Source organism: Marinobacter sp. S0848L (genome assembly GCF_023016065.1).
Classification (GTDB): domain Bacteria; phylum Pseudomonadota; class Gammaproteobacteria; order Pseudomonadales; family Oleiphilaceae; genus Marinobacter.
In genome coordinates, this window is the sequence record NZ_JALKAQ010000007.1 from 1 (window position 1) to 168,285 (window position 168,285).

General features: G+C 55.7%; 140 protein-coding genes, 1 tRNA gene, 1 pseudogene and 1 riboswitch. Of the genes and pseudogenes, 81 read left to right on the top strand and 61 right to left on the bottom strand.

Translation table 11 applies throughout. The annotated features are described in order from the left end of the window. Nucleotides 1–211: 211 nt before the first annotated feature. Nucleotides 212–1,183, bottom strand: coding sequence for a radical SAM protein (locus tag MWU64_RS10095; RefSeq protein ID WP_247064018.1), 972 nt, complete (start codon nucleotides 1,181–1,183; stop codon nucleotides 212–214). A gap of 69 nt (nucleotides 1,184–1,252) precedes the next feature. Continuing rightward, nucleotides 1,253–3,409, bottom strand: coding sequence for a bifunctional TVP38/TMEM64 family protein/FAD-dependent oxidoreductase (locus MWU64_RS10100; protein ID WP_247064020.1), 2,157 nt, complete (start codon nucleotides 3,407–3,409; stop codon nucleotides 1,253–1,255). 186 nt (nucleotides 3,410–3,595) lie between these two features. Between MWU64_RS10100 and MWU64_RS10105 the strand changes: the two genes are divergently transcribed. Next, entirely contained in the window at nucleotides 3,596–4,216 is a 621-nt protein-coding gene (locus MWU64_RS10105) for an RNA polymerase sigma factor (protein ID WP_247064022.1), read from the top strand. Beyond that, a complete protein-coding gene (locus MWU64_RS10110; protein ID WP_247064024.1) occupies nucleotides 4,210–4,455 on the top strand; it encodes a zf-HC2 domain-containing protein in 246 nt (81 codons plus the stop codon). Before MWU64_RS10105 ends, MWU64_RS10110 begins: the two co-directional genes overlap by 7 nt. A gap of 15 nt (nucleotides 4,456–4,470) precedes the next feature. Here the strand turns inward: MWU64_RS10110 and MWU64_RS10115 are convergent, their stop codons facing one another. After that, nucleotides 4,471–4,854, bottom strand: a complete 384-nt coding sequence (locus MWU64_RS10115; RefSeq protein ID WP_247064026.1) for a hypothetical protein — start codon at nucleotides 4,852–4,854, stop codon at nucleotides 4,471–4,473. A 601-nt stretch (nucleotides 4,855–5,455) separates the two neighbouring features. Here MWU64_RS10115 and MWU64_RS10120 point away from each other — a divergent pair. Next, a complete protein-coding gene (locus tag MWU64_RS10120) occupies nucleotides 5,456–6,235 on the top strand; it encodes a YiiX/YebB-like N1pC/P60 family cysteine hydrolase (RefSeq protein WP_247064028.1) in 780 nt (259 codons plus the stop codon). On the opposite strand, the gene MWU64_RS10125 is transcribed toward MWU64_RS10120, so the two are convergent. Both MWU64_RS10125 and MWU64_RS10130 read right to left on the bottom strand, forming a co-directional pair. After that, nucleotides 6,227–7,078 (bottom strand): DUF547 domain-containing protein, encoded by an 852-nt coding sequence (locus MWU64_RS10125; protein WP_247064030.1) that lies wholly within the window; start codon nucleotides 7,076–7,078, stop codon nucleotides 6,227–6,229. The genes MWU64_RS10120 and MWU64_RS10125 overlap by 9 nt on opposite strands. A gap of 102 nt (nucleotides 7,079–7,180) precedes the next feature. Continuing rightward, a complete protein-coding gene (locus MWU64_RS10130; RefSeq protein ID WP_247064032.1) occupies nucleotides 7,181–7,804 on the bottom strand; it encodes a YbhB/YbcL family Raf kinase inhibitor-like protein in 624 nt (207 codons plus the stop codon). Nucleotides 7,805–8,126: 322 nt separating this feature from the next. On the opposite strand from MWU64_RS10130, the gene MWU64_RS10135 reads away from it, so the two are divergent. The 4 genes from MWU64_RS10135 to MWU64_RS10150 all read left to right on the top strand — a co-directional run bounded on the left by MWU64_RS10135 (nucleotide 8,127) and on the right by MWU64_RS10150 (nucleotide 12,423). Next, entirely contained in the window at nucleotides 8,127–9,437 is a 1,311-nt protein-coding gene (locus MWU64_RS10135) for an NAD(P)/FAD-dependent oxidoreductase (protein ID WP_247064034.1), read from the top strand. A 105-nt stretch (nucleotides 9,438–9,542) separates the two neighbouring features. Further along, nucleotides 9,543–11,255 carry a potassium/proton antiporter gene (locus MWU64_RS10140; RefSeq protein WP_247064036.1) on the top strand — a complete coding sequence of 571 codons (1,713 nt, stop codon included), beginning with the start codon at nucleotides 9,543–9,545 and terminating at the stop codon, nucleotides 11,253–11,255. A gap of 123 nt (nucleotides 11,256–11,378) precedes the next feature. Continuing rightward, entirely contained in the window at nucleotides 11,379–11,927 is a 549-nt protein-coding gene (locus tag MWU64_RS10145; protein WP_247064038.1) for a L,D-transpeptidase family protein, read from the top strand. Between the two features lie 214 nt (nucleotides 11,928–12,141). Further along, the gene (locus tag MWU64_RS10150; RefSeq protein ID WP_199005464.1) at nucleotides 12,142–12,423 is read left to right on the top strand and encodes an Lpp/OprI family alanine-zipper lipoprotein; all 282 of its coding nucleotides are present in this window, start codon (nucleotides 12,142–12,144) and stop codon (nucleotides 12,421–12,423) included. Between the two features lie 49 nt (nucleotides 12,424–12,472). Here MWU64_RS10150 and MWU64_RS10155 read toward each other — a convergent pair whose 3' ends face one another. The 4 genes from MWU64_RS10155 to MWU64_RS10170 all read right to left on the bottom strand — a co-directional run bounded on the left by MWU64_RS10155 (nucleotide 12,473) and on the right by MWU64_RS10170 (nucleotide 16,967). Next, on the bottom strand, nucleotides 12,473–13,531 hold the full coding sequence (locus MWU64_RS10155; RefSeq protein ID WP_247064040.1) for a L,D-transpeptidase family protein: 1,059 nt from the start codon (nucleotides 13,529–13,531) through the stop codon (nucleotides 12,473–12,475). 190 nt (nucleotides 13,532–13,721) lie between these two features. Further along, nucleotides 13,722–15,113, bottom strand: coding sequence for a DHA2 family efflux MFS transporter permease subunit (locus tag MWU64_RS10160; protein WP_247064042.1), 1,392 nt, complete (start codon nucleotides 15,111–15,113; stop codon nucleotides 13,722–13,724). Between the two features lie 3 nt (nucleotides 15,114–15,116). Next, nucleotides 15,117–15,542, bottom strand: coding sequence for a MarR family transcriptional regulator (locus MWU64_RS10165; RefSeq protein ID WP_247064044.1), 426 nt, complete (start codon nucleotides 15,540–15,542; stop codon nucleotides 15,117–15,119). Between the two features lie 141 nt (nucleotides 15,543–15,683). Continuing rightward, on the bottom strand, nucleotides 15,684–16,967 hold the full coding sequence (locus MWU64_RS10170; RefSeq protein WP_247064046.1) for an MFS transporter: 1,284 nt from the start codon (nucleotides 16,965–16,967) through the stop codon (nucleotides 15,684–15,686). A 241-nt stretch (nucleotides 16,968–17,208) separates the two neighbouring features. Here MWU64_RS10170 and MWU64_RS10175 point away from each other — a divergent pair, with 241 nt between their 5' ends. From MWU64_RS10175 to MWU64_RS10190, 4 genes are all read left to right on the top strand, one after another. Beyond that, a complete protein-coding gene (locus tag MWU64_RS10175) occupies nucleotides 17,209–18,108 on the top strand; it encodes a WYL domain-containing protein (RefSeq protein ID WP_247064048.1) in 900 nt (299 codons plus the stop codon). A 156-nt stretch (nucleotides 18,109–18,264) separates the two neighbouring features. Continuing rightward, nucleotides 18,265–19,872 carry an ExeM/NucH family extracellular endonuclease gene (locus MWU64_RS10180; RefSeq protein ID WP_247064050.1) on the top strand — a complete coding sequence of 536 codons (1,608 nt, stop codon included), beginning with the start codon at nucleotides 18,265–18,267 and terminating at the stop codon, nucleotides 19,870–19,872. 114 nt (nucleotides 19,873–19,986) lie between these two features. Continuing rightward, entirely contained in the window at nucleotides 19,987–20,874 is an 888-nt protein-coding gene (locus MWU64_RS10185) for an alpha/beta hydrolase (RefSeq protein ID WP_247064052.1), read from the top strand. Nucleotides 20,875–21,011: 137 nt separating this feature from the next. After that, nucleotides 21,012–22,055: an AraC family transcriptional regulator gene (locus MWU64_RS10190; RefSeq protein ID WP_247064054.1), complete on the top strand. Its 1,044-nt coding sequence runs from the start codon at nucleotides 21,012–21,014 to the stop codon at nucleotides 22,053–22,055. Between the two features lie 5 nt (nucleotides 22,056–22,060). Here the strand turns inward: MWU64_RS10190 and queE are convergent, their stop codons facing one another. Both queE and queC read right to left on the bottom strand, forming a co-directional pair. After that, entirely contained in the window at nucleotides 22,061–22,720 is a 660-nt protein-coding gene (gene queE / locus MWU64_RS10195; RefSeq protein WP_247064056.1) for a 7-carboxy-7-deazaguanine synthase, read from the bottom strand. Then, complete coding sequence (queC, locus tag MWU64_RS10200) at nucleotides 22,720–23,385, bottom strand: 7-cyano-7-deazaguanine synthase QueC (RefSeq protein ID WP_247064059.1); 666 nt, start codon at nucleotides 23,383–23,385, stop codon at nucleotides 22,720–22,722. Before queC ends, queE begins: the two co-directional genes overlap by 1 nt. Before the next feature lie 148 nt (nucleotides 23,386–23,533). On the opposite strand from queC, the gene MWU64_RS10205 reads away from it, so the two are divergent. After that, on the top strand, nucleotides 23,534–24,046 hold the full coding sequence (locus MWU64_RS10205; RefSeq protein ID WP_247064268.1) for a hypothetical protein: 513 nt from the start codon (nucleotides 23,534–23,536) through the stop codon (nucleotides 24,044–24,046). Here the strand turns inward: MWU64_RS10205 and MWU64_RS10210 are convergent. After that, a complete protein-coding gene (locus MWU64_RS10210) occupies nucleotides 24,015–24,215 on the bottom strand; it encodes a hypothetical protein (RefSeq protein WP_247064061.1) in 201 nt (66 codons plus the stop codon). The genes MWU64_RS10205 and MWU64_RS10210 overlap by 32 nt on opposite strands. A 593-nt stretch (nucleotides 24,216–24,808) precedes the next feature. On the opposite strand from MWU64_RS10210, the gene MWU64_RS10215 reads away from it, so the two are divergent. Continuing rightward, nucleotides 24,809–25,081, top strand: coding sequence for a hypothetical protein (locus MWU64_RS10215; protein WP_114335039.1), 273 nt, complete (start codon nucleotides 24,809–24,811; stop codon nucleotides 25,079–25,081). Between the two features lie 28 nt (nucleotides 25,082–25,109). On the opposite strand, the gene MWU64_RS10220 is transcribed toward MWU64_RS10215, so the two are convergent. Genes MWU64_RS10220 through MWU64_RS10230 form a run of 3 tightly spaced genes read right to left on the bottom strand, consistent with a single transcriptional unit; the run spans nucleotide 25,110 to nucleotide 29,582 of the window. Next, a complete protein-coding gene (locus tag MWU64_RS10220; RefSeq protein ID WP_247064062.1) occupies nucleotides 25,110–25,523 on the bottom strand; it encodes a response regulator in 414 nt (137 codons plus the stop codon). Between the two features lie 31 nt (nucleotides 25,524–25,554). Next, complete coding sequence (locus MWU64_RS10225) at nucleotides 25,555–26,100, bottom strand: hypothetical protein (protein WP_247064065.1); 546 nt, start codon at nucleotides 26,098–26,100, stop codon at nucleotides 25,555–25,557. Continuing rightward, complete coding sequence (locus MWU64_RS10230) at nucleotides 26,097–29,582, bottom strand: response regulator (protein ID WP_247064270.1); 3,486 nt, start codon at nucleotides 29,580–29,582, stop codon at nucleotides 26,097–26,099. The genes MWU64_RS10225 and MWU64_RS10230 overlap by 4 nt, the downstream gene beginning before the upstream one ends. 143 nt (nucleotides 29,583–29,725) lie before the next feature. Between MWU64_RS10230 and MWU64_RS10235 the strand changes: the two genes are divergently transcribed. Beyond that, nucleotides 29,726–30,823 carry a hypothetical protein gene (locus MWU64_RS10235; protein ID WP_247064067.1) on the top strand — a complete coding sequence of 366 codons (1,098 nt, stop codon included), beginning with the start codon at nucleotides 29,726–29,728 and terminating at the stop codon, nucleotides 30,821–30,823. Nucleotides 30,824–30,826: 3 nt separating this feature from the next. On the opposite strand, the gene MWU64_RS10240 is transcribed toward MWU64_RS10235, so the two are convergent. From MWU64_RS10240 to MWU64_RS10250, 3 genes are all read right to left on the bottom strand, one after another. Continuing rightward, entirely contained in the window at nucleotides 30,827–31,054 is a 228-nt protein-coding gene (locus MWU64_RS10240; protein WP_247064069.1) for a hypothetical protein, read from the bottom strand. Nucleotides 31,055–31,155: 101 nt separating this feature from the next. Beyond that, nucleotides 31,156–32,442 carry a serine hydrolase domain-containing protein gene (locus tag MWU64_RS10245; RefSeq protein ID WP_247064071.1) on the bottom strand — a complete coding sequence of 429 codons (1,287 nt, stop codon included), beginning with the start codon at nucleotides 32,440–32,442 and terminating at the stop codon, nucleotides 31,156–31,158. A gap of 71 nt (nucleotides 32,443–32,513) precedes the next feature. Continuing rightward, complete coding sequence (locus tag MWU64_RS10250; protein ID WP_247064073.1) at nucleotides 32,514–33,737, bottom strand: sensor domain-containing diguanylate cyclase; 1,224 nt, start codon at nucleotides 33,735–33,737, stop codon at nucleotides 32,514–32,516. Nucleotides 33,738–33,868: 131 nt separating this feature from the next. Here MWU64_RS10250 and MWU64_RS10255 point away from each other — a divergent pair, with 131 nt between their 5' ends. Genes MWU64_RS10255 through ybaK form a run of 4 tightly spaced genes read left to right on the top strand, consistent with a single transcriptional unit; the run spans nucleotide 33,869 to nucleotide 37,516 of the window. Further along, nucleotides 33,869–34,255 (top strand): c-type cytochrome, encoded by a 387-nt coding sequence (locus MWU64_RS10255; protein WP_247064075.1) that lies wholly within the window; start codon nucleotides 33,869–33,871, stop codon nucleotides 34,253–34,255. A gap of 9 nt (nucleotides 34,256–34,264) precedes the next feature. Further along, entirely contained in the window at nucleotides 34,265–35,677 is a 1,413-nt protein-coding gene (locus MWU64_RS10260; protein WP_247064077.1) for a D-arabinono-1,4-lactone oxidase, read from the top strand. A gap of 6 nt (nucleotides 35,678–35,683) precedes the next feature. Further along, nucleotides 35,684–36,988, top strand: coding sequence for a DSD1 family PLP-dependent enzyme (locus MWU64_RS10265; RefSeq protein WP_247064079.1), 1,305 nt, complete (start codon nucleotides 35,684–35,686; stop codon nucleotides 36,986–36,988). A gap of 57 nt (nucleotides 36,989–37,045) precedes the next feature. Beyond that, nucleotides 37,046–37,516 carry a Cys-tRNA(Pro) deacylase gene (ybaK, locus tag MWU64_RS10270; protein WP_247064081.1) on the top strand — a complete coding sequence of 157 codons (471 nt, stop codon included), beginning with the start codon at nucleotides 37,046–37,048 and terminating at the stop codon, nucleotides 37,514–37,516. A gap of 43 nt (nucleotides 37,517–37,559) precedes the next feature. On the opposite strand, the gene MWU64_RS10275 is transcribed toward ybaK, so the two are convergent. The 4 genes from MWU64_RS10275 to MWU64_RS10290 form a co-directional block, all read right to left on the bottom strand. Further along, the gene (locus MWU64_RS10275) at nucleotides 37,560–39,803 is read right to left on the bottom strand and encodes an NADP-dependent isocitrate dehydrogenase (protein ID WP_247064083.1); all 2,244 of its coding nucleotides are present in this window, start codon (nucleotides 39,801–39,803) and stop codon (nucleotides 37,560–37,562) included. Between the two features lie 453 nt (nucleotides 39,804–40,256). Further along, nucleotides 40,257–42,245, bottom strand: coding sequence for an acetoacetate--CoA ligase (locus MWU64_RS10280; protein WP_247064085.1), 1,989 nt, complete (start codon nucleotides 42,243–42,245; stop codon nucleotides 40,257–40,259). A gap of 16 nt (nucleotides 42,246–42,261) precedes the next feature. After that, the gene (locus MWU64_RS10285; protein WP_247064087.1) at nucleotides 42,262–42,498 is read right to left on the bottom strand and encodes a hypothetical protein; all 237 of its coding nucleotides are present in this window, start codon (nucleotides 42,496–42,498) and stop codon (nucleotides 42,262–42,264) included. Nucleotides 42,499–42,517: 19 nt separating this feature from the next. Then, a complete protein-coding gene (locus MWU64_RS10290) occupies nucleotides 42,518–42,874 on the bottom strand; it encodes a DUF6164 family protein (RefSeq protein WP_247064088.1) in 357 nt (118 codons plus the stop codon). A gap of 82 nt (nucleotides 42,875–42,956) precedes the next feature. Here MWU64_RS10290 and MWU64_RS10295 point away from each other — a divergent pair, with 82 nt between their 5' ends. From MWU64_RS10295 to MWU64_RS10310, 4 genes are read left to right on the top strand one after another with little or no spacing between them, the layout of a single operon-like run. Beyond that, nucleotides 42,957–44,372: a DUF2868 domain-containing protein gene (locus MWU64_RS10295; protein ID WP_247064090.1), complete on the top strand. Its 1,416-nt coding sequence runs from the start codon at nucleotides 42,957–42,959 to the stop codon at nucleotides 44,370–44,372. Beyond that, nucleotides 44,369–45,799 carry a GTPase/DUF3482 domain-containing protein gene (locus MWU64_RS10300; RefSeq protein ID WP_247064092.1) on the top strand — a complete coding sequence of 477 codons (1,431 nt, stop codon included), beginning with the start codon at nucleotides 44,369–44,371 and terminating at the stop codon, nucleotides 45,797–45,799. Before MWU64_RS10295 ends, MWU64_RS10300 begins: the two co-directional genes overlap by 4 nt. A 50-nt stretch (nucleotides 45,800–45,849) precedes the next feature. Next, nucleotides 45,850–46,245: an ectoine synthase gene (locus MWU64_RS10305; RefSeq protein WP_022990468.1), complete on the top strand. Its 396-nt coding sequence runs from the start codon at nucleotides 45,850–45,852 to the stop codon at nucleotides 46,243–46,245. Nucleotides 46,246–46,255: 10 nt separating this feature from the next. Beyond that, a complete protein-coding gene (locus MWU64_RS10310; RefSeq protein ID WP_247064094.1) occupies nucleotides 46,256–47,440 on the top strand; it encodes an MFS transporter in 1,185 nt (394 codons plus the stop codon). A gap of 66 nt (nucleotides 47,441–47,506) precedes the next feature. On the opposite strand, the gene MWU64_RS10315 is transcribed toward MWU64_RS10310, so the two are convergent. From MWU64_RS10315 to MWU64_RS10350, 8 genes are all read right to left on the bottom strand, one after another. Next, on the bottom strand, nucleotides 47,507–48,682 hold the full coding sequence (locus MWU64_RS10315; protein ID WP_247064096.1) for a type III PLP-dependent enzyme: 1,176 nt from the start codon (nucleotides 48,680–48,682) through the stop codon (nucleotides 47,507–47,509). A 227-nt stretch (nucleotides 48,683–48,909) separates the two neighbouring features. Further along, nucleotides 48,910–51,384, bottom strand: coding sequence for an ATP-dependent helicase HrpB (gene hrpB / locus MWU64_RS10320; protein ID WP_247064098.1), 2,475 nt, complete (start codon nucleotides 51,382–51,384; stop codon nucleotides 48,910–48,912). Between the two features lie 197 nt (nucleotides 51,385–51,581). Beyond that, nucleotides 51,582–52,784, bottom strand: coding sequence for a YbfB/YjiJ family MFS transporter (locus tag MWU64_RS10325; RefSeq protein ID WP_247064100.1), 1,203 nt, complete (start codon nucleotides 52,782–52,784; stop codon nucleotides 51,582–51,584). 91 nt (nucleotides 52,785–52,875) lie between these two features. Then, nucleotides 52,876–53,541: an SCO family protein gene (locus MWU64_RS10330; protein ID WP_247064102.1), complete on the bottom strand. Its 666-nt coding sequence runs from the start codon at nucleotides 53,539–53,541 to the stop codon at nucleotides 52,876–52,878. Between the two features lie 36 nt (nucleotides 53,542–53,577). Then, nucleotides 53,578–54,495, bottom strand: a complete 918-nt coding sequence (cyoE, locus tag MWU64_RS10335) for a heme o synthase (RefSeq protein WP_247064104.1) — start codon at nucleotides 54,493–54,495, stop codon at nucleotides 53,578–53,580. Continuing rightward, nucleotides 54,492–55,559: a COX15/CtaA family protein gene (locus MWU64_RS10340; protein ID WP_281496333.1), complete on the bottom strand. Its 1,068-nt coding sequence runs from the start codon at nucleotides 55,557–55,559 to the stop codon at nucleotides 54,492–54,494. The genes cyoE and MWU64_RS10340 overlap by 4 nt, the downstream gene beginning before the upstream one ends. Before the next feature lie 40 nt (nucleotides 55,560–55,599). Further along, the gene (locus MWU64_RS10345; protein WP_247064106.1) at nucleotides 55,600–56,241 is read right to left on the bottom strand and encodes a hypothetical protein; all 642 of its coding nucleotides are present in this window, start codon (nucleotides 56,239–56,241) and stop codon (nucleotides 55,600–55,602) included. 33 nt (nucleotides 56,242–56,274) lie between these two features. Continuing rightward, the gene (locus MWU64_RS10350) at nucleotides 56,275–56,973 is read right to left on the bottom strand and encodes an SURF1 family protein (RefSeq protein ID WP_281496328.1); all 699 of its coding nucleotides are present in this window, start codon (nucleotides 56,971–56,973) and stop codon (nucleotides 56,275–56,277) included. Between the two features lie 97 nt (nucleotides 56,974–57,070). On the opposite strand from MWU64_RS10350, the gene MWU64_RS10355 reads away from it, so the two are divergent. Further along, entirely contained in the window at nucleotides 57,071–57,274 is a 204-nt protein-coding gene (locus tag MWU64_RS10355; protein WP_247064108.1) for a twin transmembrane helix small protein, read from the top strand. 13 nt (nucleotides 57,275–57,287) lie between these two features. Here the strand turns inward: MWU64_RS10355 and MWU64_RS10360 are convergent, their stop codons facing one another. From MWU64_RS10360 to coxB, 4 genes are read right to left on the bottom strand one after another with little or no spacing between them, the layout of a single operon-like run. Next, on the bottom strand, nucleotides 57,288–58,175 hold the full coding sequence (locus MWU64_RS10360; protein ID WP_247064110.1) for a cytochrome c oxidase subunit 3: 888 nt from the start codon (nucleotides 58,173–58,175) through the stop codon (nucleotides 57,288–57,290). A 16-nt stretch (nucleotides 58,176–58,191) separates the two neighbouring features. After that, nucleotides 58,192–58,782, bottom strand: coding sequence for a cytochrome c oxidase assembly protein (locus tag MWU64_RS10365; protein WP_247064112.1), 591 nt, complete (start codon nucleotides 58,780–58,782; stop codon nucleotides 58,192–58,194). A 14-nt stretch (nucleotides 58,783–58,796) separates the two neighbouring features. Continuing rightward, nucleotides 58,797–60,380, bottom strand: a complete 1,584-nt coding sequence (gene ctaD, locus MWU64_RS10370) for a cytochrome c oxidase subunit I (protein ID WP_247064114.1) — start codon at nucleotides 60,378–60,380, stop codon at nucleotides 58,797–58,799. Nucleotides 60,381–60,438: 58 nt separating this feature from the next. Next, on the bottom strand, nucleotides 60,439–61,563 hold the full coding sequence (gene coxB / locus MWU64_RS10375; RefSeq protein ID WP_247064116.1) for a cytochrome c oxidase subunit II: 1,125 nt from the start codon (nucleotides 61,561–61,563) through the stop codon (nucleotides 60,439–60,441). Between the two features lie 191 nt (nucleotides 61,564–61,754). Between coxB and MWU64_RS10380 the strand changes: the two genes are divergently transcribed. The 3 genes from MWU64_RS10380 (at nucleotide 61,755) to MWU64_RS10390 (ending at nucleotide 64,449) form a co-directional block, all read left to right on the top strand. Then, nucleotides 61,755–63,095 carry an MATE family efflux transporter gene (locus MWU64_RS10380; protein WP_247064118.1) on the top strand — a complete coding sequence of 447 codons (1,341 nt, stop codon included), beginning with the start codon at nucleotides 61,755–61,757 and terminating at the stop codon, nucleotides 63,093–63,095. A gap of 197 nt (nucleotides 63,096–63,292) precedes the next feature. Further along, a complete protein-coding gene (locus tag MWU64_RS10385; RefSeq protein ID WP_247064278.1) occupies nucleotides 63,293–63,943 on the top strand; it encodes a hypothetical protein in 651 nt (216 codons plus the stop codon). A 119-nt stretch (nucleotides 63,944–64,062) separates the two neighbouring features. Continuing rightward, on the top strand, nucleotides 64,063–64,449 hold the full coding sequence (locus MWU64_RS10390; protein ID WP_247064120.1) for a DoxX family protein: 387 nt from the start codon (nucleotides 64,063–64,065) through the stop codon (nucleotides 64,447–64,449). Here the strand turns inward: MWU64_RS10390 and MWU64_RS10395 are convergent. After that, nucleotides 64,332–64,940, bottom strand: coding sequence for a 7TM-DISM domain-containing protein (locus MWU64_RS10395; RefSeq protein ID WP_247064122.1), 609 nt, complete (start codon nucleotides 64,938–64,940; stop codon nucleotides 64,332–64,334). The genes MWU64_RS10390 and MWU64_RS10395 overlap by 118 nt on opposite strands. An 81-nt stretch (nucleotides 64,941–65,021) precedes the next feature. On the opposite strand from MWU64_RS10395, the gene MWU64_RS10400 reads away from it, so the two are divergent. Further along, nucleotides 65,022–65,255, top strand: coding sequence for a DUF1653 domain-containing protein (locus tag MWU64_RS10400; RefSeq protein ID WP_247064124.1), 234 nt, complete (start codon nucleotides 65,022–65,024; stop codon nucleotides 65,253–65,255). Nucleotides 65,256–65,366: 111 nt separating this feature from the next. Continuing rightward, on the top strand, nucleotides 65,367–66,689 hold the full coding sequence (locus MWU64_RS10405) for a Na+/H+ antiporter family protein (RefSeq protein WP_247064126.1): 1,323 nt from the start codon (nucleotides 65,367–65,369) through the stop codon (nucleotides 66,687–66,689). Between the two features lie 342 nt (nucleotides 66,690–67,031). Here MWU64_RS10405 and MWU64_RS10410 read toward each other — a convergent pair whose 3' ends face one another. Together MWU64_RS10410 and prlC are read right to left on the bottom strand one after the other, a co-directional pair. Further along, nucleotides 67,032–67,283 (bottom strand): YheV family putative zinc ribbon protein, encoded by a 252-nt coding sequence (locus tag MWU64_RS10410; protein ID WP_223134633.1) that lies wholly within the window; start codon nucleotides 67,281–67,283, stop codon nucleotides 67,032–67,034. Between the two features lie 55 nt (nucleotides 67,284–67,338). Next, entirely contained in the window at nucleotides 67,339–69,384 is a 2,046-nt protein-coding gene (prlC, locus tag MWU64_RS10415; protein ID WP_247064128.1) for an oligopeptidase A, read from the bottom strand. 152 nt (nucleotides 69,385–69,536) lie between these two features. Here prlC and MWU64_RS10420 point away from each other — a divergent pair, with 152 nt between their 5' ends. Beyond that, entirely contained in the window at nucleotides 69,537–70,076 is a 540-nt protein-coding gene (locus tag MWU64_RS10420) for a gamma carbonic anhydrase family protein (RefSeq protein ID WP_247064130.1), read from the top strand. A gap of 13 nt (nucleotides 70,077–70,089) precedes the next feature. Here MWU64_RS10420 and MWU64_RS10425 read toward each other — a convergent pair whose 3' ends face one another. The 8 genes from MWU64_RS10425 to MWU64_RS10460 form a co-directional block, all read right to left on the bottom strand. Then, nucleotides 70,090–70,401, bottom strand: a complete 312-nt coding sequence (locus MWU64_RS10425) for a PA4642 family protein (RefSeq protein WP_247064132.1) — start codon at nucleotides 70,399–70,401, stop codon at nucleotides 70,090–70,092. A gap of 117 nt (nucleotides 70,402–70,518) precedes the next feature. Continuing rightward, a complete protein-coding gene (locus MWU64_RS10430) occupies nucleotides 70,519–71,352 on the bottom strand; it encodes a flagellar motor protein MotB (protein WP_247064133.1) in 834 nt (277 codons plus the stop codon). Between the two features lie 3 nt (nucleotides 71,353–71,355). Further along, nucleotides 71,356–72,129: a MotA/TolQ/ExbB proton channel family protein gene (locus MWU64_RS10435; RefSeq protein ID WP_247064135.1), complete on the bottom strand. Its 774-nt coding sequence runs from the start codon at nucleotides 72,127–72,129 to the stop codon at nucleotides 71,356–71,358. A gap of 35 nt (nucleotides 72,130–72,164) precedes the next feature. After that, entirely contained in the window at nucleotides 72,165–72,992 is an 828-nt protein-coding gene (gene aroE / locus MWU64_RS10440; RefSeq protein WP_247064137.1) for a shikimate dehydrogenase, read from the bottom strand. After that, nucleotides 72,985–73,911 carry an oxygen-dependent coproporphyrinogen oxidase gene (gene hemF / locus MWU64_RS10445; RefSeq protein WP_247064139.1) on the bottom strand — a complete coding sequence of 309 codons (927 nt, stop codon included), beginning with the start codon at nucleotides 73,909–73,911 and terminating at the stop codon, nucleotides 72,985–72,987. The genes aroE and hemF overlap by 8 nt, the downstream gene beginning before the upstream one ends. An 8-nt stretch (nucleotides 73,912–73,919) precedes the next feature. Further along, nucleotides 73,920–74,492 carry a Sua5/YciO/YrdC/YwlC family protein gene (locus MWU64_RS10450; protein ID WP_247064141.1) on the bottom strand — a complete coding sequence of 191 codons (573 nt, stop codon included), beginning with the start codon at nucleotides 74,490–74,492 and terminating at the stop codon, nucleotides 73,920–73,922. Nucleotides 74,493–74,538: 46 nt separating this feature from the next. After that, nucleotides 74,539–75,678 (bottom strand): DNA-processing protein DprA, encoded by a 1,140-nt coding sequence (gene dprA, locus MWU64_RS10455; protein ID WP_247064144.1) that lies wholly within the window; start codon nucleotides 75,676–75,678, stop codon nucleotides 74,539–74,541. A gap of 105 nt (nucleotides 75,679–75,783) precedes the next feature. Then, nucleotides 75,784–76,797 (bottom strand): LysM peptidoglycan-binding domain-containing protein, encoded by a 1,014-nt coding sequence (locus MWU64_RS10460; protein WP_247064146.1) that lies wholly within the window; start codon nucleotides 76,795–76,797, stop codon nucleotides 75,784–75,786. 299 nt (nucleotides 76,798–77,096) lie between these two features. Between MWU64_RS10460 and def the strand changes: the two genes are divergently transcribed. The 9 genes from def (at nucleotide 77,097) to MWU64_RS10505 (ending at nucleotide 87,389) form a co-directional block, all read left to right on the top strand. Beyond that, a complete protein-coding gene (gene def / locus MWU64_RS10465; protein WP_247064148.1) occupies nucleotides 77,097–77,600 on the top strand; it encodes a peptide deformylase in 504 nt (167 codons plus the stop codon). Between the two features lie 96 nt (nucleotides 77,601–77,696). Continuing rightward, entirely contained in the window at nucleotides 77,697–78,632 is a 936-nt protein-coding gene (fmt, locus tag MWU64_RS10470) for a methionyl-tRNA formyltransferase (RefSeq protein ID WP_247064150.1), read from the top strand. Nucleotides 78,633–78,634: 2 nt separating this feature from the next. Next, nucleotides 78,635–79,936, top strand: coding sequence for a 16S rRNA (cytosine(967)-C(5))-methyltransferase RsmB (gene rsmB / locus MWU64_RS10475; RefSeq protein WP_247064152.1), 1,302 nt, complete (start codon nucleotides 78,635–78,637; stop codon nucleotides 79,934–79,936). After that, complete coding sequence (gene trkA / locus MWU64_RS10480; protein ID WP_247064154.1) at nucleotides 79,933–81,336, top strand: Trk system potassium transporter TrkA; 1,404 nt, start codon at nucleotides 79,933–79,935, stop codon at nucleotides 81,334–81,336. The genes rsmB and trkA overlap by 4 nt, the downstream gene beginning before the upstream one ends. 136 nt (nucleotides 81,337–81,472) lie before the next feature. Continuing rightward, entirely contained in the window at nucleotides 81,473–82,498 is a 1,026-nt protein-coding gene (glyQ, locus tag MWU64_RS10485) for a glycine--tRNA ligase subunit alpha (protein ID WP_199006602.1), read from the top strand. Next, complete coding sequence (glyS, locus tag MWU64_RS10490; RefSeq protein ID WP_247064156.1) at nucleotides 82,498–84,579, top strand: glycine--tRNA ligase subunit beta; 2,082 nt, start codon at nucleotides 82,498–82,500, stop codon at nucleotides 84,577–84,579. Before glyQ ends, glyS begins: the two co-directional genes overlap by 1 nt. A gap of 88 nt (nucleotides 84,580–84,667) precedes the next feature. Continuing rightward, nucleotides 84,668–84,744, top strand: a tRNA-Pro gene (locus tag MWU64_RS10495). A gap of 138 nt (nucleotides 84,745–84,882) precedes the next feature. Beyond that, nucleotides 84,883–85,203 (top strand): nucleotide pyrophosphohydrolase, encoded by a 321-nt coding sequence (locus MWU64_RS10500; protein ID WP_247064158.1) that lies wholly within the window; start codon nucleotides 84,883–84,885, stop codon nucleotides 85,201–85,203. Then, nucleotides 85,200–87,389: a DNA/RNA helicase domain-containing protein gene (locus MWU64_RS10505; protein WP_247064160.1), complete on the top strand. Its 2,190-nt coding sequence runs from the start codon at nucleotides 85,200–85,202 to the stop codon at nucleotides 87,387–87,389. The genes MWU64_RS10500 and MWU64_RS10505 overlap by 4 nt, the downstream gene beginning before the upstream one ends. Nucleotides 87,390–87,412: 23 nt before the next feature. On the opposite strand, the gene MWU64_RS10510 is transcribed toward MWU64_RS10505, so the two are convergent. Continuing rightward, complete coding sequence (locus MWU64_RS10510; RefSeq protein WP_348645555.1) at nucleotides 87,413–88,984, bottom strand: phospholipase D family protein; 1,572 nt, start codon at nucleotides 88,982–88,984, stop codon at nucleotides 87,413–87,415. An 84-nt stretch (nucleotides 88,985–89,068) separates the two neighbouring features. On the opposite strand from MWU64_RS10510, the gene MWU64_RS10515 reads away from it, so the two are divergent. Beyond that, a complete protein-coding gene (locus tag MWU64_RS10515) occupies nucleotides 89,069–89,440 on the top strand; it encodes a VOC family protein (RefSeq protein WP_247064282.1) in 372 nt (123 codons plus the stop codon). Nucleotides 89,441–89,508: 68 nt separating this feature from the next. On the opposite strand, the gene MWU64_RS10520 is transcribed toward MWU64_RS10515, so the two are convergent. The 3 genes from MWU64_RS10520 to MWU64_RS10530 all read right to left on the bottom strand — a co-directional run bounded on the left by MWU64_RS10520 (nucleotide 89,509) and on the right by MWU64_RS10530 (nucleotide 93,988). Continuing rightward, the gene (locus MWU64_RS10520; protein ID WP_247064162.1) at nucleotides 89,509–89,901 is read right to left on the bottom strand and encodes a globin domain-containing protein; all 393 of its coding nucleotides are present in this window, start codon (nucleotides 89,899–89,901) and stop codon (nucleotides 89,509–89,511) included. Nucleotides 89,902–90,035: 134 nt separating this feature from the next. Beyond that, entirely contained in the window at nucleotides 90,036–92,291 is a 2,256-nt protein-coding gene (locus tag MWU64_RS10525; protein ID WP_247064164.1) for an ATP-dependent DNA helicase, read from the bottom strand. Continuing rightward, entirely contained in the window at nucleotides 92,288–93,988 is a 1,701-nt protein-coding gene (locus MWU64_RS10530) for a VRR-NUC domain-containing protein (RefSeq protein WP_247064166.1), read from the bottom strand. Before MWU64_RS10530 ends, MWU64_RS10525 begins: the two co-directional genes overlap by 4 nt. An 88-nt stretch (nucleotides 93,989–94,076) precedes the next feature. Here MWU64_RS10530 and recC point away from each other — a divergent pair, with 88 nt between their 5' ends. Genes recC through recD form a run of 3 tightly spaced genes read left to right on the top strand, consistent with a single transcriptional unit; the run spans nucleotide 94,077 to nucleotide 103,668 of the window. Beyond that, nucleotides 94,077–97,670 carry an exodeoxyribonuclease V subunit gamma gene (gene recC, locus MWU64_RS10535; protein ID WP_247064168.1) on the top strand — a complete coding sequence of 1,198 codons (3,594 nt, stop codon included), beginning with the start codon at nucleotides 94,077–94,079 and terminating at the stop codon, nucleotides 97,668–97,670. After that, a complete protein-coding gene (gene recB / locus MWU64_RS10540) occupies nucleotides 97,667–101,395 on the top strand; it encodes an exodeoxyribonuclease V subunit beta (RefSeq protein ID WP_247064170.1) in 3,729 nt (1,242 codons plus the stop codon). Before recC ends, recB begins: the two co-directional genes overlap by 4 nt. Beyond that, the gene (gene recD, locus MWU64_RS10545) at nucleotides 101,392–103,668 is read left to right on the top strand and encodes an exodeoxyribonuclease V subunit alpha (protein WP_247064172.1); all 2,277 of its coding nucleotides are present in this window, start codon (nucleotides 101,392–101,394) and stop codon (nucleotides 103,666–103,668) included. Before recB ends, recD begins: the two co-directional genes overlap by 4 nt. Before the next feature lie 97 nt (nucleotides 103,669–103,765). On the opposite strand, the gene MWU64_RS10550 is transcribed toward recD, so the two are convergent. Next, on the bottom strand, nucleotides 103,766–105,574 hold the full coding sequence (locus tag MWU64_RS10550; protein ID WP_247064174.1) for an ABC transporter ATP-binding protein/permease: 1,809 nt from the start codon (nucleotides 105,572–105,574) through the stop codon (nucleotides 103,766–103,768). A gap of 184 nt (nucleotides 105,575–105,758) precedes the next feature. Here MWU64_RS10550 and gabT point away from each other — a divergent pair, with 184 nt between their 5' ends. Together gabT and MWU64_RS10560 are read left to right on the top strand one after the other, a co-directional pair. Further along, nucleotides 105,759–107,036 carry a 4-aminobutyrate--2-oxoglutarate transaminase gene (gene gabT / locus MWU64_RS10555; protein WP_247064176.1) on the top strand — a complete coding sequence of 426 codons (1,278 nt, stop codon included), beginning with the start codon at nucleotides 105,759–105,761 and terminating at the stop codon, nucleotides 107,034–107,036. 171 nt (nucleotides 107,037–107,207) lie between these two features. Beyond that, entirely contained in the window at nucleotides 107,208–107,969 is a 762-nt protein-coding gene (locus tag MWU64_RS10560) for a VC0807 family protein (protein ID WP_247064178.1), read from the top strand. 83 nt (nucleotides 107,970–108,052) lie between these two features. Here MWU64_RS10560 and gyrB read toward each other — a convergent pair whose 3' ends face one another. From gyrB to dnaA, 5 genes are all read right to left on the bottom strand, one after another. After that, a complete protein-coding gene (gene gyrB / locus MWU64_RS10565; protein WP_247064180.1) occupies nucleotides 108,053–110,467 on the bottom strand; it encodes a DNA topoisomerase (ATP-hydrolyzing) subunit B in 2,415 nt (804 codons plus the stop codon). 66 nt (nucleotides 110,468–110,533) lie between these two features. Further along, on the bottom strand, nucleotides 110,534–111,679 hold the full coding sequence (gene recF / locus MWU64_RS10570) for a DNA replication/repair protein RecF (RefSeq protein WP_247064182.1): 1,146 nt from the start codon (nucleotides 111,677–111,679) through the stop codon (nucleotides 110,534–110,536). A gap of 110 nt (nucleotides 111,680–111,789) precedes the next feature. After that, nucleotides 111,790–113,061 (bottom strand): AarF/ABC1/UbiB kinase family protein, encoded by a 1,272-nt coding sequence (locus MWU64_RS10575; RefSeq protein ID WP_247064185.1) that lies wholly within the window; start codon nucleotides 113,059–113,061, stop codon nucleotides 111,790–111,792. Between the two features lie 18 nt (nucleotides 113,062–113,079). Further along, nucleotides 113,080–114,183: a DNA polymerase III subunit beta gene (gene dnaN / locus MWU64_RS10580; RefSeq protein ID WP_247064186.1), complete on the bottom strand. Its 1,104-nt coding sequence runs from the start codon at nucleotides 114,181–114,183 to the stop codon at nucleotides 113,080–113,082. 54 nt (nucleotides 114,184–114,237) lie between these two features. Continuing rightward, entirely contained in the window at nucleotides 114,238–115,713 is a 1,476-nt protein-coding gene (gene dnaA / locus MWU64_RS10585) for a chromosomal replication initiator protein DnaA (protein ID WP_247064188.1), read from the bottom strand. Between the two features lie 643 nt (nucleotides 115,714–116,356). On the opposite strand from dnaA, the gene rpmH reads away from it, so the two are divergent. The 5 genes from rpmH (at nucleotide 116,357) to mnmE (ending at nucleotide 120,348) form a co-directional block, all read left to right on the top strand. Next, nucleotides 116,357–116,491: a 50S ribosomal protein L34 gene (rpmH, locus tag MWU64_RS10590; protein WP_008172542.1), complete on the top strand. Its 135-nt coding sequence runs from the start codon at nucleotides 116,357–116,359 to the stop codon at nucleotides 116,489–116,491. A gap of 15 nt (nucleotides 116,492–116,506) precedes the next feature. Beyond that, nucleotides 116,507–116,905, top strand: a complete 399-nt coding sequence (rnpA, locus tag MWU64_RS10595) for a ribonuclease P protein component (RefSeq protein ID WP_247064190.1) — start codon at nucleotides 116,507–116,509, stop codon at nucleotides 116,903–116,905. Next, on the top strand, nucleotides 116,905–117,198 hold the full coding sequence (gene yidD, locus MWU64_RS10600) for a membrane protein insertion efficiency factor YidD (protein WP_247064193.1): 294 nt from the start codon (nucleotides 116,905–116,907) through the stop codon (nucleotides 117,196–117,198). The genes rnpA and yidD overlap by 1 nt, the downstream gene beginning before the upstream one ends. Nucleotides 117,199–117,202: 4 nt before the next feature. Then, nucleotides 117,203–118,906: a membrane protein insertase YidC gene (gene yidC / locus MWU64_RS10605; RefSeq protein ID WP_247064195.1), complete on the top strand. Its 1,704-nt coding sequence runs from the start codon at nucleotides 117,203–117,205 to the stop codon at nucleotides 118,904–118,906. A gap of 71 nt (nucleotides 118,907–118,977) precedes the next feature. After that, the gene (gene mnmE, locus MWU64_RS10610) at nucleotides 118,978–120,348 is read left to right on the top strand and encodes a tRNA uridine-5-carboxymethylaminomethyl(34) synthesis GTPase MnmE (RefSeq protein WP_247064197.1); all 1,371 of its coding nucleotides are present in this window, start codon (nucleotides 118,978–118,980) and stop codon (nucleotides 120,346–120,348) included. 22 nt (nucleotides 120,349–120,370) lie between these two features. Here mnmE and MWU64_RS10615 read toward each other — a convergent pair whose 3' ends face one another. Next, nucleotides 120,371–121,240, bottom strand: a complete 870-nt coding sequence (locus tag MWU64_RS10615) for a LysR substrate-binding domain-containing protein (RefSeq protein WP_247064199.1) — start codon at nucleotides 121,238–121,240, stop codon at nucleotides 120,371–120,373. A 198-nt stretch (nucleotides 121,241–121,438) separates the two neighbouring features. On the opposite strand from MWU64_RS10615, the gene MWU64_RS10620 reads away from it, so the two are divergent. Then, the gene (locus tag MWU64_RS10620) at nucleotides 121,439–122,566 is read left to right on the top strand and encodes an S-(hydroxymethyl)glutathione dehydrogenase/class III alcohol dehydrogenase (protein ID WP_247064201.1); all 1,128 of its coding nucleotides are present in this window, start codon (nucleotides 121,439–121,441) and stop codon (nucleotides 122,564–122,566) included. A gap of 54 nt (nucleotides 122,567–122,620) precedes the next feature. Then, nucleotides 122,621–123,460, top strand: coding sequence for an S-formylglutathione hydrolase (gene fghA, locus MWU64_RS10625; protein WP_281496329.1), 840 nt, complete (start codon nucleotides 122,621–122,623; stop codon nucleotides 123,458–123,460). A gap of 92 nt (nucleotides 123,461–123,552) precedes the next feature. On the opposite strand, the gene MWU64_RS10630 is transcribed toward fghA, so the two are convergent. Further along, nucleotides 123,553–123,858, bottom strand: coding sequence for a cytochrome c (locus tag MWU64_RS10630; RefSeq protein WP_247064204.1), 306 nt, complete (start codon nucleotides 123,856–123,858; stop codon nucleotides 123,553–123,555). Between the two features lie 258 nt (nucleotides 123,859–124,116). On the opposite strand from MWU64_RS10630, the gene MWU64_RS10635 reads away from it, so the two are divergent. The 6 genes from MWU64_RS10635 to MWU64_RS10660 all read left to right on the top strand — a co-directional run bounded on the left by MWU64_RS10635 (nucleotide 124,117) and on the right by MWU64_RS10660 (nucleotide 132,537). Next, a complete protein-coding gene (locus MWU64_RS10635; RefSeq protein ID WP_247064206.1) occupies nucleotides 124,117–126,888 on the top strand; it encodes a molybdopterin-dependent oxidoreductase in 2,772 nt (923 codons plus the stop codon). A 12-nt stretch (nucleotides 126,889–126,900) separates the two neighbouring features. Further along, nucleotides 126,901–127,881 carry a 4Fe-4S dicluster domain-containing protein gene (locus MWU64_RS10640; protein ID WP_247064208.1) on the top strand — a complete coding sequence of 327 codons (981 nt, stop codon included), beginning with the start codon at nucleotides 126,901–126,903 and terminating at the stop codon, nucleotides 127,879–127,881. A gap of 16 nt (nucleotides 127,882–127,897) precedes the next feature. Then, complete coding sequence (locus MWU64_RS10645; RefSeq protein WP_247064210.1) at nucleotides 127,898–128,641, top strand: molecular chaperone TorD family protein; 744 nt, start codon at nucleotides 127,898–127,900, stop codon at nucleotides 128,639–128,641. A gap of 30 nt (nucleotides 128,642–128,671) precedes the next feature. Next, nucleotides 128,672–129,496 (top strand): ethylbenzene dehydrogenase-related protein, encoded by an 825-nt coding sequence (locus tag MWU64_RS10650; protein WP_247064212.1) that lies wholly within the window; start codon nucleotides 128,672–128,674, stop codon nucleotides 129,494–129,496. 10 nt (nucleotides 129,497–129,506) lie between these two features. Continuing rightward, on the top strand, nucleotides 129,507–130,607 hold the full coding sequence (locus MWU64_RS10655) for a P-loop NTPase (protein WP_247064214.1): 1,101 nt from the start codon (nucleotides 129,507–129,509) through the stop codon (nucleotides 130,605–130,607). Between the two features lie 64 nt (nucleotides 130,608–130,671). Then, nucleotides 130,672–132,537, top strand: a complete 1,866-nt coding sequence (locus MWU64_RS10660; protein WP_247064216.1) for a hypothetical protein — start codon at nucleotides 130,672–130,674, stop codon at nucleotides 132,535–132,537. A 136-nt stretch (nucleotides 132,538–132,673) separates the two neighbouring features. On the opposite strand, the gene thpD is transcribed toward MWU64_RS10660, so the two are convergent. Further along, nucleotides 132,674–133,609: an ectoine hydroxylase gene (thpD, locus tag MWU64_RS10665; protein ID WP_247064218.1), complete on the bottom strand. Its 936-nt coding sequence runs from the start codon at nucleotides 133,607–133,609 to the stop codon at nucleotides 132,674–132,676. A 240-nt stretch (nucleotides 133,610–133,849) separates the two neighbouring features. On the opposite strand from thpD, the gene MWU64_RS10670 reads away from it, so the two are divergent. Together MWU64_RS10670 and MWU64_RS10675 are read left to right on the top strand one after the other, a co-directional pair. Beyond that, the gene (locus MWU64_RS10670) at nucleotides 133,850–135,964 is read left to right on the top strand and encodes a TonB-dependent receptor (RefSeq protein WP_247064220.1); all 2,115 of its coding nucleotides are present in this window, start codon (nucleotides 133,850–133,852) and stop codon (nucleotides 135,962–135,964) included. Between the two features lie 147 nt (nucleotides 135,965–136,111). Continuing rightward, nucleotides 136,112–136,867, top strand: coding sequence for an ABC transporter substrate-binding protein (locus MWU64_RS10675; protein ID WP_247064222.1), 756 nt, complete (start codon nucleotides 136,112–136,114; stop codon nucleotides 136,865–136,867). 58 nt (nucleotides 136,868–136,925) lie between these two features. Here the strand turns inward: MWU64_RS10675 and MWU64_RS10680 are convergent, their stop codons facing one another. Beyond that, nucleotides 136,926–138,746 (bottom strand): acyl-CoA dehydrogenase C-terminal domain-containing protein, encoded by a 1,821-nt coding sequence (locus tag MWU64_RS10680; protein ID WP_247064224.1) that lies wholly within the window; start codon nucleotides 138,744–138,746, stop codon nucleotides 136,926–136,928. A gap of 315 nt (nucleotides 138,747–139,061) precedes the next feature. Here MWU64_RS10680 and MWU64_RS10685 point away from each other — a divergent pair, with 315 nt between their 5' ends. The 22 genes from MWU64_RS10685 to MWU64_RS10790 all read left to right on the top strand — a co-directional run bounded on the left by MWU64_RS10685 (nucleotide 139,062) and on the right by MWU64_RS10790 (nucleotide 166,613). Next, complete coding sequence (locus MWU64_RS10685) at nucleotides 139,062–140,153, top strand: efflux RND transporter periplasmic adaptor subunit (RefSeq protein ID WP_247064226.1); 1,092 nt, start codon at nucleotides 139,062–139,064, stop codon at nucleotides 140,151–140,153. Nucleotides 140,154–140,156: 3 nt separating this feature from the next. Beyond that, complete coding sequence (locus tag MWU64_RS10690) at nucleotides 140,157–143,273, top strand: efflux RND transporter permease subunit (protein ID WP_247064228.1); 3,117 nt, start codon at nucleotides 140,157–140,159, stop codon at nucleotides 143,271–143,273. Between the two features lie 394 nt (nucleotides 143,274–143,667). Further along, the gene (mnmG, locus tag MWU64_RS10695; protein ID WP_247064230.1) at nucleotides 143,668–145,554 is read left to right on the top strand and encodes a tRNA uridine-5-carboxymethylaminomethyl(34) synthesis enzyme MnmG; all 1,887 of its coding nucleotides are present in this window, start codon (nucleotides 143,668–143,670) and stop codon (nucleotides 145,552–145,554) included. 10 nt (nucleotides 145,555–145,564) lie between these two features. Next, nucleotides 145,565–146,209: a 16S rRNA (guanine(527)-N(7))-methyltransferase RsmG gene (rsmG, locus tag MWU64_RS10700; RefSeq protein ID WP_247064232.1), complete on the top strand. Its 645-nt coding sequence runs from the start codon at nucleotides 145,565–145,567 to the stop codon at nucleotides 146,207–146,209. Between the two features lie 23 nt (nucleotides 146,210–146,232). Continuing rightward, nucleotides 146,233–147,027 carry an AAA family ATPase gene (locus tag MWU64_RS10705; RefSeq protein ID WP_247064235.1) on the top strand — a complete coding sequence of 265 codons (795 nt, stop codon included), beginning with the start codon at nucleotides 146,233–146,235 and terminating at the stop codon, nucleotides 147,025–147,027. A 60-nt stretch (nucleotides 147,028–147,087) separates the two neighbouring features. Beyond that, on the top strand, nucleotides 147,088–147,969 hold the full coding sequence (locus tag MWU64_RS10710) for a ParB/RepB/Spo0J family partition protein (protein ID WP_247064237.1): 882 nt from the start codon (nucleotides 147,088–147,090) through the stop codon (nucleotides 147,967–147,969). A gap of 200 nt (nucleotides 147,970–148,169) precedes the next feature. Further along, a complete protein-coding gene (locus MWU64_RS10715) occupies nucleotides 148,170–148,577 on the top strand; it encodes an ATP synthase subunit I (protein ID WP_247064239.1) in 408 nt (135 codons plus the stop codon). 15 nt (nucleotides 148,578–148,592) lie between these two features. Next, complete coding sequence (atpB, locus tag MWU64_RS10720; RefSeq protein WP_247064241.1) at nucleotides 148,593–149,447, top strand: F0F1 ATP synthase subunit A; 855 nt, start codon at nucleotides 148,593–148,595, stop codon at nucleotides 149,445–149,447. Nucleotides 149,448–149,501: 54 nt separating this feature from the next. Further along, nucleotides 149,502–149,729 (top strand): F0F1 ATP synthase subunit C, encoded by a 228-nt coding sequence (atpE, locus tag MWU64_RS10725; RefSeq protein ID WP_014423137.1) that lies wholly within the window; start codon nucleotides 149,502–149,504, stop codon nucleotides 149,727–149,729. An 88-nt stretch (nucleotides 149,730–149,817) separates the two neighbouring features. After that, nucleotides 149,818–150,288, top strand: a complete 471-nt coding sequence (locus MWU64_RS10730; RefSeq protein ID WP_199005563.1) for a F0F1 ATP synthase subunit B — start codon at nucleotides 149,818–149,820, stop codon at nucleotides 150,286–150,288. Nucleotides 150,289–150,300: 12 nt separating this feature from the next. Then, complete coding sequence (locus MWU64_RS10735; protein WP_199005564.1) at nucleotides 150,301–150,837, top strand: F0F1 ATP synthase subunit delta; 537 nt, start codon at nucleotides 150,301–150,303, stop codon at nucleotides 150,835–150,837. A 28-nt stretch (nucleotides 150,838–150,865) separates the two neighbouring features. Beyond that, nucleotides 150,866–152,410 carry a F0F1 ATP synthase subunit alpha gene (gene atpA, locus MWU64_RS10740; RefSeq protein WP_199005565.1) on the top strand — a complete coding sequence of 515 codons (1,545 nt, stop codon included), beginning with the start codon at nucleotides 150,866–150,868 and terminating at the stop codon, nucleotides 152,408–152,410. Between the two features lie 70 nt (nucleotides 152,411–152,480). Continuing rightward, nucleotides 152,481–153,341, top strand: a complete 861-nt coding sequence (gene atpG, locus MWU64_RS10745) for a F0F1 ATP synthase subunit gamma (RefSeq protein ID WP_247064243.1) — start codon at nucleotides 152,481–152,483, stop codon at nucleotides 153,339–153,341. Nucleotides 153,342–153,395: 54 nt separating this feature from the next. Further along, nucleotides 153,396–154,790 (top strand): F0F1 ATP synthase subunit beta, encoded by a 1,395-nt coding sequence (gene atpD / locus MWU64_RS10750; RefSeq protein ID WP_247064245.1) that lies wholly within the window; start codon nucleotides 153,396–153,398, stop codon nucleotides 154,788–154,790. 37 nt (nucleotides 154,791–154,827) lie between these two features. Further along, entirely contained in the window at nucleotides 154,828–155,250 is a 423-nt protein-coding gene (locus tag MWU64_RS10755) for a F0F1 ATP synthase subunit epsilon (RefSeq protein ID WP_247064247.1), read from the top strand. A 150-nt stretch (nucleotides 155,251–155,400) separates the two neighbouring features. After that, entirely contained in the window at nucleotides 155,401–156,765 is a 1,365-nt protein-coding gene (glmU, locus tag MWU64_RS10760) for a bifunctional UDP-N-acetylglucosamine diphosphorylase/glucosamine-1-phosphate N-acetyltransferase GlmU (RefSeq protein ID WP_247064249.1), read from the top strand. A 29-nt stretch (nucleotides 156,766–156,794) separates the two neighbouring features. Next, complete coding sequence (gene glmS, locus MWU64_RS10765) at nucleotides 156,795–158,627, top strand: glutamine--fructose-6-phosphate transaminase (isomerizing) (RefSeq protein WP_247064251.1); 1,833 nt, start codon at nucleotides 156,795–156,797, stop codon at nucleotides 158,625–158,627. Nucleotides 158,628–158,714: 87 nt separating this feature from the next. Then, nucleotides 158,715–159,701, top strand: coding sequence for a GTP-binding protein (locus tag MWU64_RS10770; protein WP_247064253.1), 987 nt, complete (start codon nucleotides 158,715–158,717; stop codon nucleotides 159,699–159,701). Nucleotides 159,702–159,890: 189 nt separating this feature from the next. Continuing rightward, nucleotides 159,891–161,396 (top strand): sodium/proton antiporter NhaB, encoded by a 1,506-nt coding sequence (gene nhaB, locus MWU64_RS10775; protein ID WP_247064255.1) that lies wholly within the window; start codon nucleotides 159,891–159,893, stop codon nucleotides 161,394–161,396. Nucleotides 161,397–161,478: 82 nt separating this feature from the next. Then, nucleotides 161,479–162,306 carry a transporter substrate-binding domain-containing protein gene (locus MWU64_RS10780; protein WP_247064257.1) on the top strand — a complete coding sequence of 276 codons (828 nt, stop codon included), beginning with the start codon at nucleotides 161,479–161,481 and terminating at the stop codon, nucleotides 162,304–162,306. 69 nt (nucleotides 162,307–162,375) lie between these two features. Continuing rightward, nucleotides 162,376–162,583, top strand: a riboswitch (cobalamin riboswitch). 174 nt (nucleotides 162,584–162,757) lie between these two features. Beyond that, nucleotides 162,758–165,526 carry a ribonucleoside-diphosphate reductase subunit alpha gene (locus MWU64_RS10785; RefSeq protein ID WP_247064259.1) on the top strand — a complete coding sequence of 923 codons (2,769 nt, stop codon included), beginning with the start codon at nucleotides 162,758–162,760 and terminating at the stop codon, nucleotides 165,524–165,526. A gap of 28 nt (nucleotides 165,527–165,554) precedes the next feature. Then, complete coding sequence (locus tag MWU64_RS10790) at nucleotides 165,555–166,613, top strand: ribonucleotide-diphosphate reductase subunit beta (protein ID WP_247064262.1); 1,059 nt, start codon at nucleotides 165,555–165,557, stop codon at nucleotides 166,611–166,613. Nucleotides 166,614–166,671: 58 nt separating this feature from the next. Here the strand turns inward: MWU64_RS10790 and MWU64_RS10795 are convergent, their stop codons facing one another. After that, nucleotides 166,672–167,382, bottom strand: a complete 711-nt coding sequence (locus MWU64_RS10795) for a DUF4377 domain-containing protein (RefSeq protein ID WP_247064264.1) — start codon at nucleotides 167,380–167,382, stop codon at nucleotides 166,672–166,674. Nucleotides 167,383–167,550: 168 nt separating this feature from the next. Further along, nucleotides 167,551–168,180, bottom strand: a pseudogene (locus MWU64_RS10800) (integron integrase); the annotation flags it as partial. Nucleotides 168,181–168,285: the final 105 nt, after the last annotated feature.

Genomic DNA, 168,285 nt, shown 5'->3' on the forward strand with positions numbered 1-168,285 from the left:
GGGTCAAAACGAAAATCGTGGATTTTCTGATGGTTTTGACCCCCTACCCCCGACTGACGCCTCCGTACTTCTGAACTGCCTGCAAAGCGGTTCTAAAGAAGTCGAAAAGGCCTTTCGGGCTGGGGTGGCCCTCAAAAACTATTAGAAAATCCACGATTTTCGTTTTGGAGGGCCACCCCAGCCCGAAAGGCCGACCACTCCCAAACAAAACTCAAACAGGCGCCGAACAACTAGCCCCAAACCGATAACAAGAAAAACACCGGTGATGCCGCAACATGATGCGTTCATCCATGCTCTCCGCCAGCGTACCGCCCAGATCGTACTGCGGATCGTCATCCACCAAGGTGCAGGCATACACCCGTACCTGATCGCCTTTCTTCACCAACATGCGCGTATAGGTGCACATGAAGTGAGCGCGGGATTCCGGCGTCGGGTATTTTTCCATGCACCCTTCGGTAATTTCCGGACTGCCATCTTCCGAACCCGGAGCACCTAAATCGGGAAAGGCGGTGAACGCCAGATTTTCAGGAATATCGTGTTCGCGGAAGATAGCCCGGAAGGCCGCTTCCACCTCGGCAGGCACTTCGCCCGGATCGGTCTGGCGGGCAATGGACACTTTGAAGCCCTGCTCGATGAGCCAGCGAATGCCCTCCAGAGCCAGCTCGAAACTGCCGTCGCCGCGGTCTTTGTCGTGCCGGACGCGGTCGGGGAAATCCAGACTGACGCGGAAGTGAATCGGATAGGGGTTATCCAACAGCGGCAACACCTGATGCCGACGCTTCAACAGCGGCTCCGTGGCGTTGGTCAGGACGAAACAAGGGCGATGCTGGCTGGCGTAGTTGAGGATGTTGACGAAGTCCCGAATCACGAAGGGCTCGCCGCCGGTGAACGAGAACTGCTCCACACCCATCTCGATGGCTTCGTGGATGAACGGTTTTACATCGCTGAGTTTCATACCGGGGATGCGCCCATCACCCGGGTGAGAGCCTTCCAGACAGAACGGGCAAGCCAGGTTGCAGGCGGTGCCGGTGTGGATCCATAACTCCTTCAACCGGTCCGCATCGATGTAGCCGCGTGGGTCGCCGTTGCGGGTATGTGTCCAGCTGTCTCGGGCTCTGGGGGCCAGCAGCTCTACCGCAGGAATGCGTTCACCTTTGGGTGCCTGAGGTTGCATCAGGGGCATAGTTGCTCCTCGTTTTTATAAATTATCTTGAACACAGACCCAGCCGGCTGTGATTTGTTACACGCACGATCAACGTTTTCCCAGACGCCATGCATGCAGTTTAGACAAGATCGCTAAAACCCGGTCTGGTGCATGGGCCCGTTTCCATTCACCGGCTGCGTATTTGGCGGATTCGTTCCAGGTCGGGTAGGGGTGGATGGTGCCCAGAATCTTGTTCAGCCCCAACCCGTGCTTCATGGCAAGGGTAAATTCCGCCAGAATTTCTGCACCACGGGAGCCAACCACTACTGCGCCCAGAATTTTGTCTTTTCCCGGCTCGGTCAGCACTTTGATAAAGCCTTGGGTTTCACTTTCAGCGATCGCCCGGTCCAAGTCGTCCAAGCCATAACGAGTGACCTCGTAATCGATACCCTGGGTTTTGGCCTCGGCTTCGCTCAACCCCACCCTTGCCACTTCTGGCGAGGTGAAGGTGACCCACGGCATCACCCGATAATCCACGCTAAAACGCTTGAACTGACCGAACACCCCATTCACCGCGGCATACCAGGCTTGGTGAGCGGCGGCGTGTGTAAATTGGTAAGGGCCGGCGACATCGCCGCAGGCAAAGATATTGGGGAAACGCACGCTCATGTCGTCATCTACCGGTACCGTGCCGTTGGGCAGGGTTTCCACCCCGATTCGCTCCAGATTCAGTCCGCGCGTATTGGCCACCCGGCCGAGCGCCACCAACACCTGGTCGAAGGGTATACGCACCCGCTCGCCATTGTGATCACAGTAAGCAACCTTTTCTCCGTCTTCCAAACGGAACTCAGTGGCGGCGTGCTGCAGGCGCACGTCAATACCGTCGGCTTCAAACTGGGCTTTTACCAGCGCCGAAACATCGGCGTCTTCTCGCGCCAGCAGGCGATCCCCGCGCTCAACTTGCACCACTTGGCTGCCCAACCGGGCAAAGGCGTGGGCCAGCTCCGAGCCAATCGGGCCGCCGCCCAGCACCAACAGGCGTTTCGGTTGTTCCTGCAGGTCCCAAAGATTGTCCGAGGTCAGCGGGGCCATGGCATCCAGCCCTGGAATCGGTGGCAAGGCTGGCTTGCCACCGGTGGCGATGACAATACTTCGGGCGGTCAGGCGCTCGGTACGGCCATCGTTGTGGCGCACTTCCAGCTCCCAGGGCGACACAAAACTGGCCTCACCGGCAATGCAGTCTACGCCGAGCTGCTGATAGCGCTCCGGCGAGTCGTGAGGTTCAACTTGCGCAATGATGGTCTTAACGCGGCTCATGATGGTTTTAAACGATGCCTGCACCGGCACCGACTCCAAGCCGTAGCAATCGGCATGGCGCAACGTATCGGCCGCTTTGGCACTGCGAATCAACGCTTTGGAGGGAACGCAACCGGTGTTCAGGCAATCGCCCCCCATCTTGTGCTTTTCGATCAGCGCGACTTTGGCCTTGACCGCCGCACCGATGTAGGCCGAAACCAGCCCCCCGGCGCCGCCGCCAACCACCAGCAAGTTGTAATCAAACTGTGTCGGCTTCTGCCAGCCCGCATACACCTTCCGGCTGCGTAAAAACGCCACCAGATACCTCGCCAGCAAAGGAAAAAGCGCAAGCAGGGCAAACGACAACAGCAGCTCGCCAGAGAGGATGTCACCGGTGGACTGGATCTGCCCGACCTGGGTGCCGGCATTCACATACACAAAGGTGCCCGGCAACATCGCCAACCAGCTCACCCACGCGTAGGTCCGCAATTTCATCGCGGTTAAACCCATCGCCAGATTGATCAGGAAAAACGGGAATACGGGCACCAAGCGCAAGGTGGCCAGATACAAGGCGCCGTCCTTTTCGATGCCTCGGTCGATTTTTTCGACGGTTTGGCGGTAACGGCTACGTAAGGTATCGCGGAGCAGGAAACGCGCGATCAAGAACGCCAGCGATGCCCCCACGGTGGAGGCCACAGACACCGCTGCCAGCCCATATAGATTGCCGAAAAACGCACCGCCCGCGAGGGTCATGATGGCCGCCCCGGGTAATGACAGCGCCGTCACAAAAACATACACCAGTGCATAACCAATCACGGCCGAAAACAGATTCTGATCAATCCAGCCGGCGATCGTCTCCCGGTGTTTTTGCAGGTTCTCCAGCGTCAGCAGTTGGTGCAGGTCAAAGCCAATGAACACCGCGATCGCGGCCACGATAATCAGAACAAGAAAAAGCTTTTTTCGACTCATATGAGCGCCTGTGTGAGCGGTTTGAAAATGACGTTGTACTCACCCAGACACCCGTAACCTCTGGATGTTACACCCAACTTGCCCTAGTCTTTTTTGTAACTGTTGCACAGTACAGGAACTTTTTCGCGCTCAGAAACACTATAAATTACACCAACAAACGATTGAGCGCTCCCGGGACCCATACTCATGAACACAGCGCTTCAGAAAGACGCCGAGCACACGTTGATCGTTGCTCTTCAGCAGGGCGATGCCGCCGCCTATGAAAAAGCCGTTCGAGAATATTCATCCGGCATGCTTGCAGTTGCACGCTTCTACATGGATGCCGCCAGCGCTGAAGACATTGTTCAGGATTGCTGGGTTACCGTCATAGACGCCATTGAAAAATTTGAAAGTCGGTCGGGTTTGAAAACCTGGCTGCACCGGATCGTGGCCAACCGCTGCAAAAACAAACTTCGCTCGAACAAACGCGAAGTGAACACCGACTTCTCGGAGACTCTCGACCCCGAACTGGCTAATAGGTTCAATGCGTCTCGCCGTTGGCAGCAACCGCCTCGCCTCCGTTTTGATGAGTCCGCCGATGTCCTGCTGGAAAACGGCGCACTGAGCGATTGCCTGGATAAACACCTGTCAGCGTTACCGGAAAACCAGCGTTCTGCTTTAATGCTGTACGAGGCTCACCAACACAAGTCTGAAGATGTGTGTAACATTCTGGATGTCAGTGCATCTAACCTGAGAGTGCTGTTACACCGAGCGAGGCAACGCATTTTTCTGATGGTGGAAACGTTTCAGGAGTCCGGCGAATGTTAATGTGCAAAGATCTGGCGGAGATTGCCAGTGATTACATTGATGGTGAGTTGGCAACTTCGCAAAACCTGGCCATCAGAATGCATTTGATGATGTGCCGGCATTGCCGCTCCTTCATCGGCAACCTGCGCGTGAGCACGGATCTCATGCAAGCGCATTCATCGGTTGCGCCCGACGAGGCCTTGATGCGCAGGATCGATCAACGAATCGCTGAAGCTCTTGCAGCCCGCAAAAAAGACTGATCGTTTTTCGACCTTCTAAATTGCCCTTCTTCTAATCTGGCCGCCCAGCCCTCCACATCGATGGCGATGCTCCCCGTCAGTTCCAAAGCCCGGTTCGGCACTGCCGGGGAGTGCCGCGTTGCGCAGAAACAGATGGAAGTGGCCGTGCTCCGGTTGCTCTTCGCGATGGGCGTGATAGTAGTATTGAGAGGCCGTCTCCCGGTCATACACATCGTCTTTCGGGTAATGATCCATTTCGTAGAACGGGCCTTGATCCCGGAGTACCTCACCAACAATGTTCAAGCCGCCTTTTTTCAGTACGCGGTAGCATTCGCGGATTTCGTCTATAGCCACCAGGCTCGATTGCAACTGGCTATCGCTCAGCGTTCTCAGTTCGGGAATCCGGATACCGTCGGTCATCGGTGACCTCCTTGGGGCGCTGCTCCCCCCTATTCACGTGGCAACAGCGCTGTTTCCCACATGTTTTATTTGGCGTGTTCGGTTTGGCACCGCACTTACCCACAGCAGCGCACGGGTTGCAGCCTTTGGGAGCGCAGCTTTTCTTCATGGAACAGGGGTTCTTCCAGGCGCACGGATTTTTCGCGCCGCAGGGCTTACACCCTGCTTTGCAACCTGCCTTGCAATGCTGACCAGCCTTACACGTCCCTTTGCATGGCGAGCAGGGGTCACAGGCCGCAAATGCGAGTCCTCCACCGGCACTCAACAGGGCGGTTATCAAAGCCGCAGGCCACCAGGCAGTATGACGATGGGAGCGGGTGTGACGAATGGCGTGTGTTAGAGCGTTTGTTGTGGTCATGACGTGTATCTCCGTTCAGGAGTGACGTTGCGGACCCTCATAGCCCGCCACCGCTCAGAAGAGCGGTTAACGCTTAGACACCTTGGTCATCGGGTTGTTACAGACTTTCTGATTTGAGCCGGTTATTAAGCGGTAAGCCGTAACACAGGCTTTGCACCAGGGTCTGTGCTACTAATAAACAAAGCATTGTGCTCGGGAGGTTGTATGCTACTGACGTGGTTAACGCGGCGCCTTGCAGCGTATTTATCCAAAGAGGTCTCGCAGCACTCGGTCCGGACCTCAACCTGGGAAGCTCTGAAAAACACCTTGCAACCCGGTGACGTGTTGTTAGTGGAAGGCAACACCCGGATCAGTGTCGCCATCAAATACCTGACACAATCCACCTGGTCCCACGCAGCGCTGTATCTCGGACCTCACGCCGGACTCGGCACTTCTGCGGACGGGCGCCCCAACACTCTTATTGAGGCCGACCTGGAACAAGGCATCCGGCCGTTGCCACTGTCGTTTTACCGGCATGCTCATACCCGCATCTGCCGCCCGGTAGGGCTCTCTGACAGCGATATTCACACTTTGACGGAGTACGCCAGACGCCGCATCGGCCAACAATACGACCTGAGAAACGCCTTCGACCTGGCCCGCTATCTGCTCCCGACCCCTCCGGTACCGAGTCGCCACCGGCATAAGTTGCTGGCGTTCGGTAGCGGCGACCCGACTCGGGCGATCTGCTCCACGTTCTTGGCGGAAGCATTCCAACACCTTAAATATCCGATTTTGCCTATCGTGGAGTTGCTGCCCGCCGATGACCCGGATTGCATTACCTGCCTTCGGGAACGCTATCGGATCAAACACCACTCACTGTTCACGCCGAGAGACTTTGATGCCTCGCCGTACTTTCGCATCGTCAAACCTTCGATCGAGGTGGCCGATTTTGATTACCGGACTCTGGACTGGGAGGAAGACGAATCAGAGCCGAACTCATTGTAGTTCGGGGAAATTATCCGGCCGGTTGAGGGGCCATTCATAGTCGCTGAACCTGAGCCCGCGCGCGCTCCGGACCTTGTTCGCCTGATCAGATTCGGCCCATTCAAGAACAAAGCCCCGGATGGACCCCGAAGCTTCAACAAAATCGTCTTCGTACCAGTCAAACAACTCTGTCACGTATAGCTCACCGGACGTCACTCTGAGGTGGCGCGGGGTATTCAACGCTCTACGGGTATTTTCGGCCAACAAAGCGTCCAGGTTGGTCGCCGTGTAAACCCGGTTTCTCAGCGGCGGGCATCCGGTGGAGGCGCAATTTACCGCAAAGTGAACCCGAGCATCCTTCCAGCCTTTAGCTTTGTAGTCATCGCCAAGCAAAATGCCTTTTTCGATACCATCCAGACTCAAATCACGACCACCCACGTTGAATAGTTCACGTTCGAACACCGAATCCACGAAGGGGTTGATTCGCCCTCCGTAGTCCCACACCGACGACACCAATTGCCCACCCGGCCGGTCCGACAAAATTTTATCGACCATGAAAAAATTATAAGCGTTTATCCAGAAGGCAACGGCCTCTTCCCGACCGTTAAGCCGGGCTGGGTCAAATCCGGCCAGAGCCTGACGCTGCTCACGCAGCAAATTGGCGGTGCGGTCGTCCGCCAGCGCACCGGAATAGTCGAAGGCCGTCACCAAACCGTTGCCGGGCAACGTTTGTTCGATAACGTACTGGTTCAGTAAGGTTTGGAAAGGGGCATAAACGGTTTCAGACACAGCAGCCTGCACCGGCATCACCGCGCACAGCAGCAGGGCAATGAACCACGATGAACACGGAATCGTTACTGGCATAGAGCATCTCCGGGTAGCAACCACAGGTTACAGACATGCACCGAGCCAGAATGTTACACCCGCCCGCCGACGGCCACCCCGGCGGGCGGGCACGATGCGAACCTAGCGCAGCTCTGGATTGAGTGTGTAGGTACCCGATACCCGGGCGCTGGCCAAAACATGGCCCGCCATGGCTTCACGCACAGCGTTGCCGTCAAATTCGCCGGACAGATTCAGGCTTTCCACATCCAGCGCATGCACTTCAAAGTGATAACGGTGAACGATCGAATCGTTCCAGGGCGGGCAAGGGCCATCGTACCCTGCGTAGGTCCCGGCCATATCCGGGTTGCCTGCCAGAAACTGCGTGTAGTTGTTGATACCGCGTACACCAACGGGCCCCGGACCAAACGGCTTACCTTTCGGGCTGACGCCGTCGCTGTCTTCGCCTTCCGGAATGCGTCGGGTTGTCGCAGGCACATCGACCAACAACCAGTGAAAGAAATCCACACGGGGCAGATCAGCCGGTATGGTCTTGCCTTCCTGGTTCACATCATCGGCAACGCTGGGCACGTCCGGATCAAACATCATCACCACAAAGCTCTTGGTACCTTCAGGGGCTCCTTCCCAGCTCATTTCCGGGTTGCGGTTGGGCCCGAAGCTCATGTGGTTATCGGGGTTGTACACACCGAATGCGAACTTTTCTGGTACCGGGCGCCCTTCTTCAACACCACCCACCTCTAGTTTCACGATCTTATCTCCTGTTGTTCGTTCCTTTTGTTGTCTTAGACTAGCTTATACCCAAGCGGTACGGGTTCACAGTTATTCGCTGTTCACCCAGCATTCCCATTCAGGTTAACAAAGTTGCAACGCCACCGACATCAAACCCAACTTACTGATAACTATATACTTTAGACGTAACACCAACGGGCAGGCAATTGCCTTGAAGCAACTTTGTCGCTAGTATTGGAGCCGGCACACGCCCCCGCCCAACTGGAACCAGAGGCGATAGCCAAGCGTTTTTGATCGTTTCAAGAGTGTTTGGCTTTCACTTCTTTAAGGTTTCACTGTTATGGAAAGTCTGCACCATATTGTCGTCGTTGGCGGCGGCGCCGGGGGCTTGGAGCTTGTTACCAGCCTGGGCAACAAACTCGGTAAAAAGAAAAAAGCTCGTATCTCCCTAGTCGATGACGGCCTGACCCACGTATGGAAACCCCTGCTACACGAAGTGGCCTCCGGTTCGTTGGATGCCAGCACGAACGAAGTTAATTACCGGGCACACGCTCGTAAACACCACTACGAATTCCAACTGGGTCGAATGAACGGACTCGACCGCACCAACAAGGAAATCGTGATTGCCGCCTTCCACGATGGCGAAGGCAACGAAGTGGTGCCTGAACGCCGTCTCAAGTACGACACGCTGGTGATCGCCGTTGGCAGCACCGCCAATGATTTCGGCACACCCGGTGCGCAAGATCACTGCTTGTTTCTGGATAGCCTGCACCAGGCACAACGCTTTCACAGCTTGCTGTTGAACGCATTCCTCCGCAAGAACCACGAAGCGCTTCAGGGTAATCCTCACGCCCTGAATATCAGCATTATCGGAGCCGGTGCCACCGGGGTAGAACTGGCAGCCGAACTACGCCTGGCATCCCGCGAGCTGCCGGTGTACGGCATGAACCACCTCAAGTCTTCTGACGTCTCGGTTAGCGTGATTGAAGCAGCCGACCGGATTTTGCCCGCTTTGCCCGGCCGGTTGTCAGCCGCGGCTACGCAAGAACTGGAGCGTCAGGACGTGAAGGTTTTAACCGGCCAGCCAGTGAGCGAAGTGCGAAGCGACAGCCTGGTGATGAAAGACGGCTCGGAAATCCCGTCCGACATGACGATCTGGGCCGCCGGCATCAAAGCGCCGGCGTTTCTTGCCGAACTGGAAGGGCTGGAAACCAACCGGGGCAATCAACTGGTGGTTGAGCAAACCCTGAAAACCACCCATGACGACAATATCTACGCGTTCGGCGACTGTGCCGCTTGTCCTCAGCCCGACTCAGACCGGCCGGTACCACCTCGGGCCCAGGCGGCTCACCAACAGGCCGATGCGCTCGCGAAAACCTTGTGCAACCGCCTTGAAGGAAAAGCCCCGGTACCTTTCGTCTACCGAGATCACGGGTCTTTGATTAACTTCAGCCACTACACCACCGTCGGCAACCTCATGGGCAACCTGTCAGGTCGCAGTATGTACATCGAGGGCAAGGTTGCACGCCTGTTTTATGTCTCGCTGTACCGGATGCACCAGGTTGCGCTGCACGGTTTTGTGCGTACCGGAGTCATTTGGCTGATGGATAAAATCAGCCGCGCGATGCATCCGCGGTTAAAGCTCCACTAAGCCTTACAGGGCGCTACCATTGCGGTAGGTGCCCCTGCATAATGTCAGTTCAAGCAACACGTTGTTTGAGCCAAAGCTCGGGCACATCTTCTGATCTGGAGTCTCATGGATCCCACGTTCACGCTCATTGGCGCCCTGATGCTGGTTTTCAGCATCGTTCTCAGCCCCCTTTCCAGCCGGGTCGGTATGCCCGTGCTGCTGGTGTTTTTGGGTGTGGGTATGCTGATGGGCGAAGACGGTCCGGGCGGAATTGAATTCGACGATGTCGAGCTTGCGGTCATCATCGCGAGTTTGGCTTTGGCGGTCATACTGTTGGATGGTGGCATGCGCACCCGGGCCGAAACCTTCCGGGTCGGCCTGAAACCGGCATTGCTACTGGCTACGGTAGGTGTGGCCATGACCGCGGTAGGCGCCGCCGTCGTAGCTTGGTGGGTGTTCGATCTACACTGGTTAATGGCACTGCTCATTGGCGCCATCATCTCCTCAACCGATGCCGCTGCGGTATTTTCGTTACTGCAGGGCCGTGGCCTGCATTTGAATGAACGGGTCAGTGCAACACTGGAAATTGAATCCGGCAGCAACGACCCGATGGCCATCTTCCTGACGCTAATGCTTGTCACTCTGATTAGCAGTCATCAAGAGGGCGCATTCACCTCCGGAATGCTGATGTTGCTGCAGCAATTTGGTATTGGTGCTCCTGCGGGCTTGCTCGGCGGGTATCTGATCGTCGCGTTGGTGAACCGCATTCATCTGACGCCGGCACTTTATCCCTTGCTGGTGGCTGCAGCGGGGCTGGCGGTATTCGCCGCCACCAACGCCGCCGGCGGCAGTGGTTTCCTTGCGATTTACCTCAGTGGCGTCGTGATCGGCAACCGGCAGGTGAAAATGATGCCGTTGATCCTGCAGGTTCACGATGGCCTGGCCTGGCTGGCGCAGTTGTGCCTGTTCTTGATTCTCGGGCTGTTAGTTACGCCTTCGGAGCTGGTGCCTCTGGTCGGCAGTGGCTTGATTCTGGCGTTTGCACTGATTTTCGTGATCCGCCCGGTTACGGTCATCGCCACCCTTTGGCCGTTTGGCTTCAACCGCCGGGAAATCGGATTTATCAGCTGGGTCGGTCTGCGCGGCGCTGTGCCGATCGTATTGGCCTTGTTTCCGGTGTTGGCCGACTTGCCCGACGCCAAACTGGTGTTTCACGCTGCCTTCTTCATTGTGCTGGTGTCGTTGCTGGTGCAAGGCACCACCATGGCCCCGCTGGCGCGCAAACTGAAGCTTGAGGTTCCGGCCAGTGAAGCGCCGTTCCGGCGTTTTCCACTGGACGTTCCCGCGACCGGCGATCATGAACTGATGCTGTTCCCACTGCGCGGAAAAAGCTGGAACAACCCTAAAAAAATCAGCCTTCTACGCCTGCCCGAGCACACCGCTGTTGCGGGCATCTTCAGAGATAGAGAGTGCCTGCAGCCGCATCCGGATCTGGAAGTCAGCACCGGCGATGTGCTTGCGCTGTTTGCAACACCAACCGGAGTCACCGAACTCAGCAAGGTGTTGAGCACTCGCGAGGCCCCCAAACACCTGGCCGAGCGCACTTTCTTCGGGGACTTTGTACTCAATGGGGATGCGTTGCTCGGTGATGTTGAACAGGTTTACGGCATCGAGCTCAAAGAAATGCCGTCAGAGCTAACGCTGGCCAAATGCTTTGACCTTCGCACCAAAGGGCACCCCGTGGTCGGTGATATTGTCACGATCGGCCCGGTAGCGTTGGTCGCCCGGGCAATTGAAGCCGATCGCGTGACCAAAGTTGGTCTGAAAATGGAATCTTGACCGAATAGTGTGCGAGGCTACGTAAAGCCAACAAATGTAACAAAACCCTCTTACCTAAACCCCGGCCCTCTGTGCTATAAAAACCATGTACAAAATTTAACGTTCTGACGATAGTGCGGTTTTATGATTGCTCGAACCCTTCTGACAGCTCTGCTCATTTTTCTACCAAGCCTGGCAGCAGCCACCGAATTACTGGCTCGGGCCGATGAACGAATGATCATGCCTGAACCGAAAGCGCCTCATGCTTTCGATATTACCGAGGTTCTGGTCAAAAAAAGTGAGCGCCGCCTATACCTTCTTAACGGTGAGGAAAAAGTAAGAAGTTACCGGATTTCGTTGGGTGACAATCCCGTCGGCCACAAACTCTACGAAGGCGACGAACGCACCCCGGAGGGCAGCTACCTCCTTGATTGGCGCAACTCCAACAGCGATTTCTACAAATCAATTCACATCTCGTACCCCAGCCCGGAAGACAAAGAAGCGGCGGAAGCCTGGGGGCTGAAGCCCGGTGGCAGCATCATGATTCATGGCTTACCCAACGACGCGGGTGATCTGGCGTTCGCCTTTACCGGGCTGGACTGGACCAACGGCTGCATTGCCGTCACCAATGAAGAAATTGACGAAATCTGGGAGCTGGTTGATGACGGCACCCCGATCCGGATTTTGCCTTAAACGCCGCAATCGATGATTAACGCCATGACATCAGTGCATTACGTTGTTGTCATGAGCTATGCAAATTCCCGTATACTCAGTTAACATTTTCTTCCAGAGTGTTTTACACTGTTTAACGACTCCGGTAGTCATTGCCTACTGGCTTGACTGACAGGAAGTCGTCCGACTGACTTCCGGGTCTCAGGAAATAAAACGACCAATAAGGGGATTTACCATGCGTAAACTGACGATCGCTGGGTTTGCAATGGCCACTGCTCTGACTGCAGGCTGTGCCACAACTGATCAAGCTGCTATCGACGAAGCCAATGCAACTGCAAGCTCCGCCGAGCAAACTGCTAACAATGCTCTGAACACTGCGAACAGCGCTTCCAAGTCCGCTCGCACTGCTCAGCAGACTGCCGAAGAAGCTCTGGCTGCTGCCCGTGCTGCTCAGAAGTCCGCTAACGAAGCGAACGAGCGCGCCAAGCGTATGCTGCAGCGTGCCAGCCAGAAGTAAGGCTAGCGCTTAGCATGAAAAAGGCCGGTAAAACCGGCCTTTTTTTATGTCAGAAATACAGAGTTTGCTCGAATGTCGGACGGTCTTCCGGCTTGGCTTTTTCCGTACTCTTATCCGCAGCAACCTGTGTTAGCTTCTCACCGATCATTCTGGGAATGCCATCGGCCTGATCAACCGCAACCTCAATAGCCATTCGTTTGACCTGAGTATTCGGATGCTGCTTCTGAAAATCCTCAACTTTTGCCATGGTTTCACGCCAGAGCTCTTCACGATCCTCTGCCGTGTAGTCTTCGCGAGGGCGGTGCACCTCCAACCAGATTTCACCACCGGCAATTCCTACCTTCACCGGCTCTCGGATCACCTCCACGGGCGTACCCTTGGATACCTGATAGACAAAGCGGGAGATGTCTTCGTTATACATGCGGAAACAACCATGGCTTACCGCCATTCCGACACCGAACTGCTTGTTGGTACCATGAATCAGATAGCCTTTTTCACTCAGCATCAATGCGTGCGAACCCAAAGGGTTGTCGGGCCCTGGGGGAATCATCCGGGGCAGATGCTCGCCTGACGCTTTGTACTCCGCCCGGATGCTTGCCGGCGGATACCAGGCTGGCGACTCCAGCGGCATGGTGACCTTGGCGTTGGTCAGCGGCGAGGGGTTGTCCTCTGTGCCTACGCCGACCGGATACACCTGCACACCGTCGCCGGTAAAGTAATAGAGGCGGTATTCCGCCAGATTGATCACGATGCCCTCGCGATTGGCATCCGGCAGTACATACATTCTGGGCAGGGTAATCTGTGTGCCTTCACCCGGTAACCACGGATCGATACCGGGGTTGGCTTTCACCAACTCCAGATACCCCAAAGCCAGCTCGTTGCCGATACCGGCAAAGGTATCTTCATAGGCAGTGGTGAACACCTGCAGGTCGCCGGCCAGATCGCCATTGACGGCGAAGGTCGGCACCCGGGGAGAACGATCAGCTTTCGCGTCGCTTGCCCGCTTGTCAGAGCTTGCAGGGGACGCCTGGCCCGTTTCGGCCGCTGGCAATATTGGAGCCCAAAGAACAAGGCTCAGCACCAAAGAAAGAACGTATTTCAACTGCATAACACTCCACGTCGGTTCAAGGCCGGTTGGTTACACTGACCAGCACTCGGCTTCAGAGTTCATTCTGGATTGCCAAGGTGTATTTTTGTGCACCAGAAACCGCCCATTATATCGGCATCACCGGCCGCCAACAGCAAGGGGCGGCGGGCAATCGAGGGTATCTTGCATTATGGTAACGCGGACGCGCTGATTAAACGCGCATTTTCCAGATGGGGATGGCTGCCAGCGCCACGAAAATAGCGACCAGCCACCAGGCAGATTCGAACGCCTGCAACGTTGGTATACCGTTTTGGTGCTCACCAAATTCAATGGTCAGGGCCACCACGTTCACGCCTAACGCACCGCCAAGCTGACGAGCAAAATTGATGCTGCTGGAGCCTGCACCCATGAGTTCCGGCGGCAGTGGATTCAAGGCACCCATGGACAGAGCCGGCAGCATAAAACCGATACCAATACGACCAAGAATCGCCCAGAACGCCAGCCAACCAAAACCGGCGAACTGCCCGGTTGAGGCAAACAGAATCGCCGAAAGTGCAAATACGCCGATACCAAACAGCACCAAACTGCGTGCGCTCCGCTTATCCGCTAACCGGCCGGAGAGTGGAAAGATGAAGCCCAGCACCACACCCGCGGGCAGCATCAACAAACCGGCTTCGGTCGCAGAAAACCCCAATGTGGTCTGCACGAAAAGCGGAATCAGGTACGTGGAGCCGAAGAGTGCCAGCCCAAGCGCCATCGCACCGATGGTCGCATACAGAAAAACCGGCTGTTGCAACAATGCAAGGTTCACCAGTGGGTAGGGAATTGACCCCTCCCGCCGGAGGAAAACCACGAGTAGCAGACTGACGGCAAGGGCCTGCACAATCAGCCGTATTTCGTTGTCCCCAAGCGCCTGCAAGCGCGTCAGCGTGTCGAGCGTTAAGCCCACAATGGCACCCAACATCACCAATCCCGGCCAATCGAAGGCATAGCGCGCCGGACGGGACACCGGAACCGGTAAAAACCGCCAGGCCATCAAAACACCAATCAGAGTAACCGGGGCAGGGGCGTACATGACGTAACGCCAATTGAACTGATCAACAAGAAACCCGCCGAGCACCGGCCCCAACGCAGGCGCCAGAATAACGCCCATGCCATAGATCCCCATGGCCTGGCCACGCCGATCGGCCGGGAAGATTCGGAATACTAGGTACATGCCCATCGGCTGCATCAAACCCGCCATGGCACCCTGACCCACCCGGGCAGCAATCAATTGGGCCGGTGTTTGGGCAAAACCGCCAGCGACAGAAATCACGGCAAACATCGCCATGGCGAACGCAAGGGTTTTGCGCACCCCAAAGCGATCAAGCAACCAGGCCGACGCCAACATGGTGGTGGTCATGGCCGCAATAAAACCGGTGGCTAACCAGTGAACGGTACCCTGGCGCAGGCCGAATTCCAGCATAATGTCATGGAGCGCGACGTTAACGACGGTTGCACTGAGCACCGTCGCCATCGTGCCCAGTACTACGGTGGCAACCGCCAGCCACCGCCAACGTTCGCCGTAGCGGGCCTCAAGCCCGGCAATCGTATTATCCGCCAAAGCTTATTTCTGCGTTTCTGCGTTTTCCATAATTTTATGGAAAACCGCGAGTGCGCTCTCGATCTCTTTGTCGGAAATCCCTTCCAGCATTTCTTCCCGGAGCTCATTTGCGCGTTCGGTCAACTCTTCCATAAAGTTCACCCCCTCTTCTGTCAGATGCAATCTGCGGGCACGACGGTCTTTGGGGCAAGCCCGGCGTTCGATCAAGCCCTGCTGTTCAAGGCTGTCCAACAGCCGAACCAAGGTCGGATTCTCGATCGCCATCAAGCTGGCCAACTCTCTTTGGGTCAGACCTTCGCCGCCTTCCTGCAGATACACCATGGTGCTCCAGCGAGCCTGTGTAACCCCCAGATCTTTCAGGCGTTCGTCTAACATTTTGCGCCAGCGGCGGGTCACGCGGGCAACCGCAAACGGGAACTGATCTCTCACAACGTTGACTCCTCAATGGTTCTACGTTTGCCGACGGATAGGGCAAGACGCTAACGGTACAACAATTTCACCAATAGTAAGCTACTGGTTGAAATGAGGAAAGATTCAAATGCGAAATCAAGCCCAAAATGCCGCAATATTTTAATGGCCGTGGCGCATCTCTTCCTGCATCGCCTCGGCTTCCGGAGACTCGCAGAACGCCTCGTTGCGCGGGTCGATTTCCGAAAGCACCGCAGAGGCTTCCGGCATGGCAGGTACAAAGTGCTCCTGCTCGGCCACGGGTACATCGTCGGTTTGCATGATGCGGAACCGGGTAATCGCGGCTAGTACGATCAGAAATCCGGCGTTGCCGTAGAACAGCCCCGAAGGGCCCAGCAGGTGCACCAGCTCCGCCATGACAATCGGACCCATCACACTCCCGATGCCGTAACTGAGCAACAAGGTTGCGCTGGCCGCGACGATGCGATTGCTGTCCATGCGGTCGTTGGTGATCGCCACCGCAATCGGATACAGCGTCGCCGACAAACCGGTATACACCGCGACAAGTGCTGTCAGCATCAGCAAGCTCTGCGCACCGGTGATGGCAACAGCAATAGCTGCCGAACAAGCCAGCAGCGACACCCAGAACATCACTCTTCGGCGGTCAAACAAATCACAGATACGCCCCATAGGCCAGGCCAGCAACATAGCAGCAACAATCGCCGTGGCCATAAACGTTGAGGTTTTACCGACATCCAGCCCCACCAAAGTAGCGTAAACCGGCCCCAGCGCGTAAAAGCCACCAATCAGCGCGCCGCTTACCAAGGCCCCGGCAACGCCCGAAAACGATTCTCTCGCCAACTTGAACACAGACATCCGGTGGGTATGTTCTATCGCAGGGGCTTCCATTCGCGTCATCGACAACGGAATCAAGGCCAAGGTCAGTAGAATGGCGGCCAATGAAAACGGCAAGAAATCAGCCGGGTTGCCCACGTTCACCACAAGCTGACCGCCGGCGGCCGATAGATAGAAAATGATCTGATACACCGCGAACAAAGAACCGCGGTTGGAATTGGTAGCCCGGCTGGAAAACCAGCTTTCAATCACCACCAACACCCCGGCAACACTGAACCCTGACAATACTCGCAGTGCCGCCCAGAACAGCGCAGACACCGCCATCGGGTACATCAATGCGGCAACTGCGGCCATGGCAGCAAAGACTGCAAAAGCGCGAATGTGGCCGACCCGGCCTATAATGTTGTGAACATAGAGAGTACCGACGACAAAACCGGCGGAATAACACACCAGAATCCAGCCGATGATATCGGGTGTCACCTGTTCGATACTCAAGCGAATACCCAGCAGCGTCATTAAAAACGCATTGCCACTGATCAGGAACACAACGCTCAAAAGCAACGCAGACAGGGAAGCTACCATTCGGGTCATGACTGACTCCGCATCATCAATAGGTGGGCATGCTCAAGAGAAGGATAGCAGCATTATCCTTGGGCGGTTGCCCGGCATTTAACCAGTCTATGGGGTCGCCGAAACTAGGGAGATGCCGAGACTTGTATTACACTTGGTCTAATTTGACATTGTTTTACATTAATGGGCCGTAACAGACCCCTAACCCCTTAACGGGTAAGATAATTAAGAAGTTTCTTTCTGGAATTGTGAGCGCCTGGTTATGAAGAAAACGGATTGGCCCATTCGTTGGGATCTTTTGCTTCGCTATCGACTCATCGAAACCGTAGCACTGTGGGAAGGACGTCTGACCACCAACCATATTTGCCACAGTTTCGGCATTGGTCGCCAGCAGGCCTCCAAGGATATCAATACCTATTTGAGAGAGGTGGCACCGGGCAATCTGGTGTACGACCGCCATCTCAAGGGCTATGTGCCATCCAGCCATTTTAAACCCGTGGTCACCCATGGCGACGCGTCGGAATATCAGGACCTGCTCGCCCAGCAGCAGAATCTTAACGATTCTCTTGCCGAACTTGAGTTGGGCATGCCCGGGAACACTGTCATTTCCGGCCCCGGCCGCTATGTTGCGCCAGAAACCATGCGCGCTGTCGTCGCCGCCACTCGTTACAAACGCTTGCTCAAAGCCAGCTACGTGTCTCTCAGCCGCCCCGAAGCCGTCGAAAGTGTGCTCGAACCCCATTCGCTGGTATGCGCCGGAAACAACTGGCACGTTCGTGCCTGGTGCAGCTCCAACCGGGAATTCCGTGATTTCGCGCTCAGCCGTTTTCAGAATACTCCGGAAGCACTGCGCCAGAAAGCTCGCTATAGTGCTCAGCAAGATGAAGACTGGCAGCGCCGGGTCACCCTCGAAATCGCACCGGACCAACGGCTAACCGACGCGCAACAACAGATCGTTGCGCGTGACTACGGTATGAAGCATGGCAGTCTGCAGGTTGAAACCCGGGCAGCACTTGCGCCCTACGTTTTGTCACAACTGGGCATCACCTTTGACCGCGACCACCCGGACCCATTGGTGCAGCAACTGGAACTGGTCAACCCAGACCAGCTCGGCTTTGGAAGCAAACGCGAACAAGCCCTTAAAGCGGTGGCCGGTCTTTAACAGACAGGCCTTGTGATCAAACCCTTCTTCGCAATATTCATCACCCTAGCCGGGCTGTTTTTATGGACGGCCAGCCCGGCAGCGCACGCTGCACAAAAGTGCGGTTCGCCCGCTACCGCTATTCACCAGATTCAAAGTTCAGGGTCTCATTCACCTTTGGCAGGCGAAACCGTCTCGATCGAAGGCATCGTGACTTACACATCCAGCCAGCAAGGTGGCTTTAACGGTTTCTACCTTCAACAAGCGGATGCCGAAACGGACAACGACCCCGCCACCTCGGAAGCCCTGTTTGTCTATACCCGCCGCAAAGCCAGCCCCGGCCAACGGCTGCGCTTAACCGGGGAGGTCAAAGAGTTCCATGACCTGACAGAACTGGTGAACGTCAGCCAGCTCAGCGTTTGCGGCCAGGCGCCACTGCCCGAGCCTGTCGAGCTTTCGCTGCCGTGGCCCCACCCACCGGAACGCTTGGAAAATATGCGGGTATCCTTCAACGCGCCGCTGACCGTCATCGAACATCACAACCTGGCTCGCTTTGGCGAACTGACACTGGCCCAAACCGATCAGATCATCCCGACCGAGTATCTGGCCCCCGGCAATCAGTCGGTTCAGCAAAAGCTCGAAAATTTTCAGCATCGCGTTCTGCTGGACGACGGTAAAAGCACCCGAAACCCTGTGCCGGTACCCTGGCTTGATCTGGGTGAGAACCACACCATTCGGGCCGGCGATAAGGTGGTCGGGGTTCGTGGTGTGCTGGATTACCGTTTTGGCCAATGGCGGATTCAACCCGACCAAAACCCACAGTTTTCCAGAGAAGAACCCCGGCCCGATGCTCCGCCCAAAGCGTCAGGCGAGATCACCCGGATTATGGCCCTGAACCTGCAAAATTATTTCAACGGCGACGGCGAACGCGGCGGCTACCCAACGCCCAGAGGCGCCAGAACCCTGAACGCCCATAACAACCAACTCCGGCGCCTGACCAGCGTCATCCATCAGGCTGCTGCGGATATCGTGGCGGTCACGGAACTGGAAAACGATGGCTATGGCCCCCGCAGCGCCTTAGCCCAGCTCACACGGGCGCTTGGTCCGGCCTGGCGCTTTATCAAAACGCCCGACCGGGACGGCTCCGATGCCATTCGAACGGCCCTTTTGTTCCGCAGCGACCGGGTGCGGCCCGAAGGTGAAGCGCTGCGACTAAAACAGGGCGTTTACCGGCACCGCGGGCGCCCACCGCTGGCGCAGATATTTACGCCTGTCGCGGGGGGCCAGGCTGTTCGGGTAGTGGTGCCCCACCTGAAATCCAAATCCTGCCGCAACGCAAAGGGGCGAAATTCCGATCAGCACGACGGTCAAAGCTGTTTCAGCGCTCATCGTACCCGCGAAGCGCAAGCCATCATCCGTTGGCTCTCTGACTTATCCGCTCAGCAACCTCTGGCTGGCACTCTTATTACCGGCGATCTCAACAGTTATGCGCAAGAAACGCCGTTAACCACGTTTTACGGCGCCGGCTTCACCAGCTTGTTGCATCACGCTCACCCATGCCGGCCCGGCGACTGCCGATATCACAGCTACCGTTATCGGGGCGAGAAGGGCTCATTGGATTATGCGCTGGCCAATAAAGCGCTCATGCCTCACGTGTCCGGCGTGTACATCTGGAACATTAACGCCGATGAACCCCGGGCACTGGGCTACCAGAGCGCCCCCGAACTTAACGGCCCCTGGAGGGCTTCAGACCACAACCCTGTGATTACCGACCTCCGGCTCTAACCCCCGTCAACCCGAGTGACTTTGTTGCCTGTAATACCAGGCTTTGCAGCAATAGCACCCGATACTCTTCCCGCTACACTGACGTTCCATCAATCGTAATCAGGTGAATCTGCCATGAAACTTCCCACGCCCAACGTTTGGCCATTAGCCCGCACGGGGCAACGCCTGCTGTTACGGGCCAAACGGCAAGAAACCTCGGTGGACGGTCACCGGATGGTATTTCTGGAACGAGGCCAAGCGAATCCGGGCACACCTACGCTGGTTCTCCTCCATGGTTTTGCCTCGATGAAGGAAAACTGGGCTTTCTGGATGCAGCAATTACCTTCGCACTGGCATTTGTTAGTGCCCGATTTACCGGGGCTCGGCGAAAGCCAGTACCGCCCCGGCGCCGACTACGGGTATGAAAGCCAGGCCGCGCGACTTGGTCAGTGGCTGTCCGGATCAAACAACCATCATCTGCACATTGCCGGTAGCTCGATGGGCGGTGCGATTGCCGCATTGCTGGCTCATCAGCTTACCGTGCCTCCCCGCACACTCACCCTGCTGAACAGCGCGGGCATTCCGGAGTCTCCCGGCACCGCACCAACCACCGCCACGCGCCCCACTACGGATTCGGTACTCATTCCGCGAGACTGGGCGGGCGTTTATCGTATGTTTAACAGCGTCGGGCAGGGCAAACCCACGCTGCCCGGCATTGCCATGACCGGCTTGCTTGGCCCTGACCTGATGAAGCGGCGGCCTTCATTGCAGCATATTTTTAACGACATGGTTGCAGACCCGATGGCACCCACGCGGTATCTGGGGGCTCACACCCCCCCTCTGCAAGTGCAATGGGGCGACAAAGATACCATTACGCCGACACGCTGTGTTGACTGGCTCACCTCCGCCGTTCCTGATGCGGATATACACGTGTTCCGTGGCGTTGGCCACTTGCCGATGCTGGAGACCCCAAAACGCTCTGCGGCGGCGTTATCCGGCTTCATAAAGCAGCACAATCACTAAGTCGATTACTTCCGACACCACCCTGAATTGGCCTCTTCAGCTAATTGACCCGTCATCCAAGTCATGGGACCAAAGCCACGAAGCGGCCATAATCTCTACCACTTACATAACAATAACCGTCACGATCGAGGAAACTCATGGGCGTCTCAGTTTCTAACACACAGGATCTGGGCATGCCGGCCATCTATCTACACACTCTGGCCGAGCTGCTCCACACTATTGGAGTGGATGAAAGGGACTTGATTCAGCGCGTCGGGTTGGACCCAACACGGCTGAAATCCACCGATCTCAGAGTCAGCGAGGCTCAGGCTGCGGAATTTGTAACCCGTGCCATTGTTGAAAGCGGCGAACCAGGGCTGGGTATTTTGTTGGCGCAAGAGCTCGAATTGCCGTTGCACGGCGCGTTGGGCACAGCGGTCATGAGCAGCCGCACTCTTGAAGAAGCCCTTGAGTTAATGACCCGTTACCTGACGCTTCGGGTACCTCACCTGAAAGTTCAGAAGCATATGGCGGGATCCAGCGTCTGGTATGCCGTGAATTGCGAAACTCAACTCGGCTCGATTCTCAGTTTTATTCTGGATGCCGTGTTGTTCGGTTGTGTTTCTATGGGGGCACAGCTCCTTGACACCACGTTACCAGGTTTGAGAATCATGAGACGAGGGCCAGAACCAACCCACTTTCACCGTTTCCGACGCATGATCGGCGTGCCCGTTGAGTTCGGTGCGACCGAAGACGCTCTGGTGGTGCCCGCCAGCCATCTTAGTCAACCAACCCGCTTCGCCAATCAACATCTGGCGGAAACATCCCGAGAGCAGTGCGAACAAGCATTACAGGAGCTGGGAGAGCTCGCCGGGGTAGCCAGCAAAGTGCGTCGAGTGATCGAAGCCAGTCACCCGTTTCCGCCCAAACTGGCACGGGCGGCCAGCACACTTTTCGTGTCGGAGCGAACACTGAAACGGCGCTTACAAGAAGAGGGTGCCAGTTTTCAGAGCCTTGTGGATGAAGTACGTCTGGAGCGCGCTCAGGACTTGCTGGAAAACACCACCATGAACCTGACCCAGATTGCCGATGCTCTGGGTTATGCCGATGCGGCGAACTTTACCCGCGCATTCAAGCGCTGGACCGGCAACAGCCCAAGCCAGCACAGGATCACCAACACCCGCTTGGCAAAGCAGGCCTGACCCCGTCAGTCTATGCCAATGATCTTGTGCATCTGCAAGGTTAATCGCCATTGGGGGTTGGCCAAGCAATAATCCGTCGCTTTCCGGGTATTACTCTGCTTGACCGGATCTGGGGCCTGTTCAGGTATCGAAGGCGAGGCCATCGGCGACAAAAAATAATGATTTGCCCGGATAACCCCGATAAACCGCTCCGGCATCGCCAGCGGTTGCGGATACACCAGCTTCAGCTCATCGCACTCGGTGATAACCACCTCGGCATCGGCCTTGGGGCTGACACACAGCCAATCAATCCCCTCGGGCGCAGGCAAGGTACCGTTGGTTTCGACACCCACTTCGAAATTTACGTCATGAAAGGCCGCGATCAACTCAGTATCCAGTTGCAATAACGGCTCACCACCGGTGCACACCACGTATGGCTTGCCCAATCCTTCGGGCCAGAGCGCACGGATATGCGCGGCCAGCGCTTCTGCGGTATCAAAGACCCCACCATTCTGGCCGTCGGTTCCGACAAAATCTGTATCGCAAAAATTACACACCGCATTGGCCCGGTCGCGCTCACGCCCGTTCCACAGATTGCACTTGCTGAACCGGCAAAACACCGCGGCACGGCCTGCCTGGGCACCTTCTCCCTGCAAGGTGTAGAACGCTTCTTTAACCCGGTACATCAAGCACCACGCTCATAAGCCAGAGGATCTTTGATACCGTGAGCGGCGAACGCTTCCAGACGCTCAACGCAGGAACCACACTGTCCACACGCTTTTTCACGTCCGTTGTAGCAGGTCCAGGTCTGGCCATAATCAAGCCCAAGCTTCAACCCTTCCGCCAGGATCTCGCCTTTGTCCAACGTCATAAACGGTGCCTTTACCGCAACCGGTTCGTAGTTGGCGACCCGACACACCGCGTCCATTTTCTCGACAAACTCGGGGCGACAATCGGGGTAGATGGCGTGATCGCCTCCATGGGCGCCGTACCAGACCGCTTGTGCATTCACGGTGACGGCATAACCGGTCGCCAGCGACAACAAAATCATATTGCGATTGGGCACAACCGTCGCTTTCATGTTGTCTTCTTCGTAGTGACCTTCTGGTATTTCAGCATCCGAGGTCAGAGCCGAGCCGGACATCACCTCGCTCATCGCCCGAATGTCGATCACCTTATGGGGAATTCCCTCGGCTTCACACACGGCCCGGGCGGCGTCCAGTTCACGCACATGGCGCTGGCCATAGTTGAACGACAATGCGTGTACGTTGTGGCCCTGGGCACGAGCAAGGTGAAGCAGGGTAAAGGAGTCCATGCCTCCGGAGTAAATAACAACAACTGTGTCAGTCATGGAACGGTCACCGGGATAAAAGAGGATTTGTCATCGAGGTTATACATAGCGCGGGTACATTGTAACAGCGCTGCGGCGTGTTGGGTTCGCACAGGAGAAAGATCAGGAGTAAACTCGGGTGAAAACCGACAACAATCAGCGCTTATTCATGACCGTTACCACGAAACCGGCATTCATCGATTTCGAAGCATCCAGTCTGGATTTGATCGCGGGCTACCCGATCGAGGTGGGCGTGTGCTTGGCGGATGGTGCGCAGCACAGCTGGTTGATTGATCCGCATAAAACCTGGCACGACTGGTCGGCTCGGGCGGAAGCGATTCACGGTATCAGTCGTCAGGAGCTGGAAGAACAGGGTTACTCCGTCTCACACGTTGCTGCCCAGCTCAATGCGATTCTGCCCGATCAGGTGTTTTGTGACGCCTGGACCTTCGACAGTTTCTGGCTGCACCGGCTGTTTCGTGCGGCGGGCATGACACCCGCCTTTCAGCTGGAATCGGTTTCTTCGCTACTCAATCCGGAACAGGTTCGACGCTGGCCCGCCATTCGCCAGCAAGTGATAGACGCGCTGGGCTTACCGGTTCATCGGGCTTCTAACGATGCCCTGATTCTTCATCGAACCTGGCAACGAATTATTTGCCCGGGTGAAGTCGAAGCGCGATAACTTCCAGGCCTTTGCGTGCCGTGTGCAAAGTCCAGTATGTCGCAACAGCCATCAAGCCTGCGCCGACCATGGTAAAGGTCAGGTTCTCACCAACAGATTGCCCCTGAGCCATCACAAAATACACAGCGACAGCGATAACCAGTGCAATTTCCACAATAAAGTCAGTCACAAATCTCTTAACAGCGCGTGCGCGGTCTTTGGACATTTTCTTAGGTTTCAACCTCTTCGTTCGTTTCAGTTGGAAGTTCTTTAGTGTGCAAATTATCGCCAATTCTAAAGATTTAAGCTGTACGAACTAGTGGCTACGAACTAACCGAGATGGTTTCTTCAAGGCAAAAAAAAAGCGCAGTCATAAAGACTGCGCCAGAAAGGAGAGATCCAATCGGCACCTGGGCAGGTGCCGCGGATTACACAACGTAAAAACACGTGACGATGCGAATTATGAGGCCGCGCCCCAAAACTGTCTGTACGCGTTTGCCGAATAGCCCAGACTATTGCAAACCCTGTAATTGGCTATACACTGATAGCTGAACCGAATTCAACGAGTTGTTATGACCATCATGCGTTTCCAACACAGTATTTCCACAATCGCAGGTTGCCCGGTAGGGCAGACCCAGCGTGCCATGGTGAAAGACATCTAACGGCTTTCGGTCAAGTCCCGGGAGCCATTGCAGCGACCGGGGCAGCTTCTCTGCCAGACCCCGGTTGCTTCAGGCTCCGGGGTTTTCTGTTGTTGCAGCAGCAAAAGGCAAGGAGAAGACAATGAAAAGACAACCAATGAGGCGGGCCGCTAACCAGCCAATCAGCAACCGCAATGCCCCGGTCAAAAGACCAGAGAAGCTGCCGCTACTCGATGCCATTTGCAAGAAGCTGAACCAGCGCGTCAATCTGGACGATGAACAGCGCGTGCTGGGGGTGTACGAACGAGGCTGGATTTTTAACGGGGTGTTAAGCAACCTTGACGGTGCCGAAGCTCGGTACGTCAGGGCATTGGCAACCCGCTACAATTCATGGATTGCTCGCCAGGTCGCGTAGTTTATCGCCAGGCCAGCGGCTGAACCGGTTAATGCGGCCGGTTCAGCCCTTCGATCAAGGCCATATCGCCGCCATGGACCATGGCAAAGTTGTTGACCACATCGTGGATCTTTTCCTGCGAATAAGGCTTAACAACGTATCCGTTTGCGCCAGCGCTGATGGCGCGCTGAATGCTCTCGATCGAGTCATCAGCCGTTACCAGCACAATGTGTTGCTCCTTCCTCTCCGCTTTAAACGCAGCCATCAACTCATGGCCGTTGCCATCCGGCAAACCCAGGTCCAGCAGTACGATGTGAAACTCGCTGGCATCGAACGCCGCGCGTGCTGAGGCGGCGTCCGCACATTCTTCCACCTCGGTCGCACCCGCTTTTTGCAACATGCCAACCAATCGTTCACGCATCAACGGTTCGTCTTCAACGACCAAAACTCTAAGATCACTCATTTCACAGTACCTCACCTGTTAATCTGTCCATTCAGTGCGCGTCGTTGTCGGTTCGCCTCGGCAAATCCAGCGGGGGATGGTCCACCACCCCCCGAGACACAGAGCTGTCTGAATAGACCTGCGACATGTCCCGCTCTGCCGGCTCGCCACGAGTCAGAATGTTGGCGACACTCACGGCGGTGGAGTAGAGCGAAATGGCAATGATCAATAAAACCGGCTGCACAAAAGCGACAAAACGGGGGATTTCAGCATTACTCATCATGCTCAACAACAATATGATGGCCGGCCCCAACACCAAAAACAGCGTCAACGCGATAAAGAATACTATACGCTCTTTAAAGCGCCCCAGGTCCTGATTCGTCACCAAGCCCAATACAAACTTGCCCATCGCTAAACCGGCAAGAATAATGGCAGCAATGCTGAGGTCCGGTTGCATTAACGTATGGTACAGGTTGCCATCCCAAAGCCGCTTCATGGCAATGATCAAAAAAGGAAAGAGTACGAACAGGATGTCAGCGTAGGTGCCGTACATCATACTCAGTGAGTGTTGTTCCTGTCGGAGTTGGTTGTGGTTCATACATCGGATCCTGTGTTATCACCAAGCCCTTGACCCGTCTCTGCCAAGGCGCGATTAATCATGTCGTTAAGCTTCTCCAATCCGGCGTGAATACGCTGCCAATCCGGCATGTCACTCCGAATGTGCCGCTCTAACACCGCCGCTTGTTCGGTCAGCAACGGATAGCCCATAGCACCGGCGGTGCCTTTAATCTGATGGTTTTCGAGCTGCAAACTGGCCAGGTCGTGGCGAGCCAACGCGTCGTTCATGCGCTGTTGCCGGTCAGCCAGCCCGGCCAGAAATCGTGACGACAAATAGCCGATATCTTCATCATTCGCATCGTCTGTGCCTCTGCTCAGGTAACGATCCAGCAACGCCTGCAAGTGGGTGTGGTCGATGGGCTTACGCAGAACACCGTCACAGCCCGCGCTCAACAGCGCATCGGTTTCTGATTGATCGCCTCCGGTAAAGGCAATGATCGGTCGCCTGAAGCCGGTTTGCCGTAACAGCCGGGTGGCTTCAACGCCATCCATTCCGGGCAAGAACCGATCCATCAACACCAGATGGACCGTGTCGGCCAAAGCCGTGCGTACCGCCTCTTCACCGTTAGCCGCTAGCACGGGGTCCGCGCCGATACGTTTGAGCATGCGCTCAACCAAGCGCCGGTTGTCATCGTTATCTTCCACCACCAGCACCCGCCCGTTATACAAGGTAGGTGCCGGCTCCGCATCGTGCCCCAAATACTTCGCCAAGGTCTGATAGAACTCTTGCTTATCAATGGGCTTAGCCAGATATCCGTTACACCCGGCTTTCCGGTATTCGGCAATGTCCTCGGTCATCACGTTGGCCGTTAACGCGACAATGGGGGTATTTACCCCCGCTTCCCGCAACGCCAGCGTCGCGTCGCGGCCATTCATGATCGGCATCTGAATATCCATCAGGATGAGGTCGAACGCTTCTTTGGTGGCCCGCTCAAGCGCCTCCGCACCGTTCGGAACATGGACCAGCTCGGCGCCCGTTCGCTCCACCAGCAAGGTCACCAAACGTTGATTCAGCTCGTTATCTTCGGCGCACAGAATACGCCCTTTCAGAGCTGGTGCGGCCACCATCGGAATCGCCCGGCGCCGTTCAATGAACTCGGACGCGTCCCTCAAAAAGTGGCACTCATTCAGCGGGCCCGTGCTGATGGTCGCTTCAAATTCGCTGCCTTCACCATAGGTGCTGTCTACCCGAATGCTGCCACCCAGCAATTCGGCCAAACGAAGAGAAATGCTCAAGCCGAGGCCGCTACCGCCATATTGCCGGGCGATCGCGCTGCTGCCTTGCGCAAACGGGTCAAACAACCGGTCGATTTGCTCGGGCTTCATGCCGATGCCGGTATCCACAACCCGGGCATGCAACATTTCGCGCTCACGATCGCACCTGACAATCAGGGAGATCGAACCCGTTTCCGTAAATTTTAGCGAATTTCCACACAAGTTGATGATTATCTGCCGAAAACGCGTGGGGTCTGTCTGAATCTTTTCGGGCAGTGGATAATCACAAATAACGCTGAATTCGAGACCTTTGTCGTTAGCTTTTGGCTCGAAAAAGGCGCGTATTTCGTCCAGCATTTCCGGCAAGTTAACCGGCACCACATCGACATCGAGTTTGTTGGCATCAATTTTCGAATGGTCCAGTATGTCGTTGACCAACTCAAGCAGATGCCGGCCGCTTCGTACCACGGTTTCTGCGCTGTTACGCTTTTCGCTTTCGCTCAGGTCGGAGTCAAGCAGCGTCTCGCCATAGCCGATAATGGCAGCCAACGGTGTCCGGATCTCATGGCTCATATTCGCCAGAAACTGGCTTTTCGCCTGCGCCGAATTCCGGGCCAGCTCTTTCTCCAGTCGCTCTTGCTCACGCTCGCGTTCAATCTGCAGTCGCTGATGGCTTTCGGTGGTATCAATGCAGGTGCCTTCCAAATGCATTGGCCTGCCTTCTGCGTCATAAACGGTGTGCAGCGAAATCGTGACCCAGCGTTCCTCACCGCTTCGAGTCAGGTACTTGGCTTCCACCCCTTTGACGGTGCCGGTCCTTTCCAACTGATCGACAACCAAGCGCCGCAGCAAATCATCGGCAATGCAGGTATCTAGTACGTCGGGATTCGTTTGCAATAACTCATGCCGGTTCGGGTAGCCTAATAACTCCGCCATAGCGGGGTTCACGGTCACAAAACGGCGCTCCGGAGACATCTGAAAGACCCCTTCAATCACGTTGTCGAACAACGATTGATAGCGCCGGAGATTGGCCAGTGCCTTTTTGTTCCACGCCAGGGCATCGCCCTGCACCTGCTTGATCCGGTCGGCCAGCGCAAATGAGAACAGAATGACCTGAGCAGTAATCCCGAACTGGGGGGTATAACTGGTGAAGGTGTTCAGGGGCAAATAGCCGATGACGGTGAATCCGTATATCCCAAAACCGATCAATGCCGCTGTCCAGGCAAAAAAATGCGCTCTGGCCGCCGGATTGTAATGCCGCCATGACAGATAGCTCACCACGATCAGAATACTGCTCAGGAGAATGGAGGCCACGACTATCCATTCCATGGATACCGAGTAAGGCATAAACAGAGCCATGACAAAGGTGGCCACCACTGCATGCATGCATACCATCAACACCTTGTCGAGGTCTGGCGATCGTTGCCGTGTTTCCAGCAAGGCCCGCGCGAACAGCAACCCGAAAAACCAGGTGAAAATAATGTGGAAGTGAAGATATTCTTTGCTCAGAAGCAACGGTCGCTCATCAAACAGCTGAATTCCGTGCACTTGTTCAGTCGCCGTAAACACCACAGCCGACACTAGATAGAGCAAGTAATAGATATTACTGGGTTCACGAACCGATACCGCCACGAACAGGTTGTAAGCAAGAATGGCAAGGATCGCGCCGAGCAAAATGCCACGGACCACCTCATCGACAGCCACCTTGGCAATGTACTCATCGCGCGGCCACAGAGTGATGGGTAATCGGAAGGTATTTTTGTTGGTGACACGCAGAAAAATGGTGGTGGGCGCATCGGGCTGCAAGGTCAAGCGAAAGGTGGGGTTGGGCACTGCCAAATCCCGATCGCGCCAATTATCGTAATAGCCGGCACGGCGCTCTTCTACCAGGTGGCCATCCCGAACAACGTACAAACGAACATCGTCCACCAGCGGCAAAGCCAGCTCAAGCATCCAGTCCGCGGACTTTCTCAGTTCCCGTGTGCCGATATCCAACCGTGTCCAGTACGCCGATTCGGTGTAGCCAAAGTTGAGCACACCTTCGTAATGGCGATTGAATCTACCGAGGGGCAGGTTGCGTACTTCGTCGAAGCTCAGGCTTTGATCCGGGTCCTCCAGATAGGCCAGACAACCGTTGAGATCGCGAATACCTTCGCTGCCATTCCCCAACGACAACACGCCGTTACGGCACCCGGGCTGTGCAAAGGTTTGGGAAGGTAGGGCAATCACAAACAAAAACAGGCCCATCAGGAACACCCGGACCCAGGTATCGCGTAACCGTTGCTGCAAAATGTGATCTCCGAGCGGGCAGCTGTTTACTTTATCGTTTATTGTCAGCAGTCATCACTTTAGCTGTTCGCAATGGTTTTCGCACCCTGAGGTCACTCGAAATGAGATCTGCTTTTCTCTATGCCACGCTTTCCATCGCCGTTGCCACAGCCTCCGGCTGCGGTTCGGACAGCTCCGGATCATCGGCACTAAACCCTGCCCGCGATGTTGACCTGACCTTTTCAACCTTTGATCTGACCAACACCCCTCAGGCACCGGACACTCTCGAACACACCCTGTTCAGCGATTACTACGCCGGCATAGAACCCCGTGGCGACGGTAACACCCCGGAAAACCGGGAAACGGCGAAAGACATTCGTCGTCATATCGATATCTTCATTGGCGCAACCCCCGCGGAGGATGGCAAAAGCTACGTCAAGGTACGGAACCCACTGGACTTGATGAAACAGGTCATCAGTGTGGGCAATGTGCAGAACTTCGACGACGGGCGCCAGTACATCAGCGACCGGATCGGTCAAAGCACTGCGGGTACTTACAACACACGCAGTGCCGGTGCCAGCATCCGTTTTACTGATCAGGCGGCCACCAATGCCCAGCTGGCCCTCAACGACCGCGAGTGGCGGTACCAGACTCTCGACTGGCGCTATGTTCCGAAGACAACAAGTGAAAGCAGCCTGGATGAAAAGGTCTACCGCACCATCCAATACATCGCGCGCAGCGTCGATGCAGCCCAACAAGATCAACAGCCGGAATTGCTAAGCCTGCTTGCCGGGGCACGTTTCAGCGCAACCCATTTCAGCGCTTCCGGTTATAACACGCCAGAGCTGGCCACGGCTGATTTTGTCAGTCGCAGTCATGGCGGAATCGAATTGCGTCAGGAATTCATAGGGGAAGAAAAAGACACGTTGTTCATCAAAAACAGCGATCAGCCGGTCATCGATTACAGCAGTCACGGCGTGGTACTTACGGAAACCAACCCGGACTGTCAGCGTGTCGAGTTGAATTACACCATGAGCGAGGTGCAGATTTACACCTCACACAACGAGCCGGCCAGAATAGAAGATCCGGAAGCCAATCCGGACGATTACGAAAATTCAGAGGATGTACCAACCGTTCCCAACCCGGACTACTGCGTCAACCAAAGCAAAAATGACGCTAAAGTCGTTTGGAATACGGTGCCTACGGCTCACCGCCAATAGGCATTACATGTCCCAATTTTGCAAAAAGCCTCGTTTTCGCTCGATCATCCGCTCATAGGCTGAGATGATGATCTCGGCGTGCGGGGCCTGGGTCAGCTTCAGGGTATCAATCCGGCGTTCCAGTTTCCGGACTTCATCGCATACCTGTTGGCGCACGTGCGTTCGGACACTGTCGTACTGCCCCAGCTCAACACGCGAGGCATCAGGTATCGGTATATTTGATCGGTTCATGCAGTGGCACCTCATCCATTGAGATCATTGGCAATCCTAAACCTGTTTGCCATCTTGCCAAACTGTCAGACAAAAAACAATAAAATGAAAAAGGTTTCATTTTATGCCGGAGTTAGCCGTCTCTCTTGCTCCGGCAATATCGGAAACTGCTTGGTAACAGTGTAGACAAACCGGGCAAGCGATGGGATGTGATGACCCACGATCGGGAACCCGGTATTCAGCAGACTGACCGAGATATCCCTGGCGGAATCCGCCCAACACATTTTGTTAATCAGACCGATATGGCCAAACGCATGGCGACTTTGCGGCCCCCAAAGACCAACCGGATTGCCTCCCAGCATCATCCCGGCACTAAAGCGCATGGGCACCAACATGGTACGGTCCAGCTGCATGGAACCGAATTGCTGGATAGCACGGCGGATGGTTAACTCGCTACAAATACGCTTGCCTTGCCAAATACCGCCATCCAGCATCATCTGGAAAAAGCGATTCATTTCCTCGGCCGTACCGCACAGATTACCCGCCGGGATGACCGCTTCCTGAAAACGCGGGTCATTGGTTACCTGTTCGACGGTTTTGATATCGCCACCCAAGGCTCGATTCACCACCCAGGATACCGGGAAGCGAGGCGTTGGGCCGGTGGCGTAGTTTGATGCCAATTCATGCAGGTGGTCCTGAGCCACGCCGTAGGTGAACCACGTCATCCCCATGGGCTTGCGCAAATACTTATCCAGATAATTCTCGATGGTGTCGCCGGTGACTCTCTCCAGCACCCGTTGCAGCACAAAGCCACCGGTAATCGCATGGTAGGCCACTTTGGCACCATCCACTTCTACCGGCCTGGCCTCACACAGCAAACGCCACACTTCGTCCCTGTTCCACAACACATCGATGGGGGTATCTTTTGCAATCGCGGGAATGCCGCCCCGGTGCGACAAAATCTGATGCACCGTGATGGTGCGCTTGCCGTTCTTTGCAAACTCCGGACAGTAGTACGACACCGGGTCCGTCAGGTTAACCAGACCTTGCTCCGCTAACATATGCATTAGCAATGCGGTTACGGCCTTGGAGGCCGAGAAATAGCAAATCGGGGTTTCTGTGCTCATCAGAGTTTTCGGCAAACGCGAGTCATCGTTCGGGCCGTTGCCGTGAACATGCCCGATGGCCCGATGCAGCACCTGTTCGCCGCGATACCTCAACGAAAGCTGTATGCCCGGATGCACCCCGGTGCGATACAACGACTCGACACTCTGCCAGATAGATTCGACCTCGCCTTGAGACAGGTTCACTCGCTCTGGGCGCTCACCTGCGCTGTCGCGAAAGGTGACGGAGGAGAGGTCCTGAGGAACCTTGAAGGTGTGCAAAGCACGGCGGGCGAGTGAATGCATAACAAGCGCCTTTATTTTCAGAGTGACGGGTTTCGCTTCCTCCGGGAGCTGCTTACCCCTGAAGTACGGTTTTATGTCACTTCATTATGTACGGGCTGTGCCGGCTGCGCTATGGCCACGCAGTCGCGACCCTGCATTTTGGCCCGATACATCGCTTTATCGGCCTCTGCTGACAACTCTTCAACCGTGGTTCCGTGTACCGGGTACACGGCGACACCAATACTTGCGGTGACCGAAACACAGTCACCCGTCGTCAGACTAACCGGTTTTTCACGCACAGCCAGTCGCAATCTTTCAGCGGTATCCATAGCTTCGGTTTGCCCCATTTCCGGCAAGACAACCACGAACTCCTCACCCCCGAACCGGCCTACAGAATCTACGCCACGCACGCTGCTATCCAGAATCTGGGTGGCGGTGGATAACACAAGGTCGCCGGCGGCATGGCCGTAACTGTCGTTCACTTTTTTAAAATGATCGAAATCGATCCACAGCACCGCCAAGGACCGGTGATAGCGGTGCGCACGCTCTAATTCTTCGGCCAGAACCCGGCTCAACTCGCGACGGTTCAATAGCCCGGTCAGCGAGTCTTTTGTCGCCAGCTCCTCCAACTCTTGCTCAAGCGCCTTTCGTTTGGAAACATCCAGAACAATCCCTTCAAACAAACGGGTGCCATCATCGCCAGTTAAACCGGTCCCTCTGGCCCAAACCCAAATGTCCCGGCCACCTTTACAGGTGATCGGAAATTCGATGGAAAAGAACCCGTTCTGGCGAATCGAATTTTCGGCTTCTGTGGCTATGGCCCGACGACGGTTGTCGTCCATCAGGCCGGATTCGCTGAGAGAACCTTTTGCCATCAATTCGCCGGCACTGTAACCGGTCAGCTCTTCACAGCCATCAGAAATGAAAAGAAAGCTGCCGGCATGATCATTTCTGAAGCGAAACGCCATACCCGGCAAATTATTCAGCAGAACCGTCAACTGCCGTTCATGTTCACGCATTACCTTGCGCTGGCGAATCTGCAGCAAAAGCAGCAAGCGGTCTTTGTGGAGCTGGCGAAACATGACGAAAAACAAGGTGAAGCCCGTCACCCCAACAAATAAAAAGCCCTTCCAGGTTTGGACCTTCGACAGCGTACGGGCATCCGGGAACCAGACCTCCGCCAGCTGATCGGAGAATTGGATCCAAGCCAGCCCCACCAGCAAATACACAAAGGCCGCCCACAGCGCACGTCGCAATGGGCTGCGATTCGCCTGCAGCGGCTCTGTGCTGCTGTCCTCGGGTGGACCCTGACGCATGGAAATACCTTGTCTGACATTCTTATCCTTACTTCAAAGGTAGCCACTGTCAGGATCAGAGTCGAGTCTGACTTGCTTTTAACGCCAAGTTAGTCAAAAATAAACGTGACACTCAATTACGTTTACTGATCATGATGCGATTTAACTGTTCATTAACATCCGCTCTTTGGGCTATTTTTGCGTTACTGGCCATCACCCTGTCAACCGCCTGTACCAATACCTCCCCCCCTTCAGAAGAGGTCATCGAGTACGCCCGCTCGGCTACCCCCGACAACCCGGAAACGGCGGAAATCTATCAACGTTCCTGCATGGCTTGCCACGGCAACGGCACCTCCGATGCGCCACTGACCGGTGATCAAACCGCGTGGCAACCCCGCATGGAGAAAGGCATGGATACACTGCTGAATAACGTTGTATCGGGCATGGGCGGCATGCCCCCTTATGGCCTTTGCATGGATTGTAACGCCGCCGACTTTCAGGCGCTGATCACTTTTATGGCAACATCAGCGCAGAATTAGGAGCAGAAGATGCAACGACGGCATTTTTTGAATTTGCTGGTAGGCAGCGCCATTGCCAGTCAAATGGGATGGCCCGAGATTGGCCATGCCCAAACGTCCTCCGGGCAGCAACCGAGCACCGCCGGCCCGATGACCTGGCGCAACTGGTCTGGCTCGCAGAGTTCCAACCCGAGCCACCGGCTGGCACCGCGGTCGGTCAACGAGTTGCTGGACATTCTGAGCGACCCCGCTTATCGAGGTCGCAACATTCGCCCCGTCGGCTCAGGGCACTCGTTTTCACCGCTGGTGCCGACCAACGATGTACTGGTGTCACTGGCCCGCTTGAATGGCATTCTGGATCACGACGATGATCAGTGCCGTGCCCGCATCGCTACCGGTACACTGCTCGGCCAGCTAGGCCAACCTCTCGAGAACATCAACCAGGCGCTGTTCAACATGCCAGACATTGACCAGCAATCTCTGGGCGGTTTGCTGGCAACGGCAACCCATGGCACCGGAGCGGAACTGATGAGTTTGTCGGGCTATATAGAAGGCCTGACGCTGGTCACCGCGAAAGGGGATGTACTGGAATGCAGCCGGGACCAGAACCCCGACATTTTCCAGGCGGCACGAGTGGGGCTGGGCAGTTTGGGCTTTGTAACCGATGTCACGCTGCAGAACCGTCGCCCATACCGGCTGAAGAAAACCACCGAATGGTTAGCCATCGACGACATTCTCAATAACGCCGACGCTCGCGCCAAGGCGCACCGCAACTACGAATTCTTCTATATCCCGTTCTCGGGCATGGGCTTCACCAGCACCCACGACATCACCGATGAGCCGGTATCTGAAACCGAGGCCGTCGATCAGAACGACGGTGCCCGGGATCTCCAACAAGCCCGCGACTACCTGTCGTGGTCGCCCCGTCTGCGCCGGCTCATACTCGGGGGCTACATGCGCACCCTCAACACTGAGGTCAAGGTAGCCTCGTCCTGGCAGAACTACACCAGCGCCCGGAACGTGCGTTTCAATGAGATGGAATACCATCTGCCGAGAGACAATTGGAAGGCGGCGCTGAGTGAGGTGATCGATACCATCGAAACCCAGTTCCCCGAGGTGTTTTTCCCAATTGAGGTAAGGTTCGTAAAAGCAGACGATGCCTGGCTCAGCCCTTTCTATCAAAGGGATTCGGTTTCCATCGCAGTTCATCATTTCTTCGAAGAAGACCACACACCGTTGTTTGAAGCCGTGGAACCGATTCTGAAACGCTACGGGGGAAGACCACACTGGGGCAAACTGAACACGCTCACCGGGGCCGATTTCGAGGCCCTTTATCCGAAATGGCAGGCGTTTAACGAAGTGAGGGAAGCACTCGACCCGAACGGCCGCTTCCTGAACCCTTACCTGGCCCGGCTGTTCAACCAACCAACGAGCACGGGATAGGCAGACATGGCTCACAGCGAAGCGTTTCGCAAACAACGCCGCAAACTGCTGCTGGCCGGAGTTGCGGTGGGAGGGCTGGGCGTTGCCGGCTTCCTGAAGCCGGAAGCGCAAACCACCGGGCACTCCCGTTACTTTCTAACTCTGCAAAAGGCCCTGCGCGAAAAAGGCCTGGCAACGCCGACGCTGGTGATCGACCGCCAGCGTCTGAATCACAACATCGCCGTTATAAAACGTTGCATGGGCGAGGATTTCAGTTATCGGATCGTCGCCAAGTCCCTACCGTCCGTGCCTTTGCTGCAGCACGTCATGGCGGCCACGGGCACCCGCAAGCTGATGTTGTTTCATCAACCAAGCCTGAATCAGGTTACGCGCGCTCTGCCCGATTCTGACATCCTGCTGGGGAAACCGCTTCCGGTAGCCTGTGCCGGGCGTTTCTATAGACAGTTCGAAACGGCCCCAAGCGGGTTCAAACCCGATCGGCAACTGCAATGGCTGGTGGATTCGCCGGCGCGGCTGGCCGAGTACCGGCAACTGGCCGAGCAACGCCAACAACCGATGCGGGTAAACCTTGAAATCGATATTGGCCTGCACCGGGGCGGATTTGCCAGTCAGGACGCATTAGTCTGGGCACTTACGATCATCGAACGCTCACCGTGGCTGACGTTTAGCGGATTTATGGGGTACGAACCCCACATTCTGAAAGCACCGGGGCCGACGAACTGGCTGCGTGACCAGGCTATGGTCCGTTATCAACAATTTGTAGACACCGCCGAACGCACCTTGGGCCGCAGCATTTCTGACCTGACGCTGAACACGGGTGGTTCAACAACCTATCAGTTGTACCAAGGCATGGCCGGCCAGATCCCCGCTAACGAGCTGGCGGCAGGCTCTGCGCTGGTTATGCCCACCGATTTCGATGTGTCAACACTGGCCGACCATCAACGGGCGGCCTTCATTGCCACACCGGTACTGAAGCTTTTGGATCGCACCCGTATTCCCGGCGCACCCGGGTTGGGCCGTCTGCAAACACTGTGGAATCCCAATCACGCGCGCACCGCATTTATCTATGGTGGCTACTGGAAAGCCAGCCCGGTATCGCCTCCGGGATTGGTGAACAACAGCATCTATGGCCGCTCAACCAATCAGGAAATGCTAAATTTCGCGGAAGGGGTTCCGCTCAAGGTAGGCGACCGTGTGTTCCTGCGACCTCACCAAAGCGAGTCGGTGTTGCTGCAATTCGGCGATCTCGCCGTTTTCGACGGGGCCAAAGGTGAAATCACCGAGCGCTGGCCGGTGTTCGGGCGGGGGTGAACTCGGCCACCGTCCGTGCTTTAATTCCGGCAAACCGTTCAGGCAACAGGACTGCTCATGACTCCCGGAATTCTCGCCGCTAAAAAAGCGAAGATCAGCTACACCGTACACGAATACGAACACGATCCGTCCGCCGAAAGCTACGGCAACGAGGCCGCGGACAAAATGGGCGTAGACCCGAACCGGGTGTTTAAAACCCTGGTGGTGGCGCTCGACAACAAAGAGCTGGCGGTTGGTCTGGTGCCCGTCACCAGCATGCTTAGCCTAAAGCTGATCGCAAAAGCGGCGAAGGCGAAAAAAGCCGGTATGGCGGATAAACAGATGGTTCAGCGGAGCACGGGCTATGTGCTGGGCGGAGTGAGCCCGCTGGGTCAGAAAAAACGTTTGAAGACGTTCATTGATGCAACTGCCGAGCAGTACGACACCGTATTTGTCAGTGCAGGTAAGCGGGGACTGGAAATCGAATTGGCTCCGGCCGATTTGGCTACGCTGACCGGTGCGGGTTTCGCAGATTTACAGCAAGACTAAAACAAAACAGGCCGGGGTTTTACCCCCGGCCTGAGTTCGAGCCTTATTTCACGGAAGCAGCAGCTTCCTCAAGGATCTTGTTGAGGGTCGCGCTTGGGCGCATCACCTCAGACACTTTTTCAGCCGGTGCGTAGTAGTATCCGCCGATGTCGGCCGGATGACCCTGTACAACCGTCATTTCTTCCAGAATCTTGTCCTTGTTGGCTTCCAGCTGCTCAGACAACTTGGCAAAGAACTCTTTCAGCTCCTTGTCGTCGTCCTGCTTGGACAATTCTTCAGCCCAGTAACGGGCCAGATGGAAGTGGGAACCCCGGTTGTCCAACTCGCCGGTGACGCGGGACGGAGACTGGTTGTTCTCCAGCAGACGCTCGGTTGCTTTGTCCATGGTCTGACCCAACAGACGGGCACGGGCGTTGTCGTGCTTCTCGCCCAGCTCATCCAGAGACACAGCTGTGGCCAAAAATTCACCCAGTGAGTCCCAACGCAGGTGGTTTTCCTGAACCAACTGCTGCACGTGCTTGGGTGCAGAACCGCCAGCACCCGTCTCGTACAAACCGCCGCCGTTCAGCAGAGGTACGATGGACAGCATCTTGGCACTGGTGCCCAGCTCAAGAATCGGGAACAGGTCGGTCAGGTAGTCACGCAGAACGTTACCGGTAACAGAAATGGTGTCCAGACCACGAATCAGACGCTCCATGGTCCAGCGGATGGCACGTACAGGCGATTCGATGCGGATGTGCAGGCCTTCGGTGTCGTGATCTTTCAGGTAAGTGTTTACCTTCTTGATCAGTTCAGCGTCGTGAGCACGTTCGTCGTCCAGCCAGAACACTGCCGGCATTCCGGTGGCGCGGGCGCGGTTCACGGCCAACTTGACCCAATCGCGGATGGGCAGGTCTTTGGTCTGGCAGGCACGCCAGATGTCGCCTTCTTCCACGTTGTGCTCGGTCAGCACGGTGCCGTCTTCTGTGACGATACGGACGATACCTTCTTCTTCAATTTCAAAGGTCTTGTCGTGGGAGCCGTACTCTTCCGCTTTCTGCGCCATCAAGCCAACGTTCGGTACGGTACCCATAGTGGTGGGATCAAACGCGCCGTGGGTTTTACAGAAGTTGATGGTTTCCTGGTAGATGGTGGCGTAGGTGGACTCCGGCATAACCGCCTTGGTGTCCTTGAGCTTGCCATCACGGGCCCACATTTTACCGGAGTTACGGATCATGGCCGGCATGGAAGCATCAACGATCACGTCACTGGGCACGTGCAGGTTGGTGATGCCTTTTACCGAATCGACCATGGCGATTTCCGGGCGGTGCTCGTAGGTCTTGTGCAGGGCTTCCTGGATTTCTTCCTGCTTGGACTCTGGCAGCTGCTTGATCTTGTCGAGTACGGAAGACAGACCGTTGTTCGGGTTCACACCGATTTCTTTAAACAGGTCGCCGTACTGGTCGAACAACTCTTTGTAGTAAATCTTCACCGCGTGACCGAATACGATCGGGTGGGAGATTTTCATCATGGTCGCTTTGACGTGCAGGGAGAACATCACGCCAGTCTTTTCACAGTCTGCGATCGCGTCTTCGAAGAACTTGCAGAGCGCTTTTTTGCTCATGAACATACCGTCTACAACTTCGCCTTCCTGCAACGGCAGATCGGCTTTCAGTACAGTTTGTTCACCCTTTTTGTTCTCGAACACGATGCGGGCGTTGGTCGCCTTGTCCAGAGTAACGGACTGCTCGCTGGAGTAAAAATCACCTTCGCGCATGTGCGCAACGTGAGTGCGCGAGGCCGGGCTCCACTCGCCCATGGTGTGCGGGTACTTGCGAGCAAAGGCTTTCACTGCGGCCGGGGCACGGCGGTCGGAGTTGCCTTCACGCAGAACCGGGTTTACGGCACTGCCCAGCACTTTGGAGTAGCGGGCGTGGATGTCTTTTTCTTCGTCAGTCTCTGGGTGTTCTTTGTACTCAGGGACGTTGTAGCCTTTTTCGTTCAGCTCTTTGATGGCTGCACGCAACTGCGGGATGGAGGCAGAGATGTTCGGCAGTTTGATGATGTTGGCATCAGGGTCTTTGGTGTATTCACCCAATTCGGCCAAGTCATCGGTGACCCGCTGGTTTTCTTCGAGATAGTCAGGGAAACCGGCCAGAATACGGGCCGCCAGGGAGATGTCGCTGGTTTCGAATTCAATACCAGCCGGCTTGGCGAAGGATTCCAGGATGGGTAGCAGTGACCGGGTGGCTAGCGCGGGGGCTTCGTCGGTCAGGGTGTAGATGATCTTGGACTTGGATTTGGTCATTTTCGTCCTCTGGCTAAGGGGTGGGTTCAGGACGGTCATGGCGAGGCCGGTCGTCTTGTGAACGTCTGGCCGGGGCGATGACTGATTCGGAACTTTTGATAGACCTACTAAGATAGCATTTTTTGGGGCTTGTGGATTACGATCTTAGTATAAGAACGTACGAACAATGCCGGATCTTTGGCTACAACATGATGAAACGGCGGGAATTTACGAAACTTTCTAACATTTCTAGGGTTTGGAGTGGACGCAGTGTGGGGTTAGGCTGCCCAAAACACGCTCCTTCGGCACATCCATGTGACGCTTGGGCTCCGCCATCCATGGCTGCGCACAGTTTTGGGCAGCCTAACCCCACACCGCTGATCAAACTCCGAATTATATTCCGCGCGCGACCCCGAACCCTTCCTGCTTTATATTCGAAGCTCAACGCTCAATAAACCAACATTGGCTTGGCGATCACTCCGGCAACAAGCCGGATTCCACCAGACGTTCCCGTATTTGATCCAAGGCTTCTGGATTGCCTAGGGCATCCCTGTTATCGGCTTTCTTTGAGCCGTTGATCAGGCGAGCTACCGCGAGTTCCACTTTTTTGCCGCTGCGGGTGTAGGGAATGTCGGGCACTTCGACGATGTGCTTGGGCACATGTCTGGGGCTGGCGCCTTCGCGGATTTTGGTTTTCAGGGCTTTCATTAACTCGTCGGTGACGCTTTGGCCGGCAGCTGGCACTACGAACAGGACGACTTCTACGTCGCCTTCGATTTGGCGGCCAACCACCAGGCTGTCTTTGACTTCGGCGACGGTTTCAACCTGACGGTAGATTTCGGCGGTGCCGATTCGCACGCCGCCGGGGTTGAGGGTGGCGTCGGAGCGGCCGTAGATGATGGCGCCGCCGTGTTCGGTGAATTCGATGAAGTCGCCGTGGGCCCAGACGCCGGGGAAGGTGTTGAAGTAGGCGTCCTGGTAGCGTTCGTTGTTCGGGTCTTGCCAGAAGCTGACGGGCATGGACGGCAGTGGTTGGCGGCAGACGAGTTCGCCGCGGCCGTCGCTGACCGGTTCTCCGTCGTCGTTGTAGGCGACGGCATCCACCCCGAGGAAGCGGCATTGGATTTCGCCCCGGCGTACCGGCAGCAGTGGCGTGGCGCCGACGAAGCAACCGCAGATGTCGGTGCCGCCGGCGATGGAACCCAGCAATGCGTTGGGTGCGCCGTGGCTGTAGATCCAGTCGTAGTCTTCCGGCAGCAACGGCGAGCCGGTGGAGAAGACCACGCGCAAGGCACTTTGATCGTGTTTTTTTGCCGGTTCCAGCCCGGTTTTCCGGCAACCGGCGATGAAGCGGGCACTGGTGCCGTAGTGGGTAACACGTTCGTTGGCCACGGTTTCCCAAAGGTAGTCGAGGCTGGGGTAGCCGGGTGAGCCGTCTACGGTGATCACGGCGGCACCGGTCATCAGAGCCGAAGCTTGCCAGTTCCACATCATCCAGCCACAGGTGGTGAAGTACAGGAAGCGGTCTTCCGGGCCGACATCGCCGTGTAGCATCAATTCTTTGGCATGGTTGATCAGCAGGCCAGCGGTGCCGTGTACGATGCACTTGGGTTTGCCTGTGGTGCCTGAGGAATACAGGATGTACACGGGGTGATCCGGGTCTACCGGGGTGTACGAAGGTGCCTGCCCGGCACCGGCTTCAAGGGCCTGCTCCCAGGTAGTTACCCGGTCGCCGGCTACCGGCGCTTCGTCCGGTAATTGCTGAACGCTGACCACCGCTTTCAGTGAAGGCAGGCCACCAATAAGCTCGGCAAAATCCTGCTGGCGAGCAAAGGTTTTGCCGCCATAACCATATCCGTTCACCACGATCAGCGCAGCGGGTTCAATTTGGCCGAAGCGGTCGTTAATGGCGCCAATGCCGAAATCCGGTGACGCGGAGCTCCAGATCGCCCCCATGCTGGTGGCGGCCAGCATACCCACCAAGGCTTCGTAGCCATTGGTGACAACTCCTGCAACCCGATCTCCTTTTTCAATGCCTTTACTGCGCAGAAACGCTTCCAGCGCACCGGCATCGGCTTTCAGTTCGCGGTAGCTTTTTCGCAGCACCGGCCGGGTTTCGCAGTAGGCAACCACCGCTTCTTTGTCTGCATGGTCATTGTCTGCCCAACGCAGCAAATTGGCGGCGAAGTTCAGTTTCATACCCGGGAACCATTCGGCACCCGGCATATCGCGGCTACCCAGCACCCGCGTGGCCCGGGTATCACAGACCAACCCACAGTAGTCCCAGACTTTCTGCCAGAAGGTTTCAAGTTCGTCGATCGACCACTGGTGCAGCGCGTGGTAATCCGCGAAGGGGCCGTAACCTTCAAGCTCAAGCCAGCTTTTAAACTGACCCATCCGGGATTGGGCCAAGGTGTTTTCTGTCGGAGCCCATACCACCGTTGATTGTTCTGTTGTGCTCATCGGTCTCTCCAGGTAATTACTGCATATGCCAACCGTGGCTGACCACCATAGATTGCCCGGTCAGGGCGTTGGAGGGGAAGGCCGCCAGATGATATTGCAGCAAATCTGCATAACATTGATTGATCCAGGTGATGCGACTCTGCACATCAATAGCGATGGCACCGGCGCTGCCTTGCTCAAACAGCGGCGCCATTGCGTCGATCAGCTCACGGGTTAACCCGGTTTTGTTTTTATCAGGAAAAATTTGCTTCATGAAAAACTCGCCATCGTCACTACAGACGAATGTAAGGTAGCAACGTCAAACTCAGAATAGCGGCAATCGCGATGATTGCCGCAAGGAAGGTGACCGGCCGGGACCGGAACTGATGCCAAAGGCCCGTTTCACCGCGCTGACAACGGGCATCGTATTCCTCGCGCTGCCGGGCCACACGTTGCGCTTGGTAGTCGTCCAACAAAGCTCTTGCCCGGGCCGCTTCGTCATCATCGTGTACCCAGAAACCGCCCATACTGATGCCCCACCGGCTCGGTGGTGTTTCGTAGTAACGGACCTCGTGCTCTTCGAACAGCGCGCGGATGTCATCGGCCTCATCGTCCGGTACGTTGCGAAGATTCATCAAGTGGTGGGGCATAGGGTTTCCGGCTGGCTTCGTTAGCGTCGTTAGCTATATCCTAGCAGGAAAGCAAACCCGATCGAATTTATCAGGACGCTGCATGAGCCAGAACACCCTCCGTCTGTTGCTGGACGTAGACAGCCGCTTCCAGCGGGACAGGGATCAGTCCCCGGCGTTTCTTCACCGCCGGGACCGCCGCTTTGCACTCGATTGTGAGCAACAGGGAGTCAGCCCGACGCCAGAGCGTTGGCTCGATCATATGCGGCGACTCAGCGGCCCCGGCAACGAAGCGCAAACAGGGCGCAAAGTGCAGCAACAGTGGCAACGTATCAACAGTGGGTTTGCCATCGCTGGTGCGCTGTTCGGTGTGCTCACGATGGCCGGTCTGCTTTTCTACGACGGCGGCCAACGCATCAACATCACCGTGTTTCTGGCCTTCGTTGTGTTACAGCTACTTCTGGCTCTGGCAACCACTGCCCAAGCACTGATGGGTTGGCAGCCATGGCGCTGGCTTGCCAAACGCCTCAGTCTGCACGCGCCGGAAAGCACGCTGGCACCTCTGCAACCCACACTGATGGCGCGCGCCGGGCACACAGGCGGTGTGGCCTTTGCCCTGAGCGGCTTGCTCACTTTGTTTGTATTACTGGTCATTCAGGATTTGGCATTTGGCTGGAGTACCACGCTCGATACCGCCGCCGCCAGCTACCACCGTTTAGTTCACGCCATCGCCACACCCTGGTCGTTGTTGTGGCCGGCGGCCGTGCCGTCGCTTGAGCTTGTGGAAGCAACCCGCTTCTTCCGGGCGGCCCCCACCAGTCAGGGCGTAGCGCCGGAGCAATGGGGCAACTGGTGGCCATTTGTGGTCATGCTTTGGGTCACCTGGGTGATGCTCCCCAGACTGCTGTTATTGGCGTTCAGCCACTGGTTTACCGCTCATAAAGCACGGCTGCAGCTGCACGGCCACCCGGGCATGCAAGCACTGTTGTACCGAATGGAAACCCCGACACTCGACACCGGCAACCAACATAACGATGCCGACGATCTGCCGGATGTTCGCACTCAAGCCACCACCGGCGATCTGTGCGACACCCCTCACATGATTTGCTGGGCAGGTGCCGGCGAACCGGAGCTGCCCCGGCAATTAACCAGACGCGACAGCCAGATTCGGAAAGCCGGTGGCCGAGCTTCGTTAGCCGAAGACGATCACGTTCTGACCACCTTGGCCAAGGATCTTGCCCGGGAACACTCACCCGCCGTTATTCTGGTCACCCGCAGCTGGGAGCCGCCAACCGGCGAGTTACACGATTTTCTGGAACAGGCCCGGGAGCACTGGCCTGCAGAGACTCGAGTCATGATTGTGCCGCTGGCCAACGATGCCAACCAGCGTCCGAAGAATCTTCTCATTCAGCCGTGGCTGCGCTTTACCGAAAGGCTTCCCGAGGGTTTTGCCAGCGTTGCCCTGTTGCCACCTCCGCCGGATAGCCCCTACCAGGTTGCGGGAGCCTCCACGCTATGACCCAAACGCCCGTATTTGCGGTTGTCGGCCATCCGAATAAAGGCAAATCCAGCGTCGTCGCGACTTTGTCCCAGAACGATGCCATCGCCATCGCACTGGAACCTGGTACCACCCGGGCCAGCCAGCGTTACCCGCTGACGGTGGATGGCCGGCAGCTCTACACGCTGACCGACACCCCCGGCTTTCAGCGCCCGAGACGCGTATTGCAATGGCTGGAAGCCCACAGCTTATCGGCATCGGACCACCCCGATACCGTTCGAGCCTTCGTACTTCAGCACAAAGGCGACGAGCGCTACGTAGACGAATGCGAGCTACTAAGCCCCATCATTGAAGGTGCCGGGATTATTTACGTGGTCGATGGTTCGGTGCCGTACAGCGCCGAGCACGAAGCGGAAATGACCATCCTGCGCTGGACCGGCCGCCCGAGCCTGGCTTTGATCAACAGCATTGGAGATGATGATTACAGCGATGTGTGGCAGGCGGCGCTTGGTCAGTTCTTTCAGGTTGTACGCAAATTCGACGCCGTTCGCGCCCCGTTTGAGCAACATCTCAGCCTTTTACGAACCTTCGGCCAACTGGAATCCGACTGGGAACAGCCTCTGGAGGAAGCCACACAGCTACTGGCCGAGCAACGCCGCCAACGCCAGCGTCTGGCCGCCAGCATCATCGCCCGGGCGCTGGAAGATTTAATGGGCTATCAGGAGAAACGCACGCTCACGCTCGATCAGGTGGCCAGCACCAGCGAAGCGACACTGGCCGACACGCTGCGCGACCGCTGGTATAAGCGTCAACGCCGGCGGGAGCAATCCCTGCGCATCGACATCGAGCACCTGTATCAGCACCAACGCATTACCCGTCAGGAAGCCGAGCTGGAATGGGCCAACCAGCACGATTTGTTTTCTGAAGATACCCGCCAACATTGGGCGGTCAGCAAGAAGTATCTGGCAACCGCCGGGTTCGGGGCCGGGGCCATGGGCGGCGCCGGTGTCGATGCGCTCACCTTCGGCTCGTCACTTGGCACCGGGGCTCTCGTGGGTGGACTGATTGGCGCAGCAGGGAGTTATTTCTACGGCGATCGCTTGGTGCTGCCAGCGCTCAATATCGGCCCTTTACAGAACGGGCTGCAGTCCGCCACCTTCGGCCCGGTGCAGGACAGCCAGTTTGGCTATGTCATTCTCGGGCGAGCCGTTGATCACTGGTGGCACATCAGCCACCGCAACCACGCCGGGCGCGACTTGCTGGCGCTGGAGCCAGCCGATCAACATTGGCTGGAGCTGCTCGATAAAACCAGCCGACGGGAGATTCAACGCGCACTCGACCGATGCCGAAAACAACGTCCGCTCAGCCAGTCTCAGCGGCAAAATCTGGCGCAAGCGATTGGTCAGGCCATGGCCGCCTACGACAACTGGCGGTTGAATCGCGGCTGACGGGCATGTTTATACTGTAAGGCTATTCCATCACCAAATGAGGAATGCGAATGAAAATCGTACGAGTGCAAGACATCATCGGTACCGAGCGCGAAGTCAGCGCCCAGCAATGGACCAGCCGCCGCCTGCTGCTGAAAAAGGATGGTATGGGTTTCTCTTTCCACGAAACCATCATCCCGGCCGGCACCGAGCACACCTTCTGGTACAAGCACCACCTGGAAGCGGTTTACTGCGTAGCCGGTAACGGCCGCATCAAGGATCTTGCCACCGGTGAAGTGCACGAAATTACCGACGGCACCCTGTACGCCCTCGACAAGCACGACCGTCACACCCTGTACGGTGGCACCGAAGACATGCGCCTGATCTGCGCCTTCAACCCGCCTGTGACCGGCCAGGAAGTCCACGACGAAGACGGCGCCTACCTGCCCGACACCAGCGAAGACTGATTCGCACGCCGTGGCAAACAATATCGCCGCAAACACATCGCCATCGCCAGCCAAGCTGCTGCCGGTGGCGGTGTTGCTTTGGTTAGCCGGTGTTTACTTACGAATTCCTGTGCTGGTGGCACCGCCGCTGGCACCGTTCATCAGTGACGAACTGGGCCTGACGCAAGCGCTCACCGGTGCACTGACGACTTTACCTATTCTGATGCTCGCCATTGGCGCTATGCCCGGGTCGCTTGCCATTTCCCGTATCGGCCCGCGCAACACTCTGGCGTTAGCCATGTTGATCATGGTGATTGGTTCGGCTGGCCGAGGTTTAGTGCCCGATACCCTGACGCTGATGATCGCCAGCGCCGTCATGGGGCTGGGTGTGGCCATGATGCAGCCGGCCTTACCGGCCCTGTTGCCGCGCTGGCTTGAGCCTCATCATCTGGCCATCGGCTCCGCTATTTATATGAATGGCATGCTGATGGGCGAGTTTATCGGGGCCGGCATTACTCTGCCGGTACTGATGCCTTTGCTGGAGAACAGCTGGCGCGCCACCCTGCTGGCTTGGTCGTTACCGGCGCTGTTAATCGCGGCTGCGTTGTTTCTTCCCAAGCGGGATTTGGCTCGCCCTGTCCGGAAAACAGCCTGGCTTCCCGACTGGAAGAATCCGTTAACGCTTCGATTGGGCCTGTTGCTGGGGCTGTCGGGCTCGTCCTTTTTCGGACTGAACGCATACATGGGCAACCTGCTGGAACAGCAAGGCAACTTGGATCTGCTCCCGGATGCCTTGTTCTGGTACAACTTCGCGCAGGTGTTCGCTTCTCTGCTCATGCTGAAAATGGCCCGGCGCTGGGTAGGGGTTCGCAGCTTGATTATCATCATGGGCGTTCTGAGCATCAGCGGCACCCTCGGCGCACTTCTGCTTTCCGGCTGGGCATCGATCATCAGCGCCACCTTCATGAGCTTTTTTGCGGGTATCTTGCTGATTCTTATGGTGGCTTTGCCACCGCTTCTGGTGTCGTCCGAAGAAACCGGGCGGCTCTCGGCGGGCACGTTTCTGGTCGGTTACACACTGGCGTTCGCTGTGCCAATGCTGGGCGGGGTTCTGGCGGACTGGACGGGGGATATTCGTCACGCGATTGGGGTGATTATCGCCTACGGCGTTCTGGTGCTGCCCATTGCCTTCCGGTTAAAACTGAACCGCCACTGATTCCTGATGATACCGCCTGAGCCGAGGTCGCCGTGACAGCGAACCTCGGCCAGACAGCCACATTGTTTAGATGTAGTAATCCTTCAACGGAGGGAATCCGTTGAACTCTACCGCACTGTAAGTGGTGGTATAGGCGCCTGTGGACAACCAATACATCCGGTCGCCGATCGCCAGATTTAATGGCAACGGATACTTGTGGTGCTCGTACATGATGTCGGCACTGTCGCAGGTTGGCCCGGCAATTACGCAGTCTTCACCCACGCCTTCCTTTTCTGTCCAGATCGGAAACTTGATCGCTTCATCCAATGTTTCGATCAAACCCGAAAACTTACCTACATCGGTAAACACCCATCGGTGCAACGCGGTACGTGATTTGCGAGAAATCAGCACCACTTCGCTCACCAACACACCGGCATTGGAAATCAGTGACCGGCCCGGCTCAATGATGATTTCCGGTAGGTCGGCACCGAAGTCTTCCTCAAGGAAACGGGCAATTTCCTGGGCATAAACACTCAGCTCGTTGGTACGGCTGATGTAATTGGCCGGAAAACCACCGCCCATGTTGATCATTTTCAGCTCAATGCCATCTTCTTCTTTCAGGCGCTCAAAGATCACCTTCACTTTGCTCAACGCGGCATCCCAGGCACCGATTTCACGCTGCTGAGAGCCCACGTGGAACGACACACCATAAGGCACCAAGCCCAGATCACGGGCCAGAATCAAAAGGTCCATGGCCATGTCGGTCTGGCAGCCAAACTTGCGAGACAAAGGCCAGTCTGCCGTAAGCGTACCTTCGGTCAGAATGCGTACGTACACCTTCGAGCCGGGCGCGGCTTTCGCAATGTTGCGTAGGTCCGCCTCGGAATCCGTGGCAAACAAGCGCACACCTTTTTCGTAAAAGGTCCGCACGTCTTTGGCCTTTTTGATGGTGTTGCCGTAACTGATGCGGTCGCCGGTAACACCCAACGCCATCACTTTTTCCAGCTCGTACACCGATGCGATATCAAAATTGGCGCCTTTGTCCCTCAGCATAGTCAGGATCTGGGGGGCCGGGTTAGCCTTTACCGCGTAATAAACCTTCGCATAAGGGAATCCTTCCACCAACTCATCGTATTGACGATTAATGGTAGCGGTATCAATCACTACAAACGGCGTTTCCTTCGTTTCGGAGAATTCCTTGATACGCTTGAAGGTTTCGGCGTCGTAGTAATCAGCAATCTGTGCGTTGGCTGCGTCGATCATCAGTGGTGCGTCCCTCCATAGGGAAAGCAGGCATAAAAAAAGGCACCGCAGCTTTACTGCAGCACCCATACGATTTCGCGATCTTCAGGCTTTTCTTTAACCACCGCAAATGAGCATATATACCCATAAACTCAGTGCGAAAAACCCCATGCGCAACACGGATTTCTAGTCTATGTATGAAGCGACCAACGCGTGTACTCCTGGACCCCGGTTTGAAGGCATGAGCGTTATTTGGCAGGGCGCTTTTTCGTGCCTTGTTGCGCTTGCGCGGTCAACGGATCTTCCGGCCAGGGATGCTTGGGGTATCGACCGCGAGTGTCTTTGCGCACCTCGGGGTAGGCGTTGCGCCAGAAACTGGCCAAATCTGCGGTGACCGCCAATGGCCTCTGGGCCGGTGACAGCATATGAATCACCACCGGCACGCGGCCCCCGGCAACTTTGGGGGTTTCCGTCCAGCCAAACAACGCCTGCAGCTTGGCCGCCAACACCGGGCCGTTGTCGGCGCTGTAATCGAGGGTAACGTTCTGGCCGGTGGGAATGGTCACCGCGCGGGGTGCCAGTTCTTCCAAGCGCTGCTGTTGCGGGTAATCCAACAGCGTATTCAAAGCCTGAACCAGATTCAGACCAGCCAAGTCGGACCAGCGCTTCATGCCCGACAAATAAGGTGCCAGCCAGACTTCCAAAGACTCCAACAAGGCTTGGTCGCTGACTTCCGGCCATTCGCCGGGATACTCGCCGGCCAGCAGTCGCACACGGGCGCACCATTGCCGCGCAGCCGGTGTCCAAGGCAGACTATCCAAGCCTTTACGACGCACCGCGTCCAACAAGCCTTGCTGGAGCAACTCAGGCCCTACCTGCACCAGTGCGTTCTCTGCCAGTACCAGTGCCCCCAGTTTTCGCACTTGTCGGGCAACGACGGTACCCCGTTTATCGTCCCAGAGGGCTTCCTCACGATTTTCGATATGACCGGCGTGGTCCTGCTCGAGATCGACGAGATCCACCGGTGCCGCCAGATAAATCGTCGCTTCCCGGGCTTTGCCGTCCAGATCCGCCGCAACCAGCCATTCCTGCCGGGCCAAGGCGTCATCTTCCCTTAATACCGCGCCTTTTCCGTTACTCAACTGGTAACGAGGCGTACTGCCTGATCTACGGCGGGCAATGCGATCCGGGTAGGCCTGCGCCAACACCCGGCCAACGTCGGTTTCGGAGGGTAAGCCGGTTGTTTTTTCTCCCCGGCACAGCCGTTTCGCGGCTTGTTTGATGGCGTTTAACCGCGCCACGTCTAATCCGCGATGACCACGCTCACCACGCAACACCCTAATGCGCTCATGCAGATCAGCGCCGGAACCGGGGCCAAGTAAATCCCGCTCTTCCAGCAGGGCAGCCAATTCCGCCGCCAGTTGCCCCAACCCCAGAGCACGTCCGCGGATCACCATGTGCGCCAAACGCGGATGCATACCGAGTTCCCGCGCAGCCTTGCCATGATCGGTGATGGCACCTTCGGCATCCAACAAATCCAGCCACTGCAGCAACGTGACCGCCTGCTGCCAGTGGGGAAGAGGTGGGGCGTCGATCCACGCCACCTGATCCGGCGAACGGGCGCCCCATTGGGCCAGTTCCAGCACCAGAGGGGCCAGGTCGGCTTCCTGAATCTCCGGCGGGGTAAAATCTGCCAGCCCGAACTGTTCCGATTCACTCCACAACCGGTAGCACACACCCGGCTCGATACGTCCGGCCCGGCCTTTTCGCTGTTCCGCCGACGCTTTGGAAACTCGACCGGTCACCAAGCGCGTCATGCCACTGTTCGGATTGAAAACCGCCCGGCGCTGCTGGCCGGCATCAACCACCACCCGCACACCTTCGATGGTCAGACTGGTCTCGGCAATGGCGGTGGCCAGCACAACCTTGCGCGAGCCCTCGGGGGCGGGCGATATGGCTTTGTCCTGTTCCTCGGATTTCAAATTGCCGTAGAGCGGGGCGAGCAGGACATTTTCGGGTAATTGCCCCTGTAGTTGCTGTGCAGCCCGCCGAATTTCCCCGGCTCCCGGCAGAAACACCAGCACCGAACCGGTCTGCTCGGCCAAGGCTTCCTGCACCACTGCCACCACCTGATCCACCACCCGGCCATTCCGGGGCACCGGGCGGTACATCACCTCCACCGGAAAGGCCCGGCCTTCGCTGCTGATCACCGGTACATCGCCCAGCACTTTGGCAATCGGTGCGGTATCCAGCGTTGCCGACATCACCAGTATCCGAAGATCCTCCCGCAACGCCTGCTGGGTTTCCCGTACCAAGGCCAATCCCAAATCGGCCTGCAAAGAGCGCTCGTGGAATTCATCGAACAGCACAGCGGCGTAGTCTTCCAGCATGGGGTCGCTCTGAATCAGGCGTGTCAGGATGCCTTCGGTGACCACTTCAATCTTGGTGTTCCCAGAAACCTTGGTATCCAGCCGGGTCCGGTAGCCGACCGTTTGCCCCGGGGCCTCTCCCAACTGTTTCGCCATAAACCGCGCCGCCGATCTGACCGCCAGCCGTCGGGGTTCCAGCATCAGGATTTTCCGGTCATCCCGCCATTCGGCTTCCAGCAACGCCAAGGGCACTCGGGTAGTTTTACCGGCTCCCGGGGGGGCTTGTAGCAGGGCTGTGGTGCTTTGGTTCAGGGATTGGGTTAGCTTTGGGAGTATGGCTTCTATTGGGGGCATGGGCTGTTGTTGGGTTTAGCCTGTTAGTTTGGGGGTGGCGCGGGAGGGGTTTTGAATTTTGGGCCGAAAAAGAACTCGCTTCGCTCAGACACCTTTGTTCGACCCAAAATTCAAAACCCCTCCCACACCCTGCAGAATAATGAGATATGTAAAAACACTACCATGATTGAACGACGGTTTAGTTGGCCAAACCAGACTCAAGACCGAGAATGCCAAACCTCCGGGCGAGGCACAAAGAACGCAAACACCAAACCAAAGGCCAGCGCCGCCACACCGATACCGAATGCCGACAACAGAGTGCCGCCAGCATCCAGCCACTGCTTGGTTAGCCAAGGGCCGACCATTTGAGTAAAGCCATACAGTGCTACCATCGCCGCCGACAGCCTTGGGCCTTGGTGCGGGTGCAAAGAACGGCCGGTTCTTTGAGTGAGTAGAACGGTACCGACAAACGTGCTGCCCACCAGCACCGCGCACAACGACAGACCAACAGCGCCCGGCCAGACAACGGCCGCCAGAACACCCGCCAACTGAATGATGAAATTCAATCTTAACGCTCGGAGATCACCCATAACGGCACCGAGTTTGTTCCAAAGCCACGGCGAGGGAATGGTCACGATCGCCACCAGCATCCAGGTGCCATCTTGCAGGAAATGGTCAGCCGGCAATTCAAGGTTCGCCAGCAACGGCAAAAAAGTCATAGGCAGGATGTATCCCAATCCCGCGCCAGCGTAACTCAGGAACAGCGGCACACTGGCGCGATCCAGCAACGGCGTGGTGGTGATCGTTTTACCGGAGTCATCTTGTTCACGAACAGGCACATCGAGCTTTCGCAGCTGCATCACGCCCCACCAGCCCAGCGGGATAGATACCAGCAGGGCAGGCCACCAGCGCTGGGCGCCCTCAAGAAAGTCGGCGGGACCGGTCACCAAACCGCTGGATACCAAAAGTCCTGTTCCTACACCGATGTACACCAGCCCGCTCAATGAAGCGCGGTTTCGCAAAACCAGCCATTCCAGAATCAGAGCCGGTGCCTGTACGAAGATCACGCCGTTTGCCACACCGTTGAGCCAACGGATTACCGACATCACCGTAAGATTGTCGGTTTGGGTCATGATCAGTGTCGTGATGACATGCACCAGCATGAATAACGGTAACAGGAAGCGGATCTGTTCGATCCGGTGCCAGCGGATCGCCAGCATGGCCCCCATCAGATAGCCCAGGTAATTCCAGGTGGCGATCGCGGCACCTTGGGAGGCATTTATCTGAGCGTCCGCCACCAGATAAGGTATTAATGGCGTATAGATGAACCGGCCCAAGGTGTGCACCACCAACAACACCAGCCCACCGGCCAGCAGAACGGTGAATAGCTGTTTTGGAGAAGCGGTTGGTGATGAGGTCATGGTTACTGCCCGGCGATGCGTGATTAAAGCTTTTGCCGAGCAGTGTATGGCAGACAGTGGGTTTTGTCAGTCAGACCTTGGCCACAGGGGCTCAGGCACCCACGGCTCTGGGGTGATTTTCCTTGGCCCAGCGGTAGATTCGTTCAAACGCTTCCGCCAGTTCTTTAGGGTTGTGCGGTGGTTGAATCAGAGCCTGCAGTTTGCCATCCGGGTTCAGCAGCGCGAAGTGTCCGCTGTGGTCCACCAATAGCTGGCCGTCGACTTCCCGGTGCACGAACACCGCACTCAGGCTTTTCGCCAGCGCTCTGAGCGTGTCCAGCTCACCGGTCAGACCATGGAAATGCTCACCAAAGAAGCCGGTATAGGCTTTCAGGGTGTCCGGGGTGTCGTGTTCCGGGTCTGCGGTCACCAGCAAATAATCCGGCTGAGGCAGTTCCGCCGGCAGCAGCTTGTCGGTTTGGCGCAGGTTGGCCATGGCCGCGGGGCAGATATCGGGACAGTTGGTGTAGCCCACAAACACAAAGCTCCAGCGGCCTTTCAAGTCGTCCCGCGTTACGGTGTCCCCTTGCTCATTGGTCAGAGTGAATTCCGTCAACTCGCGCGGCTGGTCATACACATAGGTGTTGTATTCGCTCAGGTCTGGTGCTGGTGCCGGCTCGCTGTTCGCCAGAAACACCTGCCGCCCTACGGTTAAGCCGAAAACAAGAGCAACGATCAGAAACAACGCGATCAGCGTAATACGTAGCGAACGCCCCATAGGGCCTCCCTGTCAGATGAGTATCATGCCCACTATTCAGAAAAAGACGAAATGATCCACCAGCAGCACCACAAACAACGCCATCAGATACACGATGGAATATTTGAAGGTGTCCATGGCTACCCGGCGATCATCGCCTTTCAGCAAACGAATGGCATATTGCAGGAACCGTAAGCCTAAAACCAGTGCGCCCACCAAGTAGATGCCGCCCGACATGCCGGTAACGAACGGCAGCAAGCTAACCACCAACAGCATCACGGTATACAACACAATGTGCAGCTCGGTGTATTTGTTGCCGTGGGTGACCGGCAGCATCGGTATGCCTGCTTTGGAGTATTCTTCTTTACGGTGAATGGCGAGCGCCCAGAAATGCGGAGGGGTCCAGGCGAAAATGATCAACACCAGCAGCAACGCATGACCTTCTACTTGCCCGGTGACCGCGGTCCAGCCCAGCAACGGCGGCATGGCTCCGGCAAGGCCGCCAATGGTTATGTTCTGCGGTGTGGCCCGTTTCAGGAACAAGGTATAAATACCGGCGTAGCCCACCAGCGAAGCCAGCGTGAGCCAGGCGGTAAGCTCATTCACCTGCCACATGAGCACAATCATTCCCACCGCCGCCAACACCACAGCAAACAGTATCGCGTCGAAGGGGGCGATCCGGCCTGTGGCTACAGGGCGCTTGCGGGTGCGCGCCATAACGGTATCGATTTTCTGATCCACCACATGATTCACTACCGCCGCCGCACCGGCCAATAAAGCAATGCCGAGGTTACCAAACAGCAAAACACTCCAGCCCGGTATGCCCGGGGCCGCCAACAACATGCCGATCAGAGAGGTCAGAATCATCAATGCCACTACCCGTGGCTTGGTGAGTTCCAGATAATCGCGCCACGAGATGTGTGTTACTGAGCCCGTCGATTCTTGCACCGGCAGTGCTTTCACTTGCTCGCTCATGCCGTTACCTCCCGCGTTATGGTTGTTGTGTGGGATGCTGTCGCTGTTTTCGAATGCGGTAACTGGGAATGCCGCCAGATCAGGTTGATCATCGACAACAGTAGCCCGGCACCCATGGCGTTATGCGCCACGGCAATACCGAGCGGAATATGGAACCAGACGTTGGCCAGTCCCAGACTGAACTGGAACGCCAGAACGCAGGCCACCAGTACGATGCTGCGGTCCAGACCACTGCTGCCCCGTTGCCGCCAGAGCCGAACCAGCAACAGGCCCAGGTAAAGCAGCACAATCATGGCCCCTAACCGATGGGTCACATGAATGGCAACGCGGCCATCATCGGTCAGTTGTCCGCCCAGATAATTCGGCCCCACCTGCTGCGCAATATCGAACCCATGCTGGAAATCCATGCCATCGGGCCACCACTGGCCTTGGCAGGTGGGCAGATCGGTGCAGGCCACCGCCGCGTAATTAGCGGCGGTCCAGGCGCCAAGTGCAATCTGTAACACAACCAGAAGCAAGCCACCGTATAACCACAGTTTGGTGAGGTTGGCCGCCACTCGCCCCGCTGACAGGCTCTGGATACCCGCGCTCTTGCGTAGCCTTAAGGTCAAAAGGAACAACAGACTAAGCGTGGTAAACCCGCCTAACAAATGCAGCGCCACCACCTGTGGCCACAGTTTCAGGGTAACCGTCCACATTCCAAAGGCGCCTTGCAGCACAATGAAGCCCGCGATGAACAACGGCAAACGCAATGGCAAAGGTTCGCGACGATGGCGAATGGCTGCAATGGCCAGGCCGAACACCACCAACCCCAAGGTTCCCGCGGCGTATCGGTGAATCATTTCCGGCCAGCCTTTGGCAACGTCCACAGGCGTATCGGGGAAGCGGGCGTTAGCGATGGCGATATTGGTTTCGCCTTGGGGCACGGTCAGAAAACCGTAACAGCCGGGCCAGTCCGGACAGCCAAGACCGGCATGGACCAAGCGCGTCCAGGCCCCCAGCATGATCACCACCACCGCCAGTGCGCAGGCCAATGTGGACCAAGCCGCCAGCTTTCTGGCCAAAGTTTCTGTTGAAGTCTGGTTCACCGCATCGCCCTCCCGGTTAGCCAATCTGCGATAACTTCAACAGTTGCTTGATGTCTTTGAGCATCTGTTTGCCGGTGTGTTCGGTGCCGTAATGCATCATGACATTGCCAAAGGGATCAACCAACAGAATACGGGGCTCGGCGTCGGGATTAACGCCTTCCGGCCAAGCCGGTGTGGCGCCTGGCATTAGCGTCAGCCGCTCCATGCGCTGGTATTCCTGTTCCCAGCGCGCATCCAGTGTTGCCGGCGTTGCGCCCAACCAAGTGGCACGGCTGACTCGCGGCGCTTCTTTGCCCAGTGCGATATTCACTTGTCGTGCCAAATACAGCAATTGCTCACAATCGTCGGTGCATGTACCTGCAGCCACCAGCATTAACCACTCAGCGTTCGCCTTGTCGGCACCGAATCGATCGGCCAACGGCTCACCGGTATGGGTTTCAAGATTTAAGGCCTGTATCGGCACTACCGGCTGCAACAACTCGCCGTTGTTGGTGTGCCCTGCCGGATTGAGCCAGCCGGTGTAAAACATGATGGTGGCCAACACCATAGGGCCAAAACCCACAGCAAACAGCAGAATCGCCGTGCGGCGGCCTCGTCGAATTTGTTCCGGGCTCGGGCTTTCTCGACCACTCATGGAATCAGCCGTTGTTGTTGTCATGATCGCTTCCTGCCTTTCCGTCTTTCTTTATTTTTATGTCTCGCTACGCCTATAACTCGCTACTACAGTCAATATAGTCAGCACTGCGGCAAGCGCAAACCATTGCACCGCATATCCATAATGAGTTTGTGGCCCCATCACATCCGGAACCCGGTCGGCGCGATAGGCTCCGGGTTGTTTTGGGTCAGACAACATGACCGTCATCGGAGCCGGTTTAGGCACAAATTCGGCAACCTTGGTTTTCGGTAAGGCCTGCACCCGTTTGGGCCAACCTGCGTCTGCCGCATTGGTGTCAGCCAACACCGGCGGCTCCGGGTAGTCCGCCAACCGACCTTCCAGAGTGACGAGCTGATCGGGGGTTTCAATCACTGGCAAGCTATCGCGGGTTCGCGTGCCCGGCACCCAGCCCCGATTGACCACCACGGCGGGCCCTTCAAGCGGCCGAAACAGCGTCAGCACCTCGTATCCGGGTACGCCGTCTCGGGTACGGTTATCCAACAACCAGCTTTGCTCATCGTAAAAGCCCGTCACATAGACCGGCAAACCGGCCTGCAACTCACCGGTTACAACCTCCGCCCAAGGCGTATCGTTGGCTCGTTGTTGCCAGGCCTGCAACAGGGTTTGCTTTTCCTCAGCCCGGTCCAATTGCCAGATACCAAGGCTCAACAGGAGTGGCAGGAGTAACCCGCTGAAAACAAGCAAGCGCCAATCAAAATGCCATCGGCGATCCATCAAAACGGTCTACCCATGCTTTGCTATAGTGAAGTTAAGATGAGGAATTAAATCTCTTCGGCCAGCGCAATAACGATCAATAACAACAGGACCTTCCATGCTTAAAATCGCCATCGTCATACTGCTGTTTGCCGTCATCGTCAGCTTATTCAGCGGTCTGTTTTTCTTGATCCACGATGGCGGCAAAACTCGGCGCGTGGTGAACACACTCGCAGTCCGGGTTGCCTTGAGTGTGCTTTTGATCGCACTGCTGTTAATCGCAATCTGGTCCGGGTCGATTACTCTCAACCCGACCCCATAAATACCGACAACGCTCAAAGCACGTAGACAAATACGAACAGCCCCAGCCACACCACATCGACAAAGTGCCAATACCAAGAGGCCGCTTCGAAGCCAAAATGATTGTCTTCCGTAAAGTGGCCTTTGATGATCCGTATCAGCATGACCGTCAGCATGATGGTGCCCAACAACACGTGAGCCCCGTGAAACCCGGTCAACATGAAGAAGGTACTGCCGTAAATGCCGGATTGCAGGGTCAGGTCCAGGTCACTGTATGCGTGAGCGTATTCGTAACCCTGAACAAACAGAAACACCACGGCCAATGCCAGCGTCAACCCGAGCCACAATTTCACCTTGGCGCGATTACCGGCTTTCAGGGCATGGTGGGCAATGGTCACCGTAACGGAAGACGTAACCAGCAATAGGGTGTTCACCAACGGAAGCCCCCAGGGACCAACGACTTCTTTCGGCCCCCGATAGGCCTCTGGGTCCGGGTTACTGATCAAAGGCCAACTGGCCTGAAAGCCTTCCCAAAGCATATTGGTACTGCCTTTGTCCCCCTCGCCACCCAGCCAAGGCACCACAAACACCCGAACGTAGAAGAGCGCGCCGAAGAAGGCGGCAAAAAACATCACCTCTGAAAAAATGAACCAACTCATGCCCCAACGGAACGAACGGTCCATCTGATCGCTGTACAAGCCGGCCCGGCTTTCACGAATCACACTGCCGAACCAACCGAACAGCATGTAGGCCATAATCAGTGCGCCAATCCAGAACATCACCCATGAGCCGGTGGTGCTTTCACCTTGATTGCCGTTGACCATGATGGATGCGGCACCGTAGAGGGTGACCCCAAGGCCAACGGTGGCAACAATGGGCCACTTACTCTGTTCGGGAACGTAGTAGGTCTGGTGATCCGCCATAGTTCTCTCCGATGGCTTAGCCGTTATTGTTGGTTATTGTGTCTGCCGTTGCAGGGCCAGAAACTTCCACGGGCTTACCCTGATCGTACAGGGTGTAGGACAACGTCAGCTTGGTAATGTGTTCAGGCAACTCCGGGTCTACGATGAAGACCAGCGGCATCTCCACGCTTTCGCCCGCCTCCAATGGTTGCTGGTTGAAGCAAAAACATTCGGTCTTGTGAAAATACAGGGTGCCTTCTGAAGGCGACAGACTGGGCACTGCCTGCCCCACCATGTCATTGCCGGTGGGATTGGCCGCAAAGAACTTCACGGTCATCGGTTCACCAGGGTGCACCGTCACGCTGCGTACAACAGGGCGGAATTCCCACGTCATTCCCGGGCCATTGCTGGCCAGAAACTGCACCGTGACCGTCCGGTTCTCATCCACCTGTTCACCAGTGCCCGCTTCATAGCGGCCACTGGTTTTGCCGTTTATTCCGGTGATGTCACAAAACACGTCGTACAAGGGAACCAGGGCAAATCCAAACGCGAACATGCCCACCACGCCGGCCATGCACCAGGCAATTACCCGGCTGTTACTGCGCTTGCCTTGCTGCTGATCAGCCATGACAAAACTCCCGGTTACTTCACTTCAGGGGGTGTTGTGAAGGTGTGATAAGGCGCAGGGGATGGAACCGTCCACTCCAGACCTTCTGCGCCATCCCACGGTTTTGCCGGTGCTTTCTCACCGCCACGGGCACACTTCACCACGATAAACAGGAATAGCAGTTGCGTAACGCCAAACATGAAGGCGCCAATGCTCGACACCATGTTGAAATCGGCGAACTGCAACGCGTAATCCGGAATCCGCCGTGGCATGCCCGCCAAACCGAGGAAATGCATGGGGAAGAACGCCAGATTCATGCCCACAAACGACAACCAGAAGTGGGTTTTGGCGAGCGTTTCGTCGTACATGTTGCCGGTCCACTTCGGCAACCAGAAGTATGCGGAGGCGAAGATACCGAAGATGGCGCCCGGCACCAGCACATAGTGGAAGTGCGCCACCACGAAGTAGGTGTCGTGATACTGGAAGTCAGCCGGAGCAATGGCCAGCATCAGACCGGAAAAGCCGCCGATCGAGAACAGGATAATAAAGGCCACGGCAAACAACATGGGCGCTTCAAAACTCAGCGAACCGCGGAACATCGTGGTTACCCAGTTGAACACTTTCACCCCGGTAGGCACCGCAATCAGCAAGGTTGCGTACATAAAGAACAGTTGCCCCGCCAGCGGAATGCCAACGGTAAACATATGGTGCGCCCAAACCAGGAATGAGAGCAGGGCGATGGCGCCCGTGGCGTACACCATCGAGGGATAGCCAAACAGCGGTTTGCGGGAAAACGCCGGTACAATGTGGGAGATGGCCCCGAACGCCGGCAAGATCATGATGTACACCTCGGGGTGCCCGAAGAACCAGAACACATGCTGGAACAAAACAGGGTCGCCGCCGCCCGAAGCATCAAAGAAACTGGTGCCGAAGTTAATGTCCATCAGCATCATGGTGACCGCACCGGCCAGGACCGGCATCACCGCAATCAGCAGAAACGCCGTAATCAGCCAAGTCCAGACAAACAGCGGCATTTTCATCAACGTCATGCCCGGTGCCCGAAGGTTCAGAATGGTGGCAATCACGTTGATGGCCCCCATGATGGACGACACACCCATGATGTGGATGGCGAAAATGAAGAAGGTGGTGCTGGGTGGCCCGTAAGTCGTGGACAAAGGCGCATAGAAGGTCCAACCGAAGTTTGGCGCGCCGCCTTCCATAAACAAGGTGGACACCAGGATCAGGAAGGCACAGGGCAGCAGCCAGAAACTCCAGTTATTCATCCGTGGCAACGCCATGTCGGGCGCACCAATCATCAGCGGCAACATCCAGTTGGCCAACCCCACGAACGCGGGCATGACTGCGCCGAACACCATGATCAGCCCGTGCATGGTGGTCATCTGGTTAAAAAATTCGGGCTGAACAATCTGCAAACCCGGCTGGAATAATTCCGCCCGTATGACCATCGCCATGCTGCCGCCCAGCAGGAACATAGCGAAGCTGAAGATCAGGTACATAGACCCGATGTCTTTATGATTAGTGGTCAACAACCAACGGCTGATGCCTTTGGCCGGGCCGTGGTGATGTTCCTGGTTGTGGGTATCTGCAACCGCACTCATGAAAACCCCCGTTACCGCCGTTTTGTTATGGCTGGTGATTGTTGTTATCTGGCGTCAACTACTCTTTATTCTTGAAGTCGAAGATCTCTTTCGGTGTGACCATTTCACCGGTGTTATTACCCCACGCGTTCCGCTCGTAGGTAATCACCGCGGCCAGGTCTACCTCGCTCAACTGCCCGCCAAAGGCCTGCATCGCGGTGCCGGAAACCCCGTTCACCACAATGTCAATGTGTGCCGCCATATCGCCGGTGGCAATCGGGCTACCCTTAAGCGCCGGGAAGGCCGGGGGCATACCCGCACCGTTCGGCTGGTGACAGCTTGCACAAGCACTGGCATAAGCCTTCTCGCCACGCTCTATCAACTCATCCAACGTCCAGTCTTTTTGGGTAAGCTGACGCTCTGCTTCGGCAGCTTCTTTTTGCTCTGCCACCCAAGCGGCATATTCCTCTTCAGGCACAGCTTCAACGACCACTGGCATAAAGCCATGATCTTTGCCGCAAAGTTCTGTGCACTGGCCACGATAAATGCCGGGCTCATCAACACGGGTCCAGGTTTCGTTGATAAAGCCCGGAATGGCATCTTTCTTCACGCCAAACTCCGGCACCCACCAAGAGTGGATGACATCATTCGCCGTTAACAGAAAACGGACTTTCTTACCGACCGGGATCACCAGTGGCTTATCCACCTCCAGCAGATAGTTTTCACCCTTCGCCTGACGGTTCTCGATCTGATCACGCGGGGTCGATAAACTGGAGAAATAACCAAAGTCATCGTTGATATACTCGTACTGCCAACGCCACTGATACCCGGTGATCTTAATATCGACCTCGGACTCAGTGGTGTCGTACATTTCGATGAGGGTGGCTGTAGCCGGCACGGCCATGGCGACCAGGATCGCGAACGGTATGGCGGTCCAAAGCACTTCCACCAAGGTGTTTTCATGGAAGTTGGCTGCTTTGTAACCCTGGGACTTACGGTGGGCAAAGATTGACCAAAACATGACCCCGAACACCACCACACCGATGGCAACGCAGATCCATAAAATGGTCATGTGAAGGCTGAATATCTGATTGCTGGTACCGGTTACACCCGGCGTCATGTTCATGGTCCAGTCCGCCATGACCACAGCCGGAAGCAACAGACCAGTAACTAGGGCAAGTGCCCGCTTGGCATGCACGCGCATACTGTGTCTCCACAGAGTGTTATTCTTGTCGGATTTTGCGTCATCCCTCTGCGGTTCGTTCTGATGCTCGCAACACCGGAACAACCGCGAGTGAAAGCCTGCTTATGGATACATCATTGCTCAGTGTAGCCAGTGATTAGCAAAACACTAAAAATCCAATTAAACCTAAATGAGATAAACGGCCCGTTTTAATGAGTAATTCGCATAAAGCAATCTTCAGCCCCACAGACCAGCGCCTGTGGCTGCTTGCCTGGCCGCTGATGTTGACGAACCTCACGGTGCCGCTTCTGGGCTTGGTTGATACCGCCGTGCTGGGCCATCTGGATAACCCGGAATATCTCGGTGCGGTTGCAGTTGGCGCTAACCTGTTCAGTATTTTGTACTGGACCTTCGGCTTCATGCGCATGGGGACCACCGGTCTGGCCGCTCAAGCTTGGGGACAGCAGGACTCCTTCGCTCAGGTTGCTCTGTTGTTACGCTCATTGATGCTTGCTGTGGGCATCGGCCTGTTGTTGATCCTGTTTCATAAGTCGCTGATCACCCTCGGTTTGCATTTAATGAACCCGAGCCCTTCGGTGGCTGAGCTGTCAGCTGAATACGCCTCGATTCGTATCTGGAGCGCGCCCGCGGTTTTATGCCAATACACCTTGGTGGGATGGCTGATTGGCACCCAGTATCCCCGGGGTCCGATGGTGATGCTGATCATTGCCAACGGTATCAACATAGCTCTGGATATCTTCTTCGTGACCGTGCTGGGCTGGAACAGCCGAGGGGTTGCCATGGCCACGGTGCTGGCCGAATACGGCGCTACCGCGATCGGTTTCGCCATCGTGCTCAGGCGCATGCCCGAGGGCCAAACGCTGACCAAAGAGCTGTTCGGACGCATTTCGGATTATTTGCGTATTTTGCAGGTCAACCGATTCATCATGGTGCGCACCATCGCGCTGTTGCTGGTGCTTGCCTTTTTCACGGCCCAGGGCGCCCGCCAAGGCGACATCATTCTGGCCGCCAATGCGGTTTTAATCACCTTCCTGCTGGTTATTTCTAACGCTCTGGATGGTTTTGCTAATGCCGCCGAAGCATTGATTGGCGAAGCCATTGGCAAAGGCAGCAAAGATCAGTTTAAAACCGTGTTCAGCAGCGCCCTGCGCTGGTCGATATGGGGGGCACTGCTGCTAACGGTTGCGTTCGTACTTGGCGGTCGATGGTTGATCAGTTTGCTGACCGATATTGAGGGCGTGCAGCTCACAGCCTGGCAGTATCTACCTTGGCTGTGGTTGCTGCCTTTCGCCGCGGTCTGGGGATTTCTGCTGGACGGCGTTTTCATCGGCGCAACCCGCACCCGGGAAATGCAGAACACCATGTTGTTTTCTGCGCTCGTGGTATTTCTTCCGGTGTGGTGGCTGACAACCGGCTGGGGCAACCATGGTTTGTGGTTCTCACTGATCAGCCTGATGTTGGCCCGGGCCGCCAGCATGGGCTGGCTATGCTGGCAATACACCCGCCACGACCGCTGGTTTCAATCTCACTAAACCGAAATCGAACGTCTGCAGCTGTAACGATATTTAACACTTGGCCGCAGCAGTCTCGCGAATTTTGGCTACAATAACGAGAAATGGCAGGCATATCGTGGTGGCCAGCCACCCTATGACCTGCTTCCGGTTGCTCTTGGTTGAACCAAGGAGGGGCCTTGCGACCTCAACTCGTACACAAAGTGGCATCTCCTGCAATGACACCACAAGCAGTCCTTGAGATTATTGATCAGGCTCGGCGTAAAGAAGCTCGCTCCGGCAGGTTTCTGCGTCAGATGAAGGAAAAGGTGGACCGGTTACCCGCGTCTATTGTGGTGGGTGGCTCGAACCCTGCGACCAGCCTGTTCCAGTTCGCCATCGAATACATCGAAATGGCTCCCCGCCTGATCGAATGCGTTGACGCATGCGCTCAGGAAGCCGGCATCCGAGAATTATTCAAACCGTTTATCGACGGGGCGGCCCAATACTTCACCCAACCCTCGGTTTTACTGGTTCAATACGACGGTTTGGACGGGCTGCTTATCCGTGCCTACATGTGCCACCGCCTGATGGAAGAAATGCACGACAACAACCGCTCTATCCGTGCCAGCGAGCTCATCGATCTGGAGGCCACCCGGGCCAACCTGCTGGTGCATGAGCTGATTGGCGAGCCCTTTGCGAATGAACTCGACGATGCCATCACCATCACGGTACTTCAGATTGCCGGAACCCCCGACTACTACAGCCTGGATCTCGAACCCTTCGTGAATCAGGTCAACAACCGCGCCTGGGACTGGATGCGCCAGTTTTGGGAGCATCTGCTGGATCGCAATCACATTCAGTTTTCACTGAGGCCGGGCTTGCTCTAACCCTGCCGACCATGCGCTGCTCAGCGCGCGACGCACGCCTTTCCGACTACCCGGCAACCCGCTAAACTGATCGCCGCAACTCACCTTACTGGTTGAAATAATTAAGGAGATACACTCTCGTGCTGGACAATGCAGACTTGGGAAAACTGATTATTCGACTCACGCTTGGTGGCCTTCTGTTGTTCCACGGGGTGTCCAAGTTGCTCAACGGCGTTGGCTTTATTGAAGGCCAGTTGGCCAGCCACAATCTGCCAACCATTCTGGCGTACGGCGTTTACATCGGCGAAATCCTTGCGCCTCTGATGATTATTCTGGGCTACCAGACTCGTATTGGTGCGCTCATCATTGTCTTTAATATGATTGTGGCAATCGCACTAGTGCACAGCCATCAGCTGCTCTCGCTCAGCAGCAACGGCGGTTGGTCACTGGAGCTGCAGGGCTTCTTCTTGTTCACGGCTTTAGCCGTCATCTTCCTCGGCCCGGGCCGATACAAACTCAAAAACTGAGCATTAATTAACGGTGGTTGTCTGATTATCGCGCCACCAGCCAAACCATCGGTGTGCGCTCGCACCCAAGCGGTCAAGGGTTCAGTAGAGGCAGGGACTAAAAAAACAAAGTTACGATGGACGATCGGACGACTGCTGAACGGAAGCTTATCACCAGTGTGGTGGGTTTCGATCAATTGCCCGGCAACCGTCCAGTACACAGACACTTCATCCAGCAACGGATAGCCAATAACCAAGAGTCGGTTACGTTTATCCACAGGCAGAGAGACTTTTAACCAATAATCCTTGTCGCTGAAGCCGTGATTGAAGGTGTCTTCCGCAGATACCGTGTGCCACTCGGTCGCAGGTGTAGAGCGAACGTCCTCCAGTGTGAGCTCGTCATAAGGCACGGCCAGCCATTGAAACGCTACCGGGCCAGACAAGGCAATCGGGCTGGTCAGATACAGCAAAATAAATAGAATAGCTCTCACAACATATCTACCATTGCTCATCGGCCGGCTGGAAACTCAGATTCTACGGGCTGAACGTTACGCACACTTTGAGCATAGCTCACTTCGCATGGGGCAACATTTATGAGCCGATCTCCGCAAACTGTTTCACCGGGCCGCTACCGCCATTACAAAGGCCGGGATTACGAAGTCATTGGCGTGGCCCGGCACAGCGAAACCGAAGAGTCGCTGGTGGTTTACCGTTGCCTCTACGGCGACCACAGTTTGTGGGTGCGGCCACTCAGTATGTTCCGGGAAACCGTTCAGGTTGCTGGAGAAGACGTACCCCGGTTTGCCCGGGTAGACGCCAGCGATTAATTACATAAGCACTTTGACTGACACGGCCATTTCCTGCACATTAGCCCACTTTTCGTACCGCTGGTGCCCTGAAGGTGCCAGCTCACCTTCAGTTTTCAGTCGGAGTTTGCCATGAATGCCGTTGTTGCCGCGGTACTGATTATGCTCGTATTGAGCTTGTGCCGTATCCACGTTGTTGTTGCCCTGATTGTCGGTGCCATATCTGGCGGCCTTGTCGCAGGGATGTCTTTAGAGTCCACCATTGATGCGTTTAACGCCGGTTTGGGCGGCGGCGCAACCGTAGCTTTATCATACGCTACTTTGGGAGCCTTCGCTGTTGCCATTGGTAAATCCGGGCTGGCCCACGCACTGGCTGACAAGGCGCTGGCACTGATCGGCAAACAAGACGAAGGCGGCCCAGCCACCGGCATCCGTTTCATGATTATCGGCCTGCTGGTCGCGGTGGCAATGTCTTCCCAGAACATCCTGCCGATCCACATTGCCTTTATCCCGCTGGTTGTCCCGCCGCTGCTGTACGTGATGGCCAAGCTCCACATGGACCGCCGCCTGGTAGCCTGTGCACTGACCTTCGGTTTGATCACCCCGTACATGTTCCTGCCGGTGGGCTTCGGCGGTATTTACCTGAATGAAATCCTGCTGGCGAACGTAGCAGACAACGGTGTCGATGCCAGTGAACTTAACGTCATGTCCGCCATGGCGCTGCCCGCGTTAGGCATGTTGGTGGGCCTGTTGATTGCCATTTTCTTCAGCTATCGCGGCGGCCGTGGCTACGACCTGAAGCTGATCAGCCAAACCGAGCGGGTGGATGTGAAATACAGCCCGAAAACTCTGGTTATGGCACTGGTCGCCATCGTTGTAGCTTTCGTGGTGCAGCTGTGGCTAGGCTCCATGATTTTGGGTGCACTGGCTGGTTTCGTGCTGTTCAACCTGTCGGGCGTTGTTAAATGGCAGGAAGCGGATGACCTGTTCACCGAAGGTATGAAAATGCTGGCGATGATCGGCTTCATCATGATCGCGGCCAACGGCTTTGCGGAAGTCATGCGGGAAACCGGCGACATCGCCAATCTGGTCGAAGGCTCGGTTGCCGCCATTGGCGAGAACAAGCCACTCGCGGCCTTGCTGATGCTGGTGGTGGGCCTGCTGATTACCATGGGTATTGGCTCGTCGTTCTCCACCATTCCCATCATCGCAGCGTTGTACGTTCCGCTGGCACTGCAAATGGGCTTCAGCCCACTGGCCATTGTTGCCTTGGTTGGCACCGCCGGTGCTCTGGGTGATGCCGGCTCTCCAGCTTCTGACTCTACCCTTGGGCCAACGGCTGGTTTGAACGTAGACGGCCAGCACAACCACATTTGGGATACGGTTGTTCCGACATTCCTGCACTACAACTTGCCGCTGCTTGGCTTTGGGTGGTTGGCGGCTATGGTTCTTTAGCTTCGGCGGTAGCCTGCTTTTTGTAGCCTTCTCTTTTGGGGGATTGTTCGGAGTTGGTGGGGGGTGTCAAAACGGAAAACGTGGTTTCCCTGATAGTTTTGACACCCCCCACCAACCCCGAACGTTAATCTTTAGTGAAATATCTGGGAAAGACTAAAGATAACTAAAAAGCACTGTTTGGCGGTTTAATGAAAATCTTTCAAGCACCCAAGCGTTTGTATAAAGGCCAAAAAAAGGGGTTCGGGAGAGGGGTCAAAAACTATCAGGAAAACCACGTTTTCCGTTTTTGACCCCTCTCCCGAACCCCGACCATCTCCCAAATCAACAATACTCCAAGGCAAGTCAGTCCTCAGAGCCAGCCTTAAAAAACACCACCTGTTTAACCGTATGGTCGTCCTCATTGCCCCGCGTATTCACCCGGGTTTCAATTTCAGGAGCCGCTGGCTGCTCAACCTCAGACAGGGCATCGGTATAACCACAGGCCACGCACTCACGCACCTGATCGCCTTTGTCGTCCGTGAACATCGTAATTTTGTCCATCTCCGCACAGCGCGGACAAATCGCACCGGCGATAAAACGTTTTGGACTCGGCATAACTCAACTCCAGATCGATCTGCTGACCGCATCAGCACGGCCAGCGCTCATTGTATCAGGCTACTTCGCCGGTAATGCCAGATTGCTCCAACAACGCATCCACCTGGGGCTCACGGCCGCGGAAGGCTTTGAACAATTCCATGGGTTCCTGCGAACCGCCTTTTTCCAGAATGTTCTGCAAGAACGCCTTGCCGGTTTCCGGATCGAAGATGCCTTTTTCCTCGAACAACGAGAAAGCGTCTGCGGCCAACACTTCAGCCCACTTGTAGCTGTAGTAGCCCGCTGCGTAGCCGCCTGCGAAGATGTGGGAGAACCCGTTCGGAAAGCGGTTGAACTCCGGCGATTGCACCACGGCAATGTCATCCCGCACCTTGCGGTGCATGTCGAGCGGGTTGGTGGGGGCTTCGTCGGTGAACTCCGCGTGCAGGCGGAAATCGAACAGCGAGAACTCCAACTGTCGTACCATACCCATGCCGGACTGGAAGTTCTTCGCCGCCAGCAGTTTCTGCAGCAGATCGTCCGGCAGCGGTTCTCCGGTTTCGTGGTGGCTGGCAATCAAGGCCAGAGATTCCGGGTTCCAGCACCAGTTTTCCAGGAACTGAGACGGCAGCTCAACGGCATCCCACGCCACACCGTTGATGCCGGATACATCCATAACCTCAACTTGCGTGAGCATATGGTGCAAGCCATGGCCGAACTCGTGGAAGAGGGTGGTCACTTCGTCGTGGGTCAGCAGCGATGGTTTGCCATCCACCGGCGGCGTGAAGTTACAGGTCAGGAAGGCAACCGGCAGCTGCAGCTGGCCACGCATGTTGCGCCAGCGTACCCGACAATCGGCCATCCAGGCGCCACCGCGTTTGCCTTGACGGGCGAACAGGTCCAGATAGAACCAGGCAATGGGTTCGCCGTTACGGCTGATGCAATAAGCTGTGGCATCTTCGTGCCAGGTTTCAACGTCGGGCTTTGCTTCAATTTGCACATCGAACAGCTTCTCCGCCACCCGGAACAGGCCCGGCACCACTTTATCCACAGGGAACCAGGGGCGCAGGGTTTCCGGGGAAATGTCGTAGCGTTTCTGGCGCAGCTTCTCGCTGTAATAGCCCACGTCCCAAGCTTGTAGATCGTCTACACCGTGCTCGTCTTTGGCAAACGCCTTCAGCTCGGCAAATTCCTTCTCGGCTTGCGGCTTGGACTTCTCCGCCAGCTGGTTCAAAAATTCCAGCACCTCATCCACGCTGCGGGCCATTTTGGTGGCCAATGAACGCTCGGCGTAGTTGTTAAAACCCAACAACTGCGCGAGGGCATGACGGCGTTTCAGAATTTCTGCCATCACCGGCGTGTTGTCCCAGGTACCGGCATCCGGACCTTGGTCAGATGCGCGGGTAACAAAGGCTTCGTACACTTCCCGGCGCAGTTTTCGGTTATCGCAATAAGTCATGATCGGGTAGAAGCTGGGGAAATCCAGCGTGATCACATAGCCCTCCAGCTCTTTTTGCCGTGCAGCCTGCTTGGCCCCGTCAATAGCGGTTTCCGGCACCCCCGACAGTTCACTGGCATCGGTAATCCGCTTGAACCAGCTTTGAGTGGCATCCAATACGTTGTCGCTGAATTTATTGGACAACTCCGCCAGTTCTCGGGACAAGTCGGCGTAGCGCTTCTTGTCGTCCGCTGGCAAATCAACACCGCCCAAATGGAAATCGCGCAAGGTATTCTCGATGGACTTGCGCTGGGCTTCGCTGAGGTCTTTAAAATCGTCCCTTGCCGCCAGCTTCTTGTAGGCATTGCACAGGGCTTCGTTCTGGCTGATTTCGGTGCTGTATTCGGTCAGCTTTTCCAGGCAGTTCTTGTACACCGTGCGCAGGTCGTCGTTGTTCATCACGCCGTTTAGGTGGGAAATCACGGACCAGGCATTGCTCAAGTCGTTTTCCATCGCCTGCATGGGTTGTACCAGGGTATCCCAGGTTGGATCGTCCTGTTCAGCCAGCGATTGGATCTTCATCCGATTCTTGCTGAGAATCTGGTCAATCGCCGTTTCCATGTGCTCGGTGCGAATGTGCTCGAACTTCGGCAGCAGATCGTCAGTCAGTAGCGGGTTATTCATAGGTCCCCTTCTCAGCTATTCCGGTTTAAGGTACTTTCAGGCAACTCCAATGCTTGGGGGAGTCTTTGGGAGGTGAGCTTTCCAAAAATTTGCGCAGCCCACCTCCCAAAGACTCCGTCCCCTCACTTTTCGGCCTGTAAAAGGTATATGTAATGGCGAATGTACGAACTCACAAGGGTAGCACACCAAAATTTGGTAAAAGTACCTGGATAGACGAGAGTGCTGTGGTGATCGGCGATGTGGAAATGGGCGACGATTGCTCAGTCTGGCCCATGACCGTGATCCGCGGTGACATGCACAAAATTCGCATTGGCGACCGCTGCAGCATTCAGGACGGGTCGGTTTTGCACATCACCCACGCCAGCGATTTCAACCCGGGCGGTTGGCCGCTGATTCTCGGGGACGATGTGACTGTGGGCCACAAGGCACTGCTGCACGGATGCACCATTGGCAGCCGGGTGCTGGTCGGCATGGGCTGTACCGTGATGGACGGGGCCGTGGTCGAAGACGAAGTGATCATCGGGGCAGGCACCTTGGTGCCGCCGGGCAAGCGGCTTGAATCCGGTTACCTCTATGTCGGCTCGCCCTGCAAACAAGCAAGAGCGTTGAGCGACAAAGAGAAAACCTTCTTCAAGTACACCGCTGCCAACTACGTGAAGCTGAAGAACGAATACCTCGACACTTCAGAATAAGCTCAGCCGGAACTCAGTTTCCGGCTGGCGCTTTGGCGCCTGCGTTTTTCAGGGCGCGGGCGTAATCGCCGCTGCGGCCATGCCTGGAGATGCGATCCAGCATGGTTTCGCCGTGCTCGTCTGTTGCATCCAGGTTACGGCCAGCGGCCACAAAGAACCCGACAAAACGCTCGAAATCCTCGGCACGCATGGCTTCATAAGCGCGTAGCAACACGAAATGGTCCGCCTGCAAGCTCTTGTCATACGGCTCCAGGTCCAGGAAGCTTTTTACCCGCTCGTCACTCCACACTTCATCAAGGACTTTCGGTTTATCCGGTCCGCTCATTGCTCTTACTCCCAATGGATTCCAGGTATTAAGGCCGCACAGTATAAGGCTTTGAAACTGTGCCAGTTATATGAAAGTACTATGAGGATCTACGCTGCAAGCATAAGGCAGCGCAAGTCAGGGTAGAATTTCGACAGGAAGATCGCCAACCGCTTCGTTTGTCTCACATTCGGGGTTTCGGATGGAGATCTCCACCCGGCGGTTCAAGGCCCGGTTTTCCGGGCTGTCATTTGCTGCCAACGGGCGAGTTTCAGCGCGCCCGGCTGCCATCACACGATCTGCGGGTATTTGCCGGTTCATCACCAGCTCATGCACCACCGACACGGCCCGTGCCGCGGACAGGTCCCAGTTCGAGCGGTATTTACTGCTGGAAATGGGGCGGTCGTCAGAATGGCCAGATACCACCACATCGCCCTCACAACCGGCCAAAACCGACACAACCCGTTCAATGATCGGAATCATACTGGGTTTGATCGCAGCCTCTCCTGAACGAAAGGTCGCTTCCTCGGCAAACCGGATAACCACCTGATCTTCGTCGTAATTTACTTGTACACTGCCGGCTGCGGCTTCTGGCTCCAGTTCCCGTACCAGTCTGGAGGTCAGGTCGAGGACACCGCCGGGAATCTGTCGAATTTCCGGCTGTTCCGCCCGTTCATCAATAAACTCTGGCTGGTCCTGCAAATTGTCTGACGGGTCGGGCAGTGACACGGTATCCGATTCCACTAAAGTGATCGGTGATCCACCGATACCGTCGCCAATGACATTTTGCGAACCGAAAGCCAGTGACATGGAATTTGCCATAGCCTTGTACTTTTCCACATCCATCTCGGCAAACGACAACAGCAAGATAAAGAAGGTCAGCAGCAGGGTCGCCAGATCGGCAAAGGTGACGATCCAGTCTGGCGCACCGTTTTTGGTTTTTTGCCGTTTGCGAGGCCGGGGCAGCAACAAACCTTATGCCTCCTTTTCAGGCGCAAGACCGGTCCGATGCTCGGGGGGCAGGTAGGAAGACAGAAACTCCGTCATCACTCTGGGGTTTTCACCGCGCATAATGCTCTTGATAGAGGTAAGGATCAGCAATTGGTTGCGCGCATCGTCGTCGGCTTTCAGCTGCAGTTTTTCCGCCAGAGGCAGGGCAATCAACTGAGCAAGAAAAGCCCCGTACAGCGTCGTCAGCAGGGCGATGGCCATGGCGGGCCCGATGGTGGAAGGGTCATCCAGGGTATTCAGCATCTGCACCAAGCCAATCAGAGTGCCCAGCATGCCAATGGCCGGGGCGGATTCACCGATACCGCGAAACACCCGCTCAGCCACTTCGTAGCGCTCGGCGATTTGCTGGCTTTCTTGCAGCAAGGCTTCTTCCACCAGTTCCGGCGGGTGGCCATCAACACAAAGAGAGATGGCTTTTCTCAGGAAGTCGTCGCTGGCTTCGTGCTCTTCGAGGCCCAGAATGCCCTCCTTGCGCACCATTCGGCTCAGCTCTCCCACTTCCAGAATTAACGAAGAAGGGCGAGGGAGGCGATCGGTAAACACCGTTTTCGCCGCCAGCCGGAACGCACTGGCAACCGTAGGCAACCGGAATTTGATTAAGGTAACCGCGAAAGTGCCGCCGAGCACGATGGCCAAGCCAGGCAGATTCAGGAAGGTCGTGAGCGAGGCGTTTGCCAGCATGGCAAGCACAACAATCACAACTCCGGCGAGCAGCCCTACCAACGTCAGAATATCCATGACCTTCCCTTACGGCCGAGGTTATCCAACCCGGCTCAGTCGTTTCTCAGTTCGTCCACAACCGGATCGGTTTCCGGGCGGACACCCCGCCACACCAGAAACGCTTCAGCCGCTTGCTCGACCAGCATGCCCAACCCGTCGTAGACGTGCCGGGCACCGTTATCCAGCGCCCACTGATTGAACGTGGTGGTTTGCAGAGAGTACATCATGTCGTACGCCACGGTGTCCGGCCCGATCACATTCCCCGAAATCGGCGGCAAATCACCCTGCAAACTGGCGCTGGTGCCGTTGATAATGACATCAAACGGCTGCGCCGGTTGCTCGAAGCCACAAGCGGACATCTCAACGTTGGCAGCTTCGTCGGCAAACAAACGGACCAATGCCTCGGCCTTGGCGACGGTTCGGTTAGCGAGGGTCAGGGCCGCAGGCTGTTCCGCCAGAATCGGACCCAATACGCCCCGTACGGCACCGCCAGCCCCCAACACAAGAATGCGCGCACCCTTGAGCGGTACTTTCTGGTTGTCACGCAAATCGCGAACAATACCGACACCATCTGTGTTATCGGCCACAAGGTCATTTTCTTGATCGAGGTACAACGTATTGGCTGCGCCGGCTTTTTCCGCTCGGGGTGTTCGGTGTTCCGCCAGCGTCCAGGCCTGCTCCTTAAACGGAACGGTAACGTTCAGACCTTTTCCGCCGCCGTCAAAAAACTGCTTTACGGTTCCGGCAAAATCGTTCAACGGCGCCTGAATGGCGGTGTATTCCACAGGCTCGCCGGTTTGCTGCGCAAACAAACTGTGAATCCGGGGCGACTTGCTGTGGTTGATCGGGTTTCCGACCACCGCATAGAGTTCATTAATCATCGACACCCTCCAACCAGTTTCGGTCCGCGAGGAAGTATTCCGTCAATCGAGCTTCTTCACTGCCGGGCTCCGGTTGGCGGCTGTAATCCCAGCGCACCATCGGCGGCAATGACATCAGGATGGATTCTGTCCGGCCACCCGACTGCAACCCGAACAAGGTGCCTCGGTCATACACCAGATTGAATTCCACGTAACGCCCGCGGCGATAAAGCTGAAAATCCCGTTCCCGCTCGCCCCAGGGATGATCCACCCGGCGCTGAACAATGGGCTCGTAGGCTTCAATATAACTGTCGCCCACGGATTGCATAAAGGCAAAATCCCGCTCAAAGTCGCCGGTGTTGTGATCATCAAAGAACAGACCGCCGACACCGCGAGGTTCCTGCCGGTGCTTCAGGTAGAAATACTCGTCGCACCAATGCTTGAAGCGTGAGTAAACGTCGTCGCCAAACGGCTCACAAGCGTTGCGCGCGGTGCGATGCCAGTGCACACAATCTTCGTCGAAACCGTAGTAAGGGGTCAGGTCGTAACCACCGCCGAACCAATACACCGGATCACCGTCTTTGGGTGTGGCGATGAAAAATCGGACGTTGGCGTGGGAGGTTGGCACATACGGGTTCTCGGGGTGCATCACCAACGACACCCCCATCGCTTGCCAAGGTGCGCCGGCCAGATGAGGGCGGTGCGCTGTGGCTGACGGCGGCATGGTGTCGCCCATCACGTGGGAGAAATTCACGCCGCCTTTTTCAAACACTTTGCCCTCAGAAATGACCCGGCTGATACCGCCGCCGCCTTCGGGACGTTCCCAGCTGTCTTCGATGAAGGACGCCTGACCATCCAGTGCTTCCAATCGCTGGCAAATGCGATCCTGAAGGCCCAGTAAATACGCTTTAACGACCTGAGAGTCCGGCTGTTGTGACATGCTTGCTCCTAACGAAACTGTTTTCCGGTGAGGATATCGATAATGCGGCTGGGTTTACGGTTGCCCCCGAGTGCGCCCGGTATCACGCGGTCGAGTTCCTTTCCGAAATAACGCCGTACCTGCCAGATGTTACGGGCAGGAGCCCGTCCTGCCGGGTTACACGAGGTTGAAACCAGAGGCATTCCCGTCGCTTCACACAGGTCCTGCACCAACGGGTGGTCAGACACTCGAACGGCGATGGTGCTGTGTTGCCCCCGCACCCATTCGGGAATTTGTTCCAGTACGTCCGGTATCAAACAGGTGATGGGCCCGGGCCAGTGTTGCTCGGCTTCCCATTGCAACACACGCGGCAGAGGGTCTAAAAGAAACCGCACCTGATCGATGGACGATGCCACCAGAATCATGCCCTTGGCCATCGGCCGCTGTTTCAACTCAAGGATGCGTTCTACCGCCTGTTGATTCCAGGGGTCACACCCCAGGCCCCATACGGCTTCGGTGGGGTAAGCAATTACTCCGCCGGACAACACGGTGCGGCGGGCACAGTGCAGTTGCCAGGCATTCAAGGACGACGTTGGCGACATATAGAAATCGTACAACCTGCTTGATCAGATAGTGGAAATGCACCGGTTAGCCTCGCCGCAAGTATCCGCCCGGGGCAGAACACGCCAAACCTTCCAATTCCAGCAGCAAAAGCGACTGCATCAACTGATCGGCCGGTAATCCGGTGGCAAGACTCAATGCATCGGTAGACTGTGGATCATACCCCAAAGCCTCGAATACCGCGATTTCCCGACTGTCCAGATCCGGTTTTTCAACCGGACGGGCAAGCTCTGGCGCGGGCGCTTCCTGCATCGACCACCAGGTGCCTAATTCTTCCAGCACGTCATCGGCCGTTTCGACCAGCCTCGCCCCTTGTTTGATCAGTTGATGGCAGCCTTTGGCGACCGGGCTGTGGATGGAGCCGGGAATGGCGAACACCTCCCGGCCTTGCTCAAGAGCGGTTCTCGCGGTAATCAGTGACCCGCTTTTCAAACTCGCCTCCACCACCAGCACACCTCGGCTCAAGCCACTGATGATGCGATTCCGTTGCGGGAAATAGGCGGCTCGGGCCTGAGTGCCTGGCGGGTATTCCGACACAATCAGACCGTTATCCATAATGCGGTGGGCCAGTTTTCGATGCTGCGCCGGGTACAGCCGATCCAGACCACACCCCACCACAGCAATGGTCGGATGCCCGGCATCCAGTGCCCCGGCATGGGCTGCACCGTCAATGCCCAGCGCCAGCCCACTGGTGATCAACAAGCCGCGCTTGCTCAGTTCCGCGGCAAACTGCCGAGCGTGATCCAAGCCTTGCCGGGTGGCATTGCGACTACCCACCACGCCAATCTGATCTTGCAACAGCAGCCTGCTATCGCCCAACAAGTAAAGCACCAGCGGCGCATTGTGTATCTGTCGCAGCGCCTCCGGGAAATCGGGATGACCCTGGCCAATGATCGCAATGCCATGTTGCTGGCACGCCTGATGAATCCAGAGCGCGTGCTGTATTTTAGGGTGATGGACATCCCCCGCTTGCCAGGCATGAACCAGTTCAATGGCTTCGGTCCCCAGGCCTAACGCTTTGAGAGTCGCGGCGTTCAGATCAAGCGTATCAACCAGACTGGCGGTGTTGGACTGCACTCGTTCACGAGCGCGCACGCCAAACCGGGGAAGCAGCGAAAGTACCAGCCAGCGGCCAGCCTCAGATTGCAGATATTTCTGTTCCGACATTTTTCATCCTTGAAAACAATAATGGCCGGGCGCTCCGGCCCAGCCATTCAATGTTACTGCTTATCACCACGCGCAGCCTGTCTGAGCTGCGCGGGTAGAGAAATATCAGGGGTTTACGACCTTGTCACCCACCGACAGCGAACGAGTTGCCTTCAGAACCAGCCCGTAGCTCATCTTCTCGTACACCTGGAACACCATCAGCAGACCGGCCCGCTCGGACGGCAGTTCAATGGTTTCGCCGGTGATGGGGTCGCGAACACGGTTGCCGGCTTTCATCACCGCCAGCACGTTGCCGGCTTTCATACCTTCACGGGCACCACGGTTAATGGCCACTACGTTGTATTGGCCAATCTGGTTGACGCCGCCATCGACCGAGATCATCTTGCCTTCGATCTCCGCATCCGGTGAACTCGGCATAAAGTTAGTGGTCAGACGACGGTCTTCACTCACCAGCAAGCGGTCACCAATGCGCACCTCTTCGCTGGAGCGAGTCAGATTGACGGTCAACACGTCGCCGTTCTCGGCCGCCACGTTACCCCGGGCGATGCTGCGTGCTTCCAGCCCCAGGAACTCGCCGGTATCCGGATCAACAAATTCCTGGCTGCGGCGGAACACGCCAACCCGATCAGCAGGCTTTTCACCGCGGGCGTAGATTTTGTCCCCGGCACCGGTGATGATGCGGCCGTCTTCGCCTTCCAGCACATACGGCGCACCGTTGATTTCTTCAGGGCTGACGATGCGGGTGTCGGTCAGGAAGCTGGCAATGGCATCCAGAGGAATCGCGGGAATTGGCGTATCAATGGCTTCGGAACGGATTTGAGGAGACAGTTTCACATCGCCGGACGCCACCTTGGTGATGCGCGGTTTGCCGTCAATGTAAACCAGCGCCAGGCGATCACCCGGATAAATCAGGTGCGGGTTGGCAACCTGAGGGTTTACGTGCCAGATTTCCGGCCAGTACCAAGGGTTGTTCAAAAAACGCCCTGAAATGTCCCAAAGGGTATCCCCTTTGACGACGGTGTAACGCTCAGGATGGTCAGCTTTGAACTCGGGCTGTGCCTGGGCCAAAGAGGTAAACAGCAGCGTGGTAGCCGCCAGAGCGTACAACAATTTCCTCATCGTCTGTATCCTTGATCGCGTGCCTTGAATCTTAGCGTTCGGTAACGTCACCACAGATCACCCGCAGCTTGTTACACTGTTATTCCCGTTACTATAGAAGATGTAGGGGGATTTGTGATGTTATCTTTTGTTCTTCCAGCAAATTCTGCGGAATAATCGATAGAATCCTACTATTAACTGATCAGTTTGTACTCAATCGGTAATTTATCGGATAATACCCCCATCACACATGCTTCATAATAGAATTGTGAAGAAAATTTGCGCAGTACGCTGTCGCATTTCAGAGAAGCCAGAGCACTATGATTCTAGATATTCTTGAGTACCCCGATCCGCGCCTACGCACCATTGCCAAGCCGGTAGACGAGGTAACCGACGAGATCCGAACGTTGATCGACGACATGTTCGAGACCATGTACGATGCGCCCGGCATTGGTTTGGCGGCAACGCAGGTGAACGTGCACAAGCAGATCATCGTGATGGACTTGTCCGAAGACAAGAGCGAGCCAAGGGTGTTCATCAACCCGAAAGTGGAAGTACTGGATGGCGACTTGGAAGCCATGCAGGAAGGCTGCCTGTCGGTGCCCGGTTTTTACGAAGATGTAAAACGCATTGAACACGTTCGCATTACCGCCAAAGACCGAAACGGTGACGATTTTGAACTGGAAGCCACCGGCCTTCTGGCGGTTTGTATCCAGCACGAGATGGATCACCTGAACGGCAAATTGTTTGTGGATTACCTCAGCTCTCTCAAGCGCAACCGAATTCGCAAGAAGCTGGAAAAACTCCACAAGCAAAGCGCCTGAGCCCGAGCCGGATAATGGCGCTCAACTTCAGACCGAATTCAGGACCGGGTTACGACCCGGTTTTTTCGTATTCAACGACACAGAGATAACACCACCGTGCGCATTGTTTTTGCCGGAACTCCGGACTTCGCCGCCATCGCCCTGAAAGCCATACTTGCAGCCGGACACACGGTTGTAGGCGTTTACAGCCAGCCTGACCGGCCTGCCGGCCGCGGCCGCAAATTGATGCCAAGCCCGGTAAAACAAGTGGCACTGGATGCCAACATCCCTGTGTTTCAGCCCCAGAGTTTAAAGCCCGAAGACGCGCAACAAGAGCTGGCCGCCCTGAAGCCAGACGTCATGATCGTTGCAGCCTACGGTCTGATTTTGCCGAAAGCGGTTCTGGACATACCAAGCCACGGCTGCCTCAACATCCACGCCTCCTTGTTGCCTCGGTGGCGCGGTGCTGCACCGATTCAGCGGGCCATTGCCGCCGGCGATGCCGAGACCGGTATCACCATCATGCAGATGGATGTGGGCCTGGATACCGGCGACATGCTACTGAAAACCGCTACTCCGATTAACCCGGACGATACCGGCGGCAGCCTTCACGACCGATTAGCGGATATGGGCGGCGATGCGATAGTAGAGGCGTTGGCGAAACTGAGCCAAAGCGCGCTGACCGGCGAGCCCCAGAACGACGACGAAGCCTGCTACGCCCACAAGCTGTCAAAAGAAGAAGGCCACATCGACTGGAACAACAGCGCCACCGACATCGAGCGACTGATCCGGGCGTTCAATCCCTGGCCCGGCACCTTCACCGACCTGGGCAAACAGCGCATCCGCTTGCATCAGGCGCAGGCATTAGAGCAGGGCAGCGACAAAGCCCCCGGCACCGTGCTTCGCCGTGAACGGGAAGGCATCGACATTGCTTGCGGTACTGGCAGCCTGAGAGTGACCAAAGTGCAACTGCCCGGCACCCGCGCCTTGACCGTGAACGATTTGATTAACGGCGGCAAACCCGTGCTGATGCCTGAACAGGAGCTGAACTGATCATGTTCTATGACTCCCTGCCGTTCCGCGCCGTCGCCGCCGACGTGCTGCTTTCGGTCGAAAACGGGCAATCGCTGTCGCAATGCCTGCCCTACGCTCTGAGCCAGCTGCCTCCCGAACAGCGGCCCCAGTTGCAGGCCATTTGCTACGGCACCTGTCGCTGGTTTCACCGACTGGATGGCGAACTCAATCAGCGCCTGAAAAAGCCCATTCGCAAACCCGACCGGGTGATTCATCATTTAATGTTGGTTGCCCTGTTCCAGCTTCGTTTTAGTGAACAAGCCACCTACGCCATTCTCAACGAAACCGTCGAAGCGTGCCGAGCACTCGATCGGCCGCACCTGACCGGGCTGGTCAATGGTGTGTTAAGAGCGGCCGAGCGGGAAGGCGCACCGGAGCCGGGCGACGACAGCAGCCGCTACAGCCATCCGGTCTGGATGGTGGAGAAACTGCGCCACAACTGGCCCGACCACTGGCCAGCCATCCTCGATGCCAACAACACCCAGGCACCGATGACCCTGAGGGTAAACGCCCTGCGTTTTAGCCGCGACGAATACCTGAAGTTACTGACCGATGCCGGCATTGGCGCCAAAGCAACCCGCTTTGCCCCGCTAGGCATTCAGTTGGAGCGCCCGTTTCCGGTGGATAACTTGCCGTGGTTTGAAGACGGCGCGGTCAGTGTTCAGGATGAAGCCGCCCAGCTGTGTACTACTCTGATGGATCTTCAGCCTGGTCAACGAGTGTTAGACGCCTGCGCGGCACCCGGCGGCAAAACCTGCGCCATTCTGGAAAACTGTGCCGAGCTTGCCGAAGTGGTCGCCATTGACGAATCGGCCGACCGCCTGCCCCGGGTGCAGGAAAATCTTGACCGCCTCGACTTGTCCGCCAGCCTGTTACAAGCCGATGCCGCGGACATCGAGCAATGGTGGGACGGCCAGGCCTTTGACCGAATTCTGCTGGATGTACCCTGCAGCGCCACCGGCGTTATTCGCCGACACCCGGACATCAAATTGCTGCGCCGGGAATCGGACATTGTGCCGCTGGCCGGCATTCAACTTGGCCTGCTGAACGCCATGTGGTCTATTCTGAAACCCGGAGGCCGTTTGGTATACGCCACCTGCTCGGTGTTTCCGCAAGAGAACCACCGCATCATTCAACGCTTCCTGAAGCAGCAAGAACAGGCACAGCTGATTCCCATCGACGCGAGCTGGGGCCTGGATATGGAAGCCGGTCGCAATCTGCTGCCGGATCCAGACAGCCATGACGGCTTTTTCTACGCCGTGCTGGAGAAACCTGACGCATGAATATCCTGATTCTCGGTGCGGGCCAGGTCGGCGGTACGCTGGCCGAACACCTCGCCAATGAAGCCAACGACATCACCGTTATCGACAGCGATAGCGTTCGCCTCCGGGAGCTGCAAGATCGCCTCGACATTCGCACTGTGCACGGCAAGGCGTCTTATCCGGCGGTACTGAACGAAGCCAATGCCGAAGACGCCGACATGGTGATCGCCGTCACCAACAGCGATGAAACCAACATGGTGGCGTGCCAGGTTGCCAAGCTTCTGCACAAAACCCCGACCACCATCTGCCGGGTACGCGCGGGTTCCTATCTGGCCAATCCTGCGCTGTTCTATAACAAAGATACCGAGAAGGATCTGGATAAACTTCGGGGCTTCCCCATTGATGTCATCATCAGCCCGGAACAGCTGGTTACCAAACACATCACCCGGCTGATCGAGTACCCCGGCACGCTTCAGGTATTGGAGTTTTCCAAAGGCCTGACCCGGCTGGTCGCCATCAAAGCCATTGAAGGTGGCCCCCTGGTCGGCCGTGAGCTTTCCTATCTGCGCACCCACATGCCGAAGATCGACACCCGGGTTGCCGCCATTTTCCGGAAAGACCGGGCCATCATCCCGAAAGGCGATACCGTGATCGAAGACGGCGATGAAGTGTTCTTCATTGCCGCCACCGATCATATCCGCTCGGTGATGAGCGAGTTGCAGCCGCTGTCTAAGCCCTACAAACGCATCTTCATTTGTGGCGGTGGCAACATTGGCTACCGGCTGGCACGAGCACTCGATAGCCGCTATCAGGTAAAAATTCTCGAGCGGGATCACGACCGCTGCATCATGTTGTCGGAAAAACTCCGCAAAACGGTGGTGCTGGAAGGCAGCGGCGCTAATAAAGACATTCTGGTGGAAGAAAACATCGAGAATACCGATGTCTTTTGTGCGGTCACCAACGACGACGAAACCAACATCATTGCGTCGCTGTTAGCCAAGCGCCTGGGTGCTCGCAAAGTCCTGACCTTGATCAACAACCCCGACTACGTTGATTTGATTCAGGGCGGTGTCATCGACGTTGCCATCTCGCCCCAGCAGACCACCATCGGCAGCTTGCTGACCCACGTGCGCCGGGGCGATGTGGTGAACGTACACGCCCTGCGCCGCGGCGCCGCCGAAGCCATCGAGGCCATTGCCCACGGCGACCATCGATCCTCGAAAGTGGTGGGCAGAAGGCTGGATGAGATTCATCTGCCGCCGGGCACCACCATCGGCGCCATCGTGCGCCATGGCGAGGTTCTGATTGCACACGATCATTTGCGCGTGCAGCCGAACGACCACGTTATTTTGTTCTTGGTCGATAAATCCCGAATTCGGGATGTCGAGAAGCTATTCCACGTGGGGCTCACTTTCTTCTGATTGATCCCGAACAAATCAATACGCAGATTGGCACTTAGAAAAGCAGCGCCAGCCAGCGTATAATGCGCGTTTTCAAATTTCGGAGTGCTCCGTAACAACGGGGCGCCACACACAGACTGACCAGCAGGCAATCGTCGTGACAGACAAGGCAACCAATAACTCCGCGCCAGACATCAAGACCTTTCAGGGTCTGATTCTGGCATTGCAGAATTTCTGGGCGCAGCATGGCTGCGTGATACTTCAGCCTCTCGATATGGAAGTCGGCGCCGGCACATTCCACTCGGCCACATTCCTGCGCTCCATCGGGCCCGAGACCTGGAACGCCGCCTACGTGCAGCCCAGCCGCCGACCGACCGACGGCCGCTACGGTGAAAACCCGAACCGCCTGCAGCATTACTACCAGTTTCAGGTGGTTCTGAAACCGTCTCCAGACAATATTCAGGAACTGTACCTGGACTCGTTACGCGCGTTGGGGCTGGACCCGCTGGTACACGACATCCGCTTTGTGGAAGACAACTGGGAATCCCCAACTCTGGGCGCCTGGGGTCTGGGCTGGGAAATCTGGCTAAACGGTATGGAAGTCACCCAGTTCACTTACTTCCAGCAGGTGGGCGGTCTGGAATGCTACCCGGTTACCGGCGAGCTGACCTACGGCCTTGAGCGCATCGCCATGTACCTGCAAGGCGTGGACAGCGTTTACGATCTGGTGTGGACCAACGGTCCGGACGGCGTCGTTACCTACGGCGATGTGTTCCATCAGAACGAAGTGGAGCAATCCACCTACAACTTCGAACAGGCCGATACCGAATTCCTGTTCCACAGCTTCGACGTGTACGAGCGGGAAAGCGCCCGCCTGATCGAAGCTGGCCTGCCACTGCCTGCTTACGAGCAGGTACTTAAGGCCTCCCACACCTTCAACCTGTTGGATGCTCGCCACGCCATCTCAGTGACCGAGCGCCAGCGTTTCATCCTGCGTGTACGTACCTTGGCTCGCTCCGTGGCTCAGGCTTATTTTGAAAGCCGTCGCAAGCAAGGCTTCCCGTTGGCCCCGGAAGCTCTCCGCAACGAAGTGCTGGCAGCGGCCGATGCGGCTGACGCCAAAGCCAAAAGCAAGAAGTCCGGAAAAGCGAAAAAGGCACAGCAGGAACAGGGGAAAGCATAATGGCTACACAGGATTTTCTAGTCGAACTGGGCACCGAGGAACTGCCTCCGAAAGCCCTCAAAGGCCTGTCTGACGCCTTTACTCAAGGCATTACCAAAGGCCTCGAAGACGCTGGTGTTGCCTTTGGCGCCGTTGAAGCCTTCGCGGCGCCACGCCGTTTGGCGGTGCGCATTCGGGATCTGGCCGATGCCCAACCCGACAAGTCTGTGGAAAAGCGTGGCCCTGCGGTTAAAGCCGCCTTTGACGATGCCGGCAACCCGACCCGCGCACTGACCGGCTTCGCCACCTCATTGGGCATTACCCCCGATCAACTGGACACGCTGGAAACCGACAAAGGTGCCTGGCTGGTGTATCGTACCGTTGAAAAGGGCAAGCCCACCGTTGAGCTACTGCCGGAACTGGTCAACCAGTCGCTGTCGGCCTTGCCCATTCCCAAACGCATGCGTTGGGGTGCCCATCGCACCGAATTCGTGCGCCCGGTCCACTGGCTGATCATGCTGTACGGCAACAACGTAATCGACACCCCGATCATGAACCTGAAGCCCGGCAACAAAACCCGTGGCCACCGCTTCCATTGCCCGAAAGAGCTGATCATCCCGACCCCGGCCGACTACGAAACCGTGCTCAAGCAAGAAGGTTACGTGCTGGCTGATTTCGCCGAGCGTCGTGAGCAAATTCGGGTTGGCGTGAACGCACTGGCCAAGAACGAAGCCGGTGGCGTTGCCGTTATCGACGAAGATCTGCTGGACGAAGTCACCGCCCTGAACGAATGGCCGGTGCCGTTGATGGGCCGTTTCGACGAGCGCTTCCTGAAAGTGCCTGCCGAAGCCCTGATTTCCTCCATGAAGGAGCACCAGAAATACTTCCACGTGGTCGATAGTAACGACCAGATGTTGCCGTTGTTCATCACCGTCGCCAACCTGGAAAGTAAAGATCCTGCCCAGGTGGTTGCCGGTAACGAGAAGGTCATTCGCCCACGCTTGTCGGACGCCGCCTTCTTCTTCGAAACCGACTGCAAAACCAAGCTTGAAGAGCGTGTCGATTCGCTCAAGCCCATCGTGTTCCAGGAAAAACTGGGCAGCATTTACGACAAGTCTGTGCGCGTCGCGGCATTGGCCAAGAAGATCGCCGAAGCGATCGACAGTGATCCAGCGCTGGCCGAACGTGCCGCGATGCTGGCCAAGACCGATCTGGTTACTGAAATGGTGCTGGAGTTCACTGAGCTACAAGGCATCATGGGCAGCTACTACGCCACCGACGACGGCGAACACGCCGACGTTGCCAAGGCCCTGAACGAGCAATACATGCCACGCTTCGCCGGTGACGATCTGCCCACCACGCTGACCGGTTGTGCCGTTGCCATCGCAGACCGTATCGATTCGCTGGTCGGCCTGTTTGGTATCAACCAGCCACCATCCGGTACCCGTGACCCGTTTGCGCTGCGCCGTGCCTCCCTCGGTGTACTGCGCATCATCATCGAGCGTGAACTGCCGCTGGATTTGCAGACCCTGTGTGAATGGGCGGAAGAGAACTTCACAGTGCTGACCGAAGAGAACACCGCCAGCACCGTGGTTAACTACATGCTGGAGCGCTTCCGGGCCTTCTACGACGAGCAGGGCATCAGTGCCGAAGTCTATCTGGCCGTGCACGCACGTCGCCCGACCTGCCCACTGGATTTCAACCGCCGCGTGAAGGCCGTTGAAGCTTTCCGCCAGCTGCCAGAAGCTCTGGCTTTGGCCGGTGCCAACAAGCGGGTATCGAACATCCTGACCAAACAGGGCGGCGACAGCATTGGCGAAACCATAGACAACGCGTTGCTGCAGGATGAGCCCGAGAAAGTTCTGGCCCAGAAGGTTGAAGAGCAAGCCGCAAAAGTGTTGCCGTTGTTCGAGCAAGGCGACTACGCCACCGCTCTGACATCCTTGGCCAGCCTGCGCGAGTCTGTGGATAACTTCTTCGACGAGGTCATGGTTATGGCCGACGATGAAGCCGTTAAAAACAACCGTTTGGCGCTGCTCAACCGTCTTCGCAACCTGTTCCTGCGCGTTGCCGATATTTCCCTGCTACCCACAGCCGGGTAAAGGCGCTAACGCGCAGTTTTAAGTAGGTATTTCCCCAGGGAAGGGGCTAGCAAAATGGCCGGTAATCCGTATAATACCGGCCGTTGATCGGCGTGTGGCGCAGCTTGGTAGCGCACTTCGTTCGGGACGAAGGGGTCGCAGGTTCGAATCCTGCCACGCCGACCACTTTCCCGCTTTTCTGTTGTTCTTCTCCCTCGTTTTTATCACTCCACAGCCCTTTTCGGGTTAGCATTTCTGTATCTTTCGTAAGTCTGCTAATGTTCTGGCAATTATCTTTAATCAGAATAGAAAGGAGGGCATTTTATGAAAGAAGCACTGGCCCGGCTACGTCAATTCCGTGACGACAGAGATTGGAAACAATTCCATAACCCAAAAGATTTATCACTGGCTCTGAGTATTGAGGCTTCAGAGTTGTTGGAACTGTTTCTCTGGAAATCTCCCGAGCAAGCCAATGTAGAGAAAGTGAAAGAGGAACTGGCCGATGTTGTTGCCTATGCCCTGTTGCTGGCCGACAGCTACGACCTTAATCTGGAACAAATCGTCCTCGACAAGATTACCAAGAACGAACAGAAGTACCCCGTTAGCAAGGCTAAAGGAACGGCCAAAAAATACACGGAGCTATGAGTCAATCGTCGATGGTAGAAGTAAAGCGTTACCCATTCAACCAAGACGCTATCAGCGAGTTACGTAGCAACGCTTTTGCAGCGGATAGCTGGCCCTTGGTTTACGTCCTAAGTGATGAAAAACACCGACGTGCTTACATCGGCGAAACCACAGACACGCTCACCCGCATGAGCACCCACCTGAAACACGACGAAAAACAACTGCTAACAGCTGTCCACCTGATCACCAGTGAATACTTCAACAAATCGGCTACGCTGGACGTTGAATCACTGCTCATTAAGTATATGGCAGCAGATGGCAAATACACTCTGCTGAACGGCAATCTCGGGCTCGCCGATCACAACTATTACCAACGTGACGCGCTCTACAACGAAGTATTCAGAGAAGTTTGGAATCGCTTGATCGCCAAAGGAGTGGTATCCCGTACTCTGGATCACCTCGATAATTCCGATGTGTTCAAATATTCCCCCTATAAATCGCTGTCGTTCGATCAGCGTCAGGGGCTGCTTACCATCATGCATGAACTGCTAAACCCTGGTGTTAAAAACATCGTTATTGAAGGTGGTGCAGGTACCGGAAAATCCGTCTTGGCGATATTTCTATTCAAACTGCTTCTCTCAGAAAATCATCACGTTGATCTTCGAGATTTTTCCGAAGACGAAGCAGAAATTCAGTCTTTACTTGCCAAATTACGAAAAGCTACTCCCAAGCCGAAAATGGCCCTGGTAGTGCCGATGACATCCTTCCGAACCACACTGAAGAAGGCCTTCAAACACGTCTCAGGCCTCAGTCCCAGCATGGTGATCAGCCCATCTGAACTCGCGAAACAGCACTACGACATCGTGTTGGTGGACGAATCCCATCGCTTGCGAAAGCGCAAAAACCTTGGAGCCTACTTTGGCAGCTTTGACAAAACCTGTGCTGCATTGAGTATGGACAAACACAGCTGCAGCGAAGTTGATTGGGTATGCCAGCAATCTGCAAAAGCCATTTTCTTCTATGACCAAGGGCAATCGATCAAGCCTTCGGACGCCGATACGGAAGTTTTTCTGCGCCTTAAAGCTGCCAAGGATTCAGTGAAGCACTCGCTACTCTCTCAGTTCCGTGTAAAGGCCGGTCAGCCATACGTTGAGTTTGTTGATAATCTGCTCAACGGACGTGTTGGAGAAGAGGAAGTCTTCCGAGCCAAAAACTATGAATTCGAGGTGTTCGAATCTCTCGGCGATATGGTGCAGGCCATCAACGAGAAAGAAACAAAGGTCAGTCTATCCCGGTTGATCGCCGGCTATTCATGGCCCTGGATCTCGAAAAAGGACAGCACAGCGTATGACATTGTTGTCGATGGCGTTCAGCTTCGCTGGAACAGCACCAATACCGACTGGATTAATAAAGAAGGCTCTCACAACGAAGTCGGATGCATCCACACGACACAGGGCTACGACCTAAACTACGCCGGCATCATATTCGGAGAAGAGATCCGTTTCGATACGGAGACCCAGTCCATCGTCATCGATAAGACCAATTATTTCGACCGCACCGGTGGTCAGGGCATTAAAGACCCGGAGGAACTGAAGCAATACATCATCAATATCTACCGAACCATCATGCTTCGGGGAATTCGCGGCACCTTCGTTTATGCCTGTGATAAGGCGCTTCGGGAATACCTCAAGCAACACATTCCTCTGCGCGCTCCCAGCCAAGTAGAAAACCGGACACCCGAAGTGGTGAATCTCAAGCCCTATGTCAATGCAGTGCCCTTGTTCGATCTACAAGCGGCTGCAGGCACGTTCAGTGACTTACAGGATACACAGTACAAAGACTGGGTAGCCGTACCCAGCGGCATTCCAGTACGGGAGGGGATGTTTGCCTGCCGAGTGATCGGAGAGTCAATGAATCGAGTTATCCCCAATGGCACTTTGTGCCTGTTCCGTCCCGATAGAGGTGGCAGCCGGAATGGCAAAACGGTGTTGGTGGAATGCACAGATAGCATCGATGCTGACTTCGGTTCGCGCTACACGGTGAAAGTGTACGAAAGCTTTAAAACCGAAGACGAACACGGCTGGCTCCATAAGCGCATTCAACTTAAGCCCAACTCGTACGATCAAAACTTCGAAACTCTTGAATTGAACGAAGAAAATGCGCTTCAGTATCGAGTAGTGGGTGAATTTATGTGCGTAATCGAGTAACCACGCGTTGTCTAAAACGCCCCCTACAACAAATGCTCAATCGGCAAAAACGAAAACACCGAAACCATCATCCGTTTGAGCACCCCAACACCCGGATCATGGCTGTGCCGAATCTCTTCGTCACCATTGCGCTCTATCCACTGCAAATCGCCGTCTTCGTCCAGCACCACCTCATAGGCGGTTACCCGGGCCTGTTCTTCAAAATGGTTTTCCATCAGTTGAGTCAGTTCCGGGCTTTCGATCACAAACCCTAACTCCGTGTTGATGTGAACGGAACGAGGGTCGAAGTTGAACGAGCCCACGAACAACCGTTGTCCGTCCACAGCGAAGGTTTTGGCATGAAGGCTGGAAGAGGAACTGCCCATCAGATTGTCCTGTAGAGAACGCTCCACAGGCTCTTCTCCGGGCACCTTGCGCAACTCGAACAGCTGCACGCCGGCTTCCAGCAGCGGTTTCCGGTATTTGGCGTAGCCGGCGTGCACCATGGCTACGTCGTTGGCTTCCAGCGAATTGGTGAGCACACGCACCTGTACGCCTTGGCGCTCCAGTTTTTGGAACATCTCCACCCCGGCTTTGGTGGGGATAAAGTAAGGCGACACCAGTGTGATCGAGTGTTCGGGATTGCCCATGGCCTGCGCCAACTGGCGGCTCATTAAGCCCTTTTCAGTCTTTTCGCCAAGCACTTTCGCGGGGTCGTCGCTGACCATCGAAACTGGCGACCAGACAAATTCAAGATCGCCCGCTAACAGGTTCTTCAGAAATTCGGATTCAGACACGGCGCAGACATACTGACTGGCTTCTGTGCTGGCACTGCATTCTCGGGCGGTTTCCACCACTTTTGCCAGATCTTCCGCACCGGGTTCCGGCAAAATCGCTGAGGCGGGATAGGCAGACGCACTGGCCCAGTAGCGGTCGAAATCCCGGGACAATTCATTCACCACCGGGCCAATCGCCAATACATCAAGGTCCGCGAACAACGCTCCGGAGCCGGCGCCGAAATACTCATCGGCTATGTTACGACCACCGATGATCGCGGCCTGGTTATCCGCGGTGAAGGATTTGTTGTGCATCCGGTGGTTCAGGCGCGAGAAGCTGGTGAGATAACCAATCCACTTGGGACTGCGCACCACGAACGGGTTGAACAAGCGCACTTCTATATTGGGATGGGTATGGAGTGCGGCCAAGATATCATCAAGGCCGGAAATGCCATTGTCGTCCAGCAACAGCCGCACTCGCACGCCCCGTTCAGCAGCTCGGTAAAGCACGTCTAATAACAGAATTCCGGTGATATCCGCCTGCCAGATGTAGTACTGCACATCCAAGGTCGCGTCGGCGCCTTCGGCTAAAAGCGCTCGGGCCGCGAAAGCGTCGTAGGCGTTTTGCAGGAACACTATGCCGCTGTCCCCGGGGTGTTCGGCCGCAAGAGGAGCAATGGCACGGCCCAGCCGGGTGCTGGCCGTTTGTTGCGCAGGAATGGATTGGCTTTCCGGACGATCACTCAGAGGGGGAAGGGCACACCCGCTCAGCGCAAGAGACAACATCACGACAAGAACAACGCCGACACCCGGATAAATCCGCCCGAACCTGCTATTCAATGCATACACTCCTTCTGGTTAATGGGTTAGTGTAGCAGGTCGAAACAGCGCTTAACCCAACCTAACCCCAAGCGGAGATTCATGATGATCGGATACGTTACTCTGGGCGTCAGCGATATGGAGAAAGCCAAGCAGTTCTACAGCGACCTGCTGGCCGACATGGGCGCAAAAGTACTCATGGATATGGGCCGAATAGCGTTTATTGGCAAGGACATGAGCTCGCCCTTGTTAGCGGTGTGCACACCGTTCAACGGTGAACCGAACCACCCGGGCAACGGCAACATGTTGGCGTTGCAGCCGGGCTCTAAAGAAGCCGTAGACAGCTACTACAAGAAAGCCATCGAGCTGGGTGCCACCTGTGACGGTGAGCCTGGGCAGCGCATCCCGGACCAGTTCTACGGTGCCTATGTGCGCGACCCAGACGGCAACAAACTGGCGTTTTTCCAGTTCGGCTGATCAACAAAAAAGCCCTTCAGTGATAACGGCAGGGCTTTTTTTCAGGGCGATACCCGAAACAAGCGGCCTCAATAAGCGCCGCGAATCAGATCAATTCCCGGCTTTAACACCTCTTTCCAGGCTTGCCGCAGTTCCGGGCTGTACTCCGGATCGTGCATGCGCACGGTTTTCAGCAACGCCTCTTCCCACAAGTCGTACCATTCCGGCTGAATATCGTAGTTATGGCGGTTGTGGCTTTCGCCCAAATCCCGGAGTTTTCGATCAGACATACCTCGCGCCACCAGAATAATTTGCATCACCCCGTGGCGAAGCAGATGGCGTTGGGCCGACATATCAGTATCTGCAAAACGCTTGCGAATAGCATCAGAGCTCGCCATGAAAAAGTCGTAGAAATCGACAAAAAACTCTTCGTTTTGACAACAACGACCATAGCTCTGGAAAACAAGATCCGTGTTATTCATCTGCAGTGTCTGCCTTGGGGATAAATGAAGAAAACGCGAAAAGCTGACGAATTGTAAGCAAGCGATCTAGACTTGCAATAGTCAGATAGCGAAACATCGGCTTTATTTCAAAGAGTTACAAAACATAACAAAGTTCAGAACGGCTCAGGAAACCACCAGCCCGGCAGCAACCGATTAACTGACGGCTTCAGAAATCGGTCGTCTATGAGCCAGATCACCCCTTGGTCTTCCGGTGTTCGAATCACCCGGCCCGCCGCTTGCGCGACTTTCTGTAAGCCGGGTATGAGGTAGGTGTATTCGTAGCCGTTACCAAACCGCTGCTGTAGCCGGGTTTTCAGGATTTCGTGCCAGGCATCGAAGGGCGGCAGGCCCAAGGTGGCGACGAAGGCGCCGATCAACTGATCCCCGGGCAGATCGATGCCTTCACTGAATACCCCACCTAATACCGCGAACGCTACACTGCCATTGGGCTGCTGAAACTCCGACAGAAACTCGCGCCGCTGCTCCGGGGTCATTCCGGGCTGCTGGCTGCGTTGGGGGATATCCGGCGCTTGGGCCGCCAACGTTTCACTGGCTTCCTGGGCGTATTTGAAGCTACTGAAGAACGCCAGATAATGGCCCGGGTGTTGCCGGAACTGGCTGGCAATCACCTCCGCTATGGGTTGCAGCGACGCTTCCCGGTGTATCTGTCGGGTACTGATGCCGGGGGTGAAGTTCACCTGCAACTGATCGGCACTGAACGGGCTGGGCAGCGAGGTAAAGCGGGCGGCTTCCGTCATACCTAGCAGGTCCCGGTAATAAACGCCAGGGCTTAGGGTAGCGGAGAACAGCAACACCGAGTTGGCAGCGGTAAAACGGTCTCTGAGAAAATCTGCGGGAATCAGGTTCTGCAACGTTAAGCTGGCCCGGCCGCGACCGGTACGCTGGAATTCACACAACGAGTGATCCCCAAAACTGTCCGCCAGCTTCATAAAAGCCACGCTTTCAAACATCACTTCTTGCAACGGTAAGTCTGGTGGGTTGTCGGCCAGGTAATCGGTAATGGTAGACACCAATGCCTGCAAGGCTCCCAATAATTGTGTGGGTAGCGTAGCCAAAAACACCGGCTGGCTTTGCTCACCGTGATCACGAATCAGGCTCTGCCATGCTCGGGCGGTTCGGTCCAAAGCCGACTTCAGCGGTTTCGGCGCGGTTTTCTTAACCTTCAACAAACGCTGCTGATCCAGACGCACCGAATACATACCACGGCCTCGATCCACCAGATTGTGGGCTTCGTCCACCAGCACACTGGCACGCCAGTTGTTTTGGCGGATCAAACCATGGAGCAGGGCGGATTGGTCGAACATCCGGTTCACATCACCAATCACCAGATCGCTCCAGCGGGCCATTTCCTGAGCCAGGAAATACGGGCAAATGTCGTGACCTGCAGCGATTTTCTGCAAAATATCTTGAGTTAGCGGGCTTTTGCTTTGAACAGCTTCAGCCCGCGCATCCGGCAGGCGGTCGAAAAAGCCTTTCGCTAATGGGCAGGAATCGCCGTGGCAGGCTTTGTCCGGGTGTTCACAAGCGTCGTCTTTCGACACCAATTCCAGAGTCCGCAGCGGCCAGGGCTGCAAAGGGTCTTGGCCCGAACGCAACTTATCCACAGCGTCCAGCGCTAACTGCCGAGCGGTGTTTCGGCAAGTGAGGTAGAACAACCGATCCTGATCAGCCGCCGGCATCGCCATTAAGGCCGGGAACAGGGTTCCCAACGTTTTACCCAGTCCGGTGGGCGCTTCCAGTAATAGAGCTTCGCCTTTGACCGCATTCTTATACACCGTTTCCGCCAGTTGCCGCTGGCGTGGGCGGAAGTCCGGGAACGGGAAGGCCATCCCGGCGAGAAGGGCATTGCGCTGTTCCCGGTGATGTTCTTCCTGCTCGGCCCAGGCTTTATAGATCGAACACAGGGCTTCCAGTTCCTGCCACAGCTCGTCGGCACTGGCGGTTTCCACCTGTGTGGTTTCTTTACTCTTGCCGATGTCGAAATAGACCAGCGCCAACTCCAGTTTTTTGCGCTTTTCCTGCCGGCATAATAATGCGCCGTAGACGCGTAATTGCGCCCGGTGCAGCGCCCGTTGATGCTCGCGTACGCGCGATACATCGCCCCGGTGAGTTTTGATTTCTTCCAGCCGGCCGTTGTGCGGGTTATAACCGTCTGCTCTACCGGATAACACCAGCCCCATGCACTCACCAGTCAGTGAGTACTCGCTTTTGTAGCCATAACCGCGGTTGTCCTGAATGGCCTGGTGGCCCGCGATGCCTTCTTCCGCGCTGGGGGCCGGGGTGTATCGAAAGTCCAGATCACCGTGGCGAGCGGCAAACTCACACAGGGTACGCACGGCCACTTTCATAAACGGCCCTCAGCTTCCTGCCAACGCACGTAACATACGCTGGCGGGTATGCCTTGCTGGTCAAAAAACGCGAGCCACCGGCGCTGGTGATCCTGCAGTCGATCACCGGGGCCTTTCACTTCGATCATTTCGTAACGGGGTTCCGGTGCTTCCGCCTTGGGGATAAACCGGATCAAATCCGGGAAGCCGCTGCGGTGCTCCTTCACGTTGGCCAGCAAGCGGTCAAACAGCACCCTGAGATGCTCCGCGGGTATGCAATTCATGGCCAATGTCAGCAAGTCTTCTGTGATCACCGGCCAGGCGACAAACGGGTTCGCAATACCCTGTTTTGCTTTGTAGGTTTCAAAGATTCGCTGTCGATAGGCCCCGGTTTCCAGCCAGGCAAAACACTGGTCGAAATCCGCTTGCCGGCGGGCAACAAAATCTTCCCGGGTCAGATCTGCCGGGCCGATGTGGAACGGGTGGAAGAAGGCGCCCGCGATGGGTTTGAAAATCACCGGCCAGCACAATAGGCCGAACAGGGCATTGATCAGCGTGTTTTCCACATAAAACACCGGTGCTTCGTCGGTGCTGAGATGCGCCAAGGCCGCCTGTTCGACCGAGCCGGTGTCGGGTTTCGGCAGGGTAACGGTGAATTCCCGAATCAACGGTTTGGGCGGCGCCTGAGGTTTCGGTTCGCCCACTTTCGGTGCCAGCCGTTTCAGAAGGCGCTCCAGCCCCTGGGCTTCGGCATCGCTCAGCTCACCGTTCTGCCACTGACTGGCAATATCCCACGCCTCCTCAAACCGCTTCAAACGCTCCAGCAATCGTAACTGCTTGAGCCTGGCTTCCCGGTGCCCACTGGCGGCCCAAGCCTGCAAGGCTAATTCCGAATTACCCTGCCGCTCGGCCTGTCGGCCCAGTTCCAACAACAGCCGGTTCCGGCGGCTGGTGAGCCACGAGTTATCCACAGGGTCGGGAATAGCCGCCCAAACCTCGTCAGCCGCCTCGCCGGCATCCAAGCGCTCCCGGCACTGATGCATTTGCAGGTAACTGTCTACTTCGGCCCGATGCTGAAAGGCCCGGGATTCGGGGGTAAAAGGCACGGTTTCAAATTGCTGCACGCCCAGCTCCACCAGCACGAAGTCGGTCCAGCTTTGGCGCAGGTTGCCGAAGAACATCAGCCGAATACGATCGAACAAAGCCATACCCTGTACTTGCACCACCGGCGGCACAGATTGCTCGAACCATCGATCAACCGGTTTCGGTTCAGACTCCGCGTCGGCAAGCGCCTCTCGTAACCGGGCTTTGGGCAGGTTTTTGGGCAAACCGTTGTGCGCCAGCCAGTCCGCATACTTCAGCCGCAGTTCCGCCAGCGTAAACAACCGGAACACATCGTCCAGGCCAAGCAACGGGGCAGGCTCCAGCCATTGCTGTGCGATCAGCTCGGCCACGGCTTCGGTTTCCGGCTGAGGCAATTCCGGGTAGTTCAACTTATCCACACGAAACAATTCACCGGTGCGCATAACCATTCGGGTTAATAAAGCTCGCGCCGCTACCGGCAGCTGGCGAAAACTTTCCAGCCGGGCGCGCTCGCCTTCGGTCAGCAGGTCGCCGTGGTGTTCGGCCACCCAATCAACCAAGGTGTTCATGTTTTCCAGGTAATACAGCGGGTTCTCGAGATCCGCTGTTTTTGGATACGACCGCACTTGTCGCATGAAAGGACTATCCTGCCTGACGAAACCAACTCGGGTTTGGGGTAACCTGTCACCCAGACTCATTTTCCGGAATCAAGATAACACTGGTATGCCTGACACCAACAGTATTGAACCCGGCTTTCACGCCATTCACGCCAACCATCTAGAAGACCTGCGCCGGGCGGTGGTGTACATCTGCCGGCAAAACTCGCTGCCGCCGCTGGAGAGCGAAACCTTTCTGGTACAGAGTAACGGCATCGCCCAGTGGCTGAAGCTGGCACTGGCGGAAAAACGCACCAACGACGGTATGGAAGGCGGGCTGGGCATTGCTGCCGGCATGGATTTTCTGTTCCCGGCTCGTTTTATCTGGCAGGCCTATCGGGCGGTGTTACCGGCCGGCGAAGTGCCCGAACAATCTCCCTTCGATAAAAGCCGGTTGGTCTGGCGATTATATCGGCTGTTACCGGAACTGGTCGGGCAGGACGATGCTTTCACGCCGCTGGCCCGCTTTCTGGACGGCAGCGATACCGACCTGCGGAATTTCCAATTGGCAGAGAAAGTAGCGGACCTGTTCGACCAATATCAGGTCTTCCGCGCTGACTGGCTGGCCGCCTGGGAGCAGGGCAGGGATGTTCTGATCACGCCCCGGGGCAAAGAAAAACCGCTGGCACCGGAAACCCTGTGGCAGCCCTTGTTATGGCGCAAGCTGGTCGAAGATGTGGGCGAAGCCGCTGGCACTAGCCGCTCGCACATTCACACCCGGTTTATGGAGCAAGGCCAGCGCATCAGCGCGCCAGCCGACCCCAGCCGGTTACCCAAACGCATTGTGGTGTTTGGCGTGTCTTCCTTACCCCGGCAAGCTCTGGAAGCCTTGTACGTGCTCAGCCGCTTCAGCCAGGTGGTGCTGTGTGTGCATAACCCCAGTCAGTTCTACTGGGCCGACATCATCAGCGACCGGGAATTGCTCCGAGCCAACCGCAAGCGCGGTCTGGCGCACCCGGTGCTGTCGCAGATTGATGATAAAGATCAGCTACACCAGCACGCCAACCCGCTACTGGCCGCTTGGGGTAAACAAGGCCGAGACTACATCCGCTTGCTGGACGAATTCGATAACCCGGACGAGTACCGCAGCAGTTTCCAGACGCCGGACCAGAAGATCGATATCTTTTCCGAGCACGGTAACGGCGAAACGCCCAGCCTGTTGAACCAGCTGCAGAATGACATCTACAACCTGACACCGCTGCAGGAAATCCGTGAGCAGGCGCGAGAGCTGGACCTGCTTCGGGATTATTCCATCGCCTTCCACGAAGCGCACAGTCCCCAGCGCGAGGTGGAAATACTGCACGACCAATTGCTGGCGGCATTCAATGCCGACCCGTACCTTCGGCCCCGCGATGTCATCGTCATGGTGCCAGACATCAACGTGTACGCCCCGCATATTCAGGCGGTGTTCGGCCGTTACCAGCCCGGCCGCAAACGTCACATTCCGTTCACCATTTCCGACCAGGGCCAGCGCCACCACGAACCGGTGCTGATTGCTTTGGAAACCCTGATGTCGCTGCCCCGCAGCCGATTCGGCGTAAGCGAGATCATCAGCCTGCTGGAAGTCCCCGGCATCCGGGACCGCTTCGGTATCACCGAAGACGATATTCCGCTGGCCCGACAATGGGTGGAAGGTGCCAACATACGCTGGGGCCTGCACGGTCAACACCGGGAAAGTCTGGATTTACCGGCAGAACTGGACCGCAACACCTGGCAATCGGGCTTGAGATCCATGCTGCTGGGCTACGGTATGGGCGAAGACGAACCTTGGGCAGGCGTAGAGCCTTACGCCGAGATCGCCGGCTTACAAGCGGACCTTGCCGGCCGGCTAAGCAACTTCGTGCATCAACTGGAAACCTTATGGCAGGCGCTGCAAACCCAACGCACTCCCGAGCAGTGGGAAACGCTGTTCTCGGGCATGTTGGAGCAGTTTTTCCACAAGGTGGAAGGCAGTGACCTGTTGCTGCTGAACCGCTTCCGGCGGCATCTGGAGCAATGGCTGGAAAATGCACTGGCCGCAGGGCTGAACGATCAACCGCTGCCGTTGAACATTGTTAAAGACGTGCTGTTGTCCGGCTTGGACGAAGGCGGTCTGAACCAGCGCTTCCTGGCCGGCAAGGTCAACTTCGCCACACTCATGCCCATGCGCGCGATACCCTTCCGCAAGGTGTGCCTGCTGGGCATGAACGACGGCGACTACCCACGCTCGCGGCCACCGGTGGATTTCGATTTGATGGCGCAGGATTACCGCCCGGGCGACCGCTCCCGCCGGGAAGACGACCGCTATCTGTTTCTTGAAGCCATGCTTTCCGCCCGCGAACAGCTGTACATCAGTTGGGTAGGGCGCAGCATCAAGGACGACTCCGAGCGGCCACCTTCGGTATTGGTGGCCCAACTTCAGGACCATCTCGACAGCCTGTGGACAGTGGCGGGGCAGCCGGCTAAAAAAGTGACGAAAGCGCTTACCACCCAACACCCGTTGCAGCCGTTCAGCCGCGATTATTTCCCCAAAGCCAATGGGTTAGAAAACAACCCGGAAGAAGTCGCCAAGCCACTGACGGAGGTACTGCAGAGCCGAAACCTGTTCACCTACGAGCGGGAATGGCGCAGCGCCCATGGTGTGGCAACCGGCGAACAGGCACATACCCCGTTGCCGTACCAGGCCCCGGAAGAGCCTATCAGCCTGAACGATCTGGCCGGTTTTCTGAAAAAACCCATTGAAACCTACTACCAGCGCCGCCTGCAAGTGCGCTTCGAAGAGGTGGAAGACGAAGACACCGACAACGAAAACTTTGACCTGAACGGGCTGGACCGCTGGCGCCTCGATAACGAACTGATTCAGCAAAGCCTGCTCAAAGCCGGCACCGAAGAGGAACTGCACGAACGACTGGAAACCACGCTGGACCGCATGGCCCGGCGCGGCGATCTGGGTATGGGGGTCACCGAACATCGTCTGCGCAGCGAGTTATCCGGCCGCTTGCCCAATCTGTTCGGGCGCTACCAAAGCGCCTTGGCAGAATGGCCGGAAGCGGTGCCCGAACCCTTGGCCTTCAACTACGCGTATGAAAATACCACCGGTGCCCTGGAAGTCGCCGACCTGATTGACGGCCTGCGCCGCAACGCCAACGGCGACCTGTGCCGGCTGGTAGTGGCCAGTTCCAGTTTGCTGAGCGGTTCCGGTTACAGCAAAAAAGTGCGCTACGCCAACCTGATGCGAGACTGGCTGATTCATCTGGCCGGGCAGCTCAGCGGCCACCCCTTTACCACCCTGATTCTGGGCAAGGAAGAAGACCGCAAGTTCACCTTCGCGCCCATGGCCATCGCCACGGCAAAACAACACGTTGACACCGTGCTGCAACGTTGGATGGAGGCCACTACCCGGGCCTTGCCGATTCATTGCGATGCCGGCTTTGCCTGGATCACCAGCTATTACGGCGGCAAGAAGCACGTGGGCAATCACGAACGCGCCATTGATGAAGCGCAAACCGCCTACAACACGTCCCTGGAACGAGACACCGGCTATCTGCGCGGTGCTTTTGAAACTCCGGAAGCCCTGATGGCCAGTGGCGAATTTGAAGCGCTCCTGCACGACTTGTATGTGCCCCTGTGGGAAGCAGAGCAGGATAAGTCCGCGGCGGAACAGATTGAGAAGATGGCATGACAGAACACGCAAGCAACCGAAACCCGAATCTCGACCCGTTAACACTGCCTCTGAACGGCAGCGCGCTGATCGAAGCCAGTGCCGGAACCGGCAAAACCTTCACCATCGCCATACTGTATGTGCGTTTGGTGCTGGGCCACGGTCAGAGCGAACAAAGCCCGCTACAGGACCTGTTGCCCCCGAACCTGTTGGTGGTGACCTTTACCGAAGCCGCCACCAAGGAACTTCGGGACCGCATCCGCACCCGGCTCACCCAGGCCGCCGAGGTGTTTTCCGAGCACGCCGCTGACCTAGAGCCTTCGCCGGAAACAGCACTTATCCACAAGCTGCGGGACGACAGCTATCCGGACCCGGCCAGCTGGCCCGATTGCCGTAAAAAACTGCTGCTCGCCGCCGAGTGGATGGACGAAGCTGCGGTGTCCACCATCCACGGCTTCTGCAACCGCATGCTGAGCGAGCACGCCTTCGACAGTGGCAGCTTGTTTAAACTCACACTGGAAACCGACCAAAGTGAATTGCTGGATGAGGTCGCTCGGGACTACTGGCGTACTTTTGTGTACCCACTGCCGCCAGCGCTGATGGATGAAGCCCTGAGTCACTGGAAAACCCCAACGGATCTTCGCGCTGCCGTGCGCAACCTGATTGGCGACCCGGAAAGCCTGGGTACACCGCCTTCGGATGTGCATAACGCCATCGAACAAGTGGTCACCGAAAGAGAAAACCAATCCAACGCACTGAAACGTTACGACTGGGCTAAATGGCAGGGGGAAGTCTCCGACCTGCTGAATGATCTGAACAAGCGCAAGCGTCTGCACGGCGGCAGCAAGAACGCCATGCTGAAAGTCTGGGATACCCTGGTGGCCTGGGCCAACTCCGACGACTTGTTACCGGAAAAACTGGACTCCGCCGCAGGCTTCAGGAATCAGACTCCCGAAGGGCTGGACAACATTCTGAAAGGTGACGACCCGGCCCCGTATCATCCGGCGTTCGACGCGATTGAAGAACTGATCGAATTCGGCCAGAACCAACCCAGCGCGAAATCCGACATCCTGCGCCACGCCAGTCACTGGATTGCCCGGCGGCTGGAAGAGGAAAAACAGAAGCGCTCGGAAATGGGCTTCGACGACCTGCTGACCCGGCTCGACGATGCCCTGCACGGCCCCCGGGGCGAACAACTGGCCGCCACCATTCGCCGCCAGTTTCCGGTGGCATTGATTGATGAATTTCAGGATACGGACCCGGTTCAGTACCGGATTTTCGACCGCATTTACCGGGTTGAAGAGAACCACCCGGATACCTGCCTGCTGATGATCGGGGACCCAAAACAGGCCATCTACGGCTTCCGCGGCGCGGATATCTACACCTATCTGCAAGCCCGTCTGGGGGTGCAAGACCGTACCTACACGTTGGGGACAAACTTCCGCTCGGCCGAAACCATGGTGTCTGCGGTAAACCGGGTGTTCGAATACAGCGACCAACACAGCCGCAACGGTGCCTTCCTGTTTGGTCAGGGCGATACCTCCCCTTTACCGTTTCAGGGTGTTGCGGCCAACGGCACCAAACGGGTGTGGTCGGTGACCGGAGAACCGCAACCCAGCCTGATATTCTGGACCCACGAGTCCGGCGATACCCATAAAGACGACAGCCCCAAAGCCATCACAAAAGGTGCCGCCACCGCCGATATCGCCGACACCTGTGCCAGTGAAATCGCCCGTTTACTCACACTGGGTCAGGGCGGAAAGGCCGGTTTTGTGTCACCGGACAACCCCGACGATCTGGAGCCGGTCAGCCCCCAGGACATAGCGGTACTGGTCAACAACCGTAATGAAGCCGCTGCCGTTCGCGATGCTCTGGGCCGCCGGCGCATCAAAAGTGTGTATCTGTCTGACCGGGGCTCGGTACTGACCTCGCCGGAAGCCAAAGAAGTGCTGTGTTGGCTGAGAGCCTTCGCCGAACCCCGGCAACTGGCGTACATTCGGGCGGCACTGGCAACCCCGACGCTGGGCCAGTCCTGGCAGGCGATGAACCAACTGCTCACCGACGAACTGGCGTTAGAGCATGAAATAGAGCGCTTTATAAGTTATCAACAGCAGTGGCACAGCCAGGGCGTGCTGCCCACGCTGCGCAGCTTCCTGATGGATTTCGAGGTACCGGGGCGCTTGCTGCAACGGCCCAATGGCGAGCGCCGGCTGACCGACATTCTGCACATTGCCGAACTGCTGCAACAAGACAGCCTGCAACTGGATGGCGAACACGCACTGGTGCACCACTTCACCCAGATCCTGCGCGCCGCCGACGAGGAAGACGAACACCGCACCCTGCGCCTGGAAAGCGATGCGGCCCTGGTAAAAGTAATTACGGTGCATAAGTCCAAAGGTCTGGAATACCCCTTGGTGTTCCTGCCGTTTGGTACCGCCTTCCGAGCCCAGAGCGAAAAGCAATCGTTTGTCAGCTACCACGACAGCGACAACAAACTGATCACCGTGTTCGACCCCAGTGCCGACGACGTTGCCAAGGCCGATCAGGAACGCCTGGGCGAAGACATCCGGAAAATCTACGTGGCCCTGACCCGGGCCAGATTCGCCACCTGGGTGGGTGCCGCCGCGCTTGATAACTGGCAGCAAAGCGGGCTGGGGTATCTGATTTCCGGCAGCGGTGCCGAGAGCATTGGTCAGTGCCTGAAGGCGCTGGCCGAGGGCAGGCAGGAGATTTCCGTTACGCCGCTGCCGGAAGCAGACGAGACCCTCTACAGCGAACGGGCCCCGGAAGCCTTGGGGCCGGCACTGGTGTCCACCCGGGAAGCCAAGGAAGACTGGTGGATTGCCAGCTATTCGTCGATCGAATACACCGGTATGGCCGGCACCGGCATTGTGTTCACCGGTGAGGTTGAAGACGCTGAAACCCAGAACCTGCTGGAAGAAAGTGCGCACAATAATGATGGTGAAGAGACCGCATCCGAATCGGTCGCACGCAATCATCACCACTTCCCGAAAGGCGCCGGCCCCGGCACCTTCCTGCACGAACTACTGGAGTGGTGCACCCATCACGGTTTCCAGTGGGTTGTGGACAACCCAGAACAACTGCACGAGCAACTGACCCGGCGCTGCAGCACCCGCGGTTGGAGCGAGTGGGTAGAGCCCCTGCATAACTGGATCTTGGCCCTGATCACCCGGCCTGTCAATCTGCAACGCTCGGGCGAGGCACAGGTGAGTCTGGCCGAGCTAACCAGCCTGCGGCCAGAGTTGGAATTCTGGTTCGAGAGCCGCAACGTGAATGTGCAAACGCTCGACCGATTGGTGAAAGCGCACACCCTCAATGGGGCCGACCGCCCTCAGGCTCAGGCCAACACCTTTAATGGCATGATCAAAGGCTTCATCGATCTGGTGTTCGAACACAACGGTCAGTATTACGTGCTGGACTACAAATCCAATACCTTGGGTGAGGAAGACAGCGCCTACACCGACCAGGCCATGGGAGACGCCATTGTGGATAAACGGTACGACCTGCAATATGTGCTCTACCTGTTGGCCTTGCACCGCCTGTTGAAAGACCGAATCCCCGATTACGACTACGACCAACACATCGGCGGTGCGGTGTATCTGTTCCTGCGTGGCGTGAACTCGGCCGGCGGCGGCGCCTTTACCGACAAACCACCGAAAACACTGATCGAGCAACTGGATGCCTTGTTTGATGGCGACAACGTCTCAGGGGAGGTGGCGGCATGAGCCGTACCCGCAACCATGACCAGCAAATGACCATGGACTTGGGCGATGACACAACCGCCGAGCCGATAAAAGCATCTGTGGATAACTCTCGGCTATTAGCCCATGTGGATAACATTGATGCCTTGTTGGAACACTGGCAGCAAGCGGAATGGATTCGACCGCTGGATCTGGGCTTTGCCCGCCTGCTTCGGGATTTGTCCGACGAGCAGGGTGAAGCGCTGCACCCTCTGGTGTTTCTATTGGCTGCGTTAATTTCCCACCAGGTGGGCCGCGGCCACGTCTGTATTGATCTGGCCACGCTTCTCGCGGATGCCGATGCCACTTTGTCACTGCCGCCGGAGGAACCTGCAGCCGAGCGAACGCCGCCTGTGGATAACGTGAACCCGGCCGTGCCGCCGGAATGGCACCACCTGAAACCGGCGGACCTGCTGGCCCGAATCACGCTGTCCGATTGCCTGTCTGCCTTATCCGAATCTTTTGCTGTCAGTGATGGCAGCCGGATCTCGCCGCTGATTCTGACCGATGGCCGGCTTTATCTGCGTCGGCTGTGGCGTTACGAGCAGCGCATTGCAGAAGGAATCTTGCAACGGTTGGCGTTGCCATCTCCGGTGGCGGACCCCGATTCGCCATCGGCTCGCACCCTGTCGCAGGCATTAAACACGTTGTTCAAACCCAGCGAAGACATCGATTATCAAAAACTGGCGTGTGCCTTGGCAGCCCTCAGCCGCTTCTCGGTGATCACAGGCGGCCCGGGTACCGGTAAAACCACCACCGTAGTGAAGCTGCTGGCGGCACTGCAGGCAATCGCAGGTGAATCCCCGGAGCGGGCAGGGCGTAAGTACCGCATTCGCCTTGCAGCACCAACCGGTAAAGCCGCCGCACGCCTGAACGAATCCATTGCCGGCGCGGTGAGCAAATTACCCTTAACGGAATTGCCCGGCGGCATCCAGCAGGATGATATCCCCACCAAAGTAACAACCTTGCACCGCCTGTTGGGCAGCCGGCCGAACTCCCGAAAGTTTCGCCACCACCAGGACAACCCGCTAATGGTGGATATTCTGGTGATCGATGAAGCGTCCATGGTGGATGTTGATCTCATGGCTTCGGTATTCGATGCTTTGCCCGCTCAGACCCAGCTGATTCTGTTGGGAGACAAAGACCAACTTGCCTCGGTGGACGCAGGCGCTGTGCTGGGCGAGTTGTGCCAGCGTGCTTACGAAGGCCATTACACCTCTGAAACTTCAGACTGGCTGGCCTCGATTGCCGGTACTCCCGTGCCGGAGTCGTTGATCGACACGAACGGCCACGCTCTGGACCAAGCGGTAGCAATGCTGCGCAAGAGTTACCGTTTCGAGGAAGGCAGCGGCATTCGTGCGTTATCCGAGGCGGTTAACAACAGTGCTGTGGATAACTCGGTGCGCCAGAAGATGCGCGACGCCAAATTCGACGACGTGATCTGGCTGAATGGCTACAAGCCAAGGCCGGACCTCGACACGACCCTGCAACAAATCTGTCAGCACGCGGTCACCGGTACACCGGAAGCGTTCCGCCATCAAGGGCAGGGCAGGGTTGTGGATAAAACAGAGTTGGCGGCCCCGGTCGGTTATCATCATTACCTAACGATGATGAATGACCACCAACTCACCGCCGACAGCTCTCGCGCCGATTGGGACGCTCTGGCATCACAGGTGCTGAACGCCTTCAACGATTTCCAAATTCTGTGCGCGCTGCGCCGAGGGCCCTGGGGTGTGGAAGGTTTGAATGAACGGGTGGAAGAGCATTTGCGTGCGAACCATCTGATCAAGGAACAACACCCGTGGTACCACGGCCGGCCGGTACTGATCACCGGTAACGACTACAATCTCGGCCTGATGAACGGTGACATCGGCATTACCTTCCGGGTGACGTGGGATAGAGATGCCAACGGCACGCCCATAGAAAGCCGGTTAGTGGCGTTCCCGAGCGGCGATGGTACGCAAGGGATCCGCTGGATTGCTCCCAGCCGATTGCAGCAGTTGGAAACGGTGTACGCCATGACTGTGCATAAGTCTCAGGGTTCGGAGTTTATCCACACCTGTCTGGTGTTACCGGACCGGCTCAGCCCGGTGATGACCAAAGAACTGGTGTATACCGGGATCACCCGAGCCCGGCACTGGTTCAGTCTGATCACCGGCGATGCTCAGGTGCTCAGTGAAGCAGTGAATCAGCGGGTGGTTCGCGCGTCAGGGTTGGCGCTTCGGCTTGTGGATAACGGGGCTCCGAGACGCCGGTAAGCAGGAACCCCGGCCAAAACACGCTCCTTCGGCACATCCATGTGGCGCTTGAGCTCCGCCATCCATGGCTCCGCACAGTTTTGGCCGGGGTTCCTGCTCACTGGCTTGTCTGGGCGTTATCGTCAGTTCGGTGTTGCTGCTCCCAAAGATTAGCGTAGTAGCCCCCCTGCGCTAACAACTCGTTATGGCTGCCGCTCTCGACAATTTGGCCGCTATCCATCACGAGAATGGTGTTGGCGTCCCGCACCGTTGAAAGCCTATGAGCAATCACCAGGGTTGTGCGTTGCTGGCTGACTTCTTTCAAGGCACTCAAGATGGCCTGCTCAGACAGCGAATCCAGTGACGACGTGGCTTCATCCAGAATCAGGATGGGCGGGTTTTTCAAAATGACCCGGGCGATGGCCACTCGCTGTTTTTCCCCACCGGACAGCTTCAGACCCCGCTCGCCCACCTTGGTGTTATAGCCTTCCGGCAAGCTGTGGATAAAGTTATCCAGATGGGCCATGCGCGCAGCCCGGTGCACTTCTTCTTCGGTTGCGTCCGGTCGGACATAGGCCAGGTTCCGGTACAGAGTATCGTTGAACAACACCGTGTCCTGGGGCACCACGCCAATGGCGGACCGCAGGCTGTCCTGCGTTACCTTGCGGATATCCTGACCATCGATGCTGATGCGGCCTTTATCCACATCGTAAAAGCGGAATAACAAACGGGCGAGGGTAGACTTCCCTGCGCCACTGGCGCCCACCACGGCCACGGTATGGCCAGCGGGAATGGAGAAGTTTACATCCTGAAGGATAGGGCGGTCCGGCCGGTAGGCAAAGTGAATCTGCTCAAACCGCACTTCCGAGTTATCCACAACCAGATCCGTGGCATCGGGTGCATCCTGGATCGCAGGTTTATCCCCAAGCAGTTTGAATAAGCGCTCAACATTCACCAGCGCCTGGCGAATTTCCCGATACACGAATCCGAGAGCATTCAGAGGTATAAACAGTTGCAACAGATAGGCGTTTACCATGGTGAAATCGCCCAGGGTAATCTCGCCGCTGGCCACTTCCCGCACCGCCATGGTCATGATGACAATCAGTGCGACACCGATGATTAACGCTTGCCCGGTATTCAGCGCCGCTAACGACAACCGGTTTTTCAGGCGCGCTTGCTCCCAGTTATCCAGGTCGTGGTCGTAAAGCTCAGCCTCATAGCGTTCATTGTTGAAGTATTTGACCGTCTCGTAGTTCAGCAAGCTGTCGATGGCCCGTGAGTTGGATTCGTTGTCCCGGGCGTTGGCTTCGCGCACAAAGCGGGTGCGCCATTCGGTAATCTTGATGGAATACACCACGTACACCACCACGGCGATCACTATGGCGAATACATAGCTGACGTTAAACACCACTAAGAGGATGCCCGCCACCATCAGGATTTCCAGCAAGGTGGGGACAATGTTGAATAGGGTGAAACGGAGCAAAAAACTGATGCCGTTGGTGCCGCGCTCAATGTCCCGCGCCAGCCCGCCGGTTCTGCGATCGAGGTGAAACCCCAGCTCGCGCTGGTGCAGGTGTTCGAACACCCGCAACGATACCCGCCGCATGGCTCGTTCGGCCACCCGTGCGAACACCGCATCGCGTAATTCGCTGAACAACGTACTGCTGAAACGCAGGCCCCCGTATGCGAAGACCAAAAGCACCGGTATCCACAGCAGCATATCTGCCGTTTGGGTCTGGTCCAGATAATCCACAATGTATTTCAGCGCCACCGGCGTGGCGACCGTGGCCAGTTTGGCCAATATCAACAGACACAGGGCAAGTACCACCCGGCCCTTATACTCGGCCAGATAAGGCCAGAGCCCGGCGATGAGCTTCCAATCGGGTTTGTGGTCGGCAGGGTAATCGTTATCGGCGTAAGCGCGCACAGGACATCCTTAGTTCAAAGCGAAACCGGCCATCAGGCTGTGGATAAAGTTATTCAGTATCCGCCAGAGTGTACTGCAGAACGTAAATACATGCCTGCCGCCTCGATGGTCAGTTTGTGTACTAGCCACGTACTTCCTACACTGAAGTTAGACATTCATCACTCTGAAGCAGGGGGATACACACGTGAGTAACCAGGAACTGCAAAAACTCAAAGAGCGGTACGTGGCCGCAGGAGCCGCTAGCCCCAATGAACAGTTTGCCGATCATGCGTTGAACGCCGAATTGTGGGACGCCGATGGCAAACGGATGATTGATTTCGCCGGGGGCATCGGGGTTCTCAACATCGGTCACCGTCATCCGAAAGTGGTGGATGCAGTTAAAGCACAACTCGACAAACTGATGCACACCTGCCAGACCGTTATGCCCTATGAGGGCTATGTGAAGGTCGCTCAAAAGCTCAGCGACGTCACTCCGGTTCGCGGCCACGCTAAGGTGATGCTGGCCAACTCCGGGGCTGAGGCCTTGGAGAACGCGGTAAAGATTGCCCGGGCCGCCACAGGCAAGCCCAACGTCATCTGTTTCGACGGCGGGTATCACGGCCGCACCTTCTTCACCATGGCCATGAACGGCAAAGCTGCTCCCTACCAAACCTCATTCGGCCCTATGCCCGGTCTGGTCTATCGGGCGCCGTATCCTGTGCCTTATCACGGTGTATCCGAGGAAGACGCTCTACGTGGCCTGATGATGACGGTCAAAACCGATTCACCGGCGCAGGATACGGCTGCGATTGTTCTGGAACCGGTGTTAGGGGAGGGCGGTTTCTACGCGGCCCCGGCAAGCTTTCTGAAAGCCTTGCGGCAATTCTGCGACGACAACGACATTCTGTTGATTGTCGATGAAGTCCAAAGTGGCTTTGGCCGCACCGGTAAACTGTTTGCCATTGAGCACAGCGGTGTTGAGCCGGACATCATGACCATGGCCAAATCCATGGCGGATGGTATGCCGATTTCCGCGGTGGTTGGCACCGATAAAGTGATGGATGCCTCCGGGCCCAACTCGTTGGGCGGCACTTACACCGGCAGTCCTACGGCGTGTGCAGCGGCGCTGGCGGTGTTCGATGTCATTGAGGAAGAAGACATTCTGGGTAAAAGCCAGCGCTTGGGCGAAACCTTAAGGCAGCGGTTCGAGCAATGGCAAAGCCGGTTTGCCCACGTCGATAATGTTCGAAACCTCGGGCCTATGGCAGCCTTTGAACTGGTCGAAAGCAAAGATTCCCGTAAGCCGCTGCCAGAGCTGGCCGCATCAATAACCAAGAAAGCCAAAGAGAAAGGACTGATTTTGCTTAGCTGCGGTATGTTTGGTAACACCTTGCGCTTTTTAATGCCTGTTACCATCGAAGACGATGTGCTGGAAGAAGGCCTGAATATCGTCGAGGAATGTCTTAAAGATACCGGTGCCTGAGGCACATAAGGCGCTTCATCCGGCCGGGCACTGACCCGGCCTTTTTGTTTTTGATCCCAAATGGGTGACCCGAAGGGGCGGTTACCCTGGACTTTCAATTCATCGTATACTGCCAAAGCCCTATTCGGCTTACGCACTTTTTACCCTTTTTTGATCTATCAGGCGGTAACCATGACCTCCCAGAATTCCCGGACCATCCCCGAGCATCAACCACGCCCGTGGATTGATCTTCTGGTCAGTATTGTCATTCCTTCAGTGATTCTTATGAAGCTCAGTGGCGATGAACACCTGGGCAGCGTCAATGCACTGATCATTGGTTTGGCATTTCCTCTTGGCTGGGGTTTGTTTGAACTGATCCGCTATCGCAAAAAGAACTTCATCGCGCTTTTGGGTCTGATCAGTGTCGCCTTAACCGGCGGTATCGGTCTGCTGGAACTGGATGCCGGTTGGCTGGCCATCAAAGAAGCGGCCGTTCCTGCGGTGATTGGTTTGGCGGTACTGATCTCGACCCGAACCAAGTACCCATTGGTGAGAACACTGCTGTATAACCCGAACGTTCTGGATGTGGATAAAATTCACCAATCCCTCGAAGAACGGGGCTGTGTGGATGAATTCGAAAACCGTTTGTTGAAGGCCAGCTACTTTTTCGCCGGGACCTTTTTATTCTCATCCATCATGAACTACGTGCTGGCCAAATGGATTGTGGTGAGCCTGGCCGGAACCCAAGCCTTTAACGAAGAACTGGGGCGTATGACGTTGGTCAGCTACCCGATGATCGCCATTCCATCCATGGTGATGATGATGCTGATTTTCTGGTACCTCTGGCGCACTATTCGCCGCCTCACCGGGCACACTCTGGAAGACGTTATGGCTCCGCACTTGATTGAAAAAGAAAAGGAAAAAGAGCGGAAGAGGGCACAGTCCCCGAAATAACACCGTTCGGTTTTCCCGGGCAATAAAAAACGCTGGCTCCTCTCGGACGCCAGCGTTTTTTTTGTACCGGATGGTCTGAGGAATCAGATATCCAGGTTGGTTACTTCCAATGCATTGGTCTGGATGAAGTCACGGCGAGGTTCAACGTCGTCCCCCATCAGGGTCGTGAAGATCTGATCTGCCGCAATGGCATCCTCGATCGTAACCTTCATCATCCGGCGGCTTTCCGGATCCATGGTGGTTTCCCAAAGCTGCTCCGGGTTCATCTCACCCAGTCCCTTATAGCGCTGAATGTTCAAGCCGCGCTGGGCTTCCTTCATCAACCACGTCAGAGCGCCGGCGAAAGATAGAACCGGTTGCTTGCGCTCACCGCGCTGGATGTAGGCGCCATCTTCAATCAGGCCTTCAAGGGTTTCGCCCAGATCGGCGATGGCCTTGTACGACGTAGATTCAAAGAAATCGTGACCAAACACGTGCTCGTAAGGAATACCGTGCATGAACACGGTCACCTTCGGCAAGTACAGGTTACGCTCTTCATCGCGGGTCACCGAGAAGGTGTACTTAGTGCCGGTACGGGTATCCAGCTCCAAACCTTCACCCAAACGGCCAACCCAGGCTGCTACAGCGGCTTCGTCCTTCAACTGTTCAAAGGTCAGGGTGTCGTTATACACCATCTGCTCCAGAACCTTGCCCGGGTAAGCACGAGACAAGCGCTCGATCATGTTCATCACGGCCTGGTAGTCCTTGATCATGGTTTCCAGAGCGGAATCCTTGATCGGTGGCGCATCCGGGTTCACGAACAGCTGAGCGCCGTCCAGAGCGGTCTGAGTGAGGTAAGCCACTTTGGCCTTCTCATCCTTCAGGTACTGTTCCTGCTTACCCCGCTTAACCTTGTACAGCGGCGGCATGGCGATGAACACGTGACCACGCTCGATGATTTCGCGCATTTGGCGGAACAAGAAGGTGAGCAGCAGGGTGCGGATGTGAGATCCATCCACGTCGGCGTCCGTCATGATGATGATGGAGTGGTAACGCAGCTTGTCAGGATCAAATTCCTCACGACCAATGCCACAACCCAATGCAGTAATCAGTGTGCCCACTTCCGCGGAGGACAACATCTTGTCGAAGCGAGCCTTCTCCACGTTCAGGATTTTACCCTTCAGAGGAAGAATCGCCTGTGTCTTACGATCACGGCCCTGTTTGGCACTGCCACCCGCAGAATCACCCTCCACTATGAACAGTTCGGAAAGGGCAGGGTCTTTTTCCTGGCAGTCAGCCAACTTGCCAGGCAAACCGGCAATATCTAAAGCGCCTTTGCGACGAGTCATATCCCGGGCTTTTCGGGCAGCTTCACGCGCACGGGCTGCTTCAATCATCTTGTTGACGATCAGCTTGGCTTCGTTCGGGTGTTCTTGCAGATAGTCAGCAAAGCTTTGATACAGCTCCTGCTCTACCGCGGTTTTCACCTCAGATGACACCAACTTGTCTTTGGTCTGGGACGAGAACTTGGGATCAGGCACTTTCACACTGACGATTGCGGTCAGGCCTTCCCGGGCATCATCACCAGAGGTCGCCACTTTTGCTTTCTTGCCCAGACCTTCCTGATCAATGTAGTTATTCAACGACCGGGTGAGGGCAGCTCGGAAGCCGGCCAAGTGGGTACCACCATCGCGCTGTGGAATGTTGTTGGTGAAGCAGTAAAGGTTTTCCTGAAAGGCATCGTTCCACTGCATCGCCACTTCTACGGCAATACCGTCTTCCCGCTCACGATTAAAGTGGAACACTTGGTTAATCGGGGTCTTGTTAGTGTTCAAGTGCTCAACAAAAGCCCGGAGCCCGCCTTCATACTCGAATATCTCTTCACGGCCAGTGCGCTCATCGGTTAACCGGATACGCACGCCACTGTTCAGAAACGCCAGTTCCCGCAGACGCTTGGCCAATACATCGTAGTGGAACTCAATCTGGGTGAAGGTTTCTGGCGATGGAATAAAGTGAACCTTGGTACCCGACGCATCGGTTTCACCCACTTCCCCCAAGGGCGCATTGGGCACACCGTGGGTATAAACCTGCTCGTACACAATGCCGTTACGACGAATGGTCAGCGTCAGCTTGGAGGAGAGGGCGTTTACAACCGAGACACCCACACCATGAAGACCACCTGATACCTTATAGGAGTTGTCATCAAACTTACCGCCTGCGTGCAGGACGGTCATGATCACTTCCGCGGCAGACACGCCTTCTTCTTCATGAATATCCACAGGGATACCACGGCCGTTGTCCTGAACGGTGATGGACTCATCCGGGTGAATCAGCACACCGATTTCAGAGCAGTGACCAGCCAAAGCCTCATCGATGGAGTTATCCACCAATTCAAAGACCATGTGGTGCAGGCCGGTGCCATCATCGGTATCACCGATGTACATGCCCGGGCGCTTTCGCACCGCATCCAGCCCTTTTAGGACTTTGATACTGGAGGAATTGTAATTCGACTCACTCATTAACGAGACTCCTGAAGGTGATACCCGGTAATTGATCCAGCAATGTGGAAAAGATCTGCTGCAACCTTACCCAGTTTTTTCTTCCGTCAATTTTCCATGTTCCACGTGGAACATTCTGTATTCTGGTGCTTGTCCATCCGTCCACAATACGTCCGGTTCCGGGTGTTCGATGGACGTAATAAACACCTGGCAACGTAATTCCTGAAGCTTCCGGGCCAACATAATCCGATGACGGACATCCAGCTCGGCATTAATATCATCCAGTAAAAAGGTGACCTGTTTACCCAGATCACTCAAAACTTTGCCTTGGGCAATCTTCATCAGAATGACCAGGGTCTTTTGCTGCCCTCTGGAGAACGTTTCTGCCACAGGTCGCCCGCCCAATTTCAGGCGAATATCGGCACGGTTGGGACCATACAGAGTGTGTCCCATGCGCCGCTCTTGTTCTCTGTGATTCTTCAGTACGTCCACCAACGCCTGACTGCGATCCCAACCGGGGTAAAACTCGAGTTTCAACCCATCGGTCCAGCCGGCATCCAGCTCTTTGAGCACGTCGTCAAAGGCACTTTTAAACCTGTGGAAAACCGCAGCTCTGGTGTCGCTGAGAGATTCAGCAAGCAGGGAAAACTGATTATCCCATACCCTCATCAACGACTCATCGATTCTACCATTTCTGAGCGTTTGATTCCGCTGTGATGTCACTCTCTGACATTGTTGCCACACTGAGGAAAACGAAGGTTCCACGTGGAACACTAGCCAATCCAGAAATTGCCGACGCTTACCGGGGCCACCCGCGACGATATCGAACACGCCCGGATCGATGACGGACACAGGCAACCGTTTCGCCAACGACGACAAGCTACGAACCGCTTCGCCGTTTACCCGCAAAGCGGTTTCTTTCGCGGCGATATCACGAGAGATACCGACACGGTGTTCTACCAGCTCGGTGCTCGCGCCTTGGTCCGGCGCATCTTCGTCTAGCCCTCTGTCCAATGCGCCGAACACCGTGAGCTTGTTTTGGCCATGGGACACCACGGCCTGATGCCGTGAAATTCGAAACGAGCGGCCAAGCCCCAAGTAGCCTATGGCCTCAAGAACGCTGGACTTGCCGCTGCCATTGGCACCATAAAGAAGATTGAACGAAGGGGAGAACCGAACCGGTTCAGGCGCCAGGTTTCTGAACCACTGAGTCTGGAGTTTCACGAGCGCCATAAAGGAAGGAATCTCAATATCAGATGGAAATCTAGGGGCCTTAAAACACAAAAGGCAATGCTGATGCCCAGCATTGCCTTAGTGTACAAGAAGCGATGCGTGTTCGCTCGTTAATGCAGCATGGTCAAGCGATCGTCCATGAACACATCCATTTCTGGCGCCATGATATGAACATAGCGGTCGAAGTACAGGAATTGCTTCAGCAACAGCGCGAATTCGCGAGGGAAGTGTAAGCCATGGTTTTCGCCAACTTTTACCATATCCATCAAAATGTGGTTTACGTCGTCTTCGGCTTGATCCATCAGATAAGCGCTTTCATCCGGCACCATGCGGTCCATCTGTTTGTACAAACGCTGGAGGTCTGCCGCTAAATCCTGCACTTCTACTTCCCGGTGGGTAACACCAATCCGGATCATGGCATCGGCCATGCCTTCGAAGTTGCCGACCATAATCGCCGAAATGAAATCACTCACCGCTTGCCAGGTGTCCGGTTTGATTCGACCGACGATACCGAAATCGATAAAACCAACCCGGCCATCTTTCAACACCATCAGATTACCCGCGTGAACGTCCGCGTGGAAAAACTCACATTGGGTCAAGCTCGAGAACCAGGTGTTCATGGCGGTGATCAACGTGCGTTCGGGATCTTTGGCGTAACTACGAATGCTTTCCAGATCCGTTAACGGCACGCCGTAAAAACGCTCCATCGTTAAAATGCGTCGGCTGCTGCAATGTTCGTACACCCGAGGCACGGTCGCATCTTCGTTACCGGTGCTTTCCAAAAATTCCCGGAACACTTTCAAGTTATTGGCTTCCTTGATGAAATCGCATTCTTCCATCATGGTCTTCTGGATTTCATCCACAATTCCAGACAGGGAAGTCCAGGATAACTTGGGCGCCAGGGTTTCCAGAATACGCGCGGAAAGATACAGGAAGTTCAGATCGGTCAGCAGAATGTTTTCCACACCCGGTTTCTGAACCTTGATCACGACATCTTCACCAGTCACCAGTTTGGCCGCATGCACCTGTGCGATGGATGCCGAAGCCAGAGCAACCGGATCAATTTCCGAATACACTTCGTTAATCGGCCGGCCTAACTCGTTCCGAATGATCTTTTTGATCACACTGAACGGCAGGTTCGGAGTACTGTCGAGGCAAAATTGGAATTCCTCAACATATTCTTTCGGAAAGAATGTGGGGGAGCTGGCAATGAACTGGCCGAGCTTGATATAAGTCGACCCCAGATTTTCGAAGGTTTGGCGCAACAGCTTCGGGGTAGGGGGGCGATCGCCCCGCACCCAGTTAAACCCGGCACGGCCAAGCACGCTCAGGGTTTGACCAATCCTGAACGCACCTTTGATTCCATTCACTACTGGTCCCATTCACTCCTCCCGCAAAAATTACAAACGCATCGGCATGACAACGTACATACAACCGTTATCGTTTTCGGCTTCGATCAATGCGCTGCTGTTCGGGTTCGACAAGGTCACTTTCACCTGAGCATCAGTGAGCGCATTCATCACATCGATCAGGTAGCCTACATTAAAACCGATCTGAAGGGATTCGCCCTGATAGTCCACAGGCAGCGCGTCTTCGGCCTGTTCCTGATCCGGGTTGTTGGCAAAGACTTCAAGCTGCCCGGGTTTTAGATTCAAACGCACACCACGAATATTTTCGTGGGAAAGAATGCCAGCACGCTGCAGAGTATTTTTCAGTGTGGCCCGGTCCGCCAAAACCACTTTGTCACCACCGCGCGGAATAACGCGGTTGTAGTCCGGGAACTTTCCTTCAATCAATTTCGAGGTAAAGGTGTAAGAACCGACCGTTGCCCGCAGATGATTATCACCGATCACCAAGGTCACGGGTGATTCATCGTCATCGAGCAAGCGCGCCAATTCCAGAATACCTTTACGCGGCACGATCACCTGTCGCGGTTCCTGGCAGCCAGTTTCCATATCAAAGTGCGCCAACGCCAATCGATGGCCATCGGTCGCAACCGTGCGTACATGACCGGCATCCACTTCCAACAACAAACCGTTCAGGTAATAACGTACGTCTTGCTGGGCCATGGCAAATGCCGTGGCATCCAACATGCGGCCGAGCTCTTTTTGCGGAAGCTCCAAACGGAAACTTTCAGGCTCGTCTTCGACGTTGGGAAAATGTTCCGCCGGCAAGGTAGACAAAGTGAAATGCGAATTCCCGGCACGAACGTGCAGCCGATCGCCTTCCTGAGCCAGATCGATTGGTGCTTCATCACCCAAGGCGCGGCAAATATCGGCCAGCTTGCGCGCGGGAACCGTGATTCTGCCAGGCTGATCAACGTGCACCGGCGTAACACGGCCAACCAGCTCAACTTCCATGTTGGTACCGGTGAGGGTCAAGGTGTTGTCTTCCGCTTCCAACAACACGTTCGACAGAACCGGCATGGTTTGTTTCTTTTCCACAACGCCAGCAATACTTTGCAGCGGAGTGAGCAGGGATTCACGGCTGATTGTCAGTTTCATGGCACTCGGCTTCAATTATCGGAAGTGAATGTTATTAACTTGCCACCCTTCACATCAGGTGGTCAGTAATCTCATAAAGTTTTGGTAGTCTTCCCGGATGCCCGGATCGGTTTCCTGGAGTTCTCGAATCTTCTTGCACGCATGCAACACCGTGGTGTGGTCGCGTCCGCCAAAGGCATCGCCGATTTCCGGCAAACTGTGATTGGTCAGCTCTTTGGACAACAACATCGCCACTTGCCGAGGACGGGTGACGGTGCGGGTACGGCGCTTCGACAACAGATCCGACACTTTGATCTTGTAATACTCCGCCACCGTTCGTTGAATATTGTCCATACTGACTTGCTTCTCATGCAGAGCAAGCAGATCTTTCAGACTTTCCCGGATAAAAGGAGGGGTAATCTCCGAACCCGTAAAGTGAGCATTCGCTATCACCAAACGCAGTGCACCTTCAAGCTCTCGAACGTTCGAGCGTATTTTCTGTGCGATAAAAAACGCAGCTTCGCTACTCAGTTTTACGTTCGCCTGATCCGCCTTTTTCATCAGAATCGCCACCCGGGTTTCCAGCTCCGGTGGCTCAACCATCACGGTCAATCCCCACCCGAAACGGGACTTCAGACGCTCTTCCATATCCACGATTTCTTTCGGGAAACGGTCACAGGTGACGATCACTTGCTGACCACCTTCCAACAGCGCGTTAAAGGTGTGGAAAAACTCTTCCTGAGAGCGTTCTTTACGGGCGAAAAACTGGATATCGTCAATTAACAGCGCATCCACCGAACGGTAATAACGCTTGAACTCGTTTATGGCGTTCAGCTGCAGGGCTTTAACCATATCCGCCACAAATCGTTCCGAACGCAGGTACGCGACTTTCGCCCTCGGGTTGCGGCGAACGATTTCGTTCCCGATCGCATGCATAAGGTGGGTTTTACCCAAACCAACGCCGCCGTACAAAAACAGAGGGTTATAGGCTCCCCCGGGATTCTCGGCCACCTGCATGGAGGCGGCTCGGGCCAACTGGTTCGATTTACCTTCTACAAAGGTATCAAAGGTGAAGGTTTCGTTCAGAAAGCTCTGATGTTTAATGTCGCCCTCTACCTGCACTGACCGGCGTTGGCTGCTCGTGGGGGTTGAGGCTGGCGCCGGCACTGGTGGTGGAGTAGCCGGCTCACTGGGTTCGAGGTTTCGTTGCACAGCCGTCGCGGCTACACTCTTTTCTTCCTCAGTTACCGCATGGCCGGTTTCATCCACTTCCGGAACCGATCTTTCCACGGTTTCATCCGGCTTAGGCGCAGAGCCAACCTTCATCTGAACCCTGGGCGCCTGCCCACCGTTCAGATCTTTTAAGACTTCTTCTATACGCCGAAGGTATTTTTCATTGACCCAATCCATAACAAAGCGGTTGGGAGCGAACAGCATCAACAACCCATCACGGTGATCAGACTGAAGAGGCCGTAACCAGGTATTAAATTGTTGTGCGGGAAATTCATCCCGAAGTACTTCAAGACATTGATGCCACATACTATTAGGCAAGACAGCCTGCTCCCAACTACCCGATTGTGCTCTCAACGGGGAAAACTCACGCCCGTTATTCAAGATGACCCCGAATTCTACCCCGCCCGGCACGCTAGGAAAAGGGCACCCTTCTAGGTAATGAACACCCTGTGGAAACAATTAAACTACGCTTTCAAGCTCTTACAGACATATCTACAAGCTTGTGTACAGAAATTGTCTAAAAAATAGTTATTCACAGTACGTTGTGTACAGCCGGGGTAGAGCCCTGTGTGAAAGCTCTGCACCGACCGATGTATAACTCGGGCGAAATCCTGAAAGTGCACTTGTTCACATTCCCTCTTGGTCTTACCCACAGGGCTTAACCCCAAGTGTCACAAGCCTTATCATTAACGCAACTATCTGGGTTTATTGCGCTTTTTAGGCTTGTCCACAGAAAACAAGGTGCGTAATAACAGTAATAATTAATCTTTAAAAGAAATTTAAAAGAACCTAATACATTTATTATTCGTCGTTGTGGTATCTACCCACACAGAAAACTTGGTCAGCCAGACAGTCTTCGATTGATCTTCCCCTCAGATTTGACTAGAATGCCGCTCCTGTTTCAGCTGTCTATTTTGCAGCCAGTTACAAATTTCAATTTACGATTTGTGAGAACATCATCATGAAAAGAACATTCCAACCGAGCGTCCTGAAGCGCAAGCGTGTTCACGGCTTCCGTGCCCGTATGGCGACTGCTAATGGCCGTAAGGTGATCTCCCGTCGTCGTGCCAAAGGCCGCGCACGTCTGTCTGCGTAAGCTGATTTCTGCCTCATGAAGGCTTTGACGTTTCCAAAATCCGCTCGGCTGCTTAAGCCTGCAGATTACGGCAAAGTCTTTGATGACGTGCAGCTGAAGGTTCCGCACAGGAATTTTCTGATCCTGGCTGCCCCGAATAACCTCGGTCACGCCAGGGTCGGTCTGATTTTCTCCAAGAAAAACTTGCGTCATGCCGTTCAAAGAAACCGCATAAAACGCCAGGTTAGGGAAACATTCAGATTGCAGCAGGATTTGCCAAGCCTCGATATTATCGTTTTAGGCCGGCAAGGGCTTGATAAGCTTGAAAACCCCGATGTTCGTTCCTCTTTGAACGACATTTGGCGCAGGGTGAAGAAAAAATATCGCCAGGTTGCCATTACCCAGTCGGATGCTAACGCTCAAGGCAACGAGTAATGCGTCAACTTCTGCTGTTACCGATACGATTCTACCAATACGCTATCAGTCCCATGATGGCTAGCCATTGCCGACACACTCCTACCTGTTCACAATACGCCGTCGAGGCTATTCAACATCATGGAGCACTAAAAGGCAGCTATTTAGCCGGTGCACGCTTGTTGAGGTGTCATCCATGGGGGGATGCCGGGTATGATCCGGTACCAGGCACTGAATCGAATGGGAATACAGCCCCTGAAATGACAGCTAGCCCAACAGAAACGCTCCCATCCACTACTCAGACCAGACACTAAGTTTATGGATATTCAACGCATCGTTTTGTTTGCCGGTCTTGCGATTGTCAGTTATCTGATGGTGCTAGCCTGGAACGAAGATTATCACCAACCACAAACTGAACAGGTGGTTCAGGCCGAAACGCAGACCAACAGCAATCAGCCTGCAGACAGCATGGTGTTACCTGAGAGTGGATCGTCCAGTAACAGTGCTGATGAGTTTTCAACTCCGGAAACCGGTGGCGTTGCATCCGTAGCTACTGCAGCCGATGAAAATGTAAGAAATCGTTTCATTACTGTAAAAACCGATGTCTATAACCTGAAAGTGGATCGTATCGGCGGGAACATCGTTGAAAGCTCACTGCTCGATTACGATGAATCACTGAACAGTGAACAACCATTAAAACTGCTGTCCAACACCAATAACCGCACCTATTTCCTCGAAAGTGGTTTAATCGGACGGGATGGCCCTGACGGTCGCAGCGCAGCCAAACCCCCGGTCTTCGAAGCAGCAGCCAATGAATTTGTTCTCGAAGAAGGCAGCAATGAGCTGACTCTGGATCTCAACTTCACCACAGATGCCGGCGTTAAAATCACCAAACGCTACGAGTTCAAGCGTGATAGCTACCAAATTGGTGTGCGTTATCTAATCGACAACCAGTCAGACAGCGCCTGGCAGGGTAACTTCACCGGTAAAATTGTTCGGGATCAGGCACCGGACCCTACTTCCCAAGCCAGCATGGGTATCAAAGCCTATCTGGGTATGGTGATGAGCACACCGGAAGATCCGTATGAAAAATACGACTTCGATGACCTCAAAGAAGCACGCATCAACGAATCTGTCACCAACGGCTGGTTGGCGTTTTTGCAGCATTATTTCATTACCGCTTGGGTACCCGATGCCGAAACCCCGGCCCAGTTCCAGACAACCCGGCGCGGACCTTTGCACGTAATGGGCTTCGTTTACCCAGCAACCACCGTAGCTGCGGGTGAAACCACCGAAGTGGGTGCAACCGCCTATGTCGGCCCCAAAATCATCGACCGACTGGAGGCTTTGGCGCCGAATCTGGACCGTACCGTCGATTTCGGATGGTTATTCTTCATCTCGCTGCCGTTGTTCATCATTCTGGAATGGTTCTACGGTCTTGTGGGTAACTGGGGTGTCGCTATTATCCTGTTGACAGTTCTGGTTAAAGCAGTGTTTTTCCACCTTTCTGCTACCAGCTACCGTTCAATGGCGAAAATGCGTGCCGTTGCACCGCAACTGACCCGCTTGAAAGAACTGTATGGCGACGACCGCCAGCGCATGTCCCAGGAAATGATGGCGTTGTACAAGCGGGAGAAAATCAATCCGCTGGGTGGCTGTTTGCCGATTCTGGTGCAGATGCCGGTGTTCATTTCGCTGTACTGGGTACTGTTCGAGAGTGTTCAGCTTCGCCACGCACCGTTCATGCTGTGGATTCAGGATTTGTCCCAGATGGATCCGTATTTCATCTTGCCAATCCTGATGGGTGCCAGCATGTTCATCCAGATGAGCCTGAACCCGACACCGCCCGATCCTATGCAGGCCAAGATCATGAAGCTGATGCCGCTGATCTTTACCGTCTTCTTCTTGTGGTTCCCGGCGGGTCTGGTTCTGTACTGGCTGGTGAACAACATTCTTTCAATCTCGCAGCAGTGGTACATTACCCGCAAGATTGAAGCGGAAACCGCCGGCAAGAAATACTGACTCGTTAGTATTTCTGACCCGACAAAGGCTCCCTTGCGGAGCCTTTGTCAGTTCTAGTCAGGAAAGAAATTATGCAGCCAGCTACCGACACCATCGCCGCTATTGCCACCGCACCAGGCCAAGCCGGGGTGGGTATCGTCCGGGTTTCCGGCCCGAAAGCCTCGGCGATTGCACGCGCCATGTTGGGGTTTGACCCCAAACCGCGGTACGCGCACTTTGGTCCGTTTCTGGATACTCAGGGTGAACTGATCGACGAGGGAATCGGCCTGTACTTCCCGAATCCTCATTCGTTTACTGGCGAAGATGTGTTCGAGCTGCAAGGTCACGGCGGTACGGTGATCCTTGATCTGTTGCTGCGCGAAGTCTGCAATCTGGGCGCACGACTGGCTCGCCCCGGTGAGTTCTCCGAACGAGCATTTTTGAACGACAAGCTCGATTTGGCTCAGGCCGAAGCCATCGCCGACCTAATTGAAAGCAGCTCTGAACAAGCCGCCCGCTGTGCTGTTCGTTCCATGCAGGGGGTGTTTTCCCGGCAGATTGATAACCTGGTTGAAGCCGTTACTCATCTGCGCATCTATGTGGAAGCGGCCATTGATTTTCCAGAAGAAGAAATCGATTTCCTGGCCGATGGCAAAGTCGCCACCGACCTCGATGACCTGTTACAGCGTGTGGAAAAGATTCTTTCGGAAGCCCAGCAGGGCACCATTCTCCGGGACGGCATGAAAGTGGTGATCGCCGGTCGCCCGAACGCCGGAAAATCCAGTTTGCTCAATGCCTTGGCGGGGCGCGAAGCGGCCATCGTGACGGCGATCGAAGGCACCACCCGGGATGTACTCAGGGAACATATCCACATTGATGGCATGCCGCTGCATATCATTGACACCGCCGGGCTTCGCGACAGCCCGGACGAAGTTGAGCAGATTGGTATTGCCCGCGCCTGGGATGAAATCCGCCAGGCCGACCGTATTCTCCTAATGGTCGATGCCACCACCACGGATAAAACCGAACCCCACGAAATCTGGCCGGATTTTATCGACCAGCTACCCAAGAATGCACCGGTTACGGTGATCCGAAACAAAGTGGATTTGTCGGGTGAACAAGTGGGTATCCGTGACGAATCCGGGCGAGTTGCGCCGGTTGTTCGGCTGGCGGCTAAGGAAGCGGAAGGGCTGGATATTCTGCGGGAACACCTGAAAGCCTGTATCGGTTTTGCCAGCACCACCGAAGGTGGCTTTTTGGCGCGCCGCCGGCATCTCGACGCTTTGGAGCGCGCCCGGGATTCACTGGTGCAAGGGCAATCCCAGTTACAAGGCTACGGAGCCGGGGAGTTGTTGGCCGAAGATTTGAAAGCTGCGCAAGACTCGCTGGGCGAAATCACCGGGCATCTGACGCCGGATGAGCTACTGGGCAAAATCTTCAGCTCGTTCTGTATCGGCAAGTGAGACGACCAACGCCCCACAGGATTTAACTTAACGATTCGTCCAGGAAATCCAGCAGCATCCGCACTTTTGGGGATAAGTGACGGTTATGTGGATAAATCGCCCAGATGCCATCGTCGGCTTCTTGATAATGTTCCAGCAAGCTCATAAGTTTTCCACAGGCCAATGAGGGCTGAACGTAGTAGTCGGGTAGTTGCACGATCCCGATGCCCTTCAGAGCGGCATCCAGCAGTGCCCAGCCGCTGTCACACTTCATATTGCCTTTGATGCGGACGTTGTGGGGTTTGCCTCTGTCCTGAAACCGCCAGTAATCCAGATTACCTTGCAAACAGTTGTGTTGTTCCAGTTCCGATAGTGAGTGAGGCACGCCGTAGGTGGATAAATAAGCGGGCGAGGCACACACGTACAACGTTCGTGACGACAACCGCTTGGCCATCATGGATGAATCCTCCAGTTTTCCAAGCCGAATCGCCAAATCGTAACCGCCACCGACCAGATCCAGCTTCTGGTTCGTCAGATTCAGTTGCACCTCCAACTCCGGGTAGCGCAGGATAAAATCGTTCACCAAGGGGGCAATGACCTTCTCGCCATAGGTCACCGGTGCGGTCAGCCGTAATTTTCCCTTGGGTATAAGTTGCAGGTTGGTCATCGCTCGCTCGGCTTCTTCCAAGCCATCCAGTACCTGCCGGCAATATTGGTAATACGTCTGGCCCGCTTCCGTTACCGAAACCTTGCGGGTGGTGCGATACAGCAGTTTGGTCGAAAGCCGGGATTCCAGTGCGCTGACCTGACGGCTGACTTGTGCCGTTGAAATGCCCAATCGTTTTGCCGCCGCGGTGAAACTTTCGGCTTCCGCGACCGCCACAAACTCACTGACCCCTTCCCAAATAAACATGTTCAGTTCCTTGCGTTACGACTTGGGTGAGCTTAGATACAAGATGCCGCCAGCAAACAAAATACGGTTCATTGTTACTATACAGTAAAGGTGATTTGCTTAGTGAGTTGATTATCTATCTTAAGAATAATAATACAATGATCCCATCAACATGGCAGAAGAACCTGCCGAAGCCCGACAAAATCTGGAGTACACAACATGACTCAGACCATCAAATCTAAAGCCGCTATTGCCTGGGGCCCGAAACAACCTCTGTCCATTGAGGAAGTGGATGTGATGCCGCCTCAAGCTGGCGAAGTACGTATCCGGGTGATCGCCAGCGGTGTGTGTCATACCGATGCGTTTACCTTGTCTGGCGAAGATCCCGAAGGCATTTTCCCGACCATTCTCGGCCACGAAGGCGGCGGTATTGTTGAGTCGGTAGGCGAAGGCGTTACAAGCCTGAAAGTGGGTGACCACGTTATTCCGCTGTACACCCCTGAGTGCGGCGAATGTAAATTCTGCACCTCTGGTAAAACCAACCTGTGCGGGAAGATTCGTGAAACCCAGGGCAAGGGCCTGATGCCAGACGGCACCACTCGTTTCTCGTTGAACGGCGAGCCGATCTATCACTACATGGGTTGCTCAACCTTCTCCGAGTACACCGTACTGCCCGAGATTTCTCTGGCAAAAGTGAACAAAGAAGCGCCATTGGAAGAAGTGTGCTTGCTCGGTTGTGGCGTAACCACCGGCATGGGTGCGGTGATGAACACCGCCAAAGTAGAAGAGGGCGCTACCGTGGCCATCTTCGGTATGGGCGGCATCGGCCTGTCGGCGGTGATTGGTGCCACCATGGCTAAAGCCAGCCGCATCATTGCCATCGACATCAACGAGAGCAAATTTGAGCTGGCCCGTCAGTTGGGCGCGACCGACTGCATCAACCCGAAAGATTACGACAAGCCGATTCAGGAAGTGATCGTAGAACTGACCGACGGCGGTGTGGATTACTCCTTCGAGTGCATCGGTAACGTGGACGTAATGCGTTCAGCCCTGGAATGCTGCCACAAAGGCTGGGGTGAGTCGGTGGTTATCGGTGTTGCGGGCGCCGGCCAGGAAATTTCCACGCGTCCGTTCCAACTGGTGACCGGTCGGGTCTGGAAAGGCTCTGCCTTTGGTGGCGTGAAGGGCCGTTCCGAGCTGCCGGGCATCGTTGAGCGGTACATGCAAGGTGAATTCAAGTTGAACGATTTCATCACCCACACCATGGGGCTGGAAGATATCAACAAGGCGTTCGATCTGATGCACGAAGGCAAGAGCATCCGTACCGTTATTCACTTCGACAAGTAATGAAATCTGGTCGCCCGCCAGTCAGGCGGGCGACCGTTTTGTTGAGAGGTTGCAATGACTATTGAAAATCTGAGCAGTAATAAAAGTTTTGGTGGTTGGCACAAGCAGTACAGTCATCACTCCGAGACCCTGAACTGTTCGATGCGGTTTGCTATCTACCTGCCGCCGCAGGCCTCCAATGGCAAAAAGGTGCCAGCGCTGTATTGGTTGTCCGGGTTGACCTGCACCGATGAAAACTTCATGCAGAAAGCCGGTGCCCATCGCATGGCTGCCGAACTGGGCGTCGCCATTATTGCCCCGGACACCAGCCCCCGCGGGGACGATGTCGCCGATGATGAAGGCTACGACTTGGGTAAGGGCGCCGGGTTCTATGTAAATGCGACTCAGGAACCCTGGAGCAAGCATTACCGGATGTACGATTACGTGCTCAACGAATTACCGGCACTGATTGAAGATATGTTCCCGGTGAGCGATCAGCGTTCCATCTCTGGCCACTCGATGGGCGGGCATGGTGCATTGGTACTGGCATTGCGAAATCCGGAGCGTTTTCAGTCTGTTTCGGCGTTCAGCCCGATCAGTAACCCGGTCAATTGCCCGTGGGGTAAGAAGGCCTTTGGCGCTTACCTCGGTAAAGACACCGCCAGCTGGGCCGAGTACGACGCCAGCTTTCTGATGCAAAAGGCGAGCAAGTTTGTGCCGGCGTTGGTCGACCAAGGCGAAGCGGACAACTTCCTGACCGAGCAGTTGAAGCCGGAAATGCTGGAAGCCGCTGCCAAACAAAGTGGCTATCCGCTGGAACTGAACCGGCATGAAGGGTACGACCACAGCTATTACTTCATCGCCAGTTTTATTGAAGAGCACCTTCGCTTCCATGCGAAGTATCTAATCGGCTGATAAATTTACCCTCCCCCTGAAGTTTTTTTGGGGGAGGGTATAAAAAATGCTTTTATATATTTTTATATTAAATACGAATTAAAAAAATAAATTTATTGTTCGCTGTAATAAGCAGAAATATCAGCAATATCCTCATCAGACAAATTCACCGCCTGGGGTGTCATTACTGCTGACATTCCACCCGATCGCTGTCCTTCACGATACGCTTTCAAAGCCATATCCAAATAGGCTGCCGGCTGGCCCGCAAGATTGGGATAAATACCAGCTGTCGCTTGCCCATCAATACCGTGACAAGCCGCGCAGGTACTGATCTTTTCTGCACCGGCCGCTGCATCGGCCGCCATAACAGGTAACGTAACCCACGCCATAATAATATATATTATATATATTGCTTTCATGTGATCCCCTCCTAATAAAATCACCACGTAAGACAATAGATTAATAGCTTAGAATTAAGCCGTTTAAAAATATTGTTATCAATCGACAGGCGTTCATCAGTCATTAAAAAATGATATGAGTCAACTTACGCTCAAGGATCCTTTGAAATAAGTAGTAGACCGGACCTTTAATTATGGTTCTTGTGCTAACTTTAAGAAGGAAAGCCATCAACGTTCACACTATCGGATGATGACAATTGTCGAGATGAGGAGAGAGTCATGGGAATGTGGAAGCTGAAGCGCCGCGATTTCCTTAAGGGGTTGGGGGCCACGGGTACCGGTGTGATGCTGAGTGGTAACGTCTGGGCGTTGAACCGGCTAGAGCCAGTCGAAGATACCTTGGCCACTGAATACCCCTACCGTGACTGGGAGGATCTGTATCGTAACGAATGGACCTGGGACCACGTGGGTCATGCGGCTCACTGCATCAACTGCATGGGTAACTGCGCCTGGGATGTATACGTCAAAGACGGCATTGTCATTCGTGAAGAGCAAATTGCCAAATACCCGCAAGTGCACGAGAACATACCCGATGCCAACCCTCGGGGTTGTCAGAAAGGCGCGATTCACTCCACCTCCATGTACGAGGCCGATCGCCTGCGCTATCCGCTGAAGCGCGCGGGTGAGCGAGGCGAAGGCAAATGGCAGCGAATTTCCTGGGATCAGGCCACAGAAGAAGTGGCCGATAAAATCATCGACATTTTTGTCAATCACGGCCCCGGCAAGCTGAAAACCCACCAGGGTTCTGGCAACCAGACCATGGTGCGCCAGTCTGGCCCCGCACGTTTTGCAGCCTTGGTAGGGGGCATCCAGCTCGACGGCTTTACAGTGGTGGGGGATCTGTTGACCGGCGCTCACCTGGCCTATGGCAACCCCCTGGAAAGCTTCACCTCCGATGCTTGGTTTGATGCCGACTACATCATGCTGGGCATGATTAACCCCAACGCTACCCGTATTCCTGATGCCCATTACATCTGGGAAGCCAAATACAATGGTGCACGCATCACCAGTACGGCACCGGATTACAACCCAAGTGCCATCCACACCGATTTGTGGATGCCCATAAAACAGGGTTCGGATCCGTTTCTGGCCATGTCGTTCGTGAACGTGATTATTGAAGAAAAACTGTTTAAACCGGCGTTTATGAAAGAACAAACAGACCTGCCCATGTTGGTTCGTCTGGACAACGATCAGTTACTCCGGGAGTCTGACCTGGTTGAAGGCGGTTCCGAGGAAGTGTTTTACCACTGGGATCTGAACACCAATAAGGCGGTGAAAGCCAAAGGTTCCATGGGGGACGATGAGAAAACCCTGAAACTCGGTGATGTGGATCCTGCTCTGGAAGGCACCTTCGAAGTCGACGGCATCAAGGTGACGACCTCGTTCGAGCACGTGAAGAAAGAAGCGGCGAAACACACGCCGGAGAAAAATCAGAAACATACAGGCATTCATCCGGATATTGTGCGGCAGGAAGCCCGCCATCTGGCCAAGGCCAAGAAAGCCATCGTCATGCTGGGCTATATCACCTCAAGCTACTCCAACTGCTTGTATACCTGTTGGGGTTACGCCCTGAGTCTGGCGTTGACCGGGCACGGCGGCCGCACGGGTGGTTTGGACACCTCCTGGGTGGTCTGGAGTCACCCACGCTGGAGTGAGCTGGCCGGCTTTGAAGGTAAGAAATCGGCCCGCCTGGAGCCGGGTGGGTTGGGTGAATTCCTGCGCGGCGGCATGATGGAAGGCGCCCGCAAGCATTACGACAACAAAAAACTGAAGGAGCGTGTTGGCTTCGATCTCGATGAGATGGAAGAGATGATGAACGAGTCCATGGAAAAGGGCTGGATGCCGTATTACGGCGAAATCAAAGGCATGATTTCGATTGCGGACAACACCTTCCGCCGCAACAAAATGAGCCACAAGTACCGCGAAGAGCACCTGCGTCAGGCGGAGGAGCTATACGTCAACATTAACGTGCGCATGGATTCCACCGCAGAGTGGGCTGACTACGTGCTGCCTGCGGCCAGCCACTACGAAGCCTGGGATATCCGTACCCAGGGATACCACCGCTTCGCCAACGTGTTTACCCGTTCGGTGGAGCCGGTGGGCGAGTCCAAGCCCGATTGGGAAATCATGGCGCTGCTCACCAAGAAGATCCAGGAGCGAGCCATTGCCCGCGGTGTAGGCCCGATTCAGGATGGTGACGTAACCCGTGATCTGCACACCATTCACGACGACTTTACCCGTCAGGGCACGCTGAACACAGACTACGATGTGCTCAAGCACATCATTGAGGATTCTCCGGAGTTCGGTGGTGTCACCATTGAAGAGGCCACTGAGAAAGGCTTCATCGTGATGAACGAGCACGCGGGTCTGAACCAGCCATTGAAACCGGATGAAGGTTACAACCCGTTCACTGCGCAAACCGATGGCAAGAAGCCTTATGACACCTTGACCGGCCGTATCACCTTCTACTGTGATCACCCCTGGTTCAAGAAACTGAAATCCACTGTGCCCACCGCACGTTTGTATGCCGGGCCAGAGGCGTCCAATTATCCGCTGAAATTCTATTCACCGCACTCCCGTTGGGCGATCCACTCCAACTGGCGCAGCAATAAGTACCTGCTGCGGCTGCAGCGTGGTGAACCGAATATCTACATCAATCCACAGCTGGCCGAGAAAAAAGGCATCAAAGACGGTGATACGGTGCGGCTATTCAATGCCAACGGTGACTTTTTTGCTCAGGCCAAGTTCTATCCGAGCATTCCGGTGGACTCGATCATGATGGAGCACGGCTGGGAGCCGCATCAGTATATTCAGCGCAGAAACATGAACGTTTCCCACGCGGTATTTTTACAACCCTTGGAGTTGGCGGGCGGCTGGGGCCACCTGAAGTTTATTTACGCCATGTGGAATGCCAACCAGCACATTCATGAAAGCAGCTACGACATAGAGCTGGCCAAGGCAGAAGACATCACCGACCCACGGGCCGTTTAAGGGGAGATAATCATGACTGTTAAACGCCAGCTCAGCATGGTCCTGGATCTGAACAAATGCATTGGCTGCCACACCTGTTCCGCAGCTTGCAAACTCATGTGGACCAACCGCAACGGCCGTGAGTTCATGTACTGGAACAACGTGGAATCCCAACCGGGTAAAGGCTATCCACGGGACTACGAAAACATGGGGGGCGGTTTTGATGCCGAGGGTGCCTTGCGCCTTGGCCGTCAGCCCAGCCAGGAAGATTACGGTATTCCGTGGGAATACAATTACGAAGACGCCCTGATGACCGGCACCGACCCCTGGCTGCGCCCCAACGTAAAGCCCACCTGGGGTGCCAACTGGGACGAAGACGAAGGTGAGGGCGATTACCCCAACAGCTACTACTTCTACCTGCCGCGCCTGTGTAACCACTGCGCCAACCCGGCGTGCCTGGCGGCCTGTACCCGTAACGCCATCTACAAGCGCCAGGAAGACGGCATTGTACTGGTGGATCAGGAGCGCTGCCGGGGCTATCGCTACTGCGTAAACGCCTGTCCGTACAAGAAAATCTACTTCAACGAGCAGATTTCCAAATCCGAGAAGTGCATTTTCTGCTACCCGCGCATTGAAAAAGGCCTGCCCACCGCCTGTGCCCAGCAGTGTGTGGGGCGGATTCGCTGGATAGGCTACCGCGACGACGAAGAAGGCCCGATTCACAAGCTGGTGGAGAAGTACAAAGTGGCCTTGCCGCTGCACGCAGAATGGGGCACTCAGCCCAACGTATTCTATGTGCCGCCCCTGTCGCCACCCAAGTTCGGTGAAAATGGCGAACAACTGGCTGAATCCCGGATACCGCTTTCCTATCTGGAAAGCCTGTTTGGCCCCCGTACTGGCGAGGTTCTGGACACACTGCAAGCAGCCCGTCAGGCGAAAGCCCATGGTGAGGGCAGTGAGCTTATGGACATCCTGATTGGTTACAAACACGCTGAAATGTTCAAACTGAGCTGAGGCCGGGAGAAAGGAAATGACGCAATTAGCAGCGCCAGCGGCCCGGCAGCATGAGTTTGAAACGGCTGAGGCTCGTGGAGCGGTTTATCGCCTTGCGGCTGTGGCACTGGGTTACCCCATGGAAGAAACCTGGGAAGCATTGGCCGATGGGCGCCTGCAAGGGGCGCTCAGCGAGGCCTGGCAATCACTGGGAGGAGACTCCTGGCCACAGTTTGATGCAAGCCCCGATGCAGAGGCCCTGCAAGTGGGCTACATGGCCACGTTTGTTCATGGCAAACGGGGCAAACCCCGGGTGCCCTTGGTGGCCAGTGCCTACAACAGCTTGGTTGGGGGGCTAACTCCCGGTGCCTATCTGTTGAATGTTCAGGCGTTCTATACACACTTCGGGCTGACCGCCGCTGTGGACGATGAAGGCCACAAAGATCAGCCTGATCACTTATTAGCGATGCTGGAGTTTTGTGCATTGCTTTGCCATCTCGAGGCGAATGCCCTGGAAAACCAGTGGGATGCATCGCCTTACCGGCGAGCCCAAAGGGATTTTCTGGTTCGTTATCTCAGGCCGCTTTTGCAAGCCATCCGCGCCAAATACGCTCAGGAAGATCAGCACGGTCTGGATGCCAATCTGGCACATCTCGTGAACGTGCTCCCGGACTGGACTCTGGCTCAACAGCGGGCATTGGAGCATCAGGTAGGGCCATGTCCTGAAGAGGGTGCACGAAAGATCGGTACCGAAGCCGGCAGCCAAACCATGTGGGATTGACCCCAACCGATTAGCATGAGGAACCACGCCATGACATCGAAACCTATTGCAAATGGCCCTTTGGTAAATCGCATCAGCCGGTTTAAGGGGTTGATCACCTTGGTGGCTTGTATGGCGGCGAGCCCCTACGCATTGGCGGATCACAGCGACAGAAACCCGAACGTGAGTGAAGTAAAAGCCTGGGATACAGTGAAAGTCTCGCGTATTCCTGATGGCATTTATTTGCGAACCGAAAACGATCCGGATGATCTGATTTGGGATCGTTTGCCAAAGTACCGAACCAATTTGTTACCAGCTCCGCCGGTTCATCAGTCTGTTGGTTTGCGATTTGAAGAAGGCTCAACCCGGGGCAAGCATGTTTATTTTCAGGTGGCCCGTTCCGATGAGCGGCTCTACCTACGCATGCACTGGAAAGACCCCACTGAAGACCGTGCGACCACTGTGGATAAATTCGGTGATGGCGTGGCGGTGCAGTTCGCACTAAACGATGCAGATACCTCGTACATGATGGGGTCTGGTCATGAGAACCCGGTGAACATCTGGTATTGGCGCGCCGGCGCACCCGCGGTTGAGAATCTTGCTGCTGGGGGGTATGGCAGCACCACCCGTTTGCCGAAACAGAGTGTGCATGGTGGCAGTGCCTACTTTACCAGCGACGTTCCAGAGAAAAGGGAATGGCAGGTGGTGATGTCGCGGCCCTTCGAGTCGGATGGTGAACACGAAGTGAATTTTGATCGTGAAACAGTGCCGATGGGATTTGCCATATGGCAAGGTAGTGACAATGAGCGCGATGGTAACAAGCGTGTCACCCATACCTGGATACTTCTGGACACCCGCCTGGACAACGATAACTAAGGAGCCCTTGATGTCGGTTTCCCACTTTCCCGGTCGTGACCCGCTGGCCCTTGCGCCGGAGGACTGTGGCCGAGGGCATGCTTGCCAGTTCTGCCCTGAGGAAGAGCAGTGCCAGCTGGAGAAAGGCCACCATGAAAAACGGCTGATTGAAACCCGGCTGGCACAGATTGGCCAGATCATCATGGTGATGGCCAACAAGGGCGGCGTGGGTAAAAGTACGGTGTCGGCTAACGTAGCGGCCGGGCTGGCGGCTCAGGGCTACCGGGTCGGGGTGGCAGACGCCGACATCCACGGCCCCAACCAGAGCCGGTTTTTCGGGTTTGTGGGTGAGCGAGTGCGTTTGAGCAAAAAAGGTCTGCCACCCAAAAACTTCGAGTACCCCGGATTGCAGTATTCGCTGAAAGTAGGCTCTCTTGCCTTCATGATGGAGCGGGACGACACGCCTATCGTATGGCGGGATGCCTACAAGCATGACTTCATGCACCACCTGATTGGGTCCTTTGATTGGGGCCCGCTGGATTTTCTGGTGATCGACATGCCACCGGGAACCGGCAACGAACTGATTACCCTTTCGGATATGCTGGAAGGCCATGATGTGGCAGCGTTGCTGGCCACCACGCCCCAGGAAGTGGCACTGATGGACAGCCTCAAGGCGGTGCGGTTCTGTCAGGAGCGGGGGCTTCCCCTGCTGGGTGTGGTGGAGAATATGGCGGGTGTCAGCTGCCCCCACTGCAGCGGCCACTTTCACGTTTTTCCTCGAAGTCATCTTGCGGAAGCTCTGGCGTCTGCCGATGTGACATCCCTGGCGCAAATTCCCCTGTCGCTGGCGTTGTCCAGCGGTTCCGATACCGGCGTTCCAATCGTCGTCTCGGACCCGGAAGGCCCTGAAGCACAGGCGTTTGCTCCCGTTGTCACAGCCTGTGTGGCGCATGCTCAGGCAGGTTTTGCGGAAGCGGCCAAACACTCCCTGCATGGACTTGCACAGGCTGGCCTGGAAAGTGACGAGCTGGAGCAGGCACTGGAATCCGTGCCTGAGGAACAAAGAGACACGCTACGCCAACAGCTTGCATCCTTGCTGGGGAGCTCTAACGATCCTTCACCGCAGAATTGAATACCAGATTTTTGTTGCGACAGGCCCATGGCCGGGCAGAAGCCTTTAAATTGAGAGTATTACCATGACAGACACTCGCGCGCCTGAACGCCGACGTTTTTTCCGCCAGCTGTTAGGAACAGACAACTCTGCAGCGCCCGGCCGCGCACCCTGGCGCCGGGTGCCGGAAGTGGGTGCCGGTGATGGCGATGTGCTCTGGTCGGGCTGGACAGGCAAAGGCGAACTGTTTGTTGTGGGTGATGAAGGCATGGTGTTGCGCTATACCGGTAAAGCCGAAGCAGGAGAAGCGCAATGGCAACAGATGACACTGCCCACACGGTTGCCCTTACATGGCATTTGGGGCACAGCCGCAAACAATCTCTTTGCCGTGGGCTGGATGGGTGCCCTGCTTCACTACGATGGCGATAAATGGCAGTTATTGCGGGGCGGTGTGATTGATGAAACAAACGGGCGTTTTGCCGCCTGTGAGGAAAATACACCCTTGTTTGCCATTGATGGTAACGAACAGGGGCAAGCCTGGGCGGTAGGCGATGATGGCATGGTGCTGCACTTTGACGGAGCCAAGTGGCAGCGGGAGCAAAGCCCCACCCAGGTCAATCTGAGAGCGGTTGCCTGCGCACCAGACAACACCGTATATGCAGCTGGTGCCGAAGGCACAGTGTTGCGCCGGGACAGCAACGGCCTGTGGAAAAAACTCGATTGCCCATTGGGCTCCGGGTTTCATGCTTTGCTGGTGATGGACGATGGCAGCTTGCTGTTGGGCGGTGGCCGTTATTTCGTCGATCAGGGCGGTTTCCGGGGCGAGCTGGTGCGCTACCAGAACGGCCAGTTCCAGGCCCTGAAGTTTGACGAACCCATGCCGCGCCTGAGATCACTGAAAGCCTACAAAGGCGGCGTACTGATTGTTGGCGATCAGGGTCATTTGTACTACTTCAAGGATTTGCGGCTCGACAAACTGGAGAGCAACAGCCATCACGACCTGATGGACATTATAGTACTGTCTACCGGTGAAGCGCTGGCGGTGGGCGATTTTGCGACCATCATGACCGCCGCAGAAGATTTCACCCAGGCTCTGGCGCCGCCACCTGAAGCTGCAGCCGCCAGCCCCTGGGAAGCCATGGATGTACCCACCAAAAACCAGCTTTGGGGCTTCACCGAAGGTTTGGATGGCACCTGCTACGCATGCGGCGAGGCTGGTACGGTAATGCGCTTGCAGGGTGATCACTGGGAGCTTCTGCCACCGCCCAGTGATCTAACGGTGCACTGCCTGTGGGATACCGGGGCCGGGCTTTTTGCCGCTGGCCAGGAAGGCCGCATATTCCGTTTCGACGGTCAGCAATGGTCACTGCATTACGACTTGAACCTTGATCTTACCATCATGGACATGTGGGGCAGCAGCCCCGAATCCCTGTACGCCGTAGGCGATGAAGGCCTGATTCTGCATTTTGACGGTTTGCGCTGGCAGCGCATGCCCAGTGGCACCCAGTCAGCTCTCTACAGTCTCTGGGCCATGGATGACGAACACATGCTGGCCCCCGGCGATTTCGGGTTGGTGTTGAGATACAACGGCAAAGAGTGGAGTGAATTCAACGTGGGCACCGAGAATTTCCTTTATGGAATCTGGGGCAACAGCTTGAGCAATATCTACGCCGTTGGGCTCTCAGGTACATTGGCACATTTCAATGGCCAGCGCTGGCAGCAAATGGCGACCCGCCTGCGGGAAGATATTCTGTCGGTATCCGGCTCCGAGGCCGCAGGCGCCTTTGCGGTAGGTACCCGAGGCTGTGTTCTGCGCCTCGAAGCGGGCCAATGGCTAACGGAACCCAGTGGCAGTGATGCCGGTTTGAGGGTGGTGTGTGCTACCCGAAGGGGTGTGGTTTATGCGGTAGGCGATCGGGGAACGGTGCTGCGGCGCCAAGGCCTCGTCTAAAGGCTTTCCTTGTTAATCCAGAACGTTAATAGCCTCCCATTAAGCTACCGGTAATTGTACCGGTAGCCGTTCGTTCATTTTTGAATATTACCCGCCTGCTCGCTTGTTAACCGCAATGAAGCCTTGCTACCGCCGTTCAGCCGCTTTGCCGCCAGCCGTCGTTCTGAACCGGTGTCAGAGCGCTGGTATTGCTGCGGTTGCCCAGAAAATCCGGACGTTGCTTATTACCACAGAAGGGTTCGGTAAGCTGGTTTTCAGTACTGTTGTATACAAAAAACAGGTTACTGCGTGGCCAGGGCGACAGGTTGGCATTGGAGGCATGTAAGGTGTTGCATTCGAATATAATCAAAGAGCCGGCTGGCCCTGTGGGCGCTTTGATGCCGTGTTTGTTCGCCATCTCTTTAATATCCTGCTCACTGGGCACTCCCAGGTCCTGTTTCTTCAACGAAGACCGGTAATTGTCTTCCGGTGTGCGCCCGACGCACGGGATGAACGTTTTGTGGGAGCCCGGAATCAGCATTAAAGGGCCGTTGAACGGGTTGTTATCGGTCAACGTGATCGAAAAACTGACCGCCCGCATTCTCGGCATACCATCCTCTGCGTGCCAGGTTTCAAAATCGGAATGCCAGTCAAAGCCCTTGCCATGGAAAGCAGGTTTGAAATTGATCCGGGACTGGTGAATATAGGCATCACTGCCCAATATCTGCTTTACCATATCCAGGATTCGCGGGTCCCGGGTGAGTCGGTCAAAGCGCTGTGACAGCCGGTGTATGCCGAAAACGGATCGTATTTCCTGCTTTCCGGGCTCGGTAATTGTCCCTTCAGCACGCAGGATACGGTCGTCGTTCTCGTACGCTGCAAGATCTTCCTGAAACCGCCGGACGGTTTCGTGGTCGAGAAACTGATTGAATACCAGAAATCCGTCCCGTTCATACCTGGCCAACTCGGCCTCACTCAAAGGGCCGTTTGTTCGGTTTTCCCCGCGGCTGTGGATAACTGGGTCTAACCGGTCTATCGGAGCCATTGGGGTTTCGAGACGCGTGGGATAAAAGTCGTCAGTACGAGTGTCCATGTTCGAACCTCCTTCTTTTAAACATCACGATGATGGTGTGCTTTTACTTACAGGTAAGCGAGCAGGTTAGGGAAACTCTTAAATTCCTTAGTGAGTTAACGGTAATTGGGCGTACTCGAAAAGGAATGTAAGGACCGATAGAGGAATTTCAAGCCCGACAGAAATTAAGTTATTGCAATTATCAAATGCAAAATATTATCATTTGCCGCCGATATTTGTTGTCAACTTAAGGAGTGGCTCATGCAGTTCAGGACTTCCATTCTCTCGACCGCGGTTGCAGTCGTGTCTTACGGATTTGCGCTGCAAGTCTCCGCGCAGCCCGTCGAGCTGGATGAAATCGTGGTATCAGCCTCGGGTTTTGAGCAGAGCCAGTCCGCGGCTCCGGCCAGCATTACCGTGATCGGCCGTGAAGAGATTCAGAATAAACAAGCCTATAGCCTCACCGATATTCTTGCCGATGTAGAAGGTGTGGATGTTAGCGGTTCTGCGGGCAAAACAGGTGGTTTTGATATTCGTATGCGAGGCATGCCTGCCGAATACACACTGATCCTGATTGACGGCCGCCGGCAAAACACCGCAGGCAACGTAACGCCCAATGGTTTCGGGCAAACAGCCACCAGTTTTCTACCCCCGCCAGCAGCCATCGAGCGCATTGAGGTTGTTCGAGGCCCTATGTCCACACTCTACGGCTCGGATGCCATGGGTGGGGTGATTAACATCATTACCCGTAAAGTGAGCCCGGAGTGGACCACCTCGCTGACTGCAGAAACCACCCTGAACCAAGACCGGGATTTTGGCGACAGCCGAGCCTACAGTGCGTACACCACCGGCCCGCTTGTGGATAACTTGATTGGCCTGCAACTTCGTGGCCGCTGGTTTGAGAGGGATGAATCCGAATTGGAGTTCCTGGATCTTAACGGTGACCCGATCGAAGTCAGCACCCGCGGGCCTAGCCCGGTAGAGTCTGAGCAATACACGGTGGGCGGAAGGCTCACGGTTACCCCGAGCGATTCGCACGACTTGTGGCTTGATATAGAAACCAGTAAGCAAGACTACGACAACTCGGAAGGTCAGCTGGGCACACTGGGTCCGCGGGGCTACGGCCCGGAACTGGAATTCGATCGGGATCAGTTTGCTGTCGGCCATACCGGACGGTTAGCGATTGGGACGCTTGAAACCAGCATAATGAGAAACGTTACCGAAACCGGTGGCCGGGTCATTCCAAATGGTGTTCCGGGCAAAGCGCCCGGCTTGCATCGGGAATTGAAGGCTGAAAATCGGGTGATTGATAGCAAACTCGTTATGCCCATTGAAAATCACGTTCTGACAGTGGGTGGCCAATGGTTTGATGCCCGGATGACCGATGGTGTGGCCGAGCAGGAGTTCAAACAAAAAACCAAAGCGTTGTTTGTAGAGGATGAGTGGTTCCTTGCGGATGATCTGGCGCTGACCTTGGGTGGCCGGTACGACCACCACGACTCTTTTGGTGGCCAATTTAGCCCTCGAGCTTATTTGGTCTGGAGCTCTACGCCTGAATTGACCATCAAGGGTGGTGTCAGTCGAGGTTATAAAACACCCGGCTTGGAACAGCTGGATCCTGGCGTCGTCGGATTTACCGGCCAAGGTACGATTCCCCTGTTCGGCAACCCGGATCTGCAACCTGAAACGTCCACGTCAACCGAACTTGCGGTGGTGTATGAAAAGCCGGCCGGATATCGTGTTGGTGCTACGGTCTTCTACAACGAATTTACAGACAAGATCGCAGACGGCCCGGATCTGTTGAATTGCAGTTATGCACAGGATCCGAATCGCCCCGGGTGTGTGGATAAAGGTAACTGGCCCTTGGCCGACGTGTTTGGTCAGGACAAAAATATTGATGAAGCCATCACCCAAGGGGTGGAGTTGCACGGTTCGGTGCCTTTCGCACAGGACTGGCGCTTGGCAGCGAACTACACCTATACCGACAGCGAGCAGAAATCCGGAGAGGATAAAGGCGAGCCGCTTACCGACACGCCGGAGCATATGGCCAATCTCGAGTTGCGTTGGGCTCCGTCAGTGCGTTGGTCAACGTTCGTAAAAGCACAGTATGAAAGTGAGCGTTACCGCGCCAGAGAACGGGTTCGCGGAGCCCCGTCCTATGCGGACTTGGGGGACTTCAAGTCGGTCACCCTGGTTCATCTGGGCGGGAAGTTTAAAGCAACAGAGAATGTCGCGTTGAGCGCCACCATTTACAACCTTCTGGATGAAGACTTTATTGATTACAAAGCGTATGACAACGGTAGCCGCTACGGAAACCGGTACGCGAATTCAGAGGAAGGGCGTCGTTTGTGGCTATCTGCGAACGTCACCTTCTAGTCTGTGCGCAACGTGGCACTATTACGAAAACTAACAGTTTAGTGCTAAACGCATAAACGGTAATCGGGTACTCTCCGGCCCCTAACATCCTAGAATTGCTGATTTTTTCAGATCGGCGGCAGGAAAAAATGATAAAGGAGAGTATCCGTGCGTAAATTGGGTCAATTCATAGCGTTGGTGGGCGCCCTTGCATTGGGCAGCGGAGCCGCGCCGGTGACAGCTTCCGACAAGCTTTACATCTATACCGAGAACTTCCCTCCGTACAACATGAGCGCCACAGGCCGTGCTTTTGAGCATAACGGTAATGAAGTGGACGGCATCTGTTCGGAGATGGTCAAAGCGATTCTGGATAAATCGGGCCTGGACCATGTCATCAAGCTGCGCAATTGGGATTACGGTTACAAGCGCGCTCTGAGCAAACGCAACCACGGCATTTTTTGTACAACCTACACCGAAGAGCGAGCGCCCAATTTTAAATGGGTAGGGCCGCTGACGAAGAACCTGTGGACAGTTTTTGCAGCCGCCGGCACCAACTTGGACATCGACAAGTTGGAAGATACCAAAGGTATGTTATACGGAGGCTTTCGCAACGATGTGATGACCAACTACCTATTGGATCGTGGTTATAAAGTCTCGGAAATGGAAAGTGATGACATCAACCCCAAGCGTTTGGAACTGGGACAGGTAGATTTGTGGATCTCGGATCGACTGGCGGGACCTTACTTTGCGTCACAGCAAGATGTGGAAGGCTTGGAACCGGTTTATTCGTTTAACGAGTCTGAACTGTATCTCGCGATGAACCCGAACACCCCGGATGATGTTATTCAGAAGTTGCAAGAAAGCCTGGAAGCCATCAAAGAAAGTGGTATGTATCAGGCTATCGAGACTAAATACGGGCTATAAGCTTCTGCAAAAAAATCCCGGGTAGAAGACCTACCCGGGAGAGAGGTTACCGGTGGAGTTACCCGGTAAAGGCCAAATTATCTGCTTCGATCTGCATCAGATTACGGGTCGGGCTCAGCATGCTGGTGGCATGGCTTTGAGCGCGGGGCAGCAAACGCTCGTAGTAGAATTCTGCCGTGTTGATTTTGGTCTGGTAGAAGGCTTCGGATTCTTCGCCGCCGTTCTCCAGTTTGTCAGAAGCCACCGCGGCCTGACGCAACCACATGTAAGCCATCGACACATAGCCGCTGTACATCAGGAAGTCGTAAGCCGCTGCGCTGACCACATCGCGGTCTTTGCGAGCAGACAGCATCACGCGTACCGTCAGCAGGTTCCACTGGGCAGTCAGCTTCAGCAGCTCAACGGCCATCGGACGCAGCGTGCTGTTGGTCAGATGCTTACGGGCGAAGTTGGCAACTTTTAAAGTGAATTCACGTACCGCACCACCCTGAGTCATCAGCAGCACTTTACGGCCCAGCAGGTCCAGAGCCTGAATGCCGGTGGTGCCTTCATACAGCGTGGCGATCCGGGTATCCCGAGCGATCTGTTCCATACCGTGCTCACGGATGTAACCGTGGCCACCAAACACCTGCATCCCTAAGTTTGCCGCTTCGTTGCCCAGTTCGGTCAGAAACCCTTTCAGGATCGGAGTCAGGAAGCCCAACTTGTCGTCGTGCTTTTTCACCGCTTTTTCATCGTTGGCAGTATGCGCTTCCACCATATGGTCTGCGGTTTTCGCAGCGTAATACAGCATGGCGCGGCCGCCTTCGGCGATGGCTTTCTGAGTCAGCAGCATGCGGCGAACATCAGCATGGTGAATCAGGCTATCGGCCACCTGGTCCGGTTCTTTCTTGCCGGACAGCGCGCGCATGGAACGACGGTCTTTGGCGTACTCAAGCGCCCACTGGTAAGACAGTTCGGCCGGGCCAACGCCCTGAATGGCAGTACCGATACGAGCCGTGTTCATGAAGGTGAACATGCACTCGAGGCCTTCGTTCTCAGGGCCGATCAGGTAGCCGGTTGCATCATCAAAGTTCATCACGCAGGTGGCGGAAGCTTTGATGCCCATTTTCTTTTCGAGGCTGCCACAGTTCACGCCGTTGCGTTCACCCACGCCGCCGTCTTCGGTGGGTAGGAATTTCGGAACGATGAACAGGCTGATGCCGCGGGTACCGGCCGGAGCGCCGGGCAGGCGGGCCAGTACGATGTGGACAATGTTTTCGGTCAGGTCGTGATCACCGGACGAAATAAAGATCTTGGTGCCGGTCAGTTTGTAGGTACCGTCTTTCTGAGGCTCGGCTTTGGTTTTCACCTGGCCAAGGTCGGTTCCGCACTGGGGTTCAGTCAAACACATGGTGCCGCCCCAACGGCCTTCCGTGAGCGGAACCAGGTAAGTTTGCTTCTGCTCGTCACTGCCGTGCAGGTAGATGGTGTTCATCGCACCCAGCGACAGACCCGGGTACATGGCGAATGACCAGTTGGCAGTGCCCATCATTTCCTGTTTGAACAAGCCCATGGAAGCAGGCAATCCCTGACCGCCGAATTCTTCCGGTGCCGACAGACCCTGCCAGCCGCCCATCACATACTGGTTGTACGCGTCTTTGAAACCTTTGGGCGTGGTTACTTCGCCGTTTTCCAGCTTACAGCCTTCTTCGTCGCCTATCTGGTACAACGGGCTCAGCTCTTCTTCACAGAACCGGCCGCACTCATTCAATATCGCTTCAACAATATCCGGAGTGGCGTTCTCGCCTGAACTCAAACCCGCGTAATGACGTGGATAATCGAACACGTCGTTCATCAGAAACTTCATATCCCGCAGGGGGGCTTTGTACTGAGGCATATCCAATCCTTCCCGTGTGCATTAGAGGGCTCAACGACCCTGATGCTTTTAGTTGTACGGCATTCAACGAAAGCTGCCATTGACGAAAAGCTCCGAGGCCAATGTCAGTTTGGACAATTGGCTCAAATGACGGAGTAGGGGCCCGGCTCTAAGTGTGTAAATATTATGCAAACCTCCTTGGTTTCGAAGAATGCACATGGCATGCCTCAGAAGACTCTTATAAGGTAACTGGAACCGAATCTGTTAGTACTTGTCAGTCTGGATCCGGGGTGTGGATAACTCCAAACGTACATTATCAACAGGTAGTCAAAGCGCATGTGGAAGCAGTGGTTGGTTGGGATGGCGGTTGTCGCCATAGTGCTGGTGGGAGTGGGTGTGTATCTGAACCAGCAACCGGTTGCGGAAGGGCAAGATCAGCAAGCCAAGCCGACGACAGTTAATATTGGCCAACCACAAATGCGGCAGATTCGTGATCAGATTTCTGCGGTCGCCAACCTGCGGCCCGTGGACTCGGTGGAACTGATGACGGAAGCCAGCGGTCGGGTGGTAGAGCTGAACCTGAAACCCGGCCAACCGGTTCAACAAGGTGAGGTGCTGCTTCGCTTGGACGACCGACAGGCCCGTGCTGATTTGGCGGTATTGAAAGCCCGCCTTTCCGATGCCCGGCGCCAGTACGACAGGGCTCGAAGTCTGCGGGCCAACAACAGTGTGTCCCAGTCCCAAGTTGATGAGCTGCAAACTTCGGTGGCTGTTGCGGCGGCTGAGTTGGAAGCCGCCAAGGTTCGTTTGGAAAACCACCGTATCGAAGCGCCGTTTGCCGGTGTGATCGGGCTTTCAAACATTAGCCTTGGCGCTTTTTTGCAAGCAGGAACCAGCATTACCACACTGGATTCCAGCGGCCAGCTTGAGTTGAATTTTTCAGTACCGGAACGGTTTGTCGGCCAGGTAAAGGTTGGCCAGCCAGTCTCAGCGGTGTCGCCCGCGTTTCCCGACCAATTATTTGAAGGCCAATTGGTGGAACTTGCCACCCGCATCAGTGAATTAAGCCGAACTTTGGCGGTGCGCGCACTGATCGACAATCCTGATGGCCAACTGCGGCCGGGGCAGTTTATGTCGGCCTCACTGACCCTGCAGCAACGAGAAGCACTGGTGGTGCCTGAGCAGGCAGTGATGGTGCGTGGTGATGAGAAGTACGTGTTCTTGGCCGAGGATGGCCTTGCCCGCCGGGTGCCCGTTCAGATTGGAAATCGCATGCCGGGGTGGGTGGAAATCAAAGAAGGATTGAGTCTCGAAGACTCTGTCGTGGTCACCGGGCAAGACCGGCTGAGCTCGGGGAACCGCATACGGGAGCTTGAGTCTGATCGTTCGATTCCCGAAAACCGGTTTGAATCGGTTCGGGAGTCCTGATTTATGGTTTTATCTGATGTTTCTATCAAGCGCCCGGTTTTTGCCACCGTTCTTAGCCTGTTAATCGTTGTTTTTGGTCTCTCGGCGCTGTTCGGCTTGCCGGTGCGGGAGTATCCGGACATTGACCCACCCGTGGTGTCGGTTTCAACCGAATACACCGGTGCTGCTGCCGAGGTAGTGGATAGCCAAATCACGCAGGTGATTGAAGGCAGTATCAGCGGAATAGAGGGCATTCGTTCGATTGAATCCTCCACCGAGCAGGGTGAGTCCCGAACCAACATCGAATTCAACACCTCCCGAGACATCGATGTTGCCGCGAACGATGTGCGGGACGCGGTATCGCGCATCCTGAACCGGTTGCCAGATGAAGCCGATCCCCCTGTCGTCAGGAAGGCCGACTCCGACGCGCGCCCCATGATGTGGGTCACTCTGACCAGCGAGGTTTGGGACGCAGCCGAACTCAGTGATTTTGCCGACCGGGTACTGAGTGATCGCTTTTCAGTGCTGGATGGAGTGGCCGATGTTCGTATTGGCGGCGAACGCCGTTACGCCATACGGGTTTGGCTGGATCGGGAAAAGCTGGCGGCACGAAACATTACCGTCGCCGAAGTAGAGCAGGCGCTTCGCGCCAATAACGTGGAATTGCCGGCCGGGTCGGTGGATTCAGCCACCCGAAATTTCACCGTACGTGCGGAAGGCCGGTTATCCACAGTGGACGAGTTCCGTAATCTGGTGGTGCGCCGGGATGGCAATGATCTTTTGCGTCTGGGCGAAGTCGCCAACGTAAACATGGGGGTGGAATCCGATGTTGGTCGACTCCGGGCCAGTGGGCGGACGGCCATCGGGATGGGCATCATCCGCCAGTCGAAAGCGAATACGGTTGCTGTTTCCGACGCCGTGAAAGCCGAGCTGGAATCGATTCGTGAAACCTTGCCTCCCGAAGTGTCGATTTCCGAAAGCTATGACGAATCCATCTTTATCCGCGCCTCCATCAAAGAAGTGCTGATCACCTTGGCGATCTCTGTGTCGCTGGTGATATTGGTGATTTTCCTGTTTCTGCGCTCCTGGCGCGCCACTTTGATACCTGCGGTGACCATACCGGTTGCGGTGATCGGGGCCTTTATCGGTTTAGGTTTTCTGGGCTTCTCCATCAACGTACTGACATTGCTGGCGGTGATTCTGGCAATTGGCCTGGTGGTGGACGATGCCATTGTGATGCTGGAGAACATTCAGCGTCGTATTGATGAGGGCGAACCGCCATTGCTGGCGGCCTATCACGGTGCCAAGCAGGTCGCCTTTGCGGTGATTGCCACCACGTTGACCTTGGTGGCTGTTTTCGTGCCGATTTCGTTTATGGGCGGCAACATCGGGCGGCTGTTTGCGGAGTTCGGCTTTACGTTGGCCGCAGCGGTGATTGTTTCCAGCCTGGTGGCCCTGACGCTGGCGCCCATGTTGTGTTCCAAATGGCTCAGACACAGCCCCGAAACGGAAGAAGGGCATCGTCTGTGGGCGTTCAGTGAAAGGGTATTGAATGGTCTGACCCGTGGCTACGAGAAAGCATTGCGGTTTTCCTTAAGCCAATCCGGTTTGTTGCTCGGGTTGGGCGTGGCCGGGCTGGTCATGGCTGCGGCGATCTATCCGAATCTTCCACAGGAATTGGCACCTACTGAAGACCGCGGCGTGATCATTATGCCGGTTGGTGCGCCACGGGGTTCCACCGTGGAGTTTACCGATCATTTTGTCCAACAGGCTGAAGAGGAGCTGCTTGAATATCTGGATGAGGGTATAGCAGAGCGATTTTTGTCCATCGTGGGCTTTCGAAACGAAGAAGACAGCGCCTTTATGATCATGGGGCTGGTGCCCTGGGATGAGCGTGCTATAAAGCAGCAGAAGGTAACTTCGGAAATTCGTGAAAAGCTTGCAGACATTTCTGGCGTTCGCATCAGCGTGATTAATCCTCCAGGACTGGGCCAACGAGGGTTTAGTCAGCCCGTGGAATTTGTGGTGGCAGGCCCGGACTACGAATCGGTACAAGCCTGGAGTGATGAAATCGTTGAGCGGGCGAAAGAAAATCCGAATCTGTTGAACGTCGACAGCGATTTTGAGCTCACCCGCCCGGAATTAAGGGTCAACATCGACCGGGATCGGGCGGCTGACCTCGACATTACCGTTGAAGACGTCGGCCTGACGCTGCAAACCATGCTGGCTTCTCGTCAAGTTACTACCTACATGGACCGCGGCCAGGAATACGATGTGATTGTTCAGGCTGAAGATGCCCAGCGCGCAACCCCGAACGATCTGGCGCAAATATTCATGCGGCCGAGGGCAGGGGGAGAGCTGATCCCGTTGAAAGCTCTGGTGTCTGTGGATGAAATTGGTGCCAACCCTGATCTCAAGCGCATTGACCGGTTACCGGCAGTGGTGATCAGTGCTTCGCTGGGCGATGGCTATGATCTGGGCACCGCGCTCAACTACCTGAACAATCTGGCTGTGGATAACTTGCCGCCGGAAGCGCGAGTGTCGTTCCGGGGCTTGTCCCGGGAGTTCGAGGAATCGTCATCGGCCATCTTGGTCACCTTCGCCTTGGCGTTCGTGATTGTTTTTCTGGTCCTAGCGGCACAATTCGAAAGTTGGATTCATCCGTTGATTATCATGTTGTCTGTGCCCTTGGCGGTCACCGGTGCTTTGCTAGCGTTGGCTTGGTCGGGCATCAGCCTGAACATCTACAGTCAGATTGGCATCATCATGCTATTGGGGCTGATGGCGAAGAACGGAATACTCATCGTTGAGTTTGCCAACCAGCTTCGGGACCAGGGGTATGAAGTCCGGGATGCCATTCTGGAAGGTGCCATTCTCCGTTTCCGGCCGGTGTTGATGACCACGATATCCACAGTCTTCGGAGCGGTGCCCTTAGTGATTGCCACCGGCGCCGGGGCGGAGAGCCGCGCAGCGATTGGCGTGGTGATTTTGGGTGGGCTTATCTTCGCGACCACGTTAACGCTGTTTATTATCCCGGTGTTGTATAACTTGCTGGCCCGATTTGCAAAATCCTCCAATGCTGTGGAAAAAGAGCTGGAGCGGCTGTCCGCGGGGTCGGTTGAGGATTCCGGCCAGATATGAATGTCGTGATCAATCGCGGATGGCCCATTATGCCTTCCCACATTTGTGGATAAATTGTTTGATAAGTTCGGGAAGAGTTTTGGATATTAATGTAAAACTTGTTATTTATTAGATACTTAATGTGTTTGTGAACAGGTTTTTTTGAGCATATTTTCTGTGGATAAAAACTTTAAGAACTTGTCAGGAGCTGATCACAAGCCTCTGAAAATCCGTGAGTTTCAGTTTTCCCACGCGATGAAAAACATAACTTTGTATAGTGTTTACGGTTGATCGTGCTTGAGTGATTTGGGATTACCCGTAATCTGGTTAAAAATTGCACATTCTGACTGCAATCTCTTCAATGAAGCGGTATACTCCCGCACCTGATTTTATCCCCCGATTCCCGAGGTGTAGTGTGGATTTTCCGACCCGTTTCGATGTCATAGTCATTGGTGGTGGCCATGCCGGTACTGAAGCTGCTCTAGCGGCCGCGCGCATGGGCTCAGCAACCCTGTTGCTGACCCACAACATTGAAACCTTGGGGCAGATGTCCTGTAACCCCGCCATTGGTGGTATCGGTAAGAGCCATCTGGTGAAAGAAATCGATGCCTTGGGCGGCGCCATGGCCCGAGCCACCGACCAGTCCGGTATCCAGTTTAGAGTGTTGAATGCTCGCAAGGGCCCGGCTGTTCGCGCAACACGCGCTCAGGCAGACCGGGTGCTGTACAAAGCGGCGATTCGCCACACGCTGGAAAATCAGCCGAATCTCACACTGTTTCAGCAAGCCGCCGATGATTTGATTGTGGAAGACGATCAGGTGGTGGGTGTGGTAACCCAGACCGGCATCCGTTTTAACGCGAAAACGGTGGTACTCACCACCGGCACTTTCCTGGGCGGAGTTATCCACATCGGTATGGAGAACCATGCCGGTGGCCGCGCGGGCGATGCTCCAGCCAATGCCTTGGCCAAGCGCCTGCGGGAACTGCCTTTCAACGTAGGCCGCCTGAAAACCGGTACTCCGCCGCGTATCGATGCGCGCACGGTGGATTTCTCGGTCATGCAGGAACAGTGGGGTGATACCCCGGCACCGGTTATGTCGTTCATTGGCAGCAGAGATGAGCACCCAGAGCAGGTCTGCTGCTACGTGACCCGGACCACCGAAGAAACCCACGACATTATCCGCAGCGGCTTCGACCGCTCGCCCATGTTCGCCGGCAACATCGAAGGTGTTGGGCCTCGTTACTGCCCGTCGATTGAAGACAAGGTCAATCGTTTCGCGGACAAAGATTCACATCAGATCTTTGTTGAGCCGGAAGGTTTGACCACCAACGAGCTTTATCCGAACGGCATTTCCACCAGCTTGCCATTTGATATTCAGCTCAAGGCTGTGCAGTCCATTCCCGGCTTTGAAAACGCCCATATACTGCGACCGGGCTATGCCATCGAGTACGATTACCTGAACCCGCAGGATCTGCGCCACACCCTGGAAACCAAGTTTATTCAAGGCCTGTATTTTGCCGGCCAGATCAACGGCACTACCGGTTACGAAGAGGCCGGTGCGCAGGGCTTGCTGGCGGGGATTAACGCGTCGCTGCGAGCACAGGATAAAGACGAGTGGTACCCGCGCCGGGACGAAGCCTACCTGGGCGTGTTGGTTGATGATCTGATCACCATGGGTACCAGTGAGCCGTACCGCATGTTCACCAGCCGTGCCGAATACCGGTTAATTCTGCGCGAAGACAACGCCGACCTGCGTTTGACCGAAACCGGCCGCAAGCTGGGGCTGGTGGACGACGAACGCTGGCAGAAGTTCTGCGAAAAGAGCGAAGCCATCATCACTGAGCGTCGTCGTCTGGAAGAAACCCGTATTCACCCGAACACGGAAGCAGGGGAGCGCGCTAACGGATTCCTCAAGCAGCCGATGACCCGTGACCAATCGCTGGCCGAGCTGCTACGCCGCCCGGAAATCGTGTACCAGCACATTGCCGACATTGGTGGTGAGTGCGCGGAAGACCCGGTTGTGGCCGAGCAAGTGGAAATTGAAGTCAAATACGAAGGCTACATTTCCCGCCAGGCCGATGAAATCGAGCGCTTGCGGAAAAACGAGAACACCCGGTTGCCTGTAGACCTCGATTACGACGTGATCGGTGGCTTGTCCAACGAGATCAAACAAAAGCTGCAGGAAGTGCGCCCGGAAACGGTTGCCCAGGCTTCTCGCATCCAGGGCGTGACCCCGGCCGCGATCAGCCAGATCCTCGTTCACCTGAAAAAGCGGGACCTTCTCCGCAAGCAAAGCGCCTGATCCAACCTCTATGACTTATCCACAATGGCAAAGCCAGCTCCGAGACGGGCTGGCAGAAATGCAGCTTTCCTTGAACGATAGCCAGCAACAACAGTTGCTGGCTTTTCTCGCTCTGCTGAACAAATGGAATAAGGCGTACAACCTGACGGCGGTCCGGGATGAGCGGGTCATGGTATCGCGCCAGTTGCTCGACAGCCTGAGCATCGTGCCTTGGATCACGACCGATCATTTGCTCGATGTCGGTGCCGGCGGTGGTATGCCCGGTATTCCCCTGGCCATTGCGTTTCCGGACAAACGCTTTACGCTTCTGGACAGTAATGGCAAGAAGACCCGGTTCCTGAACCAGTGTGTCCTGGAGTTGGGTTTAAAGAATGTGGACGTTATCCACGGCCGTGCCGAGGATTGCCAGCCCGAGCAGCCGTTTCGCCAGATCAGCAGCCGCGCGTTCACCGCGTTAGAGAACCTGGTGACCTGGTGTGAACAACTTTTGGCGCAAGACGGTGAGTTTCTTGCTATGAAAGGACAGTATCCGGATGATGAAGTGGCTGCCCTTCCAAGCCATTGGCAGGTAGAATCCAACCATTCTCTGAATGTCCCCGGTGCTGACGGTGAACGACATCTGTTGGTCGTCACCCGGCATTCATCACCCCGGTAACCCGCAATAGCAGGAGGCAAAGCATGACGCGCGTGATTGCAGTGACCAATCAGAAAGGCGGTGTGGGTAAAACCACCACCTGCGTCAATCTTGCTGCGTCACTGGTTGCTATCAAACGCCGGGTTTTGCTGGTCGATATGGACCCGCAGGGCAACGCCACCATGGGTAGTGGTGTGGATAAAAACGCCCTTGAATTGTCTGGCTACGATTTACTGACGAAACGCGCAACCGCAGGCGAAGTCGTGGTGAAAACCGATCCGGCCGGTTTCGATTTGCTTCCGGGAAATGGCGACCTGACCGCCGCTGAAGTTGAGCTGATGAACGAAATTGGCCGTGAACACCGGTTGCGCCTGGCCTTGAGTGAAGTGCGGGACAACTACGACTACATTTTGATCGACTGTCCTCCGTCCTTGAACCTGTTAACCGTTAACTCGTTATCGGCAGCCGATTCTGTGTTGATTCCCATGCAGTGTGAATACTATGCCTTGGAAGGACTGGCGGCTTTGATGAACACCGTGGAACAAATAAAGGAAACGGTGAACCCCCAGCTGGAGATGGAAGGCATTCTGCGCACCATGTATGACCCGCGTAACAGCCTGACACTCGATGTTTCCGGCCAGTTGCAGGAGTATTTCGGTGACAAGGTCTACCGGGCGGTGATTCCCCGCAATGTGCGCTTGGCAGAAGCGCCCAGCTACGGCATGCCGGCACTGAACTACGATAAAGCGTCGAAAGGGGCCATTGCCTACCTGGCGATGGCGGGTGAGATGGTCCGTAGGCACGGAACAAAAAAGACATCCAGCGCCGTTGCGGTGTAACATAGTTCGCCGTCAGGCAACCATGCATCCATTATTTCACTAGGAAGAATGACTACTACCATGGCGGCGAAGAAGCGAGGCTTGGGCGAACGTGGTTTAGGGGCTCTGTTACAGGGTTCCAAAGTGAACCTCAATCAGAGCAGCGAGAGCACACAGCGCGACGGTGAGATGCAGGACATCCCTGTTGATCTCATCCAGCGTGGGCGTTACCAGCCTCGTCGCGATATGGATCCTGCGGCGTTGCAAGAACTGGCCGACTCTATTCGTCAGCAAGGCGTTATGCAGCCGGTTGTGGTGCGGGCTATAGAAGATGGCCGTTACGAGCTGATTGCCGGCGAACGTCGTTGGCGCGCCACCCAGCTGGCCGAGCTGGACAGCATTCCCGCAATTATCCGCGAAGTACCGGATGAAGCCGCCATCGCCATGGCGCTGATCGAGAACATTCAGCGTGAAAACCTGAATCCCATCGAAGAAGCCTTCGCGCTGCAGCGTTTACAAGACGAGTTCGGTCTGACTCAGGCCCAGGTCGCCGAGGCTGTGGGTAAGTCCCGGACAACGATTACCAACCTGCTGCGTTTGATCGGCCTGACCGAAGACGTGCGAACCATGCTGGAGCATGGTGATCTGGAAATGGGGCATGGCCGGGCCATGCTGACACTGCCACCCGAGCAGCAAATGCAGGTGGCCCGTCAGGTGGTGGCGAAATCGCTTTCCGTGCGCCAGACCGAAGCATTGGTGCGCCGTTTGCAGCAGGAATCCCCCGAAGAAAAGGGCGAAGACAAAAAAGCCCTTGATCCGAACATTCGGGCCCTGCAAGACGATCTTTCCGAGCGCTTGGGTGCCCGGGTATCGATTGCTCATGGCAAGCGGGGTAAGGGAAAGCTGGTTATCGAATACACCTCGTTGGATGAACTTGATGGAATATTGGGTCATATTCGCTAAGCACCGAAAATTTAGCGAAATCATCCGAAAGGCCTAGTATCACCCGCAAACACCAGATGTGGTTGTGCGATAGGTTGCAGACCACAACTTGTGTGAAGTTGAAGCGTCTGTTACCTTCAATTGCTTAAAAAACATCCAGATTATCCCCAAGACTCAGTTGAACCGCTAGCGGTTAACACATATAATTCCGCGCGCTTGGAATGACAGTAGGTGATATGACCCGTTATAGGAAAGCCATCACGTACGTGCCGCTGGCAAAGTGGCTCACCATTGAGATGGCCACACTGATCATTCTCAGCATGTTTTGGTTTACAGAAAGTCGTTTGGCTGGTTATTCCGCGTTCATCGGCGGTCTTATTTTTGTCATACCAAACGCGTATTTTGCCCATCGAACCTTCCGGTATCAGGGCGCCCGCCAGATCCATGTGGCGGTAGGAAATATGTTCAGGGCTGAGAGCATCAAGCTCGCCCTTACCGCAATCTTTTTTGCGGCCGTTTTCACTTTAATGGAGCCAGTACATGTACCGGCTCTGTTATTCACTTTTGCTGTGATGGTTGTGTTGGGTACGGCACTGCGCTGGCTCATCCGGCCGCAACCACAGCGATGACTGGACGAGAGCAGTATGGCAGCTGATACCCCAGTAGAGTATATAAAACACCACCTAACCAACCTTACCTATGGCAAGCTTCCGGCCGGCTATGAGCGGGCTGACGGCAGTGTGATGCAAGAGGCCGGCTGGTCATTTGCAACCACCGCTCAAGAAGCAACAGACATGGGTTTCATGGCGATCCACGTGGATACCATGGGTTGGTCCATCGCAATGGGCCTTCTATTCTTGGGCTTGTTCCGTTTTGCCGCCTCCCGTGTGACCGAAGGTGTGCCGACCGGACTGCAAAACCTGGTAGAGGTGTGTTTCGAGTTTATCCAAGGGCTTGTCCGTGACGTTTTCCACGGCAAAAACCCTCTGATTGCGCCTTTAGCGCTGACGATTTTCGTCTGGATCTTCCTGATGAACGTCCTGAAGCTGATTCCTGTGGACTTCATCCCGTCTCTGGCGCACGCCATGGGCCTGGAATACTTCAAAATCGTCCCGACCACCGATCCAAACGCCACCTTTGGTATGTCGTTTGGGGTGTTCCTGCTTATCTTGTTCTACAGCTTCAAGGTGAAAGGCGTAAGTGGCTTCAGTAAAGAACTGGCCTTTAACCCGTTCAACCATTGGTCCATGATTCCGGTCAACCTGCTGCTCGAGATCCTGGCTTTGATCATCAAGCCGATCAGTCTGGCACTGCGTTTGTTCGGTAACATGTACGCCGGTGAAGTTGTGTTTATCCTGATTGCCTTGTTGCCATTGTGGATCCAGTGGACGCTGAACGTCCCCTGGGCTATTTTCCACCTTTTGGTTATTCCGCTTCAGGCCTTTATTTTTACCGTGCTGACTGTGGTTTACCTCAGTGCAGCGCACGAAGATCACTGATTTACCCTTAAATACACAAACCCTTAACTATCTGAAAAAACTGAGGAGTTCTCAATGGAAATGGTATTTATCGCAGCTGCGTTGATCATCGGTCTGGGTGCTTTGGGCGCCGGTATCGGTTTCGGTCTGCTGGGCGGCAAACTGCTTGAATCTACAGCGCGTCAGCCAGAAATGGCTAACCAGCTGCAAACTAAAGCATTCATCATGGCGGGTCTGCTTGACGCCGTTCCCATGATCGGTGTTGGTATCGCGATGTACCTGATCTTCGTTGTTGCTGGTTAATTAGACCGAGAATGCAGGGCGCTGGTGGGAGACACCGCGCCCTATTTCCGGAAACCAGGACGCAACGAATAGCAAGAGGTATATTGCCGTGAATATAAACCTTACGTTGATAGGGCAATCAATTGCCTTCGCTATTTTCGTCTGGTTCTGCGTCAAGTATGTATGGCCGCCGATCACGGCAGCCATGGAAGCGCGCCAGAAGAAAATTGCAGACGGCCTTTCCGCCGCAGACCGTGCATCACTAGACCTTGAGCTTGCTCAAGAGAAAGCTGCTAAAGAACTGCGCACAGCGAAAGAAGAAGCTGCAGCCCTGATTGACCAGGCCAATAAGCGTGCCGCCCAGATCGTCGAAGCCTCTAAGGACGACGCTCGTAAAGAAGGCGAAAAGCTTATTGAACAGGCCAGGGCAGAAATTCAACAGGAGCGTGTTCAGGCTCGCGACGCACTGAGAAACGAAGTGGCAGCCTTGGCTGTTGCCGGTGCCGAGAAGATTCTGGAAACCTCTGTCGACGGCAAAGCTCACAGCGAGATGCTGGAAAAGCTGGCCGCAGAACTCTAATAGAGGGTCATCATGGCAGAACTAACTACGTTAGCCCGACCCTACGCGAAAGCCGTTTTTAAAGCCGCGCAGGACCAGAATGCCGTTGATCAGTGGGATCAGGCTCTGGCTTTCGCAGCTCAGGTTGCGGCTGACCAAGAGGTAGTGAACATCCTGGCCAATCCTGGCCTGTCTGAGCAACGCAAGGCGGAACTCTTCGCAGACTGTTTTGAAGAGCCGCTGCCTGAAGCACTCAGAAACTTCCTGTTGATTCTTGCTGAAAACAAGCGTCTGGCCCTGTTGCCAGAAGTTTCTGCGTTATTCGCTCTGTATCGTGCAGATCTGGAGCAATCCGTTAAGCTGACAATCGATACCGCATTCGAGCTGTCGGGCGACGAGCAACAGAAACTGATTGACGCATTGTCCAGAAAGCTGGAGCGCAAGGTTGAGCTTGAAACCGCAGTGGATCAGTCTCTGATCGGCGGCGTGGTAGTACGCACAGGCGACCTGGTTATCGACGCTTCAGTCCGTGGCAAGCTGGCCAGAATGGCCAAGGCTCTGGGCTCCTGATTTCAGCACAAGGTTTGAGGACAAAGGCATGCAGCAACTGAATCCATCCGAGATCAGTGACATCATCAAGAAGAGAATCGAGAAACTCGACATCTCTTCCGAAGCAAAGAACGAAGGTACGATCCTTTCCGTTTCTGACGGTATCGTACTGATTCACGGTCTGGCCGACGTTATGTACGGCGAGATGATTGAATTTGCCAACGGCACTTACGGTATGGCGCTGAACCTTGAGCGTGATTCTGTTGGTGCGGTTGTTCTGGGCGACTACCAGGACCTGGCCGAAGGTCAGAAAGTCCGTTGTACTGGTCGTATCCTGGAAGTACCGGTTGGTAACGAACTGCTGGGCCGTGTAGTAGACGGTCTGGGTAACCCGATCGACGGCAAGGGCGAGCTGGGCAACACTCAGACCTCTCCGGTTGAGAAGGTTGCACCGGGCGTTATCGCTCGTCAGTCCGTTGATGAGCCGGTACAGACTGGTCTGAAAGCGATCGATACCATGGTTCCAATCGGTCGTGGTCAGCGTGAGCTGATCATCGGTGACCGTCAGATTGGTAAGACTGCGGTTGCAATCGACGCGATCATCAACCAGAAGAACACTGGCATCAAGTGTATCTACGTTGCGGTTGGTCAGAAGCAGTCGTCCATCGCTGCGGTTGTGCGCAAGCTCGAAGAGCACGGCGCTATGGACCACACCATCATCGTTGCCGCTGGCGCCGCCGATCCTGCAGCAATGCAGTTTCTGGCTCCGTACTCCGGTACTTCTATGGGTGAATTCTTCCGCGACCGCGGTGAAGACGCTCTGATCGTATACGATGATCTGTCCAAGCAAGCTGTTGCTTACCGTCAGATTTCCCTGTTGCTGCGTCGTCCGCCAGGACGTGAAGCATACCCGGGTGACGTTTTCTACCTGCACTCCCGTCTGCTGGAGCGTGCTTCTCGCATCAACGCTGAAGAAGTTGAAAAGCTGACCAACGGTGAAGTGAAAGGTAAGACCGGTTCCTTGACCGCTCTGCCGATCATCGAAACCCAGGCTGGTGACGTTTCTGCGTTCGTTCCGACCAACGTGATCTCCATCACCGACGGTCAGATCTTCCTGGAAACCAACCTGTTTAACTCCGGTATCCGTCCTGCCATGAACGCAGGTATCTCGGTATCGCGGGTAGGTGGTGCAGCTCAGACCAAGATCATGAAGAAGCTTGGCGGTAGCATCCGTCTGGCACTGGCTCAGTACCGTGAACTGGCGGCATTCGCCCAGTTCGCTTCTGATCTTGACGAAGCGACCCGTAAGCAGCTTGAGCATGGTCAGCGCGTAACCGAGCTGATGAAGCAGAACCAGTACAGCCCGATGACTGTGGCTGAAATGGGTACTGTCCTGTTCGCAGCAAACGAAGGCTTCCTTGACGATGTTGACGTAGACAAGGTTGTGAACTTTGAAGCACAACTTCTGGACTGGATGCGTGCCGAGCAGAAAGAACTGCTCGACCAGATCGGTCCTGAAGGTAAGTTCAACGACGACATCGCTGCCGGCCTGAAAGCTGCTCTGGAGAAATTCAAGACCACTCAGAGCTGGTAAATCCATTGGGCCCGCCGATAAGCGGGCCTGCTGGTCCCTTTGAGTGTCTAACTTGAAAAGGCAGTGACTTATGGCCGTCGGAAAAGAAATACGTAACCAGATCGGAAGCATCAAGAGCACGCAGAAGATCACTTCCGCCATGGAAATGGTGGCGGCGAGTAAGATGCGTAAAGCTCAGGAACGCATGCAGGCGACTCGCCCGTATGCGGAAAAGATGCGTCAGGTAATCGGACATATTGCCAAGTCCAACAAAGATTACCGTCATCCGTTCATGCAGGAGCGTGAGGTCCAGCGGGTAGGCTACATTGTAGTTTCCTCAGACCGCGGCCTGTGTGGTGGTTTGAACACGAACGCGTTCAAACTGCTCGTGCGCGAAATGCGTGAATGGAAAGAAAAAGGTATTGAGACCGATATCTGTGCCATCGGCCAGAAAGCCGCCTCCTTTTTCCGCAGCTACGGCGGAAATGTGGTGGCAGCCCTGACCCACATGGGCGACAGCCCGAGTGCGGAACAGCTGATTGGCAGCGTTAAGGTGATGCTGGATGCGTTCGTGGAAGGCAAGATTGACCGCCTGTTCCTGATCAGCAACGAGTTTGTAAACACCATGACGCAAAGCCCGAAGTCAGAGCAGCTCTTGCCTCTGCCGGAAGGTTCAGATGACGACGTCGGTCGCCAGTGGGATTACATCTACGAGCCGGACTCACGTCCGATTCTTGACGGGTTGATGCCACGTTATATCGAATCCCAGGTGTATCAGGGTGTGGTAGAGAATCTGGCCTGTGAACAGGCCGCCCGGATGATCGCTATGAAGAGCGCAACTGACAACGCTGGTGGCATCATTGATGAGCTCCAGTTGGCCTATAACAAAGCCCGTCAGGCAGCGATCACACAAGAGATTTCGGAGATCGTGAGCGGCGCAGCATCTGTTTGATCGCGCTCACTAACCTACTGGTTTTATTGACTACTAGATAACGAGGAACCGAGCATGAGTAGCGGACACATCGTTCAGATCATTGGCGCGGTTATCGACGTGGAATTTCCACGTGACGCCGTGCCAAGCGTTTACGACGCACTGCTGCTTGAAGGTGGCGAAACAACTCTGGAAGTCCAGCAGCAGCTGGGTGACGGCATTGTACGTACCATCGCCATGGGCAGCACTGAAGGCCTCAAGCGTGGCCTGAAAGCAGAAAACACCGGCAAACCGATTTCTGTACCCGTGGGTACACAAACGCTGGGCCGGATTATGGATGTTCTGGGTCGTCCTATCGACGAACAGGGTCCGATCGGTGAAGAAGAGCGTTGGGGCATTCACCGTAAAGCACCAGGTTATGCTGACCAGTCAGCCTCTGCCGACCTGCTGGAAACCGGCATCAAGGTTATCGACCTGATCTGCCCGTTCGCCAAGGGTGGTAAAGTTGGTCTGTTCGGTGGTGCCGGTGTTGGTAAGACCGTTAACATGATGGAACTGATCAACAACATCGCGAAAGAGCACTCTGGTCTCTCTGTATTCGCCGGTGTTGGTGAGCGGACTCGTGAAGGTAACGACTTCTACTACGAAATGAAGGACTCTAACGTTCTTGATAAAGTAGCAATGGTCTACGGCCAGATGAACGAGCCCCCAGGAAACCGTCTGCGTGTAGCACTGACCGGCCTGACCATGGCTGAGAAGTTCCGTGACGAAGGTCGTGACGTACTGTTGTTCGTAGACAACATCTACCGTTACACCCTGGCCGGTACCGAGGTATCTGCACTGCTGGGCCGTATGCCTTCAGCGGTAGGTTACCAGCCGACTCTGGCTCAGGAAATGGGTGAGCTGCAGGAGCGTATTACCTCCACTAAAGACGGCTCTATCACGTCTATCCAGGCGGTATACGTACCTGCGGATGACTTGACTGACCCATCCCCGGCCACCACCTTCTCGCACCTTGACGCGACGGTTGTACTGAGCCGTGACATCGCTTCCAAGGGTATCTACCCGGCGATCGACCCGCTTGACTCTACTTCCCGTCAGCTGGATCCGCTGGTGATTGGTGAGCAGCACTACAACGTGGCTCGTGGCGTTCAGAACGTTCTTCAGCGTTACAAAGAACTGAAAGACATCATCGCCATCCTGGGTATGGACGAGCTGTCAGAAGACGACAAGCTGATCGTATCCCGTGCACGTAAGATTGAGCGTTTCCTGTCTCAGCCTTTCCACGTTGCTGAAGTATTCACCGGTTCCCCCGGTAAGTACGTGTCTCTGAAAGAGACCATCGCCAGCTTCGAAGGAATTCTTAACGGCGACTACGATGACATGCCAGAGCAGGCGTTCTACATGTGCGGCGGCATCGAAGAAGCGATTGAGAAAGCTAAGGCAATGAAGGAGAAGGAAGGTAAATAACACCTTTCTTCACTTTCAGACGCAAGAGGCGTAAGAAATGGCTATGACCGTACATTGTGACGTCGTAAGTGCCGAAAAGAAAATTTACTCCGGTCTGGTGGAGATGCTGATCGCCACCGGTACTGAGGGTGAGCTTGGTATTCAGTTTGGCCATGCTCCGCTACTGTCTGCGCTCAAGCCGGGCGCAGTGCGGATCATCAAACAGGGTGGCGCTGAGGAAATTCTGTACGTATCCGGTGGATACATTGAAGTACAGCCAAACCTCGTGACTCTGATGGCCGACTCTGCAATTCGTGCGAAAGACGTTGACGAAGCTGCAGCTCTGGAAGCCCAGAAGGAAGCTGAGAAGGCACTGGCAAACAAATCAGGCGAGTTTGAATACTCCCGGGCCGCAGCAGAGCTGGCAGAAGCCGCTGCTCAGCTGCGCACTATCCAGAAACTGCGCAAGAACCTGCGATAAGCAGTGCTTGCGTCAGTGCCCGGACAGGCCTGACAGTGAACCGCATCCGCAGGTGGCGGGCGCTGGTGTTCCGAGAGGAAACCAGTGGCCTCTCATCGGGGTGCGGTTTTTTACTATGAGATGACCAACGAATTTGGAGTTGTTCGCCCCATGAATCCGTTACACGTTGTTATTCTGGCCGCCGGTCAGGGTTCAAGGATGAAATCCGCACTGCCGAAGGTGTTACACCCGGTAGCCGGCAAAGCCATGCTGCATCACGTTGTTGAAACCGCAAAGCAACTGGGCGCAGAAAAAATACACACGGTGATCGGTCATGGTGCGGATCAGGTGCGGGCATCCCTGCAGGACGACAGCGTTAACTGGGTGCTGCAAACCGAGCAATTGGGTACGGGCCACGCGGTTGCCCAAGCGTTGCCGGATTTGCCAGACGACGCCCGAGTATTGGTTCTGTACGGCGACGTGCCGCTAACCAGCAAAGACACCTTGCAAGGCATGGTGCAAGAGCTTGACGACGAGCGCCTGGCGTTGCTCACGGTCGATCTGGATAACCCGCAGGGTTACGGTCGGATTGTGCGCAGTGCAGAAGGGCAGGTGCAAGCCATTGTTGAGCAAAAAGACGCGACCACCGAACAGCAGGCGATCAAAGAAGTGAACACCGGTATTCTGGCGGTGTCGGCCAAGCACCTGAAGAGTTGGTTGCCTACTCTTTCGAACAGCAATGCCCAAGGTGAATACTACCTGACCGACATCATCGCCATGTCAGTCGAGCACGGTTTGAGCGTCGCGGTATCCCAGCCCCAAACCGCATTCGAGGTGCAGGGCGTAAATAACCGCCTGCAACTGGCCGAACTGGAGCGTTGGTACCAACTGCAGCAAGCAGAGCGGTTGATGACTGAAGGCGCTACTCTGGCCGATCCTGCCCGCATTGATGTGCGCGGCGAGCTCAACATCGGCAACGACCTGTGGATTGATGTTAACGTCGTGTTTGAAGGCAAGGTCAGTCTTGGCAGCAACGTGAGCATTGGCCCGGGCTGTGTGATTAAAGATGCCACCATCGCCGATGGTGCCGAGATCAAAGCTAATAGCGTGATCGAAGGTGCCGTAGTTGGCGCTAACGCCCAAATCGGACCCTTTGCACGACTGCGCCCCGGTACCGAGTTGTCAGCCAATACAAAGGTGGGCAATTTCGTGGAAACTAAGAAAGCTATCGTGGGTGAGGGCAGCAAGATCAACCACCTTAGTTACGTGGGCGATGCCTCTCTTGGCCGTAATGTGAATGTAGGTGCAGGTACAATCACCTGCAATTATGATGGGGTGAATAAGTTCCGCACCGAATTGGGTGACGGCGTGTTTGTAGGCTCCAATACCTCCTTGGTGGCCCCCGTAAAAGTCGAGGAAGGCGCAACCATTGGCGCGGGCTCGACCATTACCCGAGATGTTGCCGAAAACGATTTGGCCGTAGCTCGTGGCAAACAACGGAATATTTCAGGCTGGGAACGGCCGAAAAAAGCGTAAAGACCGATTAACGAACAGGTGATAGCAGCATGTGTGGGATTGTAGGAGCGGTATCTGAACGGGATGTCCAGGGAATTCTGCTGGAGGGTCTGCGCCGACTCGAGTATCGGGGTTACGACTCCGCCGGTATGGCCGTTGTAAGTTCCGAGGCTCAGGTACAGCGTGCCCGGGAAGTGGGTAAGGTGGCTGCACTGGCCGACGCGATTGAAGCCAACCCTGTTGCTGGCCACATGGGCATTGCCCACACTCGTTGGGCGACCCACGGTGAACCGTCGCAACTGAATGCCCACCCCCACATGTCCGGTGACCGTCTGGCCATCGTGCATAACGGTATTATCGAAAACTATCAGGAACTGCGAGATGAACTGAAAGCCGAAGGCTACGAGTTCACCTCCCAGACCGATACCGAAGTGGTTGCGCACCTGATCAACAAGCACTATCAGGCCGACAACAACCTGTACAAAGCCGTGAAAACCGCGATGACCCGTCTGCGCGGTGCGTATGCTCTGGCGGTTGTACACGCCGACGAGCCAGACCACATGGTGGTGTCTCGTGAAGGCAGCCCGCTGGTTATCGGTGTCGGCATTGGCGAAAACTTCATCGCCTCTGACCAACTGGCCCTGCTGCCGGTGACCGACCGTTTCATGTTCCTGGAAGAAGGCGACATCGCCGACATCCGCAAGGACAAGATCGCTATCGAAGACCGCGACGGTAATGTGGTTGAACGTAAAATCACCCGTTTCGAGCATGCATCGGATTCGGCCGATAAAGGCGAATACCGCCACTACATGCTCAAAGAAATCTATGAGCAGCCGAAAGTAGTCAAAGCCACCATGACCGGTCGCATCACCGACGGCCGTGTTCTGGAACAGGCCCTGGGTACCGACGCCGCCAAACTGCTGGAAAACGTGCGCCACGTTCAGATCATTGCCTGCGGTACCTCGTACCACGCCGGAATGGTCGCGCGTTACTGGATTGAAGAACTGGCCGGTGTGCCGTGTTCGGTGGAGGTGGCCTCCGAGTTCCGTTACCGCAAGCACGTGATTCAGCAGGACACCCTGTTCCTGTGCATTTCTCAGTCTGGCGAAACGGCCGACACCCTGGCGGCATTGCGTCAGGCCAAAAAAGCCGGCTTCCGTGCGGCACTGGCCATTTGTAACGTACCGGGCAGCTCGTTGGTGCGTGAATCCGACCTGGTGATTATGACCCAGGCCGGCCCGGAAATTGGCGTGGCCTCTACCAAGGCCTTCACCACCCAGCTAGTCGCCTTGTTGCTGTTCTCTGTAGCTTTGGCACGCCACAACGGCCTGAGCGAAGAGAAAGAAGCGGAAATCGTAAAAGCCTTGCACCTGGTGCCCGGCCAAGTAAGCGACGTTCTGGCATTGGACGGCGAGATTGAAAACATGTCCAAAGCCTTTATGGATAAGAACCACAGCCTGTTCCTGGGCCGTGGCTCACAGTATCCGGTGGCGATGGAAGGCGCTCTGAAACTGAAGGAAATCTCCTACATCCACGCTGAAGCCTACCCGGCCGGCGAGCTGAAGCACGGACCGCTGGCGCTGGTGGACAGCGAGATGCCGGTGGTCACGGTCGCGCCCAACAACGATCTGGTTGAGAAGCTAAAATCCAACCTGGAAGAAGTGCGTGCCCGTGGCGGCGAGCTGTTTGTGTTTGCCGACAAAGCCGCTGGAGTGAAAGCCGAGCCCGGTATTCACGTGATGCAGCTGCCTTCGGTCCATGAAATCACCGCACCAATCGTCTACACCGTGCCTCTGCAGTTGCTGTCGTACCATGTCGCAGTCCTGAAGGGCACGGATGTGGATCAGCCTCGTAACCTCGCCAAGAGCGTGACGGTCGAATAACCGACCGGCCACGCTGACAGGTTTTTTAGTTGCGGCCGGTTTCCGGCCGTAACTTTTTAGGCGATTTGGTAAAGACTTAATAAAAAAATGGCAAACACCCCGGCACGCATACCCACGCACCTGGTACTTGGCTTTCTAGGCGCAGGCAAGACCACGGCAATTCTTAATCTGATGAAGCAAAAGCCGGATGGCGAGCGCTGGGCGGTGTTGGTCAATGAGTTTGGGGAGGTGGGAATCGACGGCGCCATGCTGTCGAATCAGGGCGTAGCGGTGAAAGAAGTGCCCGGCGGCTGCATGTGCTGTGTGTCGGGGCTGCCGATGCAGATTGGGCTCAACAGTTTGATCAGTTTTGCGCGCCCTGACCGGCTGTTCATCGAACCCACGGGGTTGGGGCACCCGGCCCAAGTGATTGAAACGCTGACCGGTGAGTTCTATAGGGACGTTTTGCATCTTTCCACGTCCGTTTGCCTGGTTGATCCGCGCAGGCTTGAAGACGAGCGGGTGCTTGCCAGCCGGCAGTTCCACGATCAGGTCGCCGTGGCGGAGTTGTTGGTCGCGAGCAAAGCCGAGCTGTGCACACCCGAACAACTGGCCAGGTTTGACGCTTGGGCCAGCGACTGGAAACCGGCAAAGCGGCGCATTGAACAGATCCGTGAAGGGCAGCTTCCGCTGACATGGCTGATGGGGGAGTCTGACCGACTTCCACCACAGTTTCCTGAGAGTCACCACCATCACCACGGCAAAGCACAGGCCGAAAAACCGTCACTGGCAGATGAGCCTTGGCAAACGTACGTTAACACGGGCGACGGCTACGCCAGCATGGGTTGGCGCATTCACAAAGATACGCTGTTTGATGCAATCGCACTGCAAAGTCTGGCCAGTAATGAGGACTTTGAGCGTTTTAAAGGGGTGGTTTATACCTCCGATGGGTGGTGGATGTTGAATGCTGTGCAAGGCACACTGACGCTCTTGGAAACGGAGCCTGCTGATGAATCGCGACTGGAAGTTATCAGCCGTACGCTCGACCCTGATGATCTGGATCATCAGCTTCGCGCAGCTTGCTTTATTTCTTAGCCGAATGACTTTAAGGTACTGCCTCCCAATTTATTGGAGAATCGTTGGCAGTCGCCAGATAACGATTCCAAGCCCTCTGCATGGCGCCCATGCAGAGGCGTTTTAGCCAGCACCAAGCCGACTAATATCAAGGAAAGTATGGGCGCCACCCCGTAACCTACAAACGCCCACTTTCAGAAGAACTCAGCAATGCCCAACTCCATCCTGTCTGGCTTTACAAGTAACTTTCTCGGCAACGCCCCCGTTTGGTACAAGCAAGTCATCCTGTTGTTTTTGATCGCCAACCCCATCGTGATGTACGTGTTCGGGCCGGGCGTTGCGGGCTGGTTGTTGATTGCCGAGTTTATCTTCACGCTGGCGATGGCGCTCAAGTGTTACCCGTTGCTACCGGGCGGTTTGTTGGCGGTAGAAGCTTTGCTGATTGGCCTGACCACGGCCGATGCGGTCTACAACGAAGTGCTCACCAACTTCCCGGTTATATTGCTGCTGATGTTTATGGTGGCGGGTATCTACTTCATGAAGGAACTGCTGCTGGTTACCTTCACTCAAATTCTGGTGGGCGTGCGCTCTAAATCTGCACTCTCCTTGCTCTTCTGTATTGCCGCAGCGATTTTGTCCGCGTTTCTGGACGCGCTTACCGTCACGGCGGTTATCATCAGTGTGGCCGTCGGGTTTTACTCGGTGTACCACAAAGTTGCTTCCGGCAAAGGCTATCAACAGAAAGACCACAATGCCAACAGCGATGCCGAAGTGGTCGAATTACATCGGGAAGATCTCGAAAACTTTCGGGCCTTCCTGCGCAGCCTGTTGATGCATGGGGCCATTGGCACCGCGCTCGGTGGTGTCGCCACCATGGTTGGGGAGCCCCAAAACCTGCTGATCGCCAAAGTGGTGGGTTGGGACTTTGTGGGTTTCTTCTTGCACATGGCGCCGGTGAGCTTGCCGGTTCTGGTGGCTGGCTTATGCACCTGTTGGGCGTTGGAGAAACTGCGCTGGTTTGGTTATGGCGGACGTTTGCCGAAACCCGTGCGCCAGGTACTGGAAGAATTTGCTGAAAACGAGCGGGCCAGCCGCACGGCGTCTGATAAAGCTGCGCTCTGGGTTCAGGCCGCTGCGGCGGTGGTTCTGGTGCTGGGGCTTGCGCTGCACATTGCCGAGGTTGGGCTGATTGGCTTGCTGGTGATCATTCTTATCACTTCGTTTACTGGCGTGATTGATGAGCACAAAATCGGCAAAGCCTTCCAGGAATCGCTGCCGTTCACCTCGTTGTTGGTGGTGTTTTTTGCCGTGGTGGCCGTGATCCACGAGCAGCACCTGTTCAAACCGATTATCGACTATGTTCTGAGCCTGCCTGAAAGCCAGCAACCGGGCATGTTCTTCCTCGCGAACGGCATTTTGTCCATGATCAGTGACAACGTCTTTGTCGCAACGGTGTACATCAGCGAAGTGAAGCAGGCACTGGATAGCGGCAGCATCAGTTACGAACACTTCCAAACCTTAGCCGTGGCCATTAACACCGGCACCAACCTACCCAGCGTGGCCACACCCAACGGCCAGGCGGCGTTTCTGTTCCTGTTGACCTCGGCCATTGCGCCGCTGGTGCGCTTGTCCTACGGCAAGATGGTGATCATGGCTTTCCCCTATACCTTGGTGATGGGCGGTGTCGGGTTGTATATGGTCACTCACGCTTTCTGATGCAATCTGAGCATTGGATTGCACAGTCAATCTTCTGATCTGGTACTCTTCGCTATCAATAAAGAGATTCCAGAGGGTTGTTATGCGCCTTAGCCTTCTCATGCCCGGAGCATTGCGCCGCGTTATTTACGTATTCGTGAGCGGGCTATGCTTTTTCGGGGCAGCGGGTACTGTGCAAGCAGAAAATATCCAGCACACAGGTTCCGACACCCGCACCCTGCGCGTGGCTTATATGGAATTTCCGCCGGTGACCTACCAGAATGCGTTTGGAGAGCCCGAGGGCGAGATGGTGGGAACAACGCGTAAAGTAGCCAAAGAGGCGGGTTACGAGCTGGAATTTCTATACCTTCCCGTTAGCCGCGCGTATCTCTACCTGAAAAAGGGCAGCGTCGATTTCGCGTTGGGCTTAACTGAAGTGCCGGCACTCAAAGGTGCGGTGATCGACAGCGAGATCAACCTGGTGTCCGTTGTACTGAGTGCGTGGTATCGGGAAGACCAGGCGCCGGTAACCGACATAAACGACTTTCGCGATCAGGTGGTGATACTGATTAACGGGTTCACCTACGGTGGCCTTCGGTCCTGGCTGGAACGACAGGACGACATCCGCATAACCAATGCCCCTAATCACCGCTCGGCCATCGATATGCTCAACCGTGGCCGTGGCGATTACCTGCTGGACTACCGGGATCCGGTGCGGGAAGAGTTGATGAGCTTTTCGGCAGCCAGGATTCAGGAAACCGAAATCCGAACCCGAACCGGGGCCTGGTTGTTTTCGGCAGCCATACCCGAGGCGCAAACTCTTCAGGCCGAGTTCGATGCGGCCTATCACCGTTTGGCCGAACGCGGTGAATTACCACCCGCCGACACCCGCGAAAAATCCATTCTTCTGCAAGGTTTTCCTACGCCCTAGCAGGTAAAGCTTACGCCATCTTGTTTCTGTCACACTTCGTGTATATAGTTGTGGTGTCTCTGGCTAGCTACCAGATGTTGTGTTTTGAGTGAATTTCAAACACATCGTTCAAAAGGTAGCCGGGAATCCGGTGAGAATCCGGAACTGACGCGCAGCGGTATTGGGGAACGAGCGTGGCATATTGACACTGGCAACCGCCGGGAAGTCGCCACACAAGGCCGAACCACAAGGTTCACGCCCCTGAGTCCGAAGACCTGCCAGAGACGTGTTGTTTTCTATCGCCACGAAGAAAACAGCTCGACTGCACCTTCGCGACTCAGGCGCCTGCATTTTGGCACCCTAAGGTGAGCAGCAACGAACATGGCACAGCGACAGCCCGCTCGGGTTGATGCTTTGTTCGTCCTGCGTACGCGAAGGTTATAGAACCCACGCGTATTCAGGAGATAACGGTATGTCTGCTACAGCCCTGGCCGAACCGCGGCCCACCTCACCGTCCGACACAGAAGCCCTGCAGGTTATCAAGCGCAACGGCAATCTGGTCAGTTTTACCCCGTCTAAAATCAGCGTAGCCGTTACCAAAGCCTTCCTGGCGGTGGAAGGCGATCAAGCCGCCGGATCTGCCCGAATTAACGATGCCGTTCACCGCGTAACCGAACAGGTTGTACAGGCCATCAGTCGCCGCCTGAAAGCCGGTGGCCGGGTACACATTGAAGACATCCAGGATCAGGTAGAACTGGCCCTGATGCGCGCCGAAGAACAAAAAGTGGCCCGCGCCTACGTACTCTACCGTGAAGAACACGCCCGTGAGCGCGCCCAGCACGAACCCGTAGAAGCGCACCCCCATCTCACCGTAAAACAAGCCAGTGGCCGTACCGTACCCTTGGACTTAGGCCTGATGAAACGCCAAGTCGAGCAGGCTTCTCAAGGGCTGGAAGGCATTGAAGGCGATTCGTTGGTGGAAGAGGCCATCCGCAACCTCTACAACGGCATCGACGAAGCCGAAGTCCTCAGCGCCCTGATCATGACCGCCCGCGGCCGTATCGAGCGCGAGCCAGACTACAGCGCCGTGACGGCTCGTTTGCTGCTGGAACAACTGCGCCTTGAAAGCGTCAACGCGCTGAATCTTGATACCAGCCTGAGCCTTGCCGAGGTTTATCCACAGGCCCTGAGCGCCTTTATTCACGCTGGCATTCGTTACGAGTTGCTGGACGAAGCCATGGCCGCGTTCGATCTGGAACAGCTAGGCGCAGCCATCAAATCCGAGCGCGACCAACAGTTTGGCTTCCTCGGCCTGCAAACCCTGTACGACCGTTACTTCCTGCACTGGAAAGAAGATCGACTAGAACTGCCGCAAGTATTCTTCATGCGCGTGGCCATGGGCCTGGCGCTGCGTGAAGACAGCCCCAACAGCCGCGCCATCGAGTTCTATAACCTGTTGTCGTCGTTCGACTACATGGCCTCTACGCCCACACTGTTCAACAGCGGCACCCGCCACTCCCAGCTATCGTCTTGCTACCTCACCACCGTAGGCGACGATCTGGAAGACATTTATGGCGCCATTCGCGACAACGCCATGCTCTCGAAATGGGCGGGCGGCCTAGGCAACGACTGGACACCCGTGCGAGCGCTGGGCTCCCGCATCAAAGGCACCAACGGCCAAAGCCAGGGCGTAGTGCCGTTTTTGAAAGTCGTGAACGACACCGCTGTAGCGGTAAACCAGGGCGGCAAGCGTAAAGGCGCCGTGTGTGCCTATCTGGAAAGCTGGCACCTGGACATCGAAGAGTTCCTGGAATTGCGGAAAAACACCGGTGACGAACGCCGCCGCACCCACGACATGAACACCGCGAACTGGGTGCCAGACTTGCTGATTGAACGCATGCGCCAAGACCGCGACTGGACTCTGTTCAGCCCCAGCGATGTGCCCGATCTGCACGACCTGTACGGCAACGAATTCCGCGAGCGCTACGAGCATTACGAAGCACTAGCGGCGGAAGGCAAAATCGAGCTGTTCAAAACCATCCCGGCCAAACAGCTGTGGCGCAAAATGCTGACCGTGCTGTTTGAAACCGGCCATCCGTGGATCACCTTCAAAGACCCCTGCAACCTGCGCTCGCCGCAGCAGCATAAGGGTGTTGTCCACAGCTCCAACCTGTGTACCGAAATCACCCTGAACACCAGTGCTGATGAAATCGCCGTGTGCAACCTGGGCTCGGTGAACCTGGCGGCCCACATCGCCAATGGCGAGCTGGATGTACAGCGCCTGGAGCGCACCGTAAACACCGCCGTGCGCATGCTCGACAACGTGATCGACATCAACTTCTACGCCGTGCCGCAAGCGCGTAACTCCAACCTGAAACACCGCCCGGTGGGCCTTGGCTTGATGGGCTTTCAGGATGCGCTCTACGCACTGGGCCTGCCGTACACCAGCCCGCAAGCGGTGGAATTCGCCGATGTGGCCATGGAACAGCTGAGCTACTTCGCCATTCGCGCCTCCGCCCAGCTGGCGGCCGAGCGGGGCGCGTATGAAAGCTACGAAGGTTCCCTGTGGAGCCAGGGCATACTGCCCATCGATTCCATCGAGCTGCTGAAAAAGGCCCGCCGAGAAGGCGACATCAGCGTGAACACCGACAGCCGTCTGGACTGGGCGCCGGTGCGCGAACTCATCGCCCAGCACGGCATGCGCAACAGCAACGTGATGGCCATTGCGCCGACTGCCACCATTTCCAACATTGTGGGCGTGTCGCAATCCATCGAGCCGGCGTACCAAAACCTGTTTGTGAAATCGAACCTCTCTGGCGAATTCACCGTGGTGAACCCTTCACTGGTGCGCGATCTCAAAGCCGAAGGCTTGTGGGACAACGTGATGGTGAACGACCTCAAATACTTCGATGGCAGCGTGCAGCAAATTGAGCGCATACCCACGGAACTGAAGTCCCGTTACGCCACTGCGTTCGAGATAGACGCCCGTTGGTTGGTGGAAGCCGCCTCTCGCCGCCAGAAGTGGCTGGATCAGGCCCAGAGCCTGAACCTCTACATGGCCGAACCCAGCGGTAAAAAACTGGACGAGTTGTACCAGCTGGCGTGGGAACGTGGCCTGAAAACCACCTACTACCTACGCTCACTCGGTGCCACCGGCGTGAACGAGCAAGCCGCCCCGGTAGCCGCGCCTCAGCCACAAGTGTGCAGCATCGACGAACCCGACTGCGAAGCCTGTCAGTAACCACTTACTTATTCAGAGAGGCACAACCATGTTGAATTGGGACGACGAAACCAAACCAGAAAGCCAGCCCGCTGCAGACAGCAGCGTGGCCCCGGTGAACGTAGATGACAAACGCGTGATCAACGGCGAAACCGACGTAAACCAGCTGGCGCCGTTCAAGTACCCGTGGGCTTGGGAGTTCTTCATGAACGCCAACAAAAACCACTGGACCCCGCTGGACGTGAACATGGCGCAAGACGTTCACGACTACCACCACCGCCTGAACCCGGCAGAAAAGCACGTGTTCGAAAACGTGGTGGCCTACCTGACCACCTCCGACATACTGGCCATGCGCAACATTGGCCTGGCGGTGATGGAAAAGATGACCGCGCCGGAGCTGCAAATCTACCAGGCCCGGCAGGTGTACGAAGAAGCTCTGCACACCTGGACCTACCAACACTGCATTGAAACCCTGAACCTGGATCAAAGCGAAATCTACAACCGCTACCGCGTGGTGCCGCAGATTAACGCCAAAATCCAGATGGCCAACCGCCGGCTGGATGCCGCCATGCGCCCCGACATCAACCTGCGCAACAAGGACGATCTGCAAGAATTCATCATGTCGTATCTGTTCTTTGCCGCGGTGTTTGAAGGCTGCTGGTTCTACAATGGCTTTAGCCCCATCTTCGCCCTGCAACGCCGAGGCCTGATGCGCGGCACCGGCGAGCAGTTCCAGTACATCCTGCGCGACGAAGCCATGCACTTCGCCTTCGGCCTGAAAGTGGTGAACCAGATACTGGAAGAAGAAAACATCAGCCTGGACCCGAAGGCCGTGCGCGAGATGTGGGAAGAATCCGAAGCCGCCGAGCGCGACTACGCCAACTACATCCTGCGCGACCCGATACTGGGCTACTCCGCGGAATACCACAGCGAACAGTTCCGCTTTGTGGCCAATCGAAGAGCCCGCACCGTAGGGCTGGAAGAACCGTTCCCCGGAGCGAAAAACGTCTCGCCCTGGCTGGATGAACAAGCCACCATGCGCAAAGAGAAGAACTTCTTTGAAACGCGGGTGATTGAGTACCAGACCGGGGCGCAGTTGGAGTGGTGACCTTCTGCCAGGCTAGTGCGAACAGCGCCAGCCTGGCGGATTGTTGGGGAGACTACGCTTAATCGGTTTTCTGGAAAGACAGAACCGTGGTGCCCTTGGCATTCTTCAAGTGTAGTTTTCCACCCTCAAGCGAATATTCCTCAACGTTGTCTAACCGCTGTTGGAACTGATCTGCAAGCGTCATGTCACCACAGGCCATCCGGGTGGAGGCGATTGGGCCAAACGCCAAGGTGTCTGCGGTGACGGCCTCGAGGCTTCCGAATACACGGTTACAGCCGTCAGTACCCGTAAAGCGCATTTCCGTGAGATTGAGCTCCAAGCGGGGCCGCTCACGCTCGTCGCCCAGTTGCACTGGCTGACCATCTAGGGCTTCAAGTACCCAGATATCGTGAAGTCGTAATTTGCTGTCCACCCGTTTGTCCAGAACCTCTAACAGTTCGTAGTCAATCGACGACTTATCCGCTGGCGCCTGGTTTGCCGGCAGTTGCGTTTCTTTCACTTTCAGTTTGTAGACATACCCCTGCTTATAATCAAATCCTTGAATGGAGCCGTAGAACAGCTGCCAGTCATCGCCAGAGAGCTCGTCTCCTTCCTGAACCTGCAGACATTGCGTAGGCCCCACGCCCACGCACTTGGCTTTCAAGCTGTTTACCCAATAGGTATTTGTGGTTGAGTTTGGGGCGGTGTTGTTGGTACTGGACGGGCCGAATGCAGAACACCCTGCTAAAAGGGACGCACCCAGAGCAATGGCGATAGAACTTCTCAACATGTTCTCACCTTTCATCATAATCCTTGAGTTATGGCTTGATTGCCCAAGCCGACGATGGCCCTCAAGGTAACAGATACACACAGGATGTACCCTTTCATAACGGTAACCCTTCAGAACCGAGCTAAGTTTCTGTTTCTGTGAGAGAACTCCTGCCAGCAATTGGGAAAGTTAGAAGGTTTCGTCAATCGGGCTACGAACACCAAAACCACCTTTCTGAACGACATGGGTATAGATTTCGGTGGTGCGTATGTCTGAGTGGCCAAGAAGCTTCTGGATAGTGCGAATATCATAGCCAGTCTCTAGCAGGCGGGTGGCAAAACTGTGGCGAAAGGTATGACTGCCGGCGAGTTTGCGAATTCCGGCAGCTTGGATTGCGCGGCGAAAATGTTTTTGCACCGTTCGGTCCAACAAACGGTGTCGCCTGTGAATACCTGAACGAGGGTCTCGAGAAAGACCCTGAGCGGGAAATACATACTGCCAACCAGGCTCCTGACTGGCATTCGGATATTTGCGAGCGAGGCCCGTGGGAAGATACACAGAGCCAGATCCTTTCAAGAGATCCGCCTGATGCAGGTGTAGAGCGGAGTCAATCTGGTGTTTTAAAGGCTCTACAAGGCGATTTGGAAGTAGGGTAATTCGATCTTTAGCCCCTTTGCCGCTTCGAACAATCAACTGCTGCATATCAAAATCAACATCTTTAACTCTCAGGCGCAGGGCTTCGTTGATTCGTAGACCAGAACCGTAAAGCAGCATGGCAACAAGCTTGTAGTCTCCGCTCAGGTTGTGAATAACCGATCTGGCTTCCTCCGGTAATCCCCCCGAAAAACAGCGGTGTTTAAAAGTAGAATTTTCCGTAAGCTACACGCAGGGAGATTCTGCATGAAGAAGTCACGTTTTTCCGAC

Bases quoted from the DNA above. Each gene is read 5' to 3' on its own strand.
- MWU64_RS10255 (WP_247064075.1), top strand. From the start codon at position 33,869: ATGATGCGATTTAACTGTTCATTAACATCCGCTCTTTGGGCTATTTTT.
- MWU64_RS10420 (WP_247064130.1), top strand. From the start codon at position 69,537: ATGGCGAATGTACGAACTCACAAGGGTAGCACACCAAAATTTGGTAAA.
- MWU64_RS10780 (WP_247064257.1), top strand. From the start codon at position 161,479: ATGCGCCTTAGCCTTCTCATGCCCGGAGCATTGCGCCGCGTTATTTAC.
- MWU64_RS10300 (WP_247064092.1), top strand. From the start codon at position 44,369: ATGACCCAAACGCCCGTATTTGCGGTTGTCGGCCATCCGAATAAAGGC.
- atpD (WP_247064245.1), top strand. From the start codon at position 153,396: ATGAGTAGCGGACACATCGTTCAGATCATTGGCGCGGTTATCGACGTG.
- MWU64_RS10520 (WP_247064162.1), bottom strand. From the start codon at position 89,901: ATGAATAACACGGATCTTGTTTTCCAGAGCTATGGTCGTTGTTGTCAA.
- MWU64_RS10425 (WP_247064132.1), bottom strand. From the start codon at position 70,401: ATGAGCGGACCGGATAAACCGAAAGTCCTTGATGAAGTGTGGAGTGAC.
- MWU64_RS10275 (WP_247064083.1), bottom strand. From the start codon at position 39,803: ATGACCAAATCCAAGTCCAAGATCATCTACACCCTGACCGACGAAGCC.
- def (WP_247064148.1), top strand. From the start codon at position 77,097: ATGATTCTAGATATTCTTGAGTACCCCGATCCGCGCCTACGCACCATT.
- MWU64_RS10185 (WP_247064052.1), top strand. From the start codon at position 19,987: ATGAAACTTCCCACGCCCAACGTTTGGCCATTAGCCCGCACGGGGCAA.
- ctaD (WP_247064114.1), bottom strand. From the start codon at position 60,380: ATGAGTGCGGTTGCAGATACCCACAACCAGGAACATCACCACGGCCCG.
- MWU64_RS10360 (WP_247064110.1), bottom strand. From the start codon at position 58,175: ATGGCGGATCACCAGACCTACTACGTTCCCGAACAGAGTAAGTGGCCC.
- MWU64_RS10385 (WP_247064278.1), top strand. From the start codon at position 63,293: ATGACACCACAAGCAGTCCTTGAGATTATTGATCAGGCTCGGCGTAAA.
- MWU64_RS10735 (WP_199005564.1), top strand. From the start codon at position 150,301: ATGGCAGAACTAACTACGTTAGCCCGACCCTACGCGAAAGCCGTTTTT.
- queC (WP_247064059.1), bottom strand. From the start codon at position 23,385: ATGACTGACACAGTTGTTGTTATTTACTCCGGAGGCATGGACTCCTTT.
- MWU64_RS10120 (WP_247064028.1), top strand. From the start codon at position 5,456: ATGCTACTGACGTGGTTAACGCGGCGCCTTGCAGCGTATTTATCCAAA.
- MWU64_RS10240 (WP_247064069.1), bottom strand. From the start codon at position 31,054: ATGAACCGATCAAATATACCGATACCTGATGCCTCGCGTGTTGAGCTG.
- MWU64_RS10785 (WP_247064259.1), top strand. From the start codon at position 162,758: ATGTCTGCTACAGCCCTGGCCGAACCGCGGCCCACCTCACCGTCCGAC.
- recF (WP_247064182.1), bottom strand. From the start codon at position 111,679: ATGGCGCTCGTGAAACTCCAGACTCAGTGGTTCAGAAACCTGGCGCCT.
- MWU64_RS10145 (WP_247064038.1), top strand. From the start codon at position 11,379: ATGATTGCTCGAACCCTTCTGACAGCTCTGCTCATTTTTCTACCAAGC.
- MWU64_RS10660 (WP_247064216.1), top strand. From the start codon at position 130,672: ATGACAGACACTCGCGCGCCTGAACGCCGACGTTTTTTCCGCCAGCTG.
- MWU64_RS10155 (WP_247064040.1), bottom strand. From the start codon at position 13,531: ATGCAGTTGAAATACGTTCTTTCTTTGGTGCTGAGCCTTGTTCTTTGG.
- MWU64_RS10125 (WP_247064030.1), bottom strand. From the start codon at position 7,078: ATGCCAGTAACGATTCCGTGTTCATCGTGGTTCATTGCCCTGCTGCTG.
- MWU64_RS10245 (WP_247064071.1), bottom strand. From the start codon at position 32,442: ATGCATTCACTCGCCCGCCGTGCTTTGCACACCTTCAAGGTTCCTCAG.
- MWU64_RS10615 (WP_247064199.1), bottom strand. From the start codon at position 121,240: ATGTTTATTTGGGAAGGGGTCAGTGAGTTTGTGGCGGTCGCGGAAGCC.
- rpmH (WP_008172542.1), top strand. From the start codon at position 116,357: ATGAAAAGAACATTCCAACCGAGCGTCCTGAAGCGCAAGCGTGTTCAC.
- fghA (WP_281496329.1), top strand. From the start codon at position 122,621: ATGACTATTGAAAATCTGAGCAGTAATAAAAGTTTTGGTGGTTGGCAC.
- hrpB (WP_247064098.1), bottom strand. From the start codon at position 51,384: ATGCCCCCAATAGAAGCCATACTCCCAAAGCTAACCCAATCCCTGAAC.
- MWU64_RS10505 (WP_247064160.1), top strand. From the start codon at position 85,200: ATGAGTCAATCGTCGATGGTAGAAGTAAAGCGTTACCCATTCAACCAA.
- MWU64_RS10515 (WP_247064282.1), top strand. From the start codon at position 89,069: ATGATCGGATACGTTACTCTGGGCGTCAGCGATATGGAGAAAGCCAAG.
- MWU64_RS10575 (WP_247064185.1), bottom strand. From the start codon at position 113,061: ATGGGACCAGTAGTGAATGGAATCAAAGGTGCGTTCAGGATTGGTCAA.
- MWU64_RS10290 (WP_247064088.1), bottom strand. From the start codon at position 42,874: ATGCCCCACCACTTGATGAATCTTCGCAACGTACCGGACGATGAGGCC.
- MWU64_RS10705 (WP_247064235.1), top strand. From the start codon at position 146,233: ATGACGCGCGTGATTGCAGTGACCAATCAGAAAGGCGGTGTGGGTAAA.
- MWU64_RS10525 (WP_247064164.1), bottom strand. From the start codon at position 92,291: ATGAAAGTGGCCGTGCGTACCCTGTGTGAGTTTGCCGCTCGCCACGGT.
- MWU64_RS10325 (WP_247064100.1), bottom strand. From the start codon at position 52,784: ATGACCTCATCACCAACCGCTTCTCCAAAACAGCTATTCACCGTTCTG.
- MWU64_RS10115 (WP_247064026.1), bottom strand. From the start codon at position 4,854: ATGACCGACGGTATCCGGATTCCCGAACTGAGAACGCTGAGCGATAGC.
- gyrB (WP_247064180.1), bottom strand. From the start codon at position 110,467: ATGAGTGAGTCGAATTACAATTCCTCCAGTATCAAAGTCCTAAAAGGG.
- MWU64_RS10355 (WP_247064108.1), top strand. From the start codon at position 57,071: ATGCTTAAAATCGCCATCGTCATACTGCTGTTTGCCGTCATCGTCAGC.
- trkA (WP_247064154.1), top strand. From the start codon at position 79,933: ATGAATATCCTGATTCTCGGTGCGGGCCAGGTCGGCGGTACGCTGGCC.
- MWU64_RS10435 (WP_247064135.1), bottom strand. From the start codon at position 72,129: ATGGATATTCTGACGTTGGTAGGGCTGCTCGCCGGAGTTGTGATTGTT.
- MWU64_RS10790 (WP_247064262.1), top strand. From the start codon at position 165,555: ATGTTGAATTGGGACGACGAAACCAAACCAGAAAGCCAGCCCGCTGCA.
- MWU64_RS10285 (WP_247064087.1), bottom strand. From the start codon at position 42,498: ATGAAGCAAATTTTTCCTGATAAAAACAAAACCGGGTTAACCCGTGAG.
- MWU64_RS10350 (WP_281496328.1), bottom strand. From the start codon at position 56,973: ATGGATCGCCGATGGCATTTTGATTGGCGCTTGCTTGTTTTCAGCGGG.
- glyS (WP_247064156.1), top strand. From the start codon at position 82,498: ATGGCTACACAGGATTTTCTAGTCGAACTGGGCACCGAGGAACTGCCT.
- atpG (WP_247064243.1), top strand. From the start codon at position 152,481: ATGGCCGTCGGAAAAGAAATACGTAACCAGATCGGAAGCATCAAGAGC.
- MWU64_RS10330 (WP_247064102.1), bottom strand. From the start codon at position 53,541: ATGGGGCGTTCGCTACGTATTACGCTGATCGCGTTGTTTCTGATCGTT.
- thpD (WP_247064218.1), bottom strand. From the start codon at position 133,609: ATGGACACTCGTACTGACGACTTTTATCCCACGCGTCTCGAAACCCCA.
- glmU (WP_247064249.1), top strand. From the start codon at position 155,401: ATGAATCCGTTACACGTTGTTATTCTGGCCGCCGGTCAGGGTTCAAGG.
- cyoE (WP_247064104.1), bottom strand. From the start codon at position 54,495: ATGAGCGAGCAAGTGAAAGCACTGCCGGTGCAAGAATCGACGGGCTCA.
- MWU64_RS10770 (WP_247064253.1), top strand. From the start codon at position 158,715: ATGGCAAACACCCCGGCACGCATACCCACGCACCTGGTACTTGGCTTT.
- aroE (WP_247064137.1), bottom strand. From the start codon at position 72,992: ATGATTAATGAACTCTATGCGGTGGTCGGAAACCCGATCAACCACAGC.
- atpA (WP_199005565.1), top strand. From the start codon at position 150,866: ATGCAGCAACTGAATCCATCCGAGATCAGTGACATCATCAAGAAGAGA.
- MWU64_RS10225 (WP_247064065.1), bottom strand. From the start codon at position 26,100: ATGAACCACAACCAACTCCGACAGGAACAACACTCACTGAGTATGATG.
- MWU64_RS10235 (WP_247064067.1), top strand. From the start codon at position 29,726: ATGAGATCTGCTTTTCTCTATGCCACGCTTTCCATCGCCGTTGCCACA.
- MWU64_RS10230 (WP_247064270.1), bottom strand. From the start codon at position 29,582: ATGGGCCTGTTTTTGTTTGTGATTGCCCTACCTTCCCAAACCTTTGCA.
- MWU64_RS10460 (WP_247064146.1), bottom strand. From the start codon at position 76,797: ATGAGGAAATTGTTGTACGCTCTGGCGGCTACCACGCTGCTGTTTACC.
- MWU64_RS10250 (WP_247064073.1), bottom strand. From the start codon at position 33,737: ATGCGTCAGGGTCCACCCGAGGACAGCAGCACAGAGCCGCTGCAGGCG.
- MWU64_RS10100 (WP_247064020.1), bottom strand. From the start codon at position 3,409: ATGAGTCGAAAAAAGCTTTTTCTTGTTCTGATTATCGTGGCCGCGATC.
- MWU64_RS10530 (WP_247064166.1), bottom strand. From the start codon at position 93,988: ATGCGACAAGTGCGGTCGTATCCAAAAACAGCGGATCTCGAGAACCCG.
- MWU64_RS10205 (WP_247064268.1), top strand. From the start codon at position 23,534: ATGACCGTTACCACGAAACCGGCATTCATCGATTTCGAAGCATCCAGT.
- nhaB (WP_247064255.1), top strand. From the start codon at position 159,891: ATGCCCAACTCCATCCTGTCTGGCTTTACAAGTAACTTTCTCGGCAAC.
- MWU64_RS10365 (WP_247064112.1), bottom strand. From the start codon at position 58,782: ATGGCTGATCAGCAGCAAGGCAAGCGCAGTAACAGCCGGGTAATTGCC.
- hemF (WP_247064139.1), bottom strand. From the start codon at position 73,911: ATGTCACAACAGCCGGACTCTCAGGTCGTTAAAGCGTATTTACTGGGC.
- MWU64_RS10345 (WP_247064106.1), bottom strand. From the start codon at position 56,241: ATGACAACAACAACGGCTGATTCCATGAGTGGTCGAGAAAGCCCGAGC.
- MWU64_RS10405 (WP_247064126.1), top strand. From the start codon at position 65,367: ATGAATGCCGTTGTTGCCGCGGTACTGATTATGCTCGTATTGAGCTTG.
- MWU64_RS10305 (WP_022990468.1), top strand. From the start codon at position 45,850: ATGAAAATCGTACGAGTGCAAGACATCATCGGTACCGAGCGCGAAGTC.
- MWU64_RS10710 (WP_247064237.1), top strand. From the start codon at position 147,088: ATGGCGGCGAAGAAGCGAGGCTTGGGCGAACGTGGTTTAGGGGCTCTG.
- MWU64_RS10260 (WP_247064077.1), top strand. From the start codon at position 34,265: ATGCAACGACGGCATTTTTTGAATTTGCTGGTAGGCAGCGCCATTGCC.
- glmS (WP_247064251.1), top strand. From the start codon at position 156,795: ATGTGTGGGATTGTAGGAGCGGTATCTGAACGGGATGTCCAGGGAATT.
- MWU64_RS10215 (WP_114335039.1), top strand. From the start codon at position 24,809: ATGAAAAGACAACCAATGAGGCGGGCCGCTAACCAGCCAATCAGCAAC.
- dnaN (WP_247064186.1), bottom strand. From the start codon at position 114,183: ATGAAACTGACAATCAGCCGTGAATCCCTGCTCACTCCGCTGCAAAGT.
- MWU64_RS10670 (WP_247064220.1), top strand. From the start codon at position 133,850: ATGCAGTTCAGGACTTCCATTCTCTCGACCGCGGTTGCAGTCGTGTCT.
- yidD (WP_247064193.1), top strand. From the start codon at position 116,905: ATGCGTCAACTTCTGCTGTTACCGATACGATTCTACCAATACGCTATC.
- MWU64_RS10135 (WP_247064034.1), top strand. From the start codon at position 8,127: ATGGAAAGTCTGCACCATATTGTCGTCGTTGGCGGCGGCGCCGGGGGC.
- MWU64_RS10690 (WP_247064228.1), top strand. From the start codon at position 140,157: ATGGTTTTATCTGATGTTTCTATCAAGCGCCCGGTTTTTGCCACCGTT.
- recC (WP_247064168.1), top strand. From the start codon at position 94,077: ATGCCTGACACCAACAGTATTGAACCCGGCTTTCACGCCATTCACGCC.
- MWU64_RS10105 (WP_247064022.1), top strand. From the start codon at position 3,596: ATGAACACAGCGCTTCAGAAAGACGCCGAGCACACGTTGATCGTTGCT.
- queE (WP_247064056.1), bottom strand. From the start codon at position 22,720: ATGTACCGGGTTAAAGAAGCGTTCTACACCTTGCAGGGAGAAGGTGCC.
- MWU64_RS10190 (WP_247064054.1), top strand. From the start codon at position 21,012: ATGGGCGTCTCAGTTTCTAACACACAGGATCTGGGCATGCCGGCCATC.
- MWU64_RS10450 (WP_247064141.1), bottom strand. From the start codon at position 74,492: ATGTCGCCAACGTCGTCCTTGAATGCCTGGCAACTGCACTGTGCCCGC.
- MWU64_RS10175 (WP_247064048.1), top strand. From the start codon at position 17,209: ATGAAGAAAACGGATTGGCCCATTCGTTGGGATCTTTTGCTTCGCTAT.
- MWU64_RS10560 (WP_247064178.1), top strand. From the start codon at position 107,208: ATGACCTCCCAGAATTCCCGGACCATCCCCGAGCATCAACCACGCCCG.
- MWU64_RS10645 (WP_247064210.1), top strand. From the start codon at position 127,898: ATGACGCAATTAGCAGCGCCAGCGGCCCGGCAGCATGAGTTTGAAACG.
- MWU64_RS10410 (WP_223134633.1), bottom strand. From the start codon at position 67,283: ATGCCGAGTCCAAAACGTTTTATCGCCGGTGCGATTTGTCCGCGCTGT.
- MWU64_RS10795 (WP_247064264.1), bottom strand. From the start codon at position 167,382: ATGTTGAGAAGTTCTATCGCCATTGCTCTGGGTGCGTCCCTTTTAGCA.
- MWU64_RS10635 (WP_247064206.1), top strand. From the start codon at position 124,117: ATGGGAATGTGGAAGCTGAAGCGCCGCGATTTCCTTAAGGGGTTGGGG.
- MWU64_RS10150 (WP_199005464.1), top strand. From the start codon at position 12,142: ATGCGTAAACTGACGATCGCTGGGTTTGCAATGGCCACTGCTCTGACT.
- yidC (WP_247064195.1), top strand. From the start codon at position 117,203: ATGGATATTCAACGCATCGTTTTGTTTGCCGGTCTTGCGATTGTCAGT.
- MWU64_RS10395 (WP_247064122.1), bottom strand. From the start codon at position 64,940: ATGAGCAATGGTAGATATGTTGTGAGAGCTATTCTATTTATTTTGCTG.
- rsmB (WP_247064152.1), top strand. From the start codon at position 78,635: ATGTTCTATGACTCCCTGCCGTTCCGCGCCGTCGCCGCCGACGTGCTG.
- MWU64_RS10650 (WP_247064212.1), top strand. From the start codon at position 128,672: ATGACATCGAAACCTATTGCAAATGGCCCTTTGGTAAATCGCATCAGC.
- MWU64_RS10380 (WP_247064118.1), top strand. From the start codon at position 61,755: ATGAGTAATTCGCATAAAGCAATCTTCAGCCCCACAGACCAGCGCCTG.
- MWU64_RS10500 (WP_247064158.1), top strand. From the start codon at position 84,883: ATGAAAGAAGCACTGGCCCGGCTACGTCAATTCCGTGACGACAGAGAT.
- MWU64_RS10715 (WP_247064239.1), top strand. From the start codon at position 148,170: ATGACAGTAGGTGATATGACCCGTTATAGGAAAGCCATCACGTACGTG.
- MWU64_RS10630 (WP_247064204.1), bottom strand. From the start codon at position 123,858: ATGAAAGCAATATATATAATATATATTATTATGGCGTGGGTTACGTTA.
- MWU64_RS10110 (WP_247064024.1), top strand. From the start codon at position 4,210: ATGTTAATGTGCAAAGATCTGGCGGAGATTGCCAGTGATTACATTGAT.
- MWU64_RS10140 (WP_247064036.1), top strand. From the start codon at position 9,543: ATGGATCCCACGTTCACGCTCATTGGCGCCCTGATGCTGGTTTTCAGC.
- prlC (WP_247064128.1), bottom strand. From the start codon at position 69,384: ATGAATAACCCGCTACTGACTGACGATCTGCTGCCGAAGTTCGAGCAC.
- MWU64_RS10620 (WP_247064201.1), top strand. From the start codon at position 121,439: ATGACTCAGACCATCAAATCTAAAGCCGCTATTGCCTGGGGCCCGAAA.
- ybaK (WP_247064081.1), top strand. From the start codon at position 37,046: ATGACTCCCGGAATTCTCGCCGCTAAAAAAGCGAAGATCAGCTACACC.
- rnpA (WP_247064190.1), top strand. From the start codon at position 116,507: ATGAAGGCTTTGACGTTTCCAAAATCCGCTCGGCTGCTTAAGCCTGCA.
- mnmE (WP_247064197.1), top strand. From the start codon at position 118,978: ATGCAGCCAGCTACCGACACCATCGCCGCTATTGCCACCGCACCAGGC.
- MWU64_RS10400 (WP_247064124.1), top strand. From the start codon at position 65,022: ATGAGCCGATCTCCGCAAACTGTTTCACCGGGCCGCTACCGCCATTAC.
- MWU64_RS10680 (WP_247064224.1), bottom strand. From the start codon at position 138,746: ATGCCTCAGTACAAAGCCCCCCTGCGGGATATGAAGTTTCTGATGAAC.
- MWU64_RS10280 (WP_247064085.1), bottom strand. From the start codon at position 42,245: ATGAGCACAACAGAACAATCAACGGTGGTATGGGCTCCGACAGAAAAC.
- atpE (WP_014423137.1), top strand. From the start codon at position 149,502: ATGGAAATGGTATTTATCGCAGCTGCGTTGATCATCGGTCTGGGTGCT.
- recB (WP_247064170.1), top strand. From the start codon at position 97,667: ATGACAGAACACGCAAGCAACCGAAACCCGAATCTCGACCCGTTAACA.
- MWU64_RS10095 (WP_247064018.1), bottom strand. From the start codon at position 1,183: ATGCCCCTGATGCAACCTCAGGCACCCAAAGGTGAACGCATTCCTGCG.
- MWU64_RS10685 (WP_247064226.1), top strand. From the start codon at position 139,062: ATGTGGAAGCAGTGGTTGGTTGGGATGGCGGTTGTCGCCATAGTGCTG.
- MWU64_RS10655 (WP_247064214.1), top strand. From the start codon at position 129,507: ATGTCGGTTTCCCACTTTCCCGGTCGTGACCCGCTGGCCCTTGCGCCG.
- atpB (WP_247064241.1), top strand. From the start codon at position 148,593: ATGGCAGCTGATACCCCAGTAGAGTATATAAAACACCACCTAACCAAC.
- coxB (WP_247064116.1), bottom strand. From the start codon at position 61,563: ATGCGCGTGCATGCCAAGCGGGCACTTGCCCTAGTTACTGGTCTGTTG.
- MWU64_RS10220 (WP_247064062.1), bottom strand. From the start codon at position 25,523: ATGAGTGATCTTAGAGTTTTGGTCGTTGAAGACGAACCGTTGATGCGT.
- MWU64_RS10170 (WP_247064046.1), bottom strand. From the start codon at position 16,967: ATGACCCGAATGGTAGCTTCCCTGTCTGCGTTGCTTTTGAGCGTTGTG.
- recD (WP_247064172.1), top strand. From the start codon at position 101,392: ATGAGCCGTACCCGCAACCATGACCAGCAAATGACCATGGACTTGGGC.
- MWU64_RS10755 (WP_247064247.1), top strand. From the start codon at position 154,828: ATGGCTATGACCGTACATTGTGACGTCGTAAGTGCCGAAAAGAAAATT.
- rsmG (WP_247064232.1), top strand. From the start codon at position 145,565: ATGACTTATCCACAATGGCAAAGCCAGCTCCGAGACGGGCTGGCAGAA.
- dprA (WP_247064144.1), bottom strand. From the start codon at position 75,678: ATGTCGGAACAGAAATATCTGCAATCTGAGGCTGGCCGCTGGCTGGTA.
- MWU64_RS10265 (WP_247064079.1), top strand. From the start codon at position 35,684: ATGGCTCACAGCGAAGCGTTTCGCAAACAACGCCGCAAACTGCTGCTG.
- MWU64_RS10640 (WP_247064208.1), top strand. From the start codon at position 126,901: ATGACTGTTAAACGCCAGCTCAGCATGGTCCTGGATCTGAACAAATGC.
- MWU64_RS10295 (WP_247064090.1), top strand. From the start codon at position 42,957: ATGAGCCAGAACACCCTCCGTCTGTTGCTGGACGTAGACAGCCGCTTC.
- MWU64_RS10315 (WP_247064096.1), bottom strand. From the start codon at position 48,682: ATGATCGACGCAGCCAACGCACAGATTGCTGATTACTACGACGCCGAA.